General features: G+C 39.4%; 198 protein-coding genes and 1 riboswitch (2 of these 199 only partly in view). Of the genes, 70 read left to right on the top strand and 128 right to left on the bottom strand.

All coding sequences use genetic code 11. From position 1 onward, the window contains the following. Positions 1 to 1,365: the 5' portion of an HD-GYP domain-containing protein gene (locus PO903_RS07715; RefSeq protein ID WP_273593060.1), read on the bottom strand. It extends 138 nt beyond the left edge of the window; 1,365 of the gene's 1,503 nt are visible here — the first part of the coding sequence; the start codon lies at positions 1,363 to 1,365; its stop codon lies off the left edge, out of view. 176 nt (positions 1,366 to 1,541) lie between these two features. Between PO903_RS07715 and PO903_RS07710 the strand changes: the two genes are divergently transcribed. Continuing rightward, a complete protein-coding gene (locus PO903_RS07710; protein WP_273593059.1) occupies positions 1,542 to 3,017 on the top strand; it encodes a potassium/proton antiporter in 1,476 nt (491 codons plus the stop codon). Between the two features lie 119 nt (positions 3,018 to 3,136). On the opposite strand, the gene PO903_RS07705 is transcribed toward PO903_RS07710, so the two are convergent. Together PO903_RS07705 and PO903_RS07700 are read right to left on the bottom strand one after the other, a co-directional pair. Continuing rightward, on the bottom strand, positions 3,137 to 4,030 hold the full coding sequence (locus PO903_RS07705; protein WP_273593058.1) for an anti-sigma factor domain-containing protein: 894 nt from the start codon (positions 4,028 to 4,030) through the stop codon (positions 3,137 to 3,139). Continuing rightward, a complete protein-coding gene (locus tag PO903_RS07700; RefSeq protein WP_241669457.1) occupies positions 4,027 to 4,575 on the bottom strand; it encodes an RNA polymerase sigma factor in 549 nt (182 codons plus the stop codon). Before PO903_RS07700 ends, PO903_RS07705 begins: the two co-directional genes overlap by 4 nt. 377 nt (positions 4,576 to 4,952) lie before the next feature. On the opposite strand from PO903_RS07700, the gene PO903_RS07695 reads away from it, so the two are divergent. The 3 genes from PO903_RS07695 (at position 4,953) to PO903_RS07685 (ending at position 8,768) form a co-directional block, all read left to right on the top strand. Continuing rightward, entirely contained in the window at positions 4,953 to 6,641 is a 1,689-nt protein-coding gene (locus PO903_RS07695; protein ID WP_273593057.1) for a stalk domain-containing protein, read from the top strand. 260 nt (positions 6,642 to 6,901) lie between these two features. Then, positions 6,902 to 7,384: a stalk domain-containing protein gene (locus PO903_RS07690; RefSeq protein WP_069329542.1), complete on the top strand. Its 483-nt coding sequence runs from the start codon at positions 6,902 to 6,904 to the stop codon at positions 7,382 to 7,384. A 658-nt stretch (positions 7,385 to 8,042) separates the two neighbouring features. Beyond that, the gene (locus PO903_RS07685; RefSeq protein WP_273593056.1) at positions 8,043 to 8,768 is read left to right on the top strand and encodes a YoaK family protein; all 726 of its coding nucleotides are present in this window, start codon (positions 8,043 to 8,045) and stop codon (positions 8,766 to 8,768) included. Positions 8,769 to 9,093: 325 nt separating this feature from the next. Here the strand turns inward: PO903_RS07685 and PO903_RS07680 are convergent, their stop codons facing one another. Further along, positions 9,094 to 9,399 (bottom strand): MTH1187 family thiamine-binding protein, encoded by a 306-nt coding sequence (locus tag PO903_RS07680; protein WP_069329544.1) that lies wholly within the window; start codon positions 9,397 to 9,399, stop codon positions 9,094 to 9,096. A 367-nt stretch (positions 9,400 to 9,766) separates the two neighbouring features. On the opposite strand from PO903_RS07680, the gene PO903_RS07675 reads away from it, so the two are divergent. The 6 genes from PO903_RS07675 to PO903_RS07650 all read left to right on the top strand — a co-directional run bounded on the left by PO903_RS07675 (position 9,767) and on the right by PO903_RS07650 (position 16,630). Then, positions 9,767 to 11,767: an anaerobic ribonucleoside triphosphate reductase gene (locus tag PO903_RS07675; protein WP_502921669.1), complete on the top strand. Its 2,001-nt coding sequence runs from the start codon at positions 9,767 to 9,769 to the stop codon at positions 11,765 to 11,767. Beyond that, on the top strand, positions 11,764 to 12,321 hold the full coding sequence (nrdG, locus tag PO903_RS07670) for an anaerobic ribonucleoside-triphosphate reductase activating protein (RefSeq protein WP_273593055.1): 558 nt from the start codon (positions 11,764 to 11,766) through the stop codon (positions 12,319 to 12,321). Before PO903_RS07675 ends, nrdG begins: the two co-directional genes overlap by 4 nt. A 301-nt stretch (positions 12,322 to 12,622) precedes the next feature. Then, positions 12,623 to 13,453, top strand: a complete 831-nt coding sequence (locus PO903_RS07665) for a TerC family protein (RefSeq protein ID WP_069329547.1) — start codon at positions 12,623 to 12,625, stop codon at positions 13,451 to 13,453. A gap of 7 nt (positions 13,454 to 13,460) precedes the next feature. Further along, positions 13,461 to 14,090, top strand: a complete 630-nt coding sequence (locus tag PO903_RS07660; protein WP_069329548.1) for a DedA family protein — start codon at positions 13,461 to 13,463, stop codon at positions 14,088 to 14,090. Positions 14,091 to 14,544: 454 nt separating this feature from the next. Beyond that, entirely contained in the window at positions 14,545 to 16,131 is a 1,587-nt protein-coding gene (locus PO903_RS07655) for a methyl-accepting chemotaxis protein (RefSeq protein WP_069329549.1), read from the top strand. A 49-nt stretch (positions 16,132 to 16,180) separates the two neighbouring features. Beyond that, positions 16,181 to 16,630 carry a chemotaxis protein CheW gene (locus tag PO903_RS07650; RefSeq protein WP_161594335.1) on the top strand — a complete coding sequence of 150 codons (450 nt, stop codon included), beginning with the start codon at positions 16,181 to 16,183 and terminating at the stop codon, positions 16,628 to 16,630. Here the strand turns inward: PO903_RS07650 and PO903_RS07645 are convergent. The 3 genes from PO903_RS07645 to PO903_RS07635 all read right to left on the bottom strand — a co-directional run bounded on the left by PO903_RS07645 (position 16,614) and on the right by PO903_RS07635 (position 19,533). After that, complete coding sequence (locus PO903_RS07645) at positions 16,614 to 18,242, bottom strand: NAD(P)H-hydrate dehydratase (RefSeq protein WP_273593054.1); 1,629 nt, start codon at positions 18,240 to 18,242, stop codon at positions 16,614 to 16,616. The genes PO903_RS07650 and PO903_RS07645 overlap by 17 nt on opposite strands. Positions 18,243 to 18,380: 138 nt before the next feature. Next, positions 18,381 to 19,013, bottom strand: a complete 633-nt coding sequence (locus PO903_RS07640; RefSeq protein WP_273593053.1) for an NAD(P)-dependent oxidoreductase — start codon at positions 19,011 to 19,013, stop codon at positions 18,381 to 18,383. 73 nt (positions 19,014 to 19,086) lie between these two features. Further along, the gene (locus PO903_RS07635) at positions 19,087 to 19,533 is read right to left on the bottom strand and encodes an Rrf2 family transcriptional regulator (protein WP_137225904.1); all 447 of its coding nucleotides are present in this window, start codon (positions 19,531 to 19,533) and stop codon (positions 19,087 to 19,089) included. Between the two features lie 305 nt (positions 19,534 to 19,838). On the opposite strand from PO903_RS07635, the gene PO903_RS07630 reads away from it, so the two are divergent. Beyond that, on the top strand, positions 19,839 to 20,669 hold the full coding sequence (locus PO903_RS07630; protein WP_273593052.1) for a hypothetical protein: 831 nt from the start codon (positions 19,839 to 19,841) through the stop codon (positions 20,667 to 20,669). A gap of 94 nt (positions 20,670 to 20,763) precedes the next feature. Here PO903_RS07630 and PO903_RS07625 read toward each other — a convergent pair whose 3' ends face one another. From PO903_RS07625 to PO903_RS07600, 6 genes are all read right to left on the bottom strand, one after another. Further along, a complete protein-coding gene (locus tag PO903_RS07625) occupies positions 20,764 to 21,837 on the bottom strand; it encodes a lactonase family protein (protein ID WP_273593051.1) in 1,074 nt (357 codons plus the stop codon). Positions 21,838 to 21,915: 78 nt separating this feature from the next. Next, complete coding sequence (locus tag PO903_RS07620; protein ID WP_273593050.1) at positions 21,916 to 22,989, bottom strand: AbrB family transcriptional regulator; 1,074 nt, start codon at positions 22,987 to 22,989, stop codon at positions 21,916 to 21,918. Further along, a complete protein-coding gene (locus tag PO903_RS07615; protein WP_273593049.1) occupies positions 22,986 to 23,714 on the bottom strand; it encodes an MBL fold metallo-hydrolase in 729 nt (242 codons plus the stop codon). The genes PO903_RS07620 and PO903_RS07615 overlap by 4 nt, the downstream gene beginning before the upstream one ends. 87 nt (positions 23,715 to 23,801) lie before the next feature. Beyond that, positions 23,802 to 24,881 carry a GGDEF domain-containing protein gene (locus PO903_RS07610; RefSeq protein WP_273593048.1) on the bottom strand — a complete coding sequence of 360 codons (1,080 nt, stop codon included), beginning with the start codon at positions 24,879 to 24,881 and terminating at the stop codon, positions 23,802 to 23,804. A gap of 196 nt (positions 24,882 to 25,077) precedes the next feature. Beyond that, positions 25,078 to 25,707, bottom strand: a complete 630-nt coding sequence (locus tag PO903_RS07605; protein WP_069329558.1) for a nitroreductase family protein — start codon at positions 25,705 to 25,707, stop codon at positions 25,078 to 25,080. 250 nt (positions 25,708 to 25,957) lie between these two features. Next, on the bottom strand, positions 25,958 to 27,169 hold the full coding sequence (locus PO903_RS07600; protein WP_273593047.1) for an amidase: 1,212 nt from the start codon (positions 27,167 to 27,169) through the stop codon (positions 25,958 to 25,960). 200 nt (positions 27,170 to 27,369) lie between these two features. On the opposite strand from PO903_RS07600, the gene chrS reads away from it, so the two are divergent. The 3 genes from chrS to chrA are packed head-to-tail and all read left to right on the top strand — an operon-like array spanning position 27,370 to position 29,081. Continuing rightward, entirely contained in the window at positions 27,370 to 27,852 is a 483-nt protein-coding gene (gene chrS / locus PO903_RS07595) for a chromate efflux transcriptional regulator ChrS (RefSeq protein ID WP_069329560.1), read from the top strand. Between the two features lie 3 nt (positions 27,853 to 27,855). Further along, entirely contained in the window at positions 27,856 to 28,518 is a 663-nt protein-coding gene (gene chrB, locus PO903_RS07590; RefSeq protein WP_273593046.1) for a chromate efflux transporter ChrB, read from the top strand. Beyond that, a complete protein-coding gene (chrA, locus tag PO903_RS07585; protein WP_069329561.1) occupies positions 28,518 to 29,081 on the top strand; it encodes a chromate efflux transporter ChrA in 564 nt (187 codons plus the stop codon). Before chrB ends, chrA begins: the two co-directional genes overlap by 1 nt. A 77-nt stretch (positions 29,082 to 29,158) precedes the next feature. Here chrA and PO903_RS07580 read toward each other — a convergent pair whose 3' ends face one another. The 3 genes from PO903_RS07580 to PO903_RS07570 all read right to left on the bottom strand — a co-directional run bounded on the left by PO903_RS07580 (position 29,159) and on the right by PO903_RS07570 (position 31,510). Then, positions 29,159 to 30,232 carry an S-layer homology domain-containing protein gene (locus tag PO903_RS07580; RefSeq protein ID WP_273593045.1) on the bottom strand — a complete coding sequence of 358 codons (1,074 nt, stop codon included), beginning with the start codon at positions 30,230 to 30,232 and terminating at the stop codon, positions 29,159 to 29,161. An 85-nt stretch (positions 30,233 to 30,317) separates the two neighbouring features. Further along, on the bottom strand, positions 30,318 to 30,956 hold the full coding sequence (locus PO903_RS07575; protein WP_273593044.1) for a hypothetical protein: 639 nt from the start codon (positions 30,954 to 30,956) through the stop codon (positions 30,318 to 30,320). After that, on the bottom strand, positions 30,953 to 31,510 hold the full coding sequence (locus PO903_RS07570) for an RNA polymerase sigma factor (RefSeq protein ID WP_137225924.1): 558 nt from the start codon (positions 31,508 to 31,510) through the stop codon (positions 30,953 to 30,955). Before PO903_RS07570 ends, PO903_RS07575 begins: the two co-directional genes overlap by 4 nt. A gap of 295 nt (positions 31,511 to 31,805) precedes the next feature. Here PO903_RS07570 and PO903_RS07565 point away from each other — a divergent pair, with 295 nt between their 5' ends. Further along, entirely contained in the window at positions 31,806 to 33,140 is a 1,335-nt protein-coding gene (locus PO903_RS07565; RefSeq protein WP_273593043.1) for an SMP-30/gluconolactonase/LRE family protein, read from the top strand. A 99-nt stretch (positions 33,141 to 33,239) separates the two neighbouring features. Here PO903_RS07565 and PO903_RS07560 read toward each other — a convergent pair whose 3' ends face one another. After that, positions 33,240 to 33,644, bottom strand: a complete 405-nt coding sequence (locus PO903_RS07560) for a CBS domain-containing protein (RefSeq protein ID WP_069329566.1) — start codon at positions 33,642 to 33,644, stop codon at positions 33,240 to 33,242. 206 nt (positions 33,645 to 33,850) lie between these two features. On the opposite strand from PO903_RS07560, the gene PO903_RS07555 reads away from it, so the two are divergent. Beyond that, entirely contained in the window at positions 33,851 to 34,273 is a 423-nt protein-coding gene (locus PO903_RS07555) for an Imm63 family immunity protein (RefSeq protein ID WP_069329567.1), read from the top strand. Positions 34,274 to 34,361: 88 nt separating this feature from the next. Here PO903_RS07555 and PO903_RS07550 read toward each other — a convergent pair whose 3' ends face one another. From PO903_RS07550 to PO903_RS07540, 3 genes are all read right to left on the bottom strand, one after another. Beyond that, positions 34,362 to 34,814 (bottom strand): Lrp/AsnC family transcriptional regulator, encoded by a 453-nt coding sequence (locus tag PO903_RS07550; RefSeq protein WP_069329568.1) that lies wholly within the window; start codon positions 34,812 to 34,814, stop codon positions 34,362 to 34,364. Positions 34,815 to 35,052: 238 nt separating this feature from the next. Next, the gene (locus tag PO903_RS07545; protein ID WP_273593042.1) at positions 35,053 to 38,073 is read right to left on the bottom strand and encodes an ATP-binding protein; all 3,021 of its coding nucleotides are present in this window, start codon (positions 38,071 to 38,073) and stop codon (positions 35,053 to 35,055) included. Continuing rightward, positions 38,073 to 38,465, bottom strand: a complete 393-nt coding sequence (locus PO903_RS07540; RefSeq protein WP_069329570.1) for a response regulator transcription factor — start codon at positions 38,463 to 38,465, stop codon at positions 38,073 to 38,075. Before PO903_RS07540 ends, PO903_RS07545 begins: the two co-directional genes overlap by 1 nt. A 268-nt stretch (positions 38,466 to 38,733) precedes the next feature. On the opposite strand from PO903_RS07540, the gene PO903_RS07535 reads away from it, so the two are divergent. Beyond that, entirely contained in the window at positions 38,734 to 39,246 is a 513-nt protein-coding gene (locus PO903_RS07535; protein ID WP_069329571.1) for a CcdC family protein, read from the top strand. 100 nt (positions 39,247 to 39,346) lie between these two features. Here PO903_RS07535 and PO903_RS07530 read toward each other — a convergent pair whose 3' ends face one another. Next, positions 39,347 to 40,360 (bottom strand): NADP-dependent oxidoreductase, encoded by a 1,014-nt coding sequence (locus tag PO903_RS07530; protein ID WP_069329572.1) that lies wholly within the window; start codon positions 40,358 to 40,360, stop codon positions 39,347 to 39,349. Positions 40,361 to 40,626: 266 nt separating this feature from the next. Between PO903_RS07530 and PO903_RS07525 the strand changes: the two genes are divergently transcribed. Continuing rightward, positions 40,627 to 41,607: an L-lactate dehydrogenase gene (locus tag PO903_RS07525; protein WP_069329573.1), complete on the top strand. Its 981-nt coding sequence runs from the start codon at positions 40,627 to 40,629 to the stop codon at positions 41,605 to 41,607. A 141-nt stretch (positions 41,608 to 41,748) separates the two neighbouring features. Here PO903_RS07525 and PO903_RS07520 read toward each other — a convergent pair whose 3' ends face one another. The 6 genes from PO903_RS07520 to zwf form a co-directional block, all read right to left on the bottom strand. After that, on the bottom strand, positions 41,749 to 42,513 hold the full coding sequence (locus PO903_RS07520) for an alpha/beta hydrolase (RefSeq protein ID WP_273593041.1): 765 nt from the start codon (positions 42,511 to 42,513) through the stop codon (positions 41,749 to 41,751). Positions 42,514 to 43,079: 566 nt separating this feature from the next. Next, positions 43,080 to 43,544, bottom strand: coding sequence for a universal stress protein (locus PO903_RS07515; RefSeq protein WP_273593040.1), 465 nt, complete (start codon positions 43,542 to 43,544; stop codon positions 43,080 to 43,082). Positions 43,545 to 43,598: 54 nt separating this feature from the next. Further along, complete coding sequence (locus tag PO903_RS07510) at positions 43,599 to 44,813, bottom strand: MFS transporter (RefSeq protein ID WP_069329578.1); 1,215 nt, start codon at positions 44,811 to 44,813, stop codon at positions 43,599 to 43,601. Positions 44,814 to 44,839: 26 nt separating this feature from the next. After that, positions 44,840 to 45,259, bottom strand: a complete 420-nt coding sequence (locus PO903_RS07505) for a MerR family transcriptional regulator (protein WP_069329579.1) — start codon at positions 45,257 to 45,259, stop codon at positions 44,840 to 44,842. 804 nt (positions 45,260 to 46,063) lie between these two features. Continuing rightward, the gene (gnd, locus tag PO903_RS07500) at positions 46,064 to 46,960 is read right to left on the bottom strand and encodes a phosphogluconate dehydrogenase (NAD(+)-dependent, decarboxylating) (RefSeq protein ID WP_069329580.1); all 897 of its coding nucleotides are present in this window, start codon (positions 46,958 to 46,960) and stop codon (positions 46,064 to 46,066) included. Positions 46,961 to 47,126: 166 nt separating this feature from the next. After that, positions 47,127 to 48,623, bottom strand: coding sequence for a glucose-6-phosphate dehydrogenase (gene zwf, locus PO903_RS07495; RefSeq protein WP_137226316.1), 1,497 nt, complete (start codon positions 48,621 to 48,623; stop codon positions 47,127 to 47,129). 449 nt (positions 48,624 to 49,072) lie between these two features. Here zwf and PO903_RS07490 point away from each other — a divergent pair, with 449 nt between their 5' ends. Beyond that, positions 49,073 to 49,558: a MarR family winged helix-turn-helix transcriptional regulator gene (locus tag PO903_RS07490; protein ID WP_137226314.1), complete on the top strand. Its 486-nt coding sequence runs from the start codon at positions 49,073 to 49,075 to the stop codon at positions 49,556 to 49,558. Between the two features lie 81 nt (positions 49,559 to 49,639). On the opposite strand, the gene PO903_RS07485 is transcribed toward PO903_RS07490, so the two are convergent. Next, entirely contained in the window at positions 49,640 to 50,245 is a 606-nt protein-coding gene (locus tag PO903_RS07485) for a TetR/AcrR family transcriptional regulator (protein ID WP_137226312.1), read from the bottom strand. Positions 50,246 to 50,453: 208 nt separating this feature from the next. Between PO903_RS07485 and PO903_RS07480 the strand changes: the two genes are divergently transcribed. The 9 genes from PO903_RS07480 (at position 50,454) to PO903_RS07440 (ending at position 65,430) form a co-directional block, all read left to right on the top strand. Then, complete coding sequence (locus PO903_RS07480; RefSeq protein WP_273593039.1) at positions 50,454 to 51,755, top strand: aldehyde dehydrogenase; 1,302 nt, start codon at positions 50,454 to 50,456, stop codon at positions 51,753 to 51,755. Between the two features lie 259 nt (positions 51,756 to 52,014). After that, entirely contained in the window at positions 52,015 to 53,538 is a 1,524-nt protein-coding gene (locus tag PO903_RS07475; RefSeq protein ID WP_273593038.1) for a CoA transferase, read from the top strand. A gap of 286 nt (positions 53,539 to 53,824) precedes the next feature. Beyond that, entirely contained in the window at positions 53,825 to 55,570 is a 1,746-nt protein-coding gene (locus PO903_RS07470; RefSeq protein ID WP_273593037.1) for an alpha-glycosidase, read from the top strand. Between the two features lie 627 nt (positions 55,571 to 56,197). Then, positions 56,198 to 58,324, top strand: a complete 2,127-nt coding sequence (locus tag PO903_RS07465) for a BglG family transcription antiterminator (RefSeq protein ID WP_273593036.1) — start codon at positions 56,198 to 56,200, stop codon at positions 58,322 to 58,324. After that, complete coding sequence (locus tag PO903_RS07460; RefSeq protein WP_273593035.1) at positions 58,321 to 60,291, top strand: PTS mannitol transporter subunit IICBA; 1,971 nt, start codon at positions 58,321 to 58,323, stop codon at positions 60,289 to 60,291. Before PO903_RS07465 ends, PO903_RS07460 begins: the two co-directional genes overlap by 4 nt. A gap of 149 nt (positions 60,292 to 60,440) precedes the next feature. Further along, positions 60,441 to 61,595 carry a mannitol-1-phosphate 5-dehydrogenase gene (locus PO903_RS07455; protein ID WP_273593034.1) on the top strand — a complete coding sequence of 385 codons (1,155 nt, stop codon included), beginning with the start codon at positions 60,441 to 60,443 and terminating at the stop codon, positions 61,593 to 61,595. A 272-nt stretch (positions 61,596 to 61,867) separates the two neighbouring features. Further along, on the top strand, positions 61,868 to 62,629 hold the full coding sequence (locus tag PO903_RS07450) for a class I SAM-dependent methyltransferase (RefSeq protein WP_273593033.1): 762 nt from the start codon (positions 61,868 to 61,870) through the stop codon (positions 62,627 to 62,629). Positions 62,630 to 62,804: 175 nt separating this feature from the next. Then, positions 62,805 to 64,118 carry a CapA family protein gene (locus PO903_RS07445; RefSeq protein ID WP_273593032.1) on the top strand — a complete coding sequence of 438 codons (1,314 nt, stop codon included), beginning with the start codon at positions 62,805 to 62,807 and terminating at the stop codon, positions 64,116 to 64,118. 25 nt (positions 64,119 to 64,143) lie between these two features. After that, a complete protein-coding gene (locus PO903_RS07440; RefSeq protein WP_273593031.1) occupies positions 64,144 to 65,430 on the top strand; it encodes an MFS transporter in 1,287 nt (428 codons plus the stop codon). 82 nt (positions 65,431 to 65,512) lie between these two features. On the opposite strand, the gene PO903_RS07435 is transcribed toward PO903_RS07440, so the two are convergent. From PO903_RS07435 to PO903_RS07420, 4 genes are all read right to left on the bottom strand, one after another. Further along, positions 65,513 to 66,541, bottom strand: coding sequence for an EAL domain-containing protein (locus PO903_RS07435; RefSeq protein ID WP_273593030.1), 1,029 nt, complete (start codon positions 66,539 to 66,541; stop codon positions 65,513 to 65,515). Between the two features lie 243 nt (positions 66,542 to 66,784). Further along, a complete protein-coding gene (locus PO903_RS07430; protein WP_502921668.1) occupies positions 66,785 to 69,067 on the bottom strand; it encodes a bifunctional 2',3'-cyclic-nucleotide 2'-phosphodiesterase/3'-nucleotidase in 2,283 nt (760 codons plus the stop codon). A 330-nt stretch (positions 69,068 to 69,397) separates the two neighbouring features. Next, positions 69,398 to 69,574: an aspartyl-phosphate phosphatase Spo0E family protein gene (locus tag PO903_RS07425; RefSeq protein WP_069329590.1), complete on the bottom strand. Its 177-nt coding sequence runs from the start codon at positions 69,572 to 69,574 to the stop codon at positions 69,398 to 69,400. 290 nt (positions 69,575 to 69,864) lie between these two features. Further along, complete coding sequence (locus tag PO903_RS07420) at positions 69,865 to 70,281, bottom strand: pyridoxamine 5'-phosphate oxidase family protein (RefSeq protein WP_069329591.1); 417 nt, start codon at positions 70,279 to 70,281, stop codon at positions 69,865 to 69,867. A gap of 238 nt (positions 70,282 to 70,519) precedes the next feature. After that, a riboswitch (TPP riboswitch) is annotated at positions 70,520 to 70,631 on the top strand. Between the two features lie 116 nt (positions 70,632 to 70,747). Between PO903_RS07420 and PO903_RS07415 the strand changes: the two genes are divergently transcribed. From PO903_RS07415 to PO903_RS07395, 5 genes are read left to right on the top strand one after another with little or no spacing between them, the layout of a single operon-like run. Then, the gene (locus PO903_RS07415; RefSeq protein ID WP_273593029.1) at positions 70,748 to 71,788 is read left to right on the top strand and encodes an ABC transporter substrate-binding protein; all 1,041 of its coding nucleotides are present in this window, start codon (positions 70,748 to 70,750) and stop codon (positions 71,786 to 71,788) included. A 20-nt stretch (positions 71,789 to 71,808) separates the two neighbouring features. Beyond that, positions 71,809 to 72,099 carry an MTH1187 family thiamine-binding protein gene (locus tag PO903_RS07410; protein ID WP_069329593.1) on the top strand — a complete coding sequence of 97 codons (291 nt, stop codon included), beginning with the start codon at positions 71,809 to 71,811 and terminating at the stop codon, positions 72,097 to 72,099. Between the two features lie 8 nt (positions 72,100 to 72,107). Beyond that, a complete protein-coding gene (locus PO903_RS07405; RefSeq protein ID WP_069329760.1) occupies positions 72,108 to 72,905 on the top strand; it encodes an ABC transporter permease in 798 nt (265 codons plus the stop codon). After that, entirely contained in the window at positions 72,892 to 73,710 is an 819-nt protein-coding gene (locus PO903_RS07400) for an ABC transporter ATP-binding protein (protein WP_273593028.1), read from the top strand. Before PO903_RS07405 ends, PO903_RS07400 begins: the two co-directional genes overlap by 14 nt. After that, entirely contained in the window at positions 73,710 to 74,507 is a 798-nt protein-coding gene (locus PO903_RS07395) for a TatD family hydrolase (RefSeq protein ID WP_308640888.1), read from the top strand. The genes PO903_RS07400 and PO903_RS07395 overlap by 1 nt, the downstream gene beginning before the upstream one ends. A 54-nt stretch (positions 74,508 to 74,561) precedes the next feature. Here PO903_RS07395 and PO903_RS07390 read toward each other — a convergent pair whose 3' ends face one another. Next, positions 74,562 to 76,883 carry an ATP-binding protein gene (locus PO903_RS07390; protein WP_273593026.1) on the bottom strand — a complete coding sequence of 774 codons (2,322 nt, stop codon included), beginning with the start codon at positions 76,881 to 76,883 and terminating at the stop codon, positions 74,562 to 74,564. A gap of 259 nt (positions 76,884 to 77,142) precedes the next feature. On the opposite strand from PO903_RS07390, the gene PO903_RS07385 reads away from it, so the two are divergent. Further along, the gene (locus PO903_RS07385; protein WP_273593025.1) at positions 77,143 to 78,603 is read left to right on the top strand and encodes an MDR family MFS transporter; all 1,461 of its coding nucleotides are present in this window, start codon (positions 77,143 to 77,145) and stop codon (positions 78,601 to 78,603) included. Between the two features lie 57 nt (positions 78,604 to 78,660). Beyond that, entirely contained in the window at positions 78,661 to 78,810 is a 150-nt protein-coding gene (locus PO903_RS07380; protein ID WP_273593024.1) for a hypothetical protein, read from the top strand. 89 nt (positions 78,811 to 78,899) lie between these two features. Here the strand turns inward: PO903_RS07380 and nfsA are convergent, their stop codons facing one another. The 5 genes from nfsA to PO903_RS07355 all read right to left on the bottom strand — a co-directional run bounded on the left by nfsA (position 78,900) and on the right by PO903_RS07355 (position 83,592). Then, a complete protein-coding gene (gene nfsA / locus PO903_RS07375) occupies positions 78,900 to 79,643 on the bottom strand; it encodes an oxygen-insensitive NADPH nitroreductase (protein WP_069329597.1) in 744 nt (247 codons plus the stop codon). A gap of 86 nt (positions 79,644 to 79,729) precedes the next feature. Beyond that, on the bottom strand, positions 79,730 to 82,165 hold the full coding sequence (locus PO903_RS07370; protein ID WP_273593023.1) for a heavy metal translocating P-type ATPase: 2,436 nt from the start codon (positions 82,163 to 82,165) through the stop codon (positions 79,730 to 79,732). 152 nt (positions 82,166 to 82,317) lie between these two features. Further along, complete coding sequence (locus PO903_RS07365) at positions 82,318 to 82,530, bottom strand: copper ion binding protein (protein WP_069329599.1); 213 nt, start codon at positions 82,528 to 82,530, stop codon at positions 82,318 to 82,320. Between the two features lie 33 nt (positions 82,531 to 82,563). After that, the gene (locus PO903_RS07360) at positions 82,564 to 82,920 is read right to left on the bottom strand and encodes a metal-sensitive transcriptional regulator (RefSeq protein ID WP_083243668.1); all 357 of its coding nucleotides are present in this window, start codon (positions 82,918 to 82,920) and stop codon (positions 82,564 to 82,566) included. A 288-nt stretch (positions 82,921 to 83,208) separates the two neighbouring features. Further along, positions 83,209 to 83,592 carry a response regulator gene (locus PO903_RS07355; RefSeq protein ID WP_069329600.1) on the bottom strand — a complete coding sequence of 128 codons (384 nt, stop codon included), beginning with the start codon at positions 83,590 to 83,592 and terminating at the stop codon, positions 83,209 to 83,211. Between the two features lie 46 nt (positions 83,593 to 83,638). Between PO903_RS07355 and PO903_RS07350 the strand changes: the two genes are divergently transcribed. Both PO903_RS07350 and PO903_RS07345 read left to right on the top strand, forming a co-directional pair. After that, entirely contained in the window at positions 83,639 to 83,992 is a 354-nt protein-coding gene (locus PO903_RS07350) for an Hpt domain-containing protein (protein WP_069329601.1), read from the top strand. A 138-nt stretch (positions 83,993 to 84,130) separates the two neighbouring features. After that, entirely contained in the window at positions 84,131 to 84,703 is a 573-nt protein-coding gene (locus PO903_RS07345; RefSeq protein WP_069329602.1) for a thymidine kinase, read from the top strand. A gap of 130 nt (positions 84,704 to 84,833) precedes the next feature. Here PO903_RS07345 and PO903_RS07340 read toward each other — a convergent pair whose 3' ends face one another. Continuing rightward, positions 84,834 to 86,105, bottom strand: a complete 1,272-nt coding sequence (locus PO903_RS07340) for a putative hexosyltransferase (RefSeq protein WP_273593022.1) — start codon at positions 86,103 to 86,105, stop codon at positions 84,834 to 84,836. A 297-nt stretch (positions 86,106 to 86,402) separates the two neighbouring features. Between PO903_RS07340 and PO903_RS07335 the strand changes: the two genes are divergently transcribed. From PO903_RS07335 to PO903_RS07320, 4 genes are read left to right on the top strand one after another with little or no spacing between them, the layout of a single operon-like run. Continuing rightward, positions 86,403 to 86,888, top strand: coding sequence for a hypothetical protein (locus PO903_RS07335; protein ID WP_083243671.1), 486 nt, complete (start codon positions 86,403 to 86,405; stop codon positions 86,886 to 86,888). Next, the gene (locus tag PO903_RS07330; RefSeq protein WP_069329604.1) at positions 86,885 to 87,115 is read left to right on the top strand and encodes a hypothetical protein; all 231 of its coding nucleotides are present in this window, start codon (positions 86,885 to 86,887) and stop codon (positions 87,113 to 87,115) included. Before PO903_RS07335 ends, PO903_RS07330 begins: the two co-directional genes overlap by 4 nt. 4 nt (positions 87,116 to 87,119) lie before the next feature. Next, complete coding sequence (locus PO903_RS07325) at positions 87,120 to 88,472, top strand: glutathionylspermidine synthase family protein (protein WP_273593021.1); 1,353 nt, start codon at positions 87,120 to 87,122, stop codon at positions 88,470 to 88,472. Positions 88,473 to 88,504: 32 nt separating this feature from the next. Further along, positions 88,505 to 88,909, top strand: a complete 405-nt coding sequence (locus tag PO903_RS07320; protein ID WP_069329606.1) for a DUF350 domain-containing protein — start codon at positions 88,505 to 88,507, stop codon at positions 88,907 to 88,909. A gap of 95 nt (positions 88,910 to 89,004) precedes the next feature. Here the strand turns inward: PO903_RS07320 and PO903_RS07315 are convergent, their stop codons facing one another. From PO903_RS07315 to PO903_RS07305, 3 genes are all read right to left on the bottom strand, one after another. Beyond that, positions 89,005 to 90,513, bottom strand: a complete 1,509-nt coding sequence (locus PO903_RS07315) for a DUF6359 domain-containing protein (protein ID WP_502921683.1) — start codon at positions 90,511 to 90,513, stop codon at positions 89,005 to 89,007. Positions 90,514 to 90,785: 272 nt separating this feature from the next. Beyond that, positions 90,786 to 91,796: a GGDEF domain-containing protein gene (locus PO903_RS07310; protein WP_273593019.1), complete on the bottom strand. Its 1,011-nt coding sequence runs from the start codon at positions 91,794 to 91,796 to the stop codon at positions 90,786 to 90,788. 160 nt (positions 91,797 to 91,956) lie between these two features. Then, positions 91,957 to 93,027, bottom strand: a complete 1,071-nt coding sequence (locus tag PO903_RS07305; RefSeq protein ID WP_069329609.1) for a GGDEF domain-containing protein — start codon at positions 93,025 to 93,027, stop codon at positions 91,957 to 91,959. Between the two features lie 211 nt (positions 93,028 to 93,238). Here PO903_RS07305 and PO903_RS07300 point away from each other — a divergent pair, with 211 nt between their 5' ends. The 3 genes from PO903_RS07300 to PO903_RS07290 all read left to right on the top strand — a co-directional run bounded on the left by PO903_RS07300 (position 93,239) and on the right by PO903_RS07290 (position 96,152). Further along, positions 93,239 to 93,940 carry a FadR/GntR family transcriptional regulator gene (locus PO903_RS07300; protein ID WP_273594629.1) on the top strand — a complete coding sequence of 234 codons (702 nt, stop codon included), beginning with the start codon at positions 93,239 to 93,241 and terminating at the stop codon, positions 93,938 to 93,940. Positions 93,941 to 94,008: 68 nt separating this feature from the next. Next, a complete protein-coding gene (locus PO903_RS07295) occupies positions 94,009 to 95,244 on the top strand; it encodes a CynX/NimT family MFS transporter (RefSeq protein ID WP_273593018.1) in 1,236 nt (411 codons plus the stop codon). Between the two features lie 77 nt (positions 95,245 to 95,321). Further along, positions 95,322 to 96,152, top strand: coding sequence for an aldo/keto reductase (locus tag PO903_RS07290; RefSeq protein ID WP_069329612.1), 831 nt, complete (start codon positions 95,322 to 95,324; stop codon positions 96,150 to 96,152). 143 nt (positions 96,153 to 96,295) lie between these two features. On the opposite strand, the gene PO903_RS07285 is transcribed toward PO903_RS07290, so the two are convergent. From PO903_RS07285 to PO903_RS07210, 16 genes are all read right to left on the bottom strand, one after another. Continuing rightward, the gene (locus tag PO903_RS07285; protein WP_069329613.1) at positions 96,296 to 96,484 is read right to left on the bottom strand and encodes an aspartyl-phosphate phosphatase Spo0E family protein; all 189 of its coding nucleotides are present in this window, start codon (positions 96,482 to 96,484) and stop codon (positions 96,296 to 96,298) included. 209 nt (positions 96,485 to 96,693) lie between these two features. Next, positions 96,694 to 97,440 (bottom strand): GTP cyclohydrolase II, encoded by a 747-nt coding sequence (locus PO903_RS07280; protein WP_273593017.1) that lies wholly within the window; start codon positions 97,438 to 97,440, stop codon positions 96,694 to 96,696. 78 nt (positions 97,441 to 97,518) lie between these two features. Beyond that, entirely contained in the window at positions 97,519 to 98,628 is a 1,110-nt protein-coding gene (locus PO903_RS07275) for an FAD-dependent monooxygenase (protein WP_137224441.1), read from the bottom strand. 204 nt (positions 98,629 to 98,832) lie between these two features. Then, entirely contained in the window at positions 98,833 to 101,040 is a 2,208-nt protein-coding gene (locus tag PO903_RS07270; protein ID WP_137224444.1) for a DEAD/DEAH box helicase, read from the bottom strand. After that, complete coding sequence (locus PO903_RS07265) at positions 101,037 to 102,452, bottom strand: ATP-binding protein (RefSeq protein WP_273593016.1); 1,416 nt, start codon at positions 102,450 to 102,452, stop codon at positions 101,037 to 101,039. The genes PO903_RS07270 and PO903_RS07265 overlap by 4 nt, the downstream gene beginning before the upstream one ends. A 7-nt stretch (positions 102,453 to 102,459) precedes the next feature. After that, positions 102,460 to 106,098: a TerB N-terminal domain-containing protein gene (locus PO903_RS07260; RefSeq protein WP_273593015.1), complete on the bottom strand. Its 3,639-nt coding sequence runs from the start codon at positions 106,096 to 106,098 to the stop codon at positions 102,460 to 102,462. 159 nt (positions 106,099 to 106,257) lie between these two features. Beyond that, positions 106,258 to 107,943 carry an FAD-dependent monooxygenase gene (locus PO903_RS07255; protein ID WP_273593014.1) on the bottom strand — a complete coding sequence of 562 codons (1,686 nt, stop codon included), beginning with the start codon at positions 107,941 to 107,943 and terminating at the stop codon, positions 106,258 to 106,260. A 38-nt stretch (positions 107,944 to 107,981) separates the two neighbouring features. Beyond that, complete coding sequence (locus PO903_RS07250) at positions 107,982 to 109,019, bottom strand: YheC/YheD family protein (RefSeq protein WP_273593013.1); 1,038 nt, start codon at positions 109,017 to 109,019, stop codon at positions 107,982 to 107,984. A 58-nt stretch (positions 109,020 to 109,077) separates the two neighbouring features. Beyond that, positions 109,078 to 110,118 (bottom strand): YheC/YheD family protein, encoded by a 1,041-nt coding sequence (locus PO903_RS07245; RefSeq protein WP_273593012.1) that lies wholly within the window; start codon positions 110,116 to 110,118, stop codon positions 109,078 to 109,080. A gap of 138 nt (positions 110,119 to 110,256) precedes the next feature. Beyond that, the gene (locus PO903_RS07240; RefSeq protein WP_273593011.1) at positions 110,257 to 113,490 is read right to left on the bottom strand and encodes a GAP1-N2 domain-containing protein; all 3,234 of its coding nucleotides are present in this window, start codon (positions 113,488 to 113,490) and stop codon (positions 110,257 to 110,259) included. Continuing rightward, complete coding sequence (locus PO903_RS07235; protein WP_069329621.1) at positions 113,487 to 114,749, bottom strand: TRAFAC clade GTPase domain-containing protein; 1,263 nt, start codon at positions 114,747 to 114,749, stop codon at positions 113,487 to 113,489. The genes PO903_RS07240 and PO903_RS07235 overlap by 4 nt, the downstream gene beginning before the upstream one ends. A 16-nt stretch (positions 114,750 to 114,765) precedes the next feature. Next, positions 114,766 to 115,428 (bottom strand): beta-mannanase, encoded by a 663-nt coding sequence (locus tag PO903_RS07230; protein WP_273593010.1) that lies wholly within the window; start codon positions 115,426 to 115,428, stop codon positions 114,766 to 114,768. A gap of 63 nt (positions 115,429 to 115,491) precedes the next feature. After that, positions 115,492 to 116,769 carry a vWA domain-containing protein gene (locus PO903_RS07225; RefSeq protein WP_273593009.1) on the bottom strand — a complete coding sequence of 426 codons (1,278 nt, stop codon included), beginning with the start codon at positions 116,767 to 116,769 and terminating at the stop codon, positions 115,492 to 115,494. Between the two features lie 517 nt (positions 116,770 to 117,286). Beyond that, positions 117,287 to 119,710 (bottom strand): transcription initiation factor TFIID, encoded by a 2,424-nt coding sequence (locus PO903_RS07220; RefSeq protein WP_273593008.1) that lies wholly within the window; start codon positions 119,708 to 119,710, stop codon positions 117,287 to 117,289. A gap of 1 nt (position 119,711) precedes the next feature. Further along, positions 119,712 to 123,101, bottom strand: coding sequence for a tubulin-like doman-containing protein (locus PO903_RS07215; protein WP_273593007.1), 3,390 nt, complete (start codon positions 123,099 to 123,101; stop codon positions 119,712 to 119,714). A 495-nt stretch (positions 123,102 to 123,596) separates the two neighbouring features. Beyond that, positions 123,597 to 125,366, bottom strand: a complete 1,770-nt coding sequence (locus PO903_RS07210) for a vWA domain-containing protein (protein WP_273593006.1) — start codon at positions 125,364 to 125,366, stop codon at positions 123,597 to 123,599. Between the two features lie 665 nt (positions 125,367 to 126,031). On the opposite strand from PO903_RS07210, the gene PO903_RS07205 reads away from it, so the two are divergent. Beyond that, entirely contained in the window at positions 126,032 to 126,991 is a 960-nt protein-coding gene (locus PO903_RS07205; RefSeq protein ID WP_273593005.1) for a hypothetical protein, read from the top strand. Continuing rightward, the gene (locus tag PO903_RS07200) at positions 126,988 to 128,874 is read left to right on the top strand and encodes a hypothetical protein (protein ID WP_273593004.1); all 1,887 of its coding nucleotides are present in this window, start codon (positions 126,988 to 126,990) and stop codon (positions 128,872 to 128,874) included. Before PO903_RS07205 ends, PO903_RS07200 begins: the two co-directional genes overlap by 4 nt. Before the next feature lie 72 nt (positions 128,875 to 128,946). On the opposite strand, the gene PO903_RS07195 is transcribed toward PO903_RS07200, so the two are convergent. The 5 genes from PO903_RS07195 to PO903_RS07175 all read right to left on the bottom strand — a co-directional run bounded on the left by PO903_RS07195 (position 128,947) and on the right by PO903_RS07175 (position 133,647). Further along, positions 128,947 to 129,294: a hypothetical protein gene (locus tag PO903_RS07195; protein WP_069329629.1), complete on the bottom strand. Its 348-nt coding sequence runs from the start codon at positions 129,292 to 129,294 to the stop codon at positions 128,947 to 128,949. A gap of 196 nt (positions 129,295 to 129,490) precedes the next feature. Further along, positions 129,491 to 130,222 (bottom strand): YcnI family copper-binding membrane protein, encoded by a 732-nt coding sequence (locus PO903_RS07190; protein WP_502921667.1) that lies wholly within the window; start codon positions 130,220 to 130,222, stop codon positions 129,491 to 129,493. A 69-nt stretch (positions 130,223 to 130,291) separates the two neighbouring features. Continuing rightward, on the bottom strand, positions 130,292 to 131,974 hold the full coding sequence (locus PO903_RS07185; protein ID WP_273593003.1) for a copper resistance CopC/CopD family protein: 1,683 nt from the start codon (positions 131,972 to 131,974) through the stop codon (positions 130,292 to 130,294). Between the two features lie 184 nt (positions 131,975 to 132,158). After that, positions 132,159 to 132,821, bottom strand: coding sequence for a response regulator (locus PO903_RS07180; protein WP_069329632.1), 663 nt, complete (start codon positions 132,819 to 132,821; stop codon positions 132,159 to 132,161). Next, positions 132,814 to 133,647 carry a sensor histidine kinase gene (locus tag PO903_RS07175; protein WP_273593002.1) on the bottom strand — a complete coding sequence of 278 codons (834 nt, stop codon included), beginning with the start codon at positions 133,645 to 133,647 and terminating at the stop codon, positions 132,814 to 132,816. The genes PO903_RS07180 and PO903_RS07175 overlap by 8 nt, the downstream gene beginning before the upstream one ends. A 282-nt stretch (positions 133,648 to 133,929) precedes the next feature. Between PO903_RS07175 and PO903_RS07170 the strand changes: the two genes are divergently transcribed. Further along, entirely contained in the window at positions 133,930 to 134,088 is a 159-nt protein-coding gene (locus PO903_RS07170) for a hypothetical protein (RefSeq protein WP_175425245.1), read from the top strand. Between the two features lie 312 nt (positions 134,089 to 134,400). On the opposite strand, the gene PO903_RS07165 is transcribed toward PO903_RS07170, so the two are convergent. Together PO903_RS07165 and PO903_RS07160 are read right to left on the bottom strand one after the other, a co-directional pair. Beyond that, complete coding sequence (locus tag PO903_RS07165) at positions 134,401 to 134,946, bottom strand: glutathione peroxidase (protein WP_069329634.1); 546 nt, start codon at positions 134,944 to 134,946, stop codon at positions 134,401 to 134,403. Positions 134,947 to 135,147: 201 nt separating this feature from the next. Then, positions 135,148 to 135,939 (bottom strand): formate/nitrite transporter family protein, encoded by a 792-nt coding sequence (locus PO903_RS07160; RefSeq protein WP_069329635.1) that lies wholly within the window; start codon positions 135,937 to 135,939, stop codon positions 135,148 to 135,150. 612 nt (positions 135,940 to 136,551) lie between these two features. Between PO903_RS07160 and PO903_RS07155 the strand changes: the two genes are divergently transcribed. Further along, positions 136,552 to 136,854, top strand: coding sequence for a hypothetical protein (locus tag PO903_RS07155; protein ID WP_069329636.1), 303 nt, complete (start codon positions 136,552 to 136,554; stop codon positions 136,852 to 136,854). Between the two features lie 88 nt (positions 136,855 to 136,942). On the opposite strand, the gene PO903_RS07150 is transcribed toward PO903_RS07155, so the two are convergent. Together PO903_RS07150 and PO903_RS07145 are read right to left on the bottom strand one after the other, a co-directional pair. Further along, on the bottom strand, positions 136,943 to 137,509 hold the full coding sequence (locus tag PO903_RS07150) for a DUF420 domain-containing protein (RefSeq protein WP_137224475.1): 567 nt from the start codon (positions 137,507 to 137,509) through the stop codon (positions 136,943 to 136,945). A gap of 109 nt (positions 137,510 to 137,618) precedes the next feature. Beyond that, the gene (locus PO903_RS07145) at positions 137,619 to 137,900 is read right to left on the bottom strand and encodes a GNAT family N-acetyltransferase (RefSeq protein ID WP_069329638.1); all 282 of its coding nucleotides are present in this window, start codon (positions 137,898 to 137,900) and stop codon (positions 137,619 to 137,621) included. 253 nt (positions 137,901 to 138,153) lie between these two features. Between PO903_RS07145 and PO903_RS07140 the strand changes: the two genes are divergently transcribed. Next, positions 138,154 to 139,740, top strand: coding sequence for a methyl-accepting chemotaxis protein (locus tag PO903_RS07140; protein ID WP_273593000.1), 1,587 nt, complete (start codon positions 138,154 to 138,156; stop codon positions 139,738 to 139,740). A gap of 104 nt (positions 139,741 to 139,844) precedes the next feature. Here the strand turns inward: PO903_RS07140 and PO903_RS07135 are convergent, their stop codons facing one another. The 10 genes from PO903_RS07135 to PO903_RS07090 all read right to left on the bottom strand — a co-directional run bounded on the left by PO903_RS07135 (position 139,845) and on the right by PO903_RS07090 (position 149,348). Then, the gene (locus PO903_RS07135; RefSeq protein ID WP_273592999.1) at positions 139,845 to 140,615 is read right to left on the bottom strand and encodes an NAD-dependent epimerase/dehydratase family protein; all 771 of its coding nucleotides are present in this window, start codon (positions 140,613 to 140,615) and stop codon (positions 139,845 to 139,847) included. A gap of 12 nt (positions 140,616 to 140,627) precedes the next feature. Continuing rightward, a complete protein-coding gene (locus PO903_RS07130; RefSeq protein WP_273592998.1) occupies positions 140,628 to 144,095 on the bottom strand; it encodes a PAS domain S-box protein in 3,468 nt (1,155 codons plus the stop codon). Between the two features lie 205 nt (positions 144,096 to 144,300). After that, the gene (locus PO903_RS07125) at positions 144,301 to 144,726 is read right to left on the bottom strand and encodes an OsmC family protein (RefSeq protein WP_069329641.1); all 426 of its coding nucleotides are present in this window, start codon (positions 144,724 to 144,726) and stop codon (positions 144,301 to 144,303) included. A 33-nt stretch (positions 144,727 to 144,759) separates the two neighbouring features. After that, the gene (locus tag PO903_RS07120) at positions 144,760 to 145,506 is read right to left on the bottom strand and encodes an amino acid ABC transporter ATP-binding protein (RefSeq protein WP_273592997.1); all 747 of its coding nucleotides are present in this window, start codon (positions 145,504 to 145,506) and stop codon (positions 144,760 to 144,762) included. Between the two features lie 21 nt (positions 145,507 to 145,527). Further along, positions 145,528 to 146,172 (bottom strand): amino acid ABC transporter permease, encoded by a 645-nt coding sequence (locus PO903_RS07115; protein WP_137224489.1) that lies wholly within the window; start codon positions 146,170 to 146,172, stop codon positions 145,528 to 145,530. 87 nt (positions 146,173 to 146,259) lie between these two features. Then, on the bottom strand, positions 146,260 to 147,138 hold the full coding sequence (locus PO903_RS07110) for a transporter substrate-binding domain-containing protein (protein WP_069329644.1): 879 nt from the start codon (positions 147,136 to 147,138) through the stop codon (positions 146,260 to 146,262). 14 nt (positions 147,139 to 147,152) lie between these two features. After that, positions 147,153 to 147,743, bottom strand: a complete 591-nt coding sequence (locus tag PO903_RS07105; RefSeq protein ID WP_273592996.1) for a TetR/AcrR family transcriptional regulator — start codon at positions 147,741 to 147,743, stop codon at positions 147,153 to 147,155. A gap of 201 nt (positions 147,744 to 147,944) precedes the next feature. After that, positions 147,945 to 148,112, bottom strand: coding sequence for a hypothetical protein (locus tag PO903_RS07100; RefSeq protein WP_161594286.1), 168 nt, complete (start codon positions 148,110 to 148,112; stop codon positions 147,945 to 147,947). A 241-nt stretch (positions 148,113 to 148,353) separates the two neighbouring features. Then, positions 148,354 to 148,815: an SRPBCC family protein gene (locus PO903_RS07095; protein WP_273592995.1), complete on the bottom strand. Its 462-nt coding sequence runs from the start codon at positions 148,813 to 148,815 to the stop codon at positions 148,354 to 148,356. Between the two features lie 35 nt (positions 148,816 to 148,850). Beyond that, positions 148,851 to 149,348, bottom strand: a complete 498-nt coding sequence (locus PO903_RS07090) for an SRPBCC family protein (RefSeq protein ID WP_273592994.1) — start codon at positions 149,346 to 149,348, stop codon at positions 148,851 to 148,853. Positions 149,349 to 149,480: 132 nt separating this feature from the next. Here PO903_RS07090 and PO903_RS07085 point away from each other — a divergent pair, with 132 nt between their 5' ends. From PO903_RS07085 to nadS, 3 genes are read left to right on the top strand one after another with little or no spacing between them, the layout of a single operon-like run. Further along, the gene (locus PO903_RS07085; protein WP_273592993.1) at positions 149,481 to 149,633 is read left to right on the top strand and encodes a hypothetical protein; all 153 of its coding nucleotides are present in this window, start codon (positions 149,481 to 149,483) and stop codon (positions 149,631 to 149,633) included. Continuing rightward, entirely contained in the window at positions 149,576 to 149,815 is a 240-nt protein-coding gene (locus PO903_RS22285) for a type II toxin-antitoxin system RelE/ParE family toxin (RefSeq protein ID WP_350339085.1), read from the top strand. The genes PO903_RS07085 and PO903_RS22285 overlap by 58 nt, the downstream gene beginning before the upstream one ends. Before the next feature lie 23 nt (positions 149,816 to 149,838). Next, positions 149,839 to 150,162 carry a NadS family protein gene (gene nadS / locus PO903_RS07080; protein WP_137224503.1) on the top strand — a complete coding sequence of 108 codons (324 nt, stop codon included), beginning with the start codon at positions 149,839 to 149,841 and terminating at the stop codon, positions 150,160 to 150,162. Here nadS and PO903_RS07075 read toward each other — a convergent pair. The 3 genes from PO903_RS07075 to PO903_RS07065 form a co-directional block, all read right to left on the bottom strand. Beyond that, positions 150,155 to 151,012, bottom strand: coding sequence for an aldo/keto reductase (locus tag PO903_RS07075; RefSeq protein ID WP_273592992.1), 858 nt, complete (start codon positions 151,010 to 151,012; stop codon positions 150,155 to 150,157). The two genes, nadS and PO903_RS07075, sit on opposite strands and share 8 nt — an antisense overlap. A 221-nt stretch (positions 151,013 to 151,233) precedes the next feature. Continuing rightward, positions 151,234 to 152,109: an N-carbamoylputrescine amidase gene (gene aguB, locus PO903_RS07070; RefSeq protein ID WP_069329649.1), complete on the bottom strand. Its 876-nt coding sequence runs from the start codon at positions 152,107 to 152,109 to the stop codon at positions 151,234 to 151,236. 45 nt (positions 152,110 to 152,154) lie between these two features. Continuing rightward, positions 152,155 to 153,183 (bottom strand): agmatine deiminase family protein, encoded by a 1,029-nt coding sequence (locus PO903_RS07065; RefSeq protein ID WP_273592991.1) that lies wholly within the window; start codon positions 153,181 to 153,183, stop codon positions 152,155 to 152,157. 222 nt (positions 153,184 to 153,405) lie between these two features. On the opposite strand from PO903_RS07065, the gene PO903_RS07060 reads away from it, so the two are divergent. Then, positions 153,406 to 154,029: a DJ-1/PfpI family protein gene (locus PO903_RS07060; RefSeq protein ID WP_273592990.1), complete on the top strand. Its 624-nt coding sequence runs from the start codon at positions 153,406 to 153,408 to the stop codon at positions 154,027 to 154,029. Positions 154,030 to 154,091: 62 nt separating this feature from the next. On the opposite strand, the gene PO903_RS07055 is transcribed toward PO903_RS07060, so the two are convergent. The 8 genes from PO903_RS07055 to PO903_RS07020 all read right to left on the bottom strand — a co-directional run bounded on the left by PO903_RS07055 (position 154,092) and on the right by PO903_RS07020 (position 161,803). Then, positions 154,092 to 154,949 carry a carbohydrate ABC transporter permease gene (locus PO903_RS07055; RefSeq protein WP_371748122.1) on the bottom strand — a complete coding sequence of 286 codons (858 nt, stop codon included), beginning with the start codon at positions 154,947 to 154,949 and terminating at the stop codon, positions 154,092 to 154,094. A gap of 13 nt (positions 154,950 to 154,962) precedes the next feature. After that, positions 154,963 to 155,871 (bottom strand): carbohydrate ABC transporter permease, encoded by a 909-nt coding sequence (locus PO903_RS07050; protein ID WP_069329652.1) that lies wholly within the window; start codon positions 155,869 to 155,871, stop codon positions 154,963 to 154,965. A 116-nt stretch (positions 155,872 to 155,987) separates the two neighbouring features. Continuing rightward, a complete protein-coding gene (locus tag PO903_RS07045) occupies positions 155,988 to 157,349 on the bottom strand; it encodes an extracellular solute-binding protein (protein ID WP_273592989.1) in 1,362 nt (453 codons plus the stop codon). 95 nt (positions 157,350 to 157,444) lie between these two features. Next, a complete protein-coding gene (locus PO903_RS07040; protein ID WP_273592988.1) occupies positions 157,445 to 158,761 on the bottom strand; it encodes a glycoside hydrolase family 125 protein in 1,317 nt (438 codons plus the stop codon). A 176-nt stretch (positions 158,762 to 158,937) separates the two neighbouring features. Beyond that, entirely contained in the window at positions 158,938 to 160,119 is a 1,182-nt protein-coding gene (locus tag PO903_RS07035; protein WP_273592987.1) for a GntR family transcriptional regulator, read from the bottom strand. A gap of 240 nt (positions 160,120 to 160,359) precedes the next feature. Then, positions 160,360 to 160,578, bottom strand: a complete 219-nt coding sequence (locus PO903_RS07030) for a cold-shock protein (protein WP_069329656.1) — start codon at positions 160,576 to 160,578, stop codon at positions 160,360 to 160,362. 106 nt (positions 160,579 to 160,684) lie between these two features. Beyond that, positions 160,685 to 160,885 (bottom strand): cold-shock protein, encoded by a 201-nt coding sequence (locus tag PO903_RS07025; RefSeq protein WP_069329657.1) that lies wholly within the window; start codon positions 160,883 to 160,885, stop codon positions 160,685 to 160,687. A 366-nt stretch (positions 160,886 to 161,251) separates the two neighbouring features. Further along, complete coding sequence (locus PO903_RS07020; RefSeq protein ID WP_273592986.1) at positions 161,252 to 161,803, bottom strand: DUF6985 domain-containing protein; 552 nt, start codon at positions 161,801 to 161,803, stop codon at positions 161,252 to 161,254. A gap of 141 nt (positions 161,804 to 161,944) precedes the next feature. On the opposite strand from PO903_RS07020, the gene PO903_RS07015 reads away from it, so the two are divergent. Continuing rightward, positions 161,945 to 163,027, top strand: a complete 1,083-nt coding sequence (locus PO903_RS07015) for a GGDEF domain-containing protein (RefSeq protein WP_273592985.1) — start codon at positions 161,945 to 161,947, stop codon at positions 163,025 to 163,027. Positions 163,028 to 163,102: 75 nt separating this feature from the next. On the opposite strand, the gene PO903_RS07010 is transcribed toward PO903_RS07015, so the two are convergent. Both PO903_RS07010 and PO903_RS07005 read right to left on the bottom strand, forming a co-directional pair. Next, positions 163,103 to 164,080, bottom strand: coding sequence for an aldo/keto reductase (locus PO903_RS07010; protein WP_273592984.1), 978 nt, complete (start codon positions 164,078 to 164,080; stop codon positions 163,103 to 163,105). A gap of 209 nt (positions 164,081 to 164,289) precedes the next feature. Then, positions 164,290 to 167,007 (bottom strand): copper amine oxidase N-terminal domain-containing protein, encoded by a 2,718-nt coding sequence (locus PO903_RS07005; RefSeq protein WP_273592983.1) that lies wholly within the window; start codon positions 167,005 to 167,007, stop codon positions 164,290 to 164,292. 365 nt (positions 167,008 to 167,372) lie between these two features. Between PO903_RS07005 and PO903_RS07000 the strand changes: the two genes are divergently transcribed. Further along, positions 167,373 to 167,927: a hypothetical protein gene (locus tag PO903_RS07000; protein WP_273592982.1), complete on the top strand. Its 555-nt coding sequence runs from the start codon at positions 167,373 to 167,375 to the stop codon at positions 167,925 to 167,927. Between the two features lie 153 nt (positions 167,928 to 168,080). Here the strand turns inward: PO903_RS07000 and PO903_RS06995 are convergent, their stop codons facing one another. Together PO903_RS06995 and PO903_RS06990 are read right to left on the bottom strand one after the other, a co-directional pair. Next, complete coding sequence (locus PO903_RS06995) at positions 168,081 to 168,500, bottom strand: universal stress protein (RefSeq protein ID WP_069329663.1); 420 nt, start codon at positions 168,498 to 168,500, stop codon at positions 168,081 to 168,083. Between the two features lie 37 nt (positions 168,501 to 168,537). Beyond that, positions 168,538 to 169,518, bottom strand: coding sequence for a magnesium transporter CorA family protein (locus tag PO903_RS06990; RefSeq protein ID WP_137224535.1), 981 nt, complete (start codon positions 169,516 to 169,518; stop codon positions 168,538 to 168,540). A gap of 205 nt (positions 169,519 to 169,723) precedes the next feature. On the opposite strand from PO903_RS06990, the gene PO903_RS06985 reads away from it, so the two are divergent. Continuing rightward, positions 169,724 to 171,322 (top strand): peptide ABC transporter substrate-binding protein, encoded by a 1,599-nt coding sequence (locus PO903_RS06985; protein ID WP_273592981.1) that lies wholly within the window; start codon positions 169,724 to 169,726, stop codon positions 171,320 to 171,322. A 77-nt stretch (positions 171,323 to 171,399) separates the two neighbouring features. On the opposite strand, the gene PO903_RS06980 is transcribed toward PO903_RS06985, so the two are convergent. After that, on the bottom strand, positions 171,400 to 172,110 hold the full coding sequence (locus PO903_RS06980; protein WP_273592980.1) for a hypothetical protein: 711 nt from the start codon (positions 172,108 to 172,110) through the stop codon (positions 171,400 to 171,402). 159 nt (positions 172,111 to 172,269) lie between these two features. Here PO903_RS06980 and PO903_RS06975 point away from each other — a divergent pair, with 159 nt between their 5' ends. Both PO903_RS06975 and PO903_RS06970 read left to right on the top strand, forming a co-directional pair. After that, positions 172,270 to 174,087 (top strand): ABC transporter substrate-binding protein, encoded by a 1,818-nt coding sequence (locus tag PO903_RS06975; RefSeq protein ID WP_273592979.1) that lies wholly within the window; start codon positions 172,270 to 172,272, stop codon positions 174,085 to 174,087. A 120-nt stretch (positions 174,088 to 174,207) separates the two neighbouring features. Beyond that, entirely contained in the window at positions 174,208 to 174,732 is a 525-nt protein-coding gene (locus PO903_RS06970; protein ID WP_273592978.1) for a GNAT family N-acetyltransferase, read from the top strand. Positions 174,733 to 175,502: 770 nt separating this feature from the next. Here the strand turns inward: PO903_RS06970 and PO903_RS06965 are convergent. The 3 genes from PO903_RS06965 to PO903_RS06955 all read right to left on the bottom strand — a co-directional run bounded on the left by PO903_RS06965 (position 175,503) and on the right by PO903_RS06955 (position 182,313). Beyond that, the gene (locus tag PO903_RS06965) at positions 175,503 to 176,000 is read right to left on the bottom strand and encodes a hypothetical protein (RefSeq protein ID WP_273592977.1); all 498 of its coding nucleotides are present in this window, start codon (positions 175,998 to 176,000) and stop codon (positions 175,503 to 175,505) included. Positions 176,001 to 176,012: 12 nt separating this feature from the next. Beyond that, positions 176,013 to 181,112, bottom strand: a complete 5,100-nt coding sequence (locus tag PO903_RS06960) for an RHS repeat domain-containing protein (RefSeq protein ID WP_273592976.1) — start codon at positions 181,110 to 181,112, stop codon at positions 176,013 to 176,015. Positions 181,113 to 181,539: 427 nt separating this feature from the next. Then, a complete protein-coding gene (locus PO903_RS06955) occupies positions 181,540 to 182,313 on the bottom strand; it encodes a hypothetical protein (RefSeq protein ID WP_273592975.1) in 774 nt (257 codons plus the stop codon). A gap of 383 nt (positions 182,314 to 182,696) precedes the next feature. Between PO903_RS06955 and PO903_RS06950 the strand changes: the two genes are divergently transcribed. Next, positions 182,697 to 184,112, top strand: coding sequence for a family 43 glycosylhydrolase (locus PO903_RS06950; protein WP_273592974.1), 1,416 nt, complete (start codon positions 182,697 to 182,699; stop codon positions 184,110 to 184,112). A 96-nt stretch (positions 184,113 to 184,208) separates the two neighbouring features. Here PO903_RS06950 and PO903_RS06945 read toward each other — a convergent pair whose 3' ends face one another. Beyond that, positions 184,209 to 184,553, bottom strand: coding sequence for a type II toxin-antitoxin system HicB family antitoxin (locus tag PO903_RS06945; RefSeq protein ID WP_175425246.1), 345 nt, complete (start codon positions 184,551 to 184,553; stop codon positions 184,209 to 184,211). Then, positions 184,540 to 184,806 carry a type II toxin-antitoxin system HicA family toxin gene (locus PO903_RS06940; protein WP_273592973.1) on the bottom strand — a complete coding sequence of 89 codons (267 nt, stop codon included), beginning with the start codon at positions 184,804 to 184,806 and terminating at the stop codon, positions 184,540 to 184,542. The genes PO903_RS06945 and PO903_RS06940 overlap by 14 nt, the downstream gene beginning before the upstream one ends. A gap of 170 nt (positions 184,807 to 184,976) precedes the next feature. Here PO903_RS06940 and PO903_RS06935 point away from each other — a divergent pair, with 170 nt between their 5' ends. Then, complete coding sequence (locus tag PO903_RS06935) at positions 184,977 to 186,713, top strand: glycoside hydrolase family 13 protein (RefSeq protein WP_273592972.1); 1,737 nt, start codon at positions 184,977 to 184,979, stop codon at positions 186,711 to 186,713. Positions 186,714 to 186,804: 91 nt separating this feature from the next. Here the strand turns inward: PO903_RS06935 and PO903_RS06930 are convergent, their stop codons facing one another. From PO903_RS06930 to PO903_RS06875, 12 genes are all read right to left on the bottom strand, one after another. After that, positions 186,805 to 188,046 carry a DUF445 domain-containing protein gene (locus PO903_RS06930; protein ID WP_273592971.1) on the bottom strand — a complete coding sequence of 414 codons (1,242 nt, stop codon included), beginning with the start codon at positions 188,044 to 188,046 and terminating at the stop codon, positions 186,805 to 186,807. 254 nt (positions 188,047 to 188,300) lie between these two features. Continuing rightward, positions 188,301 to 188,492, bottom strand: coding sequence for a PspC domain-containing protein (locus tag PO903_RS06925; protein WP_069329672.1), 192 nt, complete (start codon positions 188,490 to 188,492; stop codon positions 188,301 to 188,303). Between the two features lie 146 nt (positions 188,493 to 188,638). Continuing rightward, a complete protein-coding gene (locus tag PO903_RS06920) occupies positions 188,639 to 190,036 on the bottom strand; it encodes a sensor histidine kinase (RefSeq protein ID WP_273592970.1) in 1,398 nt (465 codons plus the stop codon). Beyond that, positions 190,027 to 190,689 carry a response regulator transcription factor gene (locus PO903_RS06915; protein WP_069329674.1) on the bottom strand — a complete coding sequence of 221 codons (663 nt, stop codon included), beginning with the start codon at positions 190,687 to 190,689 and terminating at the stop codon, positions 190,027 to 190,029. The genes PO903_RS06920 and PO903_RS06915 overlap by 10 nt, the downstream gene beginning before the upstream one ends. Before the next feature lie 15 nt (positions 190,690 to 190,704). After that, complete coding sequence (locus PO903_RS06910; protein WP_069329675.1) at positions 190,705 to 191,472, bottom strand: lantibiotic immunity ABC transporter MutG family permease subunit; 768 nt, start codon at positions 191,470 to 191,472, stop codon at positions 190,705 to 190,707. Position 191,473: 1 nt separating this feature from the next. Further along, complete coding sequence (locus tag PO903_RS06905; RefSeq protein ID WP_273592969.1) at positions 191,474 to 192,229, bottom strand: lantibiotic immunity ABC transporter MutE/EpiE family permease subunit; 756 nt, start codon at positions 192,227 to 192,229, stop codon at positions 191,474 to 191,476. Next, positions 192,226 to 192,942: a lantibiotic protection ABC transporter ATP-binding protein gene (locus PO903_RS06900; protein ID WP_273592968.1), complete on the bottom strand. Its 717-nt coding sequence runs from the start codon at positions 192,940 to 192,942 to the stop codon at positions 192,226 to 192,228. Before PO903_RS06900 ends, PO903_RS06905 begins: the two co-directional genes overlap by 4 nt. 44 nt (positions 192,943 to 192,986) lie before the next feature. After that, a complete protein-coding gene (locus tag PO903_RS06895) occupies positions 192,987 to 193,472 on the bottom strand; it encodes a NisI/SpaI family lantibiotic immunity lipoprotein (RefSeq protein WP_273592967.1) in 486 nt (161 codons plus the stop codon). Between the two features lie 176 nt (positions 193,473 to 193,648). Next, the gene (locus tag PO903_RS06890; RefSeq protein ID WP_069329679.1) at positions 193,649 to 193,819 is read right to left on the bottom strand and encodes a gallidermin/nisin family lantibiotic; all 171 of its coding nucleotides are present in this window, start codon (positions 193,817 to 193,819) and stop codon (positions 193,649 to 193,651) included. A gap of 90 nt (positions 193,820 to 193,909) precedes the next feature. Then, the gene (locus PO903_RS06885; protein ID WP_273592966.1) at positions 193,910 to 195,244 is read right to left on the bottom strand and encodes a lanthionine synthetase C family protein; all 1,335 of its coding nucleotides are present in this window, start codon (positions 195,242 to 195,244) and stop codon (positions 193,910 to 193,912) included. Beyond that, positions 195,226 to 197,064 carry an ABC transporter ATP-binding protein gene (locus tag PO903_RS06880; protein ID WP_273592965.1) on the bottom strand — a complete coding sequence of 613 codons (1,839 nt, stop codon included), beginning with the start codon at positions 197,062 to 197,064 and terminating at the stop codon, positions 195,226 to 195,228. The genes PO903_RS06885 and PO903_RS06880 overlap by 19 nt, the downstream gene beginning before the upstream one ends. Further along, positions 197,055 to 200,141, bottom strand: coding sequence for a lantibiotic dehydratase (locus tag PO903_RS06875; RefSeq protein WP_273592964.1), 3,087 nt, complete (start codon positions 200,139 to 200,141; stop codon positions 197,055 to 197,057). The genes PO903_RS06880 and PO903_RS06875 overlap by 10 nt, the downstream gene beginning before the upstream one ends. Before the next feature lie 158 nt (positions 200,142 to 200,299). On the opposite strand from PO903_RS06875, the gene PO903_RS06870 reads away from it, so the two are divergent. Then, entirely contained in the window at positions 200,300 to 200,803 is a 504-nt protein-coding gene (locus PO903_RS06870) for an antibiotic biosynthesis monooxygenase family protein (RefSeq protein WP_069329683.1), read from the top strand. Between the two features lie 51 nt (positions 200,804 to 200,854). Here the strand turns inward: PO903_RS06870 and PO903_RS06865 are convergent, their stop codons facing one another. Both PO903_RS06865 and PO903_RS06860 read right to left on the bottom strand, forming a co-directional pair. Then, positions 200,855 to 202,762 carry a TcaA NTF2-like domain-containing protein gene (locus PO903_RS06865; RefSeq protein ID WP_273592963.1) on the bottom strand — a complete coding sequence of 636 codons (1,908 nt, stop codon included), beginning with the start codon at positions 202,760 to 202,762 and terminating at the stop codon, positions 200,855 to 200,857. Between the two features lie 57 nt (positions 202,763 to 202,819). Beyond that, a complete protein-coding gene (locus tag PO903_RS06860) occupies positions 202,820 to 203,611 on the bottom strand; it encodes a hypothetical protein (RefSeq protein ID WP_069329685.1) in 792 nt (263 codons plus the stop codon). 290 nt (positions 203,612 to 203,901) lie between these two features. Between PO903_RS06860 and PO903_RS06855 the strand changes: the two genes are divergently transcribed. The 3 genes from PO903_RS06855 (at position 203,902) to PO903_RS06845 (ending at position 205,242) form a co-directional block, all read left to right on the top strand. Further along, on the top strand, positions 203,902 to 204,246 hold the full coding sequence (locus PO903_RS06855) for a TM2 domain-containing protein (protein WP_069329767.1): 345 nt from the start codon (positions 203,902 to 203,904) through the stop codon (positions 204,244 to 204,246). Position 204,247: 1 nt separating this feature from the next. Further along, the gene (locus PO903_RS06850) at positions 204,248 to 204,733 is read left to right on the top strand and encodes an NINE protein (RefSeq protein WP_273592962.1); all 486 of its coding nucleotides are present in this window, start codon (positions 204,248 to 204,250) and stop codon (positions 204,731 to 204,733) included. A gap of 146 nt (positions 204,734 to 204,879) precedes the next feature. Beyond that, entirely contained in the window at positions 204,880 to 205,242 is a 363-nt protein-coding gene (locus tag PO903_RS06845; protein WP_273592961.1) for a DUF1304 domain-containing protein, read from the top strand. Positions 205,243 to 205,269: 27 nt separating this feature from the next. On the opposite strand, the gene PO903_RS06840 is transcribed toward PO903_RS06845, so the two are convergent. The 3 genes from PO903_RS06840 to PO903_RS06830 are packed head-to-tail and all read right to left on the bottom strand — an operon-like array spanning position 205,270 to position 209,598. Further along, positions 205,270 to 207,090: an ABC transporter ATP-binding protein gene (locus tag PO903_RS06840; protein WP_502921682.1), complete on the bottom strand. Its 1,821-nt coding sequence runs from the start codon at positions 207,088 to 207,090 to the stop codon at positions 205,270 to 205,272. 28 nt (positions 207,091 to 207,118) lie between these two features. Further along, positions 207,119 to 208,900: an ABC transporter ATP-binding protein gene (locus PO903_RS06835; protein WP_273592959.1), complete on the bottom strand. Its 1,782-nt coding sequence runs from the start codon at positions 208,898 to 208,900 to the stop codon at positions 207,119 to 207,121. Continuing rightward, entirely contained in the window at positions 208,897 to 209,598 is a 702-nt protein-coding gene (locus PO903_RS06830; protein ID WP_069329690.1) for an FHA domain-containing protein, read from the bottom strand. The genes PO903_RS06835 and PO903_RS06830 overlap by 4 nt, the downstream gene beginning before the upstream one ends. 193 nt (positions 209,599 to 209,791) lie before the next feature. On the opposite strand from PO903_RS06830, the gene pbp4 reads away from it, so the two are divergent. Together pbp4 and PO903_RS06820 are read left to right on the top strand one after the other, a co-directional pair. After that, complete coding sequence (gene pbp4 / locus PO903_RS06825) at positions 209,792 to 211,843, top strand: penicillin-binding protein PBP4(5) (protein ID WP_273592958.1); 2,052 nt, start codon at positions 209,792 to 209,794, stop codon at positions 211,841 to 211,843. A 170-nt stretch (positions 211,844 to 212,013) separates the two neighbouring features. Continuing rightward, a complete protein-coding gene (locus tag PO903_RS06820; protein ID WP_069329692.1) occupies positions 212,014 to 212,238 on the top strand; it encodes a hypothetical protein in 225 nt (74 codons plus the stop codon). Between the two features lie 145 nt (positions 212,239 to 212,383). On the opposite strand, the gene PO903_RS06815 is transcribed toward PO903_RS06820, so the two are convergent. The 3 genes from PO903_RS06815 to PO903_RS06805 form a co-directional block, all read right to left on the bottom strand. Then, positions 212,384 to 212,737 (bottom strand): hypothetical protein, encoded by a 354-nt coding sequence (locus PO903_RS06815; protein WP_083243674.1) that lies wholly within the window; start codon positions 212,735 to 212,737, stop codon positions 212,384 to 212,386. A gap of 255 nt (positions 212,738 to 212,992) precedes the next feature. Continuing rightward, positions 212,993 to 213,166 carry a hypothetical protein gene (locus PO903_RS06810; RefSeq protein WP_161594288.1) on the bottom strand — a complete coding sequence of 58 codons (174 nt, stop codon included), beginning with the start codon at positions 213,164 to 213,166 and terminating at the stop codon, positions 212,993 to 212,995. A 198-nt stretch (positions 213,167 to 213,364) separates the two neighbouring features. Next, positions 213,365 to 213,610 carry a DUF6953 family protein gene (locus PO903_RS06805; protein ID WP_069329693.1) on the bottom strand — a complete coding sequence of 82 codons (246 nt, stop codon included), beginning with the start codon at positions 213,608 to 213,610 and terminating at the stop codon, positions 213,365 to 213,367. Between the two features lie 138 nt (positions 213,611 to 213,748). On the opposite strand from PO903_RS06805, the gene PO903_RS06800 reads away from it, so the two are divergent. Continuing rightward, complete coding sequence (locus tag PO903_RS06800) at positions 213,749 to 214,192, top strand: DUF6376 family protein (protein ID WP_069329694.1); 444 nt, start codon at positions 213,749 to 213,751, stop codon at positions 214,190 to 214,192. A 140-nt stretch (positions 214,193 to 214,332) separates the two neighbouring features. Here PO903_RS06800 and PO903_RS06795 read toward each other — a convergent pair whose 3' ends face one another. The 6 genes from PO903_RS06795 to PO903_RS06770 all read right to left on the bottom strand — a co-directional run bounded on the left by PO903_RS06795 (position 214,333) and on the right by PO903_RS06770 (position 220,900). Continuing rightward, a complete protein-coding gene (locus PO903_RS06795; protein WP_069329695.1) occupies positions 214,333 to 214,668 on the bottom strand; it encodes a DUF4870 domain-containing protein in 336 nt (111 codons plus the stop codon). 191 nt (positions 214,669 to 214,859) lie between these two features. After that, positions 214,860 to 215,186: a type II toxin-antitoxin system PemK/MazF family toxin gene (locus tag PO903_RS06790; RefSeq protein WP_273592957.1), complete on the bottom strand. Its 327-nt coding sequence runs from the start codon at positions 215,184 to 215,186 to the stop codon at positions 214,860 to 214,862. Between the two features lie 59 nt (positions 215,187 to 215,245). Beyond that, positions 215,246 to 215,488 carry an AbrB/MazE/SpoVT family DNA-binding domain-containing protein gene (locus tag PO903_RS06785; RefSeq protein WP_273592956.1) on the bottom strand — a complete coding sequence of 81 codons (243 nt, stop codon included), beginning with the start codon at positions 215,486 to 215,488 and terminating at the stop codon, positions 215,246 to 215,248. A gap of 139 nt (positions 215,489 to 215,627) precedes the next feature. Then, positions 215,628 to 218,723 carry an efflux RND transporter permease subunit gene (locus PO903_RS06780; protein ID WP_273592955.1) on the bottom strand — a complete coding sequence of 1,032 codons (3,096 nt, stop codon included), beginning with the start codon at positions 218,721 to 218,723 and terminating at the stop codon, positions 215,628 to 215,630. Position 218,724: 1 nt separating this feature from the next. Further along, complete coding sequence (locus tag PO903_RS06775) at positions 218,725 to 220,200, bottom strand: efflux RND transporter periplasmic adaptor subunit (RefSeq protein WP_083243675.1); 1,476 nt, start codon at positions 220,198 to 220,200, stop codon at positions 218,725 to 218,727. A 31-nt stretch (positions 220,201 to 220,231) separates the two neighbouring features. After that, the gene (locus PO903_RS06770) at positions 220,232 to 220,900 is read right to left on the bottom strand and encodes a TetR/AcrR family transcriptional regulator (protein ID WP_161594289.1); all 669 of its coding nucleotides are present in this window, start codon (positions 220,898 to 220,900) and stop codon (positions 220,232 to 220,234) included. A gap of 200 nt (positions 220,901 to 221,100) precedes the next feature. Between PO903_RS06770 and PO903_RS06765 the strand changes: the two genes are divergently transcribed. Further along, a complete protein-coding gene (locus tag PO903_RS06765) occupies positions 221,101 to 222,729 on the top strand; it encodes a tetratricopeptide repeat protein (RefSeq protein WP_069329697.1) in 1,629 nt (542 codons plus the stop codon). Between the two features lie 208 nt (positions 222,730 to 222,937). On the opposite strand, the gene abnB is transcribed toward PO903_RS06765, so the two are convergent. The 3 genes from abnB to PO903_RS06750 form a co-directional block, all read right to left on the bottom strand. Continuing rightward, positions 222,938 to 225,322 (bottom strand): arabinan endo-1,5-alpha-L-arabinosidase AbnB, encoded by a 2,385-nt coding sequence (gene abnB, locus PO903_RS06760; RefSeq protein ID WP_273592954.1) that lies wholly within the window; start codon positions 225,320 to 225,322, stop codon positions 222,938 to 222,940. 288 nt (positions 225,323 to 225,610) lie between these two features. Continuing rightward, complete coding sequence (locus PO903_RS06755; RefSeq protein WP_273592953.1) at positions 225,611 to 226,654, bottom strand: C40 family peptidase; 1,044 nt, start codon at positions 226,652 to 226,654, stop codon at positions 225,611 to 225,613. Positions 226,655 to 226,755: 101 nt separating this feature from the next. Beyond that, the gene (locus PO903_RS06750; RefSeq protein ID WP_069329700.1) at positions 226,756 to 228,054 is read right to left on the bottom strand and encodes an alpha-glucosidase/alpha-galactosidase; all 1,299 of its coding nucleotides are present in this window, start codon (positions 228,052 to 228,054) and stop codon (positions 226,756 to 226,758) included. A gap of 199 nt (positions 228,055 to 228,253) precedes the next feature. Here PO903_RS06750 and PO903_RS06745 point away from each other — a divergent pair, with 199 nt between their 5' ends. Then, a complete protein-coding gene (locus tag PO903_RS06745) occupies positions 228,254 to 229,093 on the top strand; it encodes an AraC family transcriptional regulator (RefSeq protein ID WP_273592952.1) in 840 nt (279 codons plus the stop codon). Positions 229,094 to 229,107: 14 nt separating this feature from the next. Here the strand turns inward: PO903_RS06745 and PO903_RS06740 are convergent, their stop codons facing one another. Further along, positions 229,108 to 229,890, bottom strand: a complete 783-nt coding sequence (locus PO903_RS06740; protein ID WP_273592951.1) for a helix-turn-helix transcriptional regulator — start codon at positions 229,888 to 229,890, stop codon at positions 229,108 to 229,110. 291 nt (positions 229,891 to 230,181) lie between these two features. Between PO903_RS06740 and pyk the strand changes: the two genes are divergently transcribed. Next, positions 230,182 to 230,686 carry the 5' end (the start) of a pyruvate kinase gene (gene pyk, locus PO903_RS06735; protein WP_069329703.1) on the top strand. Its footprint extends 911 nt past the window's final position, so only the first 505 of its 1,416 coding nucleotides appear in the window; the start codon lies at positions 230,182 to 230,184; the stop codon falls past the right edge of the window.

The raw sequence follows: 230,686 nt of genomic DNA, 5'->3' as shown, positions 1-230,686 counted from the left end.
TGAAGTCATCGCATCATACGCATCAGCTACAGCGATAATTCGACCGAACAATGGAATCTCATTTCCTTGTAGTCCGTCAGGATACCCTTTACCATCATAACGTTCATGATGAGAACGTACACCCGGTAGATAAGGTTGCATTGCATCTTTAGGCTCAACCTGTTTTAGAATACTTTCACCCAGCGCAGGATGCTTTTTGATCTGATCGAATTCTTCATCCGTCAGCTTGCCATCTTTTAATAATACAGAATCGGTAATACCGATCTTTCCAATATCATGAAGCAATGCTGTTTTGCGTAAGCGATCCAATTCATAAGCGCCAAGCCCAGCATCTTCACCAATAATGACGGCATATTCAGCGACTCGTAACGAATGTCCAGCTGTATAAGGATCACGTGCATCCAGCGCCGCCGCCAGTGTAGCAAAGTAACTATCTTGCAATTGAGCATTACGTTGATCCCGTAATTGCAATCCTTTGATCATATGATTAAAGCCTGAGATCAACAATGAGAAGTCATCTGAATAATAATCTTCCGCTTCTCCGTTGAAATCACCATTTTTGACATGTGCCATTTCACTGTATAGATTGCTGATCGGATGTTCTACATCTCGTGCTAATAATTGCGCACCCACTATACTAAAAGCAATACTAACCACAATCACAGCTCCTGCCCAGCTCCAATATTCACTGGTCTGCACACCGGTTATTTCTTGCAAACGAATCTGTGCGGCTAAGCTAAATAACACCAATGGAAACACGCCGATCAAAAAAATACTGAGTTGAAATTTACGACGAACCGATACATGCACTTGTCCTAACAACCAAATTTCTTTGTCATAGAGACGATGCAGACGTTCTTTCATGACGATTAACATCGGACGAATAGCTGTTGCTGTGAGAAAAAATTCAATAAAAGCATGCATACTTGCCACCATTAATGCACCTGCGCCACCAATCCACAAATAATAGGTGGGTAACGTAATCCAACCTTTTCCCATACAGATCAGCATCAATATCAATGCAGGTACCGTTAATCCTAAGAAATGCGGCAACATGATACGATACACCGATAATTTAGGGAATTTATGTAGCTGGACATAAGCACGCTCTAGCATTTCTTCAGAAGGCAGATCGATCGCACATACTTCACGAATCGGACGAATATGATGCCAGAATACAAGACTTTCAATACTTAACATGATTAGAAACGAAAACATCATAATGCCGACCATTCTTATATTTTGCAAGAGTGGTGCATCAACCGTTGTTAAAACAAATAATCCACCAACGACAGCGACTGCAATCACCGATCCGATTATATAATTCAATAAAATTTGCTTGAGGAATGCTCGATATGACTTCAAAGTAGTCTCCTCTTTTCTTAAATACAGTACTTGTTAGCATGATCATTTTTTCTTATCTTTATTTATTTCGGTTCTTACACTTTAAAAGTTGATGTTTTTAGAAAGATGATTTCGTTTATATATAAAAGCTTAATATATAACTATAGATATACTTTATGATAAAAAGGGGCTTGCCTATGCATACAACAGAAATGACCAGTAATTTGATCTTACTTCTTGGAAGCCTTCTACTGATCGGTGTGCTTTCGACCAAATTTTCTTCTCGCTTCGGGATGCCAGCGTTAGTCTTTTTTATACTGGCGGGAATGGGACTCGGGCGTTTCATTTATTATGATAATGCTTTTATCACCCAATGGTTTGGTGTATTAGCACTCGTTATTATTTTGTTTGAAGGTGGGATGCAGACACGGATGGAGATGGTAAAGCCTGTTATTCGTCCTGCCTTATCGTTAGCAACGATCGGTGTGTTATTAACTACATTTATTATCGGTTATTTTGCTCATTTAATTCTGGGTGTTAGTCTGATAGAAGGATTATTATTCGGGGCGATTGTAGGTTCAACCGATGCGGCCGCTGTATTTTCTGTACTGGGTAGCAAAAATGTCAGCAAAAAACTCACTTCTACTCTTGAAGCTGAATCCGGTAGTAACGATCCTATGGCGGTCTTTTTAACGATTATGTTTATCGAATTGATTCAAGATCCTTCGATCAGTATTTGGAGCAAAATTCTTTCTTTTTTCTGGGAAATGGGTTTTGGACTCGTACTCGGTATTATTTGCGGTAAGCTCGCTGTGATGCTGATTAACAAAATCAATTTCGAGACAGCCAGTCTTTATCCGGTACTTGCTATTTCAGCTGCTCTATTTACATATGGTGTGAGTTCACTAACTCATGCCAGCGGTTTTCTGGGCGTATACGTGATGGCACTGGTGATGGGTAATTCAGATCTCACCTATCGACGTTCGATTTTACAATTCAATCAAGGTTTCGGCTGGATTATGCAGATATTGATGTTTGTTTTACTTGGATTACTTGTTTTCCCTTCTCAATTACCTGCTGTCGCCTGGCAAGGAATCATCTTATCTGTGCTACTCATTCTCGTAGCCAGACCCGTTGGTGTATTTTTGAGTCTTTTGGTCAGCAAGTTCTCTTTTCGGGAAAAAACGTTATTGTCTTGGGCAGGACTTCGTGGAGCAGTACCGATTGTACTCGCCACCTATCCACTCTTAGCAGGCGTTCCTAACGGACATTTATTTTTTAATGTTGTTTTCTTTATCGTTTTATCTTCTGCACTGATTCAAGGAACGACCATTTCACCCTTTGCTGAAAAGTTAGGCTTAACCGAGAATGTACCGGATCAACAACCTTCGATTATTGAACTTGTAGCGACCGGTCGTACCACATCAGAGATCAGTCATCTGACTCTCGATAAGCGTAGCTGTATGATCAATCGAGAAATTCAAGATATTCATTTACCGGAAAGTGTATTGATTACTGCACTGATTCGCAATGAAGAAATACTGACTCCACGTGGTAATACAGTATTGATGGCTGGCGATAAAGTCTATCTATTAGGACCCAAAGCCAAGCGTGAACATATTCGCAAATTATTTACAGGCGAGATAGATCCTACTTCTCCACCGCTAATCTAACAGCTGAGCGTATGTCTTAGTCTTAATCTATATACGCAAAACAAGCGCTCTTCCGATAAAGGGAGGGCGCTTGCTATGGGTATACATCTATTCTTAAATATTGTAAAGAACGGACTTGCTTAACCTTGAATTTCAGCGGCAAGCACAATAGGTCCTCGTGGTTGATCGCCCTGTTTGTCCGGTTCAAGTGTAATAGCAATGGTGTCATAATCTTCGGGTTGGAATGTATAATACATCGCTCCTGTTCCGTCTTGAGTAAGGAACGTTCCTGCACTTTGTTTCACATCACCTTTGATCAGCCAGACTTGAAAAGCTTCTTTACCTTTTAACTTCGGCAAATTATCGGCTTGAACGAGTAAATGTGTTCCTTTATCATCAATTACGATCGTAGCCAAACCTTGAGCTACAATATCAGCTGTAGCTGGATTCAGCTTAACGGCTTTATCTACTTTAAGACCTTGTGTAGGCATAGAAACAGTTGCTAACTTGCCTTGTAAACTGTTCACTTGTGTACTCGAAATCGCTAATTGCTGTTGTAGACTATCAATTTCCCCTCGCAAATTAGAAGCGTACACACCTATAATCACAGCGGCGGCAGCAACCAATGTTGTAGCAACACGCCAGAATCTATTTTTACCTTTATGTTGAACCCAAGCTTTGTCTTCTTGAGTGCTGTATACTATTGATGGCTTCACAGTCTGATCATCCGATGATTTTTCCACTACGATAGGAGTGGTTCCCCGATCATCTGATATCGTTTGTTCTGTATGGCTAGGTGTAAGTATATGACTCAACACACGATTTTTCATACCTTTTGGTGGCGCAACGTCTTCAACGGCGAATGGCAAAGTATCCATCACCTCCCGAAGTTCTTCAACCGCCAGACGGCATTGTTCGTCTTCTTGCAGATACGCTTCAAAGCGTTGCTGTTCTTCTTGATTCAGACCACCCAGTACATACATTTCAATCATATCGTGCATATCACTTTTCTTATATTGATTATCATTATTCATAAATAGTTTTCCCCCCTCACCGCTCCAGCAAGCTTCTTATGAAGCTGCCTTATGGCAAGTCTTACTCTGCTCTTGACTGTCCCTAACGGAATACTGTATCGCTCGGAGACTTCATGCTGAGTCAATCCTTGAAAATATATAGATTCAATAACTTGCTTCTGATCTTCTCTAAGTTCATTCATCGCTTCTTTAATACGCTGCCGCTCCCAGTTCAGCGTAACTTGTTCTTCCGTGTTCGCCTTCAGATCAGGGATACCGCGAAGCGTTTCATCTTTGGTAGGGTCAACAGGCGCCCGTGATGATTTACGACGCAGCATATCTACAGCAATATTGCGCGTAATCGTGAACATCCATGTAGACAGCTTCCCCTGACTTTGGTCATATCGTTCTGCATGATTCCACACACGCAGAAATAATTCCTGTACAACTTCTTCTGCTGCCATCGTATCTTGTACGATCCGATAGGCGAACGAATACACTGCCCGTTCATAACGGTCATATACGCATTCAAGTGCTTCGGCGTCTTTTTGAGAAATCCGTCGCATAAGTTCTCTGTCTTCTGCTATATCGTTCATCCAAGGGCTCCTTTCCCGTTCCCTTATATTATAACCTTCGCAAGAAATTTTGCTACGGATGACTTTTCAAAAAATATTATTTTGTCATTCTCAAATTTACAATTTAAGTTTATTTTGGAAATCTTGATTCAATTCTAAGTCAATGGCTTATTAAGTAGAGTAGACAGTTTAATTGCTATACTTCTGAGAATTGCGTCACAAAGGGGTTACAAATCAGTTAAATCTTTTTCATGTTTACGCAGAAATATGATCCACTGCTCCAAAGTAAGCGTATCCTTTTACGTAATACCTGTTCTTAATTGAACAGTATGCAATTGATCCTACATTATTTTAAGGAGAGTGGAAACATGTACAAATCTGTTCTATCTAAGGTCATCATGCTGCTTATGGCAGTAGTCTTGATCTTACCAACAACCGTTGGAGCTGCCGCTGCAACATCTAAGGGCGCTGGTGCTGATCTTCGTTCAACATTGGGACAAATTCTTGGTGAACATGCTTTACTCGCAGTGATTGCAATGCAAAAAGGTATTGATGGCAAAGCTGATTTTGATCAAGCTGCCGCTGCTTTGAATGCAAATACAGATGATTTGAGTGCTGCTGTCGCTTCTGTTTATGGTAATGAAGCTGGCGCTGCTTTCAAAACAATCTGGGCTTCTCATATTGGTTATTTCGTGGATTATGTGAAAGCAACAGCTGCTAATGACACTGCTGCCAAACAAAAAGCGAAAGACGAATTAGAAGAATATAAAGTAACACAAGCCAAGTTCTTTGCAGATGCAAATCCTAATTTGCCACAATCTGCATTGGAAGCAGGATTGGAAGAACATATTAATATGCTATTAACTGCATTTGATGCATATGTAGCAAAAGACTATACAAAAGCATACACAACTGCTGATGAAGCTTACAAACATATGTATATGTTTGGTGATATCTTAAGCGCTGCAATTGTAAAACAATATCCTGACAAATTTACAACAGACATGTCTACAATGGGAGCTTCTGATTTGCGCTCTGCTCTAGGTATCATTTTGGGCGAGCATGCAACATTAGCTGTCTGGGCAATGCAAAAAGGAATTGACGGTGCGCCTGATTTCGAACAAGCCGCTGGTCTTTTGAACAAAAACACAGATGAGTTAAGTGCTGCTGTTGCTTCTGTTTATGGTAACGAAGCTGGCGCTGCTTTCAAAACAATCTGGGCTTCTCATATCGGATACTTTGTCGATTATGTAAAAGCAACTGCTGCTGGTGATACAACAGCAAAACAAAAAGCGATCGATGAATTAGCTGAGTACAAAGTAACTCAAGCAAAATTCTTCGCTGATGCTAACCCTAACTTACCTCAAGCTGCTCTTGAAGCTGGACTTACAGAACATATCGCAATGTTGCTTAAAGCATTCGATTCCTATGTAGCTAAAGATTACACAACAGCTTATTCTGAAGCACGTATGTCTTACCACCACATGTTTGGATTTGCAGACATTTTAAGCGAAGCAATCGTAATGCAATACCCTGCTAAATTCGGTGGTACTGCTACTCCAACTCCGGCAACACCAGCTACACCTTCTATGCCAAGTATGCCTAATATGCCTGCTACACCACCAACAACACCTTCTACAGGTGGAGCGAATGGTACAAGTGCAGATACTAGTCCTGAATTGAAAACAAAAGTAATGCAATTTACACCAGGTAGCAAAATGTACATGGTTAATGGTGTATCTATGATGATGAGTACTCCAGCTACTGTATACAAAGGAAAAACATATGTACCGTTGCGTTACCTTGCAGCGAATGCAAATATGAAAGTGTTCTATACGAAAGAAACATCTACAACTTGGTTGGATACTGGTATCCAACGTTATGAGTTCTGGGTCAATTCTAAAGTATACAAAGTCGACAACATGCGTAAAGGTATGAACGATATGGTCATTTCCCGTAACGGACAGACTCTTATCCCTGTACGTTGGTTTGTAGACAACTTTGAATGGAACATGAGCGTGAATAACAACACCGTTACAATCAGCAAAACGTATTAATATTTAGATCATTATAAATATGATCTGTCTTTAATCGTTTGACGCCAAACAACACCTTGTGCAGATCTATGCGCAAGGTGTTGTTTTGTGTTCATTGTTAGTTGATGTATAGACCATTTTATCTTTAATTTTTGTATTCGCTTTAATATATTACTCATTTGTCATTTTTTTTAATTACGAACTGATTAGTTATTGTCAAATTGGTTTATAAGTTAGTAAGAGAGCAAAAAATATATCTATTAGACGAAGGAGCACTACACATGAAATTAAACAAATTGCTTGCACCTGTACTTGGATTGTCCCTATTGTTACCAGCTGCTGGAGCATTTGCAGCAACACCAACAACAGCAGATATGAGTCCTGAACTAAAAACGAAAGTGATTCAATTTACAATGGGAAGTAAAATGTACATGGTTAATGGCGCTTCAATGTCTATGCCAATGGCTCCTGTTGTGTATAAAGGAACTACATATGTACCATTGCGTCAACTTGCAATGAATGCAAACATGAAAGTATCTTACAACAAAGAAACGTCTACAACTTGGTTGGATACAGGTATCCAACGTTATGAGTTCTGGGTAAACTCTAAAGTATACAAAGTCGACAACATGCGTAAAGGCTTGAACGATATGGTCATTTCCCGTAACGGACAAACTCTTGTACCTGTACGTTGGTTTGTAGATAACTTTGAGTGGGATATGAACGTTAGCAACAACATGATTACAATCAACAAAACATATTAATCTGCTGATATTCAGTAGAGCATATATAAGCAAAGACATCCTCAATGAGGGTGTCTTTTTTCTTTTCAAAATATACAGTCTATGGCTCAAAAGTTAATTCTTGCTTTTTATCTGAAATAAGCGTATAATAATTACTGTTATTGTTTAACCCTCGGTTTTATCCTTCGCATTCTTTTTTCGGTATGCTGCCGGAATCATCTCAAATTTCCTTTATGATTAAAACCCAAGAAATTTGAAGTTTGCCGATTCACACTGGCGCGGTCATCGGAGCCGCAAGGACAAGAGAGAGGTAGGGCTTTTGTTGTTTTGGACTCAACTGTAACTTAGATGTTATACAGAGCGAACCAAAACCGTCCCCGTCCATTTCCAAATTCGGGGTTACGGGTTAAAAATAGCTGCAGTCAGCAGCCATATTATCATCAGATTGGGCAGATTATAGTAATCGTGCTCCTACGAAGTGTATTTTGTATACGCGGCAACTTTGAATATAATGATTTATCACATATTTCTGATATTTTTTACACATATGGCTTTTCGGTTGCAATCAACCGGCATAACCTTTGGATATTATGCCCACACATCCCCGGGAACTTCTACACCTGCTTACAGGTGAGGTTCCCGGGGATTTCTATGTCTTATTCGGATTGGAGTATGATCAATGTCTAAGCAACATCTGCGTTATGTATTGTTATTATGTTTATGTTTTACTGCTGGATTAGTAGATGTGATAGGATATTTGCGGCTAGAACATGTATTTACAGCAAATATGACAGGAAATATCGTAGTGCTCGGTATGTCGCTCGGTCGCTTGCACGATCTGGCGATTGCACGTGTACTTACAGCACTTGTTGGATTCGTCATCGGCAATATGATCGCCGCAATCATTATCGGAAGCGATAAATCTCCTTCGCTCTGGTACTATCGTGTGACTACAGCATTAATCGTGGAATGGGGCTTATTATGTACCTTTGCTCTACTCGCTTATCTTCCTTTAACAGAAACGCTTGTATTTGTATGTCTGGGTAGTTTGAGTATGGCGATGGGAATTCAGACCACCGCAGCTAGACGATTAGGTATAGCGGGTATTTCTACAACTGTACTTACCAATAATCTGGTCAATGCTGTAGAAGATATGGTCGCTCATGTACGTCAACTGTTGTCTGGTCATCCACAGTCGACCAGTCGATTATTATCGACTGAATCCCGGTTACGCATTTTGGGAATTGTTCTATATGCGTGTGGTGCTATTGTAGCGACTGTGTTAGAACGGCATGCCCCTCTTCTGCTTAGCTGGATTCCTGTGAGTCTAGTAACGATCGTTATTGTGATTGCCTTTTGGAAATACTCCAAATCAGACACCACTCCATCTACACAGAAGTTATAATTTTTTGTCAAAACAAAAAAAGAGACCTCAACGGTCGCAGCCGCTGAGGTCAAGGTATAGTAATTCAAAAGGGGTTATTACAGTCATTATAATAGGTACATCTTAATATTACCTTAGGCGAACCTGAAAGAAACATTAATTTTTCAATTTTAGGTATCTTGCTTTATAATGTCTTACAAAAAAAAGGAACTCCACGGTCGCAGTCCATGGAGTTCAGTAATGCTTATATATTCAAAAGGGGTATGTCATTACTATAACCGCTGTATCTTAAAACTTTATGAAATGCACCTAAAAATCGCATTAAAATTCATTTTTTTTGATTTATTTAAGAATGTAGCTTTTGATTGACTGAATCTAACTTATATTGTGCTGAAGTCGGATGATCTCGTCGATCATCTATTTTGATCGATGTGGATACACGCCCTGCTCCTTCTTGAAAAGGAGATTCATGCAAAGCAAGGATCGCTTTCATCACATCCCCTATCTCTCCCTCAATGATGGTACTCATCGGTGTTAATTGTGTCTGTACACCCGTCTGCTCACTCAATACTCGTTGCATCTGTGCTACATAACTACTAATACTGGTACTTCCTGTTCCTAACGGAATAACCGTTACTTCAGCTATAGCCATTTTATTCTCCTCCTTAAGTAGATAATATTAATCTTATTATATAGTTTACCCATTCTACGGTTGGTATGCCTATGGTGAATCTTCTGTGCACCTTATTGTAGCTAGGTTCTTCCATTGATTGAAGTTGTAAAGAGATAAATATCACTTACATAATCAACATATTGATATAAATTAATAAAGTGATAACTATATATAGATCATCTGTAGATTTGTAATGAAAAATATTTATTTGTGATGATGTGTACGTATAGCTACTTTAGCTGAATGGTAACCCTAACACCCGACACCTTCTATCTTTATGATGTCGGGTGTTATTTATCTGTTAGGTGATGATCCCTGTTCTATCTAATGAAAGGAAGTGTGATTAATGTCTATTTTGACTTCACATCGCAAATCAGCTTACATAGCACCTCAACCTTCTCCTGAATTGCAATCGATTCTGGATATGGGTGAACATATTATTGATGGTGAACATGAATCAGCACGTGAAAATGCCAATCTGAATGGAGCAAGCTTTTCCGGTAAAATGAGCCGTCTAGGTAGTGAATATGCTAAATGGTACACCAAGCGTCAGTTGTTACCTCAACCGATTGCTCAAGCAGTTGCACAAAATCGCATCTATATTCATGATCTAGATCATTATGCGGTCGGTACAACCAATTGTATCTTTATTCCTTTTGATAAATTATTACGAGATGGATTCAGTAGTGGTAATGGCAGTCTACGTACTCCAAACTCGATTATGACAGCTATGGCACAAGTAGCGATTATTTTTCAATGTCAGCAAAATGCGCAGTATGGCGGTGTAGCCGCTAATAAATTGGATTACGATCTGGCTCCTTATGTCACCAAGTCTTTCCGTAAACATCTGCGTAAAGGATTCCGTTATTTTGATGAAAGTAACGAAGTGAGTGAACAGCTTCTCCAGACGGCTATTATGGATGATATTGCTTTAGCTGAACAGTATCCACGTGCTTATCAATATGCCCTAGAAGAAACGAAAGTCGAAACGCTACAAGCCGCAGAAAGTCTAATCCATAACCTGAATACGATGTCTAGCCGTGGAGGTGGGCAGATTCCTTTTACCAGTATTAATTATGGAACATGTACCTCTACCGAAGGACGATTAATCGTACAATGTCTGCTAGCTGCTACTGTGCGAGGACTTGGTCATGGCGAGACACCGATTTTCCCAATTCAAATTTTCAAATGTAAACAAGGTGTGAACCAGCAAGCTGGCGATGTTAATTATGATCTATTTCTTCAAGCGATAGATTGTTCAGCTCGTCGTCTATACCCCAACTTCGCCAATCTGGATGCACCAATCAACCGTGAGCTTGAAATTCCAGGCGAACCGGATACTGAATTTGCTACTATGGGTTGCCGTACACGGGTGATGGCTGATCGATTCGGACGTAATCATCTGTCTGGTAAAGGGAATCTGTCTTTCAATACGATTAATCTGGTGAAGCTGGGACTGGATTATGGGATCGCTATCGCTGGACAACGCTCGGTCGCTGACGAGCAAGGATTCTACCGTGAGTTGGATGAATGTATAGAGCTTGCTGCACAAGGATTATTGCATCGTTATCGTCTTCAAGCGTCTCAACCTGCCAAAGCATCTGATTTTATGATGCGTGAAGGGGTATGGGAAGGCGGCGACCTTCTTGCTCCCGATGATGCTGTAGAAGATTGTCTGAAGCATGGTTCGTTATCGATCGGATTTATTGGATTGGCTGAATGTATGAAAGCTCTATATGGAGCACATCACGGGGAAAATGATACCGTTTATCAACAAGCATTGACACTGATTGCTTATATGAGAACTGCTTGTGATGAACTTAGTGAGCGCTATAATCTTAACTTTTCACTCATGGCAACACCGGCTGAAGGATTATCGGGTAAATTTGTGGCTGTTGATCGTGAACACTATGGTGCGATTGCAGGAGTGACGGATCGTGAGTATTACACCAATTCATTTCATATTCCTGTCTATTATTCGATTACCGCTGCTCGCAAAATTCAGTTAGAAGCGCCTTTCCACAGTTATTGTAATGCAGGAGCGATTTCGTATATTGAGCTGGATGGTAATGCCCGTCATAATGTAAAAGCGATGCAACAGATTATTCAATATGCGCTGGCTCAACATATTAGTTACTTTAGTATTAATCATCCGATTGATCGCTGTACCGGTTGCGGACACGAAGGCATTATAGGAAGTCACTGCCCTGCTTGTGGTGCCTCTGAACTGGATGTTCCTATCGCTCGCTTGCGCCGTGTAACAGGGTATCTTACAGGTGATTATCAGACTCGATTCAATCCTGCCAAGCAAGCAGAAGTGCGGGATCGGTTGAAACATTCACGATGAATATCTGTGGTTATATTCCCGAGTCAGTCAATGAAGGCGATGGATTACGAGCCGTCATTTTTATCAGCGGTTGTAAGCATGGTTGCGCAGGTTGTTTTAGTCGACATACATGGTCTTTTCAAGCAGGAGAACCTTTTACCCAGAAGCTTCAACAACAACTTATTGATGAGATGAAGCAGAATCCTTTATTGGATGGAATAACGATAGCTGGAGGAGATCCTTTTTTCTCCGCTATCGAAGTTTCTTCATTTGTGCAGGAAGTTCGGCATCAGCTCCCTCATTTCTCAATCTGGATCTATAGCGGATATACATGGGAAGAATTGAATACTTCTTCTATAGAAGGTGTTCAGACATTATTAAACCAATGCGATATACTGATTGATGGCCCATTTGTAGAGTCACAACGTGATGTTTCTTTGCGTTATCGGGGAAGTCGTAATCAACGAATTATTGATATTCAGCAAAGTGCTATCCAGCAAAAACCTATTTTATGTCAATCCAGTGACATTGGCTATAAAAGTGCCGATATCACCGCTATGACTACATTAACATAATTGACTTATCTTCTTAAATTGCTTATGATTTGTTTAGTAAGATAATGGTTAAGTAAGAATTGTAAGAGATTTACTAACCACATAACTCTATATTCCTGTTAAAGGGGAGTAGCTGTACAGGCAAAGTCGTCATTACGGGATTTATCCCCGGTTTTGCTTGGCAATGATAAACATTGTTAGCGAGACCTTTACCATGTTTTGGTGAAGACTCGTTATTTTTCTGGGAGACCTTTACCAATCATGGTAAAGGTCTTTTTTATATACTAACGACAAAAAAACGAGATTTTAGGGAGGCAATTCAATGGATGTAGCATTGTTATTGGAGTATGGATGGGTATTACTTGTACTGATCGTACTGGAAGGTCTGCTCGCAGCAGATAACGCTTTGGTACTCGCAATTATGGTTAAACATTTACCTGAAGAAGAACGCAAAAGGGCACTGTTTTATGGACTATTCGGTGCATTTGTTTTCAGATTAGGTTCACTATTCATTATTTCATTCCTTGTCGATGTATGGCAGGTTCAAGCGATTGGTGCACTTTACCTTCTGTATATCGCATTTAATCATATTATTCGTAAAATTATTTCTCATCGCTCCAAAATTGATGAAGCTGCTGAAGAAGCTGGCCCAGATGGTAAGCCTAAAAAGCAATCTGGTTTCTGGATGACTGTATTCAAAGTCGAAGTGGCTGATATTGCATTTGCAGTAGATTCAATCTTAGCAGCTGTTGCCCTAGCTGTTGCATTGCCTGCAAGTGGATTGCCTGCTATCGGTGGTATGGACGGCGGACACTTTATCGTTATCTTCTTGGGTGGATTTATCGGTCTAATCATTATGCGTTTTGCCGCTTCTTATTTCGTGAAATTGTTGCAAAGTCGCCCAGGTCTAGAAGTTGCTGCTTTTGTTATCGTAGGTTGGGTAGGTGTGAAGCTTGCTGTCATCACGCTTGCACATCCAGCACTAGGTGTATTGCCTGAGCATTTCCCTGAAAATACGATCTGGAAATTGTCGTTCTATATTGTACTTGTAGCGATCGCTGTGTGCGGTTGGTTGTTATCTAGCAAAGTAGAAGTTAAAGATGAAGACAATGCTGTACGTGAAGTCGAAAAAGAGATTAAAGAAGATCTATAATTAGCCGATGCATGAATGGTTAATAGGCCTGATCGAGGGATTCAAAAGTCTGGGCTATGTTGGCATTGCATTAGCCCTGACCTTCGAATTCGTCCCGGCAGAGTTGGTTCTTCCACTCGCCGGCTTCTGGGTGTATGAAGGTGATTTCAATATTATTCTGGTGATTTTGGCAGGTACAATCGGCGGAGTCACTGGGCCGTTGACCTTATATGCACTGGGTCGTTATGGAGGAAGACCCCTTGTTCTTCGCTTCGGTAAATACTTTCTTGTTCGGGAAAAAGAAATTGTGAAAGCCGAACAGTTTTTTGCAAAGTATGGAAGTGGCGTTGCTTTCTTCGGAAGATTTCTTCCGGGAGTACGTACAGCGGTATCGATTCCTTGCGGGATGGCAAATATGAATGTCTGGAAATTCAGCATCTATACCTTTGCTGCGATGTTGCCGATCACCAGTCTGTATGTGTATCTCGGTTATAAGTTAGGGCCACGCTGGGAAGAGGTGGGTCCACTCGCTTCTCAATATTTGACCCCTGTAGCGATTGTGATTCTTGTCGTTCTGGTCGCATGGATCGGTTGGAAATGGTTAAGTGCTCGCCGCAAAAGAGCGACTTCTCAATCGACTGACCATGATTCTGAATAAATAGATAACATAAAAAGCGTCTGTTAAACCTAGAAAAGAGTGTCATTTCTACGGTTTACAGACGCTTTTTTTATTATTGATCATATCAGAAGAAAATTTATTATTTTTTATAGTCAGAAAATGTATACGACTGTAAATAGAGCGCCCCACAAGATTATATTATTTCCAAATGATCAATTTGAACAAAGCCTTATTTTATACGGTTTGACAGCTTACACGATGATGAATTGACCTTTACATTTTCAGCGGTACATTTTTTACAATTGAATTGTTATCCACTTATTTACATAAATTATTTACATAAATTTGAAAAATAGTATTAATAATTGTAATTTATAAGACGACATAGTAAGTATAAAAACTTATTTTGCATAAATGCGAAAGTAAGTTGCTTTCAAAAAATTTGATCGATGTAATTGATAATTGAATTACATATCGATATGGAGTGGACAAGATGAGAATAGGTGCTAATTTTCAAACGTTTACCAAATTAATCGCTGCCTTTATCTGTGTAGCCTTGATTGTAGCTGCAATTGGTTTATACGGTTTGAGTAATCAGAATCGGATGAATGAAAGTGTCAACGGTCTGTACAATAATAATCTGGTATCTATGCAAGCTCTCTCTGCTGCTGAATTGTCTTTGCAAAAAATGCGTGTCGCTTCTCGAGATATTGCGCTAACTGCCGATGATACGGCTAAACAAAAAGTCGTTGGTTCGATCCCTGATCTCATCACTGCTGTTCAAGAAAATATGTCTCAATATAGCAATACACCGTTGTCTGATCAAGAACGTAATGAATTGCAGAACTTTAATAAATTTTGGGCGAATTATAATGATGTATACAGTCAAGCGGTCAACCTAGCCGAAAATGCTACACCTCAAGAATTTCAGACATTTGTTCAAAATTCTGTTGTGCCGGCGGGAACAGATATGTATGATAGTATTGCCAAATTAAACCAAATTAACGAACAAACAGCCAGTGCAGCGAATAACACAGCCAAAGCTGTTTTTGCCAATGCGAAGTTCTGGACAACCTTATGGATTGTGGTAGCCTTCTTATTCTGTATCTTATTAGGAACGTTGATTTCTCGGATGATCAGTGTGCCATTAAAACAAATCAGTCGTCTACTTCAACAAGTAGCTGCTGGGGATCTACGTGAACAATCCAAACTTGTAGGCAAAGATGAAATTGGACAGCTTGCTCTTGCTGCTAATGATATGACCAATCGTCTCAATGGCTTAATTGCCAATATTATCGAATCGGCGCAAAGTGTCGCTGCCACTTCAGAAGAAATCTCAGCCAGCACCGAAGAAATCGCTGGAAGTAGCGAAAATCAATCTCAATCGGCTCAAGCGATTGCTCAATTGTTCAAAGATATGTCTATTGCTATTGATGATGTAGCTCGAAGTGCAGAAGAAGCTGCTGAACTATCCAATACTACAGTTGAAAAAGCTCAACATGGCGGTCATATTGTCGCTCAAGGTACACAAGCGATTCAAGAAGTGAATCAACAAATGTCCAAACTTGAAAATGATTCTACTCGTATCGGTGATATTATCGAAGTGATTGATGAGATTGCAGATCAGACGAATCTACTTGCTTTGAATGCTGCTATTGAAGCTGCTCGTGCAGGTGAACAAGGACTTGGATTTGCTGTAGTTGCTGATGAAGTCCGTAAGCTTGCAGAACGTAGTAGCGCAGCTACCAAAGAAATCACAGGCATTATTCGCTCGATGCAGACCAATATGAAGCATAGCATTGAAGCGGTTAATAGCAATGCAGAACACTCTCTTTTAACCAGTGATGCTTTTGAAGATATTGTTCATCGGGTGAGTGATTCTTCACTCAAAATTAACGGTATTGCTGCGGCGAGTGAACAACAAAGTGCTCAATCTGTAGATGTCATGCATTCGGTTAATGAAATTGCTGCGGCTACGGAAGAAGTGGCTTCTGCTTGTGAACAAACAGCTTCTTCTTCTCAGACATTAGCTCAATTAGCAGATCAACTCCACTCTTCTGTAACTACGTTTAAAATCTAGTTTTGGATCTGGTGTATAGTCAAAATAATAATAAATGGAGGTCCTACTTATGATGATCAGATCGTCCGACCAATATATTGAATGTATGGCTGATAACCAGCGGATTGCTCTGCCTATTCATGCAGTACAGGAAATTATCCGTTTTGAGTTATTTAACCCTACACCTCAACTCGATCCACAAGTATTAGGTACAATCAGTTGGTATGGTCGTACGTTACCTGTGGTGCGTCTACAACCTAATTCGAACGACAACGATTCAGCTGATTTTGCCAAATCATGTATGACTGCACGCATCTTAATATTACGCCAGCATAATCAAGCGATACTGGGCTTATATGTAGACAGGGTATGTAGAATTGCCACCCACCCGCAACATTTATGGACAGCAACGTCTACGTACCCATGGATTACACGTTATCTTGAACAAGATTATACTCATATCTCGCTACTTGATATTGAATCTTTAAATTATGCTTTCGGTCTTACAGCGACTCGATAAGATCACCTGCTAGTAATGAAGCAGGATTACCTGTACGCTGATTCGCTGCCACTTCACCGGCATGTCCATGCAAATGTACACCGAATGTAGCCGCTTGTATGCCGCTTAGACCTTGAGCAAGTAATCCTGCTATAATGCCTGTCAGCGCATCACCGGAGCCTCCTGTTGCCATTCCCGGGTGTCCGGTGGTATTTACATAGACTCTCCCATCTGCTGAAGCAATCACGGTTCGTGCGCCTTTGAGCACCAGTGTAATTCCATGCTTGATCGCAAAGTCACGAGCGATGCCGATCCGATCTCGTTGTACCTCTGGCGTAGAGATACCTGCAAGTCTAGCCATCTCTCCTGGATGTGGCGTGAGCACAGTATCCGCGGATCGAGATTGCCAGCTGGATAATCCATCTGCTTCAGCGATCATATTCAGACCATCGGCATCTAAGACCAGTGGCTGATCTGTTTTTTCCCATAACGTCTGTAACCATTCTCCATCCTGTTCAAATCGACCTAAACCCGGTCCTATAGCAAGTACATCACATTTTTCTGCTAAAGGAAGAATAGCATCTGTGCTAGAACGCTCCCACTTCCCGTCTACGCCTTCTACAGCAGGAGCAAGCATAAGTTCAGGCACATGACCTGCAATATGTGGTAGCAAAGCTTGTGGAAGCGCCCATGTCACTAATCCACTCCCTATCCGCAATGCTGCACGCGAAGCCAGTAATCCAGCTCCACTCATATTCATACTTCCTCCTACAATCAATACATGCCCATAGGTTCCTTTGTGTCCGTCTACTGCACGTGCACGTTCAGGATCGACTTCCAACACATGTTCTAGCACTTCATTCGTGACCAGATGAGTATCTACACCTAACGTTTGAGCAGTAAATCGTGGAATCCCAATCTGGCGTACAACTACATCGCCAGCGACTCCTGCTCCCGGATATTGAACTAATCCTCGCTTGAGAAAAGCCAGACTGACTGTTACCGATGCTTGAATACATGTCTTTGCCACTTCCCCTGTATCTGCATGAAGCCCACTTGGAATATCTGCCGCAATAATAGGCTTACCGCTACGATTTGCCGCTGTAATCATCGCATCATAAGGTGCACGCGGTTCCCCTTTACTTCCGGTTCCTAGTAGAGCATCTACAATACCTGTATAGGAATGCCAGTTGGATTCTTTTTCCCAGTCCTTATTCCAGATTGCAACATCAATACCTGATTGCCGGGTTGCATCACGCTGAATAGCTGCATCACCGATCATTTCTGCCGGGTCTTGAGCATACAACAGAGTGACTTTAATGCCTGCATCTTGCAGATAACGAGCAGCCACTAATCCATCGCCACCATTGTTTCCTTTACCGACCAGAATAAGCCAATGTTGCTTCTGATCATGTACAGTAAGGTTCTTATCGCTTCGAATCTGTCCAACATGTGACAAGCTTGAACCGAAAGGAATATCGGCTTGCTCTAGCTTAGCGCTGTTACTCCACTGAATCACTTCTTCAGCGATCGCTTTACCAGCGCTCTCCATCAGGCATAGTGCAGGAATACCTAGCTGTTGAATTGTATGTTGGTCTAAGTCACGCATTTGTTGTGCAGTCACAATATACATTATCGATTCGCTCCTCTATATACATCATTTATGTTTAGGATGTATTTATACGATTGCCTTATTATGTATTAACCGTATTTGCTAGATAACAAAAACACCGCCCCTAAGGACGGTGTATTGATTACATCTAGATTCAGCTTAATAAGCCACAGTAAAGCGAGTACGTGTAAATAATGGATCTTCAACTTCATCAAATAAAGCAGCTGCATAATCTTCTATAGAGATGCGACTTGCTCCATCATCATCGGTAACAAGGCGATTTGTACCGATGCGGAAGTTCCCTGTGCGTTTACCCGGCTCGATCCAACTGGCTGGACTGACATAAGTCCAATCCAGATCGCTCTTGCTATAGATTTCATAAGCATCGACATGGGCTTGAGCAAGCGGTCGAATCTCTGCCGGGAAATCAGGTGTATCCATCAAGCGTACACCCGGTTCTACTTCTAGGCTTCCTGCTCCACCGACTACTAATAGACGCTGTACACCTGCTCTTTTCATACCTTCTACCACAGCACTAGCGGCTTCGATCAGTTCGCCTTCATTTCCAAATTGTGGGCCAAAAGCATTGATAACTACATCATGCCCTGCGACTACAGCTTCGACACTAATCGGATCCAGTACATTGACACTGATTCCTTGTAGACGTTCTGTATTCTTATCAATTTTGGAAGAATCCCGAGTCGCTGCGGTGATCTCATATTTACGTCGTAGTCCTTCTTGTACAAGGCGTTGTCCGATGGTTCCGGTTGCACCAATAATAGCAATTTTCATTTAAGATTCCATCCTTTCCGTCATGAGCGGTCTTTCTTTTTACATACCCTGCTCAGCCGATGATGATTCAGTATTAGTTCTGGATCGCTTGACGAACCTGTTCCATTTCCTGCAAATCAGTTGTCACCTGCTGGAGTGTAATCTTTTCTAACTCATCTTCCATCGCTTTTTGTGCACGATAAAATACTCTTTCCAGTTCCGCTTGAATATTACGTCCAATATCACAATTCGGATTCGGATGTTCATGAATAGCGAACAGTTCATCTTTGGCATCATTTTGCGCTGCACGATAAATATCCAATAACGTAATCTCAGCGGCAGGACGTGTCATTTGGGCACCTGCTACACCGGGCTGTGTACGTACAATCCCTGCTTTGGCTAACTGGCTGATCATACGGCGAATCACAACTGGATTCGTATTAACACTTGCCGCAATCCATTCCGAAGTGATATGTCCATCACTTGCATCCAATAATGACAATGTGTGAATAGCCACTGCAAAACGGCTATTATATGCCATAAGTGTGCACCCCTTCTTTATCTATTTGCTAACCTTAAAATAAGCTATACGCTACTCATCTATATCAGAATGATTGTTTTGACAAATAAGATAGATTATCTTGAAGCTTCAAAAAGCATTGTATTCAAGCACTTATATACTATAGTATACATCAAAGAGTTATACTTCTAAAAGAAAGTTACTACGTTGTAGCCAGAATTATTCCAGTCGTTCTTATTCTGTAATAACCATTTTGGTTAAGGATATGATGTAATGATCAAAATACAATGTGTAACACATGAATGATAGATAAAGGAGTGAATCTGTTGGATTGGTCTATTTTATTGCGTTCTCATGCTATAGGCTTATATCTGATCGGAATGGTAGGGCTGTTCGCTTTTGCAGTCGTGTACGGATTTACAGCCAAGCAACGTAAATATAGAGATGATGAACGTATGCGCCGTATTCAAAATAGTCTGGATCGCTTAACACAAGCGGCAGGACAAGTCTATCCTGTACTGATTAGCAAAAGTCTTTCTTCTACTCATGCAAATCCAGCTTCTTTACCGGTTCCAGCCGAAAGTGTACTGGCTTGCAAAGCAGCTACGTATGCTTCTGATGAATTGTTAGAGCGAATTGATCAGTATATGGAAGATCGTGATCGCAAAAGTCTGGCTTTACTGTATCGCACACTGGACAGTGATATTCGGAGGTTGACCCGTGAGCGCAAAATGATATTAGCTCGCGGAGAACATCCACGTTGGGGATTACTATTATGGCTTACGATCCGCCCGGCAATTCCTTTTCTCGTCTTAGTCATAGAATCATTATTATTGTGGAATCTATGGAATGATCTTATGGCGGCTCGATATCTACAAGCTCCTGCGGTTTTATTCGCTATTTTGCGCTTTATTTCATGTACAGGCGCTCTCGTGTTATTGTATGCGATTATCACAGCCGATTTTCGTCAAAATGCACGTAGGTTGGTATTTATCTGGTTATCGTTATTGATCAGCGGATTATGTCTTTTACATATGTTAAGTCTGCAAGCCGCACCTTATCTGTTGATAGCTCAAGTTCTTATTTTTGCTAGTGGATTCCGATTCACACGTGAACCGAAGCGCAAAGAACGTCCTTATGTAGGAGAATATGAATAAGGTTTAGCTAATGAGATCAAATAAGAAAAAAAACACTTCAGTTCAGCAGCCTTGATCTGCTTGAGTACTGAAGTGTTTTTTATTGATTGTCTATTTATTGTACGCCCGGTTCAGGTTGTTCAGCCATCACACAGACTGGACGATTCAGTGTTAACTCGTTACCTGTTAGTAATAACTTTCCTGTATCTGCTTCTATCGCAAATTGTACAATATTGTTGCTGTCCTGATTGCTCACCAGAATATATCCACCAGGTACAACAGCTACATTACGTGGAGTTTCTCCTTTGACAGTCACCCATTCGATCGGCGACAATTCGCCTGTAAGTTCATCAATATTGTAATGGACGAGACTGTTATGTCCACGATTAGAAGCATAGACAAAACGTCCACATGGAGAGATACGAATATCTCCGCCTGTATTTTCACCTGTAAAATCTTCTGGCAATGTAGAGACATGACCGATAATCTCTAGTTGACCATCTTCAGGATTACGACCATACGCTGTTACTGTACTATTGAGTTCATTGATTCCATAAGCCAATTGACCATTAGGATGGAAAATCAAATGACGAGGGCCCGATTGTGCAGGAAGCTCAGTAGCACCTTCTTCTGTCAATGTACCGTTATCTTCTAAACGATATGTAAATACCTTATCCAAACCTAGATCAGATACATACACATGATGGTTATCTAATGAAGAGACAGCTGAATGTGGATGCGGAGCATCTTGACGATCTGGGTCGGTTCCACTTCCGGTATGCTTCACTTCACCCGTCATTTCAGCTAGAGCACCTTGATCCCCTACAGCAAAAACATTGATATTAGCGCCTGTATAATTAGAAGCCAATAGATGCATACCATCTGGTGTTAATTGTACATAACAAGGAGCGCCTCCACCTGTAGACTTACGATCTAACAAATGAAGTTCACGTGTTTCAGGATTGATTTGATACGTTAAAATTTCACCTTCGCCTTTTTCACTAGCGGCATATAATACGGTGCTATCTGTAGATAATGCGAGATATGAAGGATTTTCGATACCTTTGATCCCACCGACCAGACGTAATTCACCTGTATCTGTGTTCATTACTGCTGTCTGAATACCTACTTCTTCTTCACTTGAATACGTACCGATATAGAACCAGACTTCATTTTCAAAAACAGACATGATTATATCCCCTTTCAGTCATCAACTACATAAAGACTTCCTCTATCTTATAACGACTCCGAGAGGGGATTGAATCATTCATCTGGCAATTCGCCGAAAAATCAATTTCAATAATGGCGGAACTGCTAGAAAAATAAACAGCGTTCTAAATAACTGATAACAGCTTACCGTTGCGATATCTGCATTCACTTCATGAGCAATAATACTCATCTGATCCATACCACCCGGTGACATACTTAACATAGCTGTTGCTGGAGAGACATGATGCCATTTCAGCAATATAAAAGCAAGCATACAAGCAAATAACAACAAAACTGCTCCACTACCTAATGCCAAAGCGATCATTTGCAACTTATTGGTCAATCGTTCTGGCTGGAGCATCAATCCAATCGCACTACCAATCAGCAATTGCGCCGCATCAAGAATCGCAGAAGGCAGAGCAGGTGCGTGTATCCCTGCCAACTGGATCACAGCAGTCGTAATCATCGGAAGCAAAATAAAAGCGGTAGGAAACCGAACTTTTTTACCCAGTATAGCCATACCTGTACAAGCGATAGCAAATAAAAAGATATTCGGAAACAATCCGCTCCAACTGGCTGTCGAATGGGCTAATGCTTCGGTTACACTGTCCATATCCACACCGAAAATAGGACTAAATATCAAAAGCGGTACACCAATAATAATCATCATTAAGCGTGAGACTTGAAGAAAAGTAACAACAGTTATATCAATACCTTTGACTTCTTCTGCCAAAATAACCATCTGTGTTAATCCACCTGGAATACTCCCTAACAATACTGTTGGAAATGAAATTCCTGAGATTTTGGTAATGATATACGCTGTAAACACTGCAAATAAAATCAGCAAAGCGGTTAAGCCGATCATCGAAGGCAATTGTCCACCGATCTGTTGCAAAGTTGCGATAGTCAATGATAATCCAATCGAATAACCGACGATAATCATCCCTGCATTACGGGCTGCATTCGGCCATAGTGGCGGTAATGAGGGGAATAATTTGGAACTGATAAAAATAACGATCATCGGTCCGAGCAACCACGGAATCGGTAGATGAATGACTTTAAATAATAATCCACCGATCAATGCAAGTGTCAGCGTATATAACCATCTGATCCATGGCTTTGGCTCAATCACGAAGGATTCACGATCTCGTTAAGTCGTTGCTGAATATCCCCTTTAAATAATCCGCCATGATAACAAATAACCGTTTCGATCGGAAGCTGTTGAAAAGCACGAAGTGATTCAGTGGCTTGTTCCATATCTAATGTAAACATAGGATTAGGCCCTTGCAATTCACCATTTTCGACGATCATCGCATCTGCGGCAAATAACGTTTTACTCGCGATATCATAAAAGCTCGTATGTCCTGGCGTATGCCCCGGTGTATGTATCACTTGTAGACCCTCACCAAAAGGAAGAATTTCATTTCCTTGTAGAACATGAGTCACATTATCCGGCGTATTCGCTGAAAATACTCTGCGGAATGATTGTTGTAAATGCTCAGATAGCGGTTCAAGTACTGTATCGATCCGTTCAGGTTTGGCTTTGGCAAAAGGATGTGTTCCATTGATCGCCCCTGCATCTTTAGCTTGTGCATATACATTTAACTGATCTTGAGTAGCTTCCAAAAACTGAGGTAAACTTCCCACATGATCGAGATCATCATGAGACAAAATAATCGTTTTGACCGGATACGCAGGATCAATCTGTTGCATAATAGTGTCGTAACAACCTGGAACACCCGTATCAATCAACACCGCTTGATCTTCTGTATAAATAACCACTGGATGGATCACCATTTCATGTTCGCCCATCGGTATTTTAATTTCTAACATTTCGATATGATCTGCAATTTTCATTATTCCCCAGAGTCTAGATAACGACTCCGGTTCACCTCCTTGTGTAATAAAATACTCTATTTCTTATATCCACATTATACAACATTGTTAAACAGCACAGACCCGGTTACGTCCTTGACGCTTCGCTTCATATAAAGCTTCATCCACTTTGGCTAGCATAACATTCGGCTTGGTATCTGGAAAAGTCGCTACACCTATAGAGACAGTAATCGATAATGTACGTTGATCAGGTAAAAGAAATGTAGTCTGCTCAATCACATTCCGCAATTTTTCAGCTACATGACTGGCATTGTCTTGAGTACAGTAATTTAAAATAACAATAAACTCTTCTCCACCTTTGCGAGCGCATGTATCCCCTGAGCGTACAAATTCTTGTAGTAATTCTCCCATCTGAGATAACACAGCGTCTCCGCTACTATGTCCATACGTATCATTGATTGATTTGAAATAATCGATATCTATCATTAATAAAGAAAAACTTTTTTGATTGGCTTTGGCATAATTCATCGTTTCTTCGAATAAAGCTTCAAAAGCACGTGGATTGTGCAGCCCTGTTAAATGATCTCGATTCGCTAACTCTTTCAATAATAGAAACAAATGATTCGATCGTGTAAGGTACACAAGAATGATATAAGTGAATAATCCGCCTACCAAAAACACGCTTAAAACGATCAGAAATTGCCATAACATTGGATCTTCTAACGTAAAATAAAATAAGATCGGCGGCAAAATCATCGAACAACAGATCGTAATCAACCAGCGACTTAACAGTACCCGACGATCTCCAATCAATAATAGTGAAGAACATATCCATGCGCCCAGTACTATCGCTATGCTGACCATTAATACATCTATATCACCGTATTCAAAAAGGAACAGTCGCCCGAAAATAATAATTGTTCCTGCAATCAAACCAGATAGTCTACCTACTGTATAGACGGCTCCAATCACTGCTAATGCTCTGAGGTCAATTACAACATGACTTTCAGGAAGATGGAATCCCCACAGAATAAGAACCAATCCAAAAAGACCATACACAATACCAGCTAGACTTATAAAAAACCATTTTCGTTTTATTAATTCATCACGAACTTTATTTAGTAACAAATTACCTAAAAACAAAAAGGTTGAGGTTAACGTTAAATTATTAATCAATTCAAGTACCATAGGGTATATCCTCACATCCTCTAACGAATCTGCTATCCTTTCTCTATATTCGACATATTACTCCAAATAGTTCATAGTTTAAAGCTAATTATGACAAAATAATCCACTTTAATATCAATGACATATCAAAAAGCCTGACGTATATCACGTCAGGCTTTTTGATTATATATCATCTACTCATTTAGAAGAAACAATCTTAGAATGAGTTTTTGATAACTGCTTCAGTTAAATCAAAACGTCCAGAAGCATAAGCAGGTTTTGCTGCTTTACCTACGCTGATTAGGATCGTTGGGATATAACGAGCAGGTACATTGAAATGTTCTGCAAATTTATTTTTATCAAATCCACCCATAGCACAAGTATCATAACCCAATGCTTTTGCTGCAAGCATTAAGTTCATCGCTGCAAAAGAAGAATTGACATTTGCACTATCGCGTGCAAATTCAGCACTTTGATAAGCGCCATCAATTTGAGCAACTAATGAATCACGGATTTCTTGAGTCAATGCTCCTCCTTCAACAGCTGCATCATAAATTGTACCTGCATTTTTGTTCGCTTCTAGATCCGCAAGAATAGCAACTACAAAAGAACTGTCTGACACTTGAGATTGGTTATAAGCGATTGGCAACAATTCTTGTTTTTTCGCTTCATCGTCAATGACAAGGAATTTCCAGTGTTGAAGGTTCCAAGCAGATGGAGCATCATTAGCTGCTGTCAGAATTGTATCCATATCTTCTTGTGGAATTTGGTAACCTTTTTCATACGATTTTACAGAATGGCGTTGCTCTATCACTTGAATCGTTTCTGGCTTAATTGCGTTAGACATGGGTTTATTCTCCTTTGGGGTGGGGGTTGATGAAAGCTAACGATAAACTTAATTTCATTTGTGAATTAAGTAACATTTAGTAACTATCTATATAATTCATTGTTATTGTAATAGATATGTTGATAGCTTGTCAACAAATGTTAAACCATATTAATTCTGCTCCAGATATTGGTAAAATAAAACAAGCTCTCATCGAAAACCTTTCGAGATGTAAAAGGAATTTGCGATATAGAGCTTATGTGATATTTATTCATTTCTGACGTTTATGAGTCCAGTCTCTTACCCATTCAAGCAAGCGAATATCTTGCCCTTTCCCTGCGATCACTGACAATCCAATCGGTGCATCTTGTACTGTAGCGACTGGAATACTAATCTGTGGCAGACCTGCTAGACCTGCAATACAAGACAATTGCATCGTCTGGGAACGACGACGTTCATTTTCTTCTCCTTGAATATTAAGATAAGGAGCTGCACCTGTTGCTGTTGGCAACACCAGTAGTCCATGCGTACCCAATAATTGATATAGACGCTCACTCACTTGTTGTTTTAGAGCAAATGAATATGAATGATCTTCCAGACGTAATGTGGAAGCCCATGCAAATCGATCTGCAATATCTTTGCCAAAAGAAGGTTGTGTAGCTTCTATCCACTGCTGATGTTCTTGCCAGATTTCTAAAGCTTGGATCGTACGAAAAGCAGTCATCCATGCCGACAATCCTTCCGGTGCAATCTCTGTCCATGAAGTATGACCTTTGTTTTCTTTAAGATAGTGAGTCATTTCTTCCAACGATTCTTGCAAAGCGGTACGTGTATCGGGTTCTGCTAATGCCCAAGCTTCTTCTGAAAAATAAATATGATCGAATAGAGAATGCTCATTATGCTCTTCTGAGGAATCGATTAATACTTTGCCAACTTCTAATAACATATCAGCAGAGTTCGCCATCCAACCTACCGTATCAAATCCTTGTGCAAGTGGAATCACTCCATCGATCGGAACCAAACCATGTGTAGGACGCATTCCATAAATACCACAATACGATGAAGGAATACGTACAGAACCTCCTGTATCTGTACCGATCGCAAAATCTCGTAGACCTGCGGCAACAGCTACAGCTGAACCACTAGAGGAACCTCCCGGAATACGATCCGCTGCTTGTGGATTAATCGGTGTTCCATAATGAACATTTTGCCCATTTAAGCTATACATCAATTCATCGGTATGTGTTGTTCCTTGTAGAATAGCTCCAGCTTCGAGTAATCGCTCTATCGCTGAAGAAGTGTAACTAGCAGGCGAATGAGTCCGCAACCAGTCTGGATTCCCTGCACTAGCTGTATGACCTGCAAGAGCAAATACATCTTTAACTCCGAATGTCCATCCAGAAAGTGATCCTTGTAGCGCCTGTGGTGAAGATGAAGCCATCGTCAATTGCTCGTTCATAAAGGCATTCCATGTTGAACTCATCTCTATTCCTCCTACCGATACCATTCCTATTCATTCCTACATATCCACGTAAGCTTTGTGTAAGTAAATTTCAATTTTTATGTTGAAAACGATTTTTAATCATTATATATTTAAACATATCGTAAATGAAAGAGTTATTTTCGAACCAAAACGAAATAAGATAACGATGTAAATAAAAATGATTAGGGGGCATAAATAAGATGAATCATCACCGTTCTTCAACCGATCAACCTGTCGATATTGATGAGATTGACCGCAAAATTATTACCATTCTGAATAAAAATGGTCGAATTTCATATACTGACCTTGCCAAAGATATTGGTTTATCTCGTGTAGCTGTACAAGCTCGAATCAATGCTTTGATAGAAAATGAAGTGATTGAGCGCTTCACTGCTGTTATTAACCCTGCCAAAATTGGGATTACTGTATCGGCATTCTTCAATGTAGAAGTAGAACCCAAGCATCTTCAAGAAACTGCGGATCAATTAGCCGAAGAACCGTTTGTCACTAGCCTTTACCATATGACAGGCCCTAGCAAATTGCATATGCACGGATTATTTATCGACAATCAAGAAATGGAGTCTTTTCTAAAAGATAAATTATACAATATGCCGGGTATTATGAGCGTAGATTGCCAGGTATTGATTACCCGTTACAAAAGTCGGATGGGAATGAGGCTGTAATATATGAGTAAACCATCGACTACACCTTCCAAATCTACATCTACGACTCCTGTTTATCATAAAGCGACCTATAGTGAATTATCATGGGCGATGGTACGTACCGGTATTCTTGGTTATGGCGGTGGGCCTTCGGTTATGCCTCTTTTTCGTTATGAAGCGGTGACTCGTTATCGCTGGTTAAGTGATGATGAATTTGGCGAAATTCTAGCGCTTGGCAATGCTTTACCCGGTCCAATTGCTACGAAGATGGCAGCGTACTTGGGCTATCGTGGCAAAGGTGTGCTCGGGGCTATTTTAGCTGTGATCGCTCATATTCTCCCTTCTTGTCTAGCGATGATCGTGTTATTATCAGCAGTCTCTTACTTAAGCCAGTCCAAAATCATTCAAGGAATGATCGCTGCTGTGGTGCCTGTAATTGCTGTCATGCTAGGCGTAATGGCATACGAATTTGGCGAAAAAGCGGTTAAAGGGCTAGGCATTAAAGTCGGGATTGGACTATTTATCGTTGCTTTTATTCTGTTGCAACTGGTAAACGTCCATGCGGCTATTGTGATTGCATTATTTTTAGCCTATGGAGCGGTTCATTTCAAATTTGTTCAATGGTTGAAAGATCGCCGTAACCCACCTAATACGCCTGTAAAGCCGACTGAAGGCGGTGGTGCTTAATGGTGACACTGACTATTGATTGGATCGAATGGCTTCGTTTATTTTGGGGCTTTTTTCTAGCCAATGTACTTGGTTATGGTGGAGGCCCTGCTTCGATTCCACTGATGTACAACGAGATTGTAGCGCATTACCACTGGCTAGATGACAAAACATTTTCGAATGTGCTGGCGCTTGGTAATACACTTCCCGGGCCTATTGCGACAAAGATTGCTGCTTTTGTCGGGTATGATGTCTCAGGGATAGGCGGAATATTTATCGCTTTATTTGCGACGATTGTCCCTTCGGCAGTGGCTTTGATTCTACTGCTTAATCTATTGCAGAAATACCGTACTTCTCCTGTAGTCAAAGGATTAACATTACTGGTTCAGCCTGTTATCGCTGTAATGATGGCAGTACTGACATGGCAATTAACAGCAGGTTCGTTTGTCTCGATAGGTATCTGGCAAAGTCTTGGTATTGCTGCTGTCGCTTTCTGGGCGATGCAAATTCGCAAAATTCATCCTGCGTTTGTGATTCTAGCGGCTTTTGTCTATGGTGCATTGGTACTTCCGAATTTTATTTGATCAACATAATATCAATCAAATGTACACCAAAAACGACTGTAGATCATCTACAGTCGTTTTTTTACCTATTTATATGATTAATCTGCAATATTGCTGTTACCACTTACTCCATTGATACTGCCTGCTTGACCAGTGACAGGTGAACCATCGCCATTACTTGCAAATTGAAAAGCATAGCCGTAATTGGTATCTGCTTTGAAATGTTGCAATTGATCGGCTGTGAGGTACGCACTTACATAGGTATAGTCTACTTTTTGCGCATTTCCTTCATATGTCCATGCTTTGGCAACATTCACATCATAATTCAATCCTTGTAGACGTTTGACTTCGGCTTGTACTTCTTTGCTATGGGTTTCTAAAGGAGTGCCGTTCGAAAATAAATCGATCGCTACAAAATACTTCACATCTTTTCCAGCATATTGATCTAAAGCTTTTTTCACTCCACTAACATACAATATTTCTCCGTTGTTCGGTGTTGCATAACTTTCAGATACCATGCCTCCACTATTGGGCTGAGCGACAGGGTCAGATCCTTTTTTCTCGTGCGGTAATACATCGATTCTTACTCCTTTGTCTTTCGGTTTTACTACTTTATCGTTTTTAATCTTTTTCAAATATCCTAAAGCATGATGCAGGATCGCATTTGCTTCTGCACGAGTGATTTCTTTTTTCGGATTCAAGTTTTTGTTATGATCTAACTTCACAATCCCAAGTACGATAGCCAATTGTACTGAACCTAAGAAGGAAGGATTTAACTTTTTCATATCTTTGATATTAGGTGTAATCACATCAATCGCTGGCATGTTTCCTGCTGTTTGTAGAGCAGTCATCACTTCATCAATATAGCGTTCACGACTAATCTTTTGGTTAGAATGTGCTGCTTTGGATTTCAGTTTGAATGCTTTTTCAATCATTTGGCTCGCTTGTTTTTGTGTTAATGTTTTACTGGATGCAATGGTTGTATTGCTAACTCCATTAATAGTCGGTTGAGCATGTAATTTCACCATTCTTTCTTGTCCGGTTACACCATTCAAGTCTTGAACGCTAGATGTAGCTGCAAAAGACATACTCCCTAGTGATAAAGATAAAATAGATGCAGATAAGATTGATGTTACGATTTTTTTATTGATGTTGTTGTTTTTGTTATTCATGGTAATTCCTCCTCGAATGTTTGAACAATAATGGCTTACACTATAAAAGACGACGTTTAGCAGATCAGGTTATTTTTGCTTCCCATTATTTTTTAAAATCGATATCAATACCTTGATCCGCATCTACAGGCAAACCATCACCATTGGTAGCAAAGCGGAATCCGTAACCATACTGCGAATCTGCTACAAAATTCTTTAATTGATCGGCTGTAAAATAACCTGCAATATAGGAGTAATCGACTTGTTGTTGATTGCCTTGATACGTCCACGCTGTAGCATAACCTACCTTATAATGGAGCGCAGTCAGACGTTCTAATTCGTTCACAGCTTCTGCACTATTAACCTCTATAGGCTTCATATCGTTAAATACATCAATCGCTACAAAGTATTTCACATCTTTCCCTGCGTTTTTCTTCAAAGCTTGTTGAACTTCTGGACTATAGAATTTACTTCCATTGACAGGTGTCGCATAACTATCTGATGGAATACCGCCTGAAGGGGTAGTTTCACTTTGAATAACCGTTCCAGATGCTGTATAGATCGGATTTTGTTGATTCCAGACATTTGTAGCCATAAATGAAATAATAACTGCCGCCGCGGCAAAAGCTATAGCACTTGACCATTTCAGCCAATACTTCGATCTTGGTTGACGACGTGCTTCATATCGGGTCAATAAATCATCGTCGATCTGTCCAATAGCACGATAAAGTTGTTCACTATTCATAAGTAGATTCCTTCCTCTAGAAGATAAGCTTTAAGCTTGGTACGTGTACGAAAAAGACTAGCTTTGACATTGTTCTCTTTCATAGCAAATTGCTCAGCCATCTCTGCTTGTGAACGGCTATACCAGTATCTGGCTAAAAACAAATTGCATTCACGCTCAGGTAACGTATGCAGAAATTGGTTGATCGTTTTCGCCAAATCTTTTTCCAAAATAGCTTGTTCGACATCATAATCAGAAGGGATACAATCATCGAGTTCGCCAAGAATAATAGTCATTTCTCCACCACGCTTTTGAGCTTTTTTCGCTTTAAATTTATCAAGTGATAGATTTCTAGTAATTCTGCCTACAAAAAAAGACAGTTTACTTGGGCGTTGTGGAGGAATGGCATTCCATGTACGAAGCCATGTGTCATTAACGCATTCTTCTGCATCTTCGGAATCACTCAAAATGTTATAAGAGATCGTATAGCAATATCTTCCGTAATGGCGGGAAGATTCTGTTATCGCTGCTTCATTTCTCGTTATAAATAGTTCTATAATTTCGTTATCTTCCACGTATAGGCTCTCCTTTGTGCTACATATACTCTTCACTTATACAGACGATAAATCATGACTCAGGTTATTTTTAAATAGCTAAAAAAATAATTATTTTCTTCCCATCTACAAATGTAATATAATTCCAGTCTAAATACGATGTAGATCATTCTTGAAAGACTAGATACTCTTGTATATTTTTCGATAGATATGTAACTATTGTCTTTTTGTTGTTAAAAGAAGGATGCTCCCTTTCGATAGCGAATGCTACCCTTAGGCTTATGATGCCAAATGAAATGTACAGGAGGGATTATTTTTGAAAAAGAGTAAGTCGCTTGGGGTTATTGTCGCTATGACGGGATGTCTATTATTATCACCATCGACTGGGTGGGCAGCAGATAAGGTAGATTCGAATGTCCAGACTATTGTAGATGGCAAAAGTACCGATCAAGTCAGCCGATTAATCGGTCAGACCTTGTACAGTCCTTATGCTTTGGTAGCTGATCAGTTGGATGCTCAAGCTACATGGGATGCCGATCAAGGCACATTAACACTGACCAAAGGGACAACCACAATCACTCTCAGTGATCGTGCTACCTCTACAACCGCATCGTATCCTACACTACAACTTGTAGGGGACCAAGTACTCGTACCTGTACGTGCTGTTTTTGAAGCTTTTGACTACAAAGTGATATATACTTCTGCTACTCGCTCTGTCACTATTCAACCTTCTGCTCCTGTTATCTCTAATCCTACGCCTACAGCAACATCAGACACTTACCAATCAGTCTCGATTTTAACAGACCTTGATCCAAGCACAGCTACAGGTCTGCGGATAGAAGGTGTGATTGCTAATGCAGATAATCAAGTGTTTACTGTCGAAATGGGAAGTAAAACATTATATCGGATTGCCGCAGATACCGGACAAATGGATACATTGACCGAATTACCACGTTCAGGTACAGGAATGGCACTTGATACGGATGGTAATCTCTATATTGCAAGCGGAGGCGAAGAAGGTCTTATTTACCGGATCAATGAAGAAGACTTATCCAGTGCGGCTTTTGACTCTTCCAAAGTAGTCACCTATGCCAGTGGAGTTCCGGGAGCGAACGGATTAGCCTTTGATGATAGTGGTAATCTGTATGTAAGCGGTGGAGCTACCGGAGCTATCTATAAAGTTTCGGCAAGCGGACAAGTCAGTACGTATGCCAGCGGGATCTTGCCTACACGTGAAGAGCAAAAAATCGTAGTGAATGGAATTGCTTTCGGTACAGATGGACAATTATATGTGAGCAATACAAGCTCTGGAGAAGTGAATCGCTTTGCAATCAACAGCGATGGTTCTCTAGGACAACGACATCTTGTTGCTCAAAGCCCGCTATTATATGGAGCAGACGGCTTAAATTTCGGACCGGATGGTGCTATCTATGTAGCAGCTAACGAAAGAAATGCCATTGTACGTGTCGGTCTGGATGGACAGGTACGTGATATCGCTAGCAACAATAACAATGGGCCGTTAGAATTTCCTGCCAGTCTTCATTTTGTAGGTAACACATTATATATCAGTAATTTTGATCAACCGCGCGGGATCAATAATCCTAATGATCCTGGTATTGGTGCTTCGATTGCAACGATTGATTTTAGCTAATAAGAGAACAACAACAATAAACGCCCAACTGTTCATATCTGATGAGCAGTTGGGCGTGTATGATTTTATAATCGTATGCTATCTCTAGATACAGACCACTTAGTCTGTAATATTATCATTATAGTATTCAATAATATCTTTGCGACGAATAATCCCTAGAAATATGCCTTTAGAATCAATCACAGGTACAAAGTTCTGATCAGCGGCAAGCGATAACATATCTTCCATCGCTGCGGTGATAATAACACTTTCGTTGCGGACATGCTTTTGAATATCATAGACAGGAATCTCACGCATTTTTTCAAAATCAAGATTGCATGTATTTTTGAGTTTCCATAATAAATCCCCTTCAGAAAGAGTCCCTACATACCGTCCAGATTCATCAATAATCGGCAAAGCAGTATAAGAATGACGCTCTAATATCTCTAAGGCTTCAAACATCGAAATCGTTGAAGGAATATAAGCGACTTGTTCTTTAGGTAATAAAAAAGAAGAAATTTGCATCTGCTGTAGACACTCCTTTGGCTATAAATTGGTGATGTATATCTATTAAAACATACATATGACTATATTTGAAAGCGATTGCAGGTTGAGATTTTGTAACCATTTAATGAGATTGAAGCAGTCATTCAGTTTATTTATACTATAATAGACACGACAAAATGACACACGAGCTATACTCAAGCTCTAGAAATGAGGTTCTTGTTATAATGATCTATCATGCCAATCAAATTATAGAAAAGATCACAACACTACTTCAGAAAACAACAATCTATGATCAACAGCACCATATGAAATGGGTACGTGCTCCTTTTTTCGATCAAGAGCCATTTGAACTTTCTCCATATGTTCAGATTACAGACGAAGGATATGTATTACAAATGTACGAACGCAATGTGCAAATGCTCAACAAACTTACGACCGATGTAGATGATGTGGTGTACTGGATTTTGGAAGATACGATTCAACTGATTCTACATACTGATCGATTACAACGTCAACAGGATTCTTCTTATACAGCTAGAGATGAAATATCTATTGAAGAACAAGCCAATCAAGCCTTTTCTGAAATAGGTGGAATCTATGAACAATGGCATCATCAACATCGTCGCAGTACATTAGAGACGCCTTAGATACATCATAATCACTACCAGAACAGTCTATAGCACGCAAAAGGATCTTGTCTCTACAAGATCCTTTTTTGGCTAACACCAAACAACGTTAGATCGTTTGCTGATCTTTGCTCATAGCAGGAACAAGAGATTTGTGATCGATAGGAGAAGAAAGAGTAATTAACGTAGTATACGAGCCGTGGCTAGTAATGCAATTTTCAAAAGGTTCCAAATCCATAATAGATGCAGTAACTACTTTAATCAAATAATTGTAATCTCCGCTTACTCGGTGACATTCTACGATCTGAGCAGTATCCTGACAAAATTGCACAAACGAAATACCATCATGCGCACGGAATAAATAATACGCTGTTGTATGTTGTCCAATCTTATCTGGTGCGACCACTGCTCGGTATTGTTGAATCACTCCACTCTCTTCCATTCGACGTACTCGTTCCGTGACGGCTGGTTGAGACAGCCCTACTTCTTTTCCTAATTCGGTCATTGAAATACGTGCTTGGGTTTGCAGACAGAGTAGAATATGTTGATCCACCTGATCCATGAATGTTCACTCCTTTAATTTCAAGGTTATAACAATAAATAAATTTGAATCCGTAAGTGTATACACGAAATAAATCGGTTGTTATATGTAGTATTGCGATAATATCATATAAAATGAACAGAGTAAATATTTACTATTCTAAGCGTATCACAAAAACACCTTCACACTGAAATGGCTATAGATCAATTGGATCGACTTAGCTCATTTTTTCAGTAGAAGGTGTTCTATGATGGAATGCTTATTCAGGATTGTGAAGGTCTTCTTTAATCCAATCCACTTGAATAAAATCTTCATTTACTTGTAATTCCGCTTCGCCAAGTCCATTTTTTTGCAACGTAGTCTTGACCGTATCTTCATTTTGCATAGCAATTACCAGCCCTGCACTTTTGGTTTTACTCTGAATTAAATGCATCCCTAGCTCTAGCAACCGTTCTACACTAAATGGTTTCTGCAAATAACGTTCATTCGACGTTTCTGCATAATTATCGGGTTGATCTAAAGCAGAAGAGATGATCACAGGCACATGGCGATACGCTTTATTGTTTTTCAGCACTTGAATAAAGTCCCAGCCATTTTGAGGGCCATGAAGCTGTACATCGACCAGACATAATAGTGGCGGTTGCTCACTATATTCTAGAGCTAACAATGCTTCTTCTGCGGTATCCATACGCAAGATCTCGTAATGCTGTTCTTCAAAAGTAGCTCCGATCAGCCGTGCTAGATTTTCATCGTCTTCGATCACAACGATTTTGTTATCCAGTGTACGCAGATGGAATTTAGGCAATTTCACATAAAATGTACTGCCTTTTCCTAAAATCGAATCAAAGTATACTTCTCCACCCAAATCTTCCACGATCTCTTTCACAATTGCCAATCCTAAGCCTGTTCCACCGATCTGACGACGATCTGAATTGTCTACCCGATAAAATTTACCGAACATATGGGGCTTCGATTCTTCAGGTATGCCCAGACCATAATCTTGTACCGCCGCAATCCAGTGGGTATCTCCATCCATCAAACGAATATCGACCCGTTCTTGTCCGGGCGAATACTTAATCGCATTACTGATCAAATTATGCATAATCTGTGTAATCCGGTCACTATCTGCTCGTACCAGACACACGCCTTCAGGCACATCAATACCAATCGTATATCCCTGCTTGTTATCCCATTGCTTGGCGACATTTTGTATAATCGGATTCATATCAAATGGAACCAATGTATAATTCTGCTTGCCTGATTCCATCCGCTGTAGATCTAGAAAATCGCTAATCAGATTAGACAACCGATTCGCTTCTCTATGAATCGTTTCCATGTATTTCTTCGCTTTTTCCGGTTTTACTTCACGATGAAGCAGAATCTCTACAAAGCCTAAAATACTCGCAAGCGGTGTACGCAGTTCATGAGATACAATACTTACAAATTCGTTTTTCAACTGATCGGCTTGCTCTTCTTCTGTACGATCGCGGAATACAAAAAGATGATAATTTTCCAGATTCATTCCTTTGATCATATTCATATACATTTCCATATAATAAATAGAACCATCCCGACCTTGTAGGGAGAACTGCGTTTTCCATTCTTTCGTCTCATTGGTGAGTAACTGTTGAATCTGCTCACTAAGCATCGTATGTTCTACGGTATGCTGATCTAGGTATTGGGCAAGCGAAGTAATATTAGCACCGGTAGATAGTTCTGGATTCACACGACTGACCTGCTGGTTGCAAAACGAAATGGTACCTTCAGGATCACACAGCACTAAGCCTTCGTGCAGAGAATCGATAATTTGCTGAATTGTATCTCGTTGTTGCTTGAGCATCCGCTTTTCCAATTCCAATTCAAGATTGAGTTCTTCCAGACGAACACTTTGCTTACGCCGCTCTTCACTCGCTAATTGAGCTTGATATGCCAGTCCGAATTGCCCGATTAATCCTTCAGTCATCAGCTTGTCTTTGATATGAACCATAAGACTACCGTATGTGGTAAACAGAACAAATCCGAGCACATTCATCTCTTCGTTGAAAATAGGATAATAATGATCGTCAGCCCGCTCATATCCGTGATGAACGCCTTTTTCTTCCATACTTAGACTGCGACTACGTACCACAGGAAGCTTTTCTTCTAACACTTGTAATGCTGGGCCAAATAAATGTTCAATCGCTTCTCCATGTATCGTATGTGGCCATCCAATCGAATACACCATCCGTGAAGAAGCAGGATTACCAATCTCATCTTGCACCACTAACATCAGAGCATCGTGACGAGTAGCTTGCATCAATGCACGCAGACTACTTTCCAAAAAGTCATTCATTTGTGCAAAACCGGTAAGTTTTTCCTGATACGAATTAATCAGTTGTAACTGTGTCTCACGTTCGGTTAATCGTTCCAAAATCGTTTCTTGCTCTTGCTGTTGCATCAGAATCTCTTCATTCTGCGCTTCCAGTTCATCATGCTGTTCTCCCATTTGACGGAGACTTTCTTCCAATTCTTGATGACGTTCTTTCAATTGATCGCTCATATGATTAATACCGCCAACCAGACCGCCGATTTCATCTTTGGAAAACGTATCTTCTAAATGAATATATTCGCCGTGGCTAATCCGCTCGACCACTTGTTCCATTTGAGCGATCGGGTGAATAATCGACTTCCGCAGATACCGAATCAAGATAATCGCTGTGCCTAATCCTAAAAAAATTAAAACAAGCGGTACAAACAGTATTAACGAATTCAAATGTCTACTTTTCGCAATCAGATCATTCACTTCTTGCCGTTCAATCTGCATTAAGCGATCCAGTTCACTGTTGACCGATTGCACCAGACTGGTCGTGATCGTCTGCGAGATGCGATTGATTTCAGCTTGATTATTCTGCTGTTTGAGCGTTTGCATCACTGGGAAGTAACTGAAATACTCTGTGCTTTTACTTGATAATTCATCCAACCGGGAATCTTCAGCCTGTGCTTGTTTAAATGTATTTAATCGTTCAGTAAATGCATCACGACTGGTCTCTGCTTCAAGCAAAAATTCATTTCGATCATAAGCAAGATACGCTCTAAAATCAGACACTGCTGTACGATAATCTTCATCCATATCTTGAATCTGATTTTGCTGATCCAGATGGATATTAATATCATTCGTAATATCTGCTGTTTGTTGCTTAAAAAACCATTCCACCATAAAAATAATAATGCCAAAAATCAGAAAAAGCGCAATCGTCCATAATGCGACGCGACGTGCCAGTCCCCCGCGGGCTGGATTCATTATTCATCCCCTCCGCCGCTGCTCGACAGTAATTCTTCTGCTGCATCCATCAATTGTAATGGACTAAACGGCTTCGACATATACAAAGAGACTCCCGCTTGCTCTGCACGGATTCGATCTTTCTCCTGTGCTTTGGCGGTCAGTAAAATAACAGGTTTCTGCGCATTGACTCCACCACTTTGACGTAGCCATTCACAGACTTCAATCCCTGTCGCTTCTGGCATCATATAATCTAAAATCACAAGGTCAAAAGGGTGACTCGACAGCTTTTCTTGAGCTTGCTTACCATCTTCTGCTTCAACCACGTTGTACCCTTCATCTGCTAATGTTTCCTGAAGCAAAAAGCGTAAAGCCGGTTCATCTTCTGCGATTAAAATTTGATACGTTGTCATTTCATGTATCCCCTTTGTTGTAAAAGATTATAGAATCATGTCTTGCGATGCCAAGATTATATACGGTAATAGATCTCCTCTACATTTTACTATATTTAACTATTTCGACAAAATTGCTTTTGATAGATGTAGGTCTTTATCATCATAAGTAAAATTTTAACAAAATAGACGACTTTACAAGCTTTGCTACCGTCGATCGCTCCTGTTAATATGATATAATGAAAGCGTAATTCCATTTTAATTACAGAAGAGGGGTTTGACCTTTATTATGCTACAATTTAGTCCCTCATTTTTACAGATCGGATCTACTGTTGGTCTTCTAGTGATTGCGATAACTGCTATTTTGGTACGTTCTCGCACCAATCACCGACCGGTTAATGCCAAAAAAATTCTGATCCCACCTATGGGAATGAGTACTGGTTTTCTAATGTTTGTGGTGGCTGATTTCCGGGTATCCTGGATGTGGGCTTTAGGTGCTTTTTTAGCAGGATGGTTTATTTTCTCTTATCCTTTAATTCGCGGTACCAGATTCGAACGTTCAGGCACCGATATCGTGGTTCAGCGTTCAAAAAGCTTTTTGTTTATTTTGATTGGTCTGTTGATGATCCGCTTACTATTGCATCGGTTTATTGAGCAATATATTTCAATTCCGCAGACAGCAGGTGTATTCTTTATTCTGGCATTTGGAACATTATTGCACTGGAGAATCTCTATGTATCGCCAATATCGCAAAATGACTTCAGATCCAGATATCTCGTTGTCTCATCCATCTACCAAATAACAACAAAAAGCCGACTTCTATCTATATAGATAAAAGTCGGCTTTTGTATTAGAGTACACTATTATTAAAGTTCATTGATCTTCGATGATAAAGTATAGGATTAGTCGGTGACTTTAACCAATTGTTTACCTAGATTTTCGCCGCTAAATAATCCAATAAAGGCTTTAGGTGTATTTTCAAAACCTTCTACGATATTTTCACGATATTTGATTTTGCCTTCTTTGACCCAGCTACCCATTTCTTTCAATCCTTCAGCAGCATCTGCGGCATAATCGCCTACAAGGAATCCTTTAAGGAGCACAGTGCGTTTGAGTAATGTCGGTTGAATACGTGGTCCGATATCTGGTTTTTCATTGTTATACAGTGAAATTTGTCCACATAATGGAATACGAGCATTGGTATTGAGTAGATCGATTACAGCATCTGAGATCTCGCCACCTACATTGTCAAAATAAATATCGACACCATCCGGGCAAGCTTCTTCTAGCGCTTCACGGACAGGTTTCTCATCTTTATAGTTAATGACTGCATCGAATCCAAGTTCATCTAACAAATAACGATTTTTTTCTTCTGAACCGGAGATCCCTACAACACGGCATCCTTTAATTTTACCAATCTGTCCTACCAACATCCCTACAGCACCACCTGCACCAGAAACAACCAATGTCTCACCCGGTTGCGGATTACCGATACGTAGTGTGCCAAAGTAAGCTGTTAATCCAGGCATACCCAGTACACCAACAGCTGTAGAGATAGGAGCCAATTCGGGATCGACTTTGCGGCACGTATCCGCTTCTACTACTGCATAACGTTGCCATCCCCATCCACCAACAACGATATCGCCTTCTTGATAACGAGAATCGTTACTTTGCAGAACTTTACCGATAGAACCACCGGCTACAGGTTCATTTAGAGCATAAGAAGCAGCATAAGACTTCGCTTCACTCATGCGTCCTCTCATATAAGGATCGACCGATATATATAAAGTTTGAATTTGCAGTTGTCCTTCTTTAGCTTCCTCCAGTGGTTGCTGATCTATCGTAAAGTTTTCTGCGGTAGGTACACCTTTTGGACGGCTTACCAATAGAATGCGTTCATTTTGAATAGTAGACATCATTTATTCCTCCTTGTTTTGCTTACTCTTTACTATTACCCTTAATCATCTATTCTATCGCTTATTCACACTTTTTTCACATTCTGATCATTCATAATAAATATTAAGTTAACTTTCATGACACACCTGTTAATAATAGACAAAATAAAGTAGTATAATAAAAGATGATGAATACTTAATTGACATTAAAATGCACTTTAGTTGTGTTTTGTATCATATAGATCAATCAACGTTAGAGGTATATTTAGATTAGTAGGAGGTTAGCTATGCGTAGAAAATCAAGAAAAGTCGCTATAGTGGGTGCAGGAATGGTCGGTGCAGGTTGTGCCTATTCGATGATCAATCAATCGATTGGTGATGAGATTATGATGATTGGACGTACACATGAACGTGCAGTCGCTCAAGCTCTTGACCTTTCCCATTGTATGGAGTTCACATCCCATCGGACCAAAGTGTATGCAGGGACATTACAAGATTGCGGAGATATGGATATTGTGATTATTACAGCGGGTGCTAATCCTGTACCCGGTCAGAATAATCGAATGAATATTCTACATGAGACGGCGGCTATTGCTCGTGAAATTACAGAGCCGATTGTCGCAAGTGGATTCAACGGTGTATTTATTGTCGCGGCTAATCCGGTAGATGTGATTACTCATCTAGTATGGCAAATTTCAGGTTTTCCGCGTGAACGTGTGATTGGAACAGGGACATCGATCGATTCTTCCCGTCTCAAAACATTGCTGTCTGATGTCTTTTCAATTGATCCACGCAGTGTACATGGTTATGCGCTTGGAGAACATGGAGAATCTCAATTTGTAGCATGGTCGCATGTAACGATTGGTGGTAAGCCTTTATTGCATATTCTGGATCAACATACGGCTCGTTTTCCCGATCTGAATCTGGATGATATTGCTCGCAAAACCAAAGATGCAGGCTGGGAGATTTTCACTCGCAAAGGGAACACTCAGTTCGGTATCGGTAACGCGCTTGCTTATATTGCCCGTTCGATTCTGAATGATGAACAACGAATCATTGCAGTTTCTTCTATATTAGAAGGTGAATATGGACAACACGATGTCTGTGCAGGAGTGCCTGCAATTATCGGCGGTGAAGGCATCAAAGAAATTATCGAACTTCAACTGACCGCAGAAGAGCAGGTCAAGTTCGAATATTCTTGTCAGCAAATTCGTAGTGGTATCGAAGCTGTTCTTCCTGTGATCATTCCAAATAGTGATGTTGTCTAATTTATAATCAATCTATCTGCTCACTCTAAATAGTGATCAACTTTCAAATAAAAAAGAGCTATACTTCTGAATCATCAGATCGTATAGCTCTTTTGCTTGTATTAGATATTCATTTATAAAGCTATATTATATTCTTTCTAGTTACTCTTCCGAACTCGATGCTGCATCCCACTCTATACCTTCCAGAAATCGGTATACATCCTCAAAGACCAGATCATGTTGCTTGTCCATCGTTAGAATATGACCGGATTGGTCATACCATTTCAGCTCCTTGAGCGGCATAGTCAGATCTTCATAAATAATTCGGGCACTCTCTAGATAAAGCTCTTCATCAAGCTCTCCCTGCATAATCATTGTCGGTGCAGAGATACGCTTCACTTGACTAGCGGTGGAGGCGATTAGTTTACGCAGTTGATCCAGACTGTATAGTGGCTCTTCAGCCAGCTGCGTCAGTTCCTGCTCAATCTGTGGCTCTTCTTTGCCCTCAATAGACTTGAACCAGCGAGCATATTCGAGTACCCGTCTGAGGATATCCTCATTGTCTTTTTCACGTATAGGTGCGCACATAGAGACAATAGCTTTGGCGGGAAACAGAGTTCCCAGTCGCAGGGAGAATACACCGCCCAGTGATACACCAACTACAGCGATCTCTTCATACCCTTCCTGCTCCAGATATTCATAACCGTCTACAGCACTTTTCCACCATTCCGAAGGTTTCGTATGTAGCAGTTCCTCTGGAGTACTGCCGTGTCCTTTATACAGCGGTCCGTGGCAGGTATACCCTCTATCATTCAGAAAACGTCCCAGTTTGCGGACATGCAGTGTATTGCCAGTGTATCCATGTAGCAGTAGAGCAGCCCTTGCTCCTCCGCGATAGGTAAATGACTGAGGTGGAACCAGTTTCATCCGATCATCTCTCCAATTCTATTTTCTCTATATTATAAACAGAATGACTGCTCTAAAAGCAGAACCAGAAGTAAGAATACCATATTTGCTAGCGGTAACCTAATCCACAGTATACGGATCAGAAGTCCTCGCAGTTGTTGGTTATCCTACTTCTGGAGAGAGATTGCCACCTTATTTTGTTACTATGATACCACCGGAATAAGTCACTATATAGTTCGCATTGCCAAAGGCTGATGCAGGAACAGAAAGATCGGATGCAACATTTTGTAAGCGAATTACAGGCAGGATTTTATTTCCCTTCTTCCACTGCGCCACAAAATGAGTAATCCAGCAGATCGATAATAGAATAGTATTGAAGCTGTTCTACCCGTAGTCATTGCTAAAAACGATACTTTCTAAGATGTTGTCTAATTCATAACTACTCTATCTGCTCACTCTAAATAGTGATCAACTCTCAAATAAAAAAAGAGCTATACTTCTGAATAATCAGATCGTATAGCTCTTTTGCTTTAGATTGAGGTCTATCGACTTTATACATCGATAGTTATCTATTTGTATTCTGTGCGTTATTTTACAGTCAATACTGGACAGTTCGCATGCTGGATAACTTTGTGGCTAACACTACCGAGGAATAGTTCAGACATTTTACTCATCCCTCTCGTTCCCATCACGATCAGATCATAATTCTGGCTATTCGCTAGATCACAAATAATGGTCGCTGGATCACCTGTCTGATAATTAATATCATACTGAATCCCTGTAGGATTAAGCACTTGACGATAAGGTTCTGTCATTTCATAACCTTCTTCATTTAACTTGGCATCTACATCGATCCCCAGGGGTGGTTCAGCAACCATCATTACCGGATTGACATGAACTGCTGTAAGAGATGGCTTATTGGATAAAGCTTGAATCAATTCGATTGCTTTCTGCAAAGCTCGATCAGCATGTTCTGATCCATCTACAGCGACTAATATTTTGTTAAATATCGAACTCGTTGGCATCTGCTCTTGGGCTTGAATATCATTCATCGTTATCCTCTTCCTTCTATTATATAGATTTGAACTGTAAATATAGTTCAATGATTAGTGAGCATGGGATACATCAATATCACGTAAATGGCGACGACGTACAATCAATACGATTACCCCGATAAATACCATTAGAGCACCAAAGTAAAATGGCATCTGTGCATTGTACCATTCTGATAATTTACCAGCTAACCAAGGAGAAGCCGCACCACCTAAGAAACGAACAAAGCTATATGAGGCAGAAGCTACAGAACGTTCTACAGGAGCCGATTCCATAACCGCTGTTGTAATCAACGTATTATTAATCCCTAAGAAAATACCGGCTACAATTACAGCTACAATCACGGTCGTTGGTGAACCCATAAATGTACCGATACCCATCACTAACAAGTCGATAGTAAATAAGGTCAACATAACACCCATCGAAGCAGCAAGATTGAAACGGCTTTGTAATTTAGGTGCTACAAATACGGAAGTGAAAGCAAGCAAGATTCCCCATCCAAAGAATACATATCCAAGTCCATGTTCATCTAAGCCCATGACATAAGGAGAATAAGCCATTAATGTAAAGAATCCAAAGTTATATAAAAACGCTACAATCGCTAATGTTTTGAGTGCTGGATAGCTAAGTGCTTTGAACGGATCAGCTAGTGAACTGCGTTTAGTTGGTTTGGGAATTTTGGGTAACACGAATAAAATAAACAAGAAACCAATCACCATCAATACACTAACCCCGAAGAAAGGACCTCTCCAAGAAATGGAACCCAATTCTCCGCCTAGCAAAGGACCGACTGAAATCCCAAGTCCCAATGCCGCTTCATACAAAATAATCGCTTTGGCTGTACCTGATGTGGATAATCCAACGATGGCAGATAATGCGGTTGCGATAAAGAGTGCATTACCAAATCCCCATCCTCCACGGAACCCAACGATTTGAGCAATCGTATCTGATGCGCCGCCCAATGCGGAGAACACAATAATAAGCAAAATCCCACTTAATAATGTCCATTTCACTCCGATCCGACTGGATACAAAACCTGTAATTAACATGGCTAGACCAGTAACCAAGTTATAGCTTGTAAATAATAAAGACACCTGACTTTTACTAGCGTGTAATTGATTAGCAATCGCTGGCAAAATAGGATCGACTAGACCTAATCCCATAAATGAGATCACACATGCAAAAGCAACAGCCCAGACTGCTTTAGGTTGGGAAAACAACCCGCCACGTTCAGGCAGTTCTTTTAAAGTTGATGGTTTGGTACTCATATTGATGTATTCCTCCTTGGAAAACGTTAATTTAATTTAGCGAGTCCTTCTTGAATCCGTTGACGCAATAATTCTGCATCTGCTTTGAACGCATAAATACGGCTTAATTTCTCATCCACCATATGTAGCTGTTGATCTAACGTCTTGTTCATTTCAATCAATTGCTGTCGTCGTTCTTCTTCATCCGTAGTGTTGCGGTATTGCTCGCGCTGATCATTGAGCATCTCGGTTACTTTGACATAATGCTGTAATTCTTGAAGCGAGAAGCCTAGCACATCGCGAGCGTTGATGATTTTTTTGAGCCGATCAATATCGGTCTGACTGTACAATCGTGTTCCGCCTTCACTACGCTGAGGAGAAACAAGCCCAATCTCTTCATAATAACGAAGCGTACGCTTGGTTAAGTTACAGGCTGTAGCTACTTCATCAATCTTGTAGAGAGTCATTTATTATCCCCACCTTTTTTGAAATAAATCTTCTTTTATATAAAAATATTTACATATTAATTATGTAACTATAATACTACTATCTCACGTTAACGTCAATGTTATATCGTAAATTTATATGTACTTTTTGTTATATAATAATTTAATGTAGATTTATTATATTATCTTTATTACGTATCCTCTATCCATATTTATTATTATTAAAATTTATGGTTATATCAGATGATTACGTTTCATTTTATTGTCCTTTTGTGTATACTAAGAATATAAAGAAAGCCTACAGTGGTGGTACACTGTAGGCTGGATCGACAAGAACAGGCAGCAAGTAAGACGACGCTACACTGTCAAACAGCATAAGAAAAACCGCCGAATAAGACTTCTACCTCTTAGTCCCGGCGGTTTTCTTTTGTTTTGCTTTTTTCCAGATTGCGATAACTTTGTTCAATCCAACGATTAAGCTGGTTAACTTGATACCTGCATCTAAAACAATAAGCAATAACTCCAAGTATGACATGGCTTCACGCCCTTTCGGGTTGCGTCGCCATATCATTCACCACCGGCACTTTGTCTTTCCTATCTTATTGTAGCATAATCAACGATCAAAAATAACTTAAATACGTTAAATTGAATTTATAGATTGAGATATAAAAAAAGCGACTCTATTTTAAAATAGAGTCGCTTTTCTCATTCAACCAGAAGAAGTCGCGCTTTGACTGCCAAGCGCTGATGTAAGATATTTTGCTTCGCAAAAATCACTTTTCTATTCAACTAGAAGAAGTCGCGCTTTGACTGCCAAGCGCTTAATTATTGTTTTTTCTCTACAGCGTGTCCGCCAAATTCGTTACGTAGTGCTGCTACAACTTTACCTGTAAATGTATCGTTGTCTAGAGAACGGTAACGCATCAATAGAGATAATGCGATAACTGGAGTTGCCATTTGTAGATCCATTGCTTCTTCAACAGTCCATTTACCTTCACCTGAAGAATGCATGATTCCTTGAATTTCTTCCAAGTTACCATCTTTTGCAAATGCGTTTTCTGTCAATTCCATTAACCATGAACGAATAACAGAACCGTTGTTCCATACGCGTGCTACTTTTTCATAGTTGAAATCGTAAGGGCTTTTCTCTAATACTTCAAATCCTTCACCGATTGCAGCCATCATACCGTATTCGATACCGTTATGAACCATTTTCAAGTAATGACCGCTACCTGATTCGCCTGCATACAAGAAGCCATTTTCAACCGAAGTGTCACGGAATACCGGTTCAACCACGTCCCAAGCTTCTTTGTCGCCACCAACCATATAACAAGCACCGTTACGAGCACCACTCATACCGCCTGAAGTTCCTGCATCCATGTAACGAATCCCTTTTAATTTCAATTCGTTATAACGACGAATCGATTCTTTATAGTGAGAGTTACCTGCTTCGATCACGATATCATTTTCGTTAAGCAATGGAGCGATCTCGCCCAATACAGAATCAACAACACCATGAGGAACCATAATCCATAGGATACGTGGAGATTCTAAGTTAGATACTACTTCTGCTAATGTATATGCAGGTGTTGCACCAAGATCAGCGATTTCTTTAACTGCTTCTTTGTTTAAGTCAAACGCAACAACCTCGTGGTTGTGATCCATCAAGTTTTGTCCAAGGTTCATACCCATTTTTCCTAATCCAACTAATCCGATTTTCATTGTGTAACCCTCCGTGTCTTTTTTGTAAAAGTAGTTGTTACTCACTATCCATAAGTCTTTTCTCTCTTATCTATATCTACAAAGCCAAATCTTGGCTTTAGATAACATGTAGAATACGCTCTGTAAAAACATAGCACAGAGCGTATTACCCAACTTATAATACCTGTTAAACGACTGCTACTGGAGTAGAAGCTTGTACAGGTTGATCTTTTAACCATTGGAATCCTTCAACAGCAAGCAATTCATTGGAAGCTTCTGGACCATACGTACCTGCTGCATAATGATGGATTGGCAGATCGTTATCAGCAAATGCTTCTAAGATCGGCTGTACCCACTGCCATGACAATTCAACTTCATCCCAGTGTGCGAAGAATGTAGCATCTCCACGTAATGCATCATTGATCAGCAATTCATAAGCTTCTGGCTCATTATCTGAACCCACTTTGAATTCAGCAGTCATAGGCTCAAGGCGACCTGTGATGACATTTTTATGATTTAATTGTAGTGTGATTTTTTGATCTGGATTAATGCTGATTACCAACATATTTGGTTGAGCATCACAAGCTACACAGATATCTTCATTTTTCATTACATCTTTAAATTCAATCACAATACGAGTTGATTTCTCTTTCATACGTTTACCGGTACGAATATAGAAAGGAACACCTTGCCAAGAGAAATCGTCTACCCATACACGAGCAGCAATAAATGTATCTGTTACTGAACCTGGAGTGATGCCTGGCTCATCTTGATAAGAAGCTAATGCTTTACCATTGCTTTCACCCGCACTATATTGAGCACGCACGATATGTTTGTGCGCATCTTCTTTAGAAATAGAACGTAAAGATTCAGCAATGTGTTTTTTGTGAGAGCGTACATCGTCTACGGTGTGACCAGCAGGCAATGTCATAGCTGTCATCATCAACACTTGCAACATATGATTTTGCATCATATCACGAATAGCACCCGTATGATCATAATAGCCTGCACGTTCTTCAACACCAACTGTTTCTGCTGCTGTGATCTGTACATTAGCAATATGACGGTTGTTCCAAAGAGCTTGGATCGCTGGGTTCGTAGAAGCTAAAGATTCCAAGTTTTGCACCATTGGTTTACCCAAGTAGTGATCAATACGGAAAATTTCTTCTTCTGCAAACGTTTTGCTTAACTGTTCATTCAATTGACGAGCAGAAGCTAGATCATGTCCAAATGGTTTTTCAATAATCAGACGTTTCCAGCCTGTTGTTGTTCCAAGTCCACTATCTTTAATGTTTGTAGCGATCACTTCAAAGAATTCAGGAGCTACAGACATATAGAACATGCGATTTTGAGGAATATTTAATTCGGTTTCACGAGCTTCAACGATTTTGAGCAGTTCTTGATAACCTGCTGTATCATCAACATTTAAGATATGGTAACGGATCGAGCGAAGAAAAGCATCTACCGATTCGCGATTTTCTGGTTTGTTACGTGAGAATTCTTCTAACGCCTGTTCTACGTAAGTTTGGAATGTAGCATCATTGAACGATTTTCTTCCTAAACCAATAATTGAAAAAGCTTCAGGCATTTTGCTATCTACAAACAAGTTATACAAAGCAGGGAAAATTTTACGTTTTGCTAAATCCCCTGTTGAGCCGAACAATACAAAAGTCATTGCTTCCATTCGTTTCTCCTCCAAAGTACCCTACTCCAACACATTTTCTATTCTATCGTGCGGGTATATTTGATCTAATTAAAATATGGTCATTTTACACTTGCCGAAAAGATACGGTTGATATAGCAACTATATCGCCAAAAAATAAACGAGCATTTTTTATTATGTACGACTTTACATAAAGGAAGTCGTCGCATATCCAAATCTCGCTTTAAAGTCAATCCGTCGTTGTGTCTCTTTTGTGACAGACACTGTTTACAAAATCCACAATAGACCTTGTGTCGAACAATGTCAAGGACAAAAATGAAAGTTTCAGAATGAACATTACTTATTCCGTCAATTTATTATCGGTATTTTGATACTACTTGTGAATAGCTTCGTTGACAATAACGGTTACAAGTGATAGTCTATTTTTGCACAAAAGGTTGCTATAACAACTAAAACAGTAGGTGAATGCTATGCCTTATGACGTAGAAAAGAGTTATACCGTGTTGATTCGCGATGTTCATTTAGCAATCTCCGGTCATATCAAAAATAAATTAGCTCCTTTTAACCTCGCACCTGAACAAAACTTCATTATGATGCTGTTATGGAAAAAAGACGGCATTACGCAAAATGAAATTGGCGAGCGATTAGGGAAAGACAAAACAAACATTACACGTATGATTTCTAATTTGGAAAACAAAGGCTTTGTCCGTAAAATCACATGTACTGATGATCGACGTTGCTTCAAAATCTATCTTACCCCCGCAGGCGCACAACTTGAAAATGAAGTCTGCCCTGTGATGGAAGAAATCGGTCAGGAACTGGTGGATGGAATTTCGGCAGAAGAACTTGTCTTGTTGCGCCAGCTTCTTACCAAAGTCCGTGATAACGCCAGCACAACTGCTCCTTCTCTTTGTCCAATTATCGCTTCAGAATCCGTACCTATCACTAATCAGTAATTAATCTTTCTAGCTTGTATAGATATCAGGTAAATCCTCTTTAGATTTAAAGAAGCGGGATTTGCCTTTTTGGCATGTCTGTTACTCTTTATCCTCCGCATACATCCGAATAATCTGAATCGGCCCACGTGAATTCAGTTGGATCATCTGTTCTGTCATTTTCTCAGGCGTATAGGGCATATCGTTATCTAACCACCAATAAATAACGCCTACATAAGCAGAACCAATATAACTAGCGATCACATCTTTATGGACAAATAACTTATCATCATCAAACCGCGAAAACTTTTCCTCATAAAAAGTAGTAATATACTCCTTCATGTATTCAATAAAATTAATACTGGCTTTGCGTTCAAACATCACCCGAAAAAATTCTTTGTACTTAATCACATACTCAAAAATTCTTTTCGCAATATAGCGTTGCAGATCATCAATCGAAGGATTAACAACCGATGCTTCTTTGGCATCTCCAAATAATTCGCCCAAAATCTCATCGGTGGTTGTATATAATAAATGATCTTTTGTTTCATAATGTAGGTAAAATGTTTTACGGTTTAAGGTGGCAAGGTCGGTGATGTCCTGAATTGTAATCTGTGCATACGGTTTGCGATCCATCAAATCGATCAGTGCATCTCGTAATAAATGGCGTGTACGTTGCACACGAGGATCTACCTTTTTGTCTGGCAACAGAATTCCTCCTTCTATTTTGTTTCATGTTATATACCCACTTTATACACAGTTGTCGCTTTTGCCACACCTTAATACTGTTTGGTTATTGTAACTATACGATCAATAGCGTATAATTCAATTTATCACAATTTAATATGAAAATTTATTCATATCAACCGAATAGGTTTGCAAATCATAAAAACTAAATTCAAAGGGAGTTTTAAATATGACAACAGCACATGAGTTGGTTCAACAACAACGACAATTTTTTAATACAGGTAACACCAAAGACGTAACATTCCGTATCCAAGCATTGAATCGCCTCAAAAAAGCAATCGAGAAATTCCATCAACCGATTTTGGATGCTTTGAAAAGCGACTTGAACAAATCGGAGCCTGAAGCTTTCGGTTCTGAGATTCGTATCGTTTTAGGCGAAATTGACTTTACACTAGAACATTTAGAACAATGGGCAGCACCACGTGAAGTACCTACTGCTTCTACGTTGCCAGATTCGACTAGCTTTATTCATCCAGAACCTTATGGTGTGGCTTTGATTATCGCACCGTGGAACTATCCTTTCCAATTAGCATTCGGACCGTTGATCGGTGCAATGGCAGCTGGAAATAGTGCAGTGATCAAACCTTCTGAATTAACACCTGCGGTATCTAAAGTGACTGCTGAACTGATTGCAGATACATTCCCTAGTGAGTATATCGCTGTTATGGAAGGCGAAGTAGAGACCAGTACAGCATTGCTTAAAGAAAAATTCGATTATATCTTCTTCACAGGTAGCACAGGTGTAGGTAAAGTTGTTATGAGAGCAGCGGCAGAACATTTGACTCCAGTGACATTGGAATTAGGCGGTAAAAGCCCAAGTATCGTTCACAAAGATGCGAACTTACAAGTGGCAGCGCAACGCTTAGCTCGTGGTAAGTTCTTGAATGCAGGTCAAACATGCGTAGCTCCTGATTATCTATTGGTGCACGAAGATGTACGTGAAGAATTTATTTCTTTATTACAAGCTGAAATCAATGATAAATATACAGAGAATGCGACTCAAAATCCAAACTTCCCACACATCGTGAATCAACGTAACTTTGATCGATTAGCGAAATTTTTGGAAGATGGTGAATTCTTAATCGGTGGACGTTCGATTCGTGAGCAATTGGTTATTGAACCTACACTACTTGGTAATGTCGATTGGACTTCACCGGTGATGCAAGAAGAAATCTTCGGACCGATCTTGCCAGTGATCGAATATAACGACCTTAATCCTATTCTAGACGAAATCGTACAACGTCCAAAACCATTGGCTCTATACTTGTTCACCAACGATGAAGAAGTACAAGACCAAGTATTCAACACTGTTTCTTTCGGTGGCGGTTGTATTAACGAAACACTATCTCATATGACTTCACACTACCTACCTTTCGGCGGTGTTGGTGATAGCGGTATGGGTTCATATCATGGACAACAAAGCTTTGAACTATTCTCTCATCACAAAAGCATCCTAAAACGTAATTCATAAGAGAATGATTTTAAAAATAATTTAAAACGTATATAAGCCAAAGTAATCTTCGCTAGAACGGATATGCTTCCTTTGTAAGGAACATGACCAGAAGATGCTTTGGCTTTTTTATTGATGTTGTATAGACTCCTTTCTTTTTTACCCAATTTCAAGATATCTGTGGCTTTATCCTCATTTCTTATCACACTGGTTATTGAGTGTCACTTTGGGTAAGTTTATAATTATATGTATACATTTACTTATGGATGGAGTGACAATAATGAACGATACCACAAATATAGAAATGAATACGATTGATCACATGAAACAATGTATTTTGGATGCTCAGCATAATCGTCTTACTCATACGGACTTTGATATTCACACAGAATTGGAAAAAGTATTACAAGATATCGGCTTATCTTCCGCAGATAGTGGCGGAGAAATTTCATTTACAGGGAAAGATCCGATTGTCCCTAGTGTACTGCGTTTAGCTAGTTCTGCTGGAATCGGAATGGTTGCCAAGTCTGTGGCAGCCGCTAATCTCTGGCGACTTCGTGGGGGTAAAGGTCAAGATATATCACTGGACTTGCGTAAAATTCTACATCGACTATCCCCTTTTTATGATCGCAAATGGGAGAAATTAAACGGATATTCACCTGCTAGCCCTTCCGATCCTAGTCAAGCACTCAAATTCGGCTTTTATGAAACGAAAGATCATCGCTGGGTGATGCCACTTGAACCTTATCCTAAGCTCAAAATCAATACGTTAAAATTATTAGATTGTGCTGATACACCGGAAGCTGTAGCTAAAGCCATCTCCAAATGGAATGCCAAAGATTTGGAAGATGCTGCTGCTAAAGTAGGCGTAGTAATGCCGATGGCACGTACATTAGAAGAATTTATCGAAGAGCCTACATTTGCAGATGTTGCCAAATTACCTCTTATTCAAATTGAAAAAATCGGCGAAAGTGAGCCTGAACCGTTGTCTCAAGGTGTATCTTCTCCACTTGAAGGTATACGCGCATTAGGAATGGGACATGTGATTGCAGGTGCAGGTATAGGACGTGCACTGGCTCTTCAAGGCGCAGATGTACTTAATATCTGGCGACCATCCGATTGGGAAGTAGATACCACTTATTACACCTCTAGTGTAGGTATGCGTTCTTCTACTTTAGAGATTGGCGAACCTCAAGGTCATGCTAAAATGCAAACATTACTTCAAGATGCGGATATCTTTTTTGCGAATCGTAGACCTTCATATCTGAATCGATTTGAACTAGATCCTCAGCAAGCTGCTGCTATTCGACCAGGTATTATTCATGTATCGGTTTCCCTTCATGGTGAAGACGGTGTCTGGGCAGATCGGGTAGGATTCGATCAGACGGCTGGAACAGTGACAGGTGTGATGTGTCTTGAAGGAACACCAGAGAAACCACAATTACCCGCTATTTTGGTGGTTAACGATTATATTATCTCATGGCTCGCTGCTGCTGGCGCCATGGCGGCATTAGCCAGAAGAACACAAGAAGGTGGCAGTTATAAAGTACACATTTCGCTTAGTCGTGTGTCCTTATGGTTGATGTCGATGGGTATTTTTGATAAAGATTACGCTTATACTACAGCAGGTTCTTCGGACGAACATCTGTATCTTGATCCTGACTTATTTACAGCAGAAACGGTCTGTGGAGATTATCAAGGAGTGACCGATCAAGTTCAAATGTCTGAGACACCTGGGCATTACAACACTGTACTTGTCCCTAGAGGATCTAATCGCCCTGAATGGTTGCCAAAAAATCTGTAAAGTTAACCTTTCATTTATATATTCAATACAGATCATATACAAGTATCTTTTATGAGTAGTAATGACTGCTTATAAATAATTTCGGATCTTCAGCAATTTGGTTATGATAATAAGCTTAGATATGGCTTGTTATCGTAACCTTTTTTATTCTTCTATTTCTTCTAATAGATAAGCTACAGACCTGCGCCGATGTAGAGCTTAACTAATTGGTTCCATCAATTCTTTTTCGGGTATAAATCGATAGAGCAAAAGCACTATCATACATATTTTAATAGGAGGAACATCTATGTTAATCGAAGCTGTCTATCATCGTCCCAAGCTGAATTGGGGCTATCCTTATGATCTCAAAACGATTCATTTGCGTCTACGTACCAAAAAGCAGGATGTCAAAGAAGTCTGGGCTTTGGCTGGAGACAAATACATGTGGGAAAAGTCCAAAGAACGTGTACAAATGCATGTTTTTGCAACAGATGATTGGTTCGATTATTGGGAATGTGAAGTTGTTCCTCCTTTCCGCCGTATCAAATACGGATTTCTTCTTAAAAATGATGACGAAGAAATTTGGATGGATGAAGATAAATTTGGCAAAGAAGAGCCGAAAATGGATCGTTTATTCGATATTCCATTTATCAATCCAGTCGATGTATTTACACCACCAGCATGGGTAAAAGATGCTGTTTTTTATCAGATTTTCCCGGAGCGATTTGCTAATGGTGATCCATCGATTAACCCTAAAGACACATTGCCATGGGGCGAAAAGCCAGAATGGTTTAACTTTTTCGGTGGTGATCTGCAAGGGATTATCGATCATTTAGATCATTTGACGGATCTGGGTATCAATGCGATTTATATGACACCTATTTTCAAAGCAACGACTAATCACAAATACGATACAGAAGATTATATGGAACTTGATCCTCATTTCGGGGATAAAGAAACATTGAAGAAATTAATTGCAACTTGCCATGATAAAGGGATTCGAGTGATGTTTGATGCGGTGTTTAATCATTCGGGTAAAACATTTGCTCCATTTGTCGATGTACAGGAAAAAGGCGAACAATCCAAATATAAAGATTGGTTCCATGTACGTAAATTCCCGTTAGCTGTAGAAGACGGTATTCCAACGTATGATACATTTGATTTTGAGCCATTGATGCCGAAGCTGAATACTGAAAATCCAGAAGTTAAAGAGTATCTACTCAATGTAGCGAAATACTGGGTCGAAGAATTTGGAATCGATGGTTGGCGCTTAGATGTTGCGGACGAAGTGGATCATCATTTCTGGCGTGAATTCCGTCAAACGGTGAAAAGTATCAATCCAGACGTCTATATTTTGGGCGAAATCTGGCATGAATCTTCTCCATGGTTACAAGGCGATCAATTCGATGCTGTAATGAATTATCCGTTCAAAAATGCGGTAACAGATTTCTTTGTTGAAGATACTACCGATGCGTTAACTTTTGCTCATGCGATTGGGACACAGATGTCACGCTATCCTCGTCAAGTAACCGAGGTATCGTTCAATCTACTAGATAGCCATGATACCGCTCGCGCGCTCACACTCGCTAAAGGCAATAAAGATCGTCTCAAATTAGCGGTAACTTTCCAGATGACGTATAGTGGTACTCCTTGTATCTATTATGGAGATGAGTTTGGAATGGAAGGCGATAATGATCCAGATTGCCGTCGTTGTATGATCTGGGATGAAAAAGATCAAGATTTAGAGTTATTTGCTTTTTACCAACAATTAATTGCGCTACGCAAGCAATATCCGGCTCTACGTCAAGGGACGTTTAAGTTCTTGCATGCCAAAGAAGGTAATAATGGACTGATCTATGAGCGTTCTGATGATAAAGATACATTTGTCATCGCAATGAATAGCTCCTCTGAACCTGTAACAGTAAGTATTGATGTGAAGACGACACAATGGGAAAATATGTTGGATCACACCACACTTCATGTTGAAAATGGACGTCTAGAAGAGCAGCTACCTGCTTTTGCATTTGTTATTTTAAAAGCTGTTCAATCCTAAAATCGATAGATATAGAAACTACCTGTATGTTAAAAGCCTGCTTTCTTTATAGAAAGTAGGCTTTTTTATAGTTTTTTTATAATTTATTCCATATGTAATCAGCGGTAGACGATCTCTTATTATGCATATCATTTATCATTTTAAAGTATTTATTCGCTTCATCTTTAGATAAAAGGATTCCCTTTTTTTACAATAACATATAGAGTATTGAATTTTATATTAAGTATTGAGAACAAGGTTCCGATATTCAAATAGATAAGCTTTTTTTACATTTTATTCAAGTGTTTCAACAAGTATTATTTAGGTTTATGTTATACATTGTTTAGTATTTTAATTCAATTTTTATCATTTTTTGTCGAATATCTTTTACAGATTTATGCGACTTTTTACACCCTTTTTTTGAAAAAGAGATCTCAATTTATCCTTTTTCGTCATTCGCTTTTCGCTGCTTATTCGCTCCCTCTTTACCTTTGTCCCTTATACACAAAGGACAAATCGTATCATCTTTCAATTGATATCTTCATCTTAAAACCTTAAACTTTGAAGTATTCACTACTAGTTCTTATTTCTTAGCCCTATGTTTATGATATCGTTTTCAATCGGACTTTGGAAAGGAGGATATCGATTTTGGAGAAGCTGACCGCTCGCCTCACAATGATGCTACAGTTTCTGGTTGCCTCTCATGGTGACTATATTACAATCAGGGACTTGTCCGATCATCTAGATGTGAGTGAGAAAACGGTCAAGCGTGAATTGCCGAGCGTTGAAGACTGGTTGCATCAAAGACAGCTAACCCTGATTCGCAAACCGGGTACAGGACTTGCACTGGAAGGTAGTCCAGAACATCTGGCTATTGTACAGCAAGAACTGGAAGAACAGACACCGAAGAAAGACTACACCCGTGAAGAAAGGCATTACTTCATTATTAGTGAACTTTTACTTTCCAAAGAACCGATTAAGTTATACACCTTTGCTTCACAGTTCAAAGTCACAGAAGGCACACTCAGTAACGATCTCGATCGAATAGAACAATGGCTTCAAGCTTTTGAGATTACATTGATTCGCAGACCGGGCTTAGGTGTCTATATTGAAGGAACCGAAAGTAGTATCCGTTCTGCACTGGTACATCTTCTTTATGAAAGTGTAGATGAATATCAGTTGAATCATCTGGTACGTGACCGTTTCCCTACCGAAGAACAACCGGGACGCGTACAATTCCATATCCGCAACCGCCTGCTGAACCTGGTTGATGATGGAATGATGAACCAGCTTCAGCAGTACTTGAGTGATCTGGAACGTGAAATGCATATGAAATTAACCGATAGCGCGTATATCGGGCTTGCTGTTCATTTAGCACTGGCGATTGAACGTATTCGCAGAGGGCAACGTATTACAATTGCTCCACGCATACTGGATGAGCTTAAGCAACTAAGTGAATTTGAAACAGCACGTACACTTGCGATCAAGTTAGAACAGTCTTTCGATATTATGATTCCTGAAGATGAGATGGGTTATATCACCATGCATTTGAAAGGCGCCGAAACAAGACTGAGTGTCGAATCTGATCCGTATTATGAGCATGTCAGCTTTGAACTGGTCAAGCTTGCCCGGGATGTTCTGAAAATGGCGGAAAGTGAAACTGGCTTCGAGCTCAAAGGAAACAGCAAGTTATTTGCCGGATTTATCAATCATCTGGGGCCTGCGGTAGAACGTCTACGATTGGGTTTAGATATTCGTAATCCTCTACTTGCTCAGATCAAAGAACAATATGGTCCTACCTTTGAAGTGGCACGTAAGTGTTCTACATTACTTGCTCAATTTACAGGTAAAGAAGTACCGGAAGCAGAGATTGGCTATATGGCAATGCATATCGGAGCTATGTCTGAATATGCCGCCGCTCAGAAAAAACCATTTAAAGCCTTAATCGCTTGTGCAAGTGGTATGGGGACGTCCAGTCTGTTATCTGTTCGAGTCAAGCGTGAGTTCCCAACACTGCAAATTATTGATGTGGTCTCTTCTTCTGAAGCGGTTCGCTTAGAAAAGCGGGCTGACATTATTATCTCGACCGTAGAAGTAGATAGTGTGATTCCAACGGTACGTGTATCGCCTTTACTTTCATCAGAAGACATTATCGATATTCGAACAGCTTTATCCAAGCTAGATACTTCTCATCATGCACAGCATGAATTACAACAATCGATCCATCCGAGTGTACGCTTAACTGAAACGCTAAGTACACACAAAGAAACACTGACAGGCATCTTAGATCTTACGCAAGGATTAGCAATACGAGATGGATACAGTGCTACTTCTGTGACTGACTTGATTCATCAGATAGCCACCACTTTTACAGCTTCTGCTGAACGGGCAGACGTATTAGAACAAGAATTACATGAACGTGAACGATTAGGTGAAACGGTACTTTCACAAGATGGATTGATTCTATTACACTGTCGTTCCTCTGTCGTACCCAAACTATTTTTAGGCGTGATGCGATTTGCACATCCGATATCAGCTGCTTCACAATCGGTTGATCTGTATGCGGCAATTGTACTGCTTGCTCCTAAAGACAGCAGTAAGTCCTATTTGGAAGCAGTCAACGAAGTCAGTAAATCACTGATTGATCGCCCTGGCTTTGTCACTAGAGTTGTATCGGGTAGTGCGGTCGAATTAACGGCTGAAATTTCTAGTCTAATGAAAGATTTATACACTCGCAAAATTGAACAATATATGATGGAGGTCGAACAATTATGAGTTCTGTGCAGACAGCTACAAAAGAAAGAAAAAGTGCTCGCGATCGCGTTCAAGGGTTCGGACGTTTTCTAAGTGCTATGATTATGCCGAATATCGGTGCATTTATCGCTTGGGGTCTACTGACAGCACTATTTATTCCAACAGGTTACTGGCCTAATGTTGATTTAGCAACAATGGTTGATCCTATGATCAAGTATTTGCTTCCTTTATTGATCGCTTACACAGGTGGTAAAGTTGTAGCAGGTCATCGTGGTGGTGTACTGGGTGCGATTGCCGCAATGGGCGTTATCGTGGGTGCCGAGATTCCAATGTTTATCGGTGCGATGATTATGGGTCCACTTGGTGGATATGTGATCAAACAGTTCGATAAATTGATCGAAGGTAAAGTAAAAACTGGTTTTGAAATGTTGGTTAATAACTTCTCTGCTGGTATTATCGGGATGTTGCTTGCGATTCTTGGATTTGTAGGTATTGGTCCATTAGTTGAAGCATTTACAATGTTAATCGAATCAGGTGTTAACTTCTTAGTTGCTCACAACCTTTTACCATTGGTTTCGATCTTCGTCGAACCAGGTAAAATTCTATTCTTAAACAATGCGATTAACCATGGTATCTTTACACCACTTGGTGCGCAACAATCTCTAGAAACGGGTAAATCAATCTTCTATCTTTTAGAAGCTAATCCAGGTCCAGGTCTTGGCTTATTGTTAGCTTACTGGATCTTCGGTAAAGGAACAATTAAAGGTTCTGCTCCAGGTGCTATCATTATTCAATTCTTTGGTGGTATTCATGAAGTCTACTTCCCTTACGTCTTGATGCGTCCAATCTTGTTTGTCGCTGTTATCCTTGGCGGTATGGCTGGCGTATTTACAAATAGTATCCTAGGTAGTGGTCTAACCAGTGCGGCTTCTCCAGGTAGTATTTTCGCAATCTTAGGTCTAGCTCCAAAAGGTGGTCATCTGGTTGTATTAGCAGGTGTAGCCGCAGCAGCCATTGTTTCCTTTATTTTCTCAGCGATCTTCTTACGCAAAGCACCAAGCGATGAAGATTTGGAAAAAGCTCAAGCCGCTTCTAAAAACATGAAGTCTGGCGGTAACGCTGGTGGACCTGCTTTGACATCGGCTAACGATCTTCAAACAGGTGAAGTTCGCAAAATCGTATTTGCTTGTGATGCAGGTATGGGTTCAAGTGCTATGGGTGCTTCTTCTTTCCGTAAAAAAGTACAACAAGCCGGCTTGCCTATTAACGTAACTAACACAGCGATCGATGCGATCCCTTCTGATGCAGATATCGTTGTTACACAGCAAAATCTAACCAGTCGTGCGAAAGGCAAAGCGCCAAATGCACAGCATGTATCCATTGATAACTTTATTAACAATCCGATTTATGATGATATGATTGAACGTCTCAAAGCAGCTACAGCAGGCAATGCAGATTCTTCGATTCCAGATAATGCTGCGGGTGTGAAAGAAGAAGTCAGTAATGTATTGAGTCACAATGCTCCACATGTGGTACAAGATACAACAACAACTTCTAATGCAGGCTCTAGTATTTTGCGTAAAGAGAATATTGTTCTAGGTCTTACCAGCACTTCTAAAGAAGATGCGATTAACAAAGCAGGCGAAATGCTAGCCGCCGCTGGTTATGTCAAACATGACTATATTGCAGCGATGCATGAGCGTGAAAAAGTAGCTTCCACTTATATCGGTAACGGTGTAGCGATCCCTCATGGTGTCGGTGAAGCGAAAAAACAAATTCAAACATCCGGTATTGTTGTTCTACAATATCCAAATGGTGTGGAATTTGAAGGCGGTACTGCTTATCTTGTCATCGGTATTGCAGGTGCAGGTGGAGAACATCTTCAAATCCTCACTAAAATTGCAGAAACGATTGAAGATGAAGCGACTGTACAACATTTAGCTAAAGTAACAGATGCTGAAGAAATCTATCGCACATTCTCTATCTAATCCTATAGTTATTCCGGTTGAATCAGCAGCGATTTCGTTGCTGATTTAACCTGTTTATATCTACTTTTGCTTATATAAGCTACATCTAAAGGTATTATTTTGTTTTTGACAGGATGATTACCTACAAATACTTACGGAGGTGCAATATTATGAAAAAAGCTATTCAATTTGGTGCAGGAAATATCGGACGTGGATTTATTGGTGCTTTATTATCAAATGCAGGCTACCATGTGGTGTTTGCAGATATTAACGAACAGATGATCAACGAATTGAATGAGAAAAAAAGTTACCAAATTCATATTCTAGATCTGGAAAAAAGTGTGGAAACGATTACCAATGTATCCGGTTGTTTGTCTAACGGTACAGATATTGTTGATGAAATCGCAAATGCAGATATTATCACTACGGCGGTAGGTCCTAACGTACTGAAATTTATCGCACCCACGATTGCACAAGGGATCGAAGCTAGACGTAATGCTGGTGGCGGTTCACTGAATATTATCGCTTGTGAAAACATGGTAGGTGCAACAAGCCATCTACAAGAGCAGGTGTTGACTCACCTTTCAGAAGAAGGCAAAGCGTATGCTGAAGAACATGTAGGCTTTGCTAACTGTTCTGTTGACCGTATCGTTCCTCCTTTCCAGGGTGACAGTATTCTAGATGTAGGTGTAGAAGCATTCCATGAGTGGATTGTCGAAGAGCCTAAGCTTAAAGGCGGTACACCTGAAATTGCAGGCATGAAATTGACAGACAATCTGGTTGCTTATGTACAACGTAAATTGTTTACACTCAATACAGGTCATGCGATTACGGCTTATATTGGCTTCTTGAAAGGTCTAGAAACGATCGATCAAAGTATTCAAGATGAAAGTGTACGTGCGATTGTACGCCCTGCGATGGAAGAAAGCGGCGCGGCTCTTGTGCAAAAACATGGCTTTGATGCGGATGAACATGCGAAATATATCGATAAAATTGAAACTCGTTTCAAAAATCCGTATATCCGTGATGAAGTAATTCGCGTCGGACGTGAACCTTTACGTAAATTAGGACAAGCCGATCGTCTTGTAGGCCCTGTAAAAATGGCGACTGAATTCGATCTTAGTCGTGATCATTTGCTTAAAGGAATTGCAGCGGCATTCCATTATGACAACACAGCTGATCCTCAATCTGCTGAACTACAAGGACGTATCCAAGCTGAAGGCTTCGGCCCTGTGGTAAGCGACGTTACTGGATTTGCCAAAGACAGCGAAGACTACAATAAAGTCATTGCCGCTTACGAAGAATTGAAGTCTTTAAAAGGCTAATATAGATAAATAGCTTATTTTTATAATTAAAACTCATAAATAGATACTTGCAACCATAAGTAACATGAAATGGTGCAAATCAGTATCTATCTATGAGTTTTTTTATTTTCTACAATTTTAAAGTCACTTAATCTCACATTGGAATCAAGAAAATAACCATAATTATCCTTTTGATTCCAATAAATTGAAATTAACTATTTACAAAACAGATCAGCGTGCTATAATAACTTACAACAAATGGATTTAATTCAAACAAAAGGAGTTAATTCCCGATGAATAACACTGAAATCAAAAAGCCTATTGAAGATTACGATACCAATTATTTCGATCAATCTTATCTGGATGTTTATAAAAAAATATTGGTGGATGGATTACAAGAGCAAATTGATTTTATAACTTCTATCATTGATCCTGATACTGAATCCAAAATACTAGACTTCTTCTGTTGTAACGGTAGACATATTCTGCAATTGTCTGAAATGGGATTTCAAACAACAGGCTTAGATATTAATAAAGAATATTTAGATTTAATTCAGAAAAATTCTCACGGAACTGTGAATACTATTCTCGCAGATGGTCGAGAGTATGTAGGGCAAGAAGATTTCGATGTGGTTCTGAACCTAGAAAATTCGATAGGTTATGTTGAGAACTATGAAGATAATCTCAAAATTATCCAATCGATACATAGTTGTCTACGATCGGGTGGTAAGTTTATTCTGACACTGATTAATCGAGATTATCTGGTACGCCATTTTCATTCTTTAGCATGGTTTGGTAACGACGAAGGCAAATACATGCTAGAAAAACGTAGATTTGATCCGACAACCAGTGTACTTCATATTGAAGAAAAGCGTCTTACTGTAGATGGCCCTGAGAAAAATTACAGGCTCAATATGAGGTTGTTTAGTGCAACTGAAATTAATCTAATGTTGTCCAGTAGTGGCTTCAAAGTACTTGATATTTTTGGAGACTTTGATCGTAGCCCTTACCGCATCAATGCACCTCAAATGCTCTATATTTGTGAAAAAATCTAATCTCTATAAGTAACATTCCATACGTATACTACGTTAAGGAGGTGAATATTTATGAAAAGAGATCGTATTATCATCATTGATTAATTTGTCTGTCGGCCAATCGGATACCTTTGCAAAGGCTACTGATATATTCAGTAGCCTTTGCTTTATCCAAAAGAAAGGATCTGTATAATTCATGCCTAATTCCACAGTATCTTTTGTTGCTACAGGAGATAGTTTTATTACACGTACTTCTCCTCCCCATCCAAAATGGGAACAATTAACTGAATTTATCAAAAGTCATGATGTTCGCTTTACTAATTTAGAAACGACGATTCGTGATAACGAAGGTTTTCCTGCGGCTCAAAGTGGAGGAACATGGGCTTCTGCTCATCCTCAAGTATTACAACATTTACAATCCTACGGATTTAACGTCTTATCTATTGCGAATAACCATATGCTTGATTATTCGTATGGTGGATTAGCAGCTACTGAAAAATATATCAATGAACTTCATTTACTTTATTGTGGTGCTGGATCTACCCTACATGCCGCAAGCAAGCCCAAATACTTAGAAACATTACAAGGACGAATCGCTGTGATTGCAGTTACCTCTACTTTTCACGAATCTGCGATTGCTGGTGAGGATCGTGCTGATTGTACGGGAAGACCTGGAATTAATCCTTTACGATACGACACCGTTCATCAGATTAGTCATACACATATGGCATCATTAAAACAACTCGTTGCGGCTACTTCAATCAATGCAGAGATTAATATTGCAATGCAACATGGACATTTATTAGATCAACTTCCAGATTCTTTTTTTATGTTTGGTGAATATGACTTTGTAGCAGTAGACAATGCTTCACAAGAAGGTACATTGACTACATGTAATCCGATAGATCTTCAACGCATCTATCAATCGATACATGAAGCCAAACGCCAAGCCGATTATGTGATTCTAAGTGTACATTCTCATGAAATGAAAGAAGAAAATGAAGCCGAACCTGCTGATTTTTTGAAAGAATTTTGTAGAGGATGTATTGATGAAGGAGCACATGCAATGATTTGTCATGGACCTCATCAGATTCGAGGAATTGAGATTTATCAAGAACGCCCGATCTTTTATGGTTTGGGTAACTTTATTTTTCAAAATGAAACGGTTGAAGCGTTACCTGCTGACTTCTATCATCATTTGAATTTAAATCATACTCATAATATTGCTGACTTGATGGACAAAAAAAGTAAAAATGGCACCTCTAGTTTTGGAGCTGATCCAAAATTCTGGCATTCGTTTATCCCATCATGGACAATGGAGAATGGTCAATTAGTAGATTTATCTATCCACCCTATTTCTCTCGGACATGAATTACCACGTTATCGTAGAGGCTGTCCTGTTTTCAATGCTCAATCTTCAATCATGGATCAACTCAATCAATTATCAGCTTCTTATCATGTTTATTTTGATATTCAAGCAGATGGAACAGCACGTTGGCAGAGATCATGATGTTCTATTGCAAAGGAGGTTGATTATGCTAGCTTTATTTCGAATCCCTGCGTTTCTTCATTTTTGGCTAGCACAAGTCTTCTCAAGACTAGGTGATGCGATAGCCACTACAGCTATTATTTTTCTTATTGGTTCTAACTCTTCTGATCCTATCTTTATCAGTCTGGTTATTTTTGCAGAGTTATTTGCGACAACTGCTTTTGGACTATTTGCTGGTTCTATAGCTGATCGTTTCCCTAAGCATCTTGTTATGATTTATATGGATATCTTTAGAGTACTTATCAATATTGTCATCATTCTCTGTATTTCTTCTCCTATTGCCCTTATTGTACTTGTGTTTCTAAAAGGAATAGGAACAACTGTCTTTTATCCAGCACGTACTTCATTTATTCCAGATATTGTTGGCGATAAACATGTGAATGAAGCGATGTCGATTAGTCAGAGTACTTATTTTACAGTGTATATTATCGGCCCAGCTATAGCAGGATTTTTGTTAACAACGACTTCAGTTCCTATTATTTTTATAATTGATATATTGTCGTATGTATTGTCTATTATCTTTATTCTTATCGCTAATTCGTTTGTGGTTTCTACCGCAGTCCTTGAACCCGAAGAAGCAACTAAAGTAACACATGAACCGATCTGGGCTTCTATGATAGCTGGACTAAAAACAGTCTATAATATCCCTTCTTTATTCTTTTTACTGATGATTCTGATTCCGTTTATGTTTGTAGCAGGCATATTTGATACAACTTATACTTCGATCTTACTTCAAGTATTCCGTTTACCTGCTATAGATTATGGACAGATTCAAAGTATTGAAGGTATAGGTGCTGTTGTTGGTGCTATTGTAGGTCCATTTTTATTACGTAAATTAAATTCCAGTCTATTATTAGTATGTACGATTATAGCTTTTGGTATCTTAATGAGCTGCGTGACTCCGCTTAACTACATACATACTTCTAATCTATCCCCCATCTATGTATGGAGTCTGGCTATCGGGAGTATTAATGCGCTTATTAACTTACCGATCACTTCTATTTTTTTGAAAATCACACCCAAACCGTTTCGTGGTCGAGGTATCTCTATATTACAAACACTGACAACATTGGGTATTGTGTTAGGTCTCCTTTCCGGTGGTATCGTTGCCCGTTACTTTAATCTGATTACATTAACTACATTTGCAGGAATTGCTCTAATTATCTTTATACTAATCATCGCTTGTACATCCAAATTCAAGCATTTATTTCAAGAGTCTCGTCCCGAACCAAAACTTAAATCCTCTTCTTCACAAGCAACCAAATCTTTATAAATAATCCAAAAAACCTCTTTTATTCAAGTACATTAAATATACTTGAGTAGAAGAGGTTTTCTTTATAAGGTTATTAATGCAGTTAACCTAATTGAAGATTAGGAGAATCAGATGGTTTCCCAAACAAGTATCCCTGTGCTAGTTCGATGCCGATACTGCGGCAAAATTCGTATTCTTCACGGCGTTCAATGCCTTCTGCTAATACAGTTGAACCGTGCTTTTGTGAACGTTCAAGAATATGAATAATCTTTTGTTGTTGTTCAGGATGAGTATCACAATGATCAATCAAACTGCGATCTATTTTGACATAATCCGGTTGAAGATAATCGATTAATTCAGGCTTTGAATAACCTGAACCAACATCATCCAGTGCTACCGATATCCCGTTGCTACGATACACGTCAAAAATATTTTGCAATTTAGGCATTTCGATAATATTCTCTGTCTCCACCACTTCAAACACAAAATCTTTTGGATTGAGATTAAGGCGTTCTATTGCTTCAAATGTATGACTCAAGCAATATTGTGGGTTATAAATAGAAGATGGTAAAAAGTTAATAAACCGTTTAATTCCCGGTTCTAAATGCTCAGCACTGACCTCAATCGCTGAGATGCGAGCCGCACGATCTAGAAAAGAGTGTAATCCTGTTTTACGAGCGATATCGAATAACCGATACGGCTGAAAAGTAGGGCCATTTTGAATCGGACGCAGAAGAAATTCATATGCGATCACTTGCTCATGTTGATCCACAATAGGTTGCATATGGCTGGTAAACTGCTTTTTCCGAATAATCTCTACAACATCATCATGTTGCAAACGGGTGACAAATACGGACAATGAAAGCCACACAGGCTCTCCACCAATATCGTCTGAACCCAACAAACCTACAGATACACATGATGTAATGTCTTCAGGTAAACTTCGTACCCACTGCATAATATCAAGCATCTGTCCTCTTGACTGATATGAAATAGAACAAATATCTTCCATGATATACGTATCATAAGATTGTTGTCGGATTAGAGTTTCAAGAGAAGGAGAAAGCGGTCGCAAGGACACTGTTCCTTGGTCTTCTATAGGTTGAACATAACTACAACCGCTACAATTCATAGCAATCCTCCTTAATAATAAAGCAAAAACATAAGATGAACGTCAAAATATAATGATTTACAGACAAGTTACTTCTACTTTTAATCTTATTAATTATATCATCCTTAAACGCAGATAACATTAGACACTCTGTCTATTATCGGTTTAAATGTTGATTTTGAATACACCAAAGACTGCAATCTATTTTCTATTGCAGTCTTTGGTGTATGATTCGATCCTATTTTGGATTCATATTCCTCGCTATTAGCTAGCTGGAATCTCGATAGCATCTCCAACTTGAAGTTTCGTTGGATCTGTAATTTTATTGTATTTAGCAAGTTCTTCCCATGTTACGCCATATTTCAGACTAATACGGTACAGATTATCACCTTTTTTGATGATATACGTTTGCTCATCTGTAGGTTTCACTGGCTTGTCTACAGCTGGTTTGGTCGGTTTTGGAGCTGGCTTCGTTGTTGGCTTAGCAGGTTTCGCTGGTGTTACTGGTTTCACCGGTTTGGCTGGTGTCACTGTTGGATTGCCTTTGATTGGTGCTGTATTCGAAAGATTAATAGAATATTTAGCAAAACCATCTGCTGCTTCGCCTACATAAGCAATTGGATCTGCTCCTGCTACCGCTTTAGCACTAGCTAGTGCATCTTTTGCTTTTGGAGAAGTATTGAATGTCACCGTTGGATTGCCTTTGATTGGTGCAAGTGACCAGTTACCATCAGCAGCTGGATCGATTGTTTTATTTTCACGGATATAATCGATAATCACTTGACGGTTCTCGTCTGGTGCAGCTAGGATAATACGTTTACCATCTGGATTCGCCAATTTAGACGCAGATGCACGGTAGTTGTTTGTAGCTACAACAAATTTTTGTTCGGGATCAATCGCTTTACCGTTAAATTGTAAATTCACAATACGGTTAGAAGATGCGTTCAGAACCGTTCCTTTTGCATCGTATTTAGGTGGTTGTGTAACATCAATTTGGTATGTTACGCCATCGATAACATCAAAGTTATACGTTGGGAAGTCCATATTGATTAACGCTTGCTCACCGGATTTAGCTGGATCGATCTGATTGAATTGTCCTGCAGACCATTCCAACCAGTTTTTCACTTCAGCGCCATTGACAAGCACAGCGTGAACTGTATTTGGGTATACATAAAGGTCAGATACGTTTTTGATTGCTATTGTACCTGCTGGAATATCTGTGTAGTAACTTGCTCCTGAACGTCCACCTGCTTTGAATGGAGCTCCAGCAGAAAGGATTGGCAAGTTCTCATATTCTGTACCTTGAAGTTGTTTCTCCAGATACCATTTCTGAGCATTCGTTACGATCTGGATCGAAGGATCATCTTCTACCAGTGCAAAGTAACTTGTAATACGAGCTGTAGATTCACCTACAGGTCCACGAATATAACCTAGTGTTTCTTCATGCTCATGATATACAGAATCGACGACACCTTGATCTGCTTGAACCAATGCTTTTTTGGTTGCTGTATCATAGATTGGACGAGCTTCTACTTTAGAATCGCTTACTGTCCATTTGTCGCCTTGTTGTTTCAATTCAAGGTCAATAATACCCAAGTGATCGCCCCAGAATCCTGGCTCTACAGAAGGAACACCGTTGATTGTACCTTTTTCAAGATCAACGCCTGTTTTCCCAGCAAAATCAGCACTAGGGAATACTTTGTGTGCATGTCCGAACATAATCGCATCAATACCTGGCACTTTGCTCAAGTACAACACGGAATTTTCCATCAATTCAGTCTGTGGAATATCTTCAAACCCAGAATGCGGAACAGCAATAATGATGTCTGCGCCTTCTGCTTTCATTTGTGGAATAAATTTGTTCGCTGTTTCGATAATATCTTTAGCAACCACTTTCCCCGACAAGTTTGCGCTATCCCATTGCATGACTTGAGGTGGTACGAAGCCAATAACGCCTACTTTAATTGTATGCTTAGCTCCACTTTCGTCAGTTACTTCTTTATCTAGAATAAGGTAAGGTGTAAAGTAGTTCTTCTCGCCTTTACCTGTACCATCGTCTGTATAAATATTAGCATTTACATAAGGGAAATTAGCACCTTTTAACGCATTGCCTAAGAAATCAAGGCCATAGTTAAATTCATGGTTACCGATATTTCCAGCATCGTAGCCCAATTGGTTCATGGCTTTGTAGACAGGATGAACTTCGCCTGTTTTTAAAGGATCGACTTTAGCTACATAATCGCCTAACGGATTACCCTGCAATAGATCACCGTTATCAATCAATACACTATTGGTTGCTTCTGCACGAGCATTTTTGATCAATGTCGCTGTTTTAGCGTAACCATATTGATCTGTAGTTGCATCCGAGTAATAATCATAGTTCATTACGTTAACATGAATATCTGTTGTCTCCAACAAACGCAATTTCACTGTAGATTCAGAAGAAGTGGTTTCTGCTGCAAAAGCAGGAACTGCCGACACTGCAAACAATTGCAGCGCTGCGATGACAGTAATTGCTTTTTTAAATGTTTTGTTTCCTAAGTTCAAAATAAAAAACCCCTCCCAAATATATTCGCATTTGCTTGACCTTTTACGACTTTATCTCTGCGCCCGATATGTATTATCAGCATGAATAACTCGCTTAACCATAATTCATGCTGTTTTAAAACGATTACATTATATATTGTAATCTATTTATAGAATAGGCAAGATAAAGAAGAAAAGGCTACCAAAAGAAACGCATGATAGAATTGTATACTATCAGCTGATATATTTGAAGGGTTATTAGTTCTATTTTTTATGAAAATGATATTTATTTTACGAAAAATTCTATATTTTACATGATTGTGTCATGTTTCTTTTCATAAAATCTATACATTAAGGTATTAAAAAATCGGCATCTTGATCTTTATATTGAAAATACATATCTAAAATTCGATCTAATTGCTCGGACTGATCCAACACACGATAGTCACGTACTCCGTGTTCTTCTGCCATCTGGTTCAGTATGCGGCGTTCCTGTTCGATCTGCTGTTCAATCTGTTTTAAATTCAAGGAAACCACCTCCAGTATAGTTCCTTTACAGTTCTACAATAAGAACTCTCAGTTTATCCCACCATCGGCATTTTACATGTTATGATCTAAAATAATTCTACTTATCTTTTTATACCTTATTTGGGCATACCTTATCAAGTTCCTCAAGTACCTATTTTATCCTTTTTTTGGAAATAAAAAGACGAAAAAACTCGGAATTTGAATTTTGCATTCATTTTACTTGTTTCGCAAATTCAAATCCCGAGTTTTTTATACTATTACTGCCTATTTAATTCTTTTGAAAAAGAATATTATGCAGTCCAAGTTTGTTTGTTGCCATCTTTATCTGTATATTCAATCGTTTGTGGTTTGATATCTAGGATCACATAATCAGGATCTTCTGGACCGGAGAACCATTCTTTAAATTCTTCTTTCCAGACACGTTTTTTGAGTTCGTCGTCTGTAGATACAGAACTTACGCCTTCAATTTCAACGACTTGACTTGTGCCGCCTTTTTCATAACCCAACAATACATAACAGTTCGGATTTTTTTCTAACTCTTCGACTTTATGTGTTTTGCGGTTCGTCGCGAGATGAATATTTAAGCCTTCATTATATAGCGCCATATAACGTACTTTAGGTTTGTCATTTTCTACAGTACCTAGTGCACAAAATGGGTTACCTTCTAATGCAGTCAAAATTGCTTGTTCTTCAGCTGTTTTACTCATGATCAATCTCCTCCTGTATATAAACGTATGGGTGTATTCAATTTCTTAGTCTATGTATATCGAATAGATATGATAGAAAAAGATTGAATGGAACTTTATTAGTTACAAACTTCCGTATATGTAAATACCCTTAGACCGAGTTCCTGAACCGAAATAGATTGTCTATTGCTGATGACAACGCATTCTCTGTACTGGACAGTTGATACCCTCTGGTCTATAATTACAATGTAAAAAAACCGCATACGTACAGGGGAGCTAGTTGCAACTGGCTGAGAGTGTATTGTGATAAATACAGACCCTTATACCTGATCTGGATAATGCCAGCGTAGGAAAGTAACAAGTCGTTATATGCTGTATGTTGAGCTTATAATTGCACCTATGTCGTCCCGATGGGGGCGTTTTTTTTATGCCTTTTATCAAGTGAAGACCGATTCTACTATTTGATTGAACAGAAAGAAGGGTTAGGATGATTGGAAATAAAAAAGGGTGGCGGAAAAGCTTACCATGGTTAATGGTAGGTTTATTATGGATCACAACTGCATGTGGTTCAGCAGCAAGTACAACCAATACAACAGATGAAGCGGGCAATACATCTACACTTAAAGATGTCAAAGTCGTTCTAGACTGGACACCCAATACAAATCATACCGGCTTATATGTAGCCCAAGCACAGGGCTTTTATAAAGAAGCAGGATTGAATGTCGAAATTATAGCGCCCGGACAAGGCGGAGCAGATACGATGGTCGCTTCTGGTGAAGTGCCTTTTGGAATCAGCTACCAAGAAAGTGTCACACAAGCTAGAGTACAAGGTGTTCCACTCGTCTCGCTTGCTGCTGTTATTCAACATAATACTTCTGGCTTCGCGGCACCTACAGATCGCGGGATCAAGACGCCTAAAGATATGGAAGGCAAATCCTATGGCGCTTGGGGCTCTCCTGTTGAAGAAGCTGTCATGAAATCAATTATGGACACGGACGGCGGCGATGTTAGCAAAGTTAAAAGTGTGAATATCGGGAATGCCGACTATTTTACAGCAGTACAAAAAGGAATCGACTTTGCCTGGATATTCTACGCATGGACAGGCATAGAAGCTGAACTTCGTGGTCAGCCGTTAGATATGTTATATGTTAAAGATTATTCTGACCAACTGGATTACTATACCCCTGTTATCGTAACCAATGAGAAGCAGATCTCTACCGATCCTGAATTGGTCAAATCATTTATGGCGGCAACCAGTAAAGGGTATGAATATGCGATTGCGCATCCAGACGAATCTGCGGATATCTTGCTCAAAGCTGTTCCTGATCTTGATCCTAAATTAGTAAAAGCCAGTCAAGAATGGTTATCTCCACGTTATCAAGATGATGCACCACGCTGGGGTGAACAAAAACAATCCGTCTGGGAAGGATATGCCAACTGGATGTTCAAGCAAAAATTGCTCGATAGTCCATTAGATGCAACTAAAGCCTACACCAATGATTATTTACCTGCGGCAACGACTAAATAGAGCATAAGGAGATGGATAGAATGGCACATACGTTACTCAGTATTCAAGTAATTCCCAAAACACAAGCAGGCGAGAACTCTTATGATTATGTAGATCGGGCGATTGAAGTGATTCAAGCATCCGGCGTGAAATATGAAGTTCATCCACTTGAGACTACTATGGAAGGCGAACTTAGCGAATTGCTAGAAGTGGTTCGTCAAATGCATGAAGCTTTGGTGGAGAAAGGTAGTCCTAGTATCATTTCTCAGATCAAGATTGCACATAGTCCATCCGGTATCAGTATGGATGGATTGACCGAGAAGTACCGCTAATGTCTGCTATGAGATCATGGTGGAAAAGCATATGGCCGCCCCTGGGGGCGGTTGTTTTATTATTGGTCATCTGGCAATTGGCAACCAGTCTATTCCATATTGAAGCATGGATTCTGCCAAGTCCTGCGTTAATTGGACATGAAGCTTGGAGTGAAAAAGATCGACTGGGTCTGCATACATGGGCAACTTTAAAGTTAACATTATCCGGTTTTAGTATCGGGGTCGCTGTAGGTCTACTGGTAGCAGGAGTACTTCATTACACTCCGTTTCTACGTTCAGCGCTATATCCGTTATTGATTTTGAGTCAAAATATTCCGACGATTGCACTGGGACCGCTACTTGTCATCTGGTTCGGATTTGGTATTTTATCCAAATTAATCGTGATTATTCTCGTCTGCTTTTTCCCGGTCACGATTGCGGCACTCAGCGGACTGGCTACAACCGATCGAACAATGCTCAATTATATGCAAATGATTGGTGCTTCCAAAAGCCAAATCTTTTGGAAATTAGAATTGCCTTTTAGCTTACCTTCGATCTTCTCTGGCGTAAAAATTGCAGCAACCTATAGTGTGATGGGTGCAATTATCGCAGAATGGATCAGCAGTAGTGAGGGAATAGGCTACTATATGATGTTACAGAAATCAGCATTCCGTACTGATCATATGTTTTTAGCGATTCTAGTCGTTGTCGCTATCAGTCTTTTGTTATTTATGATTATCAATCTTATTGAAAAATGGTCTATTCGTTGGCATCATCCTGCATCGATGCGTTCTGGCAAAGGAGGTTCCAAAGATGTCGATCAATAAATCTCAATCTTCACCTATCATCACGAACACTTCTACGCCACTGTTAGCATTACAACAGATCAGTAAATCTTTTGCACAAGGTAAGCAATCTTTACATGTGCTACAAGAGATTTCTCTGCATGTTGATCAAGGAGAATTTGTCTCGATTATCGGCCCTTCCGGTTCAGGTAAAAGCACACTGTTACAGATGATCGGCGGTGTGGTTCTTCCCGATCAAGGTGATATTCTGTTAGATGGTCAAAATATAACAGGACGTAAAGGATTAAGTGGCTATATGCCCCAACAACCGGCACTGATGCCATGGCGAACGATTCAGGATAATGTGATTCTAGCACGTGAGGTTGCAGGATTACCACGTAAAGAATCACTAGACTTAGCACGTCACTGGTTGGACAAAGTGGGATTGGGTGATTTTGCTTCTGCTTATCCTCATACTTTATCTGGCGGTATGCAGCAACGAGTCGCTTTTCTTAGAGCATTGCTAGGTCCTCGTGACTTACTTTGTCTGGATGAGCCATTTAGTGCTTTGGATGCTTTTACACGCAGTGAGATGCAATCGTGGTTGTTGAATATTTGGGAAGAGAATAGAAGATCGGTTATTTTCGTTACACATCATATTGAAGAAGCTTTGCTGTTATCCGATCGCATCTATGTACTGTCTCGTCGTCCAGCGACTGTTTTACACAATATTGTTGTACCTTTCCCGCGCCCAAGACGAGAAGAGATTACCGATGATCCAGCATTTATTGCTTTACGTAGACAACTGATGAATGCGATGCGTCATACAGACGAAGGTGATCTATGATGAATAAGGTCTATGCTCCATTGATTGATAGTCATATTCATCTGGATCAATATGATGATCCGAAGATTGAACAGATGATTCGGTCATTGGCTGATCTGAATATTCAATCTTTAATCAGCGTCTCAATGAATCTGTCTTCCTGTCAGCGCACAGAACAGCTTGCTCAGCGCTATCCGTCTATTGTTCAACCTGCGTATGGTTATCATCCAGAACAGCCTTTACCTGACGCTCAAGAGCTTCAGACGTTATTGTTGTGGATCGAACAGCGTATAGATCGACTGATTGCTATTGGGGAGATTGGATTACCTTATTATCGTCGGCTTGAAGCGATAGAACGTGGCGAGTTATTGGACGAGCAAGGATATCAAGATGTACTGTCTGCTTTGCTCCAATTGGCTGCTCGTTATGATAAGCCTGTGATCTTACATGCAGTCTATGAAGATGCTGCAATCGCTTGTGATTTGCTAGAGCAATATGGTGTTACCAAAGCACATTTTCATTGGTTCAAAGGATATCCTGAAACGATTCAGCGTATGATCCATAACGGTTACTCCATTTCATTTACACCGGATATCCAATATGAACAGGAGATTCAGCAATTAGCAGCCGTATATCCTGCTCATCTCGTTATGGTTGAAACCGATGGGCCGTGGCCATTTGAAGGTTCTTTTGCAGAACAGATGACTCATCCTATGATGACTGCTGATGTATGCCGTGAATGGGCGAAGATTCAAGGACTAACGGAGAAAGAAGCACGTCAGATACTGTATCAAAACACACTATCTTTTTACACATAAAATAAGGCACACTGTCCATTATGCGGACAATGTGCCTTATTATTTTAATGTAAATTATTTATTTTGTTCTTGAGTCTGCTCTTGTTCAGGTGAGCTGACTTGATCAAGCTGCTCCCAATCGGAAAGCCATACCAAAATAACAGATAACAACTGTTCTACATTCATCGGTTTGCTGATGTAATCAGATGCTCCTGCTTCAATACATAATTCACGATCATCTTTCATCGCTTTCGCAGTTAACGCAATAATAGGCAAGTCTTTCCACTTTTCCTCTAAGCGAATCCAGCGCATGGCTTCATATCCATCCATAATCGGCATCATCATATCCATCAATACAATATCTGTAGATTCGGCATGTAGAAGTGCAATCGCTTCTTCCCCATTTTGTGCACTACGAACATGCATCCCTTTGAGCTTGAGCACGCCTTCTAATGCAAAAATATTACGCAAATCATCATCAACCACAAGCACAGATTTGCCTTGTAATCGAGCCAATGAATCTTCTTGTTCTTCTTTGTCCATCCATGTTGGAGATACAGGCTTGGTCACAGGCTGTCCTTCTTCATTGATAGCAAGTGAAGGAAGGTATAATGTAAATGTACTCCCTTTGCCTAGTTCACTTTGAACCGTTACATAGCCCCCTAGCAATTTGGAGAACTCACGACAAATAGATAATCCTAATCCTGTGCCTCCATACTGACGCTCTGTAGTACCATCTTCTTGCTGAAAAGCTTCAAAGATTAAACTTTGCTTATCTTCTTTGATTCCTATTCCAGTATCCGTTACCGAGATCGCTAACATATAATCCATCTGCTCAGGAATACTATATCCTTTAGCCACAATCGACTCATCTGCTAACGAAATATTGATTGTTACAGAACCTTTACTTGTAAATTTGAACGCATTAGAAAGTAGATTTTTCATGATTTGTTGTAATCTTTTCTCATCGGTATAGAAGACATCTGGCACATTTTCATCAATATGAGAATGGAATTCAATACCTTTTTGCTCTGCAATTTTGTCAAAGCTATATCCCATGACTTCAGGTAGATCATAGACCGCTACCGAATCACGTTGTACTTCAACCATCCCTGCTTCTACTTTAGACAAATCCAAAATATCGTCGATTAGGGTTAACAAATCTTGCCCGGATCGATTGATCACTTCTCCAAAATGTGGAACATCATCTTCTTCATGCTGTTTTTCTTTTTCACTAATCAATTGAGACAGAATTAAAATACTATTGAGTGGTGTACGTAATTCATGGGACATATTCGCTAAAAACTCCGATTTGTACCGAGAACTACGGCTCAATTCTTCTGAATACAATTGAAGTTCTTTTTGCGTGATCTGCAATTCTTCCGTTTTGATCTCAGCATAGTGATTACGTTCACGAAGCTGTTCATTGGTAGCTTGCAGTTCTTCTTGTTGGACTTGTAATTCTTCTTGTTGTGATTGTAGTTCTTCTGTTAGTGTCTGAGACTCACGTAATAACCGATCCACTTGCATCCGATTATCAATATTGTTCACAACCACGCCAAAAGTATTAGCGATACGTTCAACCAGTTGTTGCTGTCTTTGCGAAAATCCATGAATTGTTCCTAATTCAATGACAACGACTGTACGATTTTCAAATAAGATGGGCACAATCATAATTTCTTGAATAGGAATAACGGTTGCACCTGTCTGAATACGTATCGGGTGATCAGATGGAGCTTTCATGATATGAGTCTGTTTTTCGAGGGCCGTTTGTCCAATAATACCTTCACCAAATTTAAATGCATGAACTAGATCAGGCACATCACTGTAGGTAGCATAAGACGCTTTTCTTTTTAATAATTCAATTCCATTTTCTTCTTCACAAAAATAAAAAATACCATATGCTGATTCTACAGCAGATGTTAATTCATGAATTAATCGATCTGCTAGATCATCGATTGCATTTACATTGCGATAGACATTTCCAATATGAGCCAATTGAGTCTGGATCCAATTGCTTTCTTCGATATGCTTATTAAATTCACTTGCTTGATGAGTATGCACTTCTAACGCTTCAGACATTTTATTAAAAGCTGTAGCAATATTACCAATTTCACCGCTAGCTGTAACATGTAGACGTGGCAAAGGTTCAGACGTATCAAAATCGATCTGTTCCATCACTGTCGTGACTTGTTTTAACTGATGGGTTGTTCTTCTGATCGTCCAAAATGCGATTCCCACTCCAACTACGATAAGAAGAATAGATAACAGAGCAACGACCATTCCTGTACCTGTAAATGAGCCATTCTGAAATATAATAAATTCAATAACCATGAATATAATAGCTATTGTTAAAACAATGCTAAATCCAAAGATTTGTTGGTTTTTGTAATTCATTTGCTAGACAATCTTCCTCTCTGTTGTGCCATCTTAATGTTTGTATAGAAAGATATTCATACTCTATCAAGAATACGCTAAATTCCAGCAATTGTCTCGATTTAATACAATCTTTTTTGTAAAAAATGGTTAACTCACTACAAGTGTTCGTATGCTTCAAAGGTCTTGACGTTCCTTTTATTCTGATATACGATGTGCAGTGCTTCAAATAACTCTCTTTTCGTTAATAATAAACATCTTGATTCAGGAAGAAGGAACAATGTACATGTCCAAAGCAACCAATCGGTCTATGGTTACTATAGGTCTGCTTGCAGCCCTGTTTATTGGTGCCCTAGATTCTACAGTAGTCAGTACAGCATCACCGCGCATTATTTCTTCACTCGGTGGACTGAACCTTATTAGTTGGATCTTCTCTATTTATACATTAACCACATGTATCGCCACGCCTATCTTTGGTAAGCTGGGTGATTTATTTGGTCGGAAATCTATTTTTGCGATAGGACTTGGAGTATTCGTGCTGGGTTCGATCATGTGTGGATTTGCTAACTCGATGACTGAATTGATCTGGTATCGTGCGATTCAAGGGATTGGCGCAGGAGCACTTACTCCGGTAACCTTTACCATCGTAGGCGATCTGTATCCCGGTAAAGAACGTGCCAAAGTACAGGGATTATTCTCATCGGTATGGTCTGTAGCTGGGCTGTTTGGTCCATTAGTTGGTGGTTATTTCGTCGATTATATCTCCTGGCGCTGGATTTTCTTTATCAATTTACCTGTAGGTATTATCGCTATTTTGTTTATCTTTATTTATTTCCACGAATCTTTTGAGAAAAAGCAGAAGTCGATCGATTATGCAGGAGCCATTACGTTTACGATCGGAATGACCGCTTTGTTGTTAGCCCTTTTAACAGGTGGAGAAGAATATGCTTGGAGTTCACCGATGATTATAGGTTTATTTGCGGTGACTGTTATTTTTATGGCTTTGTTCCTACGGATTGAACAGCGTGCAACTGAACCGATGTTACCGTTATCGCTGTTTCACTCACGTATTTTATCTATTCCTTATGTGCTTGGTTTCTCTACACGATGGATGGTCATGGGTGTAACGGTGTATTGTGCACTCTGGATACAAGATGTATTCGGCTATAGTGCTACGAGTGCTGGACTGGCTCTAATGCCGATGTCGATTGCCTGGCCTGTCGCTTCTACGTTAGCCGGACGCTGGATGTACAAAGTAGGCGCCAAATTACTGATTGTACTTGGATCAGCATTGGTTGTAGGCGGTAGTCTATGGCTAGCTGTTATGCATGCTCAATCTTCTTACGGTGTGATCGTAGGTTCATTGATTCTGATTGGACTGGGCATGGGCTTTATTGTGACTCCATCACTGGTTATTATTCAGGGCGCTGTCGGCTTCCAGATGCGTAGTGTAGCGACTTCTACCAATACGTTAATGAATTCGCTTGGACAGACGATCAGTGTGGCTGTATTCGGCATGGTATTTAATGCGATTGTGACAACAGGGACAACCTCTCAATTAGCATCTGGAATTCATTATGTATTTCTATTGATGTTTGCTGTATCGATATTGAATCTGATTGTCGCTCTGTTCTTACCTTCTAGTAAACAATTATTTCAGGCGATTCGAGAGCATGAAGCACCTACTGTTCATCCAACTCCCAATCAGTCCAATGCTAAGCCAGCACTGGAACGTTCTTAATAAACTCGATACAATTGAACAAGTTCTACACGACTTCAATAGAGGAGTGTCTGCTCCATGATCATCAATTGGGAAAAATGGAAAGAACTACAGTGGAAAATGCTAAAGTATTGGCTGGCTATACCTCGCATTGTACGGTTATCTGCCCTTCTTTTCACGATGCTTATCATTTCTATATTAGGTTGGATCAAAATATTAGCTGAATAAAGCATAAAAAACCGTTATCGTGGACTCTTCGTGAGAACAATCGATAACGGTTTTTTACTATATTATGATGTAAAATCACGATATTACAATTAACGTTTATTGAATCCTTTGCGTTCTAAAAATGATTTTAATTGCATCCGTGAAGGAGCCGTCATTTTCTCAGCCATCAAAGCTGACCATGGTGCACTTTTGGCTCCACCTGTACGTTCAGACAAATAACGAACCATTGTGTCATCGTACTCTTTCATTGCTTCTAAAGTTGTATCTGCTTGATAGGATTCACGATGCAAGATTGCTTTCTGTGGTAAGCGTGGACGAATACCCGGCTCTTGATTCGGATAGCCTAGACACATGCCATAGATAGGGTACACATGATCCGGTAAGTCTAAGAAATCAGACACTTCTTCGATATGGTTACGAATCCCACCAATATAGACTACACCAAGTCCTAAAGACTCTGCGGCTATTGCGGCATTCTGTGCAGCTAAAGTAACATCTACGGTAGCCACAATAAAGTTTTCTGCGGCATCACCATAAGATTCAGCTTCAGGCATATGCTGTTGAACCGCATTTTCCAAGCGATACATATCTGCACACCATACTAGAAATACAGGGCATTGCTCAATATACGGTTGGTTCCCTGCAAGCACAGATAGCTTGGACTTACGCTCTGGATCTGTAATAGCAATCACACTATAAGCTTGCACATTACTAGAACTAGATGCCATTTGCCCAGCAGCAACAATCGCTTCTAATTGTTCTTCGGTAACGGGATCAGATTTATAGCTACGAATCGAACGGTGCTTCATTAATAAAGAAATGGTATCATTCATAAATAGGAACACTCCTGTCTACTAATCATTTATAACTAACTAATTATATATAACTATTATCATATTAATTAGTACTAAATGCAAGTTTATAATAATTTGATTCGTTGTAAACGTAACGCATTTAATACCACCGATACGGAACTAAAAGCCATTGCTGCCCCGGCTAACCATGGAGCTAACAAACCTAGGGCAGCAATAGGAATACCAATAACATTATAAGCAAGCGCCCAGAATAGATTTTGGCGAATATTACGAATCGTCCGGCGACTGAGCATAATCGCATCGGCAATCCCGTTCAGATCTCCACGCATTAAGGTAATATCTGCCGCTTCCATCGCTACATCGGCTCCTGTACCAATCGCAATCCCTGTATTGGCTGTTGCCAAAGCAGGAGCATCATTGATCCCATCTCCTACCATCGCTACAATACGACCTTCTTGTTGCAAACGGCTAATCTCGGCAGCTTTACCTTCAGGCAGTACACCTGCCAATACGTGATCGACACCTGTTTGGCTAGCAATCGCTTGAGCGGTACGTTCATTGTCGCCTGTAATCATAATCACACGTAAGCCCATTTGTTTGAGACGAGCTATTGCTGCTTGTGATGTTTCTTTAACCGTATCCGCTACAGCAATCCAGCCTGCGTACTGACCGTTAATAGCAGTTAACATCACTGTTTTACCCTGCTGTTCAACTTCTTGAATCTCTGCTTCAAGATAATCTACATCAATCTGCTGAGATTGTAACAATTGACGAGTTCCGATCCATAGCGATTGTTGTCCTGTCATTGCATGTATACCCTTGCCGGGTATCGCTTCAAAGGTATCTACATGAACAGGTGTTAATCCACGATCTTTGATCCCTTGTACAATGGCTCTAGCTAATGGATGTTCAGAAGCTGATTCCGCTCCGGCTACCCATGTTAACCATTGATCTTCTGAAATCTGTTCGTGATGATTAGCAAATCGAAGGTCTGTTAAAATAGGCTCACCACGTGTAATCGTTCCTGTTTTGTCTAATACAACTGTATCTACTTTGTGTGCCGCTTCTAAATGCTCTCCACCTTTGAACAAAATACCGTATTCAGCAGCTCTACCTGAACCTGCCATAATCGAAGTCGGTGTAGCTAGCCCTAGTGCACATGGACAAGCGATAACCAGTACCGCAATTGCTTTTTCAAGTGCTCCACTAAAATCACCGGGCGTTACACCCCAGAACCAGATTGCAAAGGTTAATAATGCAATACCGACTACAATCGGTACAAAAATACCTGAAATCACATCAGCTAGACGCTGAATCGGTGCTTTGGAGACTTGAGCTTCTTCTACAACACGAATAATCTGAGACAGCGCGGTTTCTTTGCCGATATGAACAGCCTGGAACTTAAGTCGTCCATTCTGATTAATAGTGGCTCCGATCACCTGATCACCGACCGTTTTTTCAACAGGTAGACTTTCTCCGGTTAACATCGATTCATCAATAGAAGAATGCCCTTCGACCACTTCACCATCGACTGGAATCTTTTCACCCGGTTTGACAATAATAATATGGCCAACTTGCACATCATCGACTGGAATCTCTACTTCTTCTCCATCGCGATCAATACGAGCAGTTACAGCTCGTAAGCCCATCAAGCTACGTATCGCATCCGAAGAACGTCCTTTGGCACGATGTTCAAACCATTTGCCTAGTAAAATCAATGTAATCAAGATCGAACTCACTTCAAAATATAATTCTACCGTCGTTCCCGGTACTACCAACGAACGAATAATGAGAAATAAACTATAAAAGTAAGCAGCCGATGTTCCCAGTGCTACCAGTACATCCATATTGGCGCTTCCGCTACGCAATGCTTTGTAAGCACCCACATAGAAAGCTCCTCCAATAATAAATTGAACCGGTGTAGCAAGTATTAATTGTACCCATGGATTCATTAAAAACATCGGTACACCAATCCATGATGTCACGCTAAAATGACCGAACATCGCCCACAGTAAAGGCAGTGATAAGATCGCCGAAGCGATTAATTTCCACTTTCGCACAGTGGCTTCATGTGCTCGTCGTTGTTGAAGACCTTCTTCTTTTTTGGGAGATGCGGTATAGCCTAGCTTTTCCACTTTGCGTATAATATCGGTTGTTTCTAGACTACCCGGCGTATATTGAACTCTAGCGGTTTCCAGCGCCAGATTTACATTGACTGATGAGACGCCTTCCATCCGCTTGATTCCTTTTTCAATTCTTGTAGCACACGCTGCACAGGTCATACCTGCAATATCTAGATCGACAGTTTCTTTCAGTGATTGATAACCCAATTGTTCGATTTTCTGTTCCACTTGTTCTTTATTTACTGTAGATGGGGTATAAGTGACAGAAGCTCGTTCAAGAGCTAAATTCACATTCACTTCTTCTACCCCGTCAAGACGACCCAATCCTTTCTCAATTCGTGTTGCACAAGCAGCGCAAGTCATGCCACCAATTTGTAATGTTAATTGCTTGGTCTGATCTTCTGATGATGCGTTCATGCTAATAACCTCCTTTTTCGATAAGATTCTTTATTTTTTATACCCCTATAGGGTATTTATATTTCCAAAAAAAGTTGCCCGAAGGATTACTAAGGGCAACACATTCACTTCATTTCAACATACATAAATCAGTATACAGCTCTATCGTTCTATTAACCGCCTGTGGAGATAACGTCATATCCTTGTTCTTCAATCGCATCGGTCAATTTCATGATATCCACTTGATCTGCATCGTATTCAATATCTACAGACTTCGCTTCCAAATTCACTTTGCCTTTAGCACCAATTTCTTGCAGTGCTCCTTCTACCGCTTGAACACAGTGATTACAAGACATACCTTCTACTTCTAATTTGATCGTTGCCATGATTATGTCCTCCTTCAAAAAGTTATGATTATATTATTTCAATAATTTATTAATCGTTATCAATAGCTCGTCAATCACTTCATTCTCGCCGGCTTCGATTCGCTCTACTACACAGCTCTTCATATGCCCTTCTAACAACAATCTACCCACCGAATTCAATGCGGATTGGGCAGCTGCAATCTGATTCAGTACATCATCACAATACGTATCTTTCTCGATCATGCCTTTGATCCCGCGAATCTGTCCTTCCACACGATTAAGACGGCGAATCATATTACTTTTCATCTCATCTGAATGGTGACTGTGCCGAACCTCTCCCGGGCTATGGTCGCAAGATTCACGATGTTCCTGAGGTGAACCTTCGATATTCAGATGATCCATCTTCTCCATAAAGTAGCCCCCTGTAATCATTTATAATTCTATCCTAGCATACCCCCATAGGGTATTCAAGTGTTAATTGATATTTTATTTTTTTAGGTATATATATTTATTTTATTGGACAAACAAAACAGCCTACTAAAAATAAATAGGCTGCTGCTTCTCCATCTTTTTTTACTATAGTCTTCATTTTAAAATGGTTCAGACAGTTCTTTTATAAAGTATCCTGATCCAAACGATACAAAACATCCTGTCTATTTCCTTTAAATTTATGCTAAAATGTACCCTGTAAAAGCGTTTTTATGATTGATCTATTCCTCTGTCTAAATGATCCAATACTCGCTCGATCAATTGTGCAGGATCGATTGGTTTTGTCATGAAATCAATTGCCCCCATACGCATACCACGAATGACCATTTCAGAACGAGAATCACCTGACAACAGTAACACAGGGATATCTTTGGTAGCTGGTTTGTTTTTAAGATTTTCTAGTACATGCAGTCCGTCTACATCCGGTAGATGAATATCTAAAATAATCAAATCATATCCTGTAATACGCGAAGGGATTTTCAAAAAGTCACCAGCATCCTCATATGATTCTACGATTACATCTTCTGTTTCCAACAATTGCTTAATCAACAATGTAAATGGAGCGCTATCATCAATAATAACTATTTTTTTCATGAAACGGTTACACGTCCTTTGCAGAAAAATAGGGAGGGAAAGATTCATGTCAAAAGCAGATCGGTATCAACAGATCATTCAGCAAACTAGAATTCGATTTTTGGCGGATGCTTCTCTCAAAATGCAAGATTTACAACATCGCTTCGAAGATTATGATCACGGGCGATTGTCAGCAGATCATCGTACATTACCTGATGCGATTCATCGTCATGCCCATGCTATCAAAGGATTGGCACTTACGCTCTCGTACGAAGGTATCGATCATATCTGTGAAGAAATCCTTAACTTCATTCTATACCAACCAGATCATGTATGGACAGCAGAAGATATCCAGTATTTACGCCAAATGGTAACTACGCTCGATGGATTATTAACAGAAGCTTCTTCTACGCAAGCATAAGAGTAGTCTAGTGGCTCATACTCGTTTTTGGATTTGTTGTTTTTTCGTTGGATTTTAAATTGGTCTCTCCCTCTAATTCCTGCTACAATAGATCACGCTGACAGAAAGAACGATCTACAGAAAGGGGTATTATGACCATTGGCACAGTTATTTTTTAAGCATGGTGCAATGAACAGTGGGAAGTCTATTGAGATTCTTAAAGTGGCCCACAATTATGAGGAACAGGATAAACATGTTCTGATTTTTACATCTGCGCTAGATAATCGCGATGAGACCGGTTATGTATCTTCTCGCATTGGTGTACGTCGTCAAGCGATTGCTATTCACGATGATACGGATATCTACAGTATTGTCAAAAATTATTCCCCTAAGCCTTCATGTGTATTAATTGATGAATGCCAATTTATGAAAAAAGAAGCGATTTTGCAACTGGTACGCATCGTGGATGAATTAAGTATTCCTGTGATGGGTTTCGGTCTCAAAAACGATTTTCAAAATAATCTGTTCGAAGGTAGCCAGTATATGCTACTGTATGCGGATAAAATCGAAGAAATGAAAACGATCTGCTGGTTCTGTGAACGGAAAGCCATTATGAATCTGCGGGTCAAAGATGGTAAACCTGTGTATACAGGCGAGCAAATTCAAATTGGCGGTAACGAAAGTTATTATCCGGTGTGTCGCAAATGCTACAATAATCCTCCGATTGAATAGAGGAGTACAGATTAATTCCAGCAAGTTGATAAACGCCCACAGACATGATGTTTGTAGGCGTTTTTTGATTTATTGAGAAGCAAACCACTGTAAAGCACGCTTTTCTAATAGTAATAAGATTATTTAAGTATCAGTTATTTGTATCTACCCACACTATCCCTCTACTCGTACTTCGCATATCCCGATACATTAACCATCCGATCCATAGCAAAATAAAAATATGAATCCACACAACCACTATGCCAGAAAGTTGCGGAAGGTTGCTTGTGAGTACACCCCATAGATTATACGTAATCGTTACACTCAATATACATGCGATCGCAATCCATTTACGATCCAACATTGTCACCAGCAAGATCAAGATTAACGCAGGAATACTGTAGCGTTCGTGAATTTCCGTAGGTAGCATAAAAAAGGCAAAGGATATCCATGCACCGGCTTTGAGTAAAATAGCTGTTGTAATCGTACGGCATTTCCAGAGGTAGATACCTGTATAGATCACAGCTAATAGCAACAATATAAATCCTAGATTACGCAATGAAATGATGTTCCAGAGCTTTGCTGTATCGCTTGTTGTTGGAACCGTACCTACGACATAAAACCAGATATTGAGTGCATTCAATGTCACTTGAGTGTACAAGCCTACTGCACTCATATACGCGCTTTTGAGCATCGCTTGTAATCCGCCATAAGAAGCAAAATAAATAGCGACCCCTATTACAGGAATGACGGCACCTATCGTCATATGGATCAAAGGCTTGATATTACGTTGCCACAGAGATTTCAATAGATACAATCCAAACACAGGAGCAATCACAATTGCCTGCAATTTGGTTAATAATGCTAAAAAAAAGAGTATTCCTGACAAAATAGGCGACGCTAGAAAGGTTAATAAGGCTCCAGCCATCAACATCCCATTCAAAATATCCACTTGTCCCCAGATCGAGCTATTCACAATCAGTGCTGGATTCAGGACAAACAGACACAGTAGCCCCCAACGAACAATCGCCTTTTCTTTCCCTAGCGACCAGCCAAATACAGCTATGCCTGCAACCAGATCCAGTACAATTAATAATGATTTGAAAGACAATTGACCCGCTTGAATCGTGATTCCAAATCCATGCAAAAAAGCAGCATAACCCTGCATAAATAACAAAAATAGTGGTGGGTAGTTAATATTGGGATCATGTATATAGACTGTACCCAGCCCATATTGTCGTAAGGCATTCATCCATTGTACAAATAAATTCTGATCACTCATAAATCCAGCATAACGGCTTCCTAGCCATAACCTTAACCCTAGTCCTACTGACAGTAATAGCAAAAATAACAGCCATTCTATCCATAGAGACATGGACAGACGTTGTGGCTTACGAGTGTGTCTATAGAGTCGATCTGTCATCAGTCATACCTCCTTGTATCGTTACAAAAGTGGCAGACGTTGTTCCAAGAAAATAAGACCATATGGATCGTCTCTACCTTATTCACAAACGTTGTTAGGCTCATTATACAAGCAAGCCTTTGCGGTTTGCGAATTTGTTATTCATATTCTTGACTTTGCATGATACAGAGCCGATTACACGAAATATTTGTTCCTATTTGCAAAGAAATCGGTATACTGGAAAATGTGCATCTTTTTACAAATTACGACGTAAAAGGAATAGTCTAGTGATACATTATTCAAAAGGGAGTGAACGCTATGTATTATCCTCTGCGATATATCGAATGGTCAGAGGCCAAACAAGCTGAAATCGGCGAAGTGCATCACATACATTCGTTGTCACAAGAAGAATTATTCGTACATAAATTAGTGGATGCCGTAAAGTTAAATGATCGCATATGGGTTCATGTCTCTCATGAGTCTGTCGATCATGAGAAGCATACGATCTATCTGCGTCCATTTGCAGAAGAATTACCGTCTACGTATCAGCGCAGTCTGGCGACCACGATCAGCGGGCAAAAAGATTATCCAAGCGGTCTGTCACCTGAATACTGGCTTTGGGATGGCAAAGCCTTTCAACGTCGTCATGCGATAGATTCCTATGTCGCTCCGCTTGATCTTGCTCTTCGCTTATTGGATCACTATTTGGTACAGCAAGATATCACTTACGATATTTTGTACACCGTACTGGATGCAGATCGGCAGAAAGTGATGATTTTTTTAAGTGAGGTGAACGAATCATGAATAATCGTACCAAAATGATCGCTTTCTCGTTAATGCTAGCTGTTCCTGCAACCCTTTCTGGTTGTGGCAACGATTACGATGACGATTGTCAGTATGATCAGAACGGTAATGCATATAACTGTAATACCCACAGTAGCTATTACGGTGGCTCGTCCTATTCAAAAAAAAGTAGCTCCCATAGTGGCTTCGGCAGTGGTGGAGTTAGTGGTTTCTTTTCTGGAGGTTAAGTAGATGCGACAGACACGCGCTCTTCCCTATACACGAGCACAATTATTTACCCCTCGGATTGAACAACAGGTGCCGTATCATATGATGTATGAGAAACCTTACTGCTTAACAGCGCTCACGCTGTATAAAGATTACGAATTAGAACAATTACGAGTTGGTTCTGAAAATGTAGATCATCTGTATCGCAAAACATTACAGTTTGTACAAGCACATTTGCCAGATGAATATCTATTGCAACAATTAGGCATTCATCCTGCATTGATCGAAAGCGCAAGACAAGCTATTCCTATCGATGGATTTACTCGCTTAGATTGGATTATTAGCTCTCAAGGTGAGCTGAAATGTATCGAAAATAATACAGATACCCCAAGCGGTATACCTGAAGTTGCTTTTTTAGAACAGGAATTGTTGCGTTATGCACCTGATCTACAACCTGCTTCAAGGCAGATGAATAATTGTATTCGTCAAATGTTCAAGCAAGCCGTTGATTATTATGAACAGCAGGGATTGGGGAGAATCATCCATTTCACCAGTTACGACTGGCATGATGAAGATCGTGCAAATACGTTATATATGATGGAACAATGTCTAGCGCTAGGTATTGAAGCGAAGTATATCCCTTTGGAACAATTGAAGATTGTCCCTGGTAAAGGGCTGTATCATGATGTAGAACGTATTTCTATTCTATATCGCTTGTATCCATTAGAGTATCTCGTCGAAGATCGGGAAGCTGATTCAGGTCGGCTGGTGGGTGAAGATTTATTGCAATTAGTGAACACCGGGAAGCTAGGTCTACTCAATCCAACGCAACATATTTTAACGCAAAGTAAAGGATTTATGGCTACGATCTGGTCGTTATATGAACGGAATGAACAGATGGCAGAATATACGGGATTCACTTTATTTACAGCCCAAGAATGTGAATGGATTGAGCATTATTTATTACCGACGTATTTTACAGATCAAGTCTTTGTAGAACAACAGATTCCCTATGTGGTCAAAGGTTTTTTTGGACGTGAAGGGTTAGGTACACATCTGATCGAACAACCCGAACAACATTCGGTAGCTGTATCTGAATCCCCTATTATTGATTCTAATGCTATACCTACAGAAGCCGAAGAGATTGCCGCTTATTATGAAGATCAACCCAAAATATATCAACAATTGCACCCTATGGAACCTGTATCTGTCACAACGACTGAGGGAACATTTGATGGTTATTTGTTAACAGGTGCTTTTGTTATCGGTGGTCAGTTTGCAGGATTACTTCCTCGTATTGGGGGCAAAGTCACCGATAATCTGGCTTGCTACTGTGCAGCGGCTGTTGATCCATCTGTATCAGATCGATCACACTAAATTCTACATTTAACTTTGAAGGAGGAAATACAGTGAAAAACTTTGGAACCGATTTATTACATATCGGAATAGGATTAGTGATTTTATTTGCGATTCTGTTTGTCGGGTATTATATCTTCAGCTTATTGACACGCTACAATGATAACCAGCAAATCGCTGAAGGCAACCAAGCGGCAGGCATGTATATGGGGAGTAAGTTATTAGGATTATGTATTATTGTAGGGTTAGTCTCGATTAACTCTGACGCATGGCTCGATGTATTAATCTGGTCAGGGATCGGTATTGTGATTCTTTGTCTGGTGTATCTGGTGTTCGATTGGGTTACACCACGCACTAAAGTCTGTGAACAGATCGAAAAAGGAAATATGGCTATTGCTCAACTGTTACGTTCGTTGATTATCGGAATTTCTTTTGTAATCGGAACGTTTGTTATGTAGATCCATTTATTATCAAAAAAACAGCTTTCGTATCTGAAGAATATCCTCAGACCGAAAGCTGTTTTTTTTCATTACTTATACGTTTACTACTTTAATTAAGAAGCTGCTCCGTAGGAACCGCTTTTAAATGTTGTAGGATCATACCATTTGTATCCTGCCGCTGGTGTTGCCCATGGTTCTGCTTGTGGTTCTGTAGAAGTAGCAGGTGTCTCAATCGGCAACAATGATGTTGGGCTATCTACAGTCAGACCCGATACTTGGCTTAAGCTTGTATAGCTTTCTTTCACAGCCAACCATCTTACAGTCTGTACCAACAACTTCGCATCATTCACTTCTTTGTATCCATCATAGGTTGTTTTTTTAGCGCCTGTTTCTTCACGTAGATATTTTGGAGAAGCATCTTCGACTGGTGAAGAATCACCGATAAATGCTGCTTTACCTGCTCCTACTTTAGAGATTGCTGCGTAAGGACCTTCTGCACGTCCACCGCCATTGTATACCCCTTGATCGACTGCATTGTTCCATTTAGATACAGAAGATGGTAAATATACAATTCCTTTAGCTTTGGTTGGATCTAAAATAGCTAGTGTAGAACCTGCATGCATCGCTACTGAACTCACGCCTGATGTGATTCCGAATGCTTGGGAAGAAGCTACGATATCATTGGCATTCACATCACCTAGCGCGTTGTAACGGAAACGAATACCAAAGTTCGACCCTAACCAGTCCGAACCGCTTACACCTTGCATTGCTGGAGAAGCCGCTTCTTCAGCTGTCATGCCTTTAGTTGGGTTACTGTAAGCACCACGACGGTAGCCATTGATCGCTTCAGATCCATCCCAACGGTTTTTGTTACGGTCTGCATTATAATGATCGGCAATAAAGAAAATACTACCGCCACCTTTTACATATTGAAGCATTGCTGCTTGTTCTGTTGCTTTGAAAGGAACGTTAGGCTCAGCGATAACGAATACATCGTATCCTTTGATCTTATCATAAGTGATCGCTTGCTCTCCAAATGTATAGGGTACTGGACGAGTAAGTGCATCTACTGTAAATCCATCTGCTTTGAGTCCATTTGCAAAGTCAGAGAATCCACCATCGATTACCCAATCTGCTGCACCCGCTGTTTGAGCATGTGTGTTATCAAACAATACTTTTTTACCTGTACCGTTAGGAAGAGGTGTATCTGTCCCTGGTTCTGTAGGAGGTGTAGTTGTGCCGCCATCTAAAGTAACAGATGATGGGCTTTTCACACCTGCAAAATTATTATATGCACCGGCTGTACCTGTAACGACAATCGTTTTGCCAATTAGACTTGGATTGCTCTGTAAACCGAACTGTGAACGAAAAGCAGTACTCAATTGTACATCTAACAGCTTGCTTGTTGTACGTTCGCTGCTACTGTCTGCGATTAATACATTGAAATCATTTGCAAATGGGCTTGTAAAATCGCCTGTAGAAGCTCCTGAAGCATGTCCAACAACAATCCCTTTAACTGTAATTGTAGACCCGCCACTTTGAGCCTGAATCGCTTGAGCAACAGTTAATGTTGTTGCTGCTTCTGCTACCGGACGATATCCACCCAATAAAGAAATGAACATCAATAATGCTGTCAAAAGCACTATCGTTAACTGCTTCGTTACCACCTTATGCATATAACAATTCCTCCTTTGATAGGTAGAGACAGAATAACTCATTCTGATTCTCTTATTATCATAATTCTATTTTGTCTATCTAATTCCTCTTTTATGTAAATTTTTAATTAAAAGTAAATTTAAACATCCAGAACACTGTAAATATACTAAAAAATACGATCTCATCAACAATAAGAGATCGTATATCTATTTTGAATACTATAGGACTGGCTAGATTATTAAAGTGAAGACTGTGCTAGACAGGAACGATTGCGCCCTTGCTGTTTGGCTTGATACAACGCTTGATCGGTCTTTTCTAACAATTCATCCCACGTCAGTGCAGGATACATCCCAATGCCGATCGAGATGGTGATATGAATCATTTTGCCATCAGGTAATATAAATTTCTTCTTCTCCACATTGGTACGTAACGTCTCTGCAATCATTTTGGCTTCGGTTAATTGACAATATTCCAGCCAGACTGCAAATTCTTCTCCACCTTTGCGAGCACCATAATCGGTACTGCGAATACTTTGTTGAATTACATTAGCAAGCTGAAAAAGTACGGCATCCCCCGCAGGATGACCATACACATCATTTACTTTTTTAAAATGATCAATATCAATAAACAGTAGCGAATGTGCCATATCGGTTTCCTGATGTTGCAATTGCTCAAACTTCTTCTCAAAAGCTCTTGGATTATGCAATCCGGTCAAAAAGTCGAATTGAGCTTCTTTGCTGACTTTTTCAAACAATTCGTTATTTTTGCGCAGGGATCGAGTAAGCATAAAAATAAATAAAGTCGCCGCTGATTCCACGACAATAAAAACCAATACTTTATCAATTTCATTTCTTCCTAATACAATACATAAAGAAGCCGTAGCAATAATCGTCAGTGCAATGCCTGAATATAACCATTTTTTATAAAAAGTCATACTTCGCGAAAAAATCCATGAAGCGACAATACACAGCGTCGCCGCATTGATTAATCCTAATATTGCGCTTAACCCTATCGTTGGACTCAATATAATACGGGTGATCATGATCATAATCGTGGTGATAATCCCAGCTACACTGCCACCCATACTGATCGAAAGTACAATTGATATCTGGCGTAAATCCAGCAAAACATTATCTCCAACTGGAAAGGTGAATTGCATCAATGTCGCTCCCAAGCAACCGAAAAAAAGTCCGATCCATTGACGCTTTATATAGGTACTTGTTTTGAAATGGGCATTCAAATAATTCAATAACATACTTCCAAAAAAAGAAAATGTTGCTAGAATACAAAAATTCATAAATAAGTCTTTGAACAACATTTGTTCACGTCCCTTTGACTGCGAAAATAATAAGTATATCTATATACATCGTCAGTCTAACGATTTTATTCAATAGTCCTTATTTATTATTTTAGAGGGCGATACAAAACTGGTTTCTGCCTGCTTTTTTCGCTTGATACAATGCATCATCTGTTTTGTCTAATAATTCGTCACACGGGTGCAGTGGATAAAACCCAATACCAATAGATACAGTAAGCGACACTTGTCGTCCATCAGGAATCACAAAGGTATGTTTCTCTATATTTTTGCGAATGTTCTCTGCCCATTCTATCGCCTCCGCTTGCTGTTCTACATGTTCTAAGATCAGAGAGAACTCTTCTCCTCCTTTGCGAGAACAATGATCACAGACACGCACACTACGACGTAACACCTCTGCAAATTGAACCAGTACAGCATCTCCAGCAGAATGACCGTACTGATCATTAATCATTTTAAAATGATCAATATCTAACAGAAACAATGCAAACGGGATATGCTTTTCCTGACTTAACTGATTGTACTTCATTTCAAATCCCCGATAGTTGTATAACCCTGTGAGAAAATCCAATTGTACTTCTTGACTCATAGCATCATACAGTTGGTTATACCGTCTTAACCGCTCAATTAATAAATATGTAAAAATAAATGATGAAAATAAAATAAGGATAAACAGAATCAGTGTCGTTTCTTTGGTAAACCCTGACCAGATTAGGAAAAAGAATAATGAGTTCAATGTCGAAATCAATGAAGTTATTACCCATTTACGACTAAACGATTGCCGGGTTCGAAAAACAAGATAGGTGATTAGAAGTGTCATGCAGGCGTTAGCTATCCCTAAAAAAGAAACGATACTGATTGGAGCAGACAGCCATAAGCGTGCAATTGAAATAATAAGGGTGGTAATCGTCCCTGAGATGCCTCCACCGAGCACTGTTGCTACAATAATAGGAATTTGGCGCAGATCCAGTAATGTTCCGTTATCTAATTTGAATGTAAAGTGCATCTGAATAATACCAAATAAACCCAAAAAAGCCCCTGTTAAGCAGCTTAAAACAAATGGACTAATACGCGGGTTGCTACGCCAATTACGAAAAACGATATTCCCAAAAAATAAAAAAGTAGAGATGATACAAAAATTAATAAACATATCTTTTATGATCATAAATAAAGTACCCCTTTTACTCTAAATCGCTTTCTATCTATACCTTATCTATTGTTCAGAGCAAAAGGTCTGATAGCAATATAGATTCGTCTAAGCATAATGTAATCTAACATGGAAATCACTTCAAAATTGTCTTTTTCACTTTACAATTTGGGTATAGTTCGATAAAATGTCCAATAGACCAATCATCCTACCTTTAGGAGTGAATATTATTTTTAATAAATTAGAAAAACAATCGTTGGTAGATCAAGTCTATTCACAGATTGAACAACGAATCAAAAATAACAGCTGGGCAATTGGTATGCGTATTCCCAAAGAAGCTGAATTAATGGAACAGTTCGGTGTCAGTCGTAATACATTACGTGAAGCTGTTCGTGCACTTGTTCATGTCGGTCTGTTATCGACCAGACAAGGGGACGGAACATTCGTGATCGCTAACAGTGAACTGCATTCTGTTTTGCAAAAGCGGGTACAAAATTCCACCGTTGTTGAAGTTCTTGAAGTGCGGCATGCACTCGATCGCGAAGCCGTTGCACTCGCTTGCCTTAGACGCACCGATGAGGATCTACAACAGATGGATCATTATGCTGATTTGTGCCAGCAACATATCGATGCAGGGCAGATCGCTGAATTTGTAGAAGCCGACTTTAAGCTACATCAAGCTATTACAACCGCTTCTTACAATCAATTGCTGATTGATCTCTATGCTCACCTGTTTGAACAGATTCAAATGTCGATTACCAGTACAACTGAGCTGAGTGATTCGTATTGCACAGGACATCGTAATTTGATTCAAGCGATTCGTGAACAACAAAGTGAACAAGCGATGTTGATTGTAGATGACTATATTACTTATTTTACGGATCGACTTCAGTCATTGGATCACTCTCCATCGCCTGAAGACCAAGGATGATCTATCCATGTGTTACTTATTAGGGTATCAACGCTTGAACGATCAAGTGTTATAGAAAGGACTAAGAAATGAACCGTACTTCTTTGAACGATGCGGAATCAGGATTATCCCTGAGGAATCCGCTTTTTGTATTGATTTGTATTTTGTTTACCGCTATTAATATGCGTAGCCCTATTACGGCGATCAGTCCGTTACTGGATTTGATCCGTCACGATTTCCCAGTCTCTAATACGATGGCTGGATTTTTGACCACTATTCCTTTGGTTGCTTTTGCGATTCTTTCTCCTTTTGTCGCTAAGCTAGCTGGAAAGTACGGCATGGAACGTATTATTATTATCTCGCTGATGGTCTTAACCGTCGGTGGTTGGTTACGTCCTTTTGGCGGACTGCCTATGCTGTTAATCGGTACATTTTTAACAGGTCTGGCGATTGCAATCGTCAATGTAATTTTGCCGGGTATGATCAAGCGCGAATTTCCTTTTCGTGTTGGGATTATGACCAGTATTTATTCGATCTGTATGAATGTATTCGCCGCTACCGCTTCAGCAGTAAGTCTACCTTTAGCTAATACGGGACTCGGTTGGAAAGGTTCGATTTTGATCTGGACGGTGCTTGCGATGGTCGCACTGATCTTATGGATTCCGCAACAACGTTACAATCAACCTGCCAAGTTAATGAAACACAGTGTCAAAGCCACTCGCAGTGTATGGCGTTCTCCTTTGGCTTGGAAAATTACAATTTTTATGGGTATGCAATCTATGATTTTCTATGTATCGATCGCATGGTTGCCTGATATTTTGCAAGAACAAGGACTGACTAATATTCAATCCGGTTACATGTTATCTTTAATGCAATTTTCGATGTTGCCATTTAACTTTATTATTCCTATTCTAGCGGCGAAGCTCAAAACACAGCGTCCACTGGTATTATTCACCGTAATGTTGTACCTAATTTCACTGCTGGGCATTATCTTTGTAGATGGCTACTTATGGTGGACAGCTACATGTCTGATTTTATTAGGGATTGCAGGTGCTTCTTCATTCAGTCTTTCCATGATGTTTTTCAGTCTGCGTACACATACTGCTAATCAAGCGGCTGATCTATCTGGAATGTCGCAATCAATTGGTTACTTGCTTGCGGCATGTGGTCCTACCCTTTTCGGGATACTACATGATGTCACAGGCAACTGGAAATTACCGCTCAGTATACTGGTAATCGCTACTTTCGTGATTCTTTATACCGGAATGATGGCAGGCGGTAAAGGCTTTATTCATCCTGAAGAAAAAACAGCTTCTGCTAGCTAATTCAATCAAGTATGTGTGAATACCCTTAAAATCGGGTATGTTTTATAAGAGATCAGATTTAAAGGAGGAGCTAAATAATGACTACTGATTTAATTTCAGTTAAGAAGTTGAACAATGGTGTAAATATGCCCTGGTTTGGTCTGGGTGTATGGCAAGTTGAAGATGGTAACGAAGCGATTGATTCGGTAAAAGCTGCACTTAAAAGCGGTTATCGTGCAATAGATACAGCTGCTGCTTATGGTAATGAAGAAAGTGTCGGCAAAGCAATCAAAGAATCAGGGATTGCTCGTGACGAACTATTCATTACATCAAAAGTATGGAATAAAGATCAAGGGTATGAATCGACTCTTGCTGCTTTTGAAGAAACGATGAAGAAATTAGATCTAGACGTATTGGATCTCTATCTGATTCACTGGCCTGTTGCTGGTAAATATAAAGACACATGGCGTGCTATGGAAAAACTATACAAAGACGGACGTATTCGTGCGATCGGCGTAAGTAATTTCCAAACCCATCATTTAGATGATTTGTTAGCTGATGCTGAAGTGGTTCCTGCGGTCAACCAAGTGGAATTCCATCCGCTATTAACGCAAACCGAATTGCTTGCGTATAGTGAAGAAAAAGGAATTCAATTGGAAGCATGGTCTCCATTAGCACGTGGTAAATTATTCGACAACGAAGTGATCAAAGAGATCGCTGATAAATATGGTAAAGAGCCTGCTCAAGTGATCTTACGCTGGGTACTCGATAAAGGTGTCGTCGTGATCACGCGTTCGGTTAAAGAAAAACGTATCGCTTCTAACGCTGAAATCTTTGATTTCAAATTAACGGTTGAAGAAATTGATCGTATCAGTGCACTCAACAAAAATGAGCGTACCGGTCCAGATCCAGACAACTTCGATTTCTAAATCTAAAATAAAAGCTTGAATGTACTGCTATAACAGAGTGCATTCAAGCTTTTTTTGATACAAAAAAGCTCCCGACATCTGCCGGAAGCATAATAATAACTCAAGCGCTATTCGCTATTTGAATTATTTTTCGTTATAAGCGATCAACCTACAATTGAACTACGATTGCCTAGTAAAGCTTGTTTGAGATGGTTGTATTGATTAAGTATGGAATCTACTCTTCTAGACTGGTCCAATACGCGGCGATCGTGAAGGTCATAAAACTGCACCATTTCATTAAGTTCCCGGCGCTCTAGTTCTATCGATTCCTCAATCTCTTTTAGATGTTCCAAGAAACTCACCTCCTACCGCAGTATCTTATCAAGCATTATCATGAAAACTATTCTTTTCTATACAATCTTCTACAAGCCTAGTCTTCATCAAACAGTACAACATGTAAATAGAGTACTTTCTAAGAATTTTACCAAACGATTCCTAATTCTACCATATCAGATTTACACGTACTTTATATTCTAAAGTGAACTATACCGTCAACCTTTAATTATATATCAAAATGCCCTGAACGAGCTACTTTTGTTTTTAAATATTTTTCATTAAATTCAGAGATATCGCCCCATAACGGTACACGTTCTTTCACTTCGGCTCCTGAACGTTGTAATGCTTCTAATTTGCGCGGATTATTTGTAATCAATGTTACCGGCAATGTACGTAGATGATTCAACACATTTATCGCGTCATCATAATTACGCATATCATCTTCAAATCCAAGTTCTAGATTCGCTTCTACCGTATCCATTCCTTGTTCTTGCAAGACATAAGCCATCGCTTTGCTGAATAGACCAATACCACGTCCTTCATGATTTGCCAGATAAAATAACGCACCTGATCCGTGAGCTGCAATCATTTTCATCGACTGCTTCAATTGGAATCCACAGTCACAACGCTTACTTCCAAAGATATCACCTGTATGACAAATGCTATGCATCCGAATTAAAGCATCTGGAGATTGTTTGAAATCACCATATACAAGTACACTCGATTGTTGCGCTTCTGCTAAATTAGATGAAGATAACATTTCAATAATAGCCGCTTGATCATAATCACCTTCACCGCACAAATTCCCCGGCATACTATCGCATCGCAACCAGCAATACCACTGGAATACAACAGTCTCATTGTCCAAATTGACAGGTAAACGAATCGGCCCTACTAAGTAGATTGATTTATCTGAGCTAGGTACGATTTGAATATGATCTTGCAAAGCCGCTGTAATTTTAGGATTAATCATTATTATTACCTCCAGAGTCCATATGTTCATGTTCTATCCTGTATATGATTGTAGATACGTTATATGAAGTGATATGGATTATATGCCTTCATGTTGGAAAGATGCAAATTGTGCGCGAAAAGCAGCTTCTTTGACCAGTTGGCTATCCAGTTCAGCCGCAGTCTCAGGACGACGGGCATGTTCAAATTCTTTTAATCGGCTTGCGCTAAACTGATGAGTAGACAGCGCATCAATGAGAATCGGAGCCAATACATGAGCATCCTTCATCGCGCTATTTACACCAATAGCTCCGGTGGGGCTAAATGTATGCGCCGCATCTCCCATAATGACTAATCCATCTTGCACCCATGTATCACAGACACAGCTCTGCACTTTGAGCAATACGAAATCTTCCCATGAACGGATATGCTGATCGACAATAGGTGTTAATTCAGGGAAGGCTTCAGTCAGTGAGCGCACAAAAGATTCAAAAGGAGTCTTGCGTAATTGAGGATACGTATCTTGCGGAATATTCCAACCGATTTGGAGATACCCGCCTTCTTGACTGAAAACCGATAACTGCGCATCTTGTGCCAGAGCCATTCGTACCGTTGCAGGCCACTGTGCAGGCGCAGGAATACGTGCCCATAATAGATCGAACCCATGCTTTACAATATCTGCATGAATCCCCGCCAGCTTACGTACCGAAGAATATCGACCATCTGTACCTACTACAATCTGGCTACGGATGATTAATTCTTGCCCTTCATGCCTTACTTTAACACCGTTAACAGACCCATACTGTGGATCTCGTATCAGGTCAATCACCGTGGTATTCATCATCAATTCATAATTAGAATACGGTAAAGATTGATCTAATAGAACCTGTAGCAGATGTTTTTGCGGTACATGAATACCGGTATGTTGTTCTCCAGGTGCAGGTTGAATCGTTTTGATGATTTGACCATGCTGAAAATATTCTACACGTTCCATCAGTAACAGCCCTGCTTCACGAACTTTTTCATAAAGCCCGTATTGCTTCAGAATCTGCTCACCCTGTGTATTCAAATGTTCACCACGGAACTCTTTATCAATATGACCATGACGTTCTAACAAAATAACAGATACTCCTTGTGCAGCCAGTAAATAACCTAACAATGCACCGCCAGGCCCTGCTCCAACTATACATACATCTGCAACCTTTTCCATCAGATTGTTCTCCTTACCTTGCTTTTCAGTAGCTTTATTTATAATAGTTCAAATAGTAATTTTTATTACTTACTTTTAATAAGTTAATTATATTTTAAGATACTAATCCTTGTCAACTTTTGCATAGACTGCAATCAACAACCTGTTTGCGTAACCTAAAAAGCCAGAGCATCATTACGCTCTAGCTTCTTTATCGGTTGCAGATCACAAATTAATTTGAGGTTTCTGGGAATGTAATCCACTTTTAAGACCTTCTATATCTAATCCATCTGTAGCAAAGGCTTGCCGAACAAGCATCGGTTGAATAAATTCATCGTATTTGCCTAGATACGGAGCTTCTTCTTCTGCTAGTAATTGTTCTGGATTCTCAATCCGTTCACACTCTGCAATAATCTCAGCAGCAATCTCGGCGGCATCAGCTTGACCAGATACCACGAAGTAATACGGTTCTAGCGGTGTCACTGATCGCAGCCCTAGACGCTCAGATAGATTGTTTTTGAGCAAACGCTCCAGTGTACGGAAAGGTTTGCTTCCAATCCATGGCAAAATAAAGCAGGAATCACCTCCAGCAGGTAACACGATTTTTTTGAGCAAATCGGTTTCTCTCGCTAATCGACGGGCTCGTTCTAATCGTGCTTTAGCTTGTGGAGCTAGATACGGATAATGATCGTTCGATGCCAGAATCTCACGAATCTTCTGCATAATCATCGTATCCATATCACCGCCAGCACCAAGCCAGAGCGTATCGACTTTACCTTTGGATGACTTCACATAGACAGCACGGTGACGACTATCAATCTCTTCTACTTTCCAGAGCTTACCTGCTAATGAAAAGCAGTACCCCGGTGGCGGAACAGTAGTAATCGAACCAATTTCTTCAGATCCATTGTAGACAGCATGTTCTTCATCGTCTTTGAATACCGCATAGAAACGGAAATTGTTTACGATCTTTTCACCTGCTAGACCGATAATCAATGTTCCTTCTTCGGTATATTGAAGATGATCCAGTTGCAGTAGATATTGTAGAAAAGACTGATATTGCTCTGCACTAAAATGTCTAAAAGGCGGTAACGTTAGAATAGCACGTGCTAATTCAGCAGGCTCAGCTTCGCCCATACTTTTGAGAATACTCATCGTCTGGTGATACAGAATCCCGATCGGTAATTTGCGAGCACTGAAAGGCTCCACCCATTTCTGCTTCACATACAATTCGATGACTGCAATCGCACGCAACATAATCCACGGCATACGTGCAGGTAATTGCGCTTCTTCATCTTCTTCTTCCGGACAGACAAAGATCATTTCTGAGACCGAACCTTCACGCCGTCCTGAACGTCCTAAGCGCTGTACAAAGCTGGAGCATGAATAAGGTGCTCCTAACTGGATCACACGTTCAAGTTCTCCTAGATCGATCCCGAGTTCAAGTGTTAACGTAGCCGCGGCAACAGCAGGCCCATATCCTTCACGTAAAGCGGCTTCGGCTTCTTCTCGTAACAATGCCGAGATACTGCCATGATGCACATGAAAAATATCAGGTTCATGACGATTAGCCGCGACAGCTCTCATTTCCAGTGTAATATATTCAGCATCTGAGCGACTATTAGTGAAGATCAGTGCTTTTTTATGATGAGTCTGATCGTAAATAAAGTTATGATACGCCTGTTGAGCATATTCTAATTGTTGCGCTTGTTCTTCATTACGAGCGTTGGGAAATGAAAAGTGTTCGATACTGAGGCGCAATTTGCGATTGCCTTCAGGCGATACGATCTCAACCGGTTGCCCTGTGCCTGCGGCTAACCACTGCGTCGCACTTTCATAATCGCTTAGTGTCGCAGATAATCCGATCCGTTGCGGACGACAACCACCCATACGCTCAATACGGGATAATTGAGATAATACCTGAATGCCACGATCGGCTCCCATAAAAGCATGGACTTCATCGACAACGATATACCGTAGATCACCGAATAATGCCGGAATCGAATTGGGACGATTCATCAACAATCCTTCCAGTGATTCCGGTGTAATCTGTAAAATACCTGAAGGATTTTTCATCAGCTTGGTCTTCTGTGACTGAGGGACATCTCCATGCCAGTGCCAGACTGGAATATCTGAATCTCGCAATACGCCTTTGAGCCGTTCAAATTGATCATTAATTAAAGCTTTGAGCGGCCCTATATATAAAATGCCTACCGATTTGGACGGATGCTCATGTAAAGCCGTTAATGCTGGAAAAAAAGCAGCCTCTGTTTTACCAGAAGCTGTCCCTGAAGCGATAAGCAGATGATGAGGTGTGTCCAGAAGGACGCGACAAGCTTCCACCTGTGCTTCACGCATTTCTTTCCATCCACTGCGATACATGTATTCTTGTATAAACGGAGCCAGTCGGTAAAAGGGATGATTTCTACTCATAAATCAAACTCCGCTAGAAAATCATCCACTTCATCTTTAGGCGCAGACGGTTGAGGAGCTGTCCCGCTTGATGTTGCACGTTGATTCGGTGATGGATTAGGTTCCACATCTGGATCTGCACCATATCCTCCACCATGTGAATTTGTTGGTGCTGTCGCTAACTGCCCTAACAATTCATCGAATGATAATTCTTCATTGAAATGAAGAGTATTCAGCAAATCTACAAAATCACGCACTACTTCACGAGGTGTCAGCAATTCTTCTGCACCCATCCGGGAAACCGCAATTTGCATAAAAGCGACCAGTTGATGTTGCTCTAATGTCGATTGGTATTTGTGATGCTGACTATGAATATCACGTAGCTTTTGTAGCATTAACAATATTTCTTCATGAGATAACATTTCCAAGCGAATCACAGGACCGGCAAAATTTTTGGTTCCACTGCTACCGAACCGACTTTCAGATAAACGGGAACGCAGCGCTTCATAGCTATATAATCCACGACGAGGGTCTTCTACAAATTGAGGTGTTCCACCGACAAATACACCCAGATGCCCTGCTTTACCCTGCATCGTATCATTGAAGATCGTGAGTAGCTTTTCATAGTTACTTTGACGGGAGACGCTATTGGAAATTTTGTATAAGTTCACGCCTTCATCGACAAATAATAGCAACCCCTGATAACCGATACGAGCGGCAAATTCTGCCCATAATTTCATATAATCGTACCAGCCATCATCATCAATAATGACGCCTACATTCAGTTCACGTCTGGCTTCAGTACGGGTAGGATATTCGCCACGTAACCAGCGTAGTGCCGATTGCTTGAGCGTATCTTCCCCTAAGCGAATCCCTTGCCAGTACGCCGACAACACTTTGGCAAAATCAAATCCGTGTACCCAGCCTTCCATTTCTGATGTTACCGAATGGATACGACGTTGCACTTCAATCCCGATCGAAGGATCATCGGCAGATACATTATTTTCTTCCATTACTTGTTGTTGTAGTGTGGATATCCATTTCTGTAACATCGACTCAAGAGCTCCGCCATCTGGACGGGTACGTGTCGATAGATTGGTCATCAGTTCACGGTATGTTCCAAGTCCTTGACCTTTCGATCCTGTAAGACGACGTTCCGGAGATAGATCGGCATCGGCTACCACAAACCCACGATCCATTGCATAATTGCGGATCATTTGTAGTAAAAAGCTTTTACCACTACCATAACGACCTGTAATCAATTTGAACGCTGCTCCACCATCGGCCACATTATCCAGCTCACGTAGAATCGATTCCACTTCATATTTACGACCAACCGCTACATGTTCCAGACCGATACGGGGAACAACCCCTGCCGCAAAAGAATTCACTAATGCGGTGGTGATACGTTTGGGTATTTTCACTTCATTCATTTTCTTTTCACCTCATGATGATTGCATCAAGCACTGTTCTATATTCTTCCATAATCGTACCTTCTTCAAGTAAAAGGTCACCGATTGTATCCATCGCCAGATCATTAATTTCATCAACTAGCAGTGCTGGCATCGTGCCACCTTTACTAGCAATATCACGTAAAACAGAATCGCTAACTTCATCCAATAATCCCGCCAAAAATTGAATATGATGCGGTTGTAGACCATCGATCCAATCTTGCCACGCTTCATCCCATTCAGCAGGCAAAGGAGACAGAATAGTGATTGTCGATAAATCGGTTGGTTGTATATTAGACAAGGACGGTGAAGCCACTGGAAGTTGTTGCTCGTTTTCCACTTGTGCTGTTGACTGTAATTGCTCGATTCCCTGTACTTGCTCTGCTTGTTGTATAGTTGGTTCTGGTGCAGATTGTTGAGTTTGCTCTAATTGTTCTTTCGCTTCGAGCACAGGAGCATCAATAGCTACAGCATGTTCAGCGATCCATGTTGTCCATTCTTCTTCACTACTGATCTTTTCTTCTTCCCGTAAAGTCAGCATTTGGCGAACCACATCCGAATCGGCTTGTAATTGCTCTAACACCGATGTATCGATCTGAACTTGTCTTGGTGCAGGCACTTCTTCTTGCACTGTAAATACACGCTTGATATACCGTTCAATCAAGCGAGCAATCTCAGGTTCAATTGGTGGATTAATACGCAGTCGACCACTGAATTCGAGATGACGACGTAGTTCATTTTCAGTTAATTTGACGATACTGGTTAGAAAATCTCGTAAAGGCTTATGTTCGCACAAAGGTAATCGTCTGACAGTAGCTGTTCGACCATAGATGGTTGAGTCATAGACAGCACTGCGGAACAGATAGCGCTCTGTTTCCCGATAGACGGTTGGACGGAAAATTTGAATTAGACGTGCACCCTGCTGTTTTTCCAGAAAAGCATCGACAGCCGCTAATACTTTGGGCACATATTCTTGAATCCATTCGCTACCCTTTTCAACATAAAAGCGACTACGTTCAATATCGTAATCCAGTAAACGATGTAATAGTTCAAATGGAATCTGTACAGGCTGTGATGACCAGATACGCTCCCATTCCAGATCATCCAGTTCGGTTGGTAAATGGTCTGGCGCTGCAATCATCAATTCGCTTAACGATTCATTCAGTCCATGTACTTGCCCAAAGTCCAATACCCACTGTGGAATATATCGATCTAATTTAATAAATTTTTTACGATATTGACGCCATAAATTCATTAAATATTGATGTCCTTCTAACGGTTGTTGCCAGCCTGCTCCATTAATAATCTCATAACACATTAAGAAAATATAAGACAAATCGGTTGCAGGATATCGACCTTCACGTACCTCTTGTCTCCAGTAGAAATACCACTTTTTCTGTCGCCAGGTCATACTTTCGTAAGTCGGCCAGTAGCTCATAAAGGGTACAAATTCAGCTTCTTCTTCCCGATGTTCAATCATTTCATGAGCACGCTTCGCAAAAATGTGTTCTGCGGTCTGAATCGCTGACTTGGAACGTAGTTCTTCATCGGTTTCTACTAAGATAGAATTGGACGATTCAGCATAAGAAACATATACCGGTGCTAGATCTGTATTCATCGTAGCAGCTTCTTCGTGATCGTGTTGAATACGATGATCGGGAAGCTCAAGATTTATTTCTGCTACAGGGTTCTCTACAGCATCTTGTGAGTGTACCACTTGATGTTCAGCATCATCGATAGGTGGAATCTTCCATGAAGACATCGATGCACAATCTACAGGAATATAAGATGCCTGCTGCTTGGAATTCACTACTTTATACGTAGCTGGTTGTTGAAGCTCCATTTCATAACCACTGATCTCATCCGGATCACGATCACGTGAAGGTCGCTCTGAGATCGACTCTGGTGAGAGGTTTACAGAAGGAGTATCTTCTTTTTTATATTGAAAAGACTGTAGCCAGCCTTGATGGTCATAGATAATATGATCTTTTTTCCAATCTTCGTCTAATGTGGTGTCTGTAGTATCTATAGAAATATCAGCTGGACGCTCAGGGATACGCAATCCACGTTCTTCAGTTCCCCACTCAAATTCAGCAAATCCACCTTTACGTTCGCTCACTTGTGGCAATCCAGATTGAAGTGCACGCTTCACCATCATTGGAAAAGCAGGTGGTAATTCAGTCAAAGGATGGTCAGGATCAACAATCGCATATTCACGCACAACCGAATGAAATAATTTGAGCAGACTGGTCTGAGCCGTTCGCATATGAGGTTCATCTAACTGTTGACCTTCTGCATAGATCGCTAAACGTAAGCGAGTGGTTAACTTATTCATCGCTTTATAGACTTTGCTTGTCACACTATCTGTTAATTCATCAGGTTCTAAATAAATAGCAATATCGACGCCACCTGGTAAAATGGCGGCTCTTCCAGTCAAAAGACTTGCAGGCACAGCTATAAGTGGTAATGTCGATTTGTTTTTGGCAGTACTCGTCTTGCTCGATAGTTCAGACGCTTCTTGCCAGTACGAACCAAGTGTGGGTTGCCACAATTTTTGCAATCCAGTCAGTAGAGGCTTTTTCCCAATAATGGCAATCTTACATGCTGGAAATTTACGAATATATTCTTCCAGAAAATGCTGTAAAGACTCGCTGTGTCTCATCACGCCACCTAAGATGCCGCCTGAAATTCCCCAGTGTGTCAAAAACTCAAAATGCTGTTCTAGATCACGCTCTGTCGGCAATACCAAATCTGGAATCAACAATTGTTCCCACGGTCCGCTCAGTCGTTCAGAACCACGCTGAATAATCTCTTGCGATGTTAATTTACTATTTTTATCAAGCGATGTTCCGTCAGCCATTCTCCCCATCGGTCCTAGCCCTAATTCTCTTAGAACATCGGCTTCAATCTGTCCATGCTCATGAAGACCCACATAGGTTCCAGATGCACCAAGACGACGAGACAATTCTACCGCAGGATAACGAATCCCACTAATCTCGATCATCGGTACTGCTGTCACTTGTCCAACACCATTTTTGGCATCTCGTCTACCTTCTAACACCCATTTGGCTTCTACATGTACCCCATCGGTAAATTCTTCCGGAGCCGCATAAGGAATATAGTCGTCAGCCACTTGAAAATTCTGATCTTGTGCATAAGCAGGATCAATACCATAGATGATTTCTTCATCCACCGTATCCTCTAAATAATGATCAAGATCATCGACAGCATAACTGGATTCAGCTGAAGTCGAGATTGCTATCGTTGTGGTAGGCTCGCTTCCTCCTGATAAGACGGCTTCTGCACTTCCGTCATAACTAGCATCAATAGGGGTACCATCAAACAACTCTAATGTACCCGGGACTAATCGCGCTAATCGAGTGTATAATTTATGCGCTTCTTCTGGCTTGAGCAGACATTCACTATGCCCGTAAGAAGAATGTTGCCATCTATGATCAGCATTACGAAGTGTTTTACCCATAACCATCTGCTGTACTTCCTCAGCTTGTTCCTCTTCCACGACTCCATCTGCACGCGAAATATGCAGGAAAAAGCCTCGATCTTCTTCGAAGCTTAATAATGCCGTATAGGTTCTATCTGTATAGGATATTGGCGATGGTGAATGCATAATAGACTCCTTGCCTTTCCTTCAATAATATTGATAATCCGTTTGGTAAACATAATATCCCATTATACATGAACCCGATGGGAGAATGGTATAGGTTACGAACATATTTTCGTTTATTTCTTTTTATTTTCTACAGTTTTTCTACAATTGCTTACAAATTTATAATCTGGCTGGAATCTGAAAAGAGCGATGTACCCAACCGATCAGATCCATTTCATCACTCAGACCTCCGATATAACTGATATATCCATCCGGACGAATCAGTACATATCCCCCTTTGCCCATGCCATAGCGCTGATGAAGATCATGGTCTGCGTCCACATGAATATGAGAAGGTAACGGTAAAGGAGTCATTAACGGATGATCCGGTAACCAAATATGCACGTCAATAATATCTTTCCATTTCACAGCCACTTGAGTCAGTAAAGAACGGTGATCCGGTTCGTCGATATCATCTTCGAGTGTTGGTGGCTTAGGACTTGGAATCACGGGATGTTCTCCTGCAAATAAAAGTAGCGTATGTCGAGGCGATTGTCCGTATCCTCCATCAGGTACTCGTTCTCCTGCATGAAGCATCGGGCGATGCCAGCCTTTGCCGTGTTGTACGATTGGACTACGGTCATATGCTATACCTGTTTCTGAAAGTAAGCGGAATAAGCGTTTTTGAATTACTTTACGTGAAGAGAGTAGCGGAGCGACTGTATTGCGAATAGCGATCGGTACAGAATGACGTGTAGTCGCTAGCTTGGTGAATAATGATGTACCTCGTAACAACTGCTGTCCAATCGGTTCACGTTCAGCATGATAACTATCCAATAGACTCTCCGCAGCATACCCCTGACACACTAGCGCTAATTTCCACCCTAGATTAAAAGCATCTTGTATCCCGGTATTCATCCCTTGTCCACCAATCGGTGAATGAATATGAGCGGCATCCCCTGCTAGAAAAATAGACCCTGTGCGATAGTTTTTCACTTTACGCTGATGAACAGCGAATTTTGCCAACCAGATCGGATCAGACATATTTACTTTGATCGGCAGACAAATATCCAGTACTGCTTGAATATCGGCTAATGATATCGATTGCTCTTTGGAAGAAGAAATCACATGCTCAGGTGGCATCCCGATAATGACTCGATGTCGATGATTTAACATCGGGAAAAAGGCAGTCAGATAGCCTTTATTAAGATACACATGCAGTTTGTTATGATCTTGCTTCCAATCGATCTTTACATCTGCCAAAGCAAACGATTGAGCTAACGCTTCGCCTTCAAATGGAATCCCGCTCAGATGACGAACCGTACTATGAGCACCATCACAACCTACTATCCAGCGTGCAGATATCTCTTCTTCTAACTGAGCGTCACCTGCCATATGTTGCACGATAGCATGTACCTGAGAATGTTCCTCATCACCCTGATGTAATGATATTAATTCAGTTTGCCGTTCTACAGTGCCATCTAGTGCTGTTAAGCGATCAATAAGTACCTGTTCGGTGATATTTTGTGGAACCATCAGCACATAAGGATAAGGGCTCTGGATCAATGAAGGGAACTCGACCTGTGCGAGTACTTTGGTATAGCTTGATGCTTGCATTCCGGTGACTTGATGTCCTTGAGCGATTAATGTATCTGCTACCTCTGCTTGATGTAATAATTCTAATGTCCGTGCCATCACACCTAGCGCTTTGGAATAGATCGAAGGATGAGCACATTTGTCGATAATACGATATGAGATGCCGCGTCTCGCCAGTTCAATCGCAAGCGTCAGCCCTGTAGGTCCTGCTCCTACAATCAATACATCACAATGATGAATATCCCGATAACCATTAGAATGAATCGTCATAGCTACACCTCCTTTGATCTACAACATAAAGGTACTCTTTATTTCAATGATTGCCGTGCTAAATATAAGCTATAATCAATCGCTGGACGTGCCAGTTCAACGTAATTAAATAACGTCGAAGGTATGCCAATCCCTGCTTCAAATAAGCGAATACGCTGATCTGGATCAATACCAATATCGAAACCTATTTCGTGAAACCCTGATCCTAGTTGTTGCTCTAAATAATATGCGATCTGTAGACACGTTTGGTGAATATGACGATCCATAGGACCATCTAACGATTCACCAAATTGATGCTCTAAAAATCGATTCCATGTGGTGGTGACACGGAATGTGTTTTTGCTATTGGTGATTTTCATATCTGGAGTCAACGATAATGAAACTGAGCAAAAAGCAACAATCCATTCTGCTTGACCATTTTTAGCCACATGAACACGAATATGAAAAGGAAATCCTTGCTTGGTTGTACTCTGTACCAACTTTTGTGCACAATAACGTCGTTCAATTAACATTTTCATCAAATCCAAAGACTGCTCATGATCCATATGGTGTATATAAGTCTGGTCAAAAACATCTAATATACTGCCTTTAACTTGTGCAGTAAATATATTTTTGGCAGCGGCTCCCCCATCTGCTTTGAGGACAACCTGTTGGTGTTTATGAATAAATTCGATCACTTTCTCCGGTTCACGCATCGTCATAAAAGGAATCAATACCTGCTTGAGATCAGGATGACGAAGAATCAGGTTATACACTTTGGTTTTAGAAATCGAGCGACCTTTTAAAGTATGAGTAATAGGAATTTGAGCTAACTTTTCATAAATAGTACCGAATTGATCGGAGCCCTTACGGCGCATTCGGTCATAGATCACATCGGGATAGTCAAATGTTTGGGTGATCCACTGTGTTCCATCCCATGTGGTTCCTGTGATAGTGCGAGTCTCTTCATTAACATCTTTAGGATAAAAGTAAAAGAAGCGGGCTTGCTGACTACTGGCTGCAAATGCACAGGCAAGGCATAATTCAGGTTCTATTTTCCACCCGATCAGCATCCCGATGGTGAATCGTTTTTCCATCCTTATTCTCCTTTACTTGTTACAAAGTGCTTAATCCTTACACCACAGATATATAGATTTAGGACGATTGAGATTGGCGTACTAAGTATTGGCAATAAGCAATAGCAGGTTGAGCCAGCTCGATATTATGGAATGACGTATCAGGAATCCCTAATCCTGCTTCAAATAATCGGATATTATTTTGCGGATCAATCCCTAGGTCTAATCCGATTTCATGAAATCCTGTTCCCCATTGTTGCTCAAGATATTGAGAAATTTCAATCGCATAGGCTCGAATTTTACGATCCATGGGTCCATCTGGTTGTTCGCCAAATTGATGAGTAAGAAAACGAGTCCATGTAGTCGTAACACGGAATGTACTTTCACTATTGGTCACTTTGATCATAGGATTAAGCGACAAGGAAACCGAACAGAAAGCGACCATCCACTCCCCCTGACCATCTTTGGATACATGCACACGAATAAAAAAAGGGAAATCCTGTATAGTAGTACTTTTAATTAATTTCTGTGCGCAGTATTTGCGTTCAATCAATAAAGTCACTACTTCGACCATTTGCTCCTGATTCATCGTATGCAAATACGTCTGATCGAACACTTCATATCCATCTTCTTTCAATTCTACAGTAAACATATTTTGCGCAGAAGCACCACCATCTGCTTTGAAAATCACTTTTTGATGTTTATGAACAAAATCGATCACTTTATCTGGTTCTCTCATGGTCATAAAAGGAATTAATGATTTTTTCAAACTCACATCACGACGAAGTACATTATAGACTTTGGTTTTGACGATAGAGCGTCCTTTGAGCGTATGAGTCAGCGGAATACCCGATAATTTTTCATAAATAGTACCGAATTGGTCTGACCCTTTACGCCGCATCCGATCGTAGATCACATCGGGATAAGGAAACGTGTGACTGATCCATTGGGTACCATCCCATGCTTGTCCGTCTATTGTGCGTGTTTGTTCATTTACTCCTGAAGGATAAAAGTAGAAAAAATCAACATTTTGGCTATGAGCTATCAATGCACAAGCTAGAGGTAAATCTAATCGTATTTTCCAGCCAATCATCATTCCGATTGCTAGTCTTTTTTCCATCGTTATCCCCTTTAGGCTCGATATCTATTGAAGTGATTGTATCGTACTGTATATAGTAAAAGCTCGCTTTCTTAGAAACAGAAAAGCGAGCTTTTACATATCAAATGGTCTATCGAGTCGTTCTTATTTTACTACCTATTAAGGTGTATCTGTTGTTGCGGAATCATCCATGATAGATGTGATAACATACTCGGTACTATCAATTTTGATTTTGTTGATATTATGGCTATCTGTTTTGGCAGGCAAATCAATCGTTACGGTATAGGGATTACTTTCAGATAGTTGTGCTTGAGATACAGGTTCGGCTTCTTCTGTTGGTGTGGTACTTGATGTCGAAGAATCTGTTGTTCCTGTTTCTGTTGTTGCATCAGTATCTGTACTTTCCGTTGGATCGGTTGTATCTGAACCTGATGTGGATTCAGATGTTTTTGCATCATTATTTGTATTATTAGTCGTTGTAGATACCATCGTTACAGTAGAGCTATCATTACCACCAACTGTACTTGCTGTATCGTCATCACTCGTTGCTGTAGAATCGTTAGTCGATGGTTCTGACGAGGTATCACTACCACTACTTGTTGGTGCTTTACAGATCGACTTCGCATTTAACTGAGTATAGTCTACTTTTTGCCCATTCCCCATCATTAAAGTAGCTTTGGTAGGCGCAAAAGCTTCGCAAGTCGCCAGATCAGCAAAATGGAAAGCTAATCCTGTCACATTGCTGTCTGTACTTGTTGTTGACGTTGTACTTGTAGAAGCATTTGGAGTCTGTAAGGTAACTACTACTTTAGGCAGTTGAACCGTTTCTGTTGGTGGTTCTATTACTTCTGGGGTTGGTTCTACTACAGGTGTCGTCTGATCCACTGTAATCACGCCAAACACTTTCAGTCCATAAAACGATAGTCCACCGATCGCTACTAGTAATACCACTGCTAGCAGCGCTAATAAGGGCATACGTTTCCGATTACGTTTAAACCATTTGGAAAGTGGTGTCGCTAGTTCATCTCTCGCTTTAACATATACTGACCGTAAAGCAGGTCCTTCATTTGCAAAATCAGCTTTGGCTTGAGCAGCAAGTGTTCCTTTACGGAATGCTTCTGGATCATGTCGACGAAAATAAGCCAAAATAGCTGTCTCATACGCAGGTACAAATTGGGGATGCTTTGACTGACGACTGGACGTTTTTTTGTTCGTGTCTGTTGTCTTCGCTCTATCTTTGGTCAATCTGTTATCAGACGTAGATGGTTGCGAATGATGAGGATCTGGTCGCATAAATTCTACTCTTCCTTCAGACCAATGGAAAAATGGATAAATTTGTTCAGGACTAGAGGCATGCTGACGAACAGCTTCGACCATTGCAGAATAATCCAAATCATTGGGTTCAGCACTATAGCTAAACGCCGCTGCCAATCGACCAAATTGACCTTTTCGAATATCTTCAGCTAACCACAACCGACCTAACTGTTGAACCTGATCTTTTTCATTCGGTTGCAATTGATGTAGTAAATTCATTAACTCTGCGGATAATTCTTTTTCGGTAAACCAGATATATAGCAGTTGTAAAGCTAACTTTTTCGCATTCAAACGACGTTCCGCACGTTCAGGATATTCATCACTTGGTAAAGGAAGCGATAAGAAGTCTGCGGTTAATAACTTTTCACGTGTCAACGAAGACCATTCCAAGTCATTCAATAACAATCGTTCAGCAGAAGCTCGCATATCATCACCTAGACCTGATTGTATCCAAGCCTCCGGTTGAATCGTTTGTCCGTTTAACGAACCTGTATCTACTTCGTCTAATAATGTAAATACTGTTCCTGTCGCAATCATCAAGTCTGCACTATGACGTAATGCTTCCATAAAGGACTGACCTGCACGATTACAATAATCGTCCATCTCTAATAACTGTGGATAGGTTGTGCCCCATTCGACAGCCAGATGAATTACTTCTTCAACCGTTTGTGCTTGATGGAATTTGCGCTCTATTAAAGGGTTCAATAACATCACAGCCAGTGTCGGCTGACTTCCTGCCATATGGATAAAAGCCTCATTCAAAGCAGGGTGTTTCTCCATCATCATATACAAAGCCTGACTTGCTGCGGTCTGTCCTGCTGCTACCGCATTACGAGTCGCCCAGATAAAATACTCTACGATTTTGCGTCCGGTATGTACTTCATCAATACCGTAATATTCGGCAAAACATTCGGCAATCGCAATATCAGGTACAGCGCCTGTTCGCACTTCATCAAATTCACGATCAAAACGAGATAAAAATAAATCATTTACACGTATCGCTGAATCTAATGCACCTGCTGGACGTAGATGTTTGAGCAAAGACTGCAAGATGGAAGCAGGGTGTTCACTGTACAATTGCTCGTCTCCCGCTTCGACACGAAATAGCGTGGTCCACTCATCATATTGAGCAGGATCAGGCAATTCTTCTGTAGAAGCATCCCGTCCAGCTTGTCCGCTATCCGCAAATTCTTGCAATGCACGCAACTGATCCGGTTGTGCTAAATGTTCCCAGACCCATTCGGTATACACTTGACCTGCTTTTTCCGGTTGAGCAGGATGAATACGACCTGTACTCCAATCAAAATGGTAATCACGCTCAATATTGCGATCACCTGCACGAATCGATCCACTTTCGACAAACATCAGTTGCATCCCTTTACGACTTTCCGGCTCTTTGGCATACGTAGTAAATCCTAGTCGACGACGGAAAGCATATGGAAGTGCTTCGGTAATCACTGCTGTTAATTGCTTCGCATAGATCGATAATTCACTGATCGGTACATTGAGCGAAATATACACTTTACGCCGCTTGTGAATTGCAGACATCACTGCTCCGATCAATTGACGAAAAGCAGCACCATCTATTTCCAATTGCTCTAACAATGCTATCCGATTGAATGCAGCAGAAGTCGAAGGGATATCTTGTAATTGTGGTAAGTCCTGTCCTTGATCAACATTATATTGTTCCTGAAAATCGGCTTGTAACCATGTATGATATTGATGTACCCATTCTTCAGCACGTACTGCTGGAATCACATAATTGTGCGAAAAGAATGTGCTTCTTAATCCTGTAAAATCGGCATTTACATAATGACTATTTCCCAGTACCATATCGCCTGTTTCCAGTCGTACCAGTTGTAGGGCAGACGGGAATAATGCATCTTCTTTTTCACCTTTAGCTAACAATTCTGCTGGCGCATCGTATACACATAATGGATGAATATACTTTTTAATAAAAGAGTTATCCAACCCAGAAGATTTGGCGACCGTATCATAACCTTCAGTAGAGCGGAAAATACCACTTTTCTCGCGTGTATACATCTGTTGATCGATCAGGGCATTCGAGAATAAAGTCAAGCTTTCCCTCTCCCCTCGATATAATTCAGTTTGTACAATAGCCAGATAAATGGCTCATCCACACGAATAGGGCTAACTACACTTTGTAGCTTCTGATCAATCGGATTACTTCCTAATGCAGAGACTGCAAAATAAGCAGTATCTTTGAAATACACATCCATCGTTCCTTTAAATGGACGATCCACACGTTCGATAAATCGGCGGATTTCACCATCTATATTTTCAAATTCGTTCAAATCAAAATAATCACGATGAATAACATTATGGAACACATTACTATTGGATTTGATATACTCGCCTTCATCTCCACGTAATGATTCCAACATATCGCTTTTCGTGAGTACCACAGCTGTTGGGATATCGGTTTTGCTATCTTCTTGATGAGCAATAAAGTCGCTAAATAAGGTTAAGACCACATCACGAGGTTCATCATAACGGGACACCCATTCGCCTTTATCATCACCCAGCTTAATCCGAATACGGTCACGGATCGAGCGAATCTGTAGCGGATCAACCATAAATAAAATACCCGCAGAATTTTTAATATGTTGACCGTGTAGACCTAGATAATCTTGATCGACCATACCTTCACCAGCCACATCAAAAAACACCAGTGTTAAAGGTGGCTTCGATTCATCTTTGAATACGAATTGGAAAATAAACGGTTCTTGCATTCGTTCTTTTTGCGTGGAACCGAGTAGATCGCCACGTTCAAATAAAGGTTCTTCATAATTGATACGGAACTTGCGACTAATTTCTGTCGTCAGTGGCATACAAGCGGCATCAAAGTTCTCTGCTGTTGTATTTTGCAAGGTATGGATCAGCGCTGTCATATAGACCGATTTCCCTACTTGCGAAGCTCCAACGATAGAAATAATATTACTCGGTACTTTGCCTGAAGTAACAGGTAATTCATTATGACAATGAGGACACAGACGACGACGTGTAACTTCACCATAACGATCATTTAGCCCAACCAATACATGATCCGAATAAATACGTTGCTCTTCAGGGACATCCGTCGGAAGCAATACAGCTTCCATATCATGCACAGTATCAAGTCCAAAGCGAGAGCGGTACTTGTTTAACTTCGCATCTTCACCGAGTCCATAATCTTCATCATCTTCACGGTGATGCGAAGCACGAAACTCTACATCTTCCGGTGAAAATTTGTTAAAACAAAACGGGCATACGATATCATAAAATAACGGTCTAGGTGCGGCTTCCGGTTTCTTTTTGAACCAATCGAAGATATTCATATCAACTATCTTCCCCCTACTCCAAAATCAATTCGTACATCTGTCCATATGTACGTCCATCCGTAAAAAAGAGTCTTACATATTCATTTTTGCCTACTTCAATCGCTGGCAATTCGTTACGTCCTGCTTGAAAAGGAGCTGCAAAAGGATAAATAATGCCATCATCTTTGTTTGTAGCATAGCCGCCTTCTTTTTTCACATAACATAATACTTCTTTGGGAATAGGAACTTCTGCATGAACTTCGATCCGAACTGTTTTACGTTTACCAAACCATGTTCCTTGTTGTTTGATCGAATAGTAAATTTTAGCTTTCCCTGCACTGAGTTCTATCGTATTTTGACCATCGGGTTGACGCACCAGTACCGTTTCTCCTTGTTCTTCATACGTGAGATAGACGGTATACGTCATTCTGCCAAAATGATCGACTCGTTCTGTATAAGAGCCATTATTCGCTTTATATTCTTCTTTAGTGTATAGACGCAGACTGGCAGGAGCAGAATCTGGCTGATCCGACTGACTATATCCTTCTTCGCCAACTGCGGACATCTGCGTTACTTTTTCGATATAGACAGCTTCAGCATCACGTGGCCATAACCATCGCAATGTACATAATCCATCTTGCGCTTGTCCGGTCAATCCATGAATCCCTTGATTGGTTTTCAGTTCGGTATACAGCATGTAAAGATCCCCTTTCCTGGTCTGCATCTATCTATAGCTTGGATTATATTTTAAAAGTTAGAATTAACGTTGGAATGTACCACTACTTGTTCCCCGGCGGCGGCGTGGGCCTTCAGAAGGTGTAGGTGGCGTTGGTGTAGAACTGCGTTTGATCATTCGTTTGCTATTTTCACCAATAGGTACCACCAGTGTAAATATAGCGATAATAAACGCTAGAATCATCACTGCTAAAAAGCGTACGACTCCATCCGTCCAATCCGTTTTACCGATACCCCATTCCAGTAACCATCCTGCCAGCAGACCAGCGACTCCACCACCAATTCCAAAGCTACGTGCCAGAAAACGGTTATCAAACATTAATCCCATACCGACACCCATTAATGCTCCCAACAACATAACAAGGATCACGTGTAGAATAACATAGTAGAGATTGCTGTAAAACGGTTCACTACGTTCTGTGACCAGTGTACGTTTATCTAATGTATCGTAGATTTGTTGGAACGTCTGTGGTAATTGAGAAGCATCAGATACATTATAATAGTTACCGCCTGTCTGACTAGCAATATCTGTCAGTAGATTTGTTCCACCTGCATCTGTCAAATTCAATCCTACTGTATTAATCGAGATTCCTTTAGCTTGATAAGGAGCCAGTGCTGAAGAATCCAATGCACTATATCCATCAGACAACATGATTACCACAGTACCACGAGTATCATCATTTTGAGCTGTAATTTGTTGCATCGCTGTTTCTAAAGCACCTGTAAAATTAGTGCCTCCTGTAGTTGTTGCCATTGCATCCATTGTAGTCGTAATCTGCTGTTTGGATGCATCATTAATTTCGGTCAATGGCAAAACCACATTGGCTTGATCACTGAATCCGATAATACCTACACGTTTATCATCATCCATTGAATTGACCATATTTTTAACCGCTTGAAAACGTTGATTTTGCGCATCTGTTTCTAGCATACTACCAGAGTTATCAATTACCACGACAACATCACGAATCGACTTTACTCCATTAAATCCGATCTGGTAAATCGCTTCGCCTCCAAGACCTCCAAGAAACATAAGAACCAATGTAGCAGGTACAAATAGTTTCCAAGAAAGCCCTGCATAACGTTGACGCCATGAAGCCCCACTTAATTTCGGTGAAATCGTTTCGGCTAACAAACAGAACCCACCAATAAACAAACTAATTATTCCGAAATATAATCCAATTAGAATCACACGCGGCATCCGATCAAAATAAGAATGGATCAACCATTCCCCCAAAATAAAGCCAATCGCGCCTCCAATCAGACTGAATAATAGCATAAGCCAATTCACTTTGCGTTGCATATGTGGCATCTCCCCTTTCATTGGAGTAGGTAAAATTTCGTTTATAGACTTTGAATAGTTGGAGTTTCTGAATTAAACTTCAACCTTAAATAAAGTGCGGTGGTGATATAAAAAAGCTATGTAGGGAGTGGATGTAAGTTTGACCACTTCGAGGAAAAGATGATCCTTTTCCTCTTCGTTACGTGGTAAGTGGCTACATAGTTTAAAAAAATTAAAAAGCTTAGAAACCCCTTATTTTTTACTCATCACATGGTGTCTTAAATAAAACGAGAAACCAACTTTCAAGTAACTTGTTCTTTTCTTTCTTCTTACCCCACCCTGCCAGGCAAATGCTACTGTATTGAATTTTTAGCATGTACTCCCCGCTCTGAGCGGAGGAAAAAGAATCACTCTGAAAGAGCGAAGCGATCGTATTTCCAAATCGATACCGACCGCAAAGCGGTTATTCAAGGTATCGATTTGGAACAGCGACGACAAGAGTGATTCTTTTCCTAAAGCGGTCAAACCAACGTACAAGCTATACATGAAAATCATACCCATTTGCAATATACGTATCATAATATGTTTTACCATTACGATAGTAGATCAAGTCTTCAATTGTAAATCCACCCATCAGATTCAGCTTTTCTACACCACTGGTGCGATCTTCATGGACAAATCCTGTTTTGTAAATACGAGTCGTATTATCGACACCTGCGGCATACCGTACAAATTCACCATTTGCATTACCAAACATATATTTTTCTTCATAACGATGTTTGTGGGTGTAATCCAACAGACGAATATGAATAACAGCTCGGTCTTCAAGCGTACGATACAACTCTTTGAACAAATCTTCTTGCGATAACGCTTGTTTATTCTCGTATGCGATCGTAACATTAGCACGATTCAATAATTCCTGTTCAAAGGTCTGTGTAAATGCTCGGGATGCTAATAATTCTTTACGGCACACGTCCATCAGACGTTCCAATAGAGTAGAAGCTCCTTGCTGTAACCATAACGTTACGTCGCCTACACTTCGCTCTTCGAAAAAGGCACCATCTCCACGTTTTTCTTCAATTTCGTCCATAACTTCAGCGGTTAGACGACTGTAGTAATCATGGATATTTTGCCCGATATAATCATCTGCTGTACGAATACTATCTGTTGCAGCTACTTGTAAATTAGAACCGAGCGTGTCCATACTTTTCACCTGTTGCATACTGTCACGATGAACCGTAGCCAGATGCTCTTCAAAACGGCGATACAAACGCAATCTAGTTTGCAAACGCAAAATATGCAATTTACGTGGATAAATTGTATCAATCAATGCACGGGTAAGTCCGCGAATATTGTGCTTTTCCATAAAAGGTAATCGCTGGAATGATAAATCGTCTGCACGACTGTTGTACCATTCATCCAGTTCGGCTTGTGCATTTTCTAAGGTGTTCATTAGATCGCGAGTACGTGCATGATAATCCTGCCAGATGCTATGTTCTCCTGATTCATCGGTCCATTCTGCTAACTGATAGAAATGGATATGAGGATGTTGACGAAGCATCTCTGTGATATTCGCTTGCAGTTCACGTCCAGCATCCCATTGTTCGATCTGCTTAATCATTTCTTGCTCATAATTATCACGGAAAAAGCTTTCGCCACCATATTCGAACAGAGCATGTTCTGCTTCACGAAGACTCATTGATTTGAGCTGATTAAAGCTTGTCGCTCGTGTCATAAGACCATTCATATCTTCCAGACGACTGCTATTAGGTACAAAATGATCTATTCGATCATCCATACGCTGTTCATCGAGACCTAATAATTCGAACTTCTCACGGCTACCCACAATCGTTGAATGCTTCATCCGCTTCATGATGCCGTAAAAGAATTGCTCCAATACAGTCAAAGCAATCGCTCGATCAGGTCGTCTAACTCTAGCAAATCCAGCAGACACTAAGCCTTGATTGCCGTCTCCATTACGCACATTATTTTTGAACGCATTATTATTGTAATCTGATCCATAAACAGAAGATTCGCCACCCGTTTCCAGACGCTGACGGTTTTTGAGCAGACTGATCCGACAAATAATATCGTAGCTACTTTCCATTCCACCATTGACCGAGATACCTCGTTCATTACGATCAGATAATACATAAGCCAGTTCGAATAATGGAGAAGGCGAATGTTGTACCATAACGGCCAATTCGTCTTCAGTACGTTGTAACGGCGCAGTCAGTGTATAATCTGCTGATTGTATATGTTCCAATTCTTTTAAAAAAGCAACACCTGCTGAACTGGAATAACCGAACAGTTCTTCTTGATCACCTTCATATATGAGCGCATACATATCCATTTGTACAGACTTGAAAGACTGTCCTAGAATCGAACGAGCTAACAATGATATCTCAGGAACTAGGATATTCATCGGATCATCGACACGTGTAATCACAGAGACATGCAATCGATCAAACGAAGAATACATACGTCCGAACTCAGCTAAACGGCGAGCCGCCTGCCGGAACGTACGATTCAGTTCCAGCAGATGCTTGCCATCTTTTTGAAAATGATGATGCCAATCAGGGCGTTGCGTTTTTTTGTGATGATCATTAACAGTAGGACGGGATAAAAAAGTCGTAATTTTTTGCGCTTCTAACGCATCTGTACTCTGACCTGTACGCATAGAAGCAACATGTCCTTGATCATAACGAGCTTCTTTAGCACGTCTAGCTTGTTGCTCTTCTCCTGTCGGTTCAGGAGCAATTTCGACATACATGACACCAGCACTATTATCCCACTTCTGAGCATTAATCTGCATAACAGGACGTACAGCATCTTGAATCAGATCCCCGATAAACAGGAAAACGGCGGGGTAGTGAATACTGCTCCGCCCATCTCCCTGCCCGGCTGTTTTCTCCTCGTCAGCAGCATATGCATCTGCGAATTGTTTCAGCCGAACGTCCATCTTATTTCAACTTCCGGCGAATATCGCTTAATTTCGTAACCATTTGTTTGTAGAATTGGTAAGCTTCATCACCATTAGCCAATTCAACACGTTCGTATTCTAGACGATCTCTAGCTTCTAGATACGCTTCATACAATTCATCCAATTTGCTAAGAAGTGGTGCGATATCTTCGGATGAAGTCATCTCGTTATCTCGGCGATCGGCTTTGCGCATCAATGTCGCACGGTTTTTCTGATCCAGATTGCGGAAATGTTCAAACACTTCAAATTCCACAAAATTACGGCTCTTCATCAGATTTGCAAAAGCATCCCATGCTTCTTCTTCTGGATCACGATCATATACGTACAATGCACCTTTTTTGGTAATTGTATCGGTATAAAGGGCTTGTAAGAACTGATCAGTCAGTTTTTCTTCACCTTCGTAACGACTTAACATACCTTCTAATTCGGCAATTTTAGCTTGAATACTTTCATACTTCGCCAGTTCTGCACGTACACGTTCGATCATTTTTGGTGAACGAATCAAGTTTTCACGTGCTAGATCTTCGTTAAAGCTACCAAAGATATCTTTCGTCGATTCATGTGGCAATCCTTCTGTCATTAAGCGTCTCAATTCGGCTAGCGCACGCTTAACCTCACCCAGATTCGGACGAGCTGCATCCAGACGCATATCATAACTAGCTAATGCAGCAAGTAGATCGAATGATTGTGTGAAATGAACCGCAAAACGACTGCTGGTGTTTTGATCTGCATCTTTTTCAACAATAATGCCTAGTTGCTTCGCACGAGCATAATCTGCACGCACACGAGCATTGTAACTTTGTACACGAGCATTAGTGTACGTTTCACCCCATGATTGTTCAGGGATCGGTGAAGGCAAGTACGTCCAGTTTTCTTTCTCCGTCTGTACCAAATGTCGGCCAATACCTTCACGGTCAAGAATCGTACGCTCATAGTTCTCTTCATACACTTTCAGTGGTGTATACACGAACAATGGTACACCGTTACGAGTATTCAACCAGAATATACGGTTTTTCACTTTACTTTCTTTAATCGTAAAGTGGGATTTACCCAGTGCATTATTCTGGAAGTTACGAATACCACGCAAAATGCTCGGCGCTTGAACAGGAACAGACACGAATCCCCATGAAGGGAAATGAAGATTACCTGCACTATTGCTCAAATGGAACACCGGTACAGCTTCATCGTCCAATTTACTAGCAATGGTACGTTCTACAAATTTCTCGATCGGCTCATCTTGACCGTACTTCATCACTAAGAAATCTTCCATCGAACGTGTGATCAGATCACCGAATTTGTCGCTTAAGAAATCAGAGATCGAACGTACAATATCAACTTCTTGCTCTTTCACCCATTGATCGGAATGCTCTAGCAATTGTGCAGAGAAATCACGAATCAGATCATCGCCATCTTTGCTATCCATAATATCGCTCACTGCTTTAGAAATATCCGGTACGCTGACTAGATTCCAATAGTACGTTTTGTTACCACGATGATCTTCTTGCTCATTCGCATTGGTCAACAACTCACCATTTTTCTCGAAAATAGAGCTTAATGCATTAAGTACTTCGGTAAATACACCATAAATACGATTATTTTCACGATTCAACATTTCATACAAATCTTCATAAAATTCGATCATTTGTTGAGTACGTTCTACATCAGCACGCAACCAGTATTCATCAATTTTAGCTTCAATATATACATTTTTCTTTTTGTCTTTGGATACAAAAGCACTTTTCGCATCGCCTAGACGTTCATTGGCATAATCAGCCGCTGATTCGATATCACGTGGAATACGAGTCTGACTTTCACGCAAGGTTTCGATATACGAAAGTAGCATTTTCAGTAATGAGAATCCTTTTTCTGAGTACAACAGACGTGATACATAGAAAGGACCTTGTTCTGGATGCAAGAACATACGGCGAATCTGATCCGAAAATTGTCCGACAATCTCGCCTGGCAATTGTTGCTTCGCTTTGATGTATTCTTCACGAGCACGAATCAAGAATGTTTGCTCAAGTTCCGTATCCATATTCACAGCTTGCATTTTGACTACATTGTTGAAGCTGAGACGTTCACTATTTTCAAATCCAGGCAATGGTTCTGGAACACGAGATTCGAATGTTTTGGTCATTGTCTCGACATCTACACCTAGTTTGCGAGCGAAGTTCTCTACCGCTTCTTGATCTGGCGCTTGATCGAACATTTTGTCCATTTTCTGGAACAGACGATACGCAAGATAGGTTGTCATTTCTTCGATCGGCAAGACCGCAGAAGATGCACCGATAATGTTGTATTCATAGTTCGCAGGATACGCACGGTTCATCTGTGCAATATTGGTACGAATATTACTGATATAATCATGGATCGCAAACTCTTCACCAGATGCTTTTTCTTCACTCGCCATAAAGTTGGTAATATTCTCAGCAGTTACATTCATACAATAATCGTATGCATTTTCAAGCAATTTACCTTCAGTATTCGTCGCTGAGATCAAATGACATAGATTAAATGGAGCCAGTGGCGAATTGACATTCAGTATACTGCCGTATTGCTGTTTAAAACGTTCCCCACGACTGTCTACATTCATCCAGTAATCGAGCTCTTTCAGAGCAGCATATCCATTTTTGCGAATATATTCGCGTGTATGCTCGCTTAAGCTTTTATTGGATAAGTTGACGTCTGGTGTAAATAAATAACCTAGCATATTCAGACGGTCTACTCCTGCTGCGCCATAATCACGTTCTACAATACCACGCACAATGTACGAAATATCTAAGAAACAACCACTACCTGTACCGCCCGATAGCCCTGTCAGTAGAAAGACCATTAATTTTTTGTTTGTACCGACAGATAACGTTTTGATTTTTTTATCGATACTTTGTACGACTTGATTAATCTTTGTAAATAACAGCAATCGTCCTGCTTGGCGTACACCAGCCGCGCCATTCATACCATCAGTAATCCCTAGTTCTGGAGATAACCATTCCGTGATATACGGTTCTAATAGGCTACGGTTTTGAAGTAATCCACCAATCTCTGCATTAGATAACAATACAAACTCATTGATTGGATCAAGTCCGATACCTTTATATTTTTTATTGCGATCTTGTTCGTTCGTTTCAAAAGCAAGAAATTCGACATTATCCGGTTTGTCTTGCTTTTTCTTAGTCATTGGATCTTCTGGAAGCTTAAAGCGTCGGTTGATCTGGTATTTCAGACGCAATAGTGCATCAATACCAGTACCCCCAAGTCCAATAATCAAAATCGGGTTGTCGATCGTGTCGACGCGTATTTTATCACTGACAATACCACCGCCAAGTGATACGTCCAGTTGTTGAATGTGTTCTCTAACGATTGGTTTCATGAATGATCCCCCTTGGGCGAATTAAATTTTCTTTGTTTTGTTGGTTGGTGAGGTGGAGGTGAGGACAAGCGCTATGGGGTGGATCATTCTTGCCGTCGCTGGTAAGATCGGATATCTTGATTTGACCACAGAGTGGTCGATATCCGAGTCTTAAAGGCGACTTTCAGAATGATTCCATCCCCTTCGCTTGTGCATCCTTCCACTTTGGAGCGCTTGAGTAGGAAGAAGAAAGATTGAAGCGCTTGGATTTGCAATCCGGTGCTGGGTTGTCGTTTAAACATTCTCTAAAAATTTGAAGTGTTGTGAGAATAAGAAGATGAATAGATTATTTAAAGATATATGTCATGAAATACATACTTTAAAGTACGGGTTTTGGTTTCAATAATCTATTGTACTTAATGATTATGAGATTTTGGAAAGAAGAACTAGATGACGAATAAGCAATTATATAATTTTTTAGTATACATCAGTCATATGAATAGTTTGTGTACACTATTATGTTAGATATTCAAGCAAAATGGTTTTATCGACCTGACGTAATCCAATCGTGATGCGGTCACCGCTTTTGAGTTCAAAGCCTTTAGAAGCATCGATCGCACGAGCAGATTTTTCAATCACATTATCGGCGTTGTTCCGAATCATAATGCGGTCGTTACTGCTTGGTGTGAATACGATATTTTCCGTTTCTTTAAGTTCAGGTGCAAGTTGGACTAATTGGTGCAGGTTGAACTTGCCACGGAATGTAGTCAGTTTTTTGTATTGTGGGTATGAGCGTTCGCCGGTATTTTCATCACGAATCTCGATAACCATTTGTCCGACAAATCCACGATTTCTTTTTTTCAAGAAACTCAGTAAGAACCACAAGCCTGCAAGTACCAATAATGCTACGACTGCAATAATGATCCATGTCATCAAACCTAAGCCTGCTTGTTCACCACTACCTGATACTCCACCTTTAGCATCAATCGTTACAGGCGCTGTTTCACGGTAAAAGCTTTGTTCTTCTGCACGAGCAACCAGTTGATAGACATGGTTGTCTGGTACTTCAAAGGTACCTTTAAATTCACTACCATCTGTGGTTAAAGGAACTTGACTGGTGGTTCCTGTATCCACATCCGTCACATTGAGTACAGCTTTCATACTACTGGCTTGCGAATTATCTGTTAATTTCTGACCACCGCTTGTTAAATAAGAAACGATATCGATCTTATCGCCTTTACTGTACGCTTTGGTCGGAATAGGATCTAGTGCTAATTCCAGGTTATAATTGAACACCAGATTAATATCAATCTTATCTTGATCGACACCCTTAACCTGTAATGTCCAATCTCCTTGCTCTGGAGATAGTAATTTGACTAGCGAATAACTTTTGGAAGTAGACATGCTTACTTTATCCGATGGCACAGATACGGCGTTTCCAGATGGATCGACTAATTTCACTTCAACCGCTTCTGAAGACATAATCGAGATATTCGCTTCTTTTACGTTGGCATTTGGAATATGAATTTTCACATCTTGAAATTGTCCATTCCCTGTAATTGAATCGACAGGTACGACATTCACTTCTTGATGAGCTGCAAAAATTTCACTTAAAATCTCTGGCAATTCTTCTGCTGAAGTTGTTACAAAAGATTTACCACCTGTATCATCAGCAATTTTTTTCAAAGCTTCTTGATTCAGCTTACCGTCTGCATTTAGACCAATTGTATAGACTGGATAGCCATCTTTCTTCGCTTGTTCTACCGCTGTATTCAGATCCGTATCGGCTTGGCTATTGCTACGCCCGGAATTACTATTCAACTGATTGTTACCATCCGCGAACAATACAATCATCGGTTCATGCCCTTGTTGAGAATTATCCTGTAAAATAGTAACGGCTTCTTTCATCCCTACCGAGATATCGGTATATGCTCCTCGGGTAAGTCCATCTATAAACGATTTCATTTCTGTTTTATCATCAGCAGACTGAATAGCAGTCAATGCTTTCTCGCGTTCAATGCGGTCTGTATACGATACTATTCCTACGCGATCGCCTTGCGATGGTAGCATATCTATAAATAGTTTCATCGCCTCACTACCAAGCTGTTGTGGATCACTGGATTTCATTGAATTACTTGCATCCAGTACCAATACGGCATCAACAGATGTAGTCGAATTATTGGGGCTCGTTGTCGCTGAAGCAGCGAACATCGTGCTAGGCAGCTGTGTCAGGCACAGAACCAAAGCCAGCAGGATATACATAAAACTTGTATTTCTTCGGGACATAAGTCTACTCCTTCACTGGATAGATAGATGGCTCTACGATACACCATCTTACGACATTTTCATTAAGCGCTGGTTAATTTCACCTTAACATGCCTTAAAAATCATAAAGTGAAAAATTTGATACTATTCTAATTACAATATCCATTTTACTCCATTTTGGATAATAAATCACAAACCCATATGAGCTTTTGATCATAACAAGCCGGATACCATTATAACGCATATTCCCAAATATTTTCCCCACCTTAAGACGGGGGAAGCCACTGGACTATAGGCTAAAAGTTGAATATTGCTCACCATTTTCGCTATTCTGTAATAGATTATGCGCTAAAATATAGGTATAGTGAGGTTGTTGAACATTTTATAATTCAACGAGCAATCACGATCCTCCCTTAGATTAAAGTTAAACTCGATAAATCTGATTAAGAAAGGAATGTCATATGTTTGCATACGTATGTCTCGCGGTTTTGTTTCTTTTTGTTATCATAAGATTGTCTATGTACGCATTTAAACGCAAACGTGTCCCGACAGAAGACGAATTAGAAAAGCAATTACTATCTACTATTAACCAAAGAAGCTAACGGATGCGCAGATTTGCCCAATTCCTTGTTATCTGACTCCTGACGTTATTTATAAATACGATGTATAGCGAGTGATCTTAATCCATGACAACCACCAAAAAATCGATTCAATTACCTGTGCTTCATCGCACCCGGCGGGTGTATGATCCTTTACGGATATGTCTTAAATGTCGAAACTTTACTATTTTACCGGGCGACGCCTGTCCAGATTGTGGCAAACAAGCTCTTGTTCCTGTGATGCGACAAGCCAGCCTACGTGCCAAGCGCAAAATGCTCAATGAAATTCTGTTTGCTCTTCTTCTTACTATTATAGCGGTTGTTGTATCTAAAGAGATGACCGAAATCATAATCTCTGTGATTACAGGTGTCGTATTGATCGTTGCCTTAATTCTGGTACAACGTCGCATGTTATCCAAAGAAACATTAAGGCAGTTAGCCCGACTATTCAAAACAGAAGGCAAAACGATCTATGAAGGTACTGTACGTGATCAATCGACAGCAGTAGCGGTTGTACGTAGTGGTGAAGATGTAGAAGGATATCATATGTTACGCCAAGCAGCTGTTGTAGTGCATAATGATCGACTACGATTAGCTCAATTATCCCTGTTACAAAATTTTCGGTTACGCAGTGATATGGATCTAGATCTCGATTCATTGATCGTACATGATTTTGATCCGTTATTAGCCGAATATATCGGTGAAATCTCTAAGATTAAGCGTGAAATGGTGAAAGATCGCGCAATCCGCTATGTGATTGCCCATGAACCGCAAATTTTGAAAATGGAAAATGGCATGAACATTTTGGTCAGTGTCACGTCTTCAGCGGTACGAATGAAGCGCTATGTCACGATGTATCCAGGATTTATTCGCCGTTATGCACGCTTTTTGCCAAAAGATCGCTTTCTTCGTCTATACCGGATGATCCAAAATGATCCTGCACAAAAAGACAGTACGATGGCTGTCGATCTAGAGAATATCCGCCAGGAATTGTATAAAGGTGATTCTGATTTTGAGCCTGCTGTTACCGGAATAGGAATCTCATGAGTATTATTCGTTTATTTGCATTACGCAATCTGTTAATTGTAGCCTGCGCTATTGCAGCTGGACTAGCGATCTATAAAGGTATTCAGATTTCGCAAAAGATTCATGCGGTGCAAGAAGCTGATCGTTATTATGCACAGCAACAATGGGTCGAAGCGGAAACCTTTTATCAAAAAGCCAATACCAACACATCGATTCACTATCAGAATGAACATATTGCTACTCGGTTACTTCAATTATTACCTATTACCGATTGGAAACAGACGGTAAGTTCCAGTCAACAACAGCTTCAATCTGCCGCTAGCACCCAGCAATTTCAAGCTTATATGACTGGTTATAAATTATGGCAACAGCGGATCAGTGAGCAACAACAAGCAGATCAAAGATACACCGTACAGTATAAACAGATTACCAATGAATCGAAGATCAATGAGCAACTCAAGACTGATTTCCAAGCATTCCGTGAACTGTTTGAAGCCGGTCTGCAACATAATATACAAAAGCGCAATTATACCGATGAATCCGACAAATGGAATCTATTAATGATTCCAGAGAAATATTTAGCGGTCAAAGGTACACGTCAAGCTTACTTGAATACACTGTTCAAAACATATGATCAGACCAAATTAACACGATTGGCTGCTGCTGGCGATTTTACTGCTTTTCTAGAGCAAGCACGGATCACTTGGGAAGGGTATCACCAGCATAATTGGAGCGCAACATGGGTACTGACTATTGCTCAAAATAATGCAGCGACGATTCTTAACAAAGATATTACAAGTCAGCAGATCAGTAACTTTGTGACTCATGCTCAAAGCTTCAATCAATGGGTAACGACTGTGAACTTAAGTTCGTCTCCTGTAACGACAACGATCAATAATGAGATTGCTTCGTTAATTCGTGAAGCAAATACGTTGGTTACAGCCGGCCAATATCAGCAAGCTCTTGATATTTATCAAGCCTTACAACCTGTGCAAGATATGACTACGCTGATCGGGCAGACCAAGTTAGCATGGGCTTCTAGTGATCCACTCTATGTTTTACAAAGTTCCAATCCTTCAGTGACGTATCAACATGTGGTCGGAGGCACCAATGGGCTGAATGCAGATGTATATGCACTGGCAACCGATTCTGCTAATCATCTCTATATTGGTCGCATGACTGCTGATGGAGCAACCAGTATTCTATCTGGAGAAATTGCACAGAATGCTGGTCAGATTCGTACGCTGGCTATTGTGAATACATTAGGAACACCCGATCAACCTGTTATTGAGATTCAATCGGAGCCGAGTGGAGATCGTACAGCTCTTTATTCTTTTTATGCTGTAGAAAATAGTGGTTTTCGTGCACTGCTTTCAGTAGAAGCTGACGGATATACCATCGGTGATGACCAAACGATTCAGGTGCAAAATCCATCTGATCTTCCTAAAGGACAGACAGCGATCTATACACGTAATGAAGACGGAGAGTATACACGTACAGAGACACAGAATGAATATACTTCGATTGATGGAGCCACATTAACTAGCTATCTCAATGAGCCTGTTTCATTTGAAGCCAATATCGTATCAGTTGATGATCAGGGTGCGATAGCATTAGTAGGTGAGCAATATATTCGCCTTCGTGGTGCGCTTAATTGGGCAACAGGTACGTTCCTCGTATCCGGTGTGTTCCGAGGAGAATTTGAACCTTTCACATCTTCATCAGGTAGCAATGAAACTGATCCTTCAGCAGAAAATAACTTTTCTACAGAAGAAAACACAGTGCCTACCGATGAGACAGGGCTAATGCAAGAGCCTGATTATGGAGTCGATACACCTGACGCTCCTGCTAATCTGGATGCTAATGTAACTATTCCTGTATTTGAAGTCGAATCTCTACAATAAAAGATAATCTACATCAAAAAAGCTAGTGATTAGGAGCCAATACCTCCGCTATATCACTAGCTTTTTTTGAATTTATCCGCCTAATCCAACAAAAATCATAATTAATACCAGTTCGATCATATATCCAATCACTAATAACATGGGAATACTGATTACTAAAAGAAAATTGCGCATAGAAGCACTCACATCTGGTGCTTTGCTTATCCAGCGATATAACCCTCTCCACGCCAAGATTAGCGCAGGAACAATAGCAAGTATTCCTACTGTAACAACAGCTATATAGAGAGACTGTTGATCGGCCGTACTGGCACCTTGTGTCATCAAATTGGATTTGCGGATCATCAGGAACACCCACACAGCCGCTACAAGAATATAATATAATTTGATCCCATTGCTAAATGAAATAAGCTTTTTGTCCAAGCTTGTTCCTCCTCTATTCTCAATCCATACTCGTTCGTCCACGTATCTTCTAATTATATCAAGTTCTATGTGAAAAAGAAGTAAGTCATCGATGCTACAACAAAAGCAGACAAAATGGCAAAAGACCAAGATGATGTTCTTGGTCTTTTGCCGTTATTTGATTCATACGTTTCTATTGTACGTATACATAAACTATTTATTTGCGTTTGCGTGAATTCATCACAGCAACTCCACCAAGAACCAAGGCAATAATAGCAATAATCAATGTTGTCACTTGAAGACCATTACTGCTCGCTGGTTGTTCCATTGGCATAGTATTCATATCAGTCGATGGTGCTGTATCTGTTGTTGTACCTGTCGCTTCATCTGTCGCTGTTGCAGTATCTTCTGTTGCGGCTGCATCATGTCCATCTGTTGTTGGCGCTGCTGGTGTAGCTGTAGCTGCATTTTCAGTAATCGTTGTAATCGAGTGTGGAAGTTCGCTGCCTTCTTTGCCTGTCCACTCCACTACACTACCATCACTATAGTATTGATAAGCATCCCAAGCCAATTCGCCATCTTTGGCTGGATTTTCACCTACAAATACGAACTGTTGAAATTGACCTGCTTCGATACCGCCACTTTCAGCTTCCCAAGTGATCGATGTAATCTCATCAGCATCATTTTTCTCAGTCGTTGTTTTCCAACCCGGTACAGGTTGATATTGTTTGAACGATAAATTTTCCGGTACTTTTAAGGTTACTTTAGTCGTTGGCAAGTCTTTTTCAGAAGGTACTTTGATCGTATACGTCTCCCATGCGGAAGGCATGGACTGAGCAGGTTTAACCGTTACATGAGCACTAGCAATACTGCTAAATGTAAGGAATCCTGCTACCATTACTGCGGAACCGATTGTGATCATTTTGGTAAATACTGAATTTGTTTTCATTCTGTATACGCCCCTTTGTCATGTATATATAAAGACAGGCAGATAGTGAATTACCTGTTTTTGAACAAATTATGAACCTACTCGTAATGTAAACTCAGTGTCGATTGTATCCAAAGATTTGGTCAAAATATGAACTTTCACATTCCAGTTCCCATTCATACTCACCATACCTGCTTTCTGATACACGCCGTCTTTTCCATCACTTGCAGTCAGTAAGATTTCAGTAGGTGCCATCGCCATATCCATATGATTCATGGTTAACGTGATCTGTTCAACATCTACAGGTTTGGCTTCATTTTTATTTTTGACCGATACGATAAAGTTATTGCTACCCATCTGTGCGCTAGGTACTTCTAACTTAATCTCATATCCATCCACTTCTTGTGTCTGTACGGTCTGCTTCGGTGTGGCTCCATTACTGATCGGCCCTGCTTGTGGGGATAAATGAACCAGTGCCGCCGCTAGCATCAAGATCACAAAGCCAGTCAATACTTCCCACATCAAGTCTTTGCCCAGTTCTTCTTTTTGCTGTCGCCCTTTCACATAATTCATCGCGCCAAATGCTGCCATAACCAAGAATAACAACATTTTAGATAATAGCGTTAAGCCATAAGCAGTATTGAACAGTGCTTTGAGACTAGGCAAATAAATAATACTTCCATAGATACCTGTTACTAATAATGCCGCTACTGATATAATTGCCCACCATGAGAATCGGCGAACAATACTCCAATATACGACTTTGCGTTCATCTCCTGCAAACGGAGCCACAATACGTGGGATAAACACAGCCATCGCTACCAGTGCACCACTCCAGACGAGAGCAGAGACCAAGTGAATAAAATCAGCCGCGATCGCTATGCCTGCATACGGTTCTGCATAAGCGTGTCCATCAAGCGACTTGGCAAGTAACTGTACAATCATCAGCACCACAGCAATAATACCAAAGGTTCGCTTCGCCGAGGAAGACAGTTTGCTATGAGCATATAAAGCCAATACGATAACCATCAGTACAGCGGTAATAATCTGGATCAACCATACCTGTCCGAAAGTCGTTTCACGGAATGTATTAGCGAATTCAGTGGTGGTCTGCATGATCGGTATATCTGCATTCCAAGCGATCCGCAAAGGCAATTGAATCAGCAATGCAATCACAGTGACTGCCATACCTATCCATAAAAATAGAGTATAACGACGTTGACGCATCCATGTTGTCGCTTCAGATGTACGTAATTTGGCAGGGAGTAAGAATAATGATAAAGCAAGTAATCCCAGTACCAAAGATTGACCGGTATATTGCAACCAGCGCATCAGAATCAATAGCGGATTCACCGATTTACTATCCGGTGTTGTAGTTGCCGCATCAGACATCTTTTTGCCAGCACCGTCTCCTACTTGAAATACAATCCCACCTTCTACGGGATGTCCATCTCCTGAGACCGCTTTCCATGAAATATTGTAAATATCGTCAGGAAGCTTCACAGGAATAGCTGCTTCTAGCAGAGCCGCATTTTTACTATCAATAACAGCTTTGACTCCATCGATTTTTTTACCGGAGGAATCCATCAATATAATCTGATAATAAGCAGGTTGTATCGATTCATTGAATAACAATGTAATTTTATCAGGTGCTTTGTCTAACACTTCATTTTGAGCTGGAGAAGATTCTTGAACATACGAATGAGCAGAAGTACTTTGTGGAAAAAATAATCCGCCACAGATAATCACTATCATCAGTAATACTGGTAACAAAAAATGCTGTTTTCTGATTAAAAAATGAGAATAACTATAAATACGCTCCACCTACTTTATGTGAGATGCCTTCTATGAAGTCTGTTGTATGCAGTCACAATTTCTATACTATAGAAGTGTCTTCATCCTGAACATGACTATATAGGGCTATATCTATTCTAAATATGGCTTAAATTTGAAAAAATTATGGACGATGGAGCTGATCAGACGCTAATCCATGCTCAATCGCATATCTTGTTAATTGTACTCGATTTTCCAATTGTAATTTGTGTAACAGATTTTTGAGATGATTTTTGACAGTTTGTTCTGAAATATTGAGTTCTGCTGCGATATCCCGATTAGTTAGCCCGGAAGATACCCAGTGTAAAATTTCTCGTTCACGCGGTGTTAGCGTATTCGCAACTGGATCGTTGTGCGCTTTGGTTGCTGGAAATTGTTGCAAAATACGCAATGCAATTTCTTGACTAAGCCCTGCTTCATCAAGCACCACACTACGCAAATACTCCAACCACATCGAAGGCGGTAAGCTTTTGAGAATATAGCCTTGTGCGCCTTGCTTGATTGCTTCAAATAAATGGGCGGCATCATCGGATACTGTCATCATAATAATTTTGATATATGGGAATCTTAGCTTAATGAGGCGTGTCGTTTCTAAGCCATCCATCCCTTTCATCGAGATATCCATCAGAATCAGGTCAGGCATCCATTGTTCAGTGAACTCTAGCGCTTCTTGACCACTCATTGCCGTACCCACAATATTGAACATCGGATCTTCTGATAAAATAACACGCGTCGCTTCGCGTGCATGAGCATGATCATCAACAATTAAGACACGTACACTATTCATCATGTTGACCTCCTTTGATGATAAATAAAGTTCGCTCTTGTTCACGTTGCAAAGCAAATGTCCATCCTCTCCACTGTGCACGTTCGGCTGTTATTTTCAATCCAAATCGACCGGGCAATTGCAAAGACTGTTCATGAAATCCTTCACCATCATCTTCAATCACAATCTGCCACCCTGTTGGATTTCCTTCGCTATGTATCCATACCTGACTTGCACGCGCATGTTTGTGAATATTTAATAATCCTTCTCGGATACAAGCTAATAATTCTGCTTGTTCTTCAGGCTGGATATATTGATCGTCTAGCTTCCAATCCAATTGAGTCTGTACACCTGCTAGCGGAATCATTTCCCAGATACGATAAGCCAGCGAGACTTCTTCTGTCTCTCCGCTCCGTGGCACATGTTTAAGATCAGCGATCGCCTGCCTTACATCATGATTGGCTTCGCTCACTGTGCGACTGATATCATTCAGCGTTTCTTGGACTTGTGGATCATCATACATTCGCTTCGCTCGATCTAACTTTACCCCTAACAAAAATAAAGATTGCGCCACTCCATCATGAAGTTCTCCTGCTAACAATTGGCGTTCTTCTAATTTTCCTTTGACAATACGCTCTTGATCCAGCGCTGCTCGTGTATTTTCAAGCATATCAAATAGCTGGCGTAGTAACGTCACACTAACCACATAAATAATAACTGGCGATAACCAGTTACCCACTTCCATTGAAAGATAAGGCATTAGAAATTGATGCCGAATATATTCCCACAACCCGATCGTCACTGTTGGTAAAAATAAAATGATCCATTTGATTTTGGTATATGACATATAACTCTCCTTTAATTACGTAAAAATTGCTCTTTGCGATCACTATTGTACGTGTTTGTGGAGGATTATGACATATCTCACGTATGGACATCATGTGAACATATCGAAATAAATACTTATTTTTAAGAAAAATTGAATAATTCATTTGCAATTGACTGCGTTAATGTTTACAATAAAACTATGATAATGATTATCATTCCTAGTCAACTGATAATGAAGTGATAATATAAAAATTGTTTTTGAAAAATATACTATTTTGACTTTAAAGGAGCCGGAATCTCGATGAACGTAATGACACAGAAAACTTCACTACAAACAGACGATTATCTGGATCTTCTCAATCTTGCCGTGCGTATTGGCGATCTAAAATGGCAAAAAGAAATTATTCGTAAATTAGAATATATGAAACATAGCCAGACTCCTTCTAGAACTCGCGCATAGTTGTTGAGAACCAAAATATATCCCTTTTACTGAGAATAAAGATCATATGGATGATCTTGTTATACTATATATAAGGAAGATTAGAATGGTTGAATCTATGACCACGATCTGTTCCTCAAGGCCGATACTTCAAAGGTGAAGATATCGGTTTTTTTATGTGTATAGACTTTTATGTATATAGAAGTGGTTTATCAGCATACATCTTTATGAAACATCAAAAAGCCTGTAAGGACTAACTCCTAACAGGCTTTTTATTATATTCGACTCCAATAAATGGATGACTTTATCAATACATAGGACGACGACTATATTCTACAACAATGCTTCGATATCTTCTTCCATATCCAACGGATCTGTTGTCGATTCAAAACGTTTAACCACTTCTCCATTACGATCGATCAAGAATTTGGTAAAATTCCATTTGATTGAATCGCCTGGCAAATACTCTGGATGTTTCTCGTTCAGCAATTGTACCATCAATTTAGATACCGAGTGATTCATATTAAATCCTTCAAATGACTTCGCTTCTACTAAATATTTAAATAGTGGATGAGCATTTTGATCACGTACATCTACTTTTTGGAACATTGGGAACGATACGCCATAATTTAACATACAGAATGCTTCTACTTTGTCATTACCATCAGGTTCTTGATCTGCAAATTGATTACAAGGGAAGCCTAAGATCACCAAACCTTTTTCTTTATAACGATCATACAGCTTTTGTAAATCTTCATATTGGAAAGTGAAACCACATTGACTTGCTGTATTCACGACTAAAATTACCTGATCTTTATATTGTTCCAGTGAAACGTCTCTACCACTCATAGCTTTTGCAGAAAATTGATAAACACTCATGTTGGCTCTCCCTTTGTGTTGGACACATGTAATAAGTCTTACTACTATATAATTATAACCAATATTTTGTCGAATAAACACACATTTATATAAAATTTAAAAATATTTTTAGTTCTTTAAGCCTAGACAAGCAAAAAAACCAGCCATAGTCATCACTGGGCTGGTTTTTTTGCTTATTTTTTATGAGATACATTGATCTTTTTACGCTTCATGTTCTTCATCCATAAACGGTTTGTTGACATAGTAGTACATGGTAGACATAAAGACTGCTCCACCGATCAGATTCCCAAGCGTAACAGGAATAAGATTATGAATAACACCCGCAAAATTAATATTCGCTGGATGATCGACCACTAACGCAATCGCAAAAGTACACATATTAGCAATACTATGTTCATATCCAGAAATAAAGAAACAGAATACAAATAACATCATTGCAAATAGTTTGGCGCCGTCGCCTTTCAAGCCCATCGGAATAAAGAAGGCGAGACAGACGAGCCAGTTACACAATATCGCACGGAAAAATAATTGCATCGTAGGCGCTTCCATTTTATGCTGAACGACATTTAACAGAAAAGCATTTACCGAATGATCTGCATATAAGCCGGTTAAGAAAATCAGTAGCGCAAATGCACACGCCCCCAGTATATTGCCGAAGTAACTGGTAATCCACATTCTTATCACATCTAACCACCTCAGCTTGCGCCGTATCGCAGCATAGGAGTAATAGAATGTATCTCCTGTAAATAGATCTCCACCGCCGTAAGAGATCAATATGATCGCCGCTCCGAACGTTAACGCAGCCATTGGATACGCCATCGGGGATTCTACTGCATAAAAGAAGTTCCCTGTTTTAAAAGCAACAATAACGCCAAACCCGATAAACATACTGGCAAGCATCGAACGCGATAAATAACGAAGCTTGCTTTGTTTGTAGATCCGATTTTTTTCAAGTGCTAGTTTTTCGACCTGTCGTAGCGATTGTACTTCCATACATTCACCGTCCTCGTTATTAAGATGTGTTCGATGTGCTGTTGATCATAGACATTATAATCTTCTTTACACCGTTGTTCGGATATTGAATATGTATTCTACTAACGAGATTGTCCCTTTTCCGATGTGCTTATAAGTATAGACAATCTGACGGTTACTGTATCACAGGTTGATTATTTGGAAAAGAGGTTATAATGTATATCATAGATTTATATGTAAATTTATACTGTGTATAAAAATTTATACTAGAATAGTACTAGAAAATGACCTTTCTTAGTGTGACTAGGAATATAAGTAGGACATAGTTCCTATTTATCGACAAATTGTGACTAAAGTCGTATTTGCTATAACATTTGAAAATAATTCTACCGAAATGATAGTATAGACATTAACAGACACACATTGGACACATCATTTTTCAGTAAACAATGACCTTAGATCTAATTCAAAGGTCTTGATCATATATATAGTTTTCCCTTATGTATCAACACTTTTATTGGACTGTCGTTATAGTTTGTTCATAAATTCGTCAAAATTTAATCCGAATTTAAGGTAATTAATGTGAAAAAGTGTTAATGTAAATTTACAATTAATAATAAGAGGTGACCGAAAATGACAAATACAAGTAAAGTACAACAACTTCGTGATATGCTTCCAAAAGACCAACAATCTATTACTCGGTATGTAGAGCACGCATTAGAATCTATTGATGAATTGGTTGAAAAACACCGCCAATATACTGCTTCACTTGCAATCTATGGTGACAGAATCAATGGTAACGAAGAACGCGTATACCGTGATACGATCGCTGAGATCAAAGCACAATTGGTAGAAACATTGGAAAGAACAGTAGAAGACTTCACTCACAAAGGTGACAAACACTGGCAGAACAATTATAAAGACGGAATCGTATAAGATACGCTTTTTACGATAACTTAATTATCGCTTCATATCAAAAAACCGCAGCCCGGATCGCTGCGGTTTTTTTGTGTATTCATATGGTTCAATAATACGGCGCCATCATTAGATATACGATAACACCAGTAGAACTTACATATAACCAGATAGGCATCGTCCAACGTACAATCTTTTTGTGTTTGGCAATCTGCATTGTCCATCCCCACACTAGAGCAAAAAGAGCAAGTGGAACAATAATAGCAGCCAAAAAACTATGAGTAATCAGAATAAAGAAATAAATAGGACGAATAATACCTACACCACCGAATTTAGCTGTTTCTGGTGATAAATAGTGAAACGTCAGATACGTCACTAGAAACAATAACGTCGATGAAAAAGCAGCTAAAATAAATCCACGATGGACTTTAATATTCTTTTTCAAAATAGCAATCAATGCTGCAACTAGAAAAATAAACGTAAAACTGTTAAAAATGGCATTCATCCGTGGCAACATTGTAATATCAAAACCGACTGTCCCTTTGTAACCAATCGCTGGTGAGAAAAATAACAGCAGAATAATAACGTTAGCAATCACCGATACTGTAATAATCGTTCCGGCAAAGTTTTTATTCGTTTTTGGTGTTACCACATTAGGTTGTGTATTTTTATCCATGCAAACGCTCCCCATCTTTCAAGTTCATACTCTCATTATAGTTTTATATTGGAGTTGAGGGTAAGCACTTTGGTGACAACAGTTTGAACATTTCAAAGTTGTTTGGATTTTAAACGTCTTTACGCCAAATATCGTGATAATCTTTATTGCGTTTGAATAGGGCTAATGCATAGGAACAAGCAGGCACAACCGTTTTCCCTTGTTCACGTGCGATATCGACAGCACGCTTCACCAGATCTTGCCCTACTTTCTGACCACGTAACTCTTCTGATACAAAAGTATGATCAATAATCATTGATTGCTCATCATAATCACTAAATCCGATTTCAGCTTTGGTTTCTCCATCTATTTGTAGAGCAAGCCCTTGTTCTGTCTCGATTACTTTTTCCATCTGTACAATCTCCTTTTTTGCATGAATCTGCAAATGTGTTTGGATTTACTTCCTCTTATTGTTTTATCACCTTTATTGCTAGTCCAGAAACAAGTCTGCTATCAACGCCATATCGTGCATATTTTAACTAAATATTTGCAAAATATTAATTTTTTTTAAATTTTGGTACAAAAGTTTTAATTTTCTATTAAGAATTATCAAATAGTGTCGAAATATATATCATGTTTACATTATGCACTTGGGAGGTTTGGGTATGCAGTGGTTTCGGAATTTGAGAACATCAGTCAAAATTATTTCTGCTTTTTTAATTATTACCTTAATCTTTGTTGCTTTCGGATTATACAGTTTGCAAAATCTAAAAGATCTGAATACTAAGGCTAAAAATATGTATAGCCATAATCTTATAGCGGTTAAAGATTTATCCGAAGTGGAAGTTTATTATCAACGCTTACGGGTAGCTGTTCGTGATTTGAGTACAGCACAGACTCCAGAAAAAGAACAAACATTACTTACTAAAATGACAGACTTTCAAAAAAATATGGAAACTTTGGCTCAAACGTATGGTAATTCCATCACCACCACAAATGAAAAGCAAGAATTTGATCAATTTAATCAAGCGTATAACGATTACTTAACGCTGTATGAAGAAGCTACTCGTTTGGCAAGAGCCAATAACTTAGCTGCATTTAACGAATATAAAGACAATACCCTTAAGCCTGCTGGCGATCAGGTGGCAGATAGTATCTCTGGCATGATTGATAACAACTCGAATCTTGCTCTACAAGCCAGTCAGGAAATTGAGCAAAGTTATGCAACTTGTGTCAAAATCACTATCGTTTCTCTTATTCTAGTAACATTATTTAGTATTTTGCTAGGTTCTCTTATCTCACGCAGTATCTCGTCTCCTCTACGTAAGCTTACAGATCTCATCTCTAACTATGCCAAAGGCGATCTTAGCCAGAGCTTAGAAAATCATAACAAAGACGAAGTTGGACAATTGTCTACATCGGTTCATATCATGGCTGATAACCTACGTCAGTTGATTACACGCATTACAGTATCTTCTGAAAATGTAGCCGCTTCTTCTCAAGAAATATCAGCAAGTACAGAACAAATTGCAAATACCAGTAATACACAAGCAGAATCTGCTTCAATGATTACTGAATTATTTAAAGAGCTATCTGCTGCGATTGATTCTGTAGCCGTTAGCGCAAGCGGAGCCGCTGAATTATCTAATCTCACTGTAGATATGGCACAGCAAGGTGGACAGATTGTAAGTGAATCTAAAGCATCTATGCATGAAGTCAGTCAATCCATGAACAAATTAGAAGAAGATTCTCAACGTATCGGAGATATTATTAGCGTTATTGACGATATTGCGAATCAGACTAACCTTCTTGCGCTAAATGCAGCTATTGAAGCCGCTCGTGCAGGCGACCAAGGTAAAGGATTCGCTGTGGTGGCTGATGAAGTCCGCAAACTGGCTGAACGTAGTATAGATGCTACTAAACAAATTTCTACGATTATCAAAGTGATGCAAAAAAATACACAAACGAGCGTCAAAGCTGTTACTGAAAGTGTGACCCAATCGGTACAGACAGAAGAAGCTTTTCAAAAAATTGTTCATGTGGTGAATGATTCGGCGATTAAAGTTAATGAGATTGCTGCCGCTTGTGAAGAAGAAGCCGCTCAAGCCAATGAAGTAATGTTTGCTGTTGAATCCATCGCTGCGGCTAGTCAAGAATCGGCTGCCGCTTCTGAAGAAACAGCCGCAACCTCACACTCTTTAGCACAACTTGCTGAAGAATTGAATACCGCTGCTTCTGTATTTAAAGTATAAGTAGCTTCTATTCGATACGCTTTAACCCAGACAAAAGCCAGTCATCTTCGCTTCTGATCTAAGATCGGATTCGGAGATAACTGGCTTTTTATGGATGATTCAAATTATTCGTGTTGCCCGCCTTGAAAAGCAGTCTCATCTTGAGGAAGCTGTTCTTTGTGGGTATTCTCAGCCGCTAATAATTCAGCGGCATTATCTTGAGGACGATATCCGATCTCTTCGGCGAGATAATCAATATTATAATAATTATCTGTATTCGCTGATGTACCATACAGATTCATATACTTGCGATCGGCTGGCGCTTCGATACAGCATTTGACCAACTGAACAAGATCGCGTTCAGAGATCCAGATATGAGTCGCACGCTCAGAATGAGGACGATCATCACCGGGAAAGTTACCAATCCGAATATTAAATGAAGACAGTTGATGTTGATCACTATACAATCGACCTAACAATTCAATATAACACTTACTTAATCCATAAATGCTATCCGGACGATAAGGATCATTCACATCAATATCTTCTCCTACTTTGTAGAAGCCTGTGGAATGATTTGAACTTGCGAAAATGATCCGTTGTACTCCATTTTCTTTGGCAGCTTCAAATAAGTGATAAGCACCGGTTACATTTACAGGCAAAGCTACTCCTAGAAAATCATCTTCATCTTTTTGCCAGGCGATATGCAGAATCGTATCCATCCCGATGGTTTTTTGCTTGATCTGCTGTGCATTTGTAATATCTAATGATTCGATTCCTTGATCAGCATCAGCTTCAATATCTGTTGCTAGTACATCATATTCTTGTTGTAACCCTCGATAAAGATTGCTTCCAATCACACCACTCGCACCTGTTATTAATAGTTTGCGCTTCATGTGATCCCTCCTTTATTCGGATGACTGAATGTATTTAGCATATTGTTGTAGTGCACGATCAATCTCAGGGAAACGTAATGGCTTGCTGATAAAATCTTGCATCCCTGCATCCAGACACATCTGCCGATCTTCCATACGAGCAAAAGCAGTTACTGCGATAATCACAGGTTGCTCTTGTTCTGTCAGACGTGCTCGAATATTACGAGTCGCTTCGATTCCATCCATTTCAGGCATTTGGATATCCATAAAAATAATATCGTACGGATGAGCAATCGCTGCCGATAATGCTTCCCGTCCATTATTAGCGACATCAGCTTGATAGCCAATTTTTTTCAAAATTTCTACCATTAATCTCTGATTCACCGGATGATCTTCTGCCAAAAGAATCCGTAAAGGACCATATTTGAATTCAGGTGTGAGATAGTGATCTTTGTAATGACTACTCGCTCCTATTTGGATCAATCTATCCATAGATTCTTCAAAAGGTTGAAAAGGAACTACAAAGCAGAAGGTAGCCCCTTGTCCTTCTTCACTATCCACATCAATAGAACCACCCATCAATTCGATCAACTTTTTGCAAATAGCCAGTCCTAGACCTGTACCGCCATATTTACGATTAATGGCAGGATGAAGTTGAGAGAACGATTGGAATAATTTATCCTGTTTGTCAGATGAGATCCCGATTCCGGTATCTTTGATCTCAAATTCCAAAATACTTTCTCCTGTAGGTCGTATATCCAACAACGAAATCGATAGACGTACACTTCCTTGATCAGTAAATTTAATCGCATTACTAATCAAGTTAACCAATACCTGACGCAATCTCGATGCATCGCCTACAACAGAAGAAGGGACTCGATGATCTACATGGTACGTAAGCTGTATATCTTTTTCGGCTGCCCGTGAAGTAAAGAGATCAAGTACACTATCCACTAGAACAATCAGATCAATCGGTTCATGATCAAGTACCATTTTACCAGCTTCTATTTTACTGAAATCGAGAATTTCATTTAGAATATGCAGTAAGGCATCACTGCTATCTTTGATAATTTCGGTGTAGCTAAGTTGTTCTTCATCAAGCGGTGTATCTGCAAGCAATCCAGCCATTCCGATAATCCCATTCATCGGTGTACGAATCTCATGACTCATAATCGCCAAAAACTCTGATTTCGCACGATCGGCACGTTCTGCAAGTTCTTTGGCACGAATAATTTGCTTTTCATTCGTAATATCATTAAAAACAATAACAGCACCTTTGCGTTTGCCACGATCCCAGATGGGTGTGATACGATAAGACACCAGAAAGCTTGATCCATCTTTACGCCAGAAAATAGCTTCCTGTTCTTCGTGAAAACAGCCTTCTAGCAGTGCTACATAGATCGGATTCTCCTTAGCCACATAAGGGCCACCATCAGGATGAGCCAACTGGAACATATCCAATAAATGCTTACCAATTAATTCCCGTGCATGATACCCTAACATACGAGTCGCTGCCGGATTAATAAATGTAGCAATTCCTTCATTATCCAGTCCAAAAATACCTTCTGATACTGAATTCAAAATAAGCGTATACTCGTTGCTTAATTTCTCAATCTGCTCGATATATCTTCTCATTTCAGTGATATCGGTAGCAATCCCATACACACCCACAATTTGCTTGTCGACCACGATGGGTACATTTACAAGGCTAATGGCACGCCGATCGCCATTTTTCAAAATAATTTGAGATTCATACGTCTGCGGTTTTCCTTTTAAAGCCAGTTCAAAATGTTCTGCGGTATCATAGATATCTTCAGGAGCCACTAGCGGTTCAAAAGGCATGCCAATCAATTCGGCTTCTGTACGTTCTAACAATTTTTCCATATTGGAATTAACTGTGGTATACCTACCGTTAACATCAAATGAAAATACACCGGCTGGATTATATTGAAATAATGACTTGTAGCGTTGTTCACTTTCTTCGATCAATAAAGCCGCTTGTTTGCGTTCATTAATATCACGCGCAATCGACACCATTTCTTGAATATGACCTTGGTCATCATATACATAACGACCGGACAACTCCATCCATACATAGCTGCCTGATTTGTGACGTTGGCGGTAAGTGATCGGTTGAGGCTGTTCCCCTTGCAAATTAAGAGTCATATATTCTTTGACGTTATCAACATCATCTGGATGAATATAATGAATTGCCGGTGTACCTTCTAACTCTTCCGGTTGATAGCCTAGAATCGAATAACACGCAGGTGAGCAATATAAATAGGTCGTATCTTCAACAGAATTACGTGAAATAAAATCAAGTGACTGCTCAGAGATCAAGCGATAATTACGCTCGCTATCTTTCAGTCGCTCTTCCATACGTGTACGCTCTGTAATATCTTGCGTCATCCCGATCAGATGAATCGGTTGCCCTTGGTCATCCAGAGCGGCACTCCAATGCGATTGCAAATATTTCATCGTCCCATCGGCTAGCACGATCCGGTACACATGCTCTCCGCCTTCACCTGTAAGTAACGTATAGCGAATCGCTTTACGGAAATCAGACAGGTCTTCTGGATGAATCATTTTCAAAACATCTTCACTATATGGCTCTTCAGACTTAAACACATATCCGAATAAACGTCTGGTCTCTTCAGCAAAGCTAAATGACTTATTGATAATATCCCAATCCCATGCTCCAATATGAGCAATTCGTTGGGCTTCAGCTAAGCGATCTTCATTCTTTTTGCGTTCATGTACATCCCGTCCAACACCTAATACTTTCTCAATCTCACCTTGCTCATTACGCACCACTTGAAATAAAATCTCAAACCATAAATAATGCCCTTTTTTATGCTTGAGGCGGCGGGTCATTGTACCCCATTCCAGATAGGTGTTACCGCTATTTTTCATTTGTAATGCATCATCAGGATGGTAATATTGCATCCGATCTTGTCCGATCATTTCCTCAGGATGATACCCGAGTACCGTATAAAATGAATCCGAGACATAGCGTAGTATTCCCTCTGGCGTACTATATGAAATTAAATCCCGTGCATTCTCTGTAATTAAATTATACAAATCTTCATTCTCAGCAATAATCATTTCATGCTCTTTCTGGGACGTAATATCCTGGAATTGAGCAATATAATATAAAGGTTGCTGATCCACATCTCGAATCAAAGACACATCAACAGATGTCCAGATCAAATGACCTTTTTGATGTAAATAACGATGTTCTGTATGATACAATTCCGATGAACTTTCTTTCATTTGTGTATATATACTTTGATATCCTGCTTGGAATTGATCTTCTAAACGGGTAATATTCTCTTCACGCATGCGGCACATTTCTTCTTCAGAGTACCCGAGCATGTTGCAAAAAGCAGGATTCACCTGTAGCCATGCTCCATCGCTTGGTGAAATCACAGCAATCCCGAAAGGAGACATACGATATATATGTTCGTAAATAATTTGGTTTTGTTCTGAATGGTTAATCACTGTATTCCCCTCCATGTTGCCGTACACACTCTCACGATTTCGAATTGGAAATCTTCTATATCTATAAACTACCCTTTAATACGTTTAACGAATAGGCATTGGCGATCTTTATTATGTATAATTTTTCACGTATAATCCTTTGAAATTATTCTGTTGATATCAAAAAAGAGATATCTTGTCTAATGAACAAGATATCTCTTTCTAATTAAGCAGGTTGTATAACTTCTTCGCCGTTCAAAATGAGTCGATAATGAATATCTGCACTCAATGAATCGGATACGGCACAGTATTTTTCTTTTCCCATCTGGATTGCTTTCCATACACGGTAATCTGGAATATCACCATCGACTTTGAAAATAAGATCGATCGCTGTGAACCCTTTAGGCATAGCTTCTCTGCGCGTTCCTTCTGTCTCAATTTCAATCTTATGAATATTATGCAAAAATGTATCCAAAATCATTGTAATATCAATACCGATACAACCTGCTAGACCTGCAAGTAATAACTCCATTGGTGTTGCGCCTTTGCCATCTCCGCCATACGCAGCCGTAGCATCCATCCCGATCGGATAACCCGAAGGCCCTACAGCTTCAAAAGCTCTTTTACCATTCCATACTGTTGTTACATTCATTATGTCTACCTGCTCTCATTCGTTTATTTGAAATTAATAATCCATCACTTTACTAAGAAAACGTTGGGCTCTTTCTGTCGCTGGTCGTTCAAAAAAGGATTCTGGATCAGACTGTTCTATAATACGTCCTTCATCCATAAAAATAACTTTATTCGCCACCTGACGGGCAAATTTCATCTCATGGGTGACTACAATCATTGTCATCCCTTCTTGCGCCAGCGATTTCATCACATCCAACACTTCACCGACCAATTCAGGATCAAGTGCAGATGTCGGTTCGTCAAATAAAATAATTTCAGGTTCCATTGCCAGTGCACGTGCTATACCTACACGTTGCTGTTGTCCACCAGATAGACGAGAAGGATACTGATCTTTCTTCTCCAATAACCCTACACGGTTCAGCATTCGTTCGCCAACATGACGAGCATGTGTACGTTCTAACTTTTTGACCATACGCAACGATTCCGTGACATTGCCCAAAGCCGTTTTGTGCGGATACAAATTAAATTGTTGAAAAACCATACCGGTCTGTCTGCGAATTTGAAGCATACGTTGTTGACGTTCTTTCAGCTTCATGGTGCTTTTTACTTCGATACTGTTCACTTCGATAGAACCTGCACTTAGATCTTCTAATCCGTTCAAGCAACGTAACAATGTACTTTTCCCTGAACCGCTGGGTCCTAGCAACACCACAATCTCGCCTGCTTGTATATTCAGATCAATCTCATGTAATACGGTATGTGTGCCAAATGTTTTGGACAATCCACGAGTTTGGATCATAATACTTCCCTCACATTCGTTTTAGTATGCTTTAGCCAATCGTCGTTCGATACGTTCTAATATCGTTGAAAAAATCGTACTCATGATCCAGTACATAATCGCAATTCCGATATAAAAAGGCATATAAACATAATATTGAGCAATCAACAAATCAGCCGATCGCAATAGATCGGTTACTGTAATGACAGATACCAACGATGTTTCTTTAAGCATGCCGATAAAGGTATTGCCCATCGGTGGAATGGCGGTACGTGCTGCTTGGGGTAACACAATACGCCACATCGTCTGCGCTGAAGTCATCCCTGTTGCATAGGCTGCTTCTGTCTGACCTTTGGGAATCGACAAAATTGCTCCACGAAAGGTCTCTGATAAATATGCACCAATATTAATACTTAATGCGATACAAGCCGCTGGAATAGCATCCAGTGTAATGCCATAATCGGTCAGTCCGTAATACACGATAACCAGTTGAACGAGAACAGGTGTCCCTCGAATAATAGAGACATAGAATCTCGCAATCCAGCGAATCGGACGATTGCCTTGCATACGTGCAATCGCGACAATCACACCGATAATCAATCCAAAAAACATAGATATGATCGTAATCAACAATGTATAACCTGCACCTTTTAAAAGAAAAGGTAGGTTATCCCATACTAATTGCATACGTATAATCTCCCTTCTTGATCACGGTAAAACAGAAGACTGCGCACCGTAGTGAACGCAGTCCTGATCAAGCTTTCATCTTTACTATTATTCAGCAGCAGGCTTTTCGCCAAACCATTTAACAAAAATAGTCTCATACGTGCCGTCTGCTTTCATATCAGTTACTGCTTTATTCAATGCTTCTAATAGTTCAGGATTGTCTTTACGAATAGCTATACCAGCTTGGTCGGATTTGATCGCATCACCGACAGCTTTGATTTTGAATCCATTTTCTTCAACGATCGGTTGGAGTGCATAAATATTGTTGATTGTGGCATCAATACGTCCTACATTCAAATCTTGTAATGAAGTAATCACATCATTGTATGTTTTGATATTGAAGTTACCGACTTGTGGCAACACTTCGGTACGAAGATAGGTTTCATCATTCGTTCCAAGACCTACACCAATATTTTTATCTTTAAAATCAGCTAGCTTGGTAATCTCGTTATTATTTTCGTTAACGATGATTTTCACCTGATTGGTAATATAAGGATCAGAGAAATCCAGTTGTTGCTTACGCTCATCTGTAATTGTAACCTGACTGATAATCGCATCGAATTTGCCTGCTTGTAGACTTGGAATGAGACCGGAGAATGCTTGTGTTGTAAATTCAGCTTTTACCCCTAGACGTTTGGCAACTTCTTTGGCGATGTCTGCATCGAATCCGTCCACTTCTTTGTTTGCATTCAAAAAGTTATAAGGTGCATAAGTACCCATCAGACCGACTTTAAGTACACCGGCAGATTTAATATTTTCGAGTTCATTTCCTGAAGCTGTTGTTGCTGTGCTTTCTGAAGTGGTATTACTTGCTGTATTCGTATCTGCTGAACGTGGAGTGGCATTACCACAAGCACTCAATACCAGTACAACCATAAGCAACATAGCCAAAGCTATCGGTGTAGACGTACGACGCAATAATTTCATTCTATTATTCTCCTTTAATCGGTTCTGCCTAGCAGACCATAAAATTCAAAACGTGCTGTTTCTTTAGCCAATTGTTCAGCGTTATGATTCACCAGACCAGAAGATGAACCATTAGCGGCGCTAAACAACCAACGGACAACAACACCTTCGATCAGACTCATTAGAAAAGCTGCACGGACAGAAGGTTCTGTCTGTGCTGGCAACATCTCTAACTCTACCGCCCGCTGAATATTGTGTACAAATCCTTGCTCCATCTGTGAACGAGTGAGCATAATCTGCTCACGTACTGCTTCACTAAATCCTGTACCATCTAACAACATCCGCATCAAATGAGTATGTTGTTCTGCAAATTGAAATAATTGATATAGTAATTTCTCAGAAGCTTGTACCATATCATCGGCTGTACCAGAATGTGTCCGATAACCAACACCGATTACTTCTAATAATTGTTGTCTACCTTGCTCTACAATTTCGAGCGCAACACTTTCTTTGCTTTTGAAATACCAGTAAAACGTTCCTTGCGCAACGCCTGCTTCAGCTACAATATCTGAAACTTTTGTAGCATGATAACCAGACTCTACAAATTGCTTGAGCGCAATCTGCATTAACTTTTCTCGCTTCTCGATAGCATCCTGTTCACGAGCACTTAATGTTGTATTATCGATACGATCAACCCCTTGATTGACTCGTCAGTCGGTTTATTTTTAAATCCTATCCGATAACTTGGTATTTGTCAATAAAAAAACGCCAACCTCGTATGTAGCATACGTCATCGGCGTTTCAGTTCTATTTATTTCAATGATATCTTAGTAATTGTTATTTGTTGTATTGGATGAATTACCTGATTTTTTGTCGCGCATTGATGTTGCTACACGACGCACTTGAGAAATTACTTTATCACGTGCACTTTTATTACGCATAAGATATGCTGCACCCATTCCGATTGCACTCCATAACGCTTTTCTTCCAGTCATTTTCATTTCCTCCTTCATTCTATTCAATATATACGTTAATTTCATTTGATTCCTTGTGTGTATTGCTTATCTACAACTTACCCGCTTGTTTCTAAGTTAAACCTTATATAAGCAAGGATTAAAGAATAAATAATTAAAGTTGAATTTATCTTAAAAAAGTTATTCAACAACTGACATAACAGGACTTCTTTTTAGATATGTACAATCTGCAAATCTAAATATAATGATTTACAGACTTTATTTATACCAGACGCGCACCCAATTGATTAGATATACCGCGCACAGCTTCCCCCATAACACGATTATGATTCCAGATAAAGAGAGGACGCAACAATGGTTCCCAACGTTGCATCCATGGTTTGTTGGTGTGCACTTGCCAGTCGTAATGTAAGCGAGTGTATGTCCCGCTTTCTTGCAAACGAAATACGCCCTGTCCGCTCAAATCGCCATACGCTTCCAGACAAATCAGTGTCTCTTCTTGCTTTTCAGTCACAACGAAATCAAGCGAAATGGTATACCATAGCTTGGTTCTCATATTCATTCTGTATTTATCGCCTATTCCATTTTTGCTTGTGCCTTCTTGCAAACGTTGAAAGGAGACCCCTTGCCAGCAACGAAGTTGTTCAAAGTCTTTAATCAAATTCCAGACTTCGTGTCTACTCGCTTCCAATAACCAGCTTTCTGTAAATTGGTATTTCCCCATAGTGATGCCCCCTGTGTGCAAAAATGATTACATAATCAACGATAGATTTTGGTTGTATGAGAAGCTTCAGATACATGGGCTTGTAAATGGCGACCTACTCCTGCTACTCCTTCATCCATTACTTTATTATGACTCCATACATAGACAGGGCGCATCACAGGATTGGTCACGCGTAACATCGAATGATCCAGACGTACTTCCCAGATACAACGAATCAATGTCGCACGTCCATCATCTAATTCTTCCAAATAACAGGTACCTTCTCCAGCCAGAGGGCCTTCAACCCTTAATTTAAACGCATTTGGTTTACTTTTATCCACGACTTTCAGAAAAATTTTGAGCTTAAATAGCATTTTAGTCCGAAAAGTACATTCGTACTCATCCCCTATTCCCTGTGCATCATCGGTTTGCTTTACTTTAGCAAAAGTGACGCCTTGCCAGAAATCGATATCTTCGAAATGATCTACAAGTTCCCATAATTTTGCTCTTGGCGTCTCCATCTTCCAGCTACTGGTGAACCGATAGTGGTACATAAGTTATCTCCCATCATATTTAGAAGAAATATATTATTTATATCATTGAAACACCCTATTCAATAGGGTATTATAAAGTTATACTTTCTATAAGTTGTTTAATCATTCATGCTCTATATAAAAGAGGTATCTATGCAAAGAATATTTATAATGACCGCTCAGTTTGATAAAAAGTTTGCAAGTCTTGATCTATATGATACAGACCTTAAAGCTTTACAAAATGATTTATTGACTTCTCCCTCCAAAGGCGATGTGATTCAGGGGCTGGCGGACTCCGTAAATTAAGATACGCTCGCGAAGGAAGAGGCAAAAGTGGCGATGCTCGTATTCTTTATTTAGATATGCCTTCCCAGTCAGAAATCATTCTAATCGCTGTATTTGGTAAAAATGAACAAGCTAATCTTACACAACAAGAAAAAAACATACTTAAATCTTTAGTAGCTCAACTAAAAAGTATATATCTGTAATCTATTTATAAGGTGGTGTAATTATGACTAAACAAAATCTTTCATTTTTTGATGAAATTAAATTAGGTTTGGAACAAGCTATAGAATATGAACAAGGGAATACGAAATCAGCCCGTCAACAAACCATTAGTGTTAAACCTTTAGAATCTTATAGTAAAGAAGATATCAAACGTATTCGCTTAAATATGACACTCACTCAAAAAACATTTGCTCAAACTATTGGAGTATCTGTCAAAACAATTGAAGCTTGGGAAAAAGGCACCAATAGCCCTAATGGTTCTGCTTCAAGATTATTGGAGCTAATGGATCAAAAACCTGACGTAGTTAAAGAACATATTCTTAAATAATATCCAAAGAAACTTTGTGATCTGGAGCTGGGAAAGCTTGATTCAACTGGTTGATCTCATCTTTACTTAACATCAACTCTGCTGCTTGCGCATTGCTTTCCACATGACTACGACTAGATGCTTTGGGAATCGCCAGTACATTGCCATCGCGAATACACCATGATAGTAACACTTGGAAAGGATGAACTCCATGTTGTTCTGCAATCTGTTGTACCGTAGCATCGGTCGTCAGTTCACTTCGTAATGATCCTGCTTGAGCTAATGGAGAATACGCCATAACAGGCATTCCTTGCTCTTGTTGCCACGGTAACAAATCTACTTCAATACCTCGTGATCCCAAATGATACAATACCTGATTGGTAGCACAGTGATCTCCATTGGGTAATTTGATCAGTTCCTGCATTTCTTTTGTATCTAGATTAGATACACCCCAACGGCGAATCTTACCATCTTGCACTAGCTTTTCCATTCCTTGAATCGTATTTTCCAGAGGAATACGTCCACGCCAGTGCAATAGATACAAGTCTAGAACATCAGTACCCAGTCGATTCAAGCTTTGTTCACAACTACGAATCAGAGAATCTCCCCCTGCATTGTGAGGATAGACTTTGGATACTAGAAATACTTGATCTCTTATCCCTTGAATCGCTTCACCGACTAACAACTCGGAACGTCCTTCACCATACATTTCTGCGGTGTCGATCACTGTCATGCCTAACTCTACACCATATTTCAACGCGTCGATCTCTTCTTGTCTACGAGAAGAATCATCGCCCATATTCCATGTGCCTTGTCCGATTGCAGGTAGAACGGTTCCATCTTTAAGTGTAATTTGTCGTTTGTGGGTCATCTGTAATCCTCCTTAGCAGTCTGTTCATCCTTTAATTTATTATTAACCGTTATTAAGGTATTAAGAACAATTCATTGACTTGGCATCTATTATAAAAGGAGTTACACCCCATATCAAAGTCTGGATAGCACAAAAAAACACCTTGTGATCTACAAAGATCACAAGGTGCTAGTATCAGCTAATACTTTAAATTGCTTTACATCATTACATCTATAAGTGAATTACAGTTTTTTCTCGCCATCGTACGTACCGATAATACCGTACAATTCAGGACGACGATCACGGAAAATACCCCATTCCAGACGTTGTGTTTCCAATTGATCCAGATCAAATTCAGCAACCAATACGCCTTCGCTGTTACGATCTGCTTCTTGAATTTTGTTTCCTTGTGCTCCTGCAATAAAGGAAGAACCGTAGAAGTTGATTGAAGAATCTTCGTCTTCTTCTTTACCGATTCGGTTCGATGCGATCACAGGAATCAAGTTCGCTCCTGCATGGCCTAGCATACATGCTTGCCAGTGATCTTTGGAATCGATCGATGTATCTTGTGGCTCAGAACCGATAGCTGTCGGGTAAAATAATAATTCTGCACCCATCAATGCCATACAGCGTGCCGCTTCAGGGTACCATTGATCCCAGCAAATACCTACGCCGATTTTGGCATATTTGGTATCCCATACTTGGAATCCAGTATCTCCCGGGTTGAAGTAAAATTTCTCTTCATATCCTGGGCCATCTGGAATATGACTTTTGCGATATTTACCAAGAATCTCACCATCTGCATCGATCACAGCAAGTGAATTATAACGAGCATAATTTTTCTTTTCATAAAAGCTAATTGGTAAAACGACATCTAACTCTTTAGCCACTAGACGGAAATGGTTGATCGCTTTGTTTTGCTCAAGTTCAGTCGCGTATTGATAATATTCTGCTTTTTCTTTCTGGCAGAAATATGGAGTCTCGAACAATTCTTGTAGCAAAATAATCTGTGCACCTTGTGCCGCCGCTTCACGAACCAATTTATCTGCTTTGCGGATGTTGTCATCGATATCCCAAGTACAGCTCATTTGAGTAGCCGCTACTTTTACATTTCTCATGATATTGTAGTCATCCTTTCTATAATAAGGTTATTGATTATGCTATTAAGCTTGAGCTGGAATTTGTTGCGTTGTACAGTGAACATTACCGCCTTCACGAATAACAGCCATACCATTAATCGCACGAATCTTACGATCCGGAAATATCGCTTGTAATACATTCATCGCATGTTGATCTGCTTCTTCTGCTGTGCCACCGAATACCGGCAGAATAATACCACCATTGACGAAATAGAAATTCAAATAGCTTAGTGTCAAACGCTGTTCACCATGCATAACCATTGGTGGTTGTTGAATTTCGATAATTTCTAATTTGCGCCCTTGAGCATCGACAGCATCATTTAAGATACGTAGATTTTCTTGCGTAATCTCATAATTATCATCGGCAGGATCATGACACACTTGAATAATCACTTTACCCGGAGCTGCAAAACAAGCCACATTATCTACATGTCCGTCTGTCTCATCTCCAGCAAGTCCGCGATTAAGCCAGATGATTTGCTCCACATTCGTAAAATCTTTAACATGTTGTTCAATTTCTGCGCGCGTTAGATCAGGGTTACGGTTCGTATTCAGCAGACATTCTTCTGTCGTTAACATTGTTCCTTCACCATCGACGTGAATTGAACCGCCTTCAAGCACAAGTGGTGCATCGAATTGACGAATATTAAGATGTTTGAGAATCGCTGGAGCCACTGCATCGTCCAGATCCCACGGCTCGTATTTGCCACCCCAAGCGTTAAAGTGCCAATTTACCCCTGCACGTTCACCTTTATCATTCACTACAATCGTAGGTCCATTATCACGTAACCAAGCATCATTATGTTCAAGTGGCAAAAAGTCTACCGCTTGACCTTCAAAACGTTGACTTACTTTTTCTAGATCATCTGGATTAACAACCAGTGTAACAGGCTCAAATTCAGCGATAGCACTGACTAATTCTTCATATCCATCACAGACTGTAGCATAATCATCAGGATAGACCATCGAATCCAAAATCGGCCATGATAATAATGTACGTTCATGTTGTTCCCATTCCGCAGGCATCTTATATTGCAAATCTATTGGTTTCATTGTATTTATTCACCTTGTCCATTCATAAGTATTAGGATGATTTCACAACCTACATCATACAATACCTGATCCTGTTGTACCAAGTGATTTCAGTAAATTTTATGTAAACACTCTAACAATCTTTTAGAATCTAATGAATACATACAAAAATCACTGACATACTGTTGTCAGTATTAGAAAGCTATGATGAATTAAGAAAACATAGATTACTAGGAGGAAAAAATGAAATACGCTTATGCTTATATACTCGATTCGATGGCAGATTGGGAACTTGGTTATGTGATAGCTGAACTTAACTCAGGTCAATATTTTAAAGATAAAGGAAGTCGTATTCCTGTTAAATTGGTAGGAGCCTCCAAACATTCGATCAAGACAAAAGGAGGGATGACTATTGTTCCTGATCTACTTGTAGAAGATATCACACATGATACTTCAGCCATACTACTTCTACCTGGAGCAGATACATGGAAAGACCCCATACACTTACCGATGATCGAAAAAGCAAAACAATTGCTAGATAAAGGTGGCAATGTTGCTGCAATATGTGGAGCGACCACAGCGCTTGCCGATTCAGGTCTATTAGATGATCGTGCACACACAAGCAACGGGTTGGAGTATTTGACTATGTTCTGTCCTGATTATAGAGGAGCTGCCCATTATAGAGACGAAAAAATCGTTGTAGATGGTAATCTTATTACTACGAGTGCCGCAGGTGGCATTTTGTTAGCACGTGAAGTGATTGCCTTGCTAGATGTATTTAAAAAGCAAACGTTAGAAGCATGGTATACCTATTTCACTACAGGCGACAATAAATATTTCTATACTATGATGGAAACATTAGCTTAATAAAAAAACATCTTCTATATTAAAAATAGAAGATGTTTTTTTAACTTTTTATCTGCCTACAATCAACCTTTATTCGCTCCACCAAAGCTAAATCCTTGAGACATGTAACGCTGTCCAATGATGTATAAAGCTACGGCTGGAATCGTATAAATGATCGAGAACGAAGCAAGCGTACCATATTGTACCAGACCATTTTGCCCGAAGTATTGATAAATCGTAACTGCGGCAGGCAATTTCTCTGGACTTTGCAATAAAATAAACGGAACAAGGAAATTTCCCCAGCTTCCTGCAAAAGCGAAAATACCTACAGTAAAAATACCGGGTAACATTAACGGTACAACAACCAGACGAAGTGTAGTCCAGATCGAAGCTCCATCGACCCATGCCGCTTCTTCCAGTTCAAGAGGCACAGAGTCCATAAAATTCTTCATCATCCAGATCGAATACGGAAGCGCCGATGCTGTCAAAAATAAGACGGTAAAAAAGAGCGAATCCTGCATTCTAAAATAGATAAAAAATTGATACACAGGAACCATTACCGCTGTAATCGGCAAACCTGTAGCGAACAGAATAATATACATAAATGAACGCTTGTACTTCAATTGATAGCGGGACAATGGATACGAAGCCAGTCCAGCCACAACCACAACCAGCAAAGCTTGACCTACTGCCAGTATCAATCCATTACCAAATGATTTCTGATTATCGGTATTAGTAACAGTAGAAACGTAATTATCTAACGTCAATGCACTTGGAATTTTGAGCGCTAATGTTGCATTTTGATCAAGCGATGCAAACAATAACCATAATAATGGTAATAGAAATAACAAACCAATTAGAGAGAGAATAATATAAGGCAACGTACGCGCGATCACAAACCGATTCATTTTACGCCGTTTGCCAAGATTTAGACTGCTCATGGTCTCTCCTCCTTTATAACTTCACTTTCAACATCCTCATGTACAGTAGACTGGCTACAATCCCGATCACTAGCAACATTAGCGAGATTGCTGTGCCATAACCTAACTGATAATTTACAAAAGCTTGATGATACATATAGATTGGCAACGTCTCAGTCGCCATACCCGGTCCACCACCGGTCAACGCATAGATTAATGTAAATGAACCGAGTGTCTGTAGCGTAACCAGTACCATATTGGTAGTCACTGATCCGATAATCATCGGTAACGTAATACGAATCATACGTTGCCATGCCGAAGCACCATCGATCATAGCTGATTCTTCGACTTCTTTAGGGACATCTCCTAATGCCGCTTGGAATACCATCATAGAAAAGGCTGTTCCATGCCAGATATTAGCGACAATCACTGATACCATTGGAAATGTATACAACCATGCCACTGGCTTCATCCCTAGTGATTCAATTGCCGCATTGACTGTACCTGTATCGTTCAAAAAAGCAAACCATACAAACGCACATACCACTTCGGGAGCGACCCAACCAGCAATAACAATCGAACCAATCACACTGCGGAACCACTGTTTGCGACCGTTCATCAATACAGCGATAATAAAGCCCATCACCTGTTGCCCGATCACTGCGGAGAAGATTAGAAAAATAAGGGTATTCCACACGGAAGTTCGAAAGTTAGCATCCTGAAACATATATTTAAAGTTCTCGAACCCGATAAATTCCGTTTTGGCTGCTGTTGCACCTGTAAGTGCCATATTCGTAAATGCAAAATAAAAGGTTAAAATCGTCGGTACAAAAAAGAACAGCAACAAAAGCAACCAGCTAGGCGATAAAAATAAAGCTGCCCGCCACTGCTCACCACCTCCGTTGCGTTTGGGTTTGGACACACGCGGATGTGACGCTTCCATCTGGATTCCTCCTTTAAACACAGCCTTCTATCCTCACGAGCAGATCAGGCTGATCGGCTATACTCTGCCGTTACTCAACCTGATCTGTCAGCGGATAGATGAATTGATAGGTTACTTTATTTGGTCTCTGTTTTATCTGCGCCTACACTACGTTCTACACTTTGCGCATATTGAGTCATAGCGTCTTGAGGGCTAGCTCCTTGGGTAACTACTTTTTCAACCATTTCTTGAATAGCTGTAGAAACCACAGGATAATCAGCAGTACTTGGACGAACATGAGTATACGTAATGAAATCTGCGGCTTTGGCATACAACGTGCCCGGTTGCTCGCTATACTCTTTGTCTTTCGCTACATCAAGGCGAGGTGTTAAAGCACCGTCTAACATCGCAAATTCTTTATTGTGCTTTTCATTGATCGCCAATTGGATAAATTCCCAACCCAATTCTTTTTCAACAGATTTGGCACCTACAGCAAGTGTCCATCCACCGGACATAGAAGTGAATCCAGGTGCTTGTCCATTTTCGGTTGGCATTTTTACAAAATCATAGACGTCTAATGCTTCTGGCCATGGTTTGCTTCCTGAAGCTGCCCATGTTCCTGTTAACCAGTTACCATTTAGCGCGATAGCTACTTTTTGATTTGGCATTAGATCCGTTTCTAATACTTGCCCTGCTTGTGCAGTCAGTACTTGAGACAGTGGTGGTCCAAAGCCATTGGAATAGATATTGTTAATAAAGTTAAGTGAACTTAAGATACCCGGACTTTGTGTGATCCATTTACCATTTTCATATAATGGATTGGCTGTACCGTATAACAACATTTCAAATGTCTGCATCGTTGTAGCTTCTTGCCCAGCTTTACCGGAGTTCATCCAGAACGGAATAATATCTGGTAATTTCTCATGAATCGTCTGGGAAGCTGTCAAAATGTCTTGCCAGTTTTTAGGTTCCCACGGTACAGGTAATCCTGCTTTTTTAAATAGTTCTTTGTTGTAATACAATCCACGTACATCTGTCGAAAAGGGTACACCATACGTTTTATCATCTTTTCCTTTCGCTGCGGCTTTGATCGCTTCGTTAAAATTACTCCAATCTGACCAGCTATCTACTTTAAGCGGTTCCAAATATCCTGCTTCGCTATCTGCATTGATCATAAAAGAATCTTCAGCCAGTACTTCAGGAGCGCTACTTGGATCAGACATCAATAAAGGAATTTTAGTCGCATATTGGGCTCCTTGAATCGGTTGCAGTTCAACGGTTACACCCGGATGTGCTTTCTCAAATTCTGTTTTCACACTGGTTAGCCATTTGCCCCAGTTATCTGTTTCATTCCATTTTCCATAAGCGACTTTGACGACTTTGTTAGAAGAATCTCCACCTGAAGCACTCGTTCCTGCACTGTTATTCGAACAAGCTGCTGTTAAAACGGTCAGACTTACCAATAAACCTGTCATCCATTTGCGTTTGCCTTTTGCCATTGTTATCGCTCCCTTATCGTTGGTTCTGGGTACAACATCATGTGACATCTAAGGTGTAATTTAAAATATGGCTTGATACTGATCGCTGATCTAATTTAGGATGACTGAATTTTACCGCTTGGCACCGTATACCCGCAGTAGGTTAAGATCACTTCGCTAAATAACGAATTGGCCCATGAAAACCATTCACGTGTATATTCCTCCGGTCGATCCATATGAAATCCTTCGTGTAAAAAATCAGTGCCTGCATCTGTCTGTTCCAGCGTGTGTAATAAAGAAAGAATTTCTTGTTGATCTTGGGATGTTAAAGCTTGCATCGCTAATGAAATATGCCATATATAATGAGGAGGAGTGTGAGGACTACCAATCCCTTGAGCAGCTGTACCGCTGTAATAATAAGGATTGTGCTGACTGAGTATAAACTTTCTTGTATTTTGATACAGTGGATCATCAAGTGTGCAATATCCTAGATAAGGAAGTGACAATAAGCTAGGTACATTCGCATCATCCATCAGATTGTGATTGCCCAGACCATCTGTCTCATATGCATACATCCGTCCGAATTCTGGATGATCTACAATCCCATATTGCTCGATACCTGCTTGAATCTGTGTTTTTAACAAAGAGGCTTTGACGACCCATTCCTGATCTTGATACACTTCGCTTGCGATCTGTTCCATATAACCGAGTACCACGACAGCAAACATATTCGAAGGAATCAAATATCCGTACTGACAAGCATCATCACTTGGACGAAAACCTGACCATGTCATGCCTGTAAATCCTACTGGATTACCTTTACCTTCATGTGGAAGCGTATCTGATTCAGGGCAATCTACACGTTCAAAGGTGTAAGGTGACTGTTCACTATGCCTCTGTTCTGTATGCCATAATGTCATAATAATATGACAAGCTTTTTGAAAATGTTCATCGAAATGATCTGTTCTTCCTGTCGTGCGCCAGAGTAGATAAGCTAACTGAATCGGGTAGCAAAGCGAATCAATCTCATATTTACGTTCCCAGATCCATGCGCTCATCTGTGTCTTGTCTTCTTGATGTCCATTGTTATTGGCTTCTTCGTTAAAAGCATTGGCATACGGATCAAGATGAATATAATGTATCTGCCGCTTGACTACATTAGTAACGAGTTCGCTTAATGCTTCATCTTTATTCGCCAATATCAGATAAGGTCTGACCTGAGCTGCTGAATCCCGCAACCACATCGCTGGAATATCCCCTGTAATCACAAATACGGTTCCATCTTCTAAAGGCTTGAGCGTCGTCGTCAATGTATTACTGATCCCATTTTTGAACATTCGTGCAAGCTTGGGACGTTCTTGTAAATGTTCTTCGACCTCTGTAATTAATTGCTGGACAGATAATGGCAATACTCCATCTCCTATATCATTCATTGCAATCCTCCCTTTTTTAAGCGCTTACATTTATAGCTATATAATAGATCACAGCTTATTAACATGTCAATACATTATATTATGTTATTAAAGAAAAATATTAAGAACTATAAATGTATAGATATACAAAAAAGATGTATCCTCTGTATAAGCAAGATACATCTTCTAACCATAACTTATGAACGAACAGACGCTTTGGTCACGGAATGACCATGAACCAGATTAGCTTGTAACGAAATTTTACTCGGTAATGTTGCTCCTTCGATCAGTGCGAGTACATTTTCGATCGCCAGTCTACCTAACGATTGTTGGTCTTGTTCCATATGTGTAAACGGATATAACGCCGCACTAGCTTGAGGACTATCAAAGCAGATAATCGAGATATCTTGCGGTATATGAAGTCCCATATGTTCTATCGCTTCTTTGGCAAATAATGCTAGTTCATACTGCATAGCAAAAAGAGCCGTAATCTGTGGATGAGCTTCAATCATTTGTTGAATCATATCTACATTGTGTTGTACCAATACTTGTTCATCTTCTTCTTGATTACTATTCCAGTGCATATCGGTAAGCCATGAAGAGCGATCCAGTACAACTCCGCGTTCAGCATGAGCTTGTACAAATCCTTCTATTCGTTCTTCAATCGCTACATTATCAGTCACTTTGGAGGTTAATAATGCAATATGACGATGTCCTTGATCCAACAAGTAATGTGTGCCAAAGCTTGCTGCTGCTACATTATCGGTACTAATCGACGTCGAATCGATGCCTTTGACATAACGATCAACCAGTACATGTGGAAAACGATCAATCACTAATTTTAGAATTTCAGAATTAAAAATTTGTCCGCGAGTTGGATAAATAATCAAGCCATCGACACCATAATCTCTTAACATCCGAATCGCATTTTCTTCAATATCAGTCTGTGAAAAAGAAAGTCGTAACATCAAATACACACCCATTTTCTGAGCGGTTCTTTCCATTTCGACCAACATTTCTTTCCCATAACTGTCACTGAAATCTTCCATAATCAATCCAAGAACAATCTGATCACTTGCTGTACGTAGTCTATTGTTATAATCATGTTTGCCAGCTTCAGCAGGTTCAATAGCTTCTATATGATTGCCATTATGAATAACAAAAGAACCTCTACCCGGTTGCCGTACAATGTATCCATCTTGTACTAACATGTCCAGTGCTTTTTTGGAAGTAATACGACTCACTTCAAATTGTTCCATTAATTCTTTCTCTGATGGAATCTTATCGCCTATTGTATATTCGCCTGAATGTAGACGATCACGTAATGTTAAATACATCTGCTCATATCGAGGTTTGAGCGATATTGAACTATCTGCCATACGATCACCTTCAATTTAGATTTACTATTATCATTTAGTATACTATGTTATATCATTTATGCAAAGAGGAATAGACTAAATATTTGGAATCTAATTATTATTTTTGGTTGTTTATGTAAAAGTATCCTCTTTAGTAGTCATAATGTCTATTAAAAAAAGCATTAGTCTACCTCTGGATTATGATCATCCATCAGTAAACTAATGCTTTTTTATGATTCTTACATAAACGTTCCATAAGAATTAACGCTTTTTGTTGGGTCTACTATAGCTTGTATTATCCAACACCGGCAATTCTTTTTGAGCGCGGGTCATGGGCGACTTGCATTGTGAACAAACCGGTACATCTGCAAGTGCAAAGTTATCTCTCATCCATCCTTTGCAATCTGGATTCGTACATTCCCATATATCGGTCATTGCTGTAGGAATCTCTTGCGATGGATTTTTCCGTGAATAGTACATGTGTAGTCCCCTCCCAGTAGTAATATCTATTTGTTCTTGCACAAGTTGCAAATATTTGAATAAAAAAACACCCTTAACTAACGTTAAGGGCGTCTTATAAACTGAATTACAGTTTTACAACGTTCTCAGCTTGTGGACCACGGTTTCCTTCAACAACGTTGAATTCAACGCGTTGACCTTCGTCCAAAGTTTTGAAACCGTCGCCAGTGATAGCAGAAAAGTGAACGAATACGTCGCTTCCGCCTTCAACCTCGATAAAACCAAATCCTTTTTCTGCATTAAACCATTTTACTGTACCTGTTTGCATTGTAGTACCTCCAAAGAAATTAAATTTACATGACCTTCTTTATTCAGAAGATTAACATCCGATAAAATAGAATAATCACATATTGTACAAGGCTCTTCGCCTTCCCATATAACAACCCTCTACAATATGTGAGTACCAGTCACGTTTTCGTTACTCTTATTATAACCGATTGCACGAATAAATACAACGTCTTTATCAGGTAATTTTTGTAATTTCACTAAACCGCATCTTTCATCTTAGATGGTGACATTTTTCGTCAGCAATCGCTAAGGTCATAAGGCTCACTTTATACTTATACCAGAGCATACAGAACTGAATCGCTTTCAAGCAATAAATGTAAGCGTATACTTTTAAAGTAAATTGTCTTTAATCTATATCGTAGGCTGTATAAAAACTGCTCACATGAACAGGTTGATGATTGACCATTTTGACTCCTAATCCATGTTCTGTGTCCCATGTACAATGAAAATTAAGGTAATACGTATCCCCAGATGGTGAATCTCCGATCAAAAAGCCTTGAAGTGTAATATAATCTGCAATTTGATTAACATTTTGGATATACGGAATCGATTGATCTCTTTCTTCTATTGTTGCAGGATCTTGCAGATCAATTTGCCAGGCTTGACGATATTGTTCTTCGATGTGTTGATAATGGTTTAATATAGCTTGTAATACTGGCTCCTGAATAGATTCGCAATGTTCTATATAATGCTCCCATAACTGTTGCTGTACTATAGAAGGAGCTGTTAGATGCTCAATCTCCTCTTCATTCGCAATACTCTGTATAAATTCAACATGAATAGATAACTGTTGATTGTTTATGTGCAAAGAATATTCGCCTTCAAAAGTCACCTCTTCTGTTACATCATATGCATAATCTTCTAGGACGAGTTGTGAATACCATATAGAATCGATCATCTATGAATACCTCCTATTTCAATGATATTTTTTATTTTGGTAAAGCTTGTCTTTTCTTATGATCGTATAATGATTTATACTTGTCTTTACATGAATGTGCAAGATTGCACATCTTAAATCTTGAGGCTGTATGGTGATGTTATGAATAAACAGTCCAAATGGATACATCAGTTTTTCAAAGTATACTGGATTGTCATTGGTGTCCACTTTTTCTCTCAGTGGGGTTCTTTTGTCTTTTTAGATTATGACGATGATGCTTATCATTTCTATATCTATATTCTAATTATGCCTACTCTTTTGATGAGCTTAGTCACTTTGATTACAAGATGGATATATATCCGTTGGAATCATTTATCTTTTTACGTGTTATTCAGTGCAAGTACGCTAATCACATGGACGATTATTTATCTCAACTATGATATTCGTATTATTACAGCACTATGTTTGTTACCGATCTTATCAGCTGTTGTCTTTTTCAGACGTTGCTTGTTATGGATTCCTTCTGTATTACAGCTTATCGCATTCACTTCATTGTATCTAGCCGATTCACATTTTCGCAACTATCTCTCGTCCTTTGACGTTATCGCTGTCATTTCTTTTATTATTGTAAGTACGTTTATCGCTCATATTATTGTAGCTAGCGGTATAGAAATTCTAGCCGATTTGCAGTTAACCATGTCTGCCAAGCAAGATCTAATTGTCAAAAATGCTATTATGAGCAAGCTTTCCAAAACAGATGGTCTGACTAATCTGTATAACCAGATTTCGTTTCGAGATTATTATAATACGGCTTTTGATTATGCGACCAAAGGTGCTAAGCTTCATCTAGCATTGATCGATATTGATGATTTCAAAGTCATTAATGATACGTATGGTCATCAAGCAGGAGATACTATTCTTGGCAAAGTCTCTCAAGTGATTCAGCAACATATGTCTTCTAGCGATATAGCGGCTCGCTATGGTGGCGAAGAATTTGCACTGCTTTTGTTCGATCAGACATTTGAAGAAGCGTATGCACTGGTTGAAAGTATACGAAGTAGTGTTGCCGAATTACAACATCTTGAAATGAATGGCAAGTCCGTTACTGTCAGTATTGGACTGCAAAGTTATGGCTCGGAGAAGACCAAAGAGCAACTCTTTGAACAAGTCGATACGTATCTGTATGAGGCAAAGCGTACAGGTAAAAATAAAACAGTGACTGCTCCTCATACGGAAGTAAGTTAAGTCACCAAGGTATAATAAACAAAAAACACTCCAATCCTTCTGTGCAAAAGGGTTGGAGTGTTTTTTTGATTTATATTAGAATCCTGTGACAGGATGCGGAATATATGATTCTTCCAGACGGTTGATCTCGTCTTCTGTTAATACTATATCTACAGCAGCCACAGCATCTTGTAAATGATGTAATTTGGTTGCTCCTACAATTGGTGCGGTAATCGGCTCTTTTTGCAATACCCATGCTAGAGCGACTTGCGCGCGTGGAATATCACGTTCCGATGCAATCTCTGCCACTCGTTCTACCACTTTGCGATCGGCTTCAGCACTTGCCTTGTAAAGACTTTGACCAAAGCTATCACTTTCAGAACGTGAAGTCTCTTCTTCCCAATCCCGGGTTAAGCGGCCGCGTGCCAATGGACTCCACGGAATAACACCGATGCCTTCTTCTTTGCATAAAGGAAGCATCTCACGTTCTTCTTCTCGATAGAGCAAGTTCACATAGTTCTGCATCGAAACAAAGCGTGCCCAGCCATTTTGCTTGGAAATATCTAAAGCTTTCATAAACTGCCATGAAGCCATAGATGAAGCACCAATATATCTTGCTTTCCCTGCTTTGACAACATCATTAAGAGCTTCTAGTGTTTCTTCTATAGGTGTATTCAGGTCCCAGCGATGAATCTGATACAGATCTACATAATCCGTTCCCAGACGTTGTAGACTATGATCAATCTCCGCCATAATGACTTTGCGAGAAAGTCCTCCACCATTAGCGCCCTGACGCATTTTGCCATGGACTTTGGTAGCGATAACGATCTCATCTCGGTTTGCATACTCTTTGAGCGCTTTTCCGACGATCTCTTCACTCGTACCATCTGAATACACATTGGCTGTATCAAAAAAATTAATCCCTGCTTCCAAAGCTTGCTTGATAAAAGGACGACTGCTCTGCTCATCTAAGGTCCATGGATGTGCTCCACGATCAGGTATTCCATAACTCATACATCCCAAACAAATTCGCGATACATCGAGACCGGTACGACCTAACTTTACATATTGCATCAATGTCCCTCTTTTCCGCCCTGAGGCAAGTTTGCATGATCTAGCGAATAGATAGATGTTTACTTACTTATCATAACCAAAAATAGACATATTGAGCCACATTATTTTGATATCGCTAGCGATCTTTATCCAATCTGGAAATAGGAAAAAAGCAAGCTCTTTCGGTGAATACCGATAAAAGCTTGCTTAAAAAATAATCTTTTTTTCTTTTATTGAGTGATCATTTGAGCTTCTCTAGAAGCTACAGAGAGAGCATTGATTGTAGCTGAACGTCCATCAGCAATCGATAGAACAAACGCTTTGTACGTCACTCCTGAGCGAATAGCAGCACCATTTACATCTACATCTGTGGTTGTAAAGGTCCACTCGCTATATACCCCTTGCGTTACTGTCTTATAATTGCGTTCACTCACACGATTCGCATCTGCCAATGAGAAATTACTTGAGCTTGCAGACGGTACTAGCATTACAGCATAGTTAGCAATACCGTTTTCACCTGCTGGTTTGGAGAATGTCACTTTGATTCCTCCATTAGTTGCACTAGCATTAACATTAGTCACTGGAGCAACCGTTGATGACTTGATCGTAAAGTCATTAGATGCGCCAGATAAGGTGTTAACCGAGCGTACCGAACCATCTGCTACGCTTAATACATAGACACGATAAGCTACCTCTTTCACAATCGCATTTCCGTTGTAGTCTTTCGTACTTGTGGTTAAAGCTTGTGTCACTTTAGTCGCTGTTTTGGCAATACGTGTATAATTGGCTGCGGCTGTATTGTTAGCTGTAGTGAGATTAAATGAACCGGCTTGGTCTGCACGTACTACATAGACACGATATTCCGAAATACCTGTATCATTAGCCGGTACAAAACTAAATGTAATATCGGATGCTGTATTGGTCGAAGCGCTATTGGTAGTCGCTACGTTATTTACAGCCGATGTTGCGCCATTTGATGTTAATGTAATAACAGAAGATGCACTAGATAATGAGTTATTGCCAGAAGCACTACCTGTACCTGTTGTTAAGACAAACACCTGGTAATTGGTACCATTTTTAATGAGGTCACCATTTACATCTTTTGATCCGGCACTGAACGCAACCGTACGATTCGAACCATTTTTGCTGATTTGCAAATAGTTAGAACTGGATACGCTATTTGCTGTAGAAAGATTGAATTTGCTCGCATTGATCGATTTAACGACCATAACACGATAATTATTCACTAATCCTTCATCACTTGCTTTGTTAAATGTCACTTGCAGATCGCGTCCATCTCCGTAATCGCTAATATCACTAACAGCGATGCCACTCACATTGCCTACCGTCCGATCACCTGTCTCTAGTGTCAGTGTAGAAGATGCGGAAGATAAGCTATTCGCATAAGAACCTGAACCAAGCGCCATCACATAGATACGATAAGGCACATCATTCACAATCGTGTCTCCACCACTGTCTTTAAGCGATGTTGCTAGCGTCACAGTGCGATCGCTACCTGTTTTGGATACATCGATGTATCGACTAGATGCCAGACCATTAGCAGTCGCAATATCAAAATCTCCAGATACTTTACTTCGAACGACAAATACACGATAGCCACTGATTTTGGACTCTTCAGAAGACTTGGTAAAAGTCACTTGAATATCGCGTCCGTCTGCAAAATTACTTACATCTTCTACTTTAGTGATAGAAGGTGCTTCTACTGTACGTCCTAATGTTAATGAATTAGAACCTGCGGATATTCCAATATTATCGCCACCACTTGTGATCGAGATAACAAATACAGTATAGGCTGTTCCTGTTGTAATTAACTCACCAGATGTATCACGCGTTGTGTTCGTTAAGCGTGTAGTCGGGTTAGAGCCTGTTTTGTTAATCGTTGTATAGTTAGAATTGCTTATTTTAGCTGCTTCTGTTGTGCTAAAGCTTCCTGCACTTGTTGTTTTTACAACAAACACACGGTAATTGCTTAATTTACTCTCATCGCTTGCTCTGGTAAAACTGACTGAGAAATCTCGTCCATCGCCATTGTCAGAGACATCACTTGCTTTAACATCTGTAGCTATCGCAGAAGCTGTAGCCACAACGCCCAAAGATACGTTCGGTGAACTTACAGATAAAGAGCTATTATATCCACTTGCGCCTACTGCCAATACATAGACACGGTAATTTACATTTTTCTGAATCAATGCGCCGTCTGTATCACGGGCTTGAGGCATTAATGTGATTGTATAATTGCTACTGCCTTGCGGAATGCCTGTATAATTCGCCGCAGGCACTGTTAATGCTGTATTGACGTTAAATGTATTACTATTAGCTTTGACTACCAGAATTCGATATTGACTGATTCCTTTAGTGCTAGCAGAAGCCGGAAAGCTAATTTCTAAATCATTTCCATTTCCTTGTTGTCCTACAACTTTGGCATTTACATAAGGTACAGGTGAGATAGAAGTCGATGGAGTGGTTGGTGTAGTGGGTGTGGTCGGCTTGGCATTCGTAGTCGTAATACTCACGGTCTTCGTAGATGCGTTCCAGCCTACTTTCTCGCCTAACGATTCACTAACAAAGCGTAACGGTACAACCGTTCTTCCTTTAATCGACTTAGCAGGTACATCCAACGTAACCTTTTTGCCATTGATGGTTGCTGTTCTAGAACCTAAAGGTAATACAATCGTGGTGCCATCTTTGATTGCAGTGACTGTTTTGGTACTTTGCTTCCAAAGTACTTTCGCGTCTAACGCTTCGAAAACACCTCTTAATGGTACCATCGTCCGATTCGCTGACATTACAGGTGCCTGATCTGTTGTTAGCTGAACTCCGTCAATTGTAATTTTAATAGGTGTTGCTGCGCTGACGGATGGTGTATGTAGACCTCCGCTTACCGTCAAAGCTGTAACTAATACTGCTGAACAAATCTTCTTTTTCATTTGTATTCATCCTCGTTCCCCCGAAATAGTGCCAAACGCTATCTGCCAAGCTTGTCTTTTATTCCCCGTCTATTAGACGCACACCGCTCCTGAAAAGTTTCCATGTTTGTTTATTTATTTTGGAATCCTTTTACATGGATAAGTAGGATCTGTGTGTGCATATCTATCGACTATATGTAAGTTATCATCGTTACCTCTACCGAACAACCAAATCTTCGTCATAAATTAGCAACAGTTTTTTAATGATTATCGAAGTTATGATCATTATTTACAAGTTGGATACAATTGGCATTTAAGTTAGATACATTTAACGAGTAAGATAAAGGCAAGACAAACAAACCACCCCACAGAGGAGATGTACAATAATGAACTATAGTAAATGGATCGCTACTTCCGTGATCGCAGGAGTACTATTAACAGGTGCTACGACTACACATGCGGCAACAACTTCTACAACAACACCCAAAGAAACAACGTCTAGCTCTACCACAATGAGTAAGCAATACCCTGTAACCAATGTGAATTACTCTACCGCTCAATTGAAAAAAATCACACAAGCTTTTGCAAATTTTGATGGGTTTGAGACTCCATATGTACCTACACGTATGATCGAAGGCGATGCTTTCCGCAAAGTCAGTGGCATGGGCGATGGTGTAACTTTTCTTTTTAAATATATGACGGTATCTGTCTCTCCACGTGATTATTCATATAGTTATAAAGGCAAAACGGTAACTCTTCCTAATTCCAATAATGTAAAAGCAAAATGGTACAAACCCGATAAAGTAGATATGTTAACATTCAAATTAGATGATCGGTATGTAACGATTTCTTCACCCTATCATTTATTAGGTAAAGCGAAGTTAGAGCAGGTTGCTGTAGATGTTGCCAAATACGTTCCTGTATCTGTTCCCAAGTCATAATATCTGGTTACAATAGAAAAGTGACAATTCAGAGATATGTACGGCAATCGTTAGCATTTATCGCTTAATATTAGACTATCCAAACAACTTAAAAACACGTATACAGAACAGGAGTATTCTTTACACACTCCATCTGTATACGTGTTTTTGGTATTATTTCACAATCAGGACAGGGCATTTCACACCACGAGCGACTTTATGACTGACACTTCCAAGTACCATTTCTTTAAAAGAACCCAATCCTCTGCTTCCCATCACCACTAGATCGAATCCATGATCATTGGCATGTCTGATCAAGCTTTGCCCGGGTTCTCCATGTAATACTTTGATCGTATATGTCGTTTGTTGCTGTTTGAGAAGTTCTTCGATGGGAAAAAGCTTTTGTCGTCTCGAAAGTTCTAATTCATCAATATCGCCATAGCGTAAGACTTCATCACGACTTTTGCCAAAATCAGCGACAAACACTACTTCGATCTCACCATATTGTTGTAACTCCATTAATTTGAGCGCTTCTGTTGTTGCTCGCAATGAATTGTCTGAACCATCTACCGCTAACAATATGTTCTGATACATAAATCAACGTCCCTTCTCTAAGAGATATCCTATATATCTATTCGCTAGGGTGCACAGTCTTTTTACGTGTTTTTTTAGAAGTATGTTCAAGATTCATATCCAAAATATCGCCAGTCAGCCCTTTTCGTTTGAGCCACCAGTAGGTTAAGCCAGTAAGTCCAAAGATTAAGATAAGTGAAGCGAGGTAGCCCCATTTCCACTCTAATTCAGGCATATTTTTAAAGTTCATTCCCCAGATTGCGCCTAATGCTGTCATTGGTGTCAGTAGAACTGTAAATACCGTTAATGTTTTCATAATATTATTTGAACGGTAATTAGCAACATTATCATCAATTTTGAGCAATGTATCAATTTCATGTTCGTATGCTGTTTGAAGCATTTGAATCCGTGCTAATCTGACTTTTAAAGTATGGAATGTCTGAGCATCTTTAACCAGAGCAGGAAAGACTTCTTCAATCGCAAACCGAATTTCTTTCAATGCGACCGTCTGTACATTCCAGCGTGTCATCTGATTGCGCAAATCTACAATTTCACGTAGCAATTTCCCACCATTATTTTCTTTCATTTGAAATTCGATCTCTTTCAATTGCATCTCAATCTCATCCATCCGTCCGAAAAAAGCACGAATAATCGCATTAACGACAAACATAAAGCCATCTACCGGATAATCACAACCCAGAATATACTGATTCCATTCGTGATTGTCCATATTATGAAAGAGCCATGTAGGATCTCCGATCGTTACCAATCGCTTCTCATCAATATAATAATGGAGAATATGAACATCTTCCCAGTGATCTGGATTCATATTGATTGCTAATGTTCCGCTGATATAATTTTCATTCTTTTCTTTATAATAAACAGAAGTAATTTGATTATGTGTACACATCAGACTTTCCTGTGCCCATTTTTGTAAATGTTCATCAAAATCAGGATGCTCCATCAACAGCTTAGCATCTCTCATTTGATACCATGTCCATTTGTCTTGCTCGGCTTGCATCACTTCTACTTTCGCCATTGGATCAGTACCTCCTTACTCTTACTTCTATCATTATGGTATTACCCTATTTCAGTCGTCTGTGACTTACCATTTTGCTAAAGAGGGATAGATATCAATAGCAATCAAAAGATATTTTATATTATTTAGTTCATCACCTAAGTTGTAGAATAGTATGTTATAACTAGAAGGAACGTACTTATTCTGAAGGAGGAACTATCTATTTATGAGAAATACCTACATCACGCGCATATTCATTGTGCTTACATTTGTGCTATTGTTCAGTACGATCACTCCCAGAATGTCACACGCCGAAAGTGATCCATTGCAAACCTTCCGCTTTAATCTGTATTTAGAACCGGTTACTCTTGATCCTGCATTGTCCAGTGATGGAACGACCAGTACGATTATTGAAGCTATTTTTGAAGGGCTTGTTCGCACCAATGCAAATGGCAAAGTGGAACCTGGTGTAGCTGAATCGTGGACCCTTTCACCGGATAACAAAACGTACACTTTCACATTACGTTCGAATGCTCGTTGGAGTAATGGCGATCCACTGGTCGCTGCTGATTTTGTAAATGCATGGAAAAGAGTGCTTACCCCTGCAACCCGTTCTCTATCTGCTTCGTTGCTATTCCCTATCGCACATGCTCAAGATTATTATAAAGGAACGCTTACCGATTCCAGCCAGCTAGGATTTCAAGCATTAGATGATCATACATTACAAGTTGTGTTGCAACAGCCACTCCCTTATTTTCTAGAAACATTAACGTATCCTGCTTATTCACCTATACATACATCAAGCAATACATCTATTCAGAAGAAGAATACCTCTGCTAAGAATATGATCAGCAATGGTCCATTTACTATTCAATCTTGGGCAAAAGGTCATTCCATAACACTGGCTCGTAATCCTCAATATGCACAAGTCGAAAAAGTTCATTTTGATCATGTATTTATTCGCTTTATTAATGATCCTAACAAAGAGTACACCATGTACCAATCAGGTGCTATTGATCGGTCGGGTCTATCAGAAAGCAATATTCCTACGTTTAAAATGACCGATCAGATGAAAAAAGAAATCGTTTATCCAGATACTGCATCCTTATACTATTATGCTTTTAATGTGAAGAAGAAGCCGTTCAATAATGTAAATATTCGTAAAGCTTTTGCCATGTCGATTGAGCGCAAACTGCTGATTAGTCCTAAATCTGCATATGGATTTGTACCTCCAGCGATCAAAGGAGCTACTTCTACTTTTCGCAAAGAGTATCCAGTGACTAATTTTGAGATCAGTTCCAAGCATGCTCGTCAATTATTACAACAAGGGATGAAAGAAGAAAAAATCACTTCTTTACCTGCGATTACATTACTAACGAATGGTGATGGTAATCGATATGTAGCGGATCAGATTACGGATATGTGGAAAAGACATTTAGGTATTACCGTTAAAGTAAAAGAAGAAAATTTCTATACTTTATTAGAAGAAAAACAAAAGAAAAATTATCAGATTGTACGTGGTGGATGGTCAGCGGATTATAACGATCCTGCTGCTTTTCTAGATTTGTTCACCTCATGGAGCAATGAAAATACATCCGGTTGGAAAAACAATGCCTATGATGCTCATATGAAGAAAGCATACAGTTTGACCAATGCCAAAGCTCGTATGAAAGAATATCGTGCTGCCGAAAAAATATTGACCGATCAGATGGTTGCGATCCCACTTTACTATTTTAATACGTATTTTCTACAAAAGTCGAATGTACACGATGTGTATACCGATTACTCGGGTGCTCTCCATTTTGTATACGGGTATAAAAAGTAATACATGCCTGAATCTAAAAAGCATAACTGCCTATCTATAGCAGTTATGCTTTTTAATTATTGTATATGGCTTATGAGCTAAATAGATCGTCTATCACTGGTTGTACGCCATGCAGCAGCTATCATTTTAACAGATTGTTCATCAGGAACATGATCATTATCTTCTTCTCTAGCATCTTCCCATTCGACCATTCGTCCTAGATCTCTAAAATCCAATTCTAACTGTATTTCTTCTAACGTTAATTTTCCTTCTTCCCAAAGGGGTTCTTCTGCTTGGTCTATGTATGCATATGCACGTATTAATGTACCTGATACTGCTTTGACCCAGGCGTAATACTGGACTGTCCGATGATAGCCGAAATAATGAACTTCTCCAAATACCCTACTTAATTCTTGTACCAGTTGCTTGAGTTGCATCACTGTCTGGGCATCATCAGGAAAGGGAATATCATAACTGCTAACCAGTACCCAATCTTCTACTGTAGTCAAAATCCATTGTTCTCTAGTCTGTGGCTGTGGTGGAGAAACGTTAGTTATTTGAGCTAAAATAATATCTATTTCAGATTGAACGGCGATAGAGTCTGTACTTTTAACACGTAACCATGTAGCTTTGTGACCAAAATCGATAACGGTATCTTCTGTTGTGTCTTGCCAAAAGAATAATGCAGGTGGCGGAATATCTAATCCTATTATGACTTTGACTGGTGGCTGCAATGGCTTTGGCTTGATTTGCTGATAGATCCAGTAGCTTAGATAAGCAATAGCTGTGATGAGTAATGCGATCCACATGTATGGGTCTCCATTCGAAATCAATATCAGATATCTATCTATTATATCTATTTTTCTAATCATAACTTACTTTTCTTTACAATTCTTTTTTTGCTACGATGTTGTACATTAGAATCTATAGAGTATCCATTTGAAGATTATCGAAAGGAGCGGGCAGGCTTGCGAATAGCAGAAGATTATGTACAGCTTCGATTGGCTTTTCACCATTATCCAGATCAGCAATCATTTCATATAGCAATGGAAGAAGTAGCACAGGCTTTATTTTGTACAGCTCGTAATGCCAAAATCATCATCACCAAAATGGTAGATGCACAATGGATACAATTTCGCTCCGGTCGAGGTCGTGGACATACTTCTGAGCTTACCTTTTTGTTGCCAGTGACGACTGTATTATTAGATGAAGCCAAGCAACGGGTGATACAAGGAGAGGTACAATCTGCTTTTGAGTGGCTACAACAACATGAAGCACTAGCTGTGGTACGCCCACAGTTTTTGGAATGGCTTATTCGTTATTTTGGATATACAACTCAGCAGATCGGGCAAGATCGTATGATCGAAACGCTACGTTTGCCCATTTATCGACCGATTGTCTCGTTAGAGCCTGCTAATGCGCTATATGCTTTTGATACGCATCTGATCGGTCAGGTCTTTAGTAGACTGGTACATTACGATCCTGTTCAGCGTACATTTACCAAAGACATCGCTCATCACTGGGAAAGTAATTCAGATGCTACTTGCTGGACATTTTATCTGCTCAAAGGTATTTCATTTCACAACGGGCAAGAACTGACGGCACAAGATGTATATACCAGTCTGATACAACTACAATCACCGACTGTGGTTCATCACTGGTTAGGTCAAGATATCGCTCATATTCAAGTGATCACTAGGTATCAAATCCAGATTCAACTACACCGACCGAATACTCAATTTCTTTTTTATATGAGTCATAGTGCTGCATGGATCTTCCCTTCATCTGATGTAGATTCGAATCATGAATTTTCTTTACCTATCGGTTCAGGTCCTTATCAGGTTGTATCACGTCATGCTGGAAAATGTACACTGGAAGTCTTTCCATCGTATTTTGGATACCGTGGTCAGATCGATCGGATCGAGATTATTATTGTACCTGAAAATGAAGCAGAAGCTTGTTTGGGTACTAGCCCCGGGGTACTGACTGTAGTGACAGGAGAGTTCTCGATCCCAGAAAATTTGAAAATGCCTTTAACACAAACAATCACAGGGATATCCACTCTTACTTTTAACCTGCGAAAAGAAGGCATTTTGCAAGATAAGACATTTCGCAATGTGTTAGTAAATGCTATCAATCGCCAGCATATGGTACAAAAATTAGGGGAAACCCGTCTATGTCCTGCGCAAGGATTACAGATCCATACAAACTCTCTACCAACAGCATCTACAGAACATGTGTCGGAGCCAGAAGAATCCATTTCTCTATCTACATCACTGCTAGAACAACTCCAATACACTACATATGCTGGGGAAACGCTACATTTGTATACTTTTAACCGTCATACGCAAGATGCCTACTGGCTTCAACAACAGTATCAGAATTATGGAATAAAGATTGACGTACATATTGTAGAATGGTCAGAAACGATTCAAGTGGCAACGATGGAACAAGCAGATCTAATCTTATTCGAAGCTATGGTTAGTGAAAATCCACTGCATCTGCTTGAATATATTCAGTCGGATCGTAATTTTATAAGACATTCATTGCCTTTAGACATAGTTGCTCAATTGGATCAACTCACCTATTCTATGCTTGCTTCTACAGATCAACATGCGCTTTCACATTGGTCTACTGCTGTGAATCGGCTATTGAGTGATACATGCACAAGTGCATTTCTAGTGGTACGCACAGCCAGTACCATTCATCATCACTCTTTGCGTGGCGTGGATGTTAATCACAAAGGATGGGTCAATTTCGATACGCTCTGGTTCCACCAAACGTAATTTATTAAAGCGATAGAGTCTACTCCGTACTAAAAGTGGAAAGAATGCGTGCTTATTTTGCTATTTTTATGCTTACAGCCAAGCGATAGAATAAAAGGTATAACACGACAGATTTTATACATGGAGGTGGATATCTTGCTACAGACTGTTGTTATCGAACAAGTAAACTCTATTGAACCTTATCTGGATGAAATGTCAGATATGCTCATACAGATTGTAGATGCGGGTGCATCTATTGGATTCCTACCGCCTCTGGAGTACAAAGAAGCTGTAGCCTATTGGGAACAGGTGTTGCAACCTGCAACTCTTTTATACGTTGCTAAGATTAATGATGTGATTGCAGGAACGATTCAATTGCATCTATGTACCAAGCCCAATGGCGATCACAGAGCTGAAGTTGCTAAATTAATGGTGCATCTGGATTATCGTCGTCATGGTATAGCAAGGCTGTTAATGGAGCATGTCGAACAACAAGCACGCTTGGCACAACGAATTCTACTTGTGCTAGATACCCGGGATGGCGACCCTTCTAATCGACTATATCAGTCACTAAGATACAGCCAAGCTGGGCAAATCCCGAACTATGCTAAGTCTGGAACAGGGGGTCTGGATGCTACGAACTTGTATTATAAGAATTTGATATAAGATAAAAAAGGAAATTGGTTCATATAAATGAATCAATCTCCTTTTTTTATCGAAACTTTTATATTGCATTGATTATAGCCACTTTATTTTTGGTGATTCGAAATAGACTCCATTGCTTGCCACAATCAATCGCTTGAGTGTTAGCGGATCGATATAAATATATCCAAAACTCCATTGATTTTCATAATGTTGGTCTATAAATATTTCTATAAAGGTAATAGAACCATGAGTAGATTCAAGTGCTTTGAATTTTGCCATCTCATTATCTGTATTAAATTCTGCTTGATCATAAAGCTTTGAATATATCGAGGATTAGATAAGCATAGTTTTGGTCCTTTATATTCTTTGATTAAAATTGTTTTTAACACCTTACTATCTGATGTAATCCATTACGTACTAAATGTAAATTGAGTACCTACTACCCTCTTTGCTACTAATTCAGAAATAGTAGTAATTCAAGCAGATTTCACAATTTTTTAACTTTTAATCACCAAATAGATATGTTTATACAAAAGAAGAAATCTGGTTTCTAATAGGTATGATTTGCTTATTTTCATCTTTGGCGAGTATAGCAGGTTTATGTAACGCAGTCATTTGATCCGATATTAACAGATTTAAGTCCTAAAACCTGCATAGTAAAAATAGAAGAAATATGAAATACATGAAATTAATTATTCTTAATTCGATTTCTCCTAGTATTTAATTTGAATACATTATTTTATATCAAAAAGTTTACCTACGTTAAGTAGATAAACTTTTTGATTTTTTTATTAAGGTCCATAATAAATTTTAATTTCACTAACATTCTGGTTTTCATCAAATTTATATTGTATCCATGTATCACCATCTATAAATCCATCATTTATATCTAGTATTCTCTTATTATCCTCATATACTTTTTCTACAAGCGATTTTGAGGTTCCTATACCTATTTTTTCACTTCCAATCCGGTAATTTTTATCTGTTATTTTTACATTGGCTAAAAAATAATCTTTTTGATTATTAGTAGAATTTTTATTCATAAAGAATAAACGATAGCCTGGATATAATAAATCTTTTGCATACTTTTTACCATTCTCTGAATCAATTATTTCTTTTTCAAGTAAAGGTCTACCTTTACTTGAAAGAATATCTTTGTAAAAAAAAGAAGTTATTCCTGCTTTCAAAAAATAATCCTTCTCAATTCTTTTTTGATTTCCTAATAAAAAATATATAAACAAAGATACTAAACATACTAAAATTACAATAAATAATTTATTATACTTCAAAATCACTACTCCTTAAAAGCCAGCCAAAACCTTACCATTTTCATCTATGTGATATGATACTTTACCATAAGGTTTTCGAGCCTTCTGATGATATTTTTTTAAAATACTATAATGTGTATCTTGTTCTGAAGAAAGACGAGAGGTTAAGTCATTTGTAGCCCATCTTGTCCATTTACTACCAAATACTACATTTCCATCATATGCATATACTATACCACCATCTACTTTATTTTTTAAAAAATATGATGCTAAATTATCATTTCCAGTAGAAAAGGTAGCCAAATGACCTGCATTGCATGTTAAAAATGTTAATGATGTCATTTTTTTAGATTCTAATTGGCTAAAGTTCCCAATCTTTTGACCTGACGAATTTTTACCACTAATGCTCATTGCATTTGTACTTGTTCCGTCTTGGAAAATAATAACATTTTCACGTGTGTGTGAGATAATGACCACTTCATTTACTTCAACTTGTTTTCCATCTACTACGCCAATATTGTTCCACCCGTCTTCAAATTTTTCAATTGTGTTACTTTCCATCATATTTACTGTATCACCATTTTTTTCGAGTCTTTCTTTCTGAAAATCTGCTTGCGCTTTAAAATTTGAATCTGGATTAGTAGTGTAGAATACATAACTAGCTGCAAATCCTAAAGGATCAATATATATTAATGGACTATTTTCAACATAAGTGTAATTATTTAAACTTAAAGGATTTGTTATCTGCCCCTCATAACTATCTTCATTTAAAAATCTTCCCTGACTTGGATCATAATATCTCGATTTTAAATAATACAATCCCGTCTCACTATCATACGATTCACCTGCATACTTGAAACTGTTGGAGACCGTTTCCTGTTGCTTGGCAATGTTCCCCCACTCGTCATACCCGTAACTGTTCACAATCGTTCCACTGGTATCGACCATCTGCACCACATCACCATGTCCATTGAACAGGTAATAGTAATCTTTACTTGCCGTCTGGTCTTTTTTCACCAATACCCGATCGCCACGGATGTAGGTCGAAGAGTTGCCGTTGCTTCCTTTTTCCGATACCACTTGTCCGCTACCATTGTAGCCGTATTGGGTAGTCGCTGTTCCTGTCGCTTTCTGAGAACGTAGTCCGTCCGGTAAATAGTCGATAGTAGTCTTGGTTCCATCAATTGTTGCAGTGATGAGTTTGTTATCTAGATCATAGCTGTAATTAGATTCTTTAGTCGCCGATGCTTCCTGCGTATCACTCAGCGTTTTCCGATTGCCCCGTAGATCATACGTGTAGCTGGCGGTGCTTCCGTCGATTCGTTTCACGGTTGCTAGGCGGTTGAGCTTGTCGTACGTGTAGGTGGATGTTTTGGCTTCTCCACCATTGAGACTTTCACTCACCGTAAGGATATTACCATTGTTGTCGTACGTGTAACTGTAGGCAGACAACGTGTTACTGCCTTTCGTATTGCTCATCTGACTCAAGCGGTTAAGGGCATCATAGGTAAAGCTTTCTTTGAGCACACTGCCATCCGCTAACGTAGGGAACGTGATCGCTTGTACCATGCCTAACGGCGTATATTCGTAGTTCACATTATTCGCTTTTGCGGTATTGCGTGTCTGTGCGCCGTTCGTCTGAATCTGGCTCAAGCGAAGCTTATCATAGCCATAGTTGGTGAAGAAGCTACTGCCTGACAAGCTATTCTTTTGATTGGTGATCCGGTCAAGCGTATCGTAAGCGACATCCAGACGGGAACTGTATTGGTTCGTTCCGGTCGAGGTCAGGCTGGTGATGCGGTCTTGTTTGTCGATCGTACTGGTCTGAGTCGCAGTCTTCGTGCCGTTCAGATACAGTTCGTGTCGATCGGTTAGGATATTACCCCCACTACCGAAAATGGTTTTGGTTTGTAACGTGTTGCCGTTGGTTGCAGTTAAGGTCGCTACGGTACGTTGACCTCGCTCGTCGTATTGGTAGTTGGTAATCGTTCCGTTGCGATCTCGCATTTCTTCGACTAAGCCACGAGAGCTGTAGCTATTGGCTGTGTTTTTGCCTGACGTATCGGTTTTGTCGGTCAGTTGTCCGGCTTCGTTGTACGCTTTGGTGTATAACGTTTCGCTTTTGCCACCAGAGTCGTTTACAGTGATCTTCGTCAGACCTCCTGTACCGTCGTACGCATAGCGAGTGGTCTGGTCGATCCCATCTTGCACCGCAGTCAGTCGGTTCAAAGCATCATAGGTATAGTTGTTGGTGACTCCACTGCTGTTTTTGGTCTGGTTTGGATCGGTGTAGCTTAGGATATTGCCTTGTAGATCATAGGTGTAGCTTTCTTGAATCGGTTGGCTTTGAGAAGCGCCGTCTTTGAACGCCGTTGTTGTCGCTAGATTGCCGTAAAAATCATAGGATTGTTCCACTGCATTCAGACGGATACTACGGTTATCTGTGTTTGTACGATAAGCGGATACATCTGAAGCTGCAATCGCAAAATGATTGTTTTTCCGCTGGGTCATATGGTTGGCGGTAATATACAGGTTGCCGTAAGGATCGGTCGCTTCGACTTGTTGTCCCCATGCATCATAACTCGCCGTCTGCGTGTTCCCTAGTGGATCGATCGCATAAATCGCTCGTCCTTGATCGTCCGGATGATACTGAGAACGCGTCCAGCCGTTACTTTCGTTGTACGTCTCATCCACTCGCAAAAAGCCAAATCCATCATAGTATGATGATTGACGACTCAGTACGGTAACCGCTCCTGTAGTGGTGTTGGTGTATTGACGAATGGCATCGACCCGCATCGTTAAGATGCCTGCATTGGTGCTATCGGCTTCCGTGCTATACGCCCGATTGGTATAGCCATATTGATCTTCCACAGCATAGACGGTTCCATCCAAGTTGGTGATCGATGGCGATACAATTTTGACTGGGCGACCCAGTGCATCGTATGTTGTAGTCGTGGCTTTGCCGTTGCTGTCGATTTGTTGGGTAGGTAAGCCTGTGCCCATATCATACTTGGTTTGTTGACGAATAACTTGCGTATTTTTGCTACCATCTCTGGCGGTGTTCGTTATGCTTTGTGTCTGTTCGGTAGGGTAAGCATAATTGGTTGCTTCTCCATAAGCTGTCGTTGTTGTGGATGTTACTCCTGAACGGACAGGTTTGGAAATAGTCACTTTTTGAATCTGATGAGCATTCAAAGGAGAAGCTTCGTAACTATACGTTGTTGTTTCACCCGCAGTATTGGTTGTGCTTTGCGGACGACCGTCTGCTGTATAGTTATACTTCTCGCTGACTTGTTTATCAGCGCTTTGATACCACGATTTACTGGCTAATTGTTTGTAGGTATCTTCGTATGCATAGTTGATCGTGTGTTGAGCTTTGGTCGTAGCGTTATTGAAGTCGCTATCTGTCAGAGCGTCAGTCTGACTTTGAATGCCTCCCCAGTCGTTATATATCGTTTCGCTAGTACGTGTAGTGCTACCATCTGCATCTTGTTGAATCGTTTGAGTTACAGTAGGTTTCAGCCTAAAAGTACTATTAAACTCTAAATTATTAACTATAGTCCGTTCACCTTTATTAGTAAGTGTGTCTTCAGATATCAATTTATCAAATCCGTTAAATGTATTGGTCTGTATTAAACCTCCTCTGTTACTATTGGAGGTACTAGAATAACGGTATTCTTGCTCAGTAAGTGGATATCTTTGATTGCTATAACTCCCTACGTAACTATAATCGACACGGTTGTAATCTCCTACAGGTTCAACTTCTTTATCTGCTTGTCGATAAACTTGGTCATAACGAGATTTTATACGATAATCTTTAACAGATCCCTTAGATCCGAGACCATGCACACTAGACTCATAGTTATAATTGGTAACAAGTCTTGGATTTTTGACTTGTTGAAGCAGTGCAAATGGTTCTTGAGCACCCATTGTATCAAGTGGATAATGACTTCCGCGGAAAGTAAATAATCCCACTTTGAGATCATATTCAAATAGTTTTTCTTCGTTCAAGCTATTTTGGACGCTACGTAACAAGGGAGCATAACCATTCTCACTATCCAAACTGATTCTACTTTTAGTAAAAACAACTCTTTTTATTTCTTTACTTGTATTATCTTTTGCAATTACTGTTATATTATCTCCCTGAAAATCAGATTTTCTTAAATTACTATCATACTTAAATTCAATAGTCCTATTTAAACTATCTGTAATTTTTGAAATAACTTTACTCATTTTAGGCAATATAGGTGTCTGATTAACTTTGTCATTGTAAGCTTCATGATCTATATAATTAAAAACTATTTTGTTATTAAAGCGATCTACTATCCCTATTAATCTTCCGTCTTTTGAAAAGTATTCTCTTTTTTTATTTGCATTTTCTAAATAATATGCTGAGTTTTCTTCTCCATTATTAAATGATCCCGAATCAATTACAAATCTTAAATCTTTTCCTTGATAAAGATATAAATTCATTTCTGTTGTAGGTCCATTACCTGCACTATTGTAATCTAATCTATATGCAGCACCTTCACCGTTATGGTAGTACATATAATTTTCTTCAACTTGCACAGAAGGAAATTGAAATGACCAACCTAATCCTAAATCATATCGATTTAACAAATAATTTTCTTTAAATGTTCTTGCGTATCCTTTTTTATTACTTATACGTTCATATGGTGAAGATTCATTCGAATTATACATAATTCCTAGATTTAAATCTAAACCATCTCTACCTGGAAAACTCATTTCGTTATGTTTCCACGTCAAGCTACCTGAAGCTGGATCAATCAATTCATTTTCCTTATTATATTCTGCAAATTGAATTTTATTAGTCTGATGAATAGATTGCATTGCAATCAGTCCATTCAAAACACTAGTGTATTTTGAATCTAAATCGTCTGTAGCTTGACTAGTCGCTGCTGCCAAAAAACGTTTACTACTTTTACCTAAAAATTGTTCTTGAGTATCTGTATAAATATCATCGGTGACGGAAGGAAAAAATATATCTTCTCCTATATATTTACTCTCTAAGTGTTTCCAGCTAAAATTCTCAATTTTCTTTTCTTCCCATATTTTTCTGGGATCTATATTAGTCTTTTTAGAAAGAAATGCTACCCAGTATACATCTAGCAACTCTCCTCCTTCCATAACTATTTGTTCAACTTGTGTCATATCTAATAGAGAAAGACTTTGCTTTTCATTATTTGAGTCAGCAGAATCTGCAAAGATTGAGAATTTTTGCTGAGATTTAGAAATTGAGTGTTTTATATCTAAATTATTTATTTTTGTTGATAACGTTGTTAGTTCATAATCTTCTGATAAATCTGTGTCACTGTAAACTTCATTACGTACAGTTTTTGTATCTACACTCCATTGTTGAGAAGCGTCTGTTAATGATACGCTAGTTTTACTTGGTGGCATTATATCTTTCAAAGAAATTTTATCGGATTTTATTGCACCATAAGCTGGTTGGTAAGCAAATGTTATCAATAAAATGATTGCTAATATAGTATATGTTTTCCTCTGTATATGTTTTACTCTTTTCAATTCGTAATCCCCTTTAAGAAATAGTATTTATTATTAGAATTTCATTTAGCTCGCTTTTGATTCCATTTCGATTACTAATAACCAAACGGACTGTATGCTGAAATAATCCTGGAACATCTTCCCATCTATTTTTCTTATTATTTTTTTTTCGATATTGTGTACCTTCACCTATCAATGGAATTTGGTCTTTCGCAAAACCCGCAGTATGATTATTGTAAGATGAATATACTTGATAAACATCTTCTCTAGACTCTCCCATTCTTGCAAGTCCAGCATATTTGCCATTAATATATATCTCAACTTTAGCGATACCTACTGGATCTAAATACCATCCATGTATATGAATAAATCTACTTTGATTATCATATGAAGCTTGATCAAATTGATAAATTACTCCAAGATTGGATTGAGTCGGCACAGGAACCGGTGGCGGTGTGACTGATGGATCAAAAACTGGCACAGGTGTTGGTGGAGTAGGCTCTGGTTGCGGGACAGGTGTTGGCGTTGGAGCTGGCGTAACAACAGGAGCTTGTGGATTGATTTGACTGCTGTAATCCCCTTTTTCCACGTGCTTACGTAATAGATTTCCATTGGCATCGTACGTAAATGTGGTCTTCTCAGTCGTGGTATACGTGGTGGAGAGTCTTCCATTGATATCGTACTCATAGATTTTACTAGCGCCTGCCCATGTCGTGGACGCGAATGATAAAGTGAGACTGCTGATTAGCAGTGCAGATAAAGCTATTTTCCGAATCTTATGTATCGGAGTAGTATTGTGTTTATTCATGTGTTTCTACGTTTCCCCTTTGATCGTCTCGCTTCTGCGATAAAGCGTTAGACTGATATGATATTTTATTGTCCAAATAGTAAGTTAGCATTGCATAGTATTTGACGTATATTGCTAGATGTAGAGATGGTGCAATTTAGACTACCCTCCTTCAACTTTCTATTATAGAATATGTTACCAAAATAGATTATAACCACCATTCACAATCTTTAGCTACTGTATTTTTATGTCATTATTTCGTTATTATTTTATTGTAAACGCTTACAAAAATACTTAAGATTAATTTGAAGTCTCCCTTCTTTTGTAGAGAGACTATCTTAGAATGACCGAAGGAGGTTTTTATTATTTTACAAATCTCTTGGCAATTTTCACGTAAAACGCTGATGTTATGGCTTAGTCTGGTGCTTGTTATCACTGGCTTAGGTGTTAACGGGCAATCTGCTCAAGCGGCTAGTACTACGATTACCAATGGCACCAACTGGACAGATACCGCGGGTAATCCGATCCAAGCCAACAGTGGTAATATTCTCAAAGTCGGAGCTACATACTACTGGTACGGTGAACATGCAACCAACGGTAAATTTGATAAAGTTAACGTATATACTTCCACTGATCTTAAAAACTGGACATTTGGCAACAGCATCCTCACCAAAAATTCCGCTACTGAACTTAATTCCAGTAAGATTGAACGCCCCAAAGTGATCTACAATGCAACAACGAAAAAATATATTCTCTGGGCACATTATGAAAATGGTAGTGATTATTCGCTAGCTCGTGTAGCTGTAGCGACTAGTGATACACCCGATGGTAATTTCACGTATAAAGGAAGCTTCCGTCCGCTCGATTATGAATCCCGTGATATGACGGTATTTGTAGATACAGATAATAAAGCTTATCTCATTACAGCTTCTCGTCAAAATAATGGTGGTGCCAACAACTCGATGGCAATCTTCCGCTTAACCGATGATTATACAGGTGTCGCTTCTTTGGTCGGTTGGGTATTCGAAGGAGCTTATCGGGAAGCACCTGCGGTTGTGAAAAAAGGAAGTAAATATTATCTGTTCACTTCTCAAGCTTCTGGCTGGTATCCGAATCAAGGCGGTTATGCAACAGCTTCTTCGATAACAGGTACATGGTCGGCACTGTCTCCTTTTGGCGATCCTTCTGCTTATGCGACACAGATCCATTCCATCGCTACCATTACAGGTAGTGCAGGTACCAGTTATATTTATATGGGGGATCGCTGGAATCCGCTTAACCTCAGTGACCACAAGTTTATCTGGTTACCTTTAACCTTAAATGATAGCAACAGCACAGCTACATTGAATTGGTACAGCAGTTGGAATATAGATGCCGCTACAGGTACAGTGAGCTTGCCAACGTTGACCAACCATGCTCTGGGTAAACCCGCAACTGCCATTTCTACCGCTTCTTCTTCTGCAACAAGCAATGCCAATGATGGTAATGCTCAGACTTCTTGGGCGGCTGCTTCTGCAACATGGCCGGCATGGTGGCAAGTCGATCTAGGCGCTGCGAAAAAGATTAGTGAAGTAGATATTTCATGGTTTATGTACAAAGGTTCTGAGGCTTATTATAAATACAAAATTGAATACAGCACCGATGGCATAAATTATACGACGATTGATCGCACAACCAATACCACCTATGGCTTTACAACGGATGCAGTGTCATTTACGGCTCGTTATGTACGTATTAATATGGTAAATGCTGTACTCCATAACAATCCCAACAACTGGTATACTCCAACTTTGCACGAAGTCCGATTGATGGGTAGTTAAGAGCATTGAGAACAGTTCAGTAATATAACAAAAGAACCTTAATCCCTCAGCATGTATGGGGTTAAGGTTCTTTTTACTATCTTTTGCTTACTCCTTTTATATCAACGTACCCACTTCTTTTTCTGCATCTTGTTGAATATGTTCTGCAATCCATTGATTCAGACTTTTTCCAGCTTTGTATGCTGCAATCGTAATCAACTGATGATTTTCTGGTGATATCCTAAGTGTTAACTGACCCGAATATGGCTTACTCGGTTCTTCTCCTCTTTCTGCACAAAAGTCTAAATAATCATCTACCGATTCTTGAAAAGCAATTCGAAGTTCTTCGACAGAAGTAGCTTGAAAAGTAACGACATCTTTGATATTCATAACTTCGCCATGTAAAATTTCAGCTTCGCTATCATATTGAGCAACACCTACATACCCTTTATATTTCATCATGATTATATACACCTGCCTCTATTAAAAATTTACGTATTGATTTCACTGCACCTTTATCTGTTTCCTTTTTAGGATGTGGACGGTGAAAAACAGCTCTAACTCCATTTAAATAGAAACGAACACGCGAACCATTTCCTTCTGTAATCTCTGCACCACAAGCTTTTAATAACGATTCAATATCTGTCCATTCAATATTAGAACGTAAAGGATCTTCAAAAATATCTATTAATGTATTACGTTGCTTATTGTTCATATTATGATACCATCCTTTGATACCATTATACTTAACCTGTTTTTATTTTTCTAGTCATATATAGTGAGGGCTCATTATTTCTTTTGAACGTCCTGCGATTGTTGTCATGTATGAAGGGGTAATACTTAGTAAGTAACTAGATATGTTACATCAGAACAGGAGACTGACAAATGAAGACGATTATGAAGCCAGAATTCTGGAAAGAAAGTGTTGTTTACGAAATTTATCCTCGTAGTTTTAAAGATAGCAATAATGATGGCATCGGCGATATTCCGGGAATTCGTTCGAAATTAGACTACTTACAACAATTGGGAGTCGATATTTTGTGGCTGACTCCTGTATATGTTTCTCCTAATGTTGATTATGGATACGATATTAAAGAACACCGTGATATTCAACCCGAATATGGAACGATGGATGATTGGAAAGAGTTACTTGACGATGTGCATCGTCGTGGAATGAAGTTGATTATGGATCTAGTGGTGAATCATACATCAGATCAACATGAATGGTTCCAACAAGCGATCTCTTCTCCAGACAATCCTTATCGTGATTACTATATCTGGCAAGCACCCAAAGAAGATGGATCAGCACCTAACAATTGGATCTCTTACTTGGGAGATTCTATGTGGAAATTAGATGAAGCTTCTAATGAATACTATTTACATTCTTATAGTGAAAAGCAACCCGATCTCAATTGGGAGAATCCTAAAGTCCGTCATGATATGAAAGAAATGATGCGCTTCTGGCTAGATCTAGGCATTGATGGGTACCGGATTGATGCTGTTAATATGATCTCCAAAGATACCAGCTTCCCGGATGCACCCCCATCTGACAAACTTCAAGCCAATGCTGAAGGATTTTATAAAAATGGTCCACGGATTCACGAATATTTACATGAATTATATACCGATGTTTTTTCTCATTATAAAATGTTTACCGCAGGCGAAGCGGCAAGCGTCTCTATCGACGATGTTAAAAAATACACAAATCCAGATCGTGAAGAAATGAGCATGGTCTTGATGATTGAAGCATCCAAAGTCTGTGATGCAGATAATGATATGTGGCAAAGTAAAGACTGGTCGCTTCATGATCTCAAAGAAATCATCGCTAAATGGGAAGAAGATATTTATGGACAAGGTTGGATGGGAATCTATCTCAGCAACCATGACCACCCGCGTCTTGTTTCCTATCTAGGACATGAAGGTGAGTATCGTACAGATTCTGCCAAAATGCTAGCGATGTTCTTACTGACACTACGTGGTACCCCTTATATTTATCAAGGGGATGAGATCGGAATGACCAATGCTGAACATATGAAAACGATAGAAGATGTCAAAGAACAACAAGCTCAAGGATATTACAAACAAATGGTGGAAGAAAAAGGAGAAGATCCTGAAGTCATTATGGAGCGCATTCGTGCTAAAGCTAGGGACAATGCTCGTACCCCGATGCAATGGGACGACAGCGAACATGCTGGATTCTCTACAGCAACGCCTTGGATACCTGCTCATTCCAACAAAGCAGAGATCAATGTAGCTCAGCAATTGGAAGACGAAGACTCTGTTTTTCATTTCTATCGTAAAATGATCGGCATTCGCAAAGAAAGTTCGGCTCTAATCTATGGTAAATATGCTTGCGAACTTTCAGATGATCCGTATATTTTTGCATACACTCGTGAATGGAATGACGAACACTGGTTGATCATCCTGAACTTCTCCAAATCTTCTACAGACCTGCAATTGCCCGAGCAACTGGTAGAGCGTATTCAGCACTCTGAATTAATGATAGGTACACATGGAGAACACTCCGAAGAAGTTGTACAAGCATTGAAATCAGGTCAACAAACAACATTACATCCCTATGAATCGTTAGCTTTCCGAGGATTGTCGATTTTAGATCAATAAATATATCATCTAGTACCATCTGCATATGTATATAACCAAAAAGGTATCTTTCGCTGTAGATCACAGTGAAGATACCTTTTCTTATGAGACATTAGATTAATTGAATAAGCGATAAAATAATACCGACTAAGAAACCACAGACCGCACCATTTACACGAATCCATTGCAAATCTTGTCCTACTTTTTCTTCTAACATATAGACCAATGCAGCATCGTCCATCCGATCCAGATTTTCTTTAACCAGAATTCCGATACGATAATGATTTTTCTCAACGGTACGAATAATCCCTTGTAGTAGACGATCTTCCCACACCGCTACTTTTTGCGGGTCTTTACCTAGATCGCGGATAATCGAGCGATAGATTGCAAATACATGACGACCGCCACCATCTCGCTCTTGTTCTAGCATAGAGATCAATAGACGACGCAACTCTTCCAGACGCTCCATCATGAATGCATTCGCAAATTCACCTTGGATTAACTCTGCGGTCCAGTCTTTGATTTTCAGCCAGTTATCTTCTTCATCCACTACCTGGAACATCTGGATACGCAGTTCACGGATAATGGCTTCACGGTATTCACTATCTTTTTCCTGTAATTTGCCAACACCGGAAATGATCATATTTTGCAAAATGCTACCTAGACTTTCTTCATTCATCATGCCTGCGAAAGCTTGAAAAGCAAAACCTTTCAATCCACCCATGTTGATGTTAGCTAATTGCTCGTGCGCAATTTTACCCATCGTATCACGACTTTGTGGACGAGCCGCCCATGTGCGTACTTCTTTCAAAATATGATCTAATGCTTTCTCATCATAACGCTCGTTAAGTGCATTCGTTAATACGGTTGTTGCCGCAGACTGTAAATCTGCTTTTTGTGTATAGTTCGCCAACCCTTTACCAATAAATGTAGCTACAGGCTCAAGAGGCAAACGTTCAATCGGTGGAATCATCATATTTAACAGCTCACGCCGCATTTTCTTTTTGCCCAATTGACGAGTTAACATCGACAGTGCAAACGGGAAAATACGGAATTGACGCAATTTATTTTCGATACTTTCTTTGTTGAGCAATTCATTCTCCATCGCTGAGATTAGAGAGCGAATAATTTTATCTCGATTACGGGTCAAAAGTGATGTATGCGGAATCGGAATACCAAGTGGATGACGAAATAATGCAGTCACCGCAAACCAGTCCGCGATCCCTCCGACAAGACCGGCTTCAAAGCCGCCTTGAATAATCAACAATAACGTTGTTTTCGGAAAAAACAGAGTGGCTATAAATCCAAGCGCCATAATCGCTAAAGATCCACCCGCCAAATATTTTGATTTCATAACTTTCCTCCTCTTGATGGTGACAGCGCATGAATCTGCCGGGGATTTCCATTCCATAGTATAGCATATGAGCTGGTACTATATTAAATTATCAGGCAGATAAATACATAGATGACATAGCTACTTTATCAATCGAGAACATGGAGAAAGTTAGAATAAGCTTATTTATATTATAATAAGTACAAAAACCAAAAATCGCATTCTTCTACATGTAGAAGAAAATGCGACTTTTGATCATATGCAATTCATATACATCAATACGTTGATTCTTTCGGTACAAATAATAAAGCAAGTACATAAACCAGCAAACTAGCACCACTTGTAGCAAATACACTAATTACAAATAAAATCCGTAACAGACTTGCATCGATATTCCAACTTTCTGACAGTCCACCAATTAAACCAGTAACGTACTTATCCCGATTAGAACGATACAATTTTCTCATTATTGATCTCCTCTTTCTTATTCTCTTTCTTATATCATAGAAAATAGGAGTCTTCTTTCCAACCGCCTAAGGACGGTTTTATGGTTTGGACTTTAGTCGGGGATCATACTAGTCAGATTGGAATTAGAATACCGATCTATATTTAATTAGATTGCAGAACTTACATTTAGTTCAACTTTTACTTGTCCACTTCCTGTAACAGGATCATTTTGAAGAAGTAGAGTACCGTTGTGCAATTTGATCACGTATTCTGCAAAAGTTAAACCCATACCGTAGTGTCCATCAGAGTTGCGGCTTTTATCTCCTCTGTAAAATAATTGAACGCCTTTTTCTAATGCTTCAGACGAAAATCCATTACCTTGATCGGTAATAGTGAAAAAAATCCGCTGATTTTGGTAAGCCATATCAAGCATTATTTTACCTTGTTCAGGTGTATAATCTACTGCATTTGTTAAGATATTCATAAGTGCACGATGTAATAAAGATGGATCAATATAGATATCAATATCATCTTGGTGTTCTGTTTTATATACAATCTCTACAGATTTATATTTACTGTATGCTTTGGTATCTTCAATCAAGTTATATACCAATGCGGATAAAGACACATTATTTTTCTGAACAGTCAGTGCTTCTTCTGTTTTGGACATCATAATTAATAAACGAATATGTTGTTCAATTTTGTCACCTGCATTTAAGATGTACTTTGTATACAAAGACTGCTCTTCACTTTGGTCAGACAATGATAATAATTCTGCATTTCCTTTAATAATAGTAACTGGAATTTTAATATCATGAGCCAAAGCGGCAATCTGTTCTTTTTTGGTATGCTCTAACTTCCACTGTGTTTCTAAAGAGTTTTTAAGTGCATCTCTCATTTCAATCAAAGATACCATCACGTCATCGAACTCTTGAATAGTAGAATGTTGCTGTTCAAAGTCCAAATCTTGATTTTTAATACTGTTTGTCATTTTACTCAATATATTTAAGTTTTTGCTAAATTGCTTAGCAAAAATAGTTGTAATGATAAAAGAAGCAGTAATAATAAGACCGATTAAAATGACGATACTCGTCCACTCGAAATCTGGTAAATATTTTTTTAATACAGGTGAACTAAATTGTGGACGTAAGTACGATTGAATAACACAATAATCTTGTTCTCGTTCGATCACACTGTATACCTTTTGCCCATAATATGTTGGAACATTTCCTGCAACAACTTTTCTAGCTATAGCAATATCTTTTTCTTCCATATTGCCATACCATTTATTCTCATTTTTTTTGTCTAACACAATATATGCCGAACCTGGTGGAATAACAGCTTCCGTAACAACAGATGCAGATTTCACTTTTGGTGCAATTTGATTAATATATTGTTCATTATAATTCGCAGGTAAAATAAACCCAATAAGCATCGCTGCCCATGTAAAAATTAAATACAATACAATCATAACGATACAACTAATGCCTAGCACAGAAATATACTTGAATAATTCTCTACGCATTGTTGTTTTGCGGTAATTTTGCTTTCTTTTTATTCCCACTTGTATCCTACACCCCAGACGGTTTTGATAGGGATCTCATTACAACCTTTACACTTTTTGCGTATAGCACGAATAAATTCTGTAATCGTAGAATGCAGTGCATTTCCATCTAGACCGTATACCTCATCATAAATTTCTTCTCGCGTAAATACTCTTCCTTTATGCCTAGCAAGAAATTCACATATTTTATATTCGTTTTTAGTTAGTAATAATTTTTCTTCTGCAAACCATACTTCTTTACTATCAAAATCAAATGTAAAACCAGAAATGGTTTGTTTTGAACCTGCTTTATCCCGATGCTCTCTTCTTAAATGTGCACTTACTCTAGCACTCAATGCTTGCACACCAAAAGGTTTGGTAATATAGTCGTCTCCACCATTCATTAGACCTTGAACAATATCTTCTTCATCAGATTTAGCTGTCAAAAATAAAATAGGACAATCTACAAAGGAACGGATCTGTTTACAAAACGTAAAGCCATCCATCTCAGGCATCATGACATCAAGTAAAATCAGATCATATCCTTGTACGTTATCAATCGTTAACATGTCAGCTCGTTCTTCAATAGACACAAGATGATGATCCCGTTGCAAAATATTACGAATCAAAGCAAGAATATCTTTGTCATCGTCAATAGCTAATATGTTTGCCAATTTTCTTCACCTCAATTATTCATAAAACTTTTTGCCTTCCCATTTGCGAAACCATAATAGGCTAACAATGAAAACAATAACTGTGATTATCATGAACAAAATTTGACCTTGTTGAAAATCAGAATGAACAGCAGACTTAATATTCGAGTTAAAATTTCCTAGACGTAAGACACCTACACTGTCTGCAAAACGAACGCCCCACGCCCACGGTATGTATTTCCATATTCCATCACCCAACCCTGTAATCATCAGAGCCGATACCAATAACCCCAAGCCACCACATAAACTGGAGGCTCCTAAGCCAAATGTAAAACTTACCCATAAATAGATCATATATAGTATAACACTACTCGCAATCAACCACCCTGCCCCTTGAAAAAAAACGAGATAAGGGATATTAGGTATATTTAAAATATAGCGCATACCCATAAGAAATGTGAAGATAGCCAAACCGACAGAAATAATATTCCCTATTACTAAAAATAATAATTTGCTGATATAACTCATTTCTTTAAGTGCAGCACTTCCTAATAACACTTGAAATTTGCCTGCTTTTTCCTCTTGAGTAGCTACAATACCGCATAAAATACTAATAGCTAAAGGTAAAATAACACCAATCGCTTCAAGAAAATTTGAATATGTATTCAGTGGTTGTGAAACGCGACCACTGATGTATGCCAAAAAAAGACCAGAACCTACAATAGGAGCAATAAGGTGTACCCAAAGAAAAGCAGTATGTTTCACCTTTTGAAAATCCGCTATTAAAAGTCTCCATAATACCATATTAGATTCCTCCCTGCTTTTTCAAATAGGCAGTTGCCACACGATTAAAGCTACTTGCACTACACAAAGTCACTATCACAAAAAAGCAAATAGATAATGCCAGACCCACCGGAACCACTTGTAGATTCCATAATGGGCTACCTACAGGCAAAGGCACTCCATTAGGATGAACACCTACGATTGGACTCATCATACGAATAGACCAACTCCAAGGACTTATCCACCATTGCGATTGTGTCGCTAAAGCAATACCTAACAAAAATCCCCCTGCAATATTAACGACCAAAGTCACCACAAATCCCCAACGTTTCGCAAGAAATAAACAAAAAGGAATCTGCCATAACGTAGATAGCCATAATACAGCACTAGCCTCTATGATTTTAATATACGATATAGAATTGCCTGGAAGTACCATACTAATTAACATCATCATAACAACAAAAAAGGTCAGCATTATAAACATATATAAAGCGATAATAATCGTTTTGCTATACCAGATCGTCGATAATGATACAGGCAACGTAAAGATTCCGTTATAGTTAGCTGCTTTTTGTTCTTTTTGATGAGACAAAGCACATAAAATAGCAATAGTAAGGGGAATAAATAAAATAGACCACCAATTAAATGTATTTGTGATTAAAAAAGATGGATTCATAAAAAAAGAAAACCCAATATTAAATAAAGGAACAGCAATCAATAATTTACGCGAAAAGGTTCTTTTAAATTTAAGGTTTTCTGATTTCAAATATTGCATCATACGACGACACCTACTTTCTGTCTGCTTTCTTTAACCACATTCATAAATAATTGTTCAAGATCTTCATCTGGATTTACTATTCCTTGATAGCCCAAAATACCATCACTAATAATACCGATATGATCTGCTATTTGTTCAACTTCTGATAAAATGTGACTGGACAAAATAACTGTAATACCTGCTTGCGGAAAAGAACGAATTAAAGCTCTGAGTTCTTGAATACCGATAGGATCAAGTCCATTTGTAGGCTCATCCAAAACAAGTAACGTAGGATGATTAATTAAAGCAATCGCGATGCCTAGCCGTTGTTTCATCCCCATCGAGAACTGTCCTGCACGTTTTTTGCGTGTATGCGTCATATCTACTTGCTCTAACACTTCAGCAATGCGTTGATCTGAAAGACCGAGCAGAGTAGCATGTACTTTCAAATTCTCATAGGCCGTCAAATTTTCGTATAGCGGAGGCGCTTCGATAAGTGCTCCAATCTGCTTTAAATCTTTTCGACTCCATGGATGTCCATCAAATATAATTTCTCCACCGCTAGGATGAAGTAAACCTGTTAACATTTTTAACGTTGTCGATTTACCTGCTCCATTAGGGCCTAACAATCCAAAAATACTATTTTTTTGAACTTGTAATGAAACATCTATGACTGCTTTCTCTTTACCAAATGTTTTCTGAAGATGTTTAATTTCTAATAAAGGAGTTGTCATGGTCTCTACCTCTCTCTTATATCTATCGTTTGACAGAAGAAGTTTTACGAATGTGTAATTAAAGTAGCACGATACAATTGGTGGTTAAATTCTACAATGATTTCTTCTTTGTCTTGTTTATTTTGGGATTTGATACTATACACCGATCCATAGACCATTGGTTTTTTTTCTCTTATTTTTTTGGGATCTTTGTACACATATGGCTGTTTAAGTTCATTAGCTGTCCATCGTTTTCCATTTTGATCCACATAATAACTTTGACTTATTGTTCCGATCAATGACCCTTTACTGTTGTTATCCACTTTGTTTTGTAATTGATACGTTTTGTCTTCATATACAAACTGATCCACTTTTCCTTCATCAATCAATTGTTGAATAGTAGTCGTATGAGCAGAATCTGAATCCACAGTAAAATGTGCTGTTTTTTGCGTTTCTGTCACTACCTTGTGTGTGAATTCATCTATGCTTTGACATGCTGATAAAGTAAAAACAGCAGTCATTGCCAAAAAGTATAATCCTTTTTTGTTCATTGCTATGTCTCTCCTTTATCGAAAATTAAGATAAAAAAGCGAGTGAAGATAAAAGACCACTCCCCTAGAAATCTGGTTCGTATTCTTCCTCTCACTCGCTATCTGATAGAGTATAATTCGGGAATGATATATTCTATCGCTTATGTGTATACATATGTATGTATACCTGTACTATATTACTTACTGATATGACAGTTACATGTTGCAGTTTGAATGAAACATGTTTGCAAAACACCAGTTACACAGCCAGGTGTACAGAAACTTTGACTTTTCCATTGTGGTTCGATTTGATTCGATTGTTTAGGAGTTTGTACCAAATCAAGATCGAAATCATTAAATTTAGCCATTAGGGTTAGCTCCTTTCCTTTGGGATACCTTTATTATAAAAGCGATTTATCAAGATTCTATCAAGATTTCATATATTTACTAATTTGTAATTATAATGAAAATGCTTGATCCCACGGAGTCGCTTTCTTAAGTTCTAAGCCCAGTAAAGTTAGACATACCCCTGTAGCACCATCCAGCAACCCTACATAATCTACAGGGACTAACCCGCTATTTTGGAAATGTTCATAGTTGTGAAATCCCAACAAATACTGTTTATCATAAAACACAGTAATCATGTTTTTTAGCAAACTGATTTCTGCTTCAAAATGGGGTACACTTGACTGCTTATCTATCGTTTGTAGAATTTGTAAAATGCCTGCATAGCCATGGCAAAATGTAGGTGAGAAAATACTGTGAATATCTTGAACCGTTTCTTTGAGGTTGGTAATTGCGAGATCGCTATATAATGGTTCCTCCAAGGCGGTGCCAGCATACCACAAAGCCAGTCCTATACCAGGATTCCCGTAACACCAAGCATCTCTTCTAAAGCTTTCTTCTGTTGATGCATGCCCAGACTCAAATTCTTTCCAGCTAATAAATCCTTTCCAAAATAAATGATGATCTTCTTCACTAGCAAATTGTAATAAAAAATCTGCCATTTTACGGATAGCTTGATCTTGTCCTTCTCGCTTAATTCCCTGTTTCCATGCTTTGGATAATAGTAATAATGGTCCTGAAATGCCATGAGATAATCCTAGATTGAAATTACCATCTGGATAGAGTTCACTTTCTTGTGCTGTAAATTGATGTGCAGAAGGAATATACCATCCTGGTACTTTTATGCCTTTCACTTCTTTGTCTTTACTTAATTGGATCAGATAATCTATAACATTGATTTGTAATTGTTGAATACGTTCCTCTTCAGGATGCAATAATAAATAATTAGCAATTCCACTTAATCCTTCAATCACATCATAATCACTAATAAAAGCATCTCTTTGCTGACATTCTGTAATCATCAAAGGTACATGTGTGCATAAATAATCATCAATACGCTCAATAAATTTATGATAGTATTGGAAGTTTTGTGATAAACAAATAGCGGTTAAGCCAATTCCTGCTGCTCCAGAAAACATAGAGCTACTCTGGATGCCTTGCTCTGTTATTTCATTTACCAAAATAGATAAATATTGATGCCCTAGTTGATCCCAACCTTCTTCTGGAAAATGAGCATTTAATTCAGCATACAACATACATACACCGGGTATACCATGACTTAATGTAAGAGGATTCCACGGATTAACATGTTGACCATTCAAAGATAACTGTTGACGAGGGTGATTAACTACTTGTAGTAAAGCATCGTATTGCTTCATACGAATAGCTATATTTTTAACGGTAGAAACAATATCAAATTGGATGTCAGTTACAGTGCTTCTTTCCATTCTGTTTCCCCCTTTGTATCAATTTCATAATTTTCTGACTCATACATGTGTTTATAAATAGCGCAGTTTTGCATCAAGTGATCATGTTTCCCCTGCCCTACCACTTTTCCTTGATCCATCACAATAATTCGATCTGCTTGTTGAGCGGCAATAAGTCGATGTGAAATAAAAATCCCTATTTTTTCTCGCGATAATCTAAAGAATGTATCAAATGTTTCTTTTTCTGCTATAGGATCAAGTGCAGCACTAGGTTCATCTAGAATATAGAGAGACGCTTCTCTGAAATAGGTTCGTGCTAAAGCTACTTTTTGCCATTGTCCTCCTGATAATTGTCGACCGTCATCAAACCACAATCCTAATTGAGTATCTAAGTCGTATTCTGAGTGATTTTTTAAAAAGTCAGCTCGAACGTTATTAAGTGATTTTTTAATCTGATCGGTTTGATCTATTTTTGTGATTTGGCCAAATCCTATATTCTCTTGTAGTGTCATTTCATACTTCATATAGTCTTGAAATAATACAGCCATTTGTTGCATATAACTTTCTTGATGAAGGTTTTTGATTGAAATATCGTTTAATTTGATATCTCCCTCTTGAATTTGATACAGACCTGCCAGTAGTTTAATTAATGTACTTTTTCCAGAACCGTTAGGTCCTACAATTGCGACTCGTTCTCCAGCACGAAAAGATAATTCTACGTTTTGCAGAGATAATTGTTCGCTACTCGGATATTGAAAGCTTACATTTTGGATATCTACTGCATAAATAGGCTTTTCTAATCGTTGTGTCGTTTGATCGTCATTGGTATGTTCTTCTCTGTACTCTAGAAATTCAAATAATTGATTCATATACAAATTGCTATTATAGATCGAATAAATATTGTTAATAATGCTCTGTGAATTGCTTTGGACTAAACCTACAGAGCGAATATAACTTAGCACATTACCTACCATAATCTTTCCTGTATAGGCTGCCAAAATAGCAACAACAATCACAATCGCCCCTACGATTTGTACAAGTACTTCATAGATCAGATTAAAAATCGTTTTTTTGCGCAAAATATACGTATCTTGAGCCATAAATTTCTTTTTAATATTCCAATACCCTTCCAATATATAGTCTTTCAAACGATACAATTTCACTTCTTTAAATGAAAAATCATGAGTCAAAATATAATTTAAATACCATGAGCGTCTTTCTTCTCCTGTACGCTTCCATTGCATAAAGAACTCCTGTTGACCTATTCTCAGAAAATAAAATAGTGAGATCACAGGCACAAGTAGCATTAACATCGACATCGTAGGATTCCACACCATCAAAAAAGTCAGTGCAGATATGAGCGTAACTATGGCAGTAATCATCGTAATAGCCGATTGAAAAATCTGATAAGGTTTGTATGCGACTTCTCTAGTGATACGCTCTAACTTGTCATAGACTTCAGGATTTTCGAAATCTTCCAGCGATAATTTACTACTTTTTTCCATAATGACGTAATTTAGTTTGTAATTCATACTGAACTGAAACTTAGTATTATAATATTCTGAGATTTGCGAAATAATATCCGAGAAAAAAGAAACAGCAATATAGATGCAGAAAATTATAAGAACTGTTTTGAGTTCTGTCTGAATACGAACTAAAGAGTTAATTAATTCCTGAGATACATATAACGAAATGATAGGAATAATACCTGTAATCAAACTCAGTATCACAATTTTAATAAAGAGTTTTTTTTCCATTTTAAATACTAGACTCAATGTTTTGGGCATTTGACAGAGTGTAGAAATGATATCTTTAAAATGAAGTTGCTCTTTTACTTCCATAATAGATTCCCTTCTGTCTTTTGATATCTTTGGGCATACAGCGTATGAGCGACTAAATTCATAATCTTATATTCTAATTCTCGATCCGTCCCTAACAAACGATTGCAGTGTAGATGAACAATACTCGAAATAATCTCTTCAAAACTAGTCGTCACTACAGCTTGTTGTTGCATCAGCTGTACATAATTCATAACAGCCGATTGACGTAAATCTAAAATAGAAAGTAATTGTTGACCGTCAGCAGTTTGTGCTAATGTTTTCCAATTCTGATCGGCATTACATAGTTGAAGATACTTTTCTTTATTTTCTTTAAATTCTTGGCGATATCGATTGTGATCTGTATTAAGCTGGATCAAACTCAATTGATTTTCAAAATTCAAGCCTGCTTGCTCTAAATATTTAATAATAGAAATCATAGCGATTAACTCAATATCGATATCTAACTGTTTGGTACGCACAGCACCAATTAATTGTTCTACAACAATACTGTCGATACAGAATATATCCTCAGCCGCACTAATTAGGGCTATTCCTCCATACCGTTCGATTTCACGATCATAGGATCCAATAACAAAATCAGAAATGATATCGCGCTGTTGCAACTGCTGTAACCAGGCAAGTATACTCGGGAAAATTTCAAATAAATTCTGAGTATGACTATTTATTCGCAATCGAATATGAGGTTTGGGGTCCATATATCTCATAAAAAAGTGTTTGGTATCATAAGTCTGATTTAATTCAGTAAAAAAACGATCCATTTCAAAAGCAATTAATTCTTGTTCACGTGATTGTTTACCGTACAATTTAACAAATAGCCATTCATCAAATGGTATTTTTATCCGTTCATGTAACTCAATCATTTGCATATCACGAATAGGTATTGTTCTAGTCGGCTCCGGCTCCACCTTAAGAAGAGGAACAACAATTTCTGCAACGTAATACTGCTCATGTTGATCTTGGATTAAATTACTATTTTGCTCAACAGCTACAAGATGTAGTGCATGATCTTGCGTTTTTTTGACTTCAGCAAATAAAATGTGCATTGCTTGTTGATTAGAAGTATCAATAAAAAGGCGATGATCTGAATTGGCGATATAAAATTGTTGAGGAATATCAAATTTGTGTTGAAATTCAGCAAACTGTTTTAAAAAATTTTCCCAACTAGTCTTATCTGTCATTTCCAGATCACGTTGTGTGATATACCATTGTTCACTCGATAAAACAATGTCGTTATATTTAATCTCAGGTACATATTTAAAATCTTGATATAACTCTACCCATACAAATTTGTTCCATTGACGCTTACCATGTTCATTCATTTCTTGTAAAAAGCGAATCGCATTACTACTCATCAACGGATTTAACATATTATTTGATTCGAATACGACAATATCGCCTGATTGGCAATCACGAGCATAAAAAACATTTTGATTGATTCCGATTCGAATATCTTCTAGTCTCACTTCATCCGATGATGATTTGGAGCTATTTGTAAATAAAGACATTTCTTTATTCCGGTAACTCGCATTCCGAGTGACATTACCTGAACGCATCTGATTAGGAACAAAACTTAATTCACATAATGTGCTATTGCCGTTACGAATTCTTAACTCTTCTTGATGTAAAGTTTCTAATGTATCCGTAATTTGCGAAGATAAATAAGAGAAGCGTCCAAATGTTTTGCCTGCTAAAATAGAGCCTACATTCGGACCTAAATGTAACACTGGATGATGATTATGCTGTTTGACGATAAAATTAAGTTCTAAAGAAAAAGGCACCTCTTGCGGATCAATATTCTGATCTAAATATTGTTTGAATTGCGAATCATTTAATTGAATAGCGTGTTTATTTTGAACAGCTTCCCAATATTTTAATAAAAAGAAATTTTTGAGTTGTGCAGAATATTGGTCATTAAGATGTACATTTTCATAAAAATCATTGGCAGGTTGCTGGTAAGATACAGGTGCACCAATTCCAGAACTGGTATCTAACATTTCCATCAAAGGAATCTCACGATCAATTCCGTACTTCTCTATAAATTTATTTTTGTATTCTTCTAAATAGGTCGATTGCTTTGCAAATGGAGCCGCTAATCGAGTAAGCATGCTTGCAAGTTCATTAATCGTTTGCGCCAGATTTTCATCTATAGTGATATGCTCATCTGCTAATCCTAAATCGACTTGTAAAGGTGAAGTAGACTTCATCACTTGGTTCATTTGCTGGATCAACTGTATGTATAAATGTTCTCCTTCTCCCAAAGGAAGATGGTTATATACCTCAATCTGTGATTGAATATCTTGTAGCTGTTCTAACCACAGCGGTGCAATGTTGCTCGTCTGAAGTTGATCGATAACATATTGATATTGATCGTCCACAGTTAAAGGCGGTCGCACATTAGAAATTAAAAATTCTTTATTGATGAGTTCCATCAAATACATTTTTATTCGATCCACTAGTGTATCTGGATAGTGCGTTTGTAATAAAGTAGAGATTTGCTCAAAACTCATTAATTGTTGACAGTGTTGATGTAACAACAAAAAGACAGGTGTGGCTCGAATATGAATTTCCTCGGATTGGTTATCTGTACTGTATAATAAGAAAGCACGATCTCCTTTTAAATAACAAGCTGGATTTAATTTAAAATTCATTTGATCGGCATGCTCTTTTTCTATTTTTTGAATACAACGAAAAAGCCACTCTAAATCGACTCGTGCTTTTTTGTAAAAGGTACTTTGATCAAATTTCCAGTGATTATGAGAATCAAATGAACCTACACCTACTGCGGAAAATAACCCAAATGGAGTTGTACGTGTAGATCGACGATTAGCATACTTAGCGATAGCTAGAATAAAATTCCGTTTCTTCTTAGCAGATAATTTTTCAGGAGAATTCAAATAAATACGGATAGTATCATATAATGTTTTGCTGGATATCAAAATTTGTTCTCTAAATAATGGATTTTGGCATAAGTCTTTCAACCAAATTTCCTGTTCATCCGGTTGAAGTTCTGCACTCGAATTAGGGGAAAGTGGAATACGGATCATATATTTGTTAATGTGATGATAGAGATTATCCATATATTCTACCTCTCTTTCTATATTGTGAGATTATAATTTGTATATACTGGTAATCTATAGGATAGAGTTCATAAACATGCTAAATTATAAATATCAAGTAATTATCAAGATAGGTAAAAATCATTTAAACTATTTTTTAATATGAAGGGTGGATCACGATGTATATTTATATTAGCTCGCACCTGCTTGAAGAACATTTTCCAGAAGCGGCTGAATTGCCACAGGCGGTTACGTTGCAACATGATGATGAGACTCGTTATGTATTAGAGATTGATGAACCGCTGGATTTCCATACGGAAAATTCATCACGATATGAAGTGCTTGATAGCAGTGGAACGATTGGTGGTAGCTATGCTGTACTCAACAATATTCCTGTGACTGCGGATGGTCGCTCTACTTTTGAAGAACGATTTAGCAATCGTGCGCGCAAAGTAGAAGATGAACCGGGCTTTGTCGGTATTCGGGTTATGCGTCCACTTGATGATGATACATATGTCATCATGACGCTATGGGCATCAGAAGAATATTTCACAGCATGGCAAGAATCGCAAGCCTATAGCCACGCACACCGTAAACGGGATTCATCTGAAGGGATTACTGCGCAACAACCCTCTATCTTCCCACGTCCTTCTTTTGTTAAAAATTACACGGTTATGGCGTAATTAATCATAAAAAAAGAACCTCTCCATGTTACGGAAGAGGTTCTTTTTTATTTAGATTTCTTTCGTACTCACCAATTGATACGCTTTAAGTTCGTTATTGATTAATTTCAGTGTATAGACAGAATGAAATGATTTTGTTTTGAAAGTACCGTCTTTAGCGATAATCTTGTACGTTTCTGTTGTATTTACGGTATACGTCTGATCTGTATTCGCTTTGAAAGATTCTACACCTGAGCTTACTAACTCCTCTGTGATCCCTTTACTTTGGAGATGGTCGATATAACTAGAAGATTCTTTGTATACAGGTCCTTGTGCATCCAATAATGAAGAAACCATACTAAAATCGCCTGCATTGATTGCTTCTACTGAAGTGCTTAGATATTCGGTCATAAAATCATGAATCGATGTATCTGTTACTTCCGAACTTTCTGATGATGCTTCGTCTGTAGATGCTGTACTTGTAGATACTGTATTGGCAGATACTTGATCTGTAGAGTCTGTTTCTGCTGATGTAGTGGTTGCATTGCTTGCTTTTTCAATCGTATTTTTAGCATTTAGCGCATTCGTCCAACTTGTGTACGCCGAATCAATCCACCATTGCTTTTGATTAGGCTGTTGGGTAATCTGGTAAGTCCAATTTACATTTTTATCATTGGACGTTCCATCTTCGTTTTTGGCTGTATAAACTTGTGTAGCTGAAATCTCGATAGATTCTTTGTTGATTTGAATAGAATCGAGATCGATCACTACTTTTTGCAATGTATATTTCGGTTGCGTAAAGTAACTATTCATTTCCCATGTCGCACGATTGTAATAATCTGAATTGGGATTAACACCTTTGACTGCTTTGGCGTTGCTCGTATTGATTGCTTCTGCCAGACTGGTCGAAGCATTATAGATAAGATCTAAAGACTTTTCAGCAATAGGCTTCTGTAGAAGAGTATTCAAGTCATATCGATCTTGTGCATCAGCTTGAAGTGTTGCTTCTCCTGTGATCTCAGATCCTTGTGCTTGAGTCGACACGACGAATTTGGCTTGTGCTGGTGTTGGCAAAATATTGATATAATCTCCAGGCGTACCTGTTACTTTTTTATCATTTAGCGTTATCGTCGATTCTACCGTCGGAAGATGTACTTCCAGTGAAGCAAGCTTTGTATAATCTAAGATGGCTTTGTTATTTTCTCGTATATTAAAGGCTTCTACCTTATCAGTGACCGGAACCTCAGCGAATTCCCCACTAATCATCCCTTTGTACGTATATACAGAAGGCCACAAATCTGAGATCAGATTATCTTGTGCCACTACACTCCCAATCGTCATCGAAGTGGTTAGATTCTCATTCAGATAAGGTAGAGTGGCTTCGATTTGTACAGGCTCAATATGAGCAGTCCATTTGGTGCCACGCCATGAATCTACAGGAACGAATGTCAACCAGTGTCCCCCGCTTAGACTTTCTTTAATCTGTTTTTTCACAGAATCGGCTATCGAAGAATGTTCTGCATCAAGATCTTCTGCATTATCCAAAGCTTCCGCAATACCTTCTGTATAGGCTTTTTTAGCATCGTCCGTTTGAAGTGTCTCGGTAAATAGAGCTATTCGATCAGCTTGATGCAATGGTGAATCTGGATCATCTAAATAACTAGCTAACGTATTCACATCTCCTGCTTGAACCGCTTTGTCCATTTGTTGAGCAAGCTCTTCCGCAGATGAAGGACCATATGTTGCACGTAATACTAGAAAAGTGATGAGCAACAATACAACGACTCCTGCGCCAATACCACCCCATATTTTGGTTTGGCGAGATAATTGAATAGGTTGACGTGGTGCTTTAGCTGCTACAGGTACATGTTCTGGCACGTTTATTTCGCTTGCAGATGCTTCTGGTTGTAACCGATGTCCACATTCTTTGCAAAATACCCAATCTGGCTGTGTCTTTGTTCCACAATGTCCACAATACATAACAGATAATATCCTTTCTTTGATCACTATTTATTGATTAGAGTAGCTCTATATGATTTAAAATAAATTACGACTAATTCGTTGAGCTTCTTCGATTAATTCGCTACCGAAGGAGTTAAAAACAACAAGAATAGCACACACTTGAATCAATACGACAAGTCCAATAAACAAAGCTATACGATCACGATGTATACGGAACATTTCGATACCTGCAACCAATGTTAAAGCCAATGTAGCTAGTAAAGTGGTAAATAATAGTACAAATGATAATTTGATCGATATAAACATCATAAGAGCTGCTACTATAAATCCAATACCTGAAATGAGTTGTAATCCGCCTAGCTGTACCATGCTATCTTTCCAGTGTAGTTTATGTAATCCCATTTTGTTGCCTAATAACAATGTTATACCTACAAGTACGATTAAGGAGATCAGACCTAGTAACAACATATGATTCACAATAGGGAGATACTCACTAGCTTCACGATATGATTCTTTTTCATCGTTAATCAAACTTCCAAATCCCAAAAGCATGAGCTTAATCAATTGATGCTTAAATGACCATGCCCACAAAACAAAACCTAACAATGAGACGACCAATCCTAGAACTCCGTACAACAAATCGCTTTCTGATCTTAATTGCAAAGCAGACATTGGGTTTTTGATTAAATTCAAAATCTTGTGCTTGTCTACATTTGCTAAATGATCTCTTGCTGTTGTCAATATGGGTGATGGTGTTGATGGTGTAGAAGAAGATAAAGTAGCATTTACAGAAGGCTGTTCTGGCGAAACACAAGTATGTATTTCATTCGGTTGGAGCTGTTGACCACATTTTGTACAAAAAGACATTGTTAATCCCCCTAAGAATAGTTAAAATGAACTAGGTAATATTATCTATTTTTAAATTCGTTGTCTATAGTACCATGTATAATGCAGAGTTACCAACTATTTTTATAATTAGAAGAAAAAGAGATTTGAGAGATTTATTCCAACTTTTTTAAAAGATTGTGCTACATATCAGTTACTTTCCTCGTCTAACAACGTAGAATACAGTAGATTAAATAGGATAATCTTGTTAAAATGGCAGTGTTGATGGAAATGAACGATGATATCAAAGTAAAGGGGTTACGCATATGGGCATGAGTTATAACAACTGGCAACGTAAAGCTCAACTAGATACAAGAGAGCTGATGTTACTGGAATCAGAAGTCAAAACGTACGGTAAAAACATGGTGGTTGCTTATATTTTGTGGTATTTTCTAGGCATATTTGGAGGACACCGCTTCTATATGGGGAAAACAGGATCGGCTATTGCTCAATTAATCTTGACGCTTACTATAGTCGGATCGATTGTAACCAGCATATGGTGGATTGTAGATGCATTCTTGCTTCACACATGGGTTAAAGATCGTAACGATTATGTAGAAAGTAATATTATTGATCAGATTCTTATTCAAAAACCGATTGATCCACCGAGTTATTAAGATGGCTATATCTCGATACGAATTATCTGCGCAAGAAATGATGCTATTGAATTCTGAAATGCGAGGCAAAGAAAAGTCGCTAGGTTTAACCTATGTGATGCTACTTGGTGGCCATTTAGGTATACACCGATTTTATTTGAAACGTATCCCTAGCGGAATTGTACAACTGGTTCTTTTTTTGTTTACGATGATCTTTTATTTTTTGCTCGCTTTTATGTCGATTGTTGAAAGTGAAACCGGTACTATGGTGTTCACGATATTTATGATTCTATTTGGATTAGCTTTATTTATCTGGATCGTTATTGATTTATTTATGATCCCGAAAATGGTCAAAGAATTGAATGATCAGACAGAAGCTTATATTTTGTCTCAGATCGAGTATTTACGTCAGCATCCTATACCGGATCGTCATGCTCACGATACGACATCTGCTTCGCCTCATCCTAATGTCATTCCACCGTCGATTTCATTGAATAAGAACGAATAATAGATGTTGCTGCTGTAACATAGAAAAAGATGCCCTTGAACAAGGCATCTTTTTTCGTGTTATTATTCATTATATGAAGCAATTCTGTTACGCTAACACTGCTTCTCCAAGAAAAATGACTATTTTCAAGAAAAGAGGAAATACGTATGCATTTACTGGCAATAATCTTTGTTGTACTGGTTGCAGTTGAACATCTGTATATCATGGTGATGGAAATGTTTCTATGGACCAAGCCACGTACACTAAAAACGTTCAATCTTACCCCTGAACTAGCCGAGTCTTCCAAATCACTTGCTGCCAATCAAGGACTATACAATGGCTTTCTTGCCGCAGGATTGATATGGGGACTGGTTCATCCGACAGCGCAGTTTGGTTACCAGATTCAATTATTCTTTATTATCTGTGTCTTGATCGCAGCTCTATATGGCGGTGCAACCTCTAGTCGCAGAATCTGGTTAATGCAAGGTGCTCCTGCTGTGCTTGCGTTACTTTTTTTACTGCTTAGCTAAGTTTGGATGATAACGGTAGCTTTCAGATCAAGCTTGCCGGGCATCGGACGAGTGAAGTTGACTGTAAAATAAGTCGCTATAAAATCCGCCGGTGTCTAGCAACTGATCATGAGAACCTTTTTCCAAAATCTGACCGTCTCGTAACACTAGAATCTGGTCGGCTGCTCGAATCGTATTCAGTCGATGAGCAATGACAAAGCTCGTTCTACCTTCCATCAAGCGTTGTAATCCTTCTTGAATCTTAATCTCAGTCACAGTATCTATACTGCTGGTCGCTTCGTCTAACACTAGAATCGAAGGATCGGCTAACAACGCGCGAGCAATATTAATCAATTGTCGCTGTCCCTGACTAATCCCTCCACCATCCCGGTTCAAACGATGATTATATCCTTCTGGCAGACGTTCAATAAAGGAATGAGCATTCGCTAATCGTGCGGCATCTTGTACTTCAGCATCTGTGGCATCCAGTCGTCCATAGCGAATATTATCCATAACCGTTCCTTCAAATAAAAACGAATCTTGCAAAACAAAAGCTGTATGCGAACGTAGACTTTCTCGCTTAATACTCTGAATATCTCGCCCATCAATTGTAATCTTTCCTTGATCGGCATCGTAAAAGCGTGAAATCAATTGAATTAATGTTGTTTTACCAGCACCTGTAGGTCCTACTAGTGCAATCATTTCACCTGGCTCTGCGGTAAATGAAATATGCTGTAATGTATTATCACCATCTCCTGTATCATAGGCAAATGATACATCATCAAACACAACAGCACCCTCGATATGATCGACATGGACAGCATGCTGTTCATCTTCTGCTTCTACCGATTCATCCAAAATTTCAAAAACACGCTCTGCCCCGGCAATAGCTGATAGTAATGTATTCCACTGATTGGCAAGATCATTTAATGGGCGGGTAAATTGACGCGCATACTCAACAAAAATCACGATCACACCCACAGTAATCATGCCTTTGATTGCTAAGATACCGCCTACTCCTGCTATCAGACCAAAGCTCAAATTGTTCAATCCATTCATCAATTTGGGAATAAATCCCGAAATCGTCTGCGCCCAAAATCCAGATAAACGGATACGATCATTACGCTCTCCAAATTCACCAATCACTCGTTGTTCTTGAGCAAAAGCTTTGATAATCTTTTCACCAGATAATGTCTCTTCAATATAACCATTCAGATCACCCAAATTTTTCTGACGTTCTCGATATAAAGGCCCTGTACGCTTGGTAATCCAGCGCATTCCTAAAGCCATCAACGGCACTACGAGAAAAGTAATTAACGTCAACAATGGACTAAGCCACAACATGACGACCAATGTACCGATCAAGGTCAATACACTGGAGAAAATTTGGATTGCCGAACTGTTCAACGTAGAACTAACATTTTCAATATCATTGGTAACCCGGCTCATCAGTTCCCCTTGCTGTCTTTTCCCGAAAAAAGGAATCGGCAATTGATGCAAGTGAGAAAATAAATCGACTCGCATCCGGTAGACCGTTTCTTGCGCAATCTCTATCATCCATATATTTTGAAGCCATGAAGTTACCGAGTTCAGAATATAGACAACAGCTAATCCAACAAGAAACCATAACCACATCTGACCTGCATCACGAGCGAGAAAATCATCTATCGCTATCCCGATAAGATAAGGTCCGAGCAAAGTTAGCGCTGATGTTAGCAGTACCATAAATAGAACTAACATTAACTTGAGTTTGCGTTCTGCAAGGTAGCCCCAGATTCGTGCTAGCGTACCTTTCCAGTCTTTAGCACGCCTTTTTTTGCTAGGAACAGGTTCAACTTTGGCAGACTTGTTCGCTATCGCTTCGGTCATAACCGCTGGCTTAGGATACCGTAAAGGATCAGTTAACGCTTTCCACATGCTCTAGTTCCTCCTTTCCAAATTGAGAGGCATAGATCTGTTGATATAACTCGGAGGTCGCTAGCAAGTGAGTATGATCGCCCTGTGCAATCAACTGACCATCACTTAGCAATAACACTTGATCTGCTCGAATCGTTGAACTGATCTTTTGTGTAATCAATAAGGTTGTACATGACAATTCACGTAGTGCATCAAGCAACAATGATTCTGTACGTACATCTAGCGCACTGGTACTATCATCCAACAGTAAAATCGCTGGACGGCGTACTAATGCTCTAGCGATAGAGATCCGTTGCTTCTGCCCGCCTGATAGATTAACACCCCGTTGCCCAAGCAATGTATCGTAGCCATGTGGCAAATTCATAATCGTATCATGAATCTGTGCAATACGAGCGGCTTCTTGAATTTCTTCAAGAGTGGCATGTTCATAGCCCCATGCGATATTTTCACGAATACTGCCGGTAAATAATACAATCTCTTGCGGTACATACCCGATCAGACCACGTAATTGATGATCATCTAGCTCTTGGATACGTCGATCCAATACATCGATCTCTCCTTGATCACTATCGTATAATCGCAAAATCAATTGCACGAGTGAAGACTTTCCTGAACCAGTAGAACCCATAATTGCTGTAGTTACGCCTGCACGAGCCGTAAAACCTATATTTTTGAGCACTTGAGCTTCTGTACCTGGATAATGGAAACTCACCTGACGGAAAGCCACACCTACTTCATAAACATCTGATGATTGTGAGGCGCTTACAGAAGAAGACGATCCTGCAACATATTGATCTTGATTATCTAGTGGACGTTCATCTTCCACTGTAAACATCACTTCTTGAATCCGTTCTGCTGAAGCTTTAGCGCGAGAGAACGAAGCTACAATCATCGAAAATGCAGATAAAGCGCCCATCGTACGCATTGCATAGTTAATAATCGCTACCACTTCACCTACGGAAGCTTGACCAACAATAATATCAAGATGACCATACCAGAGCACTGCAATAATACTGGCATTCGTAATTAACAAAATAAAAGGCATTGTCGTTTCAGTTAAACGTAAAGCAGACACAGTACCTTGCATAAGATTGCTACTGCGTTCTTCAAATCGCTGACGTTCATGATTTTTACGGACAAACACCCGAATCAAACGCATTCCTGTGAGATTCTCTTGCATCACACTATTTACTGTATCTAAGCGACGCTGTACTTGTTGGAACAATCCTGAAGCCTTACGCATAATAATAATGACAAAGAATAAAAGAATCGGAATACCCACAACTAACAATAATCCTAACTTCACATTCACAAGTAGAGCCATCACACTACTACCGACAACTAACAATGGCATCCGTAACATAAATCGTAATCCCATAAAGACCATATCTTGCAATTGGGTAATATCATTGGTCAATCGTGTGATTAAAGAGGAGGAAGAGAAACGGTTAAATAACGCATACGAAAAGGATTGCACTTTGTTATAGACTGCTTCCCGTAAATCATAACCTAGACCCTGACTGGCATGAGCAGCATAAAAGGAACCAAATATCCCTGCAAAAAAAGCAATAATCGTTCCACCTGTTAGAATACCGCCCCATAATAATACAGTCGAAATATCTTTTTGCGTTACACCATCATCAATAATTTTGGAGATCAAAAAAGGCTGTAACAATTCAAGCGCCAATTCGACCAGCATCATACCTAGCGCTAAAAATGCCGCAACCCGATATTTTTTCAAAAAAGAAAAAAGTACTGTCATATGTAGTCCCCTTTGTGATTGACTTCCTGATGTATACTTCTCTTCATATATACCCCTTTTTTGTAGACTGACTTGATCATAAAGTGTTTATTTAGTTTTTTATTTGTGCGATAGATCAACGAATTGACTTCATCTATTCCTACTAGATCGACATTTTCGCTATAGCGTTCTGACCATACTTCTTCAATAATCTGCTCACGAGTTACAAAATGATCCAGACATCCATACAATAACCGGAACAACTGATATTCTTTTTTCGATAACGTTATACTTTCGCCACTTACTTCGATCCGTTGGAAAAAGTCATTTAATTGAATACTATGATCGACCAGATCGCTTAATACATACTCACGTGTTTCTTCTAACAAGTTACCTTGTTCTACTTGCAACCCTACTAATCCATTGACCAACGTTAATTGATCTTGGGCGGTTAACGCATAACGCTGATATGGAACCAATCGTTGCCCGTTCAGCTCTGTCCCATTTTTACTACCGAGGTCTTCAATATATAGTTGATCGCCTACACGGTGGATCGTGCAGTGTTGCTTGGAGACCAATTGATTGTAGATAGGTAGATCCATCTGTCCTGTTCCGATATGTCTACCGATTTGAATGCTTTGTCCTCTTTGGATATATACAAAAGAACCATCGCCTTCTTGACCGGCAGTGTGGATTACGATTTTGATAACGTCCGGCATGGAATCTCTCTCCTTCTATACGTAAACAATGATAATTTCATCAGATTTGTTCTATTGTTTGCTAACGTACATCCTTTTATAGTGTAAACAGGCGCTGGTATCGCCTTATCTTATTATACTAAAGTGATTTCAACAAATCCTACTGATCATCAGATTTATTCTGAATAAGATCAATATAAATGAGGTGTCTCGATTGAAAACCAAACATATTATCATTTACGGGTTGCTTTCTTTTCTGATTGCAAGCGGGCTTGGTCTATATGTATATATGCAAAGTCGCTTTCAAGAACAACCAGATACAACGATTCAGAAATATATCAATACGCTACAGACTCAAAATTATGACGAGCTCTATAACTTAATGACACCAGAATCATTACAACAATCCGGTATGACCAAAGAACAATTTGTACAGAAATATAAATTAATCTTCGACGGTATGAAAGTTTCTACGATTGAAGTGAATGCTGGCGCACCCGTTCCTGTGCCTGACGATAAGCATCAATACACATTAAATTATTCAGCTCAAATGAATACATTTCTCGGTAATATTGATCCAAAATATCAACTGAAGCTAATCCAGCAAGATAGTGATCATGGCAAAACATGGCGTATCCAGTGGCAACCGTCACTCATTTTACCTGAAATGGAAAAAGGCGATAAAGTGAAAGTACAGATTCTTCATCCCGAACGTGGTGAAATCCTCGACAAAGATGGATATCCTTTAGCCACCAAAGGCACAATCTTTGAATGGGGAATCGTTCCTGGCAAATTAGGTACAGATGATACGACTAAAGCAGCTTCTATGACAGCAATCAGTGAGTATTACAACGTTCCTGAAGCTACGATTGAAAAAGCATTAGGGCAATCATGGGTTAAAGACGATTATTTTGTGCCTATAGGTACGACTACAAAACCGGATATTCCGACTGAATTACATGGTGTCTCTATGCAGACCAAAGAAGTACGTACTTATCCGCTGGGCACTGCGGCAGCTCATCTGATTGGTTATGTCCGTCAGACGACAGCTGAAGATTTGGAAAAAGATACCGAAGGCTATTACAGTGCGCAAGATTGGATCGGCAAAGCAGGGCTTGAGCAATCAATGGAAAAGCAATTGCGTGGAACCAAAGGTGGACGTATCGAAATTGTGAATGAAGCCGGTAAAAGCAAATCGGTGATTGCCGAAGAAAAAGAGGTCAATGGTGAAAATATAACGTTAACGATCAGCTCCTCTGCACAACGAGAACTTTATACCACGATGGCTAGTGATCAAGATGCCGGTTCAGCTGTATTAATGAATCCAACCAACGGCAAGTTGCTTGCTCTCGTGAGCACTCCTGCTTACGATCCCAACCAAATGGTAACTGGCTTATCTCAAGCAGAGTGGGATGCCTATTCAAATGATCCAAATTTACCTTTTACCAATCGCTTCACCAATCGTTATGCTCCTGGCTCGGTATTCAAAGCCATTACAGCGGCAGCAGGCTTAACCGAAAAAGTCACTACACCGGATAAAGTGCATACGATTCAAGGATTACAATGGCGCAAAGATAATAGTTGGGGTGGCTATTACGTCACTCGTGTCAAAGATGTGCTACACGTCAATATGAATGATGCACTGATGTATTCAGATAATATTTATTTTGCTCAAGAAGCAGTCGAAATGGGTAAAGCCAAATTTATCGAAGGCATTCAGAAGTTCGGCTTTGATACTCAGTTTGGATTAGATGCTCTATATCTGAAGCCAAGTCAGTATGCGAATAAAGATCATTTAGCATTGGATTCAGAAGTTCTTTTAGCTGATACGGCTTATGGACAAGGTGAAATGTTAATGTCTCCGATTCATCTAGCGGCTTCATTCACACCTTTTATTACAGAAGGCACATTAATCAGCCCTATTTTATTTGAAAATCAAGCATTAAACAGTGCTACACCTGCGAATAAACGTATTATTACGCCAGAAGTAGCTGATACAGTTAAAAACGCTTTGCTACAAGTCGTTAGCAATTCAGGCGGAACGGCTCATGCTCTAGCTGATCTTCCTTATCAAGTTGCCGCCAAAACTGGTACAGCCGAATTAAAATTAGCCAAAGGTGAACAGGGTCAGGAGAATGGATTTGTGATTACGTTTGATACTAAGTCTTCCTTTGTACTGGCTGCGGTGATTGAAAAGGTGAACGGCCGGGGTGGCAGTCATTATGTCGTGAACAAGCTTCATCCATTTTTGCAACAGTATCGTTAAGCATAATCATCATAGATGTTGTCTAGAATCAATCGTTCTAGACAGCATTTTTTTGTCTAATCTTTTATTCGTTTTGGCATAAAGAAACATATCTTCCAATTATATTGTAACTGTCTGAGCGATATAGTATAGTCAAGGGGCAAGACACTATACTTTGAGGAGATGAGCCAATGGATAAAATGTGTATGCAAATGATGATGGGTATGTCTATGGAAGATATGATGAGCAAAATGACTAACATGAACATGATGATGACACAATGTAAAAACATGGACATGAACATGAAAGATATGGGCATGGATATGGATATGATGATGAGTAAATTGCAAGAGTGCGACGAAATGATGACTTCTATGATGACAATGATGCGCGACATGAAACAAGCTAGCATGTAATTCACAATATCCATGTGAAATACAGCTAGCTTGTTGTGTTTAATCAGATCTACGAAATCCAATTACTTATTTCATCTATTATTACTTGTGTCAGATCATGTGCGAAATGATCTGGCACTTTTTTGTATACATACAGTGTAAAGTATTAACATTCTATATTAGAAGTTTCGGATTTAATTTGACGAGATACATCAATTCGTTGCATTTTAAGCTCCCACATTTGTTCCAATAAGCGCTGCTTATCTGCATCATCTTTACTGGCTCGGATCGAATAATAGATTTCGGTAAGTCTGGAATTGATCTTATCAAATTGTCTCCACAGGTCTTCGGTTGTTGCCCATTCCTGTTGCGTTTCTTCTGAAGCGTTCAACTTGCGCATCGATTCCAAAATCTCCTCTTGCCACTGTCCATCATCCAATTGGATCGCGTAATTCAATAGATCCAAATAATCATCATTACGTTCGGAAATCATTGCTTGAATACGATTCACAGTTACCATCACCTTCATCCTTTTCTATATACCAAGTATTATACTCGGAATATACGGCTTTGCAATAGTTAAAGATCATTTTTTGAAATTTTTTTGCTTATTTTTAATATTCGTACTATCCATTCATTCCATAACATACAAAAAAAGCATCTACCTGTGGCAGACACTTCTAATTTATGCTTTATTTTATGACTACTCTATCATGATTCACATACTCCTATGTAAGAGCAGTACAGACGATATTACTTCGTTGTACCTGATGATCTAATCACGCTTATGATTGATCTCGCGCTGGTTTTGATGCCATTCTTTTACCATCGTATGATAAAAGCTACTTTCTTGACGGCTTAGACCATTTTTGTTGTTTTTAATCGTCATCGTTTCAATATTGCGTCGTAAAATCTCATTTTGGCGTTCTAATACTACTGTTGAGTTCAATGTATTTCCCTCCAATGGATAGTGATCATTTCAACTAGAGTAAAGTATATCGAATATGCCAACAGATGGAAACTTGGCTTAGCACGCCAGAATAAGTGTGATATGGACTGAGCTTGGATGAACGCTTTCTCATCTACTGTGTCCATACAATTACGCCATGATCCTGCTTTTAACAGCTAGATACGATTGTGATCACTATTATGTCCATGCCCAGAAAAATCCGTCTCGATCCCATGCGACTCTACCTGCATGGTGCTTGCGAAAAGCTTTTTTGATTTCTTTGGACAATGAGACATTTCCACTTTCACTTGTAAATATATACTCTTCTCCATGCTCTGCACGTACATAAGCAATCGCATCTTCTTGCTTTAATGTACCGTTGTTTTTGATCTGTTCTACCATCCATTCAGCGATATGCTGTTCGATCGTTGTTGAATCTGTCATTTGTTTTGTCCCCTTTATCTGGTCGCTCTAAGATTGGCTTGTATATTTATGAAACCATTGTGTTCCTCTCAGAGTAGTATACGTTAATAACGATACTTTGCAAAAAGATTTCGATATCTGTCAAAGGAGTGACCTACCATGAAAAAAGGATTATTGTTACTTATTTTGAGTATAAGCTTGCTATCGGGTTGTTCTGCACTCGATCAAGTCAATCAATCCGTCAATTATGTGAGTGAAGCAACATCTTATATCGATCAAGCTTCTCAATTTTCTAGCCAACTTCCTGAAATGACACAACAAGCTGTGGTCGATACAGAAGCACGAACTCAACTGGTGCAAGAGTTACAGCAAATGCAGACTCAGATCAATCAATTCGCCAATCTTGAAGCCCCTGGTTTTGCTCAAGATCTACATCAGAAGCTTGTTGGTTATAACGAAACATTAGGTACAGAGATCAACGGACTGATCGATCAAGTTCAAGCCGGACAGATTACACTAGAAAAAGTAAATAACTCGCAGATTTTTCAGACAATCGATCAGATTAATGGACTGATGAATCAGTTCCAGCAGTTAGGGCAGTAATTTAAATGTGATTTTGAGTTATATCTGTATAAATCAAACGCTTAATATATTTGGCTATCGCAAAAAAACCTTTACTGCATAATAGAGCAGTAAAGGTTTTTTGTGATTTCTGTATACCTATTGAACTGTGAAGTTATTTTTTATTTAAGCAATTGAACATTACCCATCAATGGCAACGGTTTGCGTTCGCCTTTAGAAGCATTAACAATACCGATGATCATAAATGCGAAAATAGCTAAGCTCACAAAAGGAAGTAACAATCCTAAAAATGGAATAATGGAGAATACTAAATTTGCCGCTACAGCGACTAAAAATAACGTTAATCCTTGATTCGCATGATACATGGCAAATGGTGAATTACGAGCAGCAAGCAAAGGAATAAAGAAGATGATATACGCTAAAATAGCCATCACTTTATTGTCTTGCACATCTTTAGAATCGTTTTGAGGATACGGTGGTGGTTGAAAGTCGGACATTGGTTAACCCCTTTTCTTATCATGTAAGTGGCAATTCCCGATTAGCGGCAGTCTGGAAGTTGGTTAGTGCATATGATATGTATTCTTTGCCTCATATTGAAAATCACCCAAATTATAACATTACTGTGTTCACTTGAGTAGGTAAAAAATGACTTATCGTTACTTTTATTTTACTCATCCGATGGTATTTATTAAAAGCAACTTTTAATAAGCTCAATCACTTCTTCTAGAATAGATGGCGGTAGTACATCTACTTTGTAAGGAGAACGTGCTTTGTAGTCTAATGACTTCATTTGTTCACACATCACCTCGCCTTTAATCTTACTATCTTCATTTAAATGAACATGTAGAGGATGTCTTCGAATTGTATTAGTTACAGGTACAACCATCATCATACCTGTACGATGAAATTCATTATTACTGACTACTACTGCTGGTCGATGACCTGCTTGCTCGTGACCTTTTGTAGGATTAAAATCCAAATAAATAATATCGCCTTGTGAAGGTATATACTCCATCGTTATGCTCGCTTCCTTTATATTGTTTAGATCTCAATACATAAATCGTTTTAAATAAGTCACCACACTTCTTTGCCTTCAGGGCTTCCTGTATCCCATTCACTACTCGTTAACTCTTCTGTAGTGTATGAAGCAAATCGTTCTTTTAGTGTTATCAGTTTTTTTACAGCCTTGATCTGAATAATGCCATCAAACACATAGAAATCGACTTCATCATTTTCTTTAATATGAGCTTCTTCTAAAATAGATTTAGGCAATCGTATACCTTGACTGTTTCCCCATTTCTTAACTGTACCCCTCATTACAATTCTCATCTCCTTTCACAAAGATTATCTTTTTTAAAGTATATACTTTGTTTATACATTTTTCTACTTTTTCACAAAAAATGATAAACAAAAAGACGCTCCTGAGAGCGTCTTATCATCTGTTGATCGATTCTATTTATACTTTTGCTTCTTTTGCCAACTTGCGTTGTTTTCTTTTCTCTTGTGAACGAATCAGTACCATATAGAGTGAAGGTACCACTAACAGAGTTAATACCGTAGAGAATAATAAGCCGAAAATAATCGCTATTGCAAGCGGGCGGAACAATAATTCTCCTACCGTCGCCATTGGAATCAAAGCGACAATCGCTGCAAGTGAAGTCAAAAGAATCGGGCGGAATCTTGCCGAAGCTGCTAAAATAATCGCTTCTTTCAATTCTTTGCCTTCCTTACGCGCATCTTCGATAAACTCAATCAATACGATACCATTCCGTACAACGATCCCTGCTAAGGAGATTACACCCATCATCGACATAAATCCGATCGGTGTTCGGGTAATAAATAATCCCAGTACTCCTCCTGCCGCCGCTAGATACACTGTTGTCATAATAATCACAGGAATCCAGAGGGAGTAGAATTGCATTGTAATCAGAATAATGATCAACATAATCACGACGATAAATAATTTACCAAGATCGACAAAGATATCACTTTGTTTGGACGTTTCTCCGCCCGTTTCCCATTTGTAGCCATCAGGGAACGATACACCTGCCATTTTAGTCTGCACATCGCCCATCACTTCTGTAGCGGTACGACCGGATACATCTGCTTCAATCGTATTCACGCGCTCCAGATTGTAATGATTGATTTGCTTAATTGAGAAGGAAGGCTTCATCTCTCCGATCTGAGAAAGGGGAACCTGTACACCTGCTTCATTGGTTACATTGGCTTGACGGAATAACGTTTCTGCATTGAGATTGGTAAAGTCTTTCATATAGATCTTCATATCTATTAACTCTTTACCTGTATCAAAGTCGCCTACTTTTACCCCTGTACCCATCATTAATAAGGTTTGAGTTAAGTTTTTGTATGTGACTTGATATTGATCCATCGCTGCTTGATTCACTACAAAATCCAGCGAATAGCTTTCGATGCCCATCGTATCACTCACATTGGTAGCTCCATTGGTTGAAGCCACGATACCTTTTACCTGATCGGTAAGTTTACGAATTTCAGCCAAGTCATTCCCTGAAATGCGAATCGATACCGGCTTACCTACAGGGATACCAAGCTCTGTCATACTGACAGAAGTCGTGACTGCCGGGAAGTCTTTCTTCAATGCTGTTGCCCATTGTGTAGACGCTGTAGCTACATTTAACTTGTCTTTGTCTCCTGTTAATACGACAGCTCCTTGATTGGTTCCATAACTATCTACACTTGTAATATTAGAAAATAGTGGCGCCGCTGTTCCTCCAGCCGAAGAAGATACTTTTGTTACACCCGGCTGTTTTTTAACCCATGCCGCCATTTTCTGTACGGTATCATTCGTTTCTTCGATCGATGTTCCTGAAGGCATCTGCACACTGATCGTAAGCTCTGCATTGTCTGATTTAGGGAACAATTCTACAGGCGTGAATAACACCAATACATACGCTAAGGTACTAAATAAAAGTCCCAAGATAGCGACGAACACAGGACGTTTCAAAATGTTAGGCATCACTCGATGAGCATAGACATCGGTGGCACCTTGAATCTGTTTGCCTAGTAAACCAGATGGCTTATTATTACGTGTCGCTTTGCCTTTTTTCAATTGACGGGTCTCATACCATTCACGGAAAATAGGAATAATCGTTAATGACATCACCATGGAAGCCAACATCGCTAATGAAATAATCACGGGAATCGGACGAATAAATTCTCCAATATCACCTGTAAGTAATAATAATGGAGCAAATGCAGCAATTGTCGCTAAGGTAGCGGTCAGAATAGAGATCGCCACTTCTTTGGTTCCATTGACTGCTGCTTCGCTCGGGCTTTCTCCATGACTTAATCGCCGTTCGATATTATCGTTGACTACTACAGCGTCATCGACCAGTATACCGAGTACAATGATCAAACCTACAACCGTCATCTGATTGAGCGTAATCCCCATCGAAGGGAGTAAGATCATGGCTATCGCTATTGATACGGGAATCGCCAAAGCCACAAATAACGAAGTCAGCATATTTAAGCCAAGCATACAGATCACAACAACTACAGCAATCGCAATTAAAGTCTCTTCCGTTAAAGCATGGAAAATACGATCGGTTTCATCTTTTTGTGCAAATAACGAAGTCACTTTTACATTGGCAGGTAATGTTTTTTGAAGTTCTGTCATTTTGGTATTTACACGTTCATACATTGTAGGTACATCAGAGCCTACTTCGCTGCTAATCTTAATCGCAATCGAAGGAACACCATTATAATAAGAAAGGTATTCTGCTTTGGCATGGCTCATCTGTACATTCGCTACATCTTCCAGATACACAGGCACTTTGGTATCTGAACGATATACCACGATTTTTTTAAGTTTATTTACATCGTAACTAAGCGGTACATTCAATTCATAACTACGTGTACCATTATCAATCGTTCCTGTTGGTACTCGATCATTAGAAGACTGGATCGCTTGCAAAATACTTTCCCAGGCGATTCCGTACTGCTGTAATTTATTCATATCGGCATCGATGCGTACTTGTTGCTCCGGAATACCATCAATCACCACATCTGTTACACCTTCAACCGAACGCAATTGATCTTCCCATGTGTGCATCAAGTCATTCAATGCCCAAATATCATCAGTAGACTTACCATATAATGCAAAAGATTGAACAAACGATTTGGTTAAATTATCATTTACAATCGGCTTATCTGCATCATCTGGTAAATCGGCTTCTACATCTTGAATTTTTTTGCGCAAATCATTCCAGACTGTCTCTGCATCCGCATCGGGTTGTGCTTCGATTAAGATCGACGATACCCCTGCGCTGGATGTAGATGTAACGGTTTTGAGATTAGGTACTTCTTTGATTTTTTGCTCTAAAATCTTGGTGACTGTCTGCTCGACTCGATCTGGATTAGCACCCGCATAGACTGTCGTCACCATCGCTTGTTTGACTACAACGTCTGGCATTAATTGCTTTGGTAATTGAAGTCCACTGGCTACACCTACAATAATAAGAACAATAAAAAACAACAGCGTGATTTTGCGCTTTTTGACGATATAATTAATCATGTTATTGCCCCTTCTGTACTTGCAACACATCGCCATTCATTAGACGATCGGCACCACTGCTGACAATCTGATCACCCACTTGTAGACCAGACTTGATCTCATACTGATTATTGTATAATTCACCAATTTGAACGGTTTTTTTAACTGCTTTTCCTTTTTGATTCACAAATACATAAGGATTGTTCGAGGTACTGATCACAGCCGAAGCAGGTACAGCAATGCCTGTTCGTCCTGTAGCTTGTTGTGAAGCTTTAACCACTTGCCCGGGTTTCCAATCTTGCTGTGGATTAGCAATGACCACTTCTGCATTGATTGAACCGGTATTTTTGTTGGTAGCTGGATATAATTTTTTGACTGTTCCTGTACGAACTTGATCATACAGATTGATACTGATCTTTTGACCGACTTTCCAGTTTTTCAATTCTTGGTCTGCAATCGGTAGCAATACTTTAAGCTGATTCACTTTACCGATTGTAAATACAGGAGTTCCTGCTGAGATAGTCTGTCCGCTTGAGATATCTTTCTCCAAAATCACACCACTTACAGAAGATTTCAATGTCGTTCTGGATAAACTAAGCGCTGCTTCTTTTTGAGCGACAATCGCTTGTTGATAGCTTGCTTGTGCTTGTTCTACACCTGCTTGTGCTTGTGCAATCGCGGCTTGTGCTTGCTCCACTTCTGCATTTGCTTGTTGTATACCTGTTTCAGCAGATTGCACGCCAGCTTGAGCTTCTTTAACTGCTGATGCTGCACTTGCACGGTCAGATGCACTTGCTCCTTCTTGTAAAAGAGATAGTTGTTGCTTCGCATCATTCAGACTTTGCTCAGCGACTTCTACCGCTGTCTGTGCTTGCTCATACTCTTGCTTAGTTAATAGCCCATTTTGATACAAAGTAGAAGCTCGATCCGCTTCAATTTTGTTTTGATTATATGTCGTCTGTGCCTTGTTAACAGCATTAATAGCTTGATTCTTTTGTTGTGAACGTGCACCATCGGTGACTCCACGCTCTGCTGCACGAGCACTTTCTACTTTAGCATTTGCAGCGGCTACGCCTGCGGCTGCCGATTGCTTCGAAGCCTGTGCTTTGCTTAGCCCACCTTGAGCACTTTTCAATGTTGCTTGTGCACTAGAGATACCGGCTTGTGCTTGCTGAGCGGCTTGCGCTGCATCGCTTATTTTTAATTGAAGATCAGCAGGATCTAGATTAGCAAGTAACTCTCCTTGCTTCACGGTATCCCCTACACTGCCACGAACGTCTTCTACCGTTCCATTAATTTCAAAAGACACTGGATATTCATCTGATGCTGCTAATGTTCCTGATAGATCATAGGTTGTATCTAAAGCTACTTTTTTGACAGTGGTTAACTCCACATTTGCTTGCTCGGCACTTTGCGCTTGACTATCTGCTGTAGAACAAGCGCTCAAAATAGTCATCATTAAGACGATGCACAAAGCAGATAAACTGCGTATTTTCATTCTAATCTGCTCCTTATCATTCCAAAAATAGTTATAAAATAAATCGTTTAATCTGTTCCAACACTTCATCTGCTGACAACGGATCACCAAACTTTTCCCATTCAAATACCAATGCTTCATACATACGGCACAGTAAGAAAGCAGTTAATAACTTATCTGGTACTTGAATCAAATTCTCTTGTTCCGCTTTTTCCAAGCGACTGGCGATAAAATGAACGGTCTCACAATTGATCTCTGCCAGTGCGTTCTTAGAAGCTTCTGTCGAATATTCAACAGCTTCTTGCTCGAGTTTATTTAATAATTCATGATCTTTACGGAACTGCATACACCCCTGTATTGTATGATGAAGCTTTTCATGAATCGTTCCTTCTATAGCCATATTGTCATCAATCGTTTGAGCCAGATCATCATTCACATTATGAATGATCGCTTTTAAAATATCTTCTTTGGTCTCAAAAAAGAGGTAGATTGCACCTTTGCTAATGCCTGCTGTTTTAGCAATATGCTCCACAGTCGTTCCTTTATAACCAAACAAAGAAAACACCTGTTTGGCTGCATTTAAAATTTTCAAACGTCGTTCGTCTACATATATTTCTTCCATCATGATATCCTCCAGTGATCCAAAAATGAATAGCGTCAACATTTGTTCTAAAGAAGACTCTTCTTCCAAATGGTGGTTCTGGTTTAGTATATCATTCATTCGCTCTACCTCCATGACCAAAAAACCAATTTAGTTTTCTGGTCAAATCATATTACGAATTTAAATGAATGTCAAATAGAAATATGTGTTTTTTCGACATTTTTTTATTGTTCCTAATCTTTTCTTCATATATGATATGGAAAACTTTATAATGTACTTATTCTATTTCCTACATTTGAGAATATTAAGGGATGTTGCTGATGAATCATTATCTTCTGGTATGGAGTACGCCTGATCTATGGAATCCGATATGGATCGTTATTGGAATTGGTATTGTTTTTGCATTGATTACTATAGGGGTCTATGCAGTTAGAGGTCTGCGAAAGCTGTATCGTTTGATACAGGTACAATTACAAGCGAGCCACAATCTCAGCTTACATCGAGAAGTACAGCAACAATTGGATCATATTCGTAAGTCAGAACATAATTATGATCAATTAGTACGCTTGAATATGTTAATCGCTCAGACTGCGGATCATTTGCTGTTGGCGAGAATACATATTTTGCGCGCAGAAGTCTATGAGAATATGAAGCAACCTGCTTTGGCGATTAAAGATTATCAACAAGCGATTCAGTATCATCCTGAAAATGATATTCCGTATTTTGGACGGGCATTGTTATATGAACAAGATCAACGCTTAGATCTAGCTTTACGTAGTTACCATCAAGCGATCGATCGTTATCCTAAGCATATCGATGCGTATTATCATTGTTGTCAGATTTATTTTGTACAGAAAGACCTTTATCGCTCACTTGAATATGCGAATACGATTGTTGAGCTTCAACCCGATGCCAATGCGTATTATAATCGCGGGGTCGCCTATGCCCGAGTGGATAACTATACGCAAGCAGTTGCTGACTATGAACAGGCAATCGAATTGGATGCCAATTATGCGAATGCTTATGTGAATCTAGGAATCTACTATGGCAAAATAGAGGATACCCAGCGAGCGTTAGAATATTACCAATTAGCAAGCGAATGTGGCGATTATAATATCGATATGCACTACAATCGGGCACTATTGTACATCGATTTGCAAGAGTATGCGCTGGCACTGGAAGATTTGAATACGTATATTGCTTTAGAAAGCGGTTATGGTGATGCGTACTACAATCGAGGTTGGATTCATAATGAAGTGTATGATCGTGCTGATCTGGCTTTTGAAGATTACACACGCTCTATAGAGCTACAACCGAATCAAGCACGAGCTTACAACAATAGAGGATTGATCTATCTTCATCGTCAACAATATGATTTAGCGATTCAAGATTATAATATGGCTATTACGTTCTATCCTAATACATCTAAATATTATGTAAGTCGTGGCTGGGCTTATCAATGCAAGCAAGAAGACGAACTGGCTTTACACGATTATGCGAGAGCAATAGAACTAGACGAACACAATAAGCAAGCTTATATTAATCGAATTGCGCTGTACAAAGCCAAAGGATACCGTTCATGGGTGATTCATGATTATCATCGCTTAATGGAGATTGAACCTGATGCAGTCTGGATTTATTTTGAGTGTAGTTGGTATTGTTTAGACAATAAAGATTACGAATTAACTATTCAGTACCTAGATCAAGCAATCTCTATTGATCCCACCCATGCTTTATCGTATAATAACCGCGGTTTTGCTTATCAAAGACTCAAAGATTATGAAGCGGCTCTAGCGGATTACAGCAAAGCAATAGAATGTGATCCTACGACAAGTGCATTGTATTATCGCAATCGTTTTTATATCTACGACTTTTTAGGAGAAACTGAAAAAGCCAAGCAAGATTGGGATATGGCTGATCAGATTGAACAGCATTTGCATTTGGTCTGATCTCAGTTGATTGCAATTTCTCTGTATCATGTATTACGGAAGACCTATGATGTAATACACTTTACAAATGTAGATACTGTTTCTGTGAGAACAGCAAAAAGCGTCGAGCCTATACAGCACTCGACGCTTTTTTGCTATTTGATTTTTATGACTACCTTTGGATTGGTACATGATTAGTCTGTCATTCTATTTGTGATTCACGAGTGATTTATTTTGCTAACGCTTGAACTTCTGCTTCGCTTAACGCTTTGTTATAAATTTGTACTGTATCTAGGGCACCTTTGAAATACGCATCTGCTGCAAAGCGACTTTTGCCTAAATATGCTTCACGAGTCATGAGATCACTCGGATTAAAAGTCATCTTTTCATTGGTTGCAGACAACTTCCCATTCACATACAATTTGCCTGTTTTTCCTTCAATAGTGACTGCTACATGTACCCATTCATTTAAAGGAAGCGGTGTGGAAGTGATTAGATTTTGATCCGTATTTTGCTGATGGATCGTAAACTGCATCCCTGTTCCTTGAGAAGGCGTCAAAAACATAAAGCTATTCATCCCATCCCCAAAGTCTAAAATACGTTGCCATGGCGCCCCACCTTGCCATTTCACCCAACCGGCAAATGTAAAGTCTTGTCCATCGGTAACGGTTCCTGGCAATTGTACATAACCGTCAGCACCATTCAGCTCTACTGCTCCACCTTGCTTACCTGCTGTTGTCCAAGTCGCTCCATGAAGTGTACCGTCATAATGATTGTACGTATTATCTTGTACGGTTGTACCGGACGTCTGATCAAAGTGATATTCACCTAATAGTGGGCCACGTCCTTGTTCTAACACAGTCACTTTAAAATTTTTATTCTTTTTGGCATCGCCTTTGGTGATCGTTGCAATCATCGTGACTTTGGCATTACCTGTTCCTGCTTCAGGACGTGTCACGACTCCTTTGTCGGAGATGATGTTTGGCTTGGATGATTTCCATGTGATTTGCGTGTCATGCGTACCTTTAGCAGGTAGATCAAGGTTATAGAACACACTGCTAATATCGCCCAGATCAAGATCTTTATCCACAGCGGATACGAATTGCTTGTCTTTTCTGGGCTGCATCTGGCTACCCCACACACCTACACCACTTTCTGATAGCGCTGTTAAGGTTAGCGTAGTCTCACCTGATTGTGGGTTCGTCTCATGTAAGAAGACACCATCATATTGCACATTGCCTATCTTAATCTGTACATCATGATCGCCCTGCAATGTCCATGTGCCTTGTACGGCTCCTGTAATCTGACCATCGGCTTGCAGTTGCACAGTCACTGATGAATGGACACTCGCACTGATTTCTTTATCCTGTGTGATCCACTGGTACTCACCTGCGATATCTTTGGCTTGAATGGTTGAAGTAGGATCGGCTTCTCCTGCATAACGATAAGGAGCCACAACCGGCCATCCCTGATCATTCATAAACATTTCATGTACACGTACTTCATGCTCTTCCCCACGATCGACAAACCGTGAATGGAAAATCAGAAAATACTTGCCTGTTTTTTCATCATAGTAAGCCGAATTATGCCCGGGTGATACCGCATTAGCTCCGATACCTTCACCCGGATCACCAATCGCACGTTCAAACTGATAATTCCCCATAATTTTCACACCATATGGAGCAATCGAAGCATCATCGAATAGTGGCTTGGCTGGATCGGCTTGGACATTGGTCATATCGTTACCTTGTGCATCATAGAAAGGCCCATCCGGATTGTGCGACCGAGCTATACGCACATTGTATCCCCCGAATGAATCCAGTCCACCGAAAGATAAGAACAGGTAGTAATAATCCGTTTCAGGGCTATATAACATATAAGGCCCTTCAATACGACTGTGATTGCCACCGATTAACTTTTTACCATAACCTTGATCGGGAAGAGGCTTACCACTCACAGGGTCTAATTGCAGAATAAAGATACCGCCAGAGTAAGATCCGTACACCATCCATAACTTGCCTTCTTTATCGAAAAAGGTATCGGGATCAACCGCATTTGGATCTTTGGTAGCATCATAGATCTTACCCCCTTCTCCAACTTCGCCCCACATCCCTGATTTGAGGAAAATACCTTGATCTTTATAAGGCCCTTCGATATTATCAGAGACCGCTACTCCTAATGCCGAACGAGGAGAATCTCCTTTACAAGCGTTGTAGTACATATAAAATTTGCCATCTGCTAACTGGATCACATCTGCTGCCCAAAGGGTATCTGACTGTGCCCAATCGAATGTTTCTTTAAGCTCTTCTTTCACATTTGGAATCAACGGATTACCATTGGCGACACCAGAAGAGATCATTTGCCAGTTCATGAGATCACTAGACTTGGCAGATGCTAAATGAGAACCAAAAATATAAAATTCATCGCCGACACGAATCACAGACGGATCATGCACAGAAGCTTCCTGATATGTAGGGGCTTGATTGCTTGTAGATACAGATTCAGACGCTGATAATGTATTGCCATTATCACTTGCCCATGCTGGCCCTACCGGTAAAAGTAATGCAGCTGTTAATGCCAGCAGACTTGTTTTGGTCCACATGTGTTTTGTCATTAATGAGTCTCCTTTTGGATGCAAGATATTTAATCGTTAATACATTTATTATCTTTTAGAATGTTTTATATCTAGTAATTTGAAATATTTTTATTTATAAAAACGCTTACAAACATAATATATAGCGTTTATCGGATTATTTCAAGCTAATTATTTATTTATATGTAAATTAATTAATGTTTATATGAATTATATGAAGTGTAATCTTATAATTTGTTGCATACAAAAAAACTCTATACCCTTTTCAAGGCATAGAGTTCTGATTAATCTTTGATTTTGAGCATCATTTTAATCAAGATATCTTCTAGCACCTGCAAATTCTTTAGCATAAGCGCTTGTGTTGATTGAAATGATTTCTACCGTTTTACCTGCTTTTGGTGAATGCATCATTTGTCCATTCCCAATATACATGGAGACATGGTGCACACTACCTTTGCCATTTTTAGTTGCGAAGAACATTAGATCGCCCGGTTGTAAATCATTCCAGCTTACCGCTGTACCTTCTTTGATCTGAGCTGAAGCATCACGAGGTAGGGCTATACCATGATAACCGTACACTGTCGATGTAAATCCAGAACAATCGAATCCATAGGCTGAGATACCTGCCCACAAGTAAGGCAATCCTAGAAATTGCTTACCTGTTGCTACCAGATCAGCACCTGTTGGCTTAGGGATATCCTTCAATGAGTCATATACCGCCACGTCTGATTGCTGTATCCATGATTTGCCTTCAGCAGGTGTCCAGACTTGCACCCAGCTCCCTTCTTGAGCAATCACAGGAAAACGTGTATTAAAGCTAACTTCAATACGTTTGGTGGTCTGATCGGCGTTGTATACAAGAGCTGTCTTAGCACTCACTATCGCTACAGGGCACTGGCTATAATTGATAGTACTTAATGTGTTAACTTGCACTTTAGGCAACCAGCCTGGATAACCATATTTGCTTTTGGGTGTCGATTGTCCCACAACAGCGACCTGTGCCCAATCCCCTTTGACTTGTAACAAGCGTACTTCTTGTCCATACAAAGCTTGTGTTTCTGTTTTGCCAGTTAACCATCTACGCTGTGTAGTGGAAGACATCGATGACGTCCACTTTTTCATATCGACTGGACTTGATAACGAAGGGGCATCTAGTTTACGTTCTAATCCGGGCTCCTTCCATAAAGTCGCTACGGAGACATTAATATAATGTTTGCGTACTTTAGTATTGGTCGAGCAGATATCTGTGCTTGAAGTCGATGTCGAACTTGCACCATACATCGTTGGCATAAATCCTATATATAGTAGTAACACGCTCAGTAACGACAAAGACCATGATTTTTTACTCATCATTTAGCATATTCTCCTATGTTCTTCAAAGTGATGTTAGACTTTATCATAACATGCCTGTGGAGCATAGGAGTACCATTTCGGCTATATTTCTCGCTAGCTTTTTAGATATATTTAGGCAACCAATCTCCATGTGCTTCGATTAATTCATCACACAGTGCCACGATATCGTCAATTGATAACTCGGCAGCAGTATGAGGATCAAGCATAGCCGCATGATAAATATGTTCTTTTTTGCCTGTGATCGCCGCTTCGATCGTCAACAATTGAGTATTGATACTTGTGCGATTCAGTGCCGCTAATTGTGGAGGTAGATTGCCTGCATACGTTGGCGTTACACCTGAAGCATCGACTAGACAAGGCACTTCGACACAAGCTTCTGTTGGCAAATTCGGAATCAGACCAGTATTCATCACATTGGCTCCGATTTTGTACGGTGTATTTGTTTCGATTGCTTCTAAAATATAAGAAGCGTATTCCATACTACGTGTATGCTGGATATGCTCACTCGCAAATAACTGTTCTTTCATTTCATTCCATCCTTTAATCTGCTCTACACAACGACGTGGGTATTCGTCTAATGGAATATTGAACTTCTCGATCAATTCCGGATACTGACGCTTGATAAAATACGGATGATATTCTGCATTATGCTCAGATGACTCGGTCACATAATAGCCGAATCTTAACATCAACTCAAAACGTACCATATCATCGTGTTTGGTTTTTTGCTTTTCAGCGGCAAGACGTTTAATTTCAGGGTAGAGATCGACACCATCTCGCGTCACTTCAAGTAACCATGCCATATGATTAATACCTGCGATTTTCGCCTGAATACCCGTCTGGTCGATACCGAGCGCTTCAAATAAGTTCGGAATACATTGTTGTACACTATGGCATAATCCCACTGTCTGAATCCCGCCATAGGTATTCATCACATTGGTCAGTACCGCCATCGGATTGGTATAATTTAAAAATAAAGCATTCGGACAGACTTCACGCATATCTTTTGCAAATTCAAGCATCACTGGAATCGTACGCAAATTACGGAATATCCCGCCTATGCCTAACGTATCTGCAATCGTTTGACGTAATCCGTATTTTTTAGGAATTTCAAAATCAGTGATCGTACACGGATCATATCCGCCGACTTGAATCGCATTAATCACATATTTAGCGCCACGTAGCGCTTCTTTACGGTCTTGATACGTCACAATTTCACATGTACTACCTACGGTGTTTTTAATACTATTTAATAGATTTTCTGATTCTTGCAAACGGTTGAGGTCGATATCATATAGAGCAAGTTCAAAGCCTTGCAAAGCTTCTGTTAACATCACATCACCCAAAACATTTTTGACAAATACAGTACTACCTGCGCCGATAAAAGTAATTTTATTCATGATTATTTTCCTCCATATGTAGATCTGATGAAGCGCCTTCAATACGATTAACTATAGAGGTAAGCGCTTTATAAGAACATAGAGTAAAGTATCATAAACATGGTATAATCCCATTTTATCTTTTTATTTATGAAGTCAATATGTACGATATACTAAAGATATATAGATAGCGATTGTGCTTTGGAAAGGAATCGATACGATGTTGCTTAACCATTTACCGTATACGCATTACACTCATTCGGTATCTTACCCACCTATGGATTTGAACCTATTATTTTTTGGAACAGAACAATGTACGGCTAATCACGCATGGGGCCCCGGTGTTAGAGATTCGTATATTCTTCACTATATTCATCAAGGATCAGGTGTTCTACGGATTCAAGAGCGAGAATATCATCTTACCGCAGGGCAAGGGTTTCTGATTTTTCCAGATGTGATTATGAATTATGAAGCAGATGCAGATGATCCGTGGGTCTATACGTGGATTGGATTTAAAGGGATCAACGCCAAATCATTAATGCAACGGGCGCATCTTACACTTGATCATCCTGTGTATGATAGTCAGGGACGGTCATGGTTTGAGCATTTTTATGATAAATTGTTAGCCGCTTATAATGAACCGGGCGAAGATGTCTATGCGCAAGGTATGTTGTATCAGTTAATCTATGAATTAATAGCTTGTGCTCCTGCATCAACTACTCCATTACGGGTAGCTCCTTCAAGAGAACGTTATTTGCAACAAGCGATTGAATATATTGAAAATAGCTACAGCCAGAAGATTAATGTACTGGATATCGCTGCTTCTGTCGGTCTGGATCGTACCTATTTATCCGGTCTGTTCAAAGCGGAACTTGGTGTATCGCTTCAGCAATTTATGATCGAATACCGAATGAAACGAGCGTTAGAGTTACTTCATCATAGTCAATTATCAATCAGCGATATTTCACGTTCAGTCGGGTACACAGATCCATTTTTATTTTCTAAAATGTTCAAAAAAGTAATCGGTCATTCGCCAAAACAGACTCGTGAACGATTGTAGTGCGTATATTTTAGTTATAAAATCGGTGGACGATCTTGCATCAACTCAGAAGGAACAGTCCCCATCATGCGCTTGAATACACGATAAAAGTATGACAAATCACGATAGCCCAAAAATTCAGCAATCTCTGCAATTGTTAATTGAGATTCTGTCAACATATACACCGCACGCTTCATCCGCTGATGATGGACATAGTCACTGATCGTCTGATTGGTAACACTTTTGAACAGATTAGCGGCATAATTCGGTGTTCGCTCAATCACTTCACCTAATTGTTCTTTGGTGATACGATGGTTGTAATTACGCTGAATATAGTGCTTCATCATATCGACTAATTGATGTTTGTCTGCACTGATTAACTTCTGATCGTATTCACGACTGACTTCAATTAATAACTGCATTAACAACGTCTGTGTCATCAATTCGTAATACGGTGTATGCTCTGTCCATTGCAAAATAATCACTTTTAGCTTTTCATGAATAAGATCATAACAGCCTAGTTTGAGTCTTAACGGCTCAGCTTGACGCAAAATCGATAATTCTAAATCTGCTTGTTGCACACGGAAATAAATGACTAATTTAGTGTGCATCATAGTAGGAATACTTTTGCCATAGTATGCAAGATGAGCAGGAATAAGTAGCATTTCTCCTTTTTCAATAATCTGCTTTTGCTCATTCACCCAATATACACATTTTCCATAAGTCACTAGACTAAGGCAATAGATCTGTCCTCTACATGGCTCTTTCTCATACCAATCTACCTTGTCATGCTCCTGTATATCAACAATCTCCAACATGTGCATCTTTTCTCCTTTATCGCAAGTTCAATCCTATAATATGAGCATTTCCGACATCAATTTTTCTATTTTAGCGTACTATAGTCTACTAATTGTACTATAGTTCATAGCATACTGTGTTTATTACAGGTACAATAATTTATGAAAAGTGTTTTATCGCATATAGAATAATCACGAAATTGATTATGATTTTCGTACAATCAAGTTTATTGAAAGAAATATGAATTGATTTGATTGTGCGAAAATCATTCAAGTGTATACTAAATAAAATCGCTTCTAGGAGGATAACCAATGCTTAGAACTAAAATTATCTGTACGATGGGACCTGCTTGTGATTCTGTAGAAATGTTAAAAGAAATGATTAAAGCGGGTATGACGGTAGCTCGTCTGAATATGGCTCATGGTGAATTAGAAGATCATGTGATGCGTATCCAGAATGTACGTCAAGCTGCTTCTGAACTGAATACATTTGTTCCAATTATGATGGATATCAAAGGACCTGAAGTCCGTATCGGTAAATTAAGAGAAGCTTCCTGCGAATTACGTGCAGGCGGACAATTGATTTTGACAACAGATGAAATTTTGGGCGATGCTGAACGTATCGGTGTAAACTATTCTGAATTAAATGAAGTTGTTAAAGCAGGAGATCGCATTCTTATTGATGACGGTCTGGTGGATCTGAATGTACGTGAAATCAGAGGAAACGATATCTACTGCGATATTATTAGCGGTGGTACACTCAAACCTCGTAAAGGTGTAAACTTACCGGGTATTCACACAACTTTGCCAGGGGTAA

The sequence above is a fragment of the Paenibacillus sp. PK4536 genome, assembly GCF_028594455.2.
In the GTDB taxonomy this organism is placed as follows: Bacteria; Bacillota; Bacilli; order Paenibacillales; family Paenibacillaceae; genus Saccharibacillus; species Saccharibacillus nuruki.
This window is presented reverse-complemented; position numbering and strand designations above follow the sequence as displayed.

Excerpts from the sequence above, each read along its gene's own strand:
- PO903_RS07710 (WP_273593059.1), top strand. The coding sequence starts at position 1,542 with ATGCATACAACAGAAATGACCAGTAATTTGATCTTACTTCTTGGAAGC.
- PO903_RS07705 (WP_273593058.1), bottom strand. The coding sequence starts at position 4,030 with ATGAATAATGATAATCAATATAAGAAAAGTGATATGCACGATATGATT.
- PO903_RS07700 (WP_241669457.1), bottom strand. The coding sequence starts at position 4,575 with ATGCGACGGATTTCTCAAAAAGACGCCGAAGCACTTGAATGCGTATAT.
- PO903_RS07695 (WP_273593057.1), top strand. The coding sequence starts at position 4,953 with ATGTACAAATCTGTTCTATCTAAGGTCATCATGCTGCTTATGGCAGTA.
- PO903_RS07690 (WP_069329542.1), top strand. The coding sequence starts at position 6,902 with ATGAAATTAAACAAATTGCTTGCACCTGTACTTGGATTGTCCCTATTG.
- PO903_RS07685 (WP_273593056.1), top strand. The coding sequence starts at position 8,043 with ATGTCTAAGCAACATCTGCGTTATGTATTGTTATTATGTTTATGTTTT.
- PO903_RS07680 (WP_069329544.1), bottom strand. The coding sequence starts at position 9,399 with ATGGCTATAGCTGAAGTAACGGTTATTCCGTTAGGAACAGGAAGTACC.
- PO903_RS07675 (WP_502921669.1), top strand. The coding sequence starts at position 9,767 with ATGTCTATTTTGACTTCACATCGCAAATCAGCTTACATAGCACCTCAA.
- nrdG (WP_273593055.1), top strand. The coding sequence starts at position 11,764 with ATGAATATCTGTGGTTATATTCCCGAGTCAGTCAATGAAGGCGATGGA.
- PO903_RS07665 (WP_069329547.1), top strand. The coding sequence starts at position 12,623 with ATGGATGTAGCATTGTTATTGGAGTATGGATGGGTATTACTTGTACTG.
- PO903_RS07660 (WP_069329548.1), top strand. The coding sequence starts at position 13,461 with ATGCATGAATGGTTAATAGGCCTGATCGAGGGATTCAAAAGTCTGGGC.
- PO903_RS07655 (WP_069329549.1), top strand. The coding sequence starts at position 14,545 with ATGAGAATAGGTGCTAATTTTCAAACGTTTACCAAATTAATCGCTGCC.
- PO903_RS07650 (WP_161594335.1), top strand. The coding sequence starts at position 16,181 with ATGATGATCAGATCGTCCGACCAATATATTGAATGTATGGCTGATAAC.
- PO903_RS07645 (WP_273593054.1), bottom strand. The coding sequence starts at position 18,242 with ATGTATATTGTGACTGCACAACAAATGCGTGACTTAGACCAACATACA.
- PO903_RS07640 (WP_273593053.1), bottom strand. The coding sequence starts at position 19,013 with ATGAAAATTGCTATTATTGGTGCAACCGGAACCATCGGACAACGCCTT.
- PO903_RS07635 (WP_137225904.1), bottom strand. The coding sequence starts at position 19,533 with ATGGCATATAATAGCCGTTTTGCAGTGGCTATTCACACATTGTCATTA.
- PO903_RS07625 (WP_273593051.1), bottom strand. The coding sequence starts at position 21,837 with ATGTCTGTTTTTGAAAATGAAGTCTGGTTCTATATCGGTACGTATTCA.
- PO903_RS07615 (WP_273593049.1), bottom strand. The coding sequence starts at position 23,714 with ATGAAAATTGCAGATCATATCGAAATGTTAGAAATTAAAATACCGATG.
- PO903_RS07610 (WP_273593048.1), bottom strand. The coding sequence starts at position 24,881 with ATGGTACTTGAATTGATTAATAATTTAACGTTAACCTCAACCTTTTTG.
- PO903_RS07605 (WP_069329558.1), bottom strand. The coding sequence starts at position 25,707 with ATGTCTAACGCAATTAAGCCAGAAACGATTCAAGTGATAGAGCAACGC.
- PO903_RS07600 (WP_273593047.1), bottom strand. The coding sequence starts at position 27,169 with ATGAGTTCAACATGGAATGCCTTTATGAACGAGCAATTGACGATGGCT.
- chrS (WP_069329560.1), top strand. The coding sequence starts at position 27,370 with ATGAATCATCACCGTTCTTCAACCGATCAACCTGTCGATATTGATGAG.
- chrB (WP_273593046.1), top strand. The coding sequence starts at position 27,856 with ATGAGTAAACCATCGACTACACCTTCCAAATCTACATCTACGACTCCT.
- chrA (WP_069329561.1), top strand. The coding sequence starts at position 28,518 with ATGGTGACACTGACTATTGATTGGATCGAATGGCTTCGTTTATTTTGG.
- PO903_RS07580 (WP_273593045.1), bottom strand. The coding sequence starts at position 30,232 with ATGAATAACAAAAACAACAACATCAATAAAAAAATCGTAACATCAATC.
- PO903_RS07575 (WP_273593044.1), bottom strand. The coding sequence starts at position 30,956 with ATGAATAGTGAACAACTTTATCGTGCTATTGGACAGATCGACGATGAT.
- PO903_RS07560 (WP_069329566.1), bottom strand. The coding sequence starts at position 33,644 with ATGCAAATTTCTTCTTTTTTATTACCTAAAGAACAAGTCGCTTATATT.
- PO903_RS07555 (WP_069329567.1), top strand. The coding sequence starts at position 33,851 with ATGATCTATCATGCCAATCAAATTATAGAAAAGATCACAACACTACTT.
- PO903_RS07550 (WP_069329568.1), bottom strand. The coding sequence starts at position 34,814 with ATGGATCAGGTGGATCAACATATTCTACTCTGTCTGCAAACCCAAGCA.
- PO903_RS07545 (WP_273593042.1), bottom strand. The coding sequence starts at position 38,073 with ATGAATCCAGCCCGCGGGGGACTGGCACGTCGCGTCGCATTATGGACG.
- PO903_RS07540 (WP_069329570.1), bottom strand. The coding sequence starts at position 38,465 with ATGACAACGTATCAAATTTTAATCGCAGAAGATGAACCGGCTTTACGC.
- PO903_RS07535 (WP_069329571.1), top strand. The coding sequence starts at position 38,734 with ATGCTACAATTTAGTCCCTCATTTTTACAGATCGGATCTACTGTTGGT.
- PO903_RS07530 (WP_069329572.1), bottom strand. The coding sequence starts at position 40,360 with ATGTCTACTATTCAAAATGAACGCATTCTATTGGTAAGCCGTCCAAAA.
- PO903_RS07525 (WP_069329573.1), top strand. The coding sequence starts at position 40,627 with ATGCGTAGAAAATCAAGAAAAGTCGCTATAGTGGGTGCAGGAATGGTC.
- PO903_RS07520 (WP_273593041.1), bottom strand. The coding sequence starts at position 42,513 with ATGAAACTGGTTCCACCTCAGTCATTTACCTATCGCGGAGGAGCAAGG.
- PO903_RS07515 (WP_273593040.1), bottom strand. The coding sequence starts at position 43,544 with ATGAATGATATTCAAGCCCAAGAGCAGATGCCAACGAGTTCGATATTT.
- PO903_RS07510 (WP_069329578.1), bottom strand. The coding sequence starts at position 44,813 with ATGAGTACCAAACCATCAACTTTAAAAGAACTGCCTGAACGTGGCGGG.
- PO903_RS07505 (WP_069329579.1), bottom strand. The coding sequence starts at position 45,259 with ATGACTCTCTACAAGATTGATGAAGTAGCTACAGCCTGTAACTTAACC.
- gnd (WP_069329580.1), bottom strand. The coding sequence starts at position 46,960 with ATGAAAATCGGATTAGTTGGATTAGGAAAAATGGGTATGAACCTTGGA.
- zwf (WP_137226316.1), bottom strand. The coding sequence starts at position 48,623 with ATGGAAGCAATGACTTTTGTATTGTTCGGCTCAACAGGGGATTTAGCA.
- PO903_RS07490 (WP_137226314.1), top strand. The coding sequence starts at position 49,073 with ATGCCTTATGACGTAGAAAAGAGTTATACCGTGTTGATTCGCGATGTT.
- PO903_RS07480 (WP_273593039.1), top strand. The coding sequence starts at position 50,454 with ATGACAACAGCACATGAGTTGGTTCAACAACAACGACAATTTTTTAAT.
- PO903_RS07475 (WP_273593038.1), top strand. The coding sequence starts at position 52,015 with ATGAACGATACCACAAATATAGAAATGAATACGATTGATCACATGAAA.
- PO903_RS07470 (WP_273593037.1), top strand. The coding sequence starts at position 53,825 with ATGTTAATCGAAGCTGTCTATCATCGTCCCAAGCTGAATTGGGGCTAT.
- PO903_RS07460 (WP_273593035.1), top strand. The coding sequence starts at position 58,321 with ATGAGTTCTGTGCAGACAGCTACAAAAGAAAGAAAAAGTGCTCGCGAT.
- PO903_RS07455 (WP_273593034.1), top strand. The coding sequence starts at position 60,441 with ATGAAAAAAGCTATTCAATTTGGTGCAGGAAATATCGGACGTGGATTT.
- PO903_RS07450 (WP_273593033.1), top strand. The coding sequence starts at position 61,868 with ATGAATAACACTGAAATCAAAAAGCCTATTGAAGATTACGATACCAAT.
- PO903_RS07445 (WP_273593032.1), top strand. The coding sequence starts at position 62,805 with ATGCCTAATTCCACAGTATCTTTTGTTGCTACAGGAGATAGTTTTATT.
- PO903_RS07440 (WP_273593031.1), top strand. The coding sequence starts at position 64,144 with ATGCTAGCTTTATTTCGAATCCCTGCGTTTCTTCATTTTTGGCTAGCA.
- PO903_RS07435 (WP_273593030.1), bottom strand. The coding sequence starts at position 66,541 with ATGAATTGTAGCGGTTGTAGTTATGTTCAACCTATAGAAGACCAAGGA.
- PO903_RS07420 (WP_069329591.1), bottom strand. The coding sequence starts at position 70,281 with ATGAGTAAAACAGCTGAAGAACAAGCAATTTTGACTGCATTAGAAGGT.
- PO903_RS07415 (WP_273593029.1), top strand. The coding sequence starts at position 70,748 with ATGATTGGAAATAAAAAAGGGTGGCGGAAAAGCTTACCATGGTTAATG.
- PO903_RS07410 (WP_069329593.1), top strand. The coding sequence starts at position 71,809 with ATGGCACATACGTTACTCAGTATTCAAGTAATTCCCAAAACACAAGCA.
- PO903_RS07405 (WP_069329760.1), top strand. The coding sequence starts at position 72,108 with ATGAGATCATGGTGGAAAAGCATATGGCCGCCCCTGGGGGCGGTTGTT.
- PO903_RS07400 (WP_273593028.1), top strand. The coding sequence starts at position 72,892 with ATGTCGATCAATAAATCTCAATCTTCACCTATCATCACGAACACTTCT.
- PO903_RS07395 (WP_308640888.1), top strand. The coding sequence starts at position 73,710 with ATGAATAAGGTCTATGCTCCATTGATTGATAGTCATATTCATCTGGAT.
- PO903_RS07390 (WP_273593026.1), bottom strand. The coding sequence starts at position 76,883 with ATGAATTACAAAAACCAACAAATCTTTGGATTTAGCATTGTTTTAACA.
- PO903_RS07385 (WP_273593025.1), top strand. The coding sequence starts at position 77,143 with ATGTACATGTCCAAAGCAACCAATCGGTCTATGGTTACTATAGGTCTG.
- PO903_RS07380 (WP_273593024.1), top strand. The coding sequence starts at position 78,661 with ATGATCATCAATTGGGAAAAATGGAAAGAACTACAGTGGAAAATGCTA.
- nfsA (WP_069329597.1), bottom strand. The coding sequence starts at position 79,643 with ATGAATGATACCATTTCTTTATTAATGAAGCACCGTTCGATTCGTAGC.
- PO903_RS07370 (WP_273593023.1), bottom strand. The coding sequence starts at position 82,165 with ATGAACGCATCATCAGAAGATCAGACCAAGCAATTAACATTACAAATT.
- PO903_RS07365 (WP_069329599.1), bottom strand. The coding sequence starts at position 82,530 with ATGGCAACGATCAAATTAGAAGTAGAAGGTATGTCTTGTAATCACTGT.
- PO903_RS07360 (WP_083243668.1), bottom strand. The coding sequence starts at position 82,920 with ATGGAGAAGATGGATCATCTGAATATCGAAGGTTCACCTCAGGAACAT.
- PO903_RS07355 (WP_069329600.1), bottom strand. The coding sequence starts at position 83,592 with ATGAAAAAAATAGTTATTATTGATGATAGCGCTCCATTTACATTGTTG.
- PO903_RS07350 (WP_069329601.1), top strand. The coding sequence starts at position 83,639 with ATGTCAAAAGCAGATCGGTATCAACAGATCATTCAGCAAACTAGAATT.
- PO903_RS07340 (WP_273593022.1), bottom strand. The coding sequence starts at position 86,105 with ATGACAGATCGACTCTATAGACACACTCGTAAGCCACAACGTCTGTCC.
- PO903_RS07335 (WP_083243671.1), top strand. The coding sequence starts at position 86,403 with ATGTATTATCCTCTGCGATATATCGAATGGTCAGAGGCCAAACAAGCT.
- PO903_RS07330 (WP_069329604.1), top strand. The coding sequence starts at position 86,885 with ATGAATAATCGTACCAAAATGATCGCTTTCTCGTTAATGCTAGCTGTT.
- PO903_RS07325 (WP_273593021.1), top strand. The coding sequence starts at position 87,120 with ATGCGACAGACACGCGCTCTTCCCTATACACGAGCACAATTATTTACC.
- PO903_RS07315 (WP_502921683.1), bottom strand. The coding sequence starts at position 90,513 with ATGTTCATTTCTTTATTGGGTGGATATCGTCCGGTAGCAGAAGCAGCA.
- PO903_RS07305 (WP_069329609.1), bottom strand. The coding sequence starts at position 93,027 with ATGATCATAAAAGATATGTTTATTAATTTTTGTATCATCTCTACTTTT.
- PO903_RS07295 (WP_273593018.1), top strand. The coding sequence starts at position 94,009 with ATGAACCGTACTTCTTTGAACGATGCGGAATCAGGATTATCCCTGAGG.
- PO903_RS07290 (WP_069329612.1), top strand. The coding sequence starts at position 95,322 with ATGACTACTGATTTAATTTCAGTTAAGAAGTTGAACAATGGTGTAAAT.
- PO903_RS07280 (WP_273593017.1), bottom strand. The coding sequence starts at position 97,440 with ATGATTAATCCTAAAATTACAGCGGCTTTGCAAGATCATATTCAAATC.
- PO903_RS07275 (WP_137224441.1), bottom strand. The coding sequence starts at position 98,628 with ATGGAAAAGGTTGCAGATGTATGTATAGTTGGAGCAGGGCCTGGCGGT.
- PO903_RS07270 (WP_137224444.1), bottom strand. The coding sequence starts at position 101,040 with ATGAGTAGAAATCATCCCTTTTACCGACTGGCTCCGTTTATACAAGAA.
- PO903_RS07265 (WP_273593016.1), bottom strand. The coding sequence starts at position 102,452 with ATGAATGAAGTGAAAATACCCAAACGTATCACCACCGCATTAGTGAAT.
- PO903_RS07260 (WP_273593015.1), bottom strand. The coding sequence starts at position 106,098 with ATGCATTCACCATCGCCAATATCCTATACAGATAGAACCTATACGGCA.
- PO903_RS07255 (WP_273593014.1), bottom strand. The coding sequence starts at position 107,943 with ATGACGATTCATTCTAATGGTTATCGGGATATTCATCATTGTGATGTA.
- PO903_RS07250 (WP_273593013.1), bottom strand. The coding sequence starts at position 109,019 with ATGGAAAAACGATTCACCATCGGGATGCTGATCGGGTGGAAAATAGAA.
- PO903_RS07245 (WP_273593012.1), bottom strand. The coding sequence starts at position 110,118 with ATGGAAAAAAGACTAGCAATCGGAATGATGATTGGCTGGAAAATACGA.
- PO903_RS07235 (WP_069329621.1), bottom strand. The coding sequence starts at position 114,749 with ATGAATATCTTCGATTGGTTCAAAAAGAAACCGGAAGCCGCACCTAGA.
- PO903_RS07230 (WP_273593010.1), bottom strand. The coding sequence starts at position 115,428 with ATGCTGTATACCGAACTGAAAACCAATCAAGGGATTCATGGATTGACC.
- PO903_RS07225 (WP_273593009.1), bottom strand. The coding sequence starts at position 116,769 with ATGCAACGCAAAGTGAATTGGCTTATGCTATTATTCAGTCTGATTGGA.
- PO903_RS07220 (WP_273593008.1), bottom strand. The coding sequence starts at position 119,710 with ATGGACGTTCGGCTGAAACAATTCGCAGATGCATATGCTGCTGACGAG.
- PO903_RS07215 (WP_273593007.1), bottom strand. The coding sequence starts at position 123,101 with ATGAAACCAATCGTTAGAGAACACATTCAACAACTGGACGTATCACTT.
- PO903_RS07210 (WP_273593006.1), bottom strand. The coding sequence starts at position 125,366 with ATGTCCCGAAGAAATACAAGTTTTATGTATATCCTGCTGGCTTTGGTT.
- PO903_RS07205 (WP_273593005.1), top strand. The coding sequence starts at position 126,032 with ATGACAACCACCAAAAAATCGATTCAATTACCTGTGCTTCATCGCACC.
- PO903_RS07200 (WP_273593004.1), top strand. The coding sequence starts at position 126,988 with ATGAGTATTATTCGTTTATTTGCATTACGCAATCTGTTAATTGTAGCC.
- PO903_RS07190 (WP_502921667.1), bottom strand. The coding sequence starts at position 130,222 with ATGAAAACAAATTCAGTATTTACCAAAATGATCACAATCGGTTCCGCA.
- PO903_RS07180 (WP_069329632.1), bottom strand. The coding sequence starts at position 132,821 with ATGAATAGTGTACGTGTCTTAATTGTTGATGATCATGCTCATGCACGC.
- PO903_RS07175 (WP_273593002.1), bottom strand. The coding sequence starts at position 133,647 with ATGTCATATACCAAAATCAAATGGATCATTTTATTTTTACCAACAGTG.
- PO903_RS07170 (WP_175425245.1), top strand. The coding sequence starts at position 133,930 with ATGAACGTAATGACACAGAAAACTTCACTACAAACAGACGATTATCTG.
- PO903_RS07165 (WP_069329634.1), bottom strand. The coding sequence starts at position 134,946 with ATGAGTGTTTATCAATTTTCTGCAAAAGCTATGAGTGGTAGAGACGTT.
- PO903_RS07160 (WP_069329635.1), bottom strand. The coding sequence starts at position 135,939 with ATGGAAGTACAATCGCTACGACAGGTCGAAAAACTAGCACTTGAAAAA.
- PO903_RS07155 (WP_069329636.1), top strand. The coding sequence starts at position 136,552 with ATGACAAATACAAGTAAAGTACAACAACTTCGTGATATGCTTCCAAAA.
- PO903_RS07150 (WP_137224475.1), bottom strand. The coding sequence starts at position 137,509 with ATGGATAAAAATACACAACCTAATGTGGTAACACCAAAAACGAATAAA.
- PO903_RS07145 (WP_069329638.1), bottom strand. The coding sequence starts at position 137,900 with ATGGAAAAAGTAATCGAGACAGAACAAGGGCTTGCTCTACAAATAGAT.
- PO903_RS07140 (WP_273593000.1), top strand. The coding sequence starts at position 138,154 with ATGCAGTGGTTTCGGAATTTGAGAACATCAGTCAAAATTATTTCTGCT.
- PO903_RS07135 (WP_273592999.1), bottom strand. The coding sequence starts at position 140,615 with ATGAAGCGCAAACTATTAATAACAGGTGCGAGTGGTGTGATTGGAAGC.
- PO903_RS07125 (WP_069329641.1), bottom strand. The coding sequence starts at position 144,726 with ATGAATGTAACAACAGTATGGAATGGTAAAAGAGCTTTTGAAGCTGTA.
- PO903_RS07120 (WP_273592997.1), bottom strand. The coding sequence starts at position 145,506 with ATGATCCAAACTCGTGGATTGTCCAAAACATTTGGCACACATACCGTA.
- PO903_RS07115 (WP_137224489.1), bottom strand. The coding sequence starts at position 146,172 with ATGCAATTAGTATGGGATAACCTACCTTTTCTTTTAAAAGGTGCAGGT.
- PO903_RS07110 (WP_069329644.1), bottom strand. The coding sequence starts at position 147,138 with ATGAAATTATTGCGTCGTACGTCTACACCGATAGCTTTGGCTATGTTG.
- PO903_RS07105 (WP_273592996.1), bottom strand. The coding sequence starts at position 147,743 with ATGCAGATTGCGCTCAAGCAATTTGTAGAGTCTGGTTATCATGCTACA.
- PO903_RS07100 (WP_161594286.1), bottom strand. The coding sequence starts at position 148,112 with ATGACTGGAAGAAAAGCGTTATGGAGTGCAATCGGAATGGGTGCAGCA.
- PO903_RS07095 (WP_273592995.1), bottom strand. The coding sequence starts at position 148,815 with ATGGGGAAATACCAATTTACAGAAAGCTGGTTATTGGAAGCGAGTAGA.
- PO903_RS07090 (WP_273592994.1), bottom strand. The coding sequence starts at position 149,348 with ATGTACCACTATCGGTTCACCAGTAGCTGGAAGATGGAGACGCCAAGA.
- PO903_RS07085 (WP_273592993.1), top strand. The coding sequence starts at position 149,481 with ATGCAAAGAATATTTATAATGACCGCTCAGTTTGATAAAAAGTTTGCA.
- nadS (WP_137224503.1), top strand. The coding sequence starts at position 149,839 with ATGACTAAACAAAATCTTTCATTTTTTGATGAAATTAAATTAGGTTTG.
- PO903_RS07075 (WP_273592992.1), bottom strand. The coding sequence starts at position 151,012 with ATGACCCACAAACGACAAATTACACTTAAAGATGGAACCGTTCTACCT.
- aguB (WP_069329649.1), bottom strand. The coding sequence starts at position 152,109 with ATGAGAAATGTAAAAGTAGCGGCTACTCAAATGAGCTGTACTTGGGAT.
- PO903_RS07065 (WP_273592991.1), bottom strand. The coding sequence starts at position 153,183 with ATGAAACCAATAGATTTGCAATATAAGATGCCTGCGGAATGGGAACAA.
- PO903_RS07060 (WP_273592990.1), top strand. The coding sequence starts at position 153,406 with ATGAAATACGCTTATGCTTATATACTCGATTCGATGGCAGATTGGGAA.
- PO903_RS07055 (WP_371748122.1), bottom strand. The coding sequence starts at position 154,949 with ATGAGCAGTCTAAATCTTGGCAAACGGCGTAAAATGAATCGGTTTGTG.
- PO903_RS07050 (WP_069329652.1), bottom strand. The coding sequence starts at position 155,871 with ATGGAAGCGTCACATCCGCGTGTGTCCAAACCCAAACGCAACGGAGGT.
- PO903_RS07045 (WP_273592989.1), bottom strand. The coding sequence starts at position 157,349 with ATGGCAAAAGGCAAACGCAAATGGATGACAGGTTTATTGGTAAGTCTG.
- PO903_RS07040 (WP_273592988.1), bottom strand. The coding sequence starts at position 158,761 with ATGAATGATATAGGAGATGGAGTATTGCCATTATCTGTCCAGCAATTA.
- PO903_RS07035 (WP_273592987.1), bottom strand. The coding sequence starts at position 160,119 with ATGGCAGATAGTTCAATATCGCTCAAACCTCGATATGAGCAGATGTAT.
- PO903_RS07030 (WP_069329656.1), bottom strand. The coding sequence starts at position 160,578 with ATGTACTATTCACGGAAAAATCCATCGCAAGAGATTCCTACAGCAATG.
- PO903_RS07025 (WP_069329657.1), bottom strand. The coding sequence starts at position 160,885 with ATGCAAACAGGTACAGTAAAATGGTTTAATGCAGAAAAAGGATTTGGT.
- PO903_RS07020 (WP_273592986.1), bottom strand. The coding sequence starts at position 161,803 with ATGATCGATTCTATATGGTATTCACAACTCGTCCTAGAAGATTATGCA.
- PO903_RS07015 (WP_273592985.1), top strand. The coding sequence starts at position 161,945 with ATGAATAAACAGTCCAAATGGATACATCAGTTTTTCAAAGTATACTGG.
- PO903_RS07010 (WP_273592984.1), bottom strand. The coding sequence starts at position 164,080 with ATGCAATATGTAAAGTTAGGTCGTACCGGTCTCGATGTATCGCGAATT.
- PO903_RS07005 (WP_273592983.1), bottom strand. The coding sequence starts at position 167,007 with ATGAAAAAGAAGATTTGTTCAGCAGTATTAGTTACAGCTTTGACGGTA.
- PO903_RS07000 (WP_273592982.1), top strand. The coding sequence starts at position 167,373 with ATGAACTATAGTAAATGGATCGCTACTTCCGTGATCGCAGGAGTACTA.
- PO903_RS06995 (WP_069329663.1), bottom strand. The coding sequence starts at position 168,500 with ATGTATCAGAACATATTGTTAGCGGTAGATGGTTCAGACAATTCATTG.
- PO903_RS06990 (WP_137224535.1), bottom strand. The coding sequence starts at position 169,518 with ATGGCGAAAGTAGAAGTGATGCAAGCCGAGCAAGACAAATGGACATGG.
- PO903_RS06985 (WP_273592981.1), top strand. The coding sequence starts at position 169,724 with ATGAGAAATACCTACATCACGCGCATATTCATTGTGCTTACATTTGTG.
- PO903_RS06980 (WP_273592980.1), bottom strand. The coding sequence starts at position 172,110 with ATGTGGATCGCATTACTCATCACAGCTATTGCTTATCTAAGCTACTGG.
- PO903_RS06970 (WP_273592978.1), top strand. The coding sequence starts at position 174,208 with ATGGAGGTGGATATCTTGCTACAGACTGTTGTTATCGAACAAGTAAAC.
- PO903_RS06955 (WP_273592975.1), bottom strand. The coding sequence starts at position 182,313 with ATGAATAAACACAATACTACTCCGATACATAAGATTCGGAAAATAGCT.
- PO903_RS06950 (WP_273592974.1), top strand. The coding sequence starts at position 182,697 with ATGTTATGGCTTAGTCTGGTGCTTGTTATCACTGGCTTAGGTGTTAAC.
- PO903_RS06945 (WP_175425246.1), bottom strand. The coding sequence starts at position 184,553 with ATGATGAAATATAAAGGGTATGTAGGTGTTGCTCAATATGATAGCGAA.
- PO903_RS06940 (WP_273592973.1), bottom strand. The coding sequence starts at position 184,806 with ATGAACAATAAGCAACGTAATACATTAATAGATATTTTTGAAGATCCT.
- PO903_RS06935 (WP_273592972.1), top strand. The coding sequence starts at position 184,977 with ATGAAGACGATTATGAAGCCAGAATTCTGGAAAGAAAGTGTTGTTTAC.
- PO903_RS06930 (WP_273592971.1), bottom strand. The coding sequence starts at position 188,046 with ATGAAATCAAAATATTTGGCGGGTGGATCTTTAGCGATTATGGCGCTT.
- PO903_RS06925 (WP_069329672.1), bottom strand. The coding sequence starts at position 188,492 with ATGAGAAAATTGTATCGTTCTAATCGGGATAAGTACGTTACTGGTTTA.
- PO903_RS06910 (WP_069329675.1), bottom strand. The coding sequence starts at position 191,472 with ATGGTATTATGGAGACTTTTAATAGCGGATTTTCAAAAGGTGAAACAT.
- PO903_RS06905 (WP_273592969.1), bottom strand. The coding sequence starts at position 192,229 with ATGATGCAATATTTGAAATCAGAAAACCTTAAATTTAAAAGAACCTTT.
- PO903_RS06900 (WP_273592968.1), bottom strand. The coding sequence starts at position 192,942 with ATGACAACTCCTTTATTAGAAATTAAACATCTTCAGAAAACATTTGGT.
- PO903_RS06895 (WP_273592967.1), bottom strand. The coding sequence starts at position 193,472 with ATGAACAAAAAAGGATTATACTTTTTGGCAATGACTGCTGTTTTTACT.
- PO903_RS06890 (WP_069329679.1), bottom strand. The coding sequence starts at position 193,819 with ATGGCTAAATTTAATGATTTCGATCTTGATTTGGTACAAACTCCTAAA.
- PO903_RS06885 (WP_273592966.1), bottom strand. The coding sequence starts at position 195,244 with ATGGAAAGAAGCACTGTAACTGACATCCAATTTGATATTGTTTCTACC.
- PO903_RS06880 (WP_273592965.1), bottom strand. The coding sequence starts at position 197,064 with ATGGAAGTAAAAGAGCAACTTCATTTTAAAGATATCATTTCTACACTC.
- PO903_RS06875 (WP_273592964.1), bottom strand. The coding sequence starts at position 200,141 with ATGGATAATCTCTATCATCACATTAACAAATATATGATCCGTATTCCA.
- PO903_RS06870 (WP_069329683.1), top strand. The coding sequence starts at position 200,300 with ATGTATATTTATATTAGCTCGCACCTGCTTGAAGAACATTTTCCAGAA.
- PO903_RS06865 (WP_273592963.1), bottom strand. The coding sequence starts at position 202,762 with ATGTATTGTGGACATTGTGGAACAAAGACACAGCCAGATTGGGTATTT.
- PO903_RS06860 (WP_069329685.1), bottom strand. The coding sequence starts at position 203,611 with ATGTCTTTTTGTACAAAATGTGGTCAACAGCTCCAACCGAATGAAATA.
- PO903_RS06855 (WP_069329767.1), top strand. The coding sequence starts at position 203,902 with ATGAGTTATAACAACTGGCAACGTAAAGCTCAACTAGATACAAGAGAG.
- PO903_RS06850 (WP_273592962.1), top strand. The coding sequence starts at position 204,248 with ATGGCTATATCTCGATACGAATTATCTGCGCAAGAAATGATGCTATTG.
- PO903_RS06845 (WP_273592961.1), top strand. The coding sequence starts at position 204,880 with ATGCATTTACTGGCAATAATCTTTGTTGTACTGGTTGCAGTTGAACAT.
- PO903_RS06840 (WP_502921682.1), bottom strand. The coding sequence starts at position 207,090 with ATGACCGAAGCGATAGCGAACAAGTCTGCCAAAGTTGAACCTGTTCCT.
- PO903_RS06835 (WP_273592959.1), bottom strand. The coding sequence starts at position 208,900 with ATGACAGTACTTTTTTCTTTTTTGAAAAAATATCGGGTTGCGGCATTT.
- PO903_RS06830 (WP_069329690.1), bottom strand. The coding sequence starts at position 209,598 with ATGCCGGACGTTATCAAAATCGTAATCCACACTGCCGGTCAAGAAGGC.
- PO903_RS06820 (WP_069329692.1), top strand. The coding sequence starts at position 212,014 with ATGGATAAAATGTGTATGCAAATGATGATGGGTATGTCTATGGAAGAT.
- PO903_RS06815 (WP_083243674.1), bottom strand. The coding sequence starts at position 212,737 with ATGGTAACTGTGAATCGTATTCAAGCAATGATTTCCGAACGTAATGAT.
- PO903_RS06805 (WP_069329693.1), bottom strand. The coding sequence starts at position 213,610 with ATGACAGATTCAACAACGATCGAACAGCATATCGCTGAATGGATGGTA.
- PO903_RS06800 (WP_069329694.1), top strand. The coding sequence starts at position 213,749 with ATGAAAAAAGGATTATTGTTACTTATTTTGAGTATAAGCTTGCTATCG.
- PO903_RS06795 (WP_069329695.1), bottom strand. The coding sequence starts at position 214,668 with ATGTCCGACTTTCAACCACCACCGTATCCTCAAAACGATTCTAAAGAT.
- PO903_RS06790 (WP_273592957.1), bottom strand. The coding sequence starts at position 215,186 with ATGGAGTATATACCTTCACAAGGCGATATTATTTATTTGGATTTTAAT.
- PO903_RS06785 (WP_273592956.1), bottom strand. The coding sequence starts at position 215,488 with ATGAGGGGTACAGTTAAGAAATGGGGAAACAGTCAAGGTATACGATTG.
- PO903_RS06780 (WP_273592955.1), bottom strand. The coding sequence starts at position 218,723 with ATGATTAATTATATCGTCAAAAAGCGCAAAATCACGCTGTTGTTTTTT.
- PO903_RS06775 (WP_083243675.1), bottom strand. The coding sequence starts at position 220,200 with ATGAAAATACGCAGTTTATCTGCTTTGTGCATCGTCTTAATGATGACT.
- PO903_RS06770 (WP_161594289.1), bottom strand. The coding sequence starts at position 220,900 with ATGAATGATATACTAAACCAGAACCACCATTTGGAAGAAGAGTCTTCT.
- PO903_RS06765 (WP_069329697.1), top strand. The coding sequence starts at position 221,101 with ATGAATCATTATCTTCTGGTATGGAGTACGCCTGATCTATGGAATCCG.
- abnB (WP_273592954.1), bottom strand. The coding sequence starts at position 225,322 with ATGACAAAACACATGTGGACCAAAACAAGTCTGCTGGCATTAACAGCT.
- PO903_RS06755 (WP_273592953.1), bottom strand. The coding sequence starts at position 226,654 with ATGATGAGTAAAAAATCATGGTCTTTGTCGTTACTGAGCGTGTTACTA.
- PO903_RS06750 (WP_069329700.1), bottom strand. The coding sequence starts at position 228,054 with ATGAATAAAATTACTTTTATCGGCGCAGGTAGTACTGTATTTGTCAAA.
- PO903_RS06745 (WP_273592952.1), top strand. The coding sequence starts at position 228,254 with ATGTTGCTTAACCATTTACCGTATACGCATTACACTCATTCGGTATCT.
- PO903_RS06740 (WP_273592951.1), bottom strand. The coding sequence starts at position 229,890 with ATGTTGGAGATTGTTGATATACAGGAGCATGACAAGGTAGATTGGTAT.